Source organism: Paraburkholderia ultramafica, from assembly GCF_902859915.1.
GTDB classification, from domain to species: domain Bacteria; phylum Pseudomonadota; class Gammaproteobacteria; order Burkholderiales; family Burkholderiaceae; genus Paraburkholderia; species Paraburkholderia ultramafica.
Map to the genome: position 1 here is coordinate 1 of NZ_CADIKK010000006.1, position 226,765 is coordinate 226,765.

General features: G+C 63.5%; 213 protein-coding genes, 2 tRNA genes, 1 other RNA gene, 6 pseudogenes and 1 riboswitch. Of the genes and pseudogenes, 126 read left to right on the forward strand and 96 right to left on the reverse strand.

Annotated features, from left to right (window positions below; all coding sequences use genetic code 11):
* Positions 1–399 precede the first annotated feature (399 nt).
* A pseudogene (locus HV744_RS07865) lies at positions 400–1,726 on the forward strand (IS5 family transposase).
* A gap of 127 nt (positions 1,727–1,853) precedes the next feature.
* Here the strand turns inward: HV744_RS07865 and HV744_RS07870 are convergent.
* A complete protein-coding gene (locus tag HV744_RS07870; protein WP_175148973.1) occupies positions 1,854–3,050 on the reverse strand; it encodes a M20 aminoacylase family protein in 1,197 nt (398 codons plus the stop codon).
* A gap of 185 nt (positions 3,051–3,235) precedes the next feature.
* Between HV744_RS07870 and HV744_RS07875 the strand changes: the two genes are divergently transcribed.
* Entirely contained in the window at positions 3,236–5,314 is a 2,079-nt protein-coding gene (locus tag HV744_RS07875; RefSeq protein WP_175148974.1) for a molybdopterin-containing oxidoreductase family protein, read from the forward strand.
* 146 nt (positions 5,315–5,460) lie between these two features.
* On the forward strand, positions 5,461–7,134 hold the full coding sequence (locus tag HV744_RS07880; RefSeq protein WP_175148975.1) for a long-chain fatty acid--CoA ligase: 1,674 nt from the start codon (positions 5,461–5,463) through the stop codon (positions 7,132–7,134).
* A gap of 214 nt (positions 7,135–7,348) precedes the next feature.
* Here HV744_RS07880 and HV744_RS07885 read toward each other — a convergent pair whose 3' ends face one another.
* Complete coding sequence (locus tag HV744_RS07885; protein ID WP_175148976.1) at positions 7,349–8,539, reverse strand: porin; 1,191 nt, start codon at positions 8,537–8,539, stop codon at positions 7,349–7,351.
* Positions 8,540–8,842: 303 nt separating this feature from the next.
* Between HV744_RS07885 and coq7 the strand changes: the two genes are divergently transcribed.
* From coq7 to lpxC, 18 genes are all read left to right on the forward strand, one after another.
* Positions 8,843–9,481: a 2-polyprenyl-3-methyl-6-methoxy-1,4-benzoquinone monooxygenase gene (gene coq7, locus HV744_RS07890; RefSeq protein WP_175148977.1), complete on the forward strand. Its 639-nt coding sequence runs from the start codon at positions 8,843–8,845 to the stop codon at positions 9,479–9,481.
* 409 nt (positions 9,482–9,890) lie between these two features.
* Positions 9,891–10,319, forward strand: coding sequence for a division/cell wall cluster transcriptional repressor MraZ (mraZ, locus tag HV744_RS07895; protein ID WP_149673462.1), 429 nt, complete (start codon positions 9,891–9,893; stop codon positions 10,317–10,319).
* A 15-nt stretch (positions 10,320–10,334) separates the two neighbouring features.
* Positions 10,335–11,288 (forward strand): 16S rRNA (cytosine(1402)-N(4))-methyltransferase RsmH, encoded by a 954-nt coding sequence (gene rsmH, locus HV744_RS07900; protein ID WP_175148978.1) that lies wholly within the window; start codon positions 10,335–10,337, stop codon positions 11,286–11,288.
* Positions 11,285–11,641, forward strand: coding sequence for a cell division protein FtsL (ftsL, locus tag HV744_RS07905; protein WP_175148979.1), 357 nt, complete (start codon positions 11,285–11,287; stop codon positions 11,639–11,641). Before rsmH ends, ftsL begins: the two co-directional genes overlap by 4 nt.
* On the forward strand, positions 11,638–13,494 hold the full coding sequence (locus HV744_RS07910; protein ID WP_175148980.1) for a peptidoglycan D,D-transpeptidase FtsI family protein: 1,857 nt from the start codon (positions 11,638–11,640) through the stop codon (positions 13,492–13,494). Before ftsL ends, HV744_RS07910 begins: the two co-directional genes overlap by 4 nt.
* Entirely contained in the window at positions 13,491–15,038 is a 1,548-nt protein-coding gene (locus HV744_RS07915; RefSeq protein WP_175148981.1) for a UDP-N-acetylmuramoyl-L-alanyl-D-glutamate--2,6-diaminopimelate ligase, read from the forward strand. Before HV744_RS07910 ends, HV744_RS07915 begins: the two co-directional genes overlap by 4 nt.
* Positions 15,035–16,453, forward strand: a complete 1,419-nt coding sequence (locus HV744_RS07920; protein ID WP_175148982.1) for a UDP-N-acetylmuramoyl-tripeptide--D-alanyl-D-alanine ligase — start codon at positions 15,035–15,037, stop codon at positions 16,451–16,453. The genes HV744_RS07915 and HV744_RS07920 overlap by 4 nt, the downstream gene beginning before the upstream one ends.
* 12 nt (positions 16,454–16,465) lie before the next feature.
* Positions 16,466–17,635: a phospho-N-acetylmuramoyl-pentapeptide-transferase gene (mraY, locus tag HV744_RS07925; RefSeq protein ID WP_149673456.1), complete on the forward strand. Its 1,170-nt coding sequence runs from the start codon at positions 16,466–16,468 to the stop codon at positions 17,633–17,635.
* A gap of 23 nt (positions 17,636–17,658) precedes the next feature.
* Positions 17,659–19,173: a UDP-N-acetylmuramoyl-L-alanine--D-glutamate ligase gene (murD, locus tag HV744_RS07930; RefSeq protein WP_175148983.1), complete on the forward strand. Its 1,515-nt coding sequence runs from the start codon at positions 17,659–17,661 to the stop codon at positions 19,171–19,173.
* Positions 19,170–20,438, forward strand: a complete 1,269-nt coding sequence (gene ftsW, locus HV744_RS07935; RefSeq protein ID WP_175148984.1) for a putative lipid II flippase FtsW — start codon at positions 19,170–19,172, stop codon at positions 20,436–20,438. The genes murD and ftsW overlap by 4 nt, the downstream gene beginning before the upstream one ends.
* Positions 20,435–21,565, forward strand: coding sequence for an undecaprenyldiphospho-muramoylpentapeptide beta-N-acetylglucosaminyltransferase (murG, locus tag HV744_RS07940; RefSeq protein ID WP_175148985.1), 1,131 nt, complete (start codon positions 20,435–20,437; stop codon positions 21,563–21,565). The genes ftsW and murG overlap by 4 nt, the downstream gene beginning before the upstream one ends.
* Complete coding sequence (murC, locus tag HV744_RS07945) at positions 21,562–22,965, forward strand: UDP-N-acetylmuramate--L-alanine ligase (protein ID WP_175148986.1); 1,404 nt, start codon at positions 21,562–21,564, stop codon at positions 22,963–22,965. Before murG ends, murC begins: the two co-directional genes overlap by 4 nt.
* A gap of 1 nt (position 22,966) precedes the next feature.
* Complete coding sequence (locus HV744_RS07950) at positions 22,967–23,908, forward strand: D-alanine--D-alanine ligase (protein WP_175148987.1); 942 nt, start codon at positions 22,967–22,969, stop codon at positions 23,906–23,908.
* A gap of 24 nt (positions 23,909–23,932) precedes the next feature.
* Positions 23,933–24,685: a cell division protein FtsQ/DivIB gene (locus tag HV744_RS07955; RefSeq protein WP_175148988.1), complete on the forward strand. Its 753-nt coding sequence runs from the start codon at positions 23,933–23,935 to the stop codon at positions 24,683–24,685.
* A gap of 27 nt (positions 24,686–24,712) precedes the next feature.
* Positions 24,713–25,945 (forward strand): cell division protein FtsA, encoded by a 1,233-nt coding sequence (gene ftsA / locus HV744_RS07960; protein WP_007180311.1) that lies wholly within the window; start codon positions 24,713–24,715, stop codon positions 25,943–25,945.
* A 132-nt stretch (positions 25,946–26,077) separates the two neighbouring features.
* Entirely contained in the window at positions 26,078–27,280 is a 1,203-nt protein-coding gene (ftsZ, locus tag HV744_RS07965) for a cell division protein FtsZ (RefSeq protein WP_175148989.1), read from the forward strand.
* Positions 27,281–27,575: 295 nt separating this feature from the next.
* A complete protein-coding gene (locus tag HV744_RS07970; protein WP_175148990.1) occupies positions 27,576–28,079 on the forward strand; it encodes a peroxiredoxin in 504 nt (167 codons plus the stop codon).
* 287 nt (positions 28,080–28,366) lie between these two features.
* Positions 28,367–29,284, forward strand: coding sequence for a UDP-3-O-acyl-N-acetylglucosamine deacetylase (gene lpxC, locus HV744_RS07975; RefSeq protein ID WP_175148991.1), 918 nt, complete (start codon positions 28,367–28,369; stop codon positions 29,282–29,284).
* A gap of 66 nt (positions 29,285–29,350) precedes the next feature.
* Here the strand turns inward: lpxC and HV744_RS07980 are convergent, their stop codons facing one another.
* Positions 29,351–29,836 carry a DciA family protein gene (locus HV744_RS07980; protein WP_175148992.1) on the reverse strand — a complete coding sequence of 162 codons (486 nt, stop codon included), beginning with the start codon at positions 29,834–29,836 and terminating at the stop codon, positions 29,351–29,353.
* A gap of 290 nt (positions 29,837–30,126) precedes the next feature.
* Between HV744_RS07980 and secA the strand changes: the two genes are divergently transcribed.
* The 4 genes from secA to HV744_RS08000 all read left to right on the forward strand — a co-directional run bounded on the left by secA (position 30,127) and on the right by HV744_RS08000 (position 35,660).
* Positions 30,127–32,937, forward strand: coding sequence for a preprotein translocase subunit SecA (secA, locus tag HV744_RS07985; protein WP_175148993.1), 2,811 nt, complete (start codon positions 30,127–30,129; stop codon positions 32,935–32,937).
* 151 nt (positions 32,938–33,088) lie between these two features.
* Entirely contained in the window at positions 33,089–34,330 is a 1,242-nt protein-coding gene (argJ, locus tag HV744_RS07990) for a bifunctional glutamate N-acetyltransferase/amino-acid acetyltransferase ArgJ (RefSeq protein WP_175148994.1), read from the forward strand.
* 41 nt (positions 34,331–34,371) lie between these two features.
* Positions 34,372–35,241 carry an ATP-binding protein gene (locus tag HV744_RS07995; RefSeq protein ID WP_175148995.1) on the forward strand — a complete coding sequence of 290 codons (870 nt, stop codon included), beginning with the start codon at positions 34,372–34,374 and terminating at the stop codon, positions 35,239–35,241.
* Positions 35,238–35,660 (forward strand): NUDIX domain-containing protein, encoded by a 423-nt coding sequence (locus HV744_RS08000; RefSeq protein WP_175148996.1) that lies wholly within the window; start codon positions 35,238–35,240, stop codon positions 35,658–35,660. Before HV744_RS07995 ends, HV744_RS08000 begins: the two co-directional genes overlap by 4 nt.
* Positions 35,661–35,732: 72 nt before the next feature.
* On the opposite strand, the gene yacG is transcribed toward HV744_RS08000, so the two are convergent.
* The 9 genes from yacG to HV744_RS08045 form a co-directional block, all read right to left on the reverse strand.
* Entirely contained in the window at positions 35,733–35,930 is a 198-nt protein-coding gene (gene yacG / locus HV744_RS08005; protein WP_175148997.1) for a DNA gyrase inhibitor YacG, read from the reverse strand.
* Positions 35,931–36,043: 113 nt separating this feature from the next.
* Positions 36,044–36,799: a cell division protein ZapD gene (zapD, locus tag HV744_RS08010; RefSeq protein WP_175148998.1), complete on the reverse strand. Its 756-nt coding sequence runs from the start codon at positions 36,797–36,799 to the stop codon at positions 36,044–36,046.
* 237 nt (positions 36,800–37,036) lie between these two features.
* Complete coding sequence (coaE, locus tag HV744_RS08015; protein ID WP_175148999.1) at positions 37,037–37,639, reverse strand: dephospho-CoA kinase; 603 nt, start codon at positions 37,637–37,639, stop codon at positions 37,037–37,039.
* Positions 37,640–37,642: 3 nt separating this feature from the next.
* Positions 37,643–38,584, reverse strand: coding sequence for a prepilin peptidase (locus HV744_RS08020; RefSeq protein WP_175149000.1), 942 nt, complete (start codon positions 38,582–38,584; stop codon positions 37,643–37,645).
* 27 nt (positions 38,585–38,611) lie between these two features.
* Positions 38,612–39,841 (reverse strand): type II secretion system F family protein, encoded by a 1,230-nt coding sequence (locus HV744_RS08025; RefSeq protein WP_175149001.1) that lies wholly within the window; start codon positions 39,839–39,841, stop codon positions 38,612–38,614.
* Entirely contained in the window at positions 39,838–41,133 is a 1,296-nt protein-coding gene (locus tag HV744_RS08030) for a GspE/PulE family protein (RefSeq protein WP_175149002.1), read from the reverse strand. The genes HV744_RS08025 and HV744_RS08030 overlap by 4 nt, the downstream gene beginning before the upstream one ends.
* Positions 41,134–41,283: 150 nt before the next feature.
* Positions 41,284–42,582, reverse strand: a complete 1,299-nt coding sequence (locus HV744_RS08035; RefSeq protein WP_175149003.1) for an HlyC/CorC family transporter — start codon at positions 42,580–42,582, stop codon at positions 41,284–41,286.
* Positions 42,583–42,773: 191 nt separating this feature from the next.
* Positions 42,774–42,850, reverse strand: a tRNA-Pro gene (locus tag HV744_RS08040).
* A gap of 48 nt (positions 42,851–42,898) precedes the next feature.
* A complete protein-coding gene (locus tag HV744_RS08045) occupies positions 42,899–43,891 on the reverse strand; it encodes a polyprenyl synthetase family protein (RefSeq protein ID WP_175149004.1) in 993 nt (330 codons plus the stop codon).
* Between the two features lie 240 nt (positions 43,892–44,131).
* Here HV744_RS08045 and rplU point away from each other — a divergent pair, with 240 nt between their 5' ends.
* The 4 genes from rplU (at position 44,132) to proB (ending at position 47,283) form a co-directional block, all read left to right on the forward strand.
* The gene (gene rplU, locus HV744_RS08050) at positions 44,132–44,443 is read left to right on the forward strand and encodes a 50S ribosomal protein L21 (RefSeq protein WP_175149214.1); all 312 of its coding nucleotides are present in this window, start codon (positions 44,132–44,134) and stop codon (positions 44,441–44,443) included.
* 25 nt (positions 44,444–44,468) lie between these two features.
* The gene (gene rpmA / locus HV744_RS08055) at positions 44,469–44,732 is read left to right on the forward strand and encodes a 50S ribosomal protein L27 (protein WP_175149005.1); all 264 of its coding nucleotides are present in this window, start codon (positions 44,469–44,471) and stop codon (positions 44,730–44,732) included.
* A 239-nt stretch (positions 44,733–44,971) separates the two neighbouring features.
* Positions 44,972–46,093, forward strand: a complete 1,122-nt coding sequence (cgtA, locus tag HV744_RS08060; RefSeq protein WP_175149006.1) for an Obg family GTPase CgtA — start codon at positions 44,972–44,974, stop codon at positions 46,091–46,093.
* 71 nt (positions 46,094–46,164) lie between these two features.
* Positions 46,165–47,283: a glutamate 5-kinase gene (gene proB, locus HV744_RS08065; RefSeq protein WP_175149007.1), complete on the forward strand. Its 1,119-nt coding sequence runs from the start codon at positions 46,165–46,167 to the stop codon at positions 47,281–47,283.
* Between the two features lie 150 nt (positions 47,284–47,433).
* On the opposite strand, the gene HV744_RS08070 is transcribed toward proB, so the two are convergent.
* Both HV744_RS08070 and HV744_RS08075 read right to left on the reverse strand, forming a co-directional pair.
* Positions 47,434–47,991, reverse strand: a complete 558-nt coding sequence (locus tag HV744_RS08070) for a CNP1-like family protein (protein WP_246278980.1) — start codon at positions 47,989–47,991, stop codon at positions 47,434–47,436.
* 76 nt (positions 47,992–48,067) lie between these two features.
* Entirely contained in the window at positions 48,068–48,808 is a 741-nt protein-coding gene (locus tag HV744_RS08075) for an RNA pyrophosphohydrolase (RefSeq protein WP_175149009.1), read from the reverse strand.
* Positions 48,809–49,111: 303 nt separating this feature from the next.
* Here HV744_RS08075 and HV744_RS08080 point away from each other — a divergent pair, with 303 nt between their 5' ends.
* Positions 49,112–50,848 (forward strand): proline--tRNA ligase, encoded by a 1,737-nt coding sequence (locus HV744_RS08080; RefSeq protein ID WP_175149010.1) that lies wholly within the window; start codon positions 49,112–49,114, stop codon positions 50,846–50,848.
* 16 nt (positions 50,849–50,864) lie between these two features.
* The gene (locus tag HV744_RS08085; RefSeq protein ID WP_175149011.1) at positions 50,865–51,464 is read left to right on the forward strand and encodes a MarC family protein; all 600 of its coding nucleotides are present in this window, start codon (positions 50,865–50,867) and stop codon (positions 51,462–51,464) included.
* A gap of 163 nt (positions 51,465–51,627) precedes the next feature.
* On the opposite strand, the gene HV744_RS08090 is transcribed toward HV744_RS08085, so the two are convergent.
* Complete coding sequence (locus tag HV744_RS08090) at positions 51,628–52,179, reverse strand: hypoxanthine-guanine phosphoribosyltransferase (protein WP_175149012.1); 552 nt, start codon at positions 52,177–52,179, stop codon at positions 51,628–51,630.
* 195 nt (positions 52,180–52,374) lie between these two features.
* Positions 52,375–53,742, reverse strand: coding sequence for a signal recognition particle protein (ffh, locus tag HV744_RS08095; RefSeq protein WP_175149013.1), 1,368 nt, complete (start codon positions 53,740–53,742; stop codon positions 52,375–52,377).
* Between the two features lie 81 nt (positions 53,743–53,823).
* On the opposite strand from ffh, the gene HV744_RS08100 reads away from it, so the two are divergent.
* The 7 genes from HV744_RS08100 to HV744_RS08130 all read left to right on the forward strand — a co-directional run bounded on the left by HV744_RS08100 (position 53,824) and on the right by HV744_RS08130 (position 62,151).
* The gene (locus HV744_RS08100; RefSeq protein ID WP_175149014.1) at positions 53,824–54,750 is read left to right on the forward strand and encodes a cytochrome C assembly family protein; all 927 of its coding nucleotides are present in this window, start codon (positions 53,824–53,826) and stop codon (positions 54,748–54,750) included.
* Between the two features lie 9 nt (positions 54,751–54,759).
* Positions 54,760–55,065, forward strand: a complete 306-nt coding sequence (locus HV744_RS08105; protein WP_175149015.1) for a PP0621 family protein — start codon at positions 54,760–54,762, stop codon at positions 55,063–55,065.
* Positions 55,062–55,658 (forward strand): 1,6-anhydro-N-acetylmuramyl-L-alanine amidase AmpD, encoded by a 597-nt coding sequence (ampD, locus tag HV744_RS08110; RefSeq protein ID WP_175149016.1) that lies wholly within the window; start codon positions 55,062–55,064, stop codon positions 55,656–55,658. The genes HV744_RS08105 and ampD overlap by 4 nt, the downstream gene beginning before the upstream one ends.
* 529 nt (positions 55,659–56,187) lie before the next feature.
* Positions 56,188–59,184, forward strand: a complete 2,997-nt coding sequence (locus HV744_RS08115; protein WP_175149017.1) for a ribonucleoside-diphosphate reductase subunit alpha — start codon at positions 56,188–56,190, stop codon at positions 59,182–59,184.
* A gap of 685 nt (positions 59,185–59,869) precedes the next feature.
* On the forward strand, positions 59,870–61,105 hold the full coding sequence (locus HV744_RS08120; protein ID WP_175149018.1) for a ribonucleotide-diphosphate reductase subunit beta: 1,236 nt from the start codon (positions 59,870–59,872) through the stop codon (positions 61,103–61,105).
* 86 nt (positions 61,106–61,191) lie between these two features.
* The gene (locus HV744_RS08125; protein WP_175149019.1) at positions 61,192–61,509 is read left to right on the forward strand and encodes a hypothetical protein; all 318 of its coding nucleotides are present in this window, start codon (positions 61,192–61,194) and stop codon (positions 61,507–61,509) included.
* 30 nt (positions 61,510–61,539) lie between these two features.
* Entirely contained in the window at positions 61,540–62,151 is a 612-nt protein-coding gene (locus HV744_RS08130) for a histone H1-like DNA-binding protein (RefSeq protein WP_175149215.1), read from the forward strand.
* Between the two features lie 290 nt (positions 62,152–62,441).
* Here HV744_RS08130 and HV744_RS08135 read toward each other — a convergent pair whose 3' ends face one another.
* The 10 genes from HV744_RS08135 to HV744_RS08180 all read right to left on the reverse strand — a co-directional run bounded on the left by HV744_RS08135 (position 62,442) and on the right by HV744_RS08180 (position 70,678).
* Entirely contained in the window at positions 62,442–62,921 is a 480-nt protein-coding gene (locus HV744_RS08135) for an outer membrane lipoprotein (RefSeq protein ID WP_175149020.1), read from the reverse strand.
* A gap of 25 nt (positions 62,922–62,946) precedes the next feature.
* The gene (locus tag HV744_RS08140; RefSeq protein ID WP_175149021.1) at positions 62,947–63,885 is read right to left on the reverse strand and encodes a carbohydrate kinase family protein; all 939 of its coding nucleotides are present in this window, start codon (positions 63,883–63,885) and stop codon (positions 62,947–62,949) included.
* A 95-nt stretch (positions 63,886–63,980) separates the two neighbouring features.
* Positions 63,981–64,481 (reverse strand): thiol peroxidase, encoded by a 501-nt coding sequence (gene tpx / locus HV744_RS08145; RefSeq protein WP_175149022.1) that lies wholly within the window; start codon positions 64,479–64,481, stop codon positions 63,981–63,983.
* A 73-nt stretch (positions 64,482–64,554) separates the two neighbouring features.
* Complete coding sequence (locus tag HV744_RS08150; protein WP_175149023.1) at positions 64,555–65,841, reverse strand: zinc-ribbon and DUF3426 domain-containing protein; 1,287 nt, start codon at positions 65,839–65,841, stop codon at positions 64,555–64,557.
* 48 nt (positions 65,842–65,889) lie between these two features.
* On the reverse strand, positions 65,890–66,792 hold the full coding sequence (prmA, locus tag HV744_RS08155; RefSeq protein WP_175149024.1) for a 50S ribosomal protein L11 methyltransferase: 903 nt from the start codon (positions 66,790–66,792) through the stop codon (positions 65,890–65,892).
* Between the two features lie 3 nt (positions 66,793–66,795).
* On the reverse strand, positions 66,796–68,163 hold the full coding sequence (gene accC / locus HV744_RS08160) for an acetyl-CoA carboxylase biotin carboxylase subunit (RefSeq protein ID WP_175149025.1): 1,368 nt from the start codon (positions 68,161–68,163) through the stop codon (positions 66,796–66,798).
* A gap of 115 nt (positions 68,164–68,278) precedes the next feature.
* On the reverse strand, positions 68,279–68,746 hold the full coding sequence (accB, locus tag HV744_RS08165) for an acetyl-CoA carboxylase biotin carboxyl carrier protein (protein WP_175149026.1): 468 nt from the start codon (positions 68,744–68,746) through the stop codon (positions 68,279–68,281).
* A 69-nt stretch (positions 68,747–68,815) separates the two neighbouring features.
* The gene (gene aroQ / locus HV744_RS08170; RefSeq protein WP_175149027.1) at positions 68,816–69,271 is read right to left on the reverse strand and encodes a type II 3-dehydroquinate dehydratase; all 456 of its coding nucleotides are present in this window, start codon (positions 69,269–69,271) and stop codon (positions 68,816–68,818) included.
* Between the two features lie 194 nt (positions 69,272–69,465).
* Positions 69,466–70,014 carry a TlpA family protein disulfide reductase gene (locus tag HV744_RS08175; protein WP_175149028.1) on the reverse strand — a complete coding sequence of 183 codons (549 nt, stop codon included), beginning with the start codon at positions 70,012–70,014 and terminating at the stop codon, positions 69,466–69,468.
* Positions 70,015–70,024: 10 nt separating this feature from the next.
* Positions 70,025–70,678: a UDP-N-acetylmuramate--alanine ligase gene (locus HV744_RS08180; protein WP_175149029.1), complete on the reverse strand. Its 654-nt coding sequence runs from the start codon at positions 70,676–70,678 to the stop codon at positions 70,025–70,027.
* A gap of 198 nt (positions 70,679–70,876) precedes the next feature.
* Between HV744_RS08180 and mpl the strand changes: the two genes are divergently transcribed.
* From mpl to HV744_RS08210, 6 genes and pseudogenes are all read left to right on the forward strand, one after another.
* Positions 70,877–72,271: a UDP-N-acetylmuramate:L-alanyl-gamma-D-glutamyl-meso-diaminopimelate ligase gene (gene mpl / locus HV744_RS08185; protein WP_175149030.1), complete on the forward strand. Its 1,395-nt coding sequence runs from the start codon at positions 70,877–70,879 to the stop codon at positions 72,269–72,271.
* Complete coding sequence (locus HV744_RS08190; RefSeq protein WP_175149031.1) at positions 72,268–72,870, forward strand: YqiA/YcfP family alpha/beta fold hydrolase; 603 nt, start codon at positions 72,268–72,270, stop codon at positions 72,868–72,870. The genes mpl and HV744_RS08190 overlap by 4 nt, the downstream gene beginning before the upstream one ends.
* A gap of 193 nt (positions 72,871–73,063) precedes the next feature.
* Complete coding sequence (locus HV744_RS08195; protein ID WP_175149032.1) at positions 73,064–75,181, forward strand: ribonuclease catalytic domain-containing protein; 2,118 nt, start codon at positions 73,064–73,066, stop codon at positions 75,179–75,181.
* Positions 75,178–76,041, forward strand: a complete 864-nt coding sequence (gene aroE / locus HV744_RS08200) for a shikimate dehydrogenase (RefSeq protein WP_175149033.1) — start codon at positions 75,178–75,180, stop codon at positions 76,039–76,041. The genes HV744_RS08195 and aroE overlap by 4 nt, the downstream gene beginning before the upstream one ends.
* 49 nt (positions 76,042–76,090) lie before the next feature.
* Entirely contained in the window at positions 76,091–76,813 is a 723-nt protein-coding gene (mtgA, locus tag HV744_RS08205; protein ID WP_175149034.1) for a monofunctional biosynthetic peptidoglycan transglycosylase, read from the forward strand.
* Between the two features lie 59 nt (positions 76,814–76,872).
* Positions 76,873–77,052, forward strand: a pseudogene (locus tag HV744_RS08210) (helix-turn-helix domain-containing protein); the annotation flags it as partial.
* Positions 77,053–77,163: 111 nt separating this feature from the next.
* Here HV744_RS08210 and HV744_RS08215 read toward each other — a convergent pair.
* Positions 77,164–77,442, reverse strand: coding sequence for a hypothetical protein (locus tag HV744_RS08215; protein ID WP_175149035.1), 279 nt, complete (start codon positions 77,440–77,442; stop codon positions 77,164–77,166).
* Between HV744_RS08215 and HV744_RS08220 the strand changes: the two genes are divergently transcribed.
* The 11 genes from HV744_RS08220 (at position 77,441) to pyrF (ending at position 89,043) form a co-directional block, all read left to right on the forward strand.
* Entirely contained in the window at positions 77,441–78,397 is a 957-nt protein-coding gene (locus HV744_RS08220) for an IclR family transcriptional regulator (protein WP_175149036.1), read from the forward strand. The two genes, HV744_RS08215 and HV744_RS08220, sit on opposite strands and share 2 nt — an antisense overlap.
* Positions 78,394–79,467: a 2-dehydro-3-deoxygalactonokinase gene (locus tag HV744_RS08225; protein ID WP_175149037.1), complete on the forward strand. Its 1,074-nt coding sequence runs from the start codon at positions 78,394–78,396 to the stop codon at positions 79,465–79,467. Before HV744_RS08220 ends, HV744_RS08225 begins: the two co-directional genes overlap by 4 nt.
* 36 nt (positions 79,468–79,503) lie before the next feature.
* Positions 79,504–80,184 (forward strand): 2-dehydro-3-deoxy-6-phosphogalactonate aldolase, encoded by a 681-nt coding sequence (locus tag HV744_RS08230; protein WP_175149038.1) that lies wholly within the window; start codon positions 79,504–79,506, stop codon positions 80,182–80,184.
* Complete coding sequence (locus tag HV744_RS08235) at positions 80,181–80,957, forward strand: SDR family oxidoreductase (RefSeq protein WP_175149039.1); 777 nt, start codon at positions 80,181–80,183, stop codon at positions 80,955–80,957. Before HV744_RS08230 ends, HV744_RS08235 begins: the two co-directional genes overlap by 4 nt.
* A 131-nt stretch (positions 80,958–81,088) precedes the next feature.
* On the forward strand, positions 81,089–82,087 hold the full coding sequence (locus tag HV744_RS08240; RefSeq protein WP_175149040.1) for an arabinose ABC transporter substrate-binding protein: 999 nt from the start codon (positions 81,089–81,091) through the stop codon (positions 82,085–82,087).
* Between the two features lie 293 nt (positions 82,088–82,380).
* Positions 82,381–83,919, forward strand: coding sequence for an L-arabinose ABC transporter ATP-binding protein AraG (gene araG, locus HV744_RS08245; protein ID WP_175149041.1), 1,539 nt, complete (start codon positions 82,381–82,383; stop codon positions 83,917–83,919).
* A gap of 54 nt (positions 83,920–83,973) precedes the next feature.
* On the forward strand, positions 83,974–84,990 hold the full coding sequence (gene araH, locus HV744_RS08250; protein WP_175149042.1) for an L-arabinose ABC transporter permease AraH: 1,017 nt from the start codon (positions 83,974–83,976) through the stop codon (positions 84,988–84,990).
* Between the two features lie 51 nt (positions 84,991–85,041).
* On the forward strand, positions 85,042–85,842 hold the full coding sequence (locus HV744_RS08255) for an SDR family NAD(P)-dependent oxidoreductase (RefSeq protein WP_175149043.1): 801 nt from the start codon (positions 85,042–85,044) through the stop codon (positions 85,840–85,842).
* Positions 85,839–86,753 (forward strand): SMP-30/gluconolactonase/LRE family protein, encoded by a 915-nt coding sequence (locus HV744_RS08260; protein WP_175149044.1) that lies wholly within the window; start codon positions 85,839–85,841, stop codon positions 86,751–86,753. The genes HV744_RS08255 and HV744_RS08260 overlap by 4 nt, the downstream gene beginning before the upstream one ends.
* A gap of 210 nt (positions 86,754–86,963) precedes the next feature.
* Positions 86,964–88,013, forward strand: a complete 1,050-nt coding sequence (locus tag HV744_RS08265; RefSeq protein WP_175149045.1) for an aldose 1-epimerase — start codon at positions 86,964–86,966, stop codon at positions 88,011–88,013.
* Between the two features lie 214 nt (positions 88,014–88,227).
* Complete coding sequence (gene pyrF, locus HV744_RS08270) at positions 88,228–89,043, forward strand: orotidine-5'-phosphate decarboxylase (protein ID WP_175149046.1); 816 nt, start codon at positions 88,228–88,230, stop codon at positions 89,041–89,043.
* 152 nt (positions 89,044–89,195) lie between these two features.
* Here the strand turns inward: pyrF and HV744_RS08275 are convergent, their stop codons facing one another.
* The 4 genes from HV744_RS08275 to thiL form a co-directional block, all read right to left on the reverse strand.
* The gene (locus HV744_RS08275; protein WP_175149047.1) at positions 89,196–89,708 is read right to left on the reverse strand and encodes a cupin domain-containing protein; all 513 of its coding nucleotides are present in this window, start codon (positions 89,706–89,708) and stop codon (positions 89,196–89,198) included.
* A 23-nt stretch (positions 89,709–89,731) separates the two neighbouring features.
* The gene (locus HV744_RS08280) at positions 89,732–90,232 is read right to left on the reverse strand and encodes a CinA family protein (protein ID WP_175149048.1); all 501 of its coding nucleotides are present in this window, start codon (positions 90,230–90,232) and stop codon (positions 89,732–89,734) included.
* A gap of 71 nt (positions 90,233–90,303) precedes the next feature.
* Positions 90,304–90,876 carry a phosphatidylglycerophosphatase A family protein gene (locus HV744_RS08285; protein WP_175149049.1) on the reverse strand — a complete coding sequence of 191 codons (573 nt, stop codon included), beginning with the start codon at positions 90,874–90,876 and terminating at the stop codon, positions 90,304–90,306.
* On the reverse strand, positions 90,866–91,864 hold the full coding sequence (gene thiL, locus HV744_RS08290; protein WP_175149050.1) for a thiamine-phosphate kinase: 999 nt from the start codon (positions 91,862–91,864) through the stop codon (positions 90,866–90,868). Before thiL ends, HV744_RS08285 begins: the two co-directional genes overlap by 11 nt.
* A gap of 207 nt (positions 91,865–92,071) precedes the next feature.
* Between thiL and HV744_RS08295 the strand changes: the two genes are divergently transcribed.
* The 3 genes from HV744_RS08295 to HV744_RS08305 all read left to right on the forward strand — a co-directional run bounded on the left by HV744_RS08295 (position 92,072) and on the right by HV744_RS08305 (position 95,818).
* Positions 92,072–94,411: an NADP-dependent malic enzyme gene (locus HV744_RS08295; RefSeq protein ID WP_175149051.1), complete on the forward strand. Its 2,340-nt coding sequence runs from the start codon at positions 92,072–92,074 to the stop codon at positions 94,409–94,411.
* Positions 94,412–94,824: 413 nt separating this feature from the next.
* Complete coding sequence (locus HV744_RS08300) at positions 94,825–95,241, forward strand: ribonuclease (RefSeq protein WP_175149052.1); 417 nt, start codon at positions 94,825–94,827, stop codon at positions 95,239–95,241.
* Between the two features lie 16 nt (positions 95,242–95,257).
* Complete coding sequence (locus HV744_RS08305) at positions 95,258–95,818, forward strand: barstar family protein (protein WP_175149053.1); 561 nt, start codon at positions 95,258–95,260, stop codon at positions 95,816–95,818.
* A gap of 134 nt (positions 95,819–95,952) precedes the next feature.
* Here the strand turns inward: HV744_RS08305 and HV744_RS08310 are convergent, their stop codons facing one another.
* From HV744_RS08310 to speE, 3 genes are all read right to left on the reverse strand, one after another.
* Positions 95,953–96,693 carry a 16S rRNA (uracil(1498)-N(3))-methyltransferase gene (locus tag HV744_RS08310; RefSeq protein WP_175149054.1) on the reverse strand — a complete coding sequence of 247 codons (741 nt, stop codon included), beginning with the start codon at positions 96,691–96,693 and terminating at the stop codon, positions 95,953–95,955.
* Positions 96,694–96,712: 19 nt separating this feature from the next.
* Positions 96,713–97,126: a VOC family protein gene (locus HV744_RS08315; protein ID WP_175149055.1), complete on the reverse strand. Its 414-nt coding sequence runs from the start codon at positions 97,124–97,126 to the stop codon at positions 96,713–96,715.
* 120 nt (positions 97,127–97,246) lie between these two features.
* On the reverse strand, positions 97,247–98,113 hold the full coding sequence (speE, locus tag HV744_RS08320; RefSeq protein WP_175149056.1) for a polyamine aminopropyltransferase: 867 nt from the start codon (positions 98,111–98,113) through the stop codon (positions 97,247–97,249).
* A gap of 280 nt (positions 98,114–98,393) precedes the next feature.
* Between speE and tkt the strand changes: the two genes are divergently transcribed.
* Positions 98,394–100,415 carry a transketolase gene (gene tkt / locus HV744_RS08325; protein WP_175149057.1) on the forward strand — a complete coding sequence of 674 codons (2,022 nt, stop codon included), beginning with the start codon at positions 98,394–98,396 and terminating at the stop codon, positions 100,413–100,415.
* A 93-nt stretch (positions 100,416–100,508) separates the two neighbouring features.
* Entirely contained in the window at positions 100,509–101,519 is a 1,011-nt protein-coding gene (gap, locus tag HV744_RS08330; protein WP_175149058.1) for a type I glyceraldehyde-3-phosphate dehydrogenase, read from the forward strand.
* Between the two features lie 85 nt (positions 101,520–101,604).
* On the opposite strand, the gene HV744_RS08335 is transcribed toward gap, so the two are convergent.
* Positions 101,605–102,297 (reverse strand): FadR/GntR family transcriptional regulator, encoded by a 693-nt coding sequence (locus tag HV744_RS08335; RefSeq protein ID WP_175149059.1) that lies wholly within the window; start codon positions 102,295–102,297, stop codon positions 101,605–101,607.
* A gap of 227 nt (positions 102,298–102,524) precedes the next feature.
* Here HV744_RS08335 and HV744_RS08340 point away from each other — a divergent pair, with 227 nt between their 5' ends.
* The 3 genes from HV744_RS08340 (at position 102,525) to HV744_RS08350 (ending at position 105,534) form a co-directional block, all read left to right on the forward strand.
* Entirely contained in the window at positions 102,525–103,853 is a 1,329-nt protein-coding gene (locus tag HV744_RS08340; RefSeq protein WP_175149060.1) for a C4-dicarboxylate transporter DctA, read from the forward strand.
* Positions 103,854–103,997: 144 nt separating this feature from the next.
* On the forward strand, positions 103,998–105,008 hold the full coding sequence (gene alc, locus HV744_RS08345; protein ID WP_175149061.1) for an allantoicase: 1,011 nt from the start codon (positions 103,998–104,000) through the stop codon (positions 105,006–105,008).
* Between the two features lie 13 nt (positions 105,009–105,021).
* On the forward strand, positions 105,022–105,534 hold the full coding sequence (locus HV744_RS08350; RefSeq protein ID WP_175149062.1) for an ureidoglycolate lyase: 513 nt from the start codon (positions 105,022–105,024) through the stop codon (positions 105,532–105,534).
* A gap of 127 nt (positions 105,535–105,661) precedes the next feature.
* Here the strand turns inward: HV744_RS08350 and fur are convergent, their stop codons facing one another.
* The gene (fur, locus tag HV744_RS08355) at positions 105,662–106,090 is read right to left on the reverse strand and encodes a ferric iron uptake transcriptional regulator (protein WP_175149063.1); all 429 of its coding nucleotides are present in this window, start codon (positions 106,088–106,090) and stop codon (positions 105,662–105,664) included.
* 158 nt (positions 106,091–106,248) lie between these two features.
* Here fur and HV744_RS08360 point away from each other — a divergent pair, with 158 nt between their 5' ends.
* The 9 genes from HV744_RS08360 to HV744_RS08400 all read left to right on the forward strand — a co-directional run bounded on the left by HV744_RS08360 (position 106,249) and on the right by HV744_RS08400 (position 116,028).
* Entirely contained in the window at positions 106,249–107,109 is an 861-nt protein-coding gene (locus HV744_RS08360) for an outer membrane protein assembly factor BamE (RefSeq protein WP_175149064.1), read from the forward strand.
* 143 nt (positions 107,110–107,252) lie between these two features.
* Complete coding sequence (dapB, locus tag HV744_RS08365; protein ID WP_175149065.1) at positions 107,253–108,050, forward strand: 4-hydroxy-tetrahydrodipicolinate reductase; 798 nt, start codon at positions 107,253–107,255, stop codon at positions 108,048–108,050.
* 87 nt (positions 108,051–108,137) lie between these two features.
* A complete protein-coding gene (locus tag HV744_RS08370; protein WP_175149066.1) occupies positions 108,138–108,866 on the forward strand; it encodes a MotA/TolQ/ExbB proton channel family protein in 729 nt (242 codons plus the stop codon).
* 54 nt (positions 108,867–108,920) lie between these two features.
* Positions 108,921–109,352 (forward strand): ExbD/TolR family protein, encoded by a 432-nt coding sequence (locus HV744_RS08375; protein WP_175149067.1) that lies wholly within the window; start codon positions 108,921–108,923, stop codon positions 109,350–109,352.
* A 178-nt stretch (positions 109,353–109,530) separates the two neighbouring features.
* Complete coding sequence (gene leuS / locus HV744_RS08380; RefSeq protein WP_175149068.1) at positions 109,531–112,122, forward strand: leucine--tRNA ligase; 2,592 nt, start codon at positions 109,531–109,533, stop codon at positions 112,120–112,122.
* A gap of 91 nt (positions 112,123–112,213) precedes the next feature.
* The gene (locus tag HV744_RS08385; RefSeq protein ID WP_246278981.1) at positions 112,214–112,765 is read left to right on the forward strand and encodes an LPS-assembly lipoprotein LptE; all 552 of its coding nucleotides are present in this window, start codon (positions 112,214–112,216) and stop codon (positions 112,763–112,765) included.
* A gap of 54 nt (positions 112,766–112,819) precedes the next feature.
* A complete protein-coding gene (holA, locus tag HV744_RS08390) occupies positions 112,820–113,938 on the forward strand; it encodes a DNA polymerase III subunit delta (protein WP_175149069.1) in 1,119 nt (372 codons plus the stop codon).
* Positions 113,939–114,267: 329 nt separating this feature from the next.
* Positions 114,268–115,539 (forward strand): glutamate-5-semialdehyde dehydrogenase, encoded by a 1,272-nt coding sequence (locus HV744_RS08395; RefSeq protein ID WP_175149070.1) that lies wholly within the window; start codon positions 114,268–114,270, stop codon positions 115,537–115,539.
* Between the two features lie 72 nt (positions 115,540–115,611).
* Positions 115,612–116,028, forward strand: a complete 417-nt coding sequence (locus tag HV744_RS08400) for a CopD family protein (protein ID WP_175149071.1) — start codon at positions 115,612–115,614, stop codon at positions 116,026–116,028.
* A 45-nt stretch (positions 116,029–116,073) separates the two neighbouring features.
* On the opposite strand, the gene HV744_RS08405 is transcribed toward HV744_RS08400, so the two are convergent.
* Positions 116,074–116,919, reverse strand: a complete 846-nt coding sequence (locus HV744_RS08405) for a MurR/RpiR family transcriptional regulator (RefSeq protein WP_175149072.1) — start codon at positions 116,917–116,919, stop codon at positions 116,074–116,076.
* Between the two features lie 292 nt (positions 116,920–117,211).
* Between HV744_RS08405 and edd the strand changes: the two genes are divergently transcribed.
* The 4 genes from edd to HV744_RS08425 all read left to right on the forward strand — a co-directional run bounded on the left by edd (position 117,212) and on the right by HV744_RS08425 (position 121,961).
* On the forward strand, positions 117,212–119,158 hold the full coding sequence (gene edd / locus HV744_RS08410; protein WP_175149073.1) for a phosphogluconate dehydratase: 1,947 nt from the start codon (positions 117,212–117,214) through the stop codon (positions 119,156–119,158).
* A gap of 26 nt (positions 119,159–119,184) precedes the next feature.
* On the forward strand, positions 119,185–119,826 hold the full coding sequence (gene eda / locus HV744_RS08415; RefSeq protein WP_175149074.1) for a bifunctional 4-hydroxy-2-oxoglutarate aldolase/2-dehydro-3-deoxy-phosphogluconate aldolase: 642 nt from the start codon (positions 119,185–119,187) through the stop codon (positions 119,824–119,826).
* Positions 119,827–120,076: 250 nt separating this feature from the next.
* The gene (locus HV744_RS08420) at positions 120,077–121,456 is read left to right on the forward strand and encodes a GntP family permease (RefSeq protein WP_175149075.1); all 1,380 of its coding nucleotides are present in this window, start codon (positions 120,077–120,079) and stop codon (positions 121,454–121,456) included.
* Between the two features lie 10 nt (positions 121,457–121,466).
* Positions 121,467–121,961 (forward strand): gluconokinase, encoded by a 495-nt coding sequence (locus HV744_RS08425; protein WP_175149076.1) that lies wholly within the window; start codon positions 121,467–121,469, stop codon positions 121,959–121,961.
* Positions 121,962–122,072: 111 nt separating this feature from the next.
* On the opposite strand, the gene purB is transcribed toward HV744_RS08425, so the two are convergent.
* Positions 122,073–123,461, reverse strand: coding sequence for an adenylosuccinate lyase (gene purB, locus HV744_RS08430; protein ID WP_175149077.1), 1,389 nt, complete (start codon positions 123,459–123,461; stop codon positions 122,073–122,075).
* Between the two features lie 233 nt (positions 123,462–123,694).
* Here purB and HV744_RS08435 point away from each other — a divergent pair, with 233 nt between their 5' ends.
* From HV744_RS08435 to HV744_RS08460, 6 genes are all read left to right on the forward strand, one after another.
* Positions 123,695–124,651 carry a LysR family transcriptional regulator gene (locus HV744_RS08435; protein ID WP_175149078.1) on the forward strand — a complete coding sequence of 319 codons (957 nt, stop codon included), beginning with the start codon at positions 123,695–123,697 and terminating at the stop codon, positions 124,649–124,651.
* A gap of 139 nt (positions 124,652–124,790) precedes the next feature.
* The gene (locus HV744_RS08440; RefSeq protein ID WP_175149079.1) at positions 124,791–126,095 is read left to right on the forward strand and encodes a Glu/Leu/Phe/Val family dehydrogenase; all 1,305 of its coding nucleotides are present in this window, start codon (positions 124,791–124,793) and stop codon (positions 126,093–126,095) included.
* A gap of 265 nt (positions 126,096–126,360) precedes the next feature.
* The gene (locus HV744_RS08445) at positions 126,361–127,254 is read left to right on the forward strand and encodes a glutamate/aspartate ABC transporter substrate-binding protein (RefSeq protein ID WP_175149080.1); all 894 of its coding nucleotides are present in this window, start codon (positions 126,361–126,363) and stop codon (positions 127,252–127,254) included.
* A gap of 81 nt (positions 127,255–127,335) precedes the next feature.
* Positions 127,336–128,076 (forward strand): amino acid ABC transporter permease, encoded by a 741-nt coding sequence (locus HV744_RS08450; protein WP_175149081.1) that lies wholly within the window; start codon positions 127,336–127,338, stop codon positions 128,074–128,076.
* Positions 128,076–128,753: a glutamate/aspartate ABC transporter permease GltK gene (gene gltK, locus HV744_RS08455; RefSeq protein ID WP_175149082.1), complete on the forward strand. Its 678-nt coding sequence runs from the start codon at positions 128,076–128,078 to the stop codon at positions 128,751–128,753. The genes HV744_RS08450 and gltK overlap by 1 nt, the downstream gene beginning before the upstream one ends.
* On the forward strand, positions 128,750–129,475 hold the full coding sequence (locus tag HV744_RS08460) for an amino acid ABC transporter ATP-binding protein (protein ID WP_175149083.1): 726 nt from the start codon (positions 128,750–128,752) through the stop codon (positions 129,473–129,475). The genes gltK and HV744_RS08460 overlap by 4 nt, the downstream gene beginning before the upstream one ends.
* 147 nt (positions 129,476–129,622) lie before the next feature.
* Here the strand turns inward: HV744_RS08460 and HV744_RS08465 are convergent, their stop codons facing one another.
* Positions 129,623–130,564 carry a class II glutamine amidotransferase gene (locus tag HV744_RS08465; protein ID WP_175149084.1) on the reverse strand — a complete coding sequence of 314 codons (942 nt, stop codon included), beginning with the start codon at positions 130,562–130,564 and terminating at the stop codon, positions 129,623–129,625.
* A 167-nt stretch (positions 130,565–130,731) separates the two neighbouring features.
* Here HV744_RS08465 and pyrC point away from each other — a divergent pair, with 167 nt between their 5' ends.
* From pyrC to rnpB, 3 genes are all read left to right on the forward strand, one after another.
* Positions 130,732–131,793, forward strand: coding sequence for a dihydroorotase (gene pyrC / locus HV744_RS08470; RefSeq protein ID WP_175149085.1), 1,062 nt, complete (start codon positions 130,732–130,734; stop codon positions 131,791–131,793).
* A gap of 11 nt (positions 131,794–131,804) precedes the next feature.
* Positions 131,805–132,653, forward strand: coding sequence for a DUF3025 domain-containing protein (locus tag HV744_RS08475; protein ID WP_175149086.1), 849 nt, complete (start codon positions 131,805–131,807; stop codon positions 132,651–132,653).
* 157 nt (positions 132,654–132,810) lie between these two features.
* Positions 132,811–133,224, forward strand: an RNA gene (rnpB, locus tag HV744_RS08480) — RNase P RNA component class A.
* Between the two features lie 120 nt (positions 133,225–133,344).
* On the opposite strand, the gene HV744_RS08485 is transcribed toward rnpB, so the two are convergent.
* A complete protein-coding gene (locus tag HV744_RS08485) occupies positions 133,345–133,767 on the reverse strand; it encodes an OsmC family protein (protein ID WP_025602559.1) in 423 nt (140 codons plus the stop codon).
* A 694-nt stretch (positions 133,768–134,461) separates the two neighbouring features.
* On the opposite strand from HV744_RS08485, the gene rplM reads away from it, so the two are divergent.
* The 3 genes from rplM to erpA all read left to right on the forward strand — a co-directional run bounded on the left by rplM (position 134,462) and on the right by erpA (position 135,928).
* Positions 134,462–134,890, forward strand: coding sequence for a 50S ribosomal protein L13 (rplM, locus tag HV744_RS08490; RefSeq protein WP_042321008.1), 429 nt, complete (start codon positions 134,462–134,464; stop codon positions 134,888–134,890).
* Positions 134,891–134,901: 11 nt separating this feature from the next.
* Entirely contained in the window at positions 134,902–135,294 is a 393-nt protein-coding gene (gene rpsI, locus HV744_RS08495) for a 30S ribosomal protein S9 (protein WP_175149087.1), read from the forward strand.
* A 268-nt stretch (positions 135,295–135,562) separates the two neighbouring features.
* Positions 135,563–135,928, forward strand: a complete 366-nt coding sequence (gene erpA / locus HV744_RS08500) for an iron-sulfur cluster insertion protein ErpA (RefSeq protein WP_094781462.1) — start codon at positions 135,563–135,565, stop codon at positions 135,926–135,928.
* A gap of 81 nt (positions 135,929–136,009) precedes the next feature.
* Here the strand turns inward: erpA and HV744_RS08505 are convergent, their stop codons facing one another.
* Positions 136,010–137,140: an anhydro-N-acetylmuramic acid kinase gene (locus HV744_RS08505; protein ID WP_175149088.1), complete on the reverse strand. Its 1,131-nt coding sequence runs from the start codon at positions 137,138–137,140 to the stop codon at positions 136,010–136,012.
* 205 nt (positions 137,141–137,345) lie between these two features.
* Here HV744_RS08505 and tyrS point away from each other — a divergent pair, with 205 nt between their 5' ends.
* The 3 genes from tyrS (at position 137,346) to HV744_RS08520 (ending at position 139,919) form a co-directional block, all read left to right on the forward strand.
* Positions 137,346–138,596 carry a tyrosine--tRNA ligase gene (gene tyrS / locus HV744_RS08510; protein WP_175149089.1) on the forward strand — a complete coding sequence of 417 codons (1,251 nt, stop codon included), beginning with the start codon at positions 137,346–137,348 and terminating at the stop codon, positions 138,594–138,596.
* A gap of 67 nt (positions 138,597–138,663) precedes the next feature.
* Positions 138,664–139,122 carry a D-aminoacyl-tRNA deacylase gene (dtd, locus tag HV744_RS08515; protein ID WP_175149090.1) on the forward strand — a complete coding sequence of 153 codons (459 nt, stop codon included), beginning with the start codon at positions 138,664–138,666 and terminating at the stop codon, positions 139,120–139,122.
* A gap of 125 nt (positions 139,123–139,247) precedes the next feature.
* Positions 139,248–139,919 carry a histidine phosphatase family protein gene (locus HV744_RS08520; protein WP_175149091.1) on the forward strand — a complete coding sequence of 224 codons (672 nt, stop codon included), beginning with the start codon at positions 139,248–139,250 and terminating at the stop codon, positions 139,917–139,919.
* Positions 139,920–140,019: 100 nt separating this feature from the next.
* On the opposite strand, the gene HV744_RS08525 is transcribed toward HV744_RS08520, so the two are convergent.
* The 4 genes from HV744_RS08525 to ruvC all read right to left on the reverse strand — a co-directional run bounded on the left by HV744_RS08525 (position 140,020) and on the right by ruvC (position 143,332).
* Positions 140,020–140,958, reverse strand: a complete 939-nt coding sequence (locus HV744_RS08525; RefSeq protein ID WP_175149092.1) for an oxygenase MpaB family protein — start codon at positions 140,956–140,958, stop codon at positions 140,020–140,022.
* A gap of 25 nt (positions 140,959–140,983) precedes the next feature.
* Positions 140,984–142,048, reverse strand: coding sequence for a Holliday junction branch migration DNA helicase RuvB (gene ruvB, locus HV744_RS08530; RefSeq protein WP_175149093.1), 1,065 nt, complete (start codon positions 142,046–142,048; stop codon positions 140,984–140,986).
* A gap of 76 nt (positions 142,049–142,124) precedes the next feature.
* Entirely contained in the window at positions 142,125–142,709 is a 585-nt protein-coding gene (ruvA, locus tag HV744_RS08535) for a Holliday junction branch migration protein RuvA (protein ID WP_175149094.1), read from the reverse strand.
* An 80-nt stretch (positions 142,710–142,789) separates the two neighbouring features.
* Complete coding sequence (gene ruvC, locus HV744_RS08540) at positions 142,790–143,332, reverse strand: crossover junction endodeoxyribonuclease RuvC (RefSeq protein WP_175149095.1); 543 nt, start codon at positions 143,330–143,332, stop codon at positions 142,790–142,792.
* Positions 143,333–143,460: 128 nt separating this feature from the next.
* Between ruvC and HV744_RS08545 the strand changes: the two genes are divergently transcribed.
* Positions 143,461–143,700 (forward strand): hypothetical protein, encoded by a 240-nt coding sequence (locus tag HV744_RS08545; protein WP_175149096.1) that lies wholly within the window; start codon positions 143,461–143,463, stop codon positions 143,698–143,700.
* A 255-nt stretch (positions 143,701–143,955) separates the two neighbouring features.
* Here HV744_RS08545 and purH read toward each other — a convergent pair whose 3' ends face one another.
* The 5 genes from purH to HV744_RS08570 form a co-directional block, all read right to left on the reverse strand.
* The gene (gene purH, locus HV744_RS08550) at positions 143,956–145,521 is read right to left on the reverse strand and encodes a bifunctional phosphoribosylaminoimidazolecarboxamide formyltransferase/IMP cyclohydrolase (RefSeq protein ID WP_175149097.1); all 1,566 of its coding nucleotides are present in this window, start codon (positions 145,519–145,521) and stop codon (positions 143,956–143,958) included.
* Between the two features lie 56 nt (positions 145,522–145,577).
* A complete protein-coding gene (locus tag HV744_RS08555; RefSeq protein ID WP_007180440.1) occupies positions 145,578–145,811 on the reverse strand; it encodes a Fis family transcriptional regulator in 234 nt (77 codons plus the stop codon).
* Positions 145,808–146,872, reverse strand: coding sequence for a tRNA dihydrouridine synthase DusB (gene dusB, locus HV744_RS08560; protein ID WP_175149098.1), 1,065 nt, complete (start codon positions 146,870–146,872; stop codon positions 145,808–145,810). Before dusB ends, HV744_RS08555 begins: the two co-directional genes overlap by 4 nt.
* A 228-nt stretch (positions 146,873–147,100) precedes the next feature.
* Positions 147,101–148,399: a UbiH/UbiF/VisC/COQ6 family ubiquinone biosynthesis hydroxylase gene (locus HV744_RS08565; protein WP_175149099.1), complete on the reverse strand. Its 1,299-nt coding sequence runs from the start codon at positions 148,397–148,399 to the stop codon at positions 147,101–147,103.
* A 6-nt stretch (positions 148,400–148,405) separates the two neighbouring features.
* Positions 148,406–149,812 carry an aminopeptidase P N-terminal domain-containing protein gene (locus tag HV744_RS08570; RefSeq protein WP_175149100.1) on the reverse strand — a complete coding sequence of 469 codons (1,407 nt, stop codon included), beginning with the start codon at positions 149,810–149,812 and terminating at the stop codon, positions 148,406–148,408.
* Positions 149,813–149,995: 183 nt separating this feature from the next.
* On the opposite strand from HV744_RS08570, the gene HV744_RS08575 reads away from it, so the two are divergent.
* Positions 149,996–150,610 carry a glutathione S-transferase family protein gene (locus HV744_RS08575; RefSeq protein ID WP_175149101.1) on the forward strand — a complete coding sequence of 205 codons (615 nt, stop codon included), beginning with the start codon at positions 149,996–149,998 and terminating at the stop codon, positions 150,608–150,610.
* Between the two features lie 197 nt (positions 150,611–150,807).
* Here HV744_RS08575 and lnt read toward each other — a convergent pair whose 3' ends face one another.
* The 7 genes and pseudogenes from lnt to HV744_RS08610 all read right to left on the reverse strand — a co-directional run.
* Positions 150,808–152,529 carry an apolipoprotein N-acyltransferase gene (gene lnt / locus HV744_RS08580; protein ID WP_175149102.1) on the reverse strand — a complete coding sequence of 574 codons (1,722 nt, stop codon included), beginning with the start codon at positions 152,527–152,529 and terminating at the stop codon, positions 150,808–150,810.
* A gap of 49 nt (positions 152,530–152,578) precedes the next feature.
* The gene (locus tag HV744_RS08585) at positions 152,579–153,472 is read right to left on the reverse strand and encodes a CorC family transporter (RefSeq protein WP_175149103.1); all 894 of its coding nucleotides are present in this window, start codon (positions 153,470–153,472) and stop codon (positions 152,579–152,581) included.
* 395 nt (positions 153,473–153,867) lie between these two features.
* Positions 153,868–154,584 (reverse strand): gamma-glutamylcyclotransferase, encoded by a 717-nt coding sequence (locus HV744_RS08590; protein ID WP_175149104.1) that lies wholly within the window; start codon positions 154,582–154,584, stop codon positions 153,868–153,870.
* A gap of 42 nt (positions 154,585–154,626) precedes the next feature.
* Positions 154,627–155,088, reverse strand: a complete 462-nt coding sequence (gene ybeY, locus HV744_RS08595; protein ID WP_175149105.1) for an rRNA maturation RNase YbeY — start codon at positions 155,086–155,088, stop codon at positions 154,627–154,629.
* 88 nt (positions 155,089–155,176) lie between these two features.
* Positions 155,177–156,247, reverse strand: coding sequence for a PhoH family protein (locus HV744_RS08600; protein ID WP_175149106.1), 1,071 nt, complete (start codon positions 156,245–156,247; stop codon positions 155,177–155,179).
* 46 nt (positions 156,248–156,293) lie between these two features.
* On the reverse strand, positions 156,294–157,676 hold the full coding sequence (gene miaB / locus HV744_RS08605; RefSeq protein ID WP_175149107.1) for a tRNA (N6-isopentenyl adenosine(37)-C2)-methylthiotransferase MiaB: 1,383 nt from the start codon (positions 157,674–157,676) through the stop codon (positions 156,294–156,296).
* Positions 157,677–157,844: 168 nt separating this feature from the next.
* Positions 157,845–158,234, reverse strand: a pseudogene (locus HV744_RS08610) (LysR substrate-binding domain-containing protein); the annotation flags it as partial.
* A gap of 83 nt (positions 158,235–158,317) precedes the next feature.
* Positions 158,318–158,501, forward strand: a riboswitch (FMN riboswitch).
* 146 nt (positions 158,502–158,647) lie between these two features.
* On the opposite strand from HV744_RS08610, the gene ribB reads away from it, so the two are divergent.
* Positions 158,648–159,367: a 3,4-dihydroxy-2-butanone-4-phosphate synthase gene (gene ribB / locus HV744_RS08615; RefSeq protein WP_175149108.1), complete on the forward strand. Its 720-nt coding sequence runs from the start codon at positions 158,648–158,650 to the stop codon at positions 159,365–159,367.
* Between the two features lie 140 nt (positions 159,368–159,507).
* Here the strand turns inward: ribB and HV744_RS08620 are convergent, their stop codons facing one another.
* From HV744_RS08620 to glpD, 4 genes and pseudogenes are all read right to left on the reverse strand, one after another.
* The gene (locus HV744_RS08620) at positions 159,508–160,194 is read right to left on the reverse strand and encodes an HAD family hydrolase (RefSeq protein WP_175149109.1); all 687 of its coding nucleotides are present in this window, start codon (positions 160,192–160,194) and stop codon (positions 159,508–159,510) included.
* A 111-nt stretch (positions 160,195–160,305) separates the two neighbouring features.
* A pseudogene (locus tag HV744_RS08625) lies at positions 160,306–160,777 on the reverse strand (MIP/aquaporin family protein).
* Between the two features lie 112 nt (positions 160,778–160,889).
* Entirely contained in the window at positions 160,890–162,389 is a 1,500-nt protein-coding gene (gene glpK / locus HV744_RS08630; RefSeq protein WP_175149110.1) for a glycerol kinase GlpK, read from the reverse strand.
* Between the two features lie 215 nt (positions 162,390–162,604).
* A complete protein-coding gene (gene glpD, locus HV744_RS08635; RefSeq protein ID WP_175149111.1) occupies positions 162,605–164,137 on the reverse strand; it encodes a glycerol-3-phosphate dehydrogenase in 1,533 nt (510 codons plus the stop codon).
* 202 nt (positions 164,138–164,339) lie between these two features.
* On the opposite strand from glpD, the gene HV744_RS08640 reads away from it, so the two are divergent.
* Positions 164,340–164,714, forward strand: a complete 375-nt coding sequence (locus HV744_RS08640) for an RNA-binding protein (protein ID WP_175149112.1) — start codon at positions 164,340–164,342, stop codon at positions 164,712–164,714.
* An 83-nt stretch (positions 164,715–164,797) separates the two neighbouring features.
* On the opposite strand, the gene HV744_RS08645 is transcribed toward HV744_RS08640, so the two are convergent.
* From HV744_RS08645 to HV744_RS08655, 3 genes are all read right to left on the reverse strand, one after another.
* Complete coding sequence (locus tag HV744_RS08645) at positions 164,798–165,445, reverse strand: TetR/AcrR family transcriptional regulator (protein ID WP_175149113.1); 648 nt, start codon at positions 165,443–165,445, stop codon at positions 164,798–164,800.
* A 202-nt stretch (positions 165,446–165,647) separates the two neighbouring features.
* Entirely contained in the window at positions 165,648–165,845 is a 198-nt protein-coding gene (locus HV744_RS08650; RefSeq protein WP_175149114.1) for a hypothetical protein, read from the reverse strand.
* Positions 165,846–166,153: 308 nt separating this feature from the next.
* Positions 166,154–166,933, reverse strand: coding sequence for a DeoR/GlpR family DNA-binding transcription regulator (locus HV744_RS08655; protein WP_175149115.1), 780 nt, complete (start codon positions 166,931–166,933; stop codon positions 166,154–166,156).
* 328 nt (positions 166,934–167,261) lie between these two features.
* Here HV744_RS08655 and HV744_RS08660 point away from each other — a divergent pair, with 328 nt between their 5' ends.
* From HV744_RS08660 to HV744_RS08675, 4 genes are all read left to right on the forward strand, one after another.
* A complete protein-coding gene (locus tag HV744_RS08660) occupies positions 167,262–168,899 on the forward strand; it encodes a gamma-glutamyltransferase family protein (protein WP_175149116.1) in 1,638 nt (545 codons plus the stop codon).
* A gap of 300 nt (positions 168,900–169,199) precedes the next feature.
* Positions 169,200–170,564: an MFS transporter gene (locus tag HV744_RS08665; protein WP_175149117.1), complete on the forward strand. Its 1,365-nt coding sequence runs from the start codon at positions 169,200–169,202 to the stop codon at positions 170,562–170,564.
* Between the two features lie 347 nt (positions 170,565–170,911).
* Complete coding sequence (locus tag HV744_RS08670; protein WP_175149118.1) at positions 170,912–171,739, forward strand: ferritin-like domain-containing protein; 828 nt, start codon at positions 170,912–170,914, stop codon at positions 171,737–171,739.
* Between the two features lie 130 nt (positions 171,740–171,869).
* Complete coding sequence (locus HV744_RS08675; RefSeq protein WP_175149119.1) at positions 171,870–172,394, forward strand: hypothetical protein; 525 nt, start codon at positions 171,870–171,872, stop codon at positions 172,392–172,394.
* Between the two features lie 49 nt (positions 172,395–172,443).
* Here HV744_RS08675 and HV744_RS08680 read toward each other — a convergent pair whose 3' ends face one another.
* The 4 genes from HV744_RS08680 to HV744_RS08695 form a co-directional block, all read right to left on the reverse strand.
* The gene (locus HV744_RS08680) at positions 172,444–174,015 is read right to left on the reverse strand and encodes a DEAD/DEAH box helicase (protein ID WP_175149120.1); all 1,572 of its coding nucleotides are present in this window, start codon (positions 174,013–174,015) and stop codon (positions 172,444–172,446) included.
* A gap of 212 nt (positions 174,016–174,227) precedes the next feature.
* On the reverse strand, positions 174,228–174,848 hold the full coding sequence (trhA, locus tag HV744_RS08685; protein WP_175149121.1) for a PAQR family membrane homeostasis protein TrhA: 621 nt from the start codon (positions 174,846–174,848) through the stop codon (positions 174,228–174,230).
* Between the two features lie 120 nt (positions 174,849–174,968).
* Positions 174,969–176,267: a c-type cytochrome gene (locus tag HV744_RS08690; protein WP_175149122.1), complete on the reverse strand. Its 1,299-nt coding sequence runs from the start codon at positions 176,265–176,267 to the stop codon at positions 174,969–174,971.
* A 21-nt stretch (positions 176,268–176,288) separates the two neighbouring features.
* Positions 176,289–177,020: a c-type cytochrome gene (locus HV744_RS08695; protein WP_175149123.1), complete on the reverse strand. Its 732-nt coding sequence runs from the start codon at positions 177,018–177,020 to the stop codon at positions 176,289–176,291.
* A 368-nt stretch (positions 177,021–177,388) separates the two neighbouring features.
* Between HV744_RS08695 and copC the strand changes: the two genes are divergently transcribed.
* Positions 177,389–177,766 carry a copper homeostasis periplasmic binding protein CopC gene (gene copC, locus HV744_RS08700; RefSeq protein WP_175149217.1) on the forward strand — a complete coding sequence of 126 codons (378 nt, stop codon included), beginning with the start codon at positions 177,389–177,391 and terminating at the stop codon, positions 177,764–177,766.
* Complete coding sequence (locus HV744_RS08705; RefSeq protein ID WP_175149124.1) at positions 177,763–178,692, forward strand: CopD family protein; 930 nt, start codon at positions 177,763–177,765, stop codon at positions 178,690–178,692. The genes copC and HV744_RS08705 overlap by 4 nt, the downstream gene beginning before the upstream one ends.
* 37 nt (positions 178,693–178,729) lie before the next feature.
* Here the strand turns inward: HV744_RS08705 and HV744_RS08710 are convergent, their stop codons facing one another.
* The gene (locus HV744_RS08710; protein WP_175149125.1) at positions 178,730–179,032 is read right to left on the reverse strand and encodes a hypothetical protein; all 303 of its coding nucleotides are present in this window, start codon (positions 179,030–179,032) and stop codon (positions 178,730–178,732) included.
* A 321-nt stretch (positions 179,033–179,353) separates the two neighbouring features.
* A complete protein-coding gene (gene dgoD, locus HV744_RS08715; RefSeq protein ID WP_175149126.1) occupies positions 179,354–180,502 on the reverse strand; it encodes a galactonate dehydratase in 1,149 nt (382 codons plus the stop codon).
* Positions 180,503–180,705: 203 nt separating this feature from the next.
* Between dgoD and HV744_RS08720 the strand changes: the two genes are divergently transcribed.
* Positions 180,706–181,413 carry a FadR/GntR family transcriptional regulator gene (locus HV744_RS08720; RefSeq protein WP_175149127.1) on the forward strand — a complete coding sequence of 236 codons (708 nt, stop codon included), beginning with the start codon at positions 180,706–180,708 and terminating at the stop codon, positions 181,411–181,413.
* A gap of 51 nt (positions 181,414–181,464) precedes the next feature.
* Here the strand turns inward: HV744_RS08720 and HV744_RS08725 are convergent, their stop codons facing one another.
* Positions 181,465–182,565: an MDR family MFS transporter gene (locus HV744_RS08725; protein WP_175149128.1), complete on the reverse strand. Its 1,101-nt coding sequence runs from the start codon at positions 182,563–182,565 to the stop codon at positions 181,465–181,467.
* Positions 182,566–182,627: 62 nt separating this feature from the next.
* Between HV744_RS08725 and HV744_RS08730 the strand changes: the two are divergent.
* Positions 182,628–182,783 (forward strand): annotated as a pseudogene (locus HV744_RS08730) (MarR family transcriptional regulator); the annotation flags it as partial.
* Between the two features lie 57 nt (positions 182,784–182,840).
* Here the strand turns inward: HV744_RS08730 and HV744_RS08735 are convergent.
* From HV744_RS08735 to HV744_RS08750, 4 genes are all read right to left on the reverse strand, one after another.
* Positions 182,841–183,191 (reverse strand): hypothetical protein, encoded by a 351-nt coding sequence (locus HV744_RS08735; protein ID WP_175149129.1) that lies wholly within the window; start codon positions 183,189–183,191, stop codon positions 182,841–182,843.
* 324 nt (positions 183,192–183,515) lie between these two features.
* Positions 183,516–183,944: a VOC family protein gene (locus tag HV744_RS08740; RefSeq protein WP_175149130.1), complete on the reverse strand. Its 429-nt coding sequence runs from the start codon at positions 183,942–183,944 to the stop codon at positions 183,516–183,518.
* A 74-nt stretch (positions 183,945–184,018) separates the two neighbouring features.
* Positions 184,019–184,672 carry an NrsF family protein gene (locus HV744_RS08745; RefSeq protein ID WP_175149131.1) on the reverse strand — a complete coding sequence of 218 codons (654 nt, stop codon included), beginning with the start codon at positions 184,670–184,672 and terminating at the stop codon, positions 184,019–184,021.
* Positions 184,669–185,196, reverse strand: a complete 528-nt coding sequence (locus HV744_RS08750; protein ID WP_175149132.1) for a sigma-70 family RNA polymerase sigma factor — start codon at positions 185,194–185,196, stop codon at positions 184,669–184,671. Before HV744_RS08750 ends, HV744_RS08745 begins: the two co-directional genes overlap by 4 nt.
* 268 nt (positions 185,197–185,464) lie before the next feature.
* Here HV744_RS08750 and bufA1 point away from each other — a divergent pair, with 268 nt between their 5' ends.
* The 8 genes from bufA1 (at position 185,465) to HV744_RS08785 (ending at position 190,410) form a co-directional block, all read left to right on the forward strand.
* Positions 185,465–185,785 carry a BufA1 family periplasmic bufferin-type metallophore gene (gene bufA1, locus HV744_RS08755; RefSeq protein WP_175149133.1) on the forward strand — a complete coding sequence of 107 codons (321 nt, stop codon included), beginning with the start codon at positions 185,465–185,467 and terminating at the stop codon, positions 185,783–185,785.
* Positions 185,786–185,800: 15 nt separating this feature from the next.
* Positions 185,801–186,691: an MNIO family bufferin maturase gene (gene bufB, locus HV744_RS08760; RefSeq protein ID WP_175149134.1), complete on the forward strand. Its 891-nt coding sequence runs from the start codon at positions 185,801–185,803 to the stop codon at positions 186,689–186,691.
* Positions 186,663–187,478: an HvfC/BufC N-terminal domain-containing protein gene (locus tag HV744_RS08765; protein ID WP_175149135.1), complete on the forward strand. Its 816-nt coding sequence runs from the start codon at positions 186,663–186,665 to the stop codon at positions 187,476–187,478. Before bufB ends, HV744_RS08765 begins: the two co-directional genes overlap by 29 nt.
* Positions 187,475–187,972, forward strand: coding sequence for a DoxX family protein (locus tag HV744_RS08770; protein ID WP_175149136.1), 498 nt, complete (start codon positions 187,475–187,477; stop codon positions 187,970–187,972). Before HV744_RS08765 ends, HV744_RS08770 begins: the two co-directional genes overlap by 4 nt.
* A gap of 96 nt (positions 187,973–188,068) precedes the next feature.
* Positions 188,069–188,284, forward strand: a complete 216-nt coding sequence (locus HV744_RS37200; protein WP_246278985.1) for a GDCCVxC domain-containing (seleno)protein — start codon at positions 188,069–188,071, stop codon at positions 188,282–188,284.
* Between the two features lie 177 nt (positions 188,285–188,461).
* The gene (locus HV744_RS08775) at positions 188,462–188,848 is read left to right on the forward strand and encodes a thioredoxin family protein (protein ID WP_175149137.1); all 387 of its coding nucleotides are present in this window, start codon (positions 188,462–188,464) and stop codon (positions 188,846–188,848) included.
* Positions 188,848–189,576 carry a cytochrome c biogenesis CcdA family protein gene (locus HV744_RS08780; protein ID WP_175149138.1) on the forward strand — a complete coding sequence of 243 codons (729 nt, stop codon included), beginning with the start codon at positions 188,848–188,850 and terminating at the stop codon, positions 189,574–189,576. The genes HV744_RS08775 and HV744_RS08780 overlap by 1 nt, the downstream gene beginning before the upstream one ends.
* Positions 189,577–189,795: 219 nt before the next feature.
* Positions 189,796–190,410, forward strand: coding sequence for a class I SAM-dependent methyltransferase (locus HV744_RS08785; protein WP_175149139.1), 615 nt, complete (start codon positions 189,796–189,798; stop codon positions 190,408–190,410).
* A gap of 279 nt (positions 190,411–190,689) precedes the next feature.
* Here HV744_RS08785 and HV744_RS08790 read toward each other — a convergent pair whose 3' ends face one another.
* Positions 190,690–192,819 (reverse strand): TonB-dependent receptor, encoded by a 2,130-nt coding sequence (locus HV744_RS08790; RefSeq protein WP_175149140.1) that lies wholly within the window; start codon positions 192,817–192,819, stop codon positions 190,690–190,692.
* A gap of 491 nt (positions 192,820–193,310) precedes the next feature.
* Here HV744_RS08790 and bfr point away from each other — a divergent pair, with 491 nt between their 5' ends.
* The gene (gene bfr, locus HV744_RS08795; RefSeq protein ID WP_175149141.1) at positions 193,311–193,790 is read left to right on the forward strand and encodes a bacterioferritin; all 480 of its coding nucleotides are present in this window, start codon (positions 193,311–193,313) and stop codon (positions 193,788–193,790) included.
* Between the two features lie 238 nt (positions 193,791–194,028).
* On the opposite strand, the gene HV744_RS08800 is transcribed toward bfr, so the two are convergent.
* The 7 genes from HV744_RS08800 to HV744_RS08830 all read right to left on the reverse strand — a co-directional run bounded on the left by HV744_RS08800 (position 194,029) and on the right by HV744_RS08830 (position 197,857).
* A complete protein-coding gene (locus HV744_RS08800) occupies positions 194,029–194,343 on the reverse strand; it encodes a hypothetical protein (RefSeq protein WP_175149142.1) in 315 nt (104 codons plus the stop codon).
* A 61-nt stretch (positions 194,344–194,404) separates the two neighbouring features.
* The gene (locus HV744_RS08805; protein ID WP_175149143.1) at positions 194,405–195,241 is read right to left on the reverse strand and encodes an FTR1 family iron permease; all 837 of its coding nucleotides are present in this window, start codon (positions 195,239–195,241) and stop codon (positions 194,405–194,407) included.
* Positions 195,242–195,255: 14 nt separating this feature from the next.
* Positions 195,256–195,594, reverse strand: coding sequence for a cupredoxin domain-containing protein (locus tag HV744_RS08810; protein ID WP_175149144.1), 339 nt, complete (start codon positions 195,592–195,594; stop codon positions 195,256–195,258).
* A 310-nt stretch (positions 195,595–195,904) separates the two neighbouring features.
* Positions 195,905–196,387: a cytochrome b/b6 domain-containing protein gene (locus HV744_RS08815; protein ID WP_175148971.1), complete on the reverse strand. Its 483-nt coding sequence runs from the start codon at positions 196,385–196,387 to the stop codon at positions 195,905–195,907.
* Entirely contained in the window at positions 196,384–196,536 is a 153-nt protein-coding gene (locus HV744_RS08820) for a hypothetical protein (RefSeq protein ID WP_175148972.1), read from the reverse strand. The genes HV744_RS08815 and HV744_RS08820 overlap by 4 nt, the downstream gene beginning before the upstream one ends.
* 42 nt (positions 196,537–196,578) lie before the next feature.
* Positions 196,579–197,334, reverse strand: a complete 756-nt coding sequence (locus tag HV744_RS08825; RefSeq protein WP_175149145.1) for an FAD:protein FMN transferase — start codon at positions 197,332–197,334, stop codon at positions 196,579–196,581.
* Position 197,335: 1 nt separating this feature from the next.
* On the reverse strand, positions 197,336–197,857 hold the full coding sequence (locus HV744_RS08830; RefSeq protein WP_175149218.1) for an FMN-binding protein: 522 nt from the start codon (positions 197,855–197,857) through the stop codon (positions 197,336–197,338).
* Positions 197,858–198,415: 558 nt separating this feature from the next.
* Between HV744_RS08830 and HV744_RS08835 the strand changes: the two genes are divergently transcribed.
* Positions 198,416–199,795, forward strand: coding sequence for a cytochrome C (locus HV744_RS08835; RefSeq protein WP_246278982.1), 1,380 nt, complete (start codon positions 198,416–198,418; stop codon positions 199,793–199,795).
* An 81-nt stretch (positions 199,796–199,876) separates the two neighbouring features.
* Entirely contained in the window at positions 199,877–200,632 is a 756-nt protein-coding gene (locus HV744_RS08840; RefSeq protein ID WP_246278983.1) for a c-type cytochrome, read from the forward strand.
* Positions 200,633–200,807: 175 nt separating this feature from the next.
* On the opposite strand, the gene HV744_RS08845 is transcribed toward HV744_RS08840, so the two are convergent.
* Positions 200,808–201,458 carry a tyrosine-type recombinase/integrase gene (locus tag HV744_RS08845; RefSeq protein WP_175149147.1) on the reverse strand — a complete coding sequence of 217 codons (651 nt, stop codon included), beginning with the start codon at positions 201,456–201,458 and terminating at the stop codon, positions 200,808–200,810.
* Between the two features lie 459 nt (positions 201,459–201,917).
* Between HV744_RS08845 and HV744_RS08850 the strand changes: the two genes are divergently transcribed.
* The 3 genes from HV744_RS08850 to HV744_RS08860 all read left to right on the forward strand — a co-directional run bounded on the left by HV744_RS08850 (position 201,918) and on the right by HV744_RS08860 (position 205,459).
* Positions 201,918–202,991 carry a DUF3300 domain-containing protein gene (locus tag HV744_RS08850; RefSeq protein WP_175149148.1) on the forward strand — a complete coding sequence of 358 codons (1,074 nt, stop codon included), beginning with the start codon at positions 201,918–201,920 and terminating at the stop codon, positions 202,989–202,991.
* A gap of 206 nt (positions 202,992–203,197) precedes the next feature.
* Complete coding sequence (locus HV744_RS08855; protein ID WP_246278984.1) at positions 203,198–203,923, forward strand: glutathione S-transferase family protein; 726 nt, start codon at positions 203,198–203,200, stop codon at positions 203,921–203,923.
* Between the two features lie 288 nt (positions 203,924–204,211).
* Positions 204,212–205,459 carry a hypothetical protein gene (locus HV744_RS08860; protein WP_175149149.1) on the forward strand — a complete coding sequence of 416 codons (1,248 nt, stop codon included), beginning with the start codon at positions 204,212–204,214 and terminating at the stop codon, positions 205,457–205,459.
* Here HV744_RS08860 and HV744_RS08865 read toward each other — a convergent pair.
* From HV744_RS08865 to HV744_RS08885, 5 genes and pseudogenes are all read right to left on the reverse strand, one after another.
* Positions 205,416–206,066, reverse strand: a pseudogene (locus HV744_RS08865) (site-specific integrase); the annotation flags it as partial. The gene HV744_RS08860 and the pseudogene HV744_RS08865 overlap by 44 nt on opposite strands.
* 90 nt (positions 206,067–206,156) lie before the next feature.
* A tRNA-Met gene (locus tag HV744_RS08870) sits at positions 206,157–206,233 on the reverse strand.
* Positions 206,234–206,320: 87 nt separating this feature from the next.
* On the reverse strand, positions 206,321–207,979 hold the full coding sequence (locus tag HV744_RS08875; protein ID WP_175149150.1) for an MFS transporter: 1,659 nt from the start codon (positions 207,977–207,979) through the stop codon (positions 206,321–206,323).
* 217 nt (positions 207,980–208,196) lie between these two features.
* Positions 208,197–209,744 (reverse strand): sensor histidine kinase, encoded by a 1,548-nt coding sequence (locus HV744_RS08880; RefSeq protein WP_175149151.1) that lies wholly within the window; start codon positions 209,742–209,744, stop codon positions 208,197–208,199.
* Between the two features lie 9 nt (positions 209,745–209,753).
* A complete protein-coding gene (locus HV744_RS08885) occupies positions 209,754–210,524 on the reverse strand; it encodes a response regulator transcription factor (protein WP_175149152.1) in 771 nt (256 codons plus the stop codon).
* Positions 210,525–210,754: 230 nt separating this feature from the next.
* Here HV744_RS08885 and recA point away from each other — a divergent pair, with 230 nt between their 5' ends.
* The 8 genes from recA (at position 210,755) to HV744_RS08925 (ending at position 219,264) form a co-directional block, all read left to right on the forward strand.
* A complete protein-coding gene (recA, locus tag HV744_RS08890) occupies positions 210,755–211,831 on the forward strand; it encodes a recombinase RecA (RefSeq protein ID WP_175149153.1) in 1,077 nt (358 codons plus the stop codon).
* Positions 211,832–211,838: 7 nt separating this feature from the next.
* Complete coding sequence (recX, locus tag HV744_RS08895) at positions 211,839–212,534, forward strand: recombination regulator RecX (protein ID WP_175149154.1); 696 nt, start codon at positions 211,839–211,841, stop codon at positions 212,532–212,534.
* 201 nt (positions 212,535–212,735) lie between these two features.
* Positions 212,736–213,476 (forward strand): DUF2889 domain-containing protein, encoded by a 741-nt coding sequence (locus HV744_RS08900; RefSeq protein ID WP_175149155.1) that lies wholly within the window; start codon positions 212,736–212,738, stop codon positions 213,474–213,476.
* Positions 213,473–214,642, forward strand: coding sequence for an ADP-forming succinate--CoA ligase subunit beta (gene sucC, locus HV744_RS08905; RefSeq protein ID WP_175149156.1), 1,170 nt, complete (start codon positions 213,473–213,475; stop codon positions 214,640–214,642). The genes HV744_RS08900 and sucC overlap by 4 nt, the downstream gene beginning before the upstream one ends.
* A 137-nt stretch (positions 214,643–214,779) precedes the next feature.
* Entirely contained in the window at positions 214,780–215,661 is an 882-nt protein-coding gene (gene sucD, locus HV744_RS08910) for a succinate--CoA ligase subunit alpha (protein ID WP_008920420.1), read from the forward strand.
* Between the two features lie 146 nt (positions 215,662–215,807).
* A complete protein-coding gene (locus HV744_RS08915; RefSeq protein ID WP_175149157.1) occupies positions 215,808–216,512 on the forward strand; it encodes a TerC family protein in 705 nt (234 codons plus the stop codon).
* Between the two features lie 183 nt (positions 216,513–216,695).
* Positions 216,696–217,319 (forward strand): pilin, encoded by a 624-nt coding sequence (locus tag HV744_RS08920; protein ID WP_175149158.1) that lies wholly within the window; start codon positions 216,696–216,698, stop codon positions 217,317–217,319.
* Between the two features lie 160 nt (positions 217,320–217,479).
* Positions 217,480–219,264, forward strand: a complete 1,785-nt coding sequence (locus tag HV744_RS08925) for a PglL family O-oligosaccharyltransferase (protein WP_175149159.1) — start codon at positions 217,480–217,482, stop codon at positions 219,262–219,264.
* A gap of 66 nt (positions 219,265–219,330) precedes the next feature.
* On the opposite strand, the gene moaC is transcribed toward HV744_RS08925, so the two are convergent.
* Positions 219,331–219,807: a cyclic pyranopterin monophosphate synthase MoaC gene (gene moaC, locus HV744_RS08930; protein WP_175149160.1), complete on the reverse strand. Its 477-nt coding sequence runs from the start codon at positions 219,805–219,807 to the stop codon at positions 219,331–219,333.
* Between the two features lie 145 nt (positions 219,808–219,952).
* Here moaC and HV744_RS08935 point away from each other — a divergent pair, with 145 nt between their 5' ends.
* On the forward strand, positions 219,953–221,662 hold the full coding sequence (locus HV744_RS08935; protein ID WP_175149161.1) for a M48 family metalloprotease: 1,710 nt from the start codon (positions 219,953–219,955) through the stop codon (positions 221,660–221,662).
* Positions 221,663–221,716: 54 nt separating this feature from the next.
* On the opposite strand, the gene HV744_RS08940 is transcribed toward HV744_RS08935, so the two are convergent.
* From HV744_RS08940 to HV744_RS08965, 6 genes are all read right to left on the reverse strand, one after another.
* Positions 221,717–222,289, reverse strand: a complete 573-nt coding sequence (locus HV744_RS08940) for a DUF2946 family protein (RefSeq protein WP_175149162.1) — start codon at positions 222,287–222,289, stop codon at positions 221,717–221,719.
* Positions 222,282–223,373: a YheT family hydrolase gene (locus tag HV744_RS08945; protein WP_175149163.1), complete on the reverse strand. Its 1,092-nt coding sequence runs from the start codon at positions 223,371–223,373 to the stop codon at positions 222,282–222,284. Before HV744_RS08945 ends, HV744_RS08940 begins: the two co-directional genes overlap by 8 nt.
* A 57-nt stretch (positions 223,374–223,430) precedes the next feature.
* Complete coding sequence (locus HV744_RS08950) at positions 223,431–223,877, reverse strand: nuclear transport factor 2 family protein (RefSeq protein ID WP_175149164.1); 447 nt, start codon at positions 223,875–223,877, stop codon at positions 223,431–223,433.
* Between the two features lie 182 nt (positions 223,878–224,059).
* Positions 224,060–225,085 carry a lipopolysaccharide heptosyltransferase II gene (waaF, locus tag HV744_RS08955; RefSeq protein ID WP_175149165.1) on the reverse strand — a complete coding sequence of 342 codons (1,026 nt, stop codon included), beginning with the start codon at positions 225,083–225,085 and terminating at the stop codon, positions 224,060–224,062.
* Positions 225,086–225,461: 376 nt separating this feature from the next.
* A complete protein-coding gene (locus HV744_RS08960; RefSeq protein WP_175149166.1) occupies positions 225,462–225,656 on the reverse strand; it encodes a zinc-finger domain-containing protein in 195 nt (64 codons plus the stop codon).
* Positions 225,657–225,743: 87 nt separating this feature from the next.
* Complete coding sequence (locus HV744_RS08965) at positions 225,744–226,667, reverse strand: branched-chain amino acid transaminase (protein ID WP_175149167.1); 924 nt, start codon at positions 226,665–226,667, stop codon at positions 225,744–225,746.
* Positions 226,668–226,765: the final 98 nt, after the last annotated feature.

Genomic DNA, 226,765 nt, shown 5'->3' on the forward strand with positions numbered 1-226,765 from the left:
GGACCGTGAAACGACTCCACGCCGATGATAGTGCGGATTGCCCGTGTGAAAGTAGGTAATCGTCAGGCTCCCCAGCAGCAAGCACAAACCCCACCTGACCCGGTGGGGTTTTTGCGTTTACGCGCTTCAACTGCGATCTTCAGTTTTGTGTGTCAAAGGTCGAAAACGAGGCCGCAAAAAAGCACCGCCATATTCTCCACTGCCTCGCAACGTATAGCCAGCGCACCATTTCCATCTGCCGACACGTCAGCCCTCGCTAAACGCGTCGCCCTAATCAGTCGAGCCTGAACAACCCGGTGAGCCTTATATGGCAAGGCTTTGAGGCCGAAATGGTGTTGTGGGAATTGCAGAGACCTGGCATATTGATGCGTGAATCCTGCAAATCCTGACGAGGTGCAGATGGGTCCGAAGACGCCTGTGACGGAACAAGATTTCTTCCGGCAACCGCTGCGAGAACAGATCAACCTGAAGCATCCGCTGGTGCGTCTGACTGATCTGATCGACTGGGAGCGGCTGGACGCATCGATGAGCGAGAGCTTCGTGTCGCACAAGGGGCGGCCGGCAACGTCACCGCGCCTGATTGCCGGGCTGTGTTGTATCTGCAGCACGCGTTCGACCTGTCCGACGAAGAGGTGGTCTGGCAATGGGTGGAGAACCCGTATTGGCAGGTGTTCACCGGCGAAACCTATTTGCAAACCGAACCGCCGATCGACCCGTCGAGCCTGACGCGTTGGCGCAAGCAACTGGGCGAGGCAGGCATTGAGGAACTGCTGGCGGAAACGATTGAGGCCGCCAAACGTGCCGGCGTGATCAAGGCGTCGAGCGTGAAGCGCGTGATCGTTGACACCACGGTCATGGAGAAAGCGATTGCCCATCCGACCGACTCACGATTGCTTGAAGGGTGTCGCGAACACCTCGTGAAGGCCGCGGCGCGGCACGGACTGAAGCTCAGGCAGAACTACAACCGCGAAGCACCACCGCTTGCATTGCAGATTGGCCGCTACGCGCACGCGAAGCAGTTCAAACGAATGAGAAAGGCACTGCGCACGCTGCGCTCCCGGGTTGGTCGCGTCATGCGTGACGTGGAGCGACAGGCCGGCCAGGTGGGCGACAGCGGTCATGCGGCACTGCTGGAGCTGGTTGCCCGCACGAAGCGCATCCTGTCGCAAAAGCCGAAGGACAAGAACAAGCTCTATGCTCTCCACGCGCCGGAAGTTGAGTGTCTGGCCAAGGGACAGGCACGCATTCCTTACGAGTTCGGTGTGAAAGTGTCGATCACGACGACACACAAGGAAGGGCTGGTGGTCGGCATGCGCTCGATGCCGGGCAATCCGTACGACGGGCATACACTGGCTGAAGCGCTGGAACAGGCAGCGATCCTGAGTGACACGAAGCCCGAGGTGGTAATCGTGGATCGTGGTTACAAGGGTGTCGCCGTCGACGGCGTGAAGATCTACCACCCGGGTTTGCGGCGTGGCATCACACGCACACTACGCGCGCGATGATCAGGCGGCGCAGCGCAATCGAACCAGCCATCGGCCACATGAAAACAGACGGAAAACTCGATCGGAACTGGCTCAAAGGCGCGCTCGGCGATGCGATGCACGCGGTGCTGTGCGGCGCAGGTCACAACCTGCGGATGATCCTGAGGAAGCTGCGGCTTCTTTGCGTCTTCGTTCTCGCCGCTGTGATCAACCGCCGGATTGCCGTCGACGTGATCGTGTGACGCCGGCGGAGCGACAAACGAATTGTTCAGGGCCGACTAATCAGCTAATGCCAAGCTCTGGCGCCGTATGAGTACACAACTCAAGCGGCGACGCATCGCACTCTGCCTTAGGTCACACTGACTACCACTACTTTTCCTCTCCGAGGAACCGTTGCGCCAGACGGACCCAATACGTCGAGCCGATCGGCAATAACTCGTCGTTAAAGTCATAGCTCGCGTTATGCAGCATACAGGGGCCCGCGCCATGTCCCGAGTCCCGGTGGCCGCCATCGCCGTTACCCAGAAATGCGTAACACCCCGGCTTTGCCAGCAGCATGAAAGAAAAGTCCTCGGCGCCCATTGTCGGTTCAACTGCGTCGTCGACATTTTCCGCTCCGACAATCTCCTTCATGACCATCGCAGCAAAACGGGCCTCCTCGCCACTGTTGACAGTCGGGGGATAGTTTCGGTGAAAGTGGATCGTGACAGAGCAATCGTAGGCTTCGGCGGTACTCTCCGCGATTTTGCGCATGCGTGCTTCGATCAGATCGAGCGTTTCGGTGGTAAATGTTCGCACCGTCCCTGCAATCCAGGCATCGTTCGGGACGACATTGACCGCGTCGCCCGTGTGAATCTGGGTGATCGACAGCACCGCGGTATCAAGCGGTTTCTTGTTCCGCGTGATGATGCTCTGCAGTCCGTTCGCAATCTGCACCGCCGTGAAGACGGGATCGCGGCCATTGTGCGGTAGGGCCGCGTGCGAGCCCACACCTTTGATTTCAATGCGAAATTCGTTGCTCGAGGCCATGATCGGACCTTCGGTCACGCCGAAGTGGCCTGCCGGCATGCCCGGCCAGTTATGAATGCCGAACACCGCATCTACTGGAAACTTCACGAACAGGCCGTCGTCGATCATCGCCTGCGCACCGGCGCCGCCTTCTTCGGCCGGCTGGAAAATGAACACGATCGTGCCGTCGAACTCACCGTGCTTAACCAGATGCCGCGCCGCGCCGAGAAGCATCGCGGTATGTCCATCATGGCCGCATGCGTGCATTTTTCCGTCGTTTTTCGACCGGTGGTCGAAGCTGTTCAGCTCCTGAATCGGCAACGCGTCCATGTCGGCCCGCAGGCCAATGGAACGCAAGCTATTGCCGCGCTTCAGTATGCCGACTACGCCGGTTTTGCCTAAACCACGATGAGTTTCAATACCCCAGGACTCCAGGGTCCTGGCAACGAGATCTGCCGTCGCCGTCTCTTCATAACGCAGTTCCGGATTGGCGTGGATCGTTCGTCGAAGAGTCTGAATTTCGCCGTGAGCGGCCTGGATTTCGGGGATCAGTTTCATGATGGAGTGATGTTGCGCTTGTGCTTTGACTGGCGTGGGATTGCTCGGGGCCAAATCGGCCCGGGCACGGTGATAATCGATTCTACGCCGAAGGCAATTTTGGCGGCACCATCCAGGCTAACCGCCAATGGACGTAATAAAATCCCGCACTACCCACTGCTTACTGCTCCCCCGACGGACTGCCGATGAACGCCCCGACTGAATTCGCCCGCGCCGTGTGCCCGCACGATTGCCCTGATACCTGCGCGATGCGTGTGACCGTCGAGAATGGCCGCGCGATCAAGGTTGTCGGCGACCCCGAGCATCCGCCAACACAAGGTGCGCTGTGTACAAAGGTCAGCCGCTATGCGGAGCGTGTGTACCATCCGCGGCGGTTGACTACGCCGATGAAGCGCGTCGGCCGCAAAGGCGAGGGCCGCTTCGAACCGATTACCTGGGACGAAGCGTTCGAACTCGCTGCCACCCACCTGTCGGAGATTGCACGCCGCGCGCCTGAGGCGACCCTGCCATACAGCTACGCCGGCACAATGGGCCTGGTTCAAGGCGACAGCATCGCGCAACGCTTCTTTCACAAGCTCGGCGCATCGCAACTGGACCGCACGATCTGCGCGGCGGCCGGCGCGGCAGGCTTGAAATACACGTATGGCGCGGGCATCGGCATGCACACCGGGTTTTTCGCCGAGAGCGAGGTGATCCTGATCTGGGGGGCGAATCCCATCGCGTCGAGTTTGCATTTCTGGACGCGCGCCCAGGAAGCCAAGCGTCGCGGCGCGCGTCTGATCGCAATCGATCCGTACCGCTCGCTGACGGCCGAAAAATGCCACCAGCACATTGCACTGAAGCCCGGCACCGATGGCGCTTTAGCGCTCGGCATGATGAATGTGCTGGTCACGGAAAATCTGCTCGATCACGCCTACATTGCGGCTCATACGTTGGGTTTCGCTGAGCTGAAGGCGCGTGCGCTCAGCTATCCGCCGTCGCGGGTCAGCGAGATTTGCGGTATTGAAGAGCAGGTGATCGTCGATCTTGCGCGACTTTACGGCAGCACGAAGAAGGCCGCGATTCGCATGAACTATGGTTTGCAACGGGTGCGCGGCGGCGGTAATGCCGTGCGCGCGATCGCTTGCCTGCCGTCGCTGACAGGCGCATGGCGCGAGAGAGCGGGCGGTGCGCTGCTGTCATCGGGTGGATGGGCTCCGGTCGACTCGCATGCGCTGCAGCGTCCCGACCTGATGCCGGGTTGGCCGGCCAAGGCAAGCCGCGTCATCAATATGAACGCGATCGGCGATGCACTTCTGCATCCGGGCGACGCCGCGTTCGGCCCCAAGATCGAAGCAATCGTCGTCTACAACTCGAATCCCGTTGCCGTCGCGCCGGACTCCGAGCGAGTCGCGGCGGGGTTTGCGCGTGAAGACCTGTTCACCATCGTCCTCGAGCATTTTCAAACCGACACAGCGGACTACGCCGATCTGCTTTTGCCCGCTACGACGCAGCTCGAACATCTCGACGTGCACAAGTCGTACGGGCACACGCACGTGATGCTCAACTTGCCGGCAATCGACCCGGTCGGCGACGCACGTCCGAACACGGAGATATTCCGCGGGCTCGCACGCCAGATGGGATTCGACGAGCCGGCGCTGTTCGAAAGCGACGAAACCGTCGCTCAAGCCGCGTTCCACTGGCAAGACACGACGCTCGAAGGTGTGGACTGGGAGACACTGAAGAAAACCGGCTGGGCGAAACTGAATCTGCCCGACGCGCCTTTCGCCGACGGCGGCTTCCGGACACCGTCTGGCAAATGCGAGTTCTACAGCGAGCGCCTCGCGCAACAAGGCCGCGATCCGTTGCCGGACTATCTGCCGCCCCACGAATCGGCTGATGGCGCGCCCGAACTCGCCGCCCGCTACCCGCTCGCGATGATTTCGCCGCCCGCCCGCAACTTCCTGAACAGCACCTTCGTGAACATCGAAAGTTTGCGCGCGACGGAAGGTGAGCCGCACCTGGACATACACCCTGCGGACGCTCACGCACGAGACATCATCGACGGCGCTCAGGTGCGCATCTTCAACGATCGGGGCTCGATGCAGGCGCGCGCCCGCGTCACCGACAAAGCACGCGCAGGGCTCGTCGTCGGTCTGTCGATCTGGTGGAAGAAGCTCGCGCCGGACGGTCGCAATGCGAACCAGGTGACTAGCCAGGCGCTCACCGATCTGGGCGGATCGGCCACTTTCTACGACTGCCTCGTCGAAGTCGAGCGCGCCTGAAACACGCTAAAAACCCCCGCAGCGCTCGCTCCTCGCAGGTTCGAGGCTGCAGTCTAACCCAGCCGCTTTTCGCAAATAGCAACGATGCGCCCATGCTACGATGCGCGTTTAGCACGACCATTCGAAAATAAATCAGGAGACGCTGCATGGACAAAATCTGGCTGAAATCTTATCCGCCCGGCGTTCCCGCAGAGATAGACGCGACCCGTTATTCGTCGATTGCCGACCTGCTCGAAGAAGCCTTTCGCGAACATCGCGCCAAGCCGGCGTTTGTCTGCATGGGCAAGGAGATCAGCTACGACGAGCTCGACGCGCTTTCGCGCAAGCTGGCTGCGTGGTTTCAGTCGAAGGGCCTTGTCCGCGGCGCGCGCATCGCGATCATGATGCCGAACGTGCTGCAATATCCGGTGGCGATCGCCGCGATCCTGCGCGCGGGCTACGTGGTCGTGAACGTGAATCCGCTTTACACGCCGCGCGAACTCGAACATCAACTGAAGGACAGCGGCGCGGAAGCGATCATCCTGCTGGAAAACTTCGCGGTGACGCTGCAGGCCATCGTGCGCAACACCGCGATCGAGCATGTCGTCGTTGCGGCGATGGGTGATCTGATGGGAATCAAGGGCCCGCTGGTCAACTTCGTCGTGCGCAAGATGAAGAAGATGGTGCCGGCGTGGGATCTGCCGGGTCACGTCAAATTCAACGCCGCGATCTCGGAAGGCGGCCGCCAGAGTTTCAAGCCGGTTCAGCAAAGTCCGGACGACGTCGCTTTTCTCCAGTACACGGGCGGAACGACCGGCGTGGCCAAGGGCGCGACGCTGCTGCATCGGAACCTGATCGCCAACGTCTTGCAGTCGGAAGTCTGGCTCAATCCGGTTCGCGCGAACCGCGCGGACATCGATCAGTTCATCACGGTCGTTGCGCTGCCGCTTTATCACGTGTTTGCGCTGACCGTGTGCGGGCTGCTGACGATCCGCACCGGCGGCCTCGGCGTGCTGATTCCGAATCCGCGCGACATTCCCGGCATGATCAAGTCGCTGGAAGGTTATGCGATCACGACGATCCCCGCAGTCAACACGCTGTATAACGCGATGTTGAACAGCCCGGACTTCCACAAACTCAACTTCTCGAAGCTGCTTACCGCGAACGGCGGCGGGATGGCGGTGCAGGAGGCCGTTGCAAAACGCTGGTACGAGCTGACGCACACGCCGATCGTCGAAGGCTACGGGCTGTCGGAGACGTCGCCGTGCGTGACCTGCAATCCGGTCACTGTCACCGAATACAGTGGGACGATCGGTCTGCCGCTGCCGTCCACGGAAGTGTCGATTCGGGACGACGATGGCAACGAAGTGCCGCTCGGTCAGCCGGGAGAAATCTGCATTCGTGGTCCGCAGGTGATGGCGGGCTACTGGAACCGGCCGGACGAAACCGCCAAGGTGATGACGCCTGACGGCTACTTCAAATCGGGCGACGTCGGCTTGATGAACGAAGGCGGCTTCGTCAAGATTGTCGACCGCAAGAAGGACATGATTCTGGTGTCCGGCTTCAACGTCTATCCGAACGAAATCGAAGACGTGGTCGCCAGGTTGCCGGGCGTGTTCGAAGTCGCCGCGGTCGGCGTGCCGGACCAGCATTCGGGCGAGGCGGTGAAGCTGTTCGTCGTGAAGAAGGACCAGGCGCTAACCGACGCCGACATCTTCGCGTACTGCAAAACGCAATTGACCGGCTATAAGCGGCCCAAGATCGTCGAATTTCGCACGGAGCTGCCGAAGAGCAACGTCGGCAAGATCCTGCGCCGCGAGCTGCGCGATGGGCGGGTTTGAGCGCATTAAGCTCCTGATGCCGCACGAAGTCGGTACGAAGTAACGCATAGAAAAAAGAGAAAAGCCCGGCAGACGAAAGTCTGCCGGGCTTTTCTCTTTACGCTGATCGCCAGGGCTATGCAATAAATCACAACCAGCCAGACGAACCGCGCAGCCCGCCATAAAAAAAGGCGCCCGAAGGCGCCTTTGAGGCAAACTGCGTTTTTACGACTTATTAGAACTTGTGGCGGATGCCGACGCGAGCCGCGACCTGGTTGCTGGTCGTCGAACCCGTCAGGCCGTTGATGCCTGCCGTTGCGTTGACCGTAGCGCCCGCCTGGTTGAGCGTTTGGCCCAGAGCGTGCTGGTACACGCCGATCACGTAGACGTCGGTACGCTTGGACAGGAAGTAGTCCACACCGAGCGAGCCCTGGTGGTACTGAGCGCGCGATGCGCCGTTGATTTCCGCGCCGCGCGTGTAGTCATACGCTGCGCCGACCAGCAATGCCGGGGTCAACTGGTACTTGAAGTTGATTTCGCCGTTGTTGAACGTAGCCGATTGCCCGGTGAACGGCGACGCGAACGTTTTGCCCAGGTTGGCGAAGCGGATGTTCGAGTACGTCAAGCCGACCGTTGCCGCGCCGAACGTGTACGAACCGCCCGCACCGACCACCTGGTACGTGTTAGCCGACGTGAAGCCACCGTAGATCGGGTTCGTCACAGCAGCAGCAGGCGCTGCAATCGTACCGCCGTTGTTGAACAGGCCGCCCGAAGCTGCCGGCGTACGTGCGTTCAGGTAGCCAACGCCCAACGCCAGAGGACCGTTGTTGTAGCCAGCGCCCAACGACCAGATCTGGTTGCCCGTGAAGTTGCCTGCCTGGCCGCCGAGGCTGTACGTGCCGCCGAACGTGAGGCCGCTGTAGTTCGCGCTCGTGAACTTGACCGTGTTGTTGGTGCGGTACGCGTTGTTGAAGTTGTCGATGTCGCCCGGGTGAGCAGCGATGTAGCCGCCCCACTGGTCGCCGGCTTCAAACGGACCGACGTAGTCGACCACGGAATCGTACTGACGACCCAGCGTGACCGTGCCGAACTGGCTCGACAGGCCGACGTAAGCTTGACGGCCGAACATCAGGCCGCCTTGACCCAGCTTGCCGTTCGTCACGTCAAAGCCGTTTTCCAACACGAACAGGGCCTTCAGACCGCCACCCAGATCTTCCGTGCCGCGCAGGCCGAAACGCGAGCCTTGCATGACGCCACTGCTCATGGCGTACTGCTGGTAGCCGCCGGGGGTTTTGCTGCCGGCGCCGGCGTTGTTGTTAAAGGTGATACCTACGTCAATGATGCCGTACAGGGTCACGCTGCTCTGAGCATGTGCGACGCCTGCGAACGCGCCCAATGCTGCGAGAGCGAGAAGCGACTTTTTCATCGAATGATCTCCAAGGATTACGAATCTTTTGTACAAGGCGAATATTTATCTAGCGTTGAGGCCTTGCTTGTCCAACTTCGCGAGAAGTTGCCACGTAATGTAACAAAAGGCATACATGGCACAAAGAAAAAGGAGGTGGCCAGGAAGGCTCCTGTTTCGTTTACGCAACATGGTCTAGAATCAAAAATTGGCCGCCCAATTCATGCGGATTAAAGGTCGCGGTACAGCTGGTTTTTCCCCGCAAAACCTTGTCGGGCGTACCTGCCGGATCGATGAAGCGGTTACCGAATCAGGGAGTACTTAATGTTTCTGGACGAGTTGATTAGCGAGTTTGATAGGGGTTTACGCTCAATGACCGGGGTGTCGCGGATGAGTCGTCCGCTGCCCGTGCCGCAAGAATCGGCGGTCATGGCGCAGGCGCCCGAACTCTCACCGGCGGAGCGTGCGCACGCGGCCGGCTTGATGCGCGTAAACCACGTCGGCGAGGTATGCGCGCAGGCGCTTTACCAGGCTCAGAAACTCTCGACCCGATCGCCAACGTTACGCGCGCTGTTCAATCACGCCGCCGTCGAGGAAGAAGATCACCTCGCGTGGACCGCCAAACGGCTCGCAGCACTCGACTCGCGTCCCAGTCTGTTGAACCCGCTTTGGTACACCGGCGCGCTGGCGATCGGCCTCGCGGCGGGGCGCATGGGCGACCGCGTCAGCCTCGGCTTCATGGCCGAAACCGAGCGCCAGGTGGAGCAGCATCTCGACAGCCACCTGGACCAGTTGCCGGCCGCCGATCACGAGTCGCGCGCGATCGTCGAGCAGATGCGCGTGGATGAAGTGGAGCACGGCAAAGCCGCCACGGACGCTGGCGGCATCGAGTTGCCGTTCCCCGCGCGTGCGCTGATGCGCGCGGTGTCGAAAGTCATGACCCGGACCGCCTATTACATATAAAGTCGAGACCGCCGCCGACACGTTTCTGAAGTGGGACGGCGCCTCGCGCGCCGTCTGCCGGAAGTCCCCGAATCGCTCGCCAACATCTCTTAATTCTCCGCTGCGATCTCTTTCATTCCGCGCTGTTCCCTCGGACTTTTCACGTATCACCTTCACAAGTTGCACTAGCTCATTCATTTATAACGGTTTTCCGTTTTATGTCTGACGTGAAGTAGTCGCGCTAAGTCCTTGTTCTAACAAACAAAATTCGCCCGAAAAGCGGCCATCTCCCTTGACCCCTGTTTATCGTTCCTCTAAAGTGGGAGACAGTGTGAGGAAGTGTATTTTTGTGTGATCTCACGAGCAGTTTGGGGTAGATTTTCACGACTCGGGCAGCCGGCGCAAAAAGCGCCGCATGAGGGAGAGCGAAGTGTTCCAAGGGGCGTCGGCGCTGACGCTCGATGCGAAAGGGCGGATGTCGATTCCCTCTCGTTATCGGGATGCGCTGCAAACACAGGCAGAGGGCCGGGTGACGATCACCAAGCACCCGGACGGCTGCCTGTTGCTGTTTCCGCGCCCGGAGTGGGAAGTCTTCCGCGAGAAGGTCGGCAATCTGCCGATGAACGCCACGTGGTGGCGCCGCATTTTTCTCGGTAATGCAATGGATGTCGATATGGACGGCGCGGGCCGCGTGCTTGTGTCGCCGGAACTGCGCATGGCTGGCGCGCTGGAAAAAGAAGTGACCTTGCTCGGCATGGGCCGTCACTTCGAGTTATGGGATGCACAAACCTACGCCGCGAAGGAACAGGCGGCGATCGCCGAGGGCATGCCCGAAGCGTTGAAGAATTTCACGTTCTGATCGCGGCTTACATATATGGCACCTGCGATGGGAAACGAATTGCAGCATCGCACGGTGCTGCTGGAAGAAGCGGTCGACGCGCTGGTCACCCGCGCGGACGGCGTGTATGTGGACGGCACCTTTGGCCGCGGTGGTCATAGCCGTCTGGTGCTGGAGAGGCTCGGCGAGTCGGGGCGTCTGATCGCGTTCGACAAGGACCCGCTGGCCATTGCCACGGCGCAGCAGATCACGGATCCGCGCTTTGGCATCGTGCACGAGAGTTTTGCTTCACTGCGCACCGCGATTGCGGAGCGCGGGGTAGGGCGGGTGTCGGGCGTTTTACTGGATCTGGGCGTGTCGTCGCCGCAAGTCGACGATCCGGAACGGGGCTTCAGCTTCCGCGCCGACGGCCCGCTCGACATGCGGATGGACCCGACGCGCGGCGAGTCCGCTGCTGACTGGCTGGCTCGGGCCACGGTGCAGGAACTGACGGAGGTGATACGAGATTATGGGGAAGAACGGTTTGCTTTTCAGATTGCAAAGGCGCTTGTTGCTCGCCGGGCAGAGTCCGACCGTCTTGGGCCTCTCGTCAGCACGGGCGAGCTTGCCCAAATCGTGGCTAACGTCGTCAAAACCCGTGAGAAGGGCAAGGATCCGGCAACCCGCACCTTTCAAGCTATACGGATTCACATCAATCAAGAGCTTGCGGAGCTGCAAGTCGTTTTAGAAGCAGCGTTGTCGCTGCTGGAGCAAGGGGGGCGGCTGGTGGTCATCAGCTTTCATTCGCTCGAGGACCGGATCGTCAAGCGATTCATGCAGGCGCACGCCAGTACGCCTGCGGTCGATCGCCGCCTGCCGATTCGCGCAGTCGATCTGCCGAGCCCTCCGCTCAAAATCATCGGCCGCGTGTTCGCAAGCGACGCTGAAGTCGCCGCGAACCCGCGCGCCCGTTCTGCCGTGATGCGTGTGGCGGAGCGGATCGCACCATGAATCGCCTCAACATCTTCCTGCTGATTATCGTGATGGGTTGCGCCTTGTCGGTGGTCAACGCGACCAATCAGCAGCGTCAGATCTTCATCCAGTTGCAGCGCGCCCAATCGCAGGAGCGCCAGCTGCAGCAGGACTATTCGCAGCTTCAATATCAGCAGAGCGCGCTGTCGAAAACGTCGCGCATCGAGCAGCTCGCCACCGCCTCGCTGAAGATGCAGTCGGTCACGACCGGCCGCACGCAATACCTGACGCTCGATCCGGGCGCGGCGAAGGCTGAGGACGCGCCGATTCCGACGTCCGGTCCGGCGCTGGCGTCGGCACCGGCGGCGACCCGTCGTGGAGGCGTGCGATGAAAAAATCGTCGGCTCGCAAGAGCGTCGCTTTTTCGGCCAATCCGATCCTGTCGGTACGCTTGCCGATGTGGCGCTCGAAACTCGTCGTGTTCCTGCTGTTCATGGCGTTCGTCGCGCTGGCTGCGCGCGCGTTCTGGATTCAGGGTCCGGGCAACGCGTTCTATCTGAAGCAGGGTGAAATCCGCTATCAGCGCCGGCTCGAGTTGCCGGCCACGCGCGGCAAGATTCTCGACCGCAACGGTCTCGTGCTCGCCACGAGCCTGCCGGTGCGCGCGATCTGGGCGATTCCCGAATCGGTGCCGGACGACCTGGGCGCGGACAAGCTGAATTCGCTTGGGCAATTGCTCGGCATGACCAGCAAGGAACTGCGCGCCAAGCTGTCGGAAGACAAGACCTTCGTCTATGTGAAGCGCCAGGTGCCGGTCGACGTCGCCGCAAAAGTCACCGCGCTGGACATCCCCGGCATTTATGCGCGCGACGAGTACAAGCGTTTCTATCCGGAAGGCGAGATCACGGCTCACCTGATCGGCTTCACGAACGTGGAGGACGAAGGCCAGGAAGGCGTCGAACTCGGCGACCAGAAGCTGCTGGCCGGCATGTCGGGCAGCCGCCGCGTGATCAAGGACCGGCTGGGCCACATCATCGAGGACGTGGACGAGCAGGTCGTGCCGCACAACGGCCAGGACGTCGATCTGTCGATCGACAGCAAGATCCAGTACATCGCGTACACGAACCTGAAAGCGGCCGTCGAAAAATTCAGGGCGAAGGCCGGCGCGGCAATGGTGATCGACGTGCGGACCGGCGAAGTGCTGGCGCTCGTCAATTACCCGACGTACAACCCGAACGACCGCTCGCACCTGACCGGCGACCAGTTGCGCAATCGCATCCTGACCGACACCTTCGAGCCGGGCTCGATCATGAAGCCGTTCACGGTGTCGCTCGCGCTCGATCTGCACCGCGTCACGCCGACTACACTGGTAGATACGGGAGGGGGTCGCTTTGTGCTCGACGGCGCGCCGATTACCGACGACAGCGGCTTCGGCGTGCTGACGGTGGGCGGCGTGATCCAGAAGTCGAGCAACATCGGCGCGACGAAGATCGCGATGCAGCTCAGGCCCGAAGAGATGTGGAACATGTACACCAGCATCGGTCTCGGCCAGGCGCCGAAGGTCGGTTTCCCCGGCGCGGCGGCGGGCCGTCTGCGTCCGTGGAAGAGCTGGCGCCGCATCGAGCAGGCGACCATGTCATACGGTTACGGCCTGTCGGTGTCGCTGTTCCAGTTGGGCCGCGCGTACACCGCGATCGCGCATGACGGCGAGATCATGCCGGTGTCGATTTTCCGCTCGCCTGGCGATCAGCCGGCTACCGGCCCGCAGATTTTCTCGCCGACCACCGCGCGCGAAGTGCGCACGATGCTCGAAACCGTCACGGCGCCGGGCGGCACGTCGCCGGATGCGGCCGTGCCGGGCTATCGCGTCGGCGGCAAGAGCGGCACTGCGTACAAGCACGGCCCGCACGGTTACGACCATTCCAAATATCGCGCGTCGTTCGTCGGCATGGCGCCGATGCCGAATCCGCGCATCGTCGTGGCCGTGTCGGTCGACGAACCGACCGCGGGCAGCCACTTCGGCGGCCAGGTGTCGGGCCCGGTGTTTTCGGGCATCGTCGGCGATACGCTGCGCTCGCTGAATGTGCCGCCGGATATGCCGGTCAAGCAGATGGTCGTGTCGGACGACTCGGCGCCGCCCGCGCCCAGCACGCCGGCGGCGGCCAGGAAACTTTCCACCAGCGCCGGCGCGAAGAAGATGACGATTTCCGCCAGCGCGAAAAGCCACCCCGGAGTTGTGCGATGAGCGCGCTGCGTAACAGGCATCCAGCGCACCGGCAGATCGCCGACGCCCTCAGCTGGCTGCACGCCCGCGTGCAGCCAGGCGCGCATCTGCACGCCGACACGCGCTCGCTCGCGGCCGGCGACGCGTTCTTCGCGTACGCGGTGGACGGCGCGGACAACCGCCCGTTCATCGACGGCGCGATCGAACGTGGCGCGGCCGCGGTGCTGGTTCAGCCCGAAGGTTTCAGCGGCGCGCTCGATCCGTCCATCACGCTCGCCGTACCGGCGTTGAACGAACTCGCCGGTTCGATCGCGAGCGGCTGGTATCGCGATCCGAGCGACGCGATGCTGACAGTCGGCATCACCGGCACGAACGGCAAGACCTCGTGCAGCCAGTGGATCGCTGTGGCGCTGACCTCGCTCGGCACGCGTTGCGCGATCGTCGGCACGCTCGGCACCGGTCTGCCGGGTCAACTCGTGCATACCGGCTTCACGACGCCCGACGCTCCGCAACTGCAACGCAGCCTCGCGCAGTTGCACGACACGGGTGCGCAGGCGGTGGCGATGGAAGTGTCGTCGCATGCGCTGCATCAGGGGCGCGTGAACGGCACTGCGTTCGACATCGCCGTGTTCACGAACCTCACGCAAGACCACCTCGACTATCACGGCACGTTCGAAGCCTATGAGGTGGCCAAGGCGCGTCTGTTCGAGTGGCCGGACCTGCGCGCGGCCGTGATCAATCGCGACGATGCCGTCGGCCGGCGCATCCTCGCCAGCACGCGCGGCCATGCGCGCACTATCGCATACGGTCTCGACGCAACGTTGCTGGACGCGCCGCAAGCGGACGCCTGGCTGCTCGCGTCGAACGTGCGCGCGACGGCCACCGGCACCGCGTTCCATCTGAGCACCTCGGATTGGGGCGATGCCGAAGTCGAAGTGCAAACGCTCGGCGCGTTCAACGTCAGCAATCTGCTCGGCGTGCTCGGCGCATTGCTCGCAGCCAACGTGCCGTTCGACGCCGCGCTCGCCGAACTCGCGAAGCTCGAGCCGGTGAACGGCCGCATGCAGCGCCTGGGCGGCCGCCTGCAAAACGACGAGCCGCTCGTTGTAATCGATTACGCGCACACGCCGGATGCGCTCGAAAAGACGCTCGAAGCGCTGCGCCCGATGGCGGCTGCGCGCGGCGGCGAACTGATCTGCATGTTCGGCTGCGGCGGCGACCGCGACGCCACCAAGCGTCCGCTGATGGGCGCGATCGCCGAGAAGCTCGCCGACGGCGTCGTCGTGACCAGCGACAACCCGCGCAGCGAAGACCCGCAATCGATCATCGAGCAGATCGCCGCGGGCATGCAGGACGCGGCGAAGGCGCGCCGCATCGAGGACCGCGCGAGCGCGATCCTGCAAGCGATTCGCAGCGCCGCGCGCGAAGACGTCATCGTGCTGGCCGGTAAGGGGCACGAAGCAACCCAAGAAATCATGGGCAAGAAACGCGCTTTCTCCGACCAGGACCACGCCCGTCTCGCGCTCGCCGCCCGGGCGACGCACGCACGCGGAGGTGGCGAATGAGCATGTTCACGCTGCGTGACGCCGCCGCGCTGATCCCCGGCGCGACCGTGCTCGGCGACGACAGCGTCGCGTTCGAACGCGTGTCGACCGATAGCCGCAGCGCCGGGCCCGGCGATCTGTTCGTCGCGATCAAGGGCGAGCGTTTCGACGCGCACGACTTCCTGCCGGAAGTCGCCGCGCGCAATGTCACGGCCGCGCTCGTCACGCGCACGCCGGATCGCTGGAACGTGCCCGCGATCCGCGTGGCCGATACGCGAATTGCGCTGGGCGCGCTCGCACGCGGCTGGCGCCGCCGGTTCAGCATGCCGCTCGTCGCGGTGACGGGCAGCAACGGCAAGACCACGGTCAAGGAAATGATCGCGTCAATCTTCGCCGCCGCAGTCGGTGCGCACGCGCGTCTCGCGACCGCGGGCAACTTCAACAACGACATCGGCTTGCCGCTCACGCTGTTCCGTCTGCACGCCGCGCATCAACTGGCGGTGGTCGAGCTCGGCATGAACCATCCGGGCGAAACCTCGTTGCTGGCGAAAATCGCCGAGCCGACGGTGGCCGTGGTGAACAACGCGCAGCGTGAGCATCAGGAATTCATGGCGACTGTCGAAGCGGTCGCGCTCGAACACGCGAGCGTGATTCATGCGCTGTCTCCCGAAGGCGTCGCCGTGTTCCCCGCCGACGACGCGTACGCGAGCATCTGGCGCGTGGCGGCAACGGGCAACCGCATCGTCGATTTCGCCCTGAACAACGATGGCCGCACCAAGGAAGCCGCGGTAACCGGCACGTTCATCGGCAATCAGCTCGGCATCGACACGCCTGAAGGCCATCTCGACGTCACGCTGCAAGTGCTCGGCAATCACAACGCGCACAACGCGCTGGCCGCGACGTCGGCCGCTTTGGCAGCCGGCGTTTCGCTCGACGCGATCAAGCGCGGCCTCGAATCGTTCGGTGCGGTGAAAGGCCGCTTGCAGGTAAAGCATGCCGTACGCGGCACGCTCGCCGGTGCCACCGTGATCGACGACACCTACAACGCCAATCCCGACTCGATGCGCGCCGCGATCGACGTGCTCGCATCGTGCGCATCGCTGCGCGTGCTGGTGATGGGCGACATGGGCGAAGTCGGCGACAACGGTCCGGCGTTTCACCGCGAAATCGGTGCGTACGCGAAAGAGCGCGGCATCGACGCGCTGTACGCGATGGGCGACGCATCCCGCGACGCCTGCACCGCGTACGGGGCCGGCGCGCATCACGTGGCCGATCTCGGCACGTTGATCGCGCAATTGCAGCAGGCCGGTTTCGGCGCTGCCGCAACGCTTCTCGTGAAAGGCTCACGCTTCATGCAAATGGAGCGCGTGGTGGACGCCTTAACGAGTCCACAACCCAACGCAGCGGGCACGACGCCCGCCGCACATTTGAAATAGAAGGACCGAAGCATGCTACTGGCGCTGGCGCAATGGCTGCAGAATGACGCAAGCTTCTTGCGCGTGTTCAGTTATCTGACTTTCCGTGCGGTGATGGCGACCATCACCGCGCTGCTGATCGGGCTCGTCTGCGGCCCGGCGGTGATTCGCAAGCTGACCGCGATGAAGGTCGGCCAGGCCGTCCGCAAAGACGGTCCGCAAACTCACCTCGTCAAATCCGGCACGCCGACCATGGGCGGTGTGCTGATTCTGCTCGGCATCGCCGTGGCGACGCTATTGTGGGCCGACCTCACCAACCGCTTCATCTGGATCGTGATGCTCGTCACGTTCGGTTTCGGCGTGATCGGCTGGGTCGACGATTACCGCAAGGTGGTCTACAAGGATCCGCGCGGCATGTCGTCACGCGAAAAGTATTTCTGGCAATCGGTGATCGGCCTGTTCGCAGCGGTGTATCTGGCGTTCAGCGTGTCGGAAGCGAGCAACGTGCGCGTGTTCGACCTGTTCATGGCGTGGGTGCGCAGCGGCTTGTCGATGGGCTTGCCGGCGCGCGCCGACCTGATGCTGCCGTTCGTCAAGTCGATCAGCTATCCGCTCGGCGTGTGGGGCTTCATCGTGCTGACGTATCTGGTGATCGTCGGCGCGAGCAACGCGGTCAATCTCACCGACGGCCTCGACGGTCTCGTGATCATGCCGGTCGTGCTGGTCGGCGGGTCGCTCGGCGTGTTCGCATACGTGATGGGCAGCTCGGTCTACTCGAAGTACCTGCTGTTTCCGCATATCGCCGGCGCGGGCGAATTGCTGATCTTCTGTTCGGCGATGGGCGGCGCGGGGCTCGCGTTCCTCTGGTTCAACACGCACCCGGCGCAGATGTTCATGGGCGACGTCGGCGCGCTCGCGCTCGGCGGCGCGCTCGGCACGGTCGCGGTGATCGTGCGTCAGGAAATCGTGCTCTTCATCATGGGCGGCATTTTCGTCGCGGAGACCCTCTCCGTGATGTTGCAGGTCACGTGGTTCAAATTCACCAAGCGCCGTTTCGGCGAAGGGCGGCGTCTCTTCAAGATGGCGCCGCTGCATCACCATTTCGAATTGTCGGGTTGGAAGGAAACGCAGGTGGTCGTGCGCTTCTGGATCATCACGTTGATGTTGTGTCTGTTCGGTTTGTCCACGCTCAAATTGCGTTAAGCAGGTATTAGAGGAAGCAGGCGATGTTCGGCGAGAAGTTTCGGGATCGGCAAAAGCCGATGGTGCTCGTGCTGGGACTGGGTGAATCCGGTCTCGCGATGGCGCGCTGGTGCGCGCGGCACGGCTGTCGGCTGCGTGTGGCCGACACGCGCGAAGTGCCGCCGAATCTGTCCGCGCTGGAAGCGCACGGCGTCGGCGCCGATTTCGTCGGCGGCCCGTTCTCGCCGGTGTTGCTCGAAGGAGTCGAGCTGGTCGCGATCAGCCCGGGTTTGTCGCCGCTTGCCGCCGACCTGCTGCCGCTGATTTCGGCGGCGCGCGAGCGAGGCGTCCCCGTGTGGGGCGAACTCGAGTTCTTTTCGCAGGCGCTGAAGACGCTCGGCGAAAGCGGCTACGCGCCGAAGGTGATCGCCATCACCGGCACCAACGGCAAGACCACGACGACGAGCCTGACCGGCCTGCTGTGCGAACGCGCCGGCAAGAAGGTCGCGGTGGCGGGCAATATCAGCCCGGCTTTGCTCGACAAGCTCAGCGAAGCGATCGACCACACCGCGCTGCCCGACGTGTGGGTGCTCGAACTGTCGAGCTTCCAGCTCGAAACCGCGCACTCGTTTTCGCCGGACGCGGCGGTCGTGCTGAACATCACGCAGGATCACCTCGACTGGCACGGCGGTCTCGATGCGTACGCGGCTGCGAAGGGTCGCATCTTCGGTACACAGACCGTGCGCGTGCTGAACCGCGACGACTCACGGGTGATGTCGCTCGCGCCGTTGGGGGAGAGCGACGCGGACATGATCACGTTCGGCGTAACCGAGCCGAAGAACGACGGCGACTATGGTTTGCTGCGTGATAACGGCATGGTCTGGCTGGTCCAGGCGTACGATTGCGACGCTAGCGACGAACCGGTGCCGAAGCGCCGTCGCAAGAACGAAGTGGCGACACCGCCGAACATCGCGCTCAAGCGCCTGATGCCGGCGGACGCATTGCGCATTCGCGGTCTGCACAACGCTGCGAACGCCCTGGCCGCGTACGCGCTGGCGCGCGCGATCGGTCTGCCGGGTGCGCCGCTGCTGCACGGTCTGCGTGAATACCATGGCGAGCCGCATCGCGTGGAGCTGATCGCGTCGATCGACGGCATCGACTATGTGGACGACAGCAAGGGCACCAATGTCGGCGCGACGGTTGCCGCGCTCGACGGCCTCGCGCAGCGCGCGGTGCTGATCGCCGGCGGCGACGGCAAGGGCCAGGATTTCGAACCGCTGGCCGCGCCGGTGACGCGCTGGTGTCGCGCCGTGATGCTGATCGGCCGTGACGCGCCGCTGATTCGCGCGGCGCTGGAACACAGCGGCATCGCGCTGACGGATCACACCACGCTCGAAGAAGCGACGTGCGCGGCCACCGCGCTGGCTCAACCGGGCGACGCCGTGTTGTTGTCGCCGGCTTGCGCGAGCTTCGACATGTTCAAGGGTTACGCACACCGTGCCGCCGTGTTTCGCAGCACGGTGGAAGACATCGCTGCCGAACGGGGGACGATGATATGAGCTGGTCGGAACGTTTCGGTTCGCGCCAGGCGGCAGCCGGCGATGCGGGCGGCGCGGCGCGCGTCGCCGGCCGTACGGGCGGCAGCGGGCTCGCGAGCGCCGTCAACGGCGTGCGTCCGTTGCGCTCGCGGATGCTCGACTACGATCACTCGCTATTGTGGGTCGTCGTCGCGCTGCTGGGGCTCGGCGTCGTGATGGTGTACTCGGCGTCGATCGCGATGCCCGATTCGCCGAAGTACGCGTCGTATCGCGACTACGCGTTCCTCGTGCGCCAGATCATTTTCGTGACGATGGGCGCGGTGGTCGGCGTCGTGTCGTTTCGCATTCCGATCTCGACGTGGGACAAGTACGCGCCGAAACTCTTCCTGATTTCGCTCGTCGCGCTGGTGATCGTGCTGATCCCGCACGTCGGCAAGGGCGTGAACGGCGCGCGCCGCTGGATTCCGCTCGGCATCACGAACATGCAGCCGTCGGAAATCATGAAGCTCGCGGTGACGATCTACGCGGCGAACTACACCGTGCGCAAGCAGGAATACATGCACAGCTTCGCCAAAGGCTTTTTGCCGATGGCGGTCGCGGTCGGCCTCGTCGGCGCACTGCTGCTGCTCGAACCGGACATGGGCGCGTTCATGGTGATCGCGGCGATCGCGATGGGCTTGCTGTTTCTCGGCGGCGTGAACGGCAAGCTGTTCGGTGGCCTGGTCGCCACCGCGGTCGGCACGTTCAGCTTGCTGGTGTGGGCGTCGCCGTGGCGTCGCGAGCGGATTTTCGCGTACCTCGATCCGTGGGACGACCGCTATGCGCAGGGCAAGGCTTATCAATTGACGCATTCGCTGATCGCATTTGGCCGCGGCGAGTGGTTCGGCGTGGGCCTCGGCGGGAGCGTCGAGAAGCTCAACTATCTGCCGGAAGCGCATACCGACTTCATCCTCGCGGTGATCGGCGAGGAACTGGGTTTCGTCGGCGTGCTGGTCGTGATCCTGATGTTCTACTGGATCGTGCGCCGCTCGTTCGAAATCGGCCGTCAGGCGCTCGCACTCGACCGCACGTTCGCGGGTCTGGTCGCGAAGGGCGTCGGCATCTGGTTCGGCGCGCAGACCTTCATCAACATGGGCGTGAACCTCGGCCTGCTGCCGACTAAAGGTCTTACGCTGCCGCTCGTCAGCTACGGCGGCTCGGGCATCTTGCTGAACTGCGTTGCAGTCGCTGTGTTGATGCGGGTGGATTACGAGAATCGGGTGCTGATGCGCGGGGGCAAAGTATGACCGCTCTCCAGCAACGCACGCTGATGGTGATGGCCGGCGGCACCGGGGGACACGTGTTCCCGGGGCTCGCGGTCGCTCATCTGATGCAGGCGTGGGGCTGGAAAGTCGTCTGGCTCGGCAACCCCGCCGGCATGGAAGCCACGCTGGTGCCGAAGCACGGCATCCCGATGGAATACGTGCGCTTCGGCGGACTGCGCGGCAAAGGCCTGAAGACCAAGCTGATGCTGCCGCTGAATCTGCTGCGCGCGTGCACGCAGAGTCTGAGCGTGCTGCGTCGCGTGAAGCCGGACGTCGTGCTCGGCATGGGCGGCTACATCACCTTTCCGGCGGGCTTGATGACTGCGTTGAGCGGCCGTCCGCTGGTACTGCATGAACAGAATTCGATCGCGGGTCTTGCCAACAAGGTGCTCGCGAAAGTCGCCAAACGCGTGCTGGTTGCGTTCCCGAATGCGCTGCCGCACGGCGAATGGACCGGCAACCCGATTCGTGAGGAACTTGCGCGCGCGATTGCACCCAAAGCACGCTACACGCAACGCAGCGGTCCGCTGAACGTGCTGGTGGTGGGCGGCAGTCTCGGCGCGGCGGCCTTGAATGAAGTGGTGCCGCGCGCGGTTGCGCTGCTCGCGCCGAACGAGCGGCCGCGCATCGTCCATCAGGCAGGCGCGAAGCATATTGAGGCGCTGCGCGAGAACTACGCGGCAGCGGGTCTGCAAACGGGCGATGGTGAGCAACCCGAAGTAGAACTCGTGCCGTTCATCGACGACATGACCAGCGCATACGCAAAAGCCGATCTGGTGATTTGCCGCTCGGGCGCGATGACGGTGTCGGAGATTTCGGCGGTTGGCGTGGCGGCGTTGTTCGTACCGTTCCCGTATGCAGTAGACGATCACCAAACCACTAATGCAGCGTTCCTCGCCGACAACGGCGCGGCGCTGGTCGTGCAGCAACGTGACCTGTCGGCGGAAAAACTCGCCGACTGGTTGCGCAGCCAGACGCGGGAAAGTCTCGCGGAGATGGCGGAGCGTTCGCGCTCGCTCGCGAAACCCGACGCCACGGAACAGGTCGCACAGATTTGCGCGACCGTGGCGGGTTCGATTTCGGGCGCGAGCCCAGAAGGAAAGCAATGAAACATATCGTCAAACATATTCACTTTGTCGGCATCGGCGGTGTCGGCATGAGCGGCATCGCCGAGGTGCTGGTCAACCTGGGCTATCAGGTAAGCGGCTCGGATCTGTCGAGCAACGCGGTCACGGACCGCCTCGCCGCGCTGGGTGCGCGCATCGCGATCGGTCATGCGGCGGAGAACATCGAAGGCGCGAACGCGGTGGTCGTCTCGACCGCGGTGCGCAGCGACAACCCGGAAGTGCTGGCCGCGCGTCATCGCCGCATTCCGATCGTGCCGCGCGCGGTGATGCTCGCGGAACTGATGCGCCTGAAGCAGGGCATCGCGATTGCCGGCACGCACGGCAAGACCACGACCACCTCGCTGGTGGCGAGCGTGCTGGCCGCGGGCGGACTCGATCCGACCTTCGTGATCGGCGGCCGTCTGATCAGCGCGGGCGCGAATGCGCGGCTCGGCACGGGCGACTTCATCGTCGCCGAAGCGGATGAGTCGGACGCGTCGTTCCTCAATCTGTTCCCGGTGATCGAAGTCATCACGAACATCGACGCCGATCACATGGACACCTACGGCCACGACTTCGCGCGGCTCAAGCAGGCGTTCATCGAATTCACGCACCGTCTGCCGTTCTATGGCATTGCGGTGCTGTGCGTCGACGATCCGAACGTGAAGGAGATTCTGCCGTTCGTGTCGAAGCCGATCATCCGCTACGGCTTCGCGCCGGACGCGCAGGTGCGCGCGGTCAATGTCGAGGCGCGCAGCGGCAAGATGCATTTCACCGCGATGCGTGAAGACGCGGCGCCGCTCGACGTCGTGCTGAACCTGCCGGGCGAGCACAACGTACAAAATGCTTTGGCCGCAATCGCAATTGCGACTGAACTTGAAGTGAAAGATGCCGATATTCAGCGAGCACTCGCGGATTTCAACGGCGTGGGCCGGCGCTTCCAGCGCTACGGCGAAGTGCCTGTCTTCACTGAAGGCAAAGCCACGGGCACGTACACGCTGGTCGATGACTACGGCCATCACCCGGTCGAAATGGCGGCCACGGTGGCGGCGGCGCGTGGCGCATTCCCCGGCCGGCGTCTGGTGCTGGCGTTCCAGCCGCACCGCTTCACGCGCACGCGCGATTGCTTCGAAGATTTCGTGAAAGTGTTGTCGACGGTCGACGCGCTCGTGCTGACCGAAGTCTACTCGGCCGGCGAAGCGCCGATCGTCGCCGCGGACGGCCGCGCGTTGGCGCGTGCGCTGCGGGTGGCGGGCAAGGTCGAGCCGGTGTTTGTCGATACGGTGGATGAAGTGCCGGACGCGCTCTCAGCAGTGGTGCGCGACGGCGATGTGGTGATTACGATGGGCGCGGGTTCGATCGGCGGTGTGCCGGGTCGCCTCGCGCAGGAAACGAAGGTGTGAGATGAGCAGTATCGACCCTAAACAATTCGGCAAAGTGGCAGTGCTGCTCGGTGGTGATTCCGCCGAGCGCGAGGTATCGCTCAACTCCGGGCGTCTGGTGTTGCAAGGTCTGCGCGACGCCGGTGTCGACGCGCATCCGTTCGACCCGGCCGAGCGTCCGCTCGCCGCGTTGAAGGAGGAGGGCTTCGTGCGCGCGTTCAACGCGCTGCATGGCGGCTACGGCGAGAACGGCCAGATCCAGGGCGCGCTCGACTTCTACGGCATCCGCTACACGGGGAGCGGCGTGCTCGGCTCGGCACTCGGTCTCGACAAGTTTCGCACCAAGCTCGTGTGGCAGCAGCTCGGCATTCCGACGCCGCCGTTCGAAGCCGTGCTGCGCGGCGACGACTACGCAGCGCGCGCGAAAGACATTGTCGCGAAGCTCGGCTTGCCGCTCTTCGTGAAGCCGGCGAGCGAAGGTTCGAGCGTCGCGGTGATCAAGGTGAAAAGCGCGGACGCATTGCCGGCCGCGCTGATCGAAGCGGTCAAGTACGACAGGATCGTCGTGGTCGAAAAGAGCATCGAAGGCGGCGGCGAATACACCGCGTGCATCGCCGGCAATCTGGACCTGCCGGTGATCCGTATCGTGCCGGCCGGCGAGTTCTACGACTACCACGCGAAGTACATCGCCAACGACACGCAGTACCTGATCCCGTGTGGTCTCGCAGCGCAAGAGGAAGCGCGCCTGAAAGTGCTGGCGCGCCGCGCGTTCGACGTGCTCGGCTGCACCGACTGGGGCCGCGCCGATTTCATGCTCGACGCCGAAGGCAACCCGTACTTTCTGGAAGTGAACACGGCGCCTGGCATGACCGATCACTCGCTGCCGCCGAAAGCGGCGCGCGCGGTGGGCATCAGCTATCAGGAACTGGTTGTCGGCGTGTTGGCGCTGACGCTGCAGGACTAACCGGGACGACCCGAAAGCAACACCATGTGGAACAACGTTCGCCAGCTCAATCTCGCCGCCAACGCACTGCACGCGTTGCTGGTGCTCGTGCTGCTGGCGGCGGGCGGTTACTGGCTGATCCAGCGCCCGAATTTCGCGCTGCGCGAAATCCAGATCGACGGCGACACCGAGCACATCAATTCGCCGACGGTGCGCGCCGGTGTAGTGGGGCGGTTGAAGGGCAATTTTTTCACGGTGGATCTCGACGTCGCGCGGCAGGCGTTCGAGCAGATGCCGTGGGTGCGTCACGCGAGTGTGCGGCGAGTCTGGCCGAACGCGCTGGCTGTCACGCTCGAGGAGTACAAACCGTTGGGGACATGGGGCAGCGATCAGCTGGTCAGTGTCGACGGCGAGCTGTTCACCGCGAATCAGGGCGAGCTCGAAGAGGAGCTGCCCGCGTTCGATGGCCCGGACGGCACGGCGAAAGAGGTGGTCGCGCGGTATCGCGACTTTCAGAAGTGGTTTGCGCCGTTGGGCGCGACGCCCGAAGAAGTGACGCTGTCGCCGCGTTACGCGTGGACGGTGAAGCTGTCGAACGGCACGCAGGTTGAACTGGGACGCGAACGCAATCAGGACACGCTGCTCGATCGCAGCAAGCGCCTGACGGCGGCGTGGAGCGCGGTGACGCAACGTTGGGGAAAGGATATCGAGTATGCGGACTTGCGCTATCCGAACGGTTTCGCGATTCGTGCCGCTGGCATGCGCTTTATCAGCGAACCCGACAAGGGCAAGAAGTAAACGGACATCACACGCAATGAGCACGCTATGAGTAAAGACTATAAAGATCTGCTGGTCGCCCTCGACATCGGGACGTCGAAGGTCGTGGCCATCGTCGCCGAGTTGAAGGGCGAAGGTCACTACGAGGTGATCGGCCTCGGTCAGAGCGAATCGAAGGGGCTCAAGAAAGGCGTGGTGGTAAATATCGAAGCCACCGTGCAGTCCATTCAGCGCGCGCTCGAGGAAGCCGAGCTGATGGCCGACTGCAAGATCACGAATGTGTTCACCGGGATCGCCGGCAGCCATATCCGCAGCTTCAATTCGAGCGGCATGGTGGCGATCAAGGAGAAGGAAGTCACGCAGACGGACGTGGCGCGCGTGATCGAAACGGCGAAAGCGATCAACATCCCGACCGATCAGCAGGTGCTGCATATCCTGACGCAGGAATTCATCATCGACGGCCAGGAAGATGTACGCGAGCCGATCGGCATGAGCGGCATTCGCCTCGAAGTGAAGGTGCACATCGTCACCGGCGCGGTGAGCGCGGCGCAGAACATCGTCAAGTGCGTGCGCCGCTGCGGGCTCGAAGTGAACGATCTGATTCTGCAACCGCTGGCGTCGTCGCTCGCGGTGCTGACGGAAGATGAAAAGGAACTCGGCGTGGTGCTGGTCGATATCGGCGGCGGCACGACGGACATCGCGATTTTCAGCGAAGGCGCGATCCGCCATACAGCGGTGATTCCGATCGCCGGCGACCAGATCACGAGCGACATCGCGATGGCCTTGCGCACGCCGACGCCGGACGCCGAAGACATCAAGGTCGATTACGGCATCGCCAAGCAGGCACTGGCCGATCCGGACGAGATGATCGAAGTGCCGGGTCTCGGCGAGCGCGGTCCGCGCACGCTGTCGCGCCAGGCTCTGGCGGCAGTGGTCGAGCCGCGTGTCGAAGAACTGTTTTCGCTCGTGCAGCAGGTGGTGCGCGAGTCGGGTTACGAGGAACTGCTGAGCTCCGGCGTGGTGCTGACCGGCGGCGCGTCGATGATGCTCGGCATGGTTGAACTGGGTGAAGACATTTTCCTGAAGCCGGTGCGCATCGGCGTGCCGGAATACGCGGGCGGTCTCGCCGACGTCGTGCGCAATCCGCGCTATTCGACGGCAATGGGTCTGCTCGTCGAAGGACGCTCGCAACGCATGCGCGGCCGCAAGGTCGCGGTGCAGTCGGGGTCGATGGGACAGGTCTTCACGCGGATGAAGGACTGGTTCCTCGGCAACTTCTAACGCATTCGTTTTACAGAACGGGTTTCAGAAAATACGCGCCGGTGCCGGCGGCCGGCGCGCGACAGGGGGTTGCCCGATCTCCTGCCGAATAACGGCCGAGTGGCTGTAATTTTTTATCTTGACGGAGGCAACATGGAATTCCAGATGCTGGAAACCGAAACGAACGGCACCATCATCAAGGTGGTCGGAGTAGGTGGCGCTGGCGGCAATGCCGTTCAGCACATGATCAACAAAGGCGTGCAAGGCGTCGACTTCATCGTGATGAATACCGACGCGCAGGCCCTGTCGCGTTCGCGTGCCACCGCGGTGATCCAGCTCGGCAACACGGGTCTGGGCGCAGGCGCCAAGCCGGAGATGGGCCGCGCCGCAGCCGAAGAGGCACGTGAGCGCATCGCCGACGCACTGCTTGGCGCACACATGGTCTTCATCACGGCCGGCATGGGCGGCGGCACGGGCACGGGCGCAGCGCCCGTGGTCGCGCAGATCGCCAAGGAAATGGGCATCCTGACCGTTGGCGTGGTCAGCAAGCCGTTCGAGTTCGAAGGCGGCAAGCGCATGCGCGTCGCTGAAGCCGGTTCGCAGCAACTGGAGGATCACGTCGATTCGCTGATCGTCGTTCTGAACGACAAGCTGTTCGAGGTGATGGGCGACGACGCCGAGATGGACAAGTGCTTCCAGTGCGCGGACGACGTTCTGAACAATGCAGTGGCCGGCATCGCGGAAATCATCAACGTCGACGGTCTGGTGAACGTCGACTTCGAAGACGTGAAGACGGTGATGGGCGAGCAGGGCAAGGCGATGATGGGCACGGCGACGGTCGCCGGCGTCGATCGCGCGCGTCTGGCCGCCGAGCAGGCTGTCGCCAGCCCGCTGCTGGAAGGTGTGGATCTGTCGGGCGCGCGTGGCGTGCTGGTCAACATCACGTCGAGCCGTTCGCTGCGTCTGTCGGAAACGCGCGAAGTGATGAACACCATCAAGAGCTATGCTGCGGAAGACGCAACCGTGATTTTCGGCGCGGTGTACGACGATGCAATGGGCGATGCGTTGCGTGTGACGGTCGTGGCAACGGGCCTGGGCCGTGCGGCCAAGAAGCAGCAATCGGCACCGATGACGCTGTTGCGCACCGGCACCGACAACCAGCCGATCGGCGCGATGCAGCACGCAGCTTACGCACCGTCGGCGTCGCACGCGAGCACGGCCGATTACGGCGCGCTGGACACGCCGGCAGTGTGGCGCACGTCGCGCGATACGGCCGCTTCGCACGTTCAGGCGCTGCAGGAAAAAGGCGTCGACACGTACGACATTCCGGCATTCCTGCGCAAGCAGGCGGACTGAGCGCGCGAGCAGGCTTTCGTTGCCGCGCTGTGTTCAGCAGCGCTGGCGGACGAATGCAACAGCGTGGCGGGTGAACGGCGAACAGGCCGCGTATCGTCAGATTCGCGGCAAGGACAAGTGCCCTCTTCGGATTCGCGAAGCGGATTGGGTGACTGTCGCCGGACGGCGGAGCTTATAGTTGGCTTATGCCGAGTGCGGCCCGGCCGATCGCGGCCCGGCCTATCGCGGCCCGGCCGGATTTCACTGCGACACGACGGCGTGCGAGCACGCTTCGCATCGATGCAAAGGACTGAGCATGATTCAAGCAGGTGACAAGCTGCCCGACGCGACGCTCTTCGAGTTGGTTGAAGACGAGCGGGCGGGCTGCACGATCGGGCCTAACAGCTTCGACGTGCGCGAGCAGACGGCGGGCAAGCGTGTGGTGATCTTCGGATTGCCGGGCGCGTTCACGCCGACCTGTTCGGCCAAACATGTACCGGGTTATGTCGAGCTCGCCGAGCAGTTGCGCGCTGCGGGCATCGACGAAATCTGGTGTGTGTCCGTCAACGACGCGTTCGTAATGGGCGCGTGGGGACGCGATCAGCACGCCTCGGGCAAGGTGCGCATGATGGCGGACGGCAGTGCGGCTTTCACACGGGCGCTCGGTCTCGAGCAGGATTTGTCGGCGCGCGGCATGGGAATCCGTTCCCAGCGCTACGCGATGGTGGTCGACGACGGCGTGGTCAAGACGTTGAACGTCGAGGCTGCCGGCAAATTCGAAGTCAGCGATGCAGGGAGTATTCTCGCCACGTTGAGCTAGTTGCGTGGGCGTCGTCCTTCGCCGCAGCCCCGCGCATTCTTGCGCGTTGCGCCAGGGCAACGGTGAGTAAGACGCTTTTGTGACAGGCCGTTACGCGGGCCGATGACCGGAAACGCCTCCGTTCCGGACATCGGCCCGTCACGCTTTCCCTGACGGGCGCCATTGGGTAATGCAGCGAAACAGATTGATACGTTCCGTGCTACGACGCTCCTTAGGGTATTGGAGTATAATCCGCGCTATGGAAAAAAAAGTCCCGATTGGGATTTTCAATCGAACAGAAGATCACCATGTTGAAGCAGCGCACTATCAAATCAATCGTCAAGACAGTTGGCATCGGTCTGCACTCCGGCCGTAAAGTCAATCTGACGCTCCGCCCCGCAGCGGCGGACACTGGCATCGTGTTTTCGCGCGTGGATTTGCCCACGCCGGTGGACATTCCTGCGTCGGCGATGGCGATTGGCGATACGCGCCTGGCTTCCGTGTTGCAGAAAGACGGCGCGCGCGTCTCGACTATCGAGCATCTGATGTCCGCATGCGCCGGTCTCGGCATCGACAATCTTTATGTCGACGTCACCGCCGAAGAAATTCCGATCATGGACGGCAGTGCCGGTTCGTTCGTGTTTCTGATCCAGTCGGCGGGTATCGAAGAGCAGAACGCGGCGAAGAAATTCATCAAGGTCACCAAGCCGGTTGAAATTCGTGACGGCGACAAATTCGCGCGCCTCGATCCGTACTTCGGTTTCAAGCTCAAATTCACGATCGACTTCCGTCACCCGGCTGTGGACAAAACCGGCCAGGCGCTGGAAGTGGATTTCGCCAATACGTCGTACGTGCGGGAAATCGCTCGTGCTCGCACGTTCGGTTTTGCGCATGAAGTGGAAATGATGCGCGAACTCGGTCTGGCGCGCGGCGGCAGCATGGACAACGCGATCGTGCTCGACGAATACCGCATTCTGAACAACGACGGCCTGCGCTACGACGACGAGTTCGTGAAGCACAAGATGCTCGACGCGATCGGCGACCTGTATGTGGTCGGCCATCCGTTGCTGGCCTCGTACAACGCGTACAAGTCGGGTCACGGCCTGAACAACGCGCTGCTGCGCGAGTTGCTGGCGCACGAAGATTCGTACGAAATCGTCACCTTCGACGACCCGCAGAAGGCGCCGCGCGGCTTCGCGTACGAAACGCAGACGGCCTTCGCATAAGTCTTTGTTTGACACTGCAGACGCAAACGCATGACAAAAACGGCCCGCAAGGGCCGTTTTTTTCGTCTAGCGATTTCTCCGATGCCGGGCCGCCATTCTCGCCAGCGCTTCCTGCAGCGGCGACGGCGCGAGCGATTCGCTCAGCGCGTGCAGCGCGTCGGCGCCGACCGGCGTCATGCGCGCCTGTTTGACCCGCGGCGGCTCCTTGGCCGGCTGCGGCCGCACGCGAATCCTCAACGCGTTGACCGGCCAGCCGCGTTGCTGCAGATCCGCCAGCAGCCGCGGCTCGAGATGCCGCAAGCGCGCCGCGAGCGCGTTGTGTGCGGCAAATAGCGCCAGCACGCCGTCCTTGATGAAGCCGGGTTCGACGCTCGTCGCCAGATAGTCGGGCAGCAGCGCGCGCAGATCCTTCTCCAGCGCCGCAATCTGCTCGACGCCCGCGCGCAGGGCCGCGAAGGCGTCCGTGCGATTGAGCACCTCGGCGACAGGCTGCGGGCGGCGCGCTTTGAACTGCTGGGGCGGCGGCCTTGAAAAGGACGAAAAACGGCTCATGTTTGACGGTAACGGCGTGTTCGCACCCTATGCGCGTTCACGCTGCGATTGTATCGTGCGGGATGCACGCGGGCCCGTCTCAATGCGTACGGTCAGAAGTCGCCGCGGCGGGCCTGGGAGGCCCTGCCGCCGTCGCGCCTCTGACACGGGCGCAGCCGGGGGCGCGTGCTAAAATGCCCGATTCGAATTCACTCTTGGACTAAGCCGCCGAGGCCCTTCCGACCCCGGAGCGCACGTGCATGAACCGCACGCCGCGACCCAGCCGAAGCCGCGACGCAGACACCGATCCGATGACCACCGGTTTCCTACAGAAGATTTTTGGCAGCCGCAACCAACGGCTAGTCAAGCAATATCAAAAGACCGTCGCGGCGATCAATGCGCTCGAACCGCAGATCGAGCAATTGACGGACGATCAACTGCGCGCCAAAACGGGTGAATTCCGCCAGCGCATCGCGAGCGGCGAATCGCTCGACAAGCTGCTGCCGGAAGCCTTCGCGGTGTGCCGCGAGGCCAGCAAGCGGGTGCTGAAAATGCGCCACTTCGACGTGCAGCTGATCGGCGGCATGGTCCTGCACTACGGCAAGATCGGCGAAATGCGCACCGGTGAAGGCAAAACGCTCGTCGCCACGCTGCCGGTGTACCTGAATGCGCTGTCGGGCCGCGGCGTCCACGTGGTCACGGTCAACGACTACCTCGCGCAGCGCGACGCCGAATGGATGGCGCGTCTGTACAACTTCCTCGGTCTGTCGGTCGGCATCAATCTGTCGCAGATGGATCACGAAGCGAAGCAGGCAGCGTACGCCGCCGACATCACGTACGGCACGAACAACGAATTCGGCTTCGACTATCTGCGCGACAACATGGTCTACGAGACCGAAGCGCGCGTGCAGCGAGCGCTGAATTTCGCGGTGGTCGACGAGGTCGACTCGATCCTGATCGACGAAGCGCGCACGCCGCTGATCATCTCCGGCCAGGCCGAAGATCACACCGAACTCTACGTGCGCATGAATGCGCTGCCGCCGCTGCTCGAACGCCAGATCGGCGAAGAGAAAGCGGACGGCACCGGCGTCGAAAAGCCGGGCGACTACACGCTGGACGAGAAGGGCCGTCAGGTGTTCCTGACCGAGTCGGGCCACGAAAAGGCCGAGCGCCTGCTCGCCGAGTGGGGCCTGATCGGCGAGGGCGAGAGCCTGTACGCGCCGCAGAACATCACGCTGATGCACCACGTGTACGCGGCCCTGCGCGCGCACACGCTGTTCTTCAAGGATCAGCACTACGTCGTGCAGAACAACGAAGTGATAATCGTCGACGAGTTCACCGGCCGTCTGATGGCGGGCCGCCGCTGGTCGGATGGTCTGCACCAGGCTGTCGAGGCGAAGGAACACGTGAAGATCCAGAGCGAGAACCAGACGCTCGCCTCGATCACGTTCCAGAACTACTTCCGCATGTACGCGAAGCTGTCCGGCATGACCGGCACGGCCGACACTGAAGCGTACGAATTCAACGAGATCTACGGTCTCGAGACGGTCGTGATCCCGACCAACCGTCCGCCCAGGCGGCTCGACAAGCAGGATCAGATCTACAAGACCGCCAAGGAGCGTTATGACGCGGTGATCCGCGACATCCGCGATTGCCATGAGCGCGGTCAGCCGGTGCTGGTCGGCACCACGTCGATCGAAAACTCCGAGCTGCTGTCACATCTGCTGAAGCAGGCCGGGTTGCCGCACGAAGTGCTGAACGCGAAGCAGCACGCGCGTGAAGCCGAGATCGTCGCCGAAGCAGGCCGGCCGAAGCGCATCACGATCGCCACCAACATGGCCGGTCGCGGTACCGACATCGTGCTCGGCGGCAACGCGGAAAAGCAGGCGTCGTTCATCGAGCAGGACGAGACGCTGGCCGACGGCGACAAGCAGCGCCGCGTCCAGAAGCTGTACGACGAATGGCAGGCGCTGCACGATCAGGTGAAGACCGCGGGCGGTCTGCACATCATCGGCACCGAGCGTCACGAATCGCGCCGGATCGACAACCAGTTGCGCGGCCGTGCCGGCCGTCAGGGCGACCCGGGTTCGTCGCGCTTCTATCTGTCGCTGGAAGATCCGCTGCTGCGCATTTTCGCCGGCGACCGCGTGCGCGCGATCATGGACCGTCTGAAGATGCCGGAAGGCGAGGCGATCGAGGCGGGCATCGTGTCGCGTTCGATCGAATCGGCGCAGCGCAAGGTTGAAGCGCGCAACTTCGACGTTCGCAAGCAATTGCTCGAATACGACGATGTGTCGAACGATCAGCGCAAAGTGATCTACCAGCAGCGTAATGAGTTGCTCGAAGCGAACGACATCACCGAGACCATCGGCGCGATGCGTCATGGCGTGATCGCCGACATCGTTCACCAGTTCGTGCCGGCGGGCAGCATCGAAGAGCAGTGGGACGTGCCCGAGCTGGAAGAAGTGCTGCGCAACGAATGGCAGCTCGACCTCGCGATCCAGGAAATGATCAACGAGTCGAACTCGATCAGCGCGGACGAGATTCTCGAAGCGGTCGAAGCCGCCGCCGATGAAGCGTACGAGGCGAAGGTCGAACTGGTCGGCCGCGAATCGTTCAGCGCGTTCGAACGCTCGATCATGCTGCAGACGCTGGACCGCAGCTGGCGCGAACATCTGGCCGCGCTCGACCATCTGCGTCAGGGCATCCATCTGCGCGGCTATGCGCAGAAGAACCCGAAGCAGGAATACAAGCGCGAGGCGTTCGAACTGTTCGCCGCCATGCTCGACGCGGTGAAGCTCGAAGTCACCCGCGTGGTGATGAACGTGCAGATCCAGTCGCCGGAACAGTTGGAAGAGGCCGCTGAGCAGTTGGAAGAACAGGGCAGCCATCTCGAGAACGTCGAATTTCGCCACGCCGAGTTCGCCGAAGCCGCCGCCGCAGCGCCCGTCGCCGCCGAAGCGGCCACCGCCGCGATGATCGGCGACGCGATGAGCCACGGCCATAGCCACGGCGCTTCGCCGCATGCGGGCGCGGACAACGTGCCGAAGGTCGGCCGTAACGACCCGTGCCCGTGCGGCAGTGGCAAGAAGTACAAGCAGTGTCACGGCAAGATCGTGTAATGCCGAAGGCGGCGCGCTCCTGAGCGCGCCGCGTTGTTTTACGCAGTGCTTTGCAGTTGTTTTCGCGGTGGTCCGGCAACACGCCCGGGCCATCAGTTCCCGTTTCCTCGATGCCGGCGCCTGCCGGCATTTTCTTCGACAGGTCGCAACCATGGCTGTCAATTTCCCCTCGATCGATCCCGCTCAACTCCATCCGATCGCCGGCGTTACGCTCGGCTGGGCGGAGGCGAATATCCGCAAGCCGAACCGTAAGGACGTGCTGGTCATTAGCGTCGACGAAGGCGCTACGGTGGGTGGCGCGTTCACGCAGAACCGTTTCTGCGCGGCGCCCGTCACGCTGTGCCGTGAGAATCTGGAGCGCGTGCGCGCGGGCGGCAAGCAGATTCGCGCGCTGGTGATCAACACCGGCAACGCGAACGCGGGCACGGGCGAACCGGGTCTCGTCGCTGCGCGCGAAACTTGCGCCGAACTCGCGCGTCTGGCGGACCTCACAGCGGAACAGGTGCTGCCGTTTTCGACGGGCGTGATTCTCGAACCGCTGCCGGTCGATCGTCTGAAGGCCGGTCTGCCGGCTGCGCTGGCCAACCGCAAGGAAGCGAACTGGTACGACGCCGCGCAGGCGATCATGACCACCGACACGCTGCCGAAGGCCACCTCGCGCCAGGTCACGATCGACGGCCATACGATCACGCTGACCGGTATCAGCAAGGGCGCCGGCATGATCAAGCCGAACATGGCGACCATGCTCGGCTTCCTCGCGTTCGACGCGGCCGTCGCCCAGCCGGTGCTCGACACGCTGGTCAGGCACGTCGCGGACCGCTCGTTCAACTGCATCACGATCGATGGCGATACGTCGACCAACGATTCGTTCATCCTGATCGCATCGGGCAAATCGAGCCTGCCGGTGATCACGTCCACCGATTCGCCCGCTTATGCAGCGTTGCGCGACGCGGTGACCGAAGTCGCCCAGACCCTCGCACAGCTGATCGTGCGCGACGGCGAAGGCGCGACCAAATTCATGACTGTACATGTCGAAGGCGGCTCGAGCGTCGGCGAATGTCGCCAGATCGCGTATGCGATCGGCCACTCGCCGCTCGTGAAGACGGCCTTCTACGCGTCGGACCCGAACCTCGGCCGCATTCTGGCGGCCATCGGCTATGCCGGCGTGGACGATCTCGACGTCGGCAAGATCGATCTGTATCTGGACGACGTGCTGGTCGCGACTGCCGGCGGCCGCAATCCGGCCTACCGTGAAGAAGACGGTCAGCGCGTCATGAAAAAGAGCGAGATTGGCATTCGTGTCGTACTCGGCCGCGGCAATGCGCAAGCCACGATCTGGACTTGCGATCTGTCGCACGACTACGTGAGCATCAACGCCGACTATCGTTCGTAACCAGGTTCATTGCGCGGCCTCTGGCCGCTTACTTCACCGTCATGGACAAACTCGAACAGTTTTTGACCCGGGCCGAAGCCGTGCTCGTCCGCCTGGAAGCCATGCTTCCGCCTGCCGAACCTGCAATCGACTGGTCGGCCGCGGTCGCCTTTCGCTGGCGCAAGCGCCAGGGGCGCGGCTACCTGCAGCCGGTGTCCGCCATCTCGTCGATCACGCTCGAGGATCTGCAAAACATCGAACGCCAGAAAGGGCTGATCGAGCAGAACACGCGTCAATTCGTGCACAGGCAGCCGGCCAACAACGTGCTGTTGACGGGCGCGCGCGGCACCGGCAAATCGTCGCTGATCAAGGCGTGCCTGAACGCGTACGCAAAAGACGGCCTGCGTCTGATCGAAGTGGACAAGGACGATCTGCACGATCTCGGCGATATCGTCGACCTGATCGCGAAGCGGCCGGAGCGCTTCGTGGTGTTCTGCGACGACCTGTCGTTCGAAGACGGCGAGTCGGGCTACAAGGCGTTGAAGGTCGCGCTCGACGGCTCGATCGCCGCGCAGTCGGACAACGTGCTGATTTACGCGACGTCGAACCGCCGCCATCTGTTGCCCGAGTACATGAGCGACAACGAGACGTACAAGCACATGGCCGACGGCGAAATTCATCCTGGCGAGCTGGTCGAAGAAAAAATCTCGCTGTCCGAGCGATTCGGGCTGTGGGTCAGCTTCTATCCGTTCAAGCAGGACGACTACCTGTCGATCATCGCTCACTGGCTGCGCTATTTCGGCTGCGACGACGCTGAAGTCGAAGCGGCACGTGGCGATGCGCTGGTGTGGGCGCTCGAACGCGGGTCGCGCTCAGGGCGCGTCGCGTGGCAGTTCGCGCGCGACTGGTCCGGCCGGAAGACCCCGGCATGAGCGACGCGCAGAACAACGCCGCCGGCCGGCCGGTGACGGAAGTCGCCGTCGGCGTGCTGATTCAGCCGGACGGACGCTATCTGTTGGCGCAACGTCCCGCGGGCAAGCCGTATGAAGGCTACTGGGAGTTTCCGGGCGGCAAGCTGGAAGCGGGCGAATCGGTCGAAGCCGCGCTTGCGCGTGAACTGCATGAGGAGCTGGGTATCGACGTGAAGGCGAGCCATCTTTGGCATACGCTCGAACACGATTACCCGCACGCCTATGTGCGGCTTTTCTTCTGCAAGGTGACGCAGTGGTCCGGCGAGCCGCACGGCCGTGAAGGCCAGGCTTTTGTCTGGCAGGCGCTGCCTGCCGACGTCGCGCCGCTGTTGCCGGCGACCATTCCTGTGCTGGAATGGCTCGCGGCTGAAAAGAACTGATGGGCAAAGGCGCGCGGTAGCGGGCGCTGAGCTAGCAGCGCCCGTCCGCGCGGCCCTCACAATGGGCCACGCTCAATGCGGGTTGTAATCCCCGCCAGGCGTCCCGTCCGACGGCGCTTCCTGATCGGTGCCGCCAATCTTGTACTTCTCAGCGGCCCAGGCGCCGAGATCGATCTGCTTGCAGCGATCGGAGCAGAACGGGCGGAAGCGGTTTTCAGGGGTCCAGCGGACATCCTTGCCGCAGGTGGGGCATTTGACGACGGTAGGCATACGGTCAGGCAGTCAATCGCGAACGGAACAAGTAACGAATATAGGGCATTTCGCGCCGCTTTAAAGGCGCGTTCCCTCGATCCGGATTTAGCGGCCGAGCGTTGCGGGCCTGATTACAGGCTGCAAAGCGTGAGCTGGAACGGTACGTCGACATCCACCGCACGCGGACGCAGATCGCCGTCCTGCACCGTGAAACGTACCCAGAGCATGTACTTGTTAGCGCTTGCCTCGGGAATTACCCGCAATTCAGGCGCCACCCGAACCTGCATCAATTGATACGAACGGCCCGACAGCATCTGCTGATAGCTGCCCTGCATCGCCATCACCTTGGACGCCTGGCCGGATTCGCGCGCGAGCCGCAGAACGATGGTCGCCGCGTCGCGCAGCGGCAGCAGCGGCGTGACCCATTTGGCGATGTCCTGGCGGCGCTGATCGGGATGAAGCTGCTGCCACGCATAGTAGGACGGCAGATCGAACTTGCAGGTGCCGCCCGGGATGATCGCGCGGCTGCGAATGCTGGCAAGCCACTCGTTGTCGGCAAGATGCTGGCCGGTCTTGCCCTGCATCTGCGCAAGTCCCGCGAGGGTCTGTTCGATTTCGCCGAGCACCGCCTCCAGCGCGTTCTGCTCGATGCCCGGATTGCCGCGAAACGGCGCCAGCGTTTGCCGTTGGCGCTCGAGTTCCTTCATCAGATCGGACTTCAGATCTGCGCGACCCGCAACTTCTGAGATTTCGAACAACGTTGTCAGTGCGACGTGATGTTCCTTGGCGTCTTCCTGAGTCAGAAAGAACGTGAAGCGCTCGAACAGGTCTTCGAGGCGCAGCAGCGTCCGGATTCGCTCGTTGAAGGGATACTCGTAAAGGATCAAGCGGGCTCGCCTCGGGCGTGGTCGGTGACGGGAATGCAGAACATTCTAATGCCGCGAGACTACCCTAGCAATGACGCACTTTTTCAGCGTGCTTTCGCAACTTTTTTCACGTGTTCCGGGTGGTTTCTGCGTGCTTCGGCTCGCGCGCTGCCGCAAAGTTCAATGAATGGGCGAAGACTGGCGCGCTGTCTTCGTGTGCTGTGCGTGGATTCGTCTGGCGCACGGCGCGAGTTCGGCTCACGCGCTCGCGAGGGACAGATACGCGCGATGCTGCGCATCGACTTGTGCTTTCAGCGCGTCGAGCGGCGCGTTGTCGTTGTCGATCACGTCGTCGGCGGCGGCGAGGCGCGCTTCGCGCGTGGCCTGGCGGGCGATGATCGCCAGCACCTGGTCGCGGCTGAAGCCGTTGCGGCTCATGACGCGTGAGATCTGCGTGTCGACGCTGCAATCGACGCTCAGCACGCGGTTCACGCGGCCCTTCCAGCTACCGGACTCGACCAGCAGCGGCACCACGACGATCACGTAAGGGCCTTGCGCTTCGCGCTGCTCGCGTTCGGTCTCCGCACGAATCAACGGATGCGTGATGGCTTCGAGGCGTTTGCGGGCGCCGTCGTCGCTGAATACGAGCTGACGCATGCGGGCGCGGTCGAGCGAGCCGTCGGCGGCGACGAACGCAGCGCCGAATTCGGCGGCAATCTGCGGCATCGCGATGCCGTGCGGTGCGGTGATGCGATGCGCGATCAGGTCCGTGTCGACCAGCGGCACGCCGTGCGCGGCGAACAGATCGGCGACGGTCGATTTGCCGCTGCCGATGCCGCCGGTCAGTCCCACAACGAACATGCTTCAGCCTCCCAGAGCCAGATAAAGCGGTGTGCCGAGAAACAGCGTAATAGCGCCACCCGCTGCGAGAAACGGTCCGAACGGCAGCGGCTCTTCGAAGCGCATGCGGCCACGCCACATTGCCGCGAGGCCGATCACCGCGCCGGCAACCGCCGCGATCAACACGATCTGCGGCAGCGCGGCCCAGCCGAGCCACGCGCCGAGCGCTGCGAGCAGCTTGAAATCGCCATAGCCCATACCTTCGATGCCGCGCACCAGCCGGAACAGCCAATGCACGACCCACAGCACCAGATAACCGAAGATAGCGCCGAGCACCGCATCGTGCAGGCTCGCGAACATGCTGTTGAAGTTGACGATGATGCCTGCCCAGAGGAGTGGCAGCGTCATCGAGTCCGGTAGCAAATGCGTGTCGAAGTCGATCGCGCTCATCGCGAGCAGCGCCGCGCACAGTCCGAAGGCGGCAAGCGCCGTCATGGTCGGGCCGAACAGCGCGAGAGCGCCTGCTGCGAAAGCGGCGCTGGCAATTTCCAGCAGCGGATAGCGCAGGCTCACGTGCGCTTTGCAGGCGGAGCAACGTCCGCGCAACAGCACATAGCTGAGCACCGGCAGGTTCTCCCAGGCGCTCAGTACATGGCCGCAATGCGGACAGGCGCTGCGCGGCACCCACAGGTTGTAGCGTGCAGGCAGGCCGTCTTCTGCCGGCGGTTCGTCGGTGGCGTCGCTGATTTCCGCGCGCCATGCCCGCTCCAGCATGATCGGCAGTCGATGCACGACCACGTTCAGGAAGCTGCCGATCACGAGGCCGAACGCGATCGCAAATGCGATCTGCAGGCCGCCGGGCAAGCTGCCGAACGCGAGCGCGAGACCGGTCGTGAAGTGGCTGGGCAGCGAGCCCGAGAGCAGGCTGGAAGAAGTTTCTGGCACGAGTGAAAAATGAGCCTGCATAGATAAGGGATGGATTCGGCTGCGATCCTACACTACGTTGCCGAGTTGAATAATGGGAAGATACATCGCGATCACCAGGCCGCCGACCAGCGTCCCCAGCACGACGATCACGAGCGGCTCGCACAGGCTCGATAGTGTGCCGATCTTTTCGTCTACCTGACGATCCGCGAGCGACGCCACGTCGATCAGCATCGTGTCGAGTGCTCCGGACTCCTCGGCAACCGCAACGGGCTGTACGACCTCAGGCGGAAAGCAGCGCGCCGCGCGCATGGCTGCGGCGAGCCGTTCGCCGCGCCGCAGCCGCGCGGCGATCTCCACGGTGGCACGGTCGAAGAAGGCGTTGCCGGTGGCGTGAGTCAGTGAGTCGAACGCGTCGGCTAGCGGCGTGCCGGCCGACAGCAAGGTGCCGAGCGCGCGGCTCCAGCGTGCCGCGCACAGCGTGCCCAGCAGCGGACCGGCGACCGGCATTCTTAGCGATAAGCGCGCGAAGCGGATGCGCGCCGTTTCGGAACGCCGCAGTAGAAACGTCACCGCCGAGCTCGACGCGAAGAGCATCGCGAATACCGGAATGCTCCAGCGCGCCGCGCCGGACGATAACGCAAGCACGAATTGCGTCGGCGCGGGCAGCTTCGCGCCGAAGCCGTCGAAGATCTGTTTGAAGGTCGGCACGACCCACACCAGCAAGGCCGCGGTAATCGCCATCGCCAGCAACAGGATCGCGACCGGATACGTCAGTGCCGCGCGCACTTTGGCGCGTTGGGCGGCGGCGCGTTCGCGGTCGTCGGCGATCCGTGCGAGGACGGCGGCCAGCGCGCCGGCCGCCTCGCCGACTTCGACAAGCTGGCAGTACAGCGCATTGAATTGCGCAGGGTGTCGTTGCAATGCCGCCGAAAAACGCAGGCCGGCGGTGATGTCGCGCGCCAGTGCGCCGACGATCCGCGGCATGCCTTGCCGGTTCGAGGACTGTGCTTGCGCGAGCAGATCCAGCGCGGGCGCGAGTGGCAAACCGGCACGCAGCAGACTGGCGAGCTGGCGGGTGAACAGCGTGACGTCCGCGACGCGGGCTGTCGGGCGTGGCGCTGGCCCATGCGCGGTGAGTTCGACGATGAACAGGTTTTCGCGTTTGAGCATGGTGCGTGCCGTGCCCGCGTCCGGCGCGATCAGCGTGCCGTTTTTGTGTGCGCCGTCGGTGTCGACGCCGCGCCATCTGAAGCGCAGGTCTGCCGCAAGAGGCCGGTGGTTCGTGGCTGGGTTCATGCGATTTCGGTGGCTGCCAGTGCTTCAGCGAGACTGGTGGTGCCGTCGCGCACACGCGCCAACGCCGCATCGCGCAATGTGGCGACCTGTTCGGTTTGCGCGAGCCGCGCAAGCTCATGGGTGCCGGCGCTCGCCACGATCAGCTCGCGCATCGCATCGGAGACGGGCATCACCTGATGAACCCCGACGCGGCCCCGGTAGCCGATGCCATGACAAGCCGCGCATCCGGACGCCGCGTAGGGCTGCCAGCCATCGAGCTGATGATCGTCGAATCCCGCTGCACGAAGCGCAGCCGCCGATTGCGGCGCGGGCGCACGACACCTCGGGCAGAGGCGCCGCACCAGCCGCTGTGCCGTGACCATTCGCAGCGCGGCCGCCAGGTTGTATGGCTCGACGCCGATATCGATCAGGCGCGCGACGGCGGCGGGCGCGTCGTTCGTATGCAGGGTCGACAGGACGAGGTGGCCGGTTTGCGCGGCTTTCACGGCGACATCGGCGGTTTCGTTGTCGCGGATTTCGCCGACCATGATCACGTCGGGGTCCTGCCTGAGAAACGCACGCAGCGCCACCGCGAATGTCAGTCCTGCCTTTTCGCGCACGCTGACCTGATTGATGCCGGCCAACTGGATCTCCGCCGGATCTTCCACCGAACACAGATTGCGCGCTCCGCCATTCAGCAGATTCAGGAAGCAGTACAGCGATAGAGTCTTGCCGCTGCCGGTGGGGCCGGTGACGAGCACGAGTCCGTGCGGCGCGCGGATCGCCGCGTCGACTGTCTCGCGTTGCCGTGGATCGAGGCCGAGCGAGTCGAGCGATAGATCGGTGGGCAGTGCGTCGAGCCGGCGTAACACCAGCTTTTCGCCGAACAGCGTCGGCAGCGAGTTGACGCGATAGTCCTCGACCCGGCCGGGCGACGTCGCGATGCGCAGCCGGCCGTCTTGCGGCACCCGCCGCTCGGCGATATCCATGCGCGCCAGCACCTTCACTCGCGTAATGAATGCGTCGCGCAGATGAGCGGGCGGTTGCGGGATTTCATGCAGTACGCCGTCGATTCGCAGACGCACACGCCAGCCGTGCTCGGCCGGTTCGATGTGAAGGTCCGAAGCATTGCGGCGGGTTGCTTCCTGCAACGTGTCGGTCAATAGACGCACGGCAGGCGCGTTGTCGGGATCGGTGAGATTTTCCGCGCTCCCTTCGACGGCGAAGGGGTTCGGCTTCGCGCGTGTCGCGCTGTCGCCATCGAAAGAGGTGGGCCGCGGCGATGTTGCCGCCGATTGAAAAGAAGCCTGCATGAGAGACCGGTGGTGAGCCGCCTGTAGAACATGACGGCTTCATCTTCCGGTAACGCGGCGGGCGCCGCCACTCAGCCAATCGGCTAATGGCGCGCGCCATGCGGGTGTGCGATGCTGGCGGCAGCATAGCGGAGACTGACGACGCGGAACTCAGCCGAGCAGCGCTTTGCCGGACTTGGTGCGCGTCGGCGGTTTGAACAGCTTGACGGTGCGGATTGCCTGGTCGTCGCTACGCATGACTTCGAGTTTGACGTCGCGAATCTGTACGCACACGTCGCCGTCGGGAATGTCTTCGAGAATTTCGAGGATCAGGCCGTTGAGCGTTTTCGGCCCATCGGTGGGCAGCGTGAGTTGCAGCCAGCGGTTCAGCTCGCGCAGCGGCATGCTGCCCGCGACGATACATTCGCCGTTTTCGTTCCAGCCTCCGCGCGAGTTGGCGCTACGCGGAATCGACGTGGTGAATTCGCCGATCAGCTCTTCGATGATGTCTTCCGGCGTGACCAGACCTTGCAGCTCGCCGTATTCGTTGACGACCAGCGCGGTGCGGTGGCGGCTCTCCTGGAAGTACTGCAGTTGCTGGAAGACAGGCGTGCCGGTCGGCACGAAGTACGGCTCGGCCAGCAACTCGCGCAGCGTCTCGCGCTCCAGTTCCTGGTTGTGCAGGGCCGCGAGCGTCTTGCGAACATGCAGCACGCCCAATACACGGTCGATGTCGCCTTGATAGACGATCAGCTTGTTGTGATAGCAGGTCTCCAGTTGATGCAGGATCTGTTCGAACGGTGCGGCGAAGTCGAGCGCCTCGATCCGGCGGCGCGGGATCATCACGTCGTCGACGGAAATGTTTTCGAGGTCGAACAGGTTCAGCAGGATGCTGCGGTGCTTGGTCGGCATGAAGCTGCCCGACTCCAGCACGATGGTGCGCAGTTCTTCAGTGGACAGACGCTGATCGCGCGCGCCTTTCGTATTGATATGCAGCACACGCAAGATGCCGGTTGCAAACAGATTGACAAACCAGACCAGCGGTTTGGCGGCGCGCATCATCGGCGCGATCAGCAGGCTGGCCGGCAGCGCGATTTTCTCCGGGAACGTCGCGCCAACGATTTTCGGCGTGATCTCCGCGAACACGATGATCAGGAACGCGACGATGCCGGTCGCGATCGACAGCACCAGGTTGTTGCGGCCGAACGTGTGCAGCGCGATCGACGTGGTGAGCACCGGGATGATCGTGTTGAACAGATTGTTGCCGATCAGCACGACGCTCAACAGTTGATCGGTGTGAGCCAGCAGACCCTGAGTGGTCTTCGCGCCGAGCGCGTTCTGGTTGGCAAGGTGTTTCAGGCGATGGCGGTTGAGCGCCATCATCGCCGTTTCGGAAATCGAGAAAAAGCTGGAGCAGATAAGCAGCAGAAAGACGGCGCCAATCTGCGCCCATAAGGGAAGTTGTTCCACGCGTCGTGAAGAATAGGGGAGAGGATGGAGAGAATATAGCAGAGGGGGCTGGGCGAGCCGTCCGGGCGGCGGCGTCAGTCGAACCACACGCTTGCGGCGGGGCCGGCGGGCAGCAAAAAAATTGCGCCCAAAACAAAAAACCGCCGAGCAAGCTGGGCGGTTTTTCGAGCCTTGAACTAACAAGGCAAATCTGGTCGGGGTGAGAGGATTCGAACCTCCGGCCTCTACGTCCCGAACGTAGCGCTCTACCAGGCTAAGCTACACCCCGATTTGTACTGCGGACTCGATTCAGACTAATCCGGCGTTTCAGTCTCGTTCAAGACTGTCTTGCCGTCGAGTAAGAACACAATTCTAGCAGGCTATCTTTGAAAATGGAATCAGGAAATGAAGAAATTGCTGCGGCGGCTGCCTGAGCTTCCTGCTTCGCGCATTCGAGCGTGTGATCCAACGCGCCGGAACGCGTGATTGCCTCGAAAATCGTGTCGAAACGAGCCGTGCCGCCTTGCTCGATCGCTTCGCGCGCGAGCGCCGATTGCTCCGGCGTGCCGCGTTCGATCAGATAGATCAGCGGGAGCGTGGGTTTGCCTTCGCGGAGATCGTCGCCGGCGTTCTTGCCCATCGATTCGGCCGTGCCCGTATAGTCGAGCCAGTCGTCCATGATCTGGAATGCGGTGCCGATGCGGCGGCCAAATTCCGCTGCGGCCGCTTCGGTTTTCGCGTCCGAGCCGGCCAGCACCGCGCCGAGCTGGGCGGCCGCTTCGAACAGCTTGGCGGTCTTGTAGCGGATCACCTGCATATAGCGGGCTTCGTCGACGTCCGCGTCGTGCATGTTCAGCAATTGCAGCACTTCGCCTTCGGAGATGATGTTGGTCGCCTCCGCCAGAATCTCCATTACGCGCATCTTGCCCACGCCGACCATCATCTGGAACGAGCGCGAGTAGAGAAAGTCGCCGACCAGCACGCTCGCCGCGTTGCCGAACAGCGCATTGGCGGTCTGCCGGCCGCGCCGCAGATCGGATTCGTCGACCACGTCGTCGTGCAGCAGCGTGGCGGTGTGGATGAATTCGACCACCGCGGCCAGTTCATGCCGGTGCCCCGTGGTTTCACCCAGCGCGCCCGCCACCAGCAACAGCAGCGCGGGCCGCAGCCGCTTGCCGCCGGCGCTGATGATGTACTCGGAGATCTGGTTGATCAGCATCACGTCGGATGCAAGACGGTGCCGGATGACGCGATTGACCTGCTGCATGTCTTCGGCGATCGGAGCAAGCAGGCTGGCGGCGTTGGAGGAGGGGGTGGCAGTCGACGACATGATGGCTGAATTGGGTAGTGCCGCGAATTATAAGGCGAATCGGGGCAGTTCCGGGTCGCAGGCTGCGGCGCGGCGCACTCGGGGCCACATTCAGGGCCACGCGCCGGGGCTGCGCGGCGAGGCGCCAGGCTCCGCGCGCGGCGGCCCGCAATGAGTTTTGACCGAGCAGCTAACTCTATGTATAATCATGCGTTTCCGCGCGCGGTGCGTGGGAAAAATGAACACAGAGTGAGGTTCTCAATGTACGCGGTCATAAAAACCGGTGGCAAGCAGTATAAAGTTGCTGTCGGCGAAAAACTTAAAGTAGAACAGATACCGGCAGACATTGACGCTGAAATCACGCTCGACCAGGTTCTCGCAGTAGGCGAAGGCGAATCGATTAAGTTCGGTACGCCGCTGGTCGGTGGGGCTTCCGTCAAGGCTACCGTCGTGTCGCAAGGTCGTCACGCAAAAGTGACCATCTTCAAGATGCGTCGCCGGAAGCACTACCAGAAGCATGGCGGCCACCGCCAGAACTATACCGAACTGCGCATCGACGCGATCAACGCGTAAGCGCACCGGTTAAGGAGCAAATCAAATGGCACACAAAAAGGCAGGCGGATCATCCCGCAACGGCCGGGACTCTGAATCGAAGCGTCTTGGCGTGAAGGTTTACGGCGGTCAGGCTATCAACGCTGGCGGCATCATCGTCCGTCAACGCGGCACGCGTATGCACGCTGGTGAAAACGTCGGTATCGGCAAGGATCACACCTTGTTCGCGCTGACGGACGGCCACGTCCAGTTCTCGACGAAAGGCGCAGCGAAGAAGCACATGGTCAACGTCGTCCCGTCAGCAGTCTGAGTTTAGTCAGGCACGGGCTTCAGGACCGGAAAAAGGCCCCGCGAAGTTAGCGGGGCTTTTTTTATTGCGGCGCTTGCGCGGCGCTTTCGCCGGATCGGAGGGATCGATCGTTCATGCCGGCGCGGCTATGCCGTTCGGTCGATTGATCAACGCGCGGCGGGCGCGGCAAAATAGCAGCATCCGATAGCATCAAGATCTAGCAGCACCATCTGCCAGTACACCACGGGACGGAGTTACGCATGAAGTTCATTGACGAAGCGAGGATTGAAGTCATCGCCGGCGACGGAGGGGATGGCAGCGCGTCGATGCGCCGCGAGAAATTCGTTCCGTTCGGCGGCCCGGATGGCGGTGACGGCGGCCGGGGCGGCAGCGTGATCGCGGTCGCGGACCGCAACATCAACACGCTGATCGATTACCGCTACGCGAAAAAACATCTGGCGCGCAATGGCGAAAACGGCCGCGGCGCGGACTGCTACGGCAAGGGCGGCGACGACATCACGTTGCGCATGCCGGTCGGCACCACGATTACCGACATGGAAACTGGCGAGCTGATCGCCGATCTGACCGAGCACAACCAGAGCGTGCAAATCGCGCAGGGCGGTGCGGGCGGTCTCGGCAATCTGCATTTCAAATCCAGCACGAACCGCGCGCCGCGTCAGAAGACCGACGGCAAGCCGGGTGAGCGCCGTATGGTGCGCCTTGAACTGAAGGTGCTGGCCGACGTCGGTCTGCTCGGCATGCCGAACGCGGGCAAGTCGACCTTCATCTCGTCGGTGTCGAACGCGAAGCCGAAGATCGCCGATTACCCGTTCACCACGCTCGCGCCGAATCTCGGCGTGGTGCGTGTCGGGCCGAGCCGCAGCTTCGTGATCGCCGACATTCCTGGTTTGATCGAAGGCGCGGCGGAAGGCGCCGGCCTTGGTCACCAGTTCCTGCGCCACCTGCAACGCACCGGCTTGTTGCTGCACATCGTGGACCTCGCACCGTTCGATGACGCGGTCGACCCGGTCGCGGAAGCCAAGGCGATCGTCAACGAGCTGCGCAAGTACGACGAGTTGCTGTATGAAAAAACGCGCTGGCTGGTGCTGAACAAACTCGACATGGTGCCCGAAGACGACCGTGAAGCGCGTGTTTCGGCATTCCTCGAAGGCTTCGGTTGGGACGGCCCGGTGTTCGAAATCTCGGCGTTGACCGGTCAGGGTTGCGAGAATCTCTGTTACGCGGTGTTCGACCACATCGCCACGCATTCGGACGCGCAACGCGCAGCGGAGGCCGAAGAGCTCGCCGCCGACGTGCGTTTTCGCGCAAAGCCGGAAGCACCGGCCGCCGCTGACGAATCCAGCGCCGACCCGCAGGAATAAAAAAGCTCGAGCGCCGGCGCCTCAGCGGGCTGCCGGCATGCGTCACGCATCATCTTGGGAGACAGCGCACAATGCGTTCCGTCATCGCAGATTCACGGCGATTGGTAGTGAAAGTCGGTTCGAGCCTCGTCACGAATGACGGGCGCGGTCTCGATCATGCTGCGATCGGCCGCTGGGCCGCGCAGATTGCCGCGCTGCGCGCGCAAGGCAAGGAAGTGGTGCTGGTCAGTTCGGGCGCCATCGCCGAAGGAATGCAGCGGCTCGGCTGGACCAAACGGCCGCGCGAAATCGACGAATTGCAGGCGGCCGCGGCCGTCGGTCAAATGGGTCTCGCGCAGGTGTACGAAAGCCGCTTTGCCGAGCACTCCATTCAAACCGCGCAGATTCTGCTGACTCACGCCGACCTCGCCGACCGCGAGCGCTATCTGAACGCCCGCTCCACCTTGCTCACGCTGTTGCGTCTGGGCGTGGTGCCGATCATCAACGAGAACGACACGGTCGTCACCGACGAAATCAAATTCGGCGACAACGACACGCTGGGTGCGCTGGTCGCCAATCTGATCGAAGGCGATGCGCTCGTCATCCTCACCGATCAACAAGGCCTGTTCACCGCCGATCCGCGCAAGGACCCGAACGCCATGCTCGTTCAGCAGGCCGATGCGGGTGCGCCGGACCTCGAGGCGATGGCGGGCGGCGCGGGTTCGAGCCTTGGTCGCGGCGGCATGCTGACCAAGATTCTCGCCGCGAAGCGCGCGGCGCACAGCGGCGCCAATACGGTGATCGCGAGCGGGCGCGAAGCGGATGTGTTGTCGCGACTGGCTTCGGGTGAGGCGATCGGCACGCAGTTGATCGCGCGCACTGCGCGGATGGCGGCGCGCAAGCAATGGATGGCCGATCATCTGCAGGTGCGGGGCCATGTTGTGATCGACGATGGCGCGGTCGAAAAATTGACCGCAGGCGGCAAGAGCTTGCTGCCGATCGGCATTGTCGGCGTGCAGGGCGCGTTTGCGCGCGGTGAGGTGATCGCTTGCCTGAGCGCCGCGGGGCGCGAGGTGGCGCGCGGCCTGACGAACTACAGCAGCGCGGAAACCAAGCTGATTCAGCGACGTCCGAGCGGCGAAATCGAATCGGTGCTCGGCTACATGCTGGAGCCCGAGTTGATCCATCGCGACAACCTGGTGCTGGTCTGATTCGCTGACCTGACCTGACCTGACCTGACCTGACCTGACCGGCGGCAGGCGCGCACGGCCCATAAAAAAGCCGTTCCAGCGGACGCTGGAACGGCTTTATTTCATCTCCATGGCGCGCTCGGATCTCAAAACGCGCTCACGGGAAGAGCCTCAGTGAATCAACGAGGTCGCGGTGCGCTTGTAGCGGATGTTCTCGACAATCTGCTTGGCGTTGCCCGTGGGAATCTTGTTCGCGCACAGATAATCCTGATACAGCGCCGCGTGATACGCGTTCAGCGCGCCGTTCTCGATGCGCGAGAACCCGTTCTCGACGGTCCTGTCCCAGCCGTCGTGATCCGCATTCAAGCCCGCATACAGACGCCATTCATAGGTGTCGCAGCGGATCCCTTCATAATTCACGTTGCGCGCGCCGCTCGGGCTCGTCACGACCACGGTATAGCGAACCACGCCGTCGGTGCCCACGCTGAGCGAGTTCCGATCGATCGCGAACTGCAGCGGCGTGTTGCCCGACACTTCGAAAGGCAGCAGACTCGAGTCTTGCGGCAGCGGAGGCAAGGTATCCACCTTGTTTTCAACCCAGTTGCCCTTGCGGTCCAGCAGGTAGACAAACGCGCTGTCGTCTTGATTGGTGGGTTTGCCGGCGCTCGAACAGCCAGCCAGCAGGGCGCCGGTGGCGACGAACGCCACGACGAGTGCAAGTGCTTTCAATATGGTTTCCTCGAAACACTGGCGCGGCTCGAGGAGCCGCGCCAGCAGAGGCGGCATGGACAGCCGCACAGAGTTGTTAATTGCGCACGCCCGGGCGGAACAGCGAGCCGGCGGGTTCGCCAGCCGATTCGCCTTCGTGTTCCGAGCCTGCGCCCACCTCGGCCGCTGACCCGGAGTTCGGACCGCAATCGGACGCGATCGTGACGTGAACCGATGTTTCGATGCCGACGGCGGTGACCGAAGTCACCGTCATTACCGAGGAATCCGGCGGACTTTCCATTGACGACGCTATCCGGGGATAACGCTGCCCATGGTGCCCGCCAGGTTTTTCCGCACGCGGCGCAGCCCGGCGCATGAAACGGGATAGCTCCGTCAGCGCCAACTGATACACATCCCGCTTGAACTCGATCACACAGTCGAGCGGCACCCAGTACTCGTTCCAGCGCCACGCATCGAACTCTGGGTGGTCGGTGGCGCGCAAGCAGATGTCGCAGTCGCGTCCCACCATCCGGAGCAAGAACCAGATTTGTTTCTGGCCGCGGTAATGACCGCGTATTTCGCGCTTGATGAACTTGTCAGGCACCTCGTAACGCAACCAGTCGCGCGTGCGACCGATCACCTTGACGTGCTCAGGAAGCAGCCCGGTTTCTTCGTGTAACTCCCGATACATCGCTTGCACGGGGGTCTCTCCGTACTTGATGCCCCCTTGCGGAAACTGCCAGGAATGTTCACGGAGCCGTTTGCCCCAAAACACCTCGTTGTGCGCGTTCAAGAGGATGATGCCGACGTTCGGGCGAAAGCCTTCACGATCCAGCATACAACCACCTTCGAATCCTTTAAAATTGCTTTGATTATAAACAGATAACGGGTCCGACGCACCGAATCGCACCAGAATGGAACGAATCGCCGCAAGAGGCCCGCATTTGCGGTAGCCTGTCAGTCTTTCCGTGCCTTATCCCTTGTGCAAAAGGCTTTGCGCGGCGACTTCGGCGCCGCGTTGCGGGCAGCGCTGCCGGTGTCGGGCGAACCGTGCTGGCTCAGCGCCGGATCTGTGTTGATTTCCCCACCGTTTTCACCTTTCGGGCGGTCCCTCCGGAGCCGCCGCTTTTGGAAAATCTGAATGAAAGCTTCCCGTTTCTTTATCGGCACCCTGAAAGAAGCTCCCGCCGACGCCGAGATCGTCAGCCATAAACTCATGGTGCGCGCCGGCATGATCCGCCGCGTCGCCGGCGGCATCTATAACTACCTGCCGATCGGCCTGCGTTCGATCCGCAAGGTGGAAGCCATCGTGCGCGAAGAAATGAACCGGGCAGGCGGGATTGAGTTGCTGATGCCGTCGGTGCAGCCGGCCGAGTTGTGGCAGGAATCGGGCCGCTGGGAAAAGTACGGCCCCGAGCTGCTGCGCTTCAAGGACCGCAAGCAATCCGACTTCGTGCTCGGCCCGACGCACGAAGAAGTGATCACCGACATCGCGCGCAACCAGATCAAGAGCTATCGCCAGTTGCCGGTCAACTTCTATCAGGTCCAGACGAAGTTCCGCGACGAAATCCGTCCGCGCTTCGGCGTGATGCGCGGTCGCGAGTTCATCATGAAAGACGCGTACTCGTTCGACAAGGACGCAGAAGGTCTGCGCGAGTCGTATAGCAAGATGTACGACGCGTACGTGCGGATCTTCACGCGCCTCGGTCTGGACTTCCGTGCGGTGGCGGCGGACAACGGTTCGATCGGTGGCAGCGGCTCGCACGAGTTCCACGTGATCGCCGAAACCGGCGAAGACGCGATCGCCTATTGCCCGACCTCGGACTTCGCGGCGAACGTCGAAGCGGCTGAAGCGCTGCCGCTCTACGCGCAACGCGCCGCGCCGGCTGAAGACATGAAGAAGACCGCCACGCCCGGCAAGGCGAAGTGCGAGGCCGTGGCCGAGCTGCTGAACATTCCGCTCGAACGCACGATCAAGTCGATCGTCCTCGCAACGGAAAACGAAGGCGCCGAGCCGACCATCTGGTTGCTGATGCTGCGCGGCGATCACGATCTGAACGAGATCAAAGCGGGCAATCTGCCCGGTCTGGCCGACTTCCGCATGGCGACCGAAGCCGAAATCATCGAGACCTTCGGCACGCCGCCGGGCTATCTCGGTCCGATCAACACGAAGAAGCCGGTCAAGGTCGTCGCGGATCGCACGGTCGCGAACATGAGCGACTTCGTGGTCGGCTCGAACGAGGTGGATTACCACACCACCGGTGTGAACTGGGGCCGCGATCTGCCGGAACCGGTCGTCGCCGACATTCGCAACGTGAAGAAGGGCGATCCGTCGCCGGACGGCAACGGCGAGATCGACATCTGCCGCGGCATCGAAGTGGGCCACGTGTTCCAGCTCGGCAAGAAGTATTCGGAAGCGATGGGCGCGAACTGTCTCGACGAAACCGGCAAGCCGCAGCCGATGGAAATGGGCTGCTACGGTATCGGCATCACGCGCATTCTCGGCGCCGCGATCGAACAGAATTTCGACGACAAGGGCATCATCTGGCCGGAGTCGATCGCGCCGTTCGAAGTCGTGCTGTGCCCGATGGGCTATGACCGCAGCGACGCCGTGCGCGAGCAGGCCGACAAGCTGTATGCGGCACTGGTCGAAGCGGGCATCGACGTGATCCTCGACGACCGCGGCGAGCGCCCGGGCGTGATGTTCGCCGACTGGGAGCTGATCGGCGTGCCGCATCGTCTGGTGATCGGCGACCGTGGCCTCAAGGACGGCAAGCTCGAATACCAGGGCCGCCGCGACGCCGAGGCGACGCTGCTGCCGGTCGAGGACGCCGCCCAGACGGTCATCGGGAAAGTGCGCGCGGCGTTGGCGCATTGAGCGGAGCGGACAGACAGTGGAGTACACCTTCCTGTCCGCGACCGTCCTGCTGATTCTGATCACCGATCCGCTCGGCAATATTCCTATCTTCATCAACTGCCTGCGCAGCGTGTCGCCCGAGCGTCGCGCGATCGTCATTCTCCGTGAGGTAGCGATCGCCTTCGCGATCCTGCTGCTCTTCATGGTGCTGGGGCAGGGCTTTCTGCGCATGATGAGCCTGAGCGATCAGTCGTTGCGCATCGGCGGCGGGATAGTGCTGTTTCTGATCGCGCTCAGAATGGTGTTCCCGCACCCGGACGGTCCATTCGGCGGCGACGCGCGCGGCGGCGAGCCGCTGATCGTGCCGCTCGCCATTCCGGCGCTGGCGGGTCCGTCGGCGCTGGCAACGGTGATGCTGCTGACGTCGCAGGCGCCGGGCAAGATGTACGAGTGGATCGGCGCGCTGACCGTCACGATGGTCGTCTGCGCGATCGTGCTGATGCTGGCCGAGCGCATTCAGGCGTGGCTCGGCGAACGCACGATGACGGCCTTCGAGCGGCTGATGGGCCTGGTGCTGGTGGCGATCGCGGTCGAGATGATGCTCGGCGGTATCCGGTCTTTCGTGCAACACCTGTGATGCCGGGCCACGCGAGCCCTTCAGCGAAAGCGGTGCGTGCCCTCGCATTGCCCTTTTAACCGCACCAACAAAAAAGCGGCCCACGCGAGCCGCTTCTTCTTACACCAACCTCTTTACCGAGACCGAGGCATGCCGCCATGACAGCGGCTGCTCCGAAGGCAGCTCAAGCGCCTTCGGTCAGCGCGCGAATCGTCGGCAGGTTACGCCAGTAACCCTTCGCATCCATCCCGCAGCCGAACACATAGCGGTCCGGCACTTCGAAGCCGCAGTAATCCGGGCGCAACGGCTTGGCTTTCGGAATGATCTTCTCGCACAGCACCGCGCTCAGGAAGCGCTTGGCGCCCATCGCGAGGATGCGGTCGCGGATCGCGGCCATCGTCTCGCCTTCGTCGAGGATGTCGTCGAGCACCAGCACCACGCGATCCTTCACCGACTCGGCCGGCGCCACGCGCCATTGCATCTCGTTGCCGCCCTTGGTGGTGTTGCGGTAGCGGGTCAGATGGATGTAATCGAATTCGAGCGGAAAATCGAGGTGCGGCAGCAGCATGCCGGTGAACACCGCGGCGCCGCCCATCACCGACAGCACGAGCGGGAAGTCCTCGCTCATCTCGTCGCGAATGGCGGCCGCCATGCCGCTGATGGACGCGTTGACGTCATTGGCCGAAACGATTTCTTCGGAGTGGCTAAAAATGTGGAGGGCTTCTTCGCGGTTCATGACGTCTGACGGGCGGTAACTGTATACATAGAGTGAGTGAGAACGCCCCACAGGAAGTCCCCTTGAGGGACGCCCCGAAGGAAGTTCTCTTGGGGAACGGCGGCCTGTGGTACAGAATAAACCCGCACGAACCCTGAGTCAGCCACGCGTGCCGTGATTCGTGCACAGGACACGCGCGCGCCGTCTTGCTAAAGCTTAGCGCATGCCGGGCAACATCCCCTTCATGCCACGCATCATCTTCTGCAGATTGCCGCCCTTCAGCTTTTTCATCATCGTGCGCATCTGGTCGTACTGGTTCAGCATGCGGTTGACTTCCTGCACCTGCACGCCCGCGCCCGCGGCGATGCGGCGCTTGCGGGTGGCCTTGATCAGATCGGGCTTCGCGCGCTCCAGAGGCGTCATCGAATTGATGATGCCTTCCATGCGGCGCATCTGCTTTTCAGCCTGGCTCATATCGGCACCGGCAGCGGCCTGCTGGAACTGTGCGGGCAGCTTGTCCATCAGCGACGACAGGCCGCCCATGCCCTTCATTTGCGTGAGCTGCGCCCGGAAATCGTTGAGGTCGAAGTCGCCGCCTTTCTTGACCTTGTCGGCGAGCTTCTGCGCGGCCTGAACGTCCACGCCGCGTTGCGCTTCTTCGACGAGGGCAAGAATGTCGCCCATGCCGAGAATCCGGTTCGCCATGCGATCCGGGTAGAAGATTTCGAGGCCGTCGAGCTTTTCCGCGACGCCGACGAACTTGATCGGCTTGCCCGTCACGTGACGCACGGAGAGCGCCGCGCCACCGCGCGAGTCGCCGTCGAGCTTGGTGAGGATCACGCCGGTGAGCGGCAGCGCGTCGCTGAAGGCCTTCGCGGTGTTCACCGCATCCTGGCCGAGCATCGCGTCGACCACAAACAGCGTTTCCGCCGGCTTCAGCGTGCTGTGCAGCGCGGCGATTTCCTGCATCATCGCTTCGTCGATACCCAGACGGCCGGCCGTGTCGACCAGCAGCACATCGTGATAGTGGCGCTTGGCCCAGTCCACCGCGGCGCGCGCGATGTCGACCGGCTTCTGATCCGGCTCCGACGGAAAGAAGTCCGCGCCGACCTGCTCGGTCACCATCTTCAACTGCGCGATAGCAGCGGGGCGGTAGACGTCGCACGAAACGGTCAGGACTTTCTTCTTGTACTTTTCGCGCAGCAGCTTGGCGAGCTTGCCGACCGTGGTCGTCTTACCGGCGCCTTGCAGACCCGCCATCAGGATGACGGCCGGCGGCGTGACGGCGAGATTGAGTTCGACCGCCTTGCCTTCATAGTCGCCGCCGATGATCGCGGTCAGCTCGCGCTGCACCACGCCGACCAGCGCCTGACCCGGCGACAGGCTGCTGATGACTTCCTCGCCGAGCGCCTTTTCCTTCACCTTGGCGATGAACTCGCGCACGACGGGCAGCGCCACGTCGGCCTCGAGCAGCGCGAGGCGTACTTCGCGCAGCATTTCCTGGGTGTTCGCCTCGGTGAGCCGGGCTTCGCCGCGCAGCGTCTTGACGACGCGCGCCATCCGTTGAGTCAGATTGTCGAGCATGGGGAGCGATGAACAGTGCGGCCCGGGCAGCGCGCGAAGTGGAAGACGTCGCGGAGTAGGGGCCTAGTGTAAACTTCGAATATGGATATTGTACTGTATGCCCTCACTGCGCTCCTCTACGGCGGTCTTGCCGTGGCTGGCTGGCGCGCGCACCGGCTCGCCGCCGTGCGACCCATGCTCGAGAGCGTGCCGCCGGTGCCCGCCGCCGCGGGCGCGCCGGCCGCTTCCGCTGCTTCGGGCATGAGCACGTCGGGCCGTGCGCTGCTGTTCGTCGCGCTGCTCGCGCACGGCGTGCTGCTGCACACCACCATCTTTCCGCAGAACGCAATGGTGTTCGGGTTCGCGTTCGCGCTGTCGGCGATGTTCTGGCTCGGCGCCGGCATCTACTGGATAGAGAGCTTTTTCTTTCCGCTCGACGGCCTGCGTCTGCTGGTGTTGCCGCTTGCCTGCGTCGCGTCGCTGTTGCCGCTCGCGTTCAACGGCGTGCGCGTGCTGCCGTATTCGGCCGCGCCGATGTTCAAGCTGCACTTCCTGATCGCCAACATCGCATATGGTCTGTTTGCGATCGCGGCGCTGCACGCGATCCTGATGCTGCTGGTCGAGCGGCGTCTGCATGCGATGCGCGGCGGCATCGCGCAGCGACATGCGGCCGCGGCGGGCAACGGCTGGCTGTCGAGCTGGCTCGATACGCTGCCGCCGCTGCTGACGCTGGAGAAGCTGCTGTTCCGTTTGATCGGCGCGGGTTTCGTGCTGCTGACGCTGACCCTCCTGTCGGGCATCCTGTTCAGCGAACAACTGGTCGACCGCGCGTTGCGGCTCGATCACAAGACCGTCTTCGCGATTCTTTCCTGGGTGATGTTCGGCGCGCTGCTGACCGCGCGCAAGGTGTCCGGCTGGCGCGGCCGTGCGGCATTGCGCTGGGTGCTGGCGTCGTTCGTCGCGCTGTTGCTGGCGTACGTCGGCAGCCGTTTTGTTTTCGAGGTGCTGTTGCACCGTGCTGTAGTGTGAGCGTGTCCCATGCGACAAATATTTTTGCTGATCCTGTTGTTCATCGTCGGCCAATGGCTGGTGAAGGCGCTGCGTCGTCATGACGCGCAAATGGCGCAACGTACCGGCGCCGGTGCTGGCGCGAGTGGCGCCGCTGGCGGCGCCAAAGGCGCGAACGGCGACGCGCCGCAACTCGCCGAGCCGATGATCCGCTGCGTCGAGTGCGGCGTGCATGCGCCGAAGAGCGACTCGGTGATGGTGGCGGGGCAGCCGTTCTGCAGCGCCGCACACGCGCAGCGTCACGGCGCGCGTCCCACGGGCCGCGACGCTCGATGAGCGTCGAGGTCGCCGTCGATGCCGACGGTTGGGTCGCTGCCGCACGCAAACTGCCATCGCCGAATTTCGAAGCGCGCCCTGAAGGGGCCGTGCCGACGCTGATCGTCGTCCACAACATCAGCCTGCCGCCCAATGAGTTCGGCGGCACGGCGATCGCCGAACTGTTCCAGAACACGCTCGATTGCGACGCCCACCCGTACTACGACTCGCACCTGCGCGGCGTGCGGGTGTCGGCGCATTTCGTGATTCAGCGCGACGGCGCGCTCGAACAGTTCGTGTCGTGCAACGAGCGCGCGTGGCACGCCGGGCCGTCGAATTTTTTCGGCCGCGAGCGCTGCAATGATTTCTCGATCGGCATCGAGCTGGAGGGCAGCGACACCACTGCCTTCGAAGCGGCGCAATACCGCACGCTCGGTGCGCTGGTGAGCGCGCTGAAGGCGCGCTATCCGGTCGAAGCGCTGGCCGGTCACTCGGACATCGCCCCCGGCCGCAAGACCGATCCGGGGCCTCATTTCGAGTGGCAGCGTCTGCAAAGCGACACGTCCCTCGCCGATCGGTATTTCCCCTATCTCAAGTTTTCCGAAACGCCGTAACGACCCTTCGCGCGAGTTCGCGTGATGCGAGGAGAACGAGGCGCTGCCTTGTTCTCCGGGGAGGCGGCTGCGCGCCGCGCGATCCGGATGTCAAGACTTTGAAGGCAAATAAATCGATTTGATCTGTCTTGAATCTCCACTATACTTGGTGCCACAAATTCAGTTTTGCACTATATCTTGTGTTTGGTGTGTATAACTCTGTGCATAACTGAGTGCATAAGTCATGCGGCGCCCGCTCTCCGAGCATGGCGCCCCAAGCGTTCCAGGCAACGAAAAAAATTCCTGTGACGCAGCCGGTAGGACCACCGGCGGCATCCAGAAGCATTCAGGAAAAGGACCTGGCAAGTGATCGCGACAGACACGATGAAGACCGTTACGAATTCGAACCAGGCTTCTTCGCAGTCGCATCCCGCCAACCGGCCCGGCCGGCCTTTTTCCTGCACCCCATCGCTTGCGCACGCGCCAGCGCGGCGTTCGATTTAATCCGCGGCACTCGCCGCAACATTTCCAGAGACCAGGAGCTTTGCCCATGCAAACCACCGACAACGTGACGACCCGGTATGAGGGCTCACCGACTGGCCAGGCCTTCGGCCAGGCACAAGGCGCACAAGCGCTCGCGTCGCAGACGACCTACGCCGACTACAAGGTGATCCGTCGCAATGGCAGCGTGGTGTCGTTCGAACCGTCGAAGATCGCCATCGCCGTGACGAAGGCATTTCTGGCCGTCAACGGTGGTCAAGGCGCGGCATCGGCGCGGGTGCGCGAACTGGTCGAGCAGCTCACGCAGAACGTGGTGCGCGCACTCGTGCGCAGCCGCCCGAACGGCGGCACGTTCCATATCGAAGACATTCAGGATCAGGTCGAACTCGCGCTGATGCGCGGCGGCGAACACAACGTCGCTCGCGCGTACGTGCTGTATCGCGAGAAGCGCACGCAGGCGCGCGGTCATGACGAGCAGGTCGCCGGCAGCGCGCCGGGTCTGAACGTCACCGACAACGGCGTCACGCGTCCGCTCGATCTGGCTGCGCTGCGCGGCATCATCGAATCCGCCTGCGCGAACCTGGGCGACGCCGTGAGCGCCGAGCCGATCGTCGCGGAAACGGTGAAGAACCTGTACGACGGCGTGCCGATGAGCCAGGTCTACGACTCGGCGATTCTGGCTGCGCGCACGATGATCGAAAAGGACCCGGCGTACAGCCAGGTCACCGCGCGCATCCTGCTGCACACGATCCGCCGCGAGATCCTCGAAGAAGAAGTCACGCAAGCCGAAATGGGCGAGCGCTACGCCGAGTACTTCCCGCAGTTCATCAAGTGCGGCGTGCAAGCCGAGCTGCTCGACGACAAGCTGCTGCAGTTCGACCTGAAGCGCCTGGGCGCCGCGCTCGACAACAACCGCGACCTGCAATTCGGCTACCTCGGTCTGCAAACGCTGTACGACCGCTACTTCCTGCATCACGACAACGTGCGCATCGAAATGCCGCAGGCATTCTTTATGCGTGTCGCGATGGGCCTGTCGCTGAACGAGATCGACCGTGAAGCGCGCGCGATCGAGTTCTACAACGTGCTGTCGAGCTTCGACTTCATGTCGTCGACGCCGACGCTGTTCAACTCGGGCACCCGCCGTTCGCAACTGTCGTCGTGCTACCTGACGACGGTCGACGACGACCTCGACGGCATCTACGAAGCGCTGAAGGAAAACGCGCTGCTGTCGAAGTTCGCCGGCGGTCTGGGCAACGACTGGACGCGTGTGCGCGCGCTCGGCTCGCACATCAAGGGCACCAACGGCAAGTCGCAAGGCGTCGTGCCGTTCCTGAAGGTCGTCAACGACACGGCGGTCGCCGTGAACCAGGGCGGCAAGCGCAAGGGCGCGGTGTGCGCGTACCTGGAAACGTGGCACCTCGACATCGAAGAATTCCTCGAACTGCGCAAGAACACCGGCGACGACCGTCGTCGCACGCACGACATGAACACGGCGAACTGGATTCCCGATCTGTTCATGAAGCGCGTGATGGAAGGCGGCGACTGGACGCTGTTCTCGCCGTCCACCTGCCCGGACCTGCACGACAAGTTCGGCGCCGAGTTCGAAACGGCTTACACGGCTTACGAAGACAAGGTCGCGCGCGGCGAGATCAAGCTGTTCAAGAAGCTTCCGGCGGCGCAACTGTGGCGCAAGATGCTGGGCATGCTGTTCGAAACCGGCCACCCGTGGATCACGTTCAAGGATCCGTGCAATGTGCGCTCGCCGCAACAGCACGTCGGCGTCGTCCACTCGTCGAACTTGTGCACGGAAATCACGCTGAACACCAGCGACGCCGAAATCGCCGTCTGCAACCTGGGCTCGGTGAACCTCGTCGCGCACCTGAAGGAACAGGCCGACGGCACGCTGGCGCTCGACCACGACAAGCTCAAGCGCACCGTCAGCGTGGCGATGCGCATGCTCGACAACGTGATCGACATCAACTACTACGCGGTCGCCAAGGCACGTAACTCGAACCTGAAGCACCGTCCGGTCGGCCTCGGCATCATGGGCTTCCAGGACTGCCTGCATCTGCTGCGCACGCCGTACTCGTCGCAAGAGGCGGTCGCGTTCGCCGACACGTCGATGGAAGCGGTGTGCTACTACGCTTACTACGCGTCGACCGAGCTGGCGCAGGAGCGCGGCCGCTATTCGAGCTACCGCGGCTCGCTGTGGGATCGCGGCATCCTCCCGCAAGACTCGGTGAAGCTGCTCGAGCAGGCGCGCGGCGGCTATGTCGAAGTCGATTCGAGCGAGTCGATGGACTGGACCGAACTGCGTTCGCGCATCGCCACCTACGGCATGCGCAACTCGAACTGCGTCGCGATCGCGCCGACGGCGACGATCTCGAACATCATCGGCGTGTCGGCCTGCATCGAACCGACCTTCCAGAACCTGTATGTGAAGTCGAACCTGTCGGGCGAATTCACGGTGGTCAACGACTACCTGGTGCGCGACCTGAAGGCGCGCGGCCTGTGGGACGAAGTGATGGTCGCCGACCTGAAGTACTTCGACGGCACGCTGTCGCGCATCGACCGCATTCCGGCCGACCTGCGCGCGATCTACGCAACCGCGTTCGAACTCGATCCGGTGTGGCTGGTCGAGGCGGCCTCGCGTCGTCAGAAGTGGATCGACCAGGCGCAGTCGCTGAACATCTACATGGGCGGCGCCTCGGGTAAGAAGCTCGACGAGATCTACAAGCTCGCATGGGTGCGCGGTCTGAAGACGACCTACTACCTGCGCACGATGGCGGCGACGCACGTCGAGAAGTCGACGGTGGCGCACGGCGCGCTGAACGCGGTGAGCTCGGGTGGCGGCGAAGCGTCGGGCGGTGCAGCAGGCGGCGCGGCGGGTGGCTTCGGCGTGAGCGGCGGCGCAGCATCGGGCGGTATCCAGGCTGCTGCGGCAGCGCCGGCCGTCGCGGTGGAAGCAGCGCCGGAAGCGGATGGTCCGGTGTGCATGATGCGTCCGGGCGACCCTGGCTTTGAAGAGTGCGAGGCTTGCCAGTAAGTATCTGGCAGGCAGCAGGATCGCTGCTTGCTGACGGGTGGTAGGTGATGACCCGCATGCAGCGATCCAGGCACCGGGTAGAGACGAAACAGAAGTGAAGCCGACGAGCGGCGCGGCGAGCGAGACCGAACCAGGTGAAGGGATCGAAGTCGTGCCGCTCATCGACAGCAGTGCAGCAATGCAGGCAACTGAAGTCGTGAAGTGACAGGCTCGGCGGCAGAGCAGCAATCAGCAGTCGGCAACACCGGACGAAGCGCGCGACACAGCGCGCTCGGCAAACGCCTCGATCGATGGGTCGATCAACCTGACCGGCCGCGTGCATCGCTCGACATGGCATTGAACTTCACCTCGCTAGCGCAGATGTAACGGACTACGCGGTCCACGCGGACCACCGCGACGAGCCACGCGAGGCAGCAGTCAGCAACCGCAAGACGCTGCAGACAGGCTCCGCAATACAGATAGATAGAGCAGCGAAATGTCGCTTCGACACGCTGCTCTTCGAGCTCGCGAAGCACGTCGACGACACGCGTTCAACACGCTTCACTCGACGCGTCATACACAGTCCGTTGAACAAAGTGTTGTATGAACGTAGCAACGCGAATCGAAAACAGGATTTTTCATCAGCGAACTCTTTTATCGCTCGTGAAAAGATGGTACAAACCGTTCTAAATTGATGGTGACATTTATGCTCAACTGGGATGACGAGATCACTGCCGTAACTCCCTCGAGCGGCGCGCAACAGAATGCTTTGCGCAACGCAACGGGACCGGCTGTCGGTTCGCAAGTCGGAACGCGTTCCGCTCCTCATGCTCCCTCGGCTCAAGACGTGTTCGCGAACGACATCGCAGTCGCTCCCGTCACTCATGTTGCCCACGCTGCTGCCGGAACGGCTGCCGTTTCCGAAGCGCGGGTCAACGTCGCCGACAAGCGCATCATCAACGGCCAGACCGACGTCAATCAGTTGGTGCCGTTCAAGTACAAGTGGGCCTGGGAAAAGTATCTGGCGGGTTGCGCCAACCACTGGATGCCGCAAGAAGTGAACATGTCGCGCGACATCGCCTTGTGGAAAGACCCGAACGGGCTGACCGAAGACGAGCGCCGCATCGTCAAGCGCAACCTGGGCTTCTTCGTGACGGCCGACTCGCTGGCCGCCAACAACATCGTGCTGGGCACCTACCGCCACATCACGGCGCCCGAATGCCGCCAGTTCCTGCTGCGCCAGGCGTTCGAAGAGGCGATCCACACGCACGCTTACCAGTACATCGTCGAATCGCTGGGCCTCGACGAAGGCGAAATCTTCAACGCGTATCACGAGGTTTCCTCGATCCGCGCGAAAGACGAATTCCTGATTCCGTACATCCACGTGCTGACCGACCCGGCCTTCAAGACCGGTACGCTCGAGGCAGACCAGACCCTGCTGCGCTCGCTGATCGTGTTCGCCTGTGTGATGGAAGGCCTGTTCTTCTACGTCGGCTTTACACAAATCCTGGCGCTCGGCCGCCAGAACAAGATGACCGGCGCGGCGGAACAGTACCAGTACATCCTGCGCGACGAGTCGATGCACTGCAACTTCGGCATCGACCTGATCAACCAGATCAAACTCGAAAACCCGCAACTCTGGACGGCTGAGTTCCGCGCGGAAATCCGCGAGATCTTCCAGCAGGCGGTCGAACTTGAATATCGTTACGCAGAAGACACGATGCCGCGCGGGGTGCTCGGCCTCAATGCGTCGATGTTCAAGAGCTATCTGCGCTTCATCTGCAACCGCCGTTGCCAGCAGATCGGTCTCGATCCGCTGTACCCGAACGAGGAAAACCCGTTCCCGTGGATGAGCGAGATGATCGACCTGAAGAAGGAGCGCAACTTCTTCGAGACGCGAGTGATCGAATATCAAACTGGCGGCGCGCTGACCTGGGAGTGATCCGGGTTCGTGTTGCAGATGCATTCATCGATGGGGATGCCGTGGGCTTCGGCCGCGGCAAATTTGGTTAGGAGCAGAATCGCCTGATGCAAAGCGTGCCCGGTGCCTTAGCGGCCCACAAACATGACAGGCACTTTGCGAACCCTTCAGTGGGATGGGCAAACTTCCCCCCGGAAAAAGCCGCTGGCGTCACCGCCGGCGGCTCGATCAAGCAATTGCCGGCGTTGAGATTCAACGCCGATCAGATCTGGCGCGCGGTGCCTGTTGGCACGGCGCGCCTTACCGCATTCATTAGCGTAAGCGCGCAGCACCTGCGTACGCCGATGAATAGCCCGCTTCGTAGCGCGCGCCCTGAGAAGCGTCCGCGGGAAGCGGGTTTTGACGAAGGGTGTAGTTTGAACTGACTCTCATCTGAAAACCTGAAGGAGAAAATGATGGCAACTGCAAAGAAAGCCGCCGCCAAGAAACCCGCAGCGAAGAAGGTCGCGGCAAAGAAGGCTGCTCCGGCTAAGAAAGTCGCTGCCAAGAAAGTCGCAGTGAAGAAGGTTGCAGCGAAGAAGGTTGCAGCGAAGAAGGTTGCAGCGAAGAAGGCAGCACCGGCGAAGAAGGTTGCAGCGAAGAAAGCTGCACCGGCCAAGAAGGTTGCAGCCAAGAAAGTCGCAGCGAAGAAAGTTGCTGTGAAGAAGGTTGCAGCGAAGAAGGCAGCGCCGGCCAAGAAAGCCGCAGTGAAGAAGGTTGCAGCGAAGAAGGCAGCACCGGCGAAGAAGGCTGCTGCGAAGAAGGCGGCACCGGCCAAGAAGGCTGCTGCTAAAAAGGCTGCGCCCGCCAAGAAGGCTGCCGCTAAAAAGGCTGCACCTGCCAAGAAGGCTGCTGCGAAGAAGGCTGCCGCTCCTGCCAAGAAGGCTGCACCTGCGAAGAAGGCTGTCGCCAAGAAGGCTGCGCCTGCACCCGCTGCGACTTCTGTCTCGAGCGCACCGGCGGCGACGGTGAAGACCGCGCTGAACCCGGCAGCGGCATGGCCGTTCCCGACGGGCAGCCGCCCGTAAGTGGCAGATAGGCGGTAGATAAGCGGTAGAAGTACTTCGACACGTCGCACGACGTGTTCGATGATCGAGTGGCGCTCAAGCTGTGACGAGCGCTACTCGGTCAGGGTCCCGTTGCCGGTTTCCGGCGACGGGACTTTTTTTGCCCAACGTTTTTGCGCCAGCGCTCACGAGCGATTGGAAACGGTCCGGCTGCAAAACATACAGGCGAAAAAAAACGCATGCACAGGGGAGGGCATGCGTTTGAGGTCGTCGCGGCGGCGTGTAAGCCAGCCGCGCGAGAGGGGAAATTGTCAGTGCGTGACGCGCGTGACGCCGCCGCTGGAGAGAAGCCGCACGCGATCGCCGGCGCGGAACGATTCGCCGGCGGTGGTTTGCTGCGTGATCGCGCGCATGTCGCCGTTGTCGAGTCGCACGGTGATCTCGACACCCGGGCGCATCGCGACTCTGTTCTCGACCGCGTTGCCGGCGACCGCACCGCCTATACCGCCGATGATGCCCGTGGCGACCGAGCCGCGGCCGCCGCCGATCGCGCTGCCAGCGAGAGCGCCCAGCGCGGCGCCGCCGGCCACGCCCAAGCCGCTCGGCTGGCCGTTGTTCGAGCTGATCTGCACGGCGCGCACGCTGTCGACCGTGCCCATGCGGACCGTTTGTTCGCGCTGTGCCTGCGACGCCGTGAAGACGTCGGGAGAAGTGCTGTTGACCGCGCACCCCGACATGGCCAGCGAACCGGCGATCACGGTGGCGACTATCAGGCGACTCGTTGCTCTCATTCCCTGGCTCCCATAGCTCTCGGTATCAGGGCAGGCTGTATCCGAATGCCTGCTTGAACCGTTCGTTGATCTCCGCCCGGCTGGGCGCGTAGTTTTGCGGGCCCTGTTGCTCGATCTTCAACGCACCCATCAGACTCGCGAGGCGGCCTGTGGTGGCCCAGCCAAGCTTGTTCTCGATCCCGTACAGCAAGCCGCCGCGGAAGGCATCGCCACAGCCTGTGGGATCGAGCACCTGCTTGGCCTTGACCGCCGGAATGTCTTCGATACCGCCGGCATGATGAATCTGCGCACCCTGTTCGCCGAGCGTGACGATCAACGCTTCGACCTTGCCGGCGATCTGTTCGATCGACCAGCCGGTCTTGTTGCTCACCAGCTTGGCTTCGTAATCGTTGACAGCTACATACGTGGCAAGTTCAATCATGCGCCGCAGCGTGTCGCCGTCGAACAGCGGCAAGCCCTGGCCCGGATCGAAGATGAACGGCACGCCGGCGGCCGCCAGATGCTCGGAATGCTGAATCATGCCGTCGTAGCCGTCCGGCGCGACGATGCCGAGCGTGATGCCTTGCGCTTCGTCAGCGCGGTTCAGATGCGACTGCATCATCGCGCCCGGATGGAACGCGGTGATCTGATTGTTTTCCAGGTCGGTGGTGATCATCGCCTGCGCCGAGTAGGTGTCCGGCACGACGAGCACGCTTTGCGTCGACAGGCCGAGTTTCTCGAAGCGGTCGATGTAGAGCTGCGCGTCCACCGAGCCGAGCGTGCCCATGATGCGCGCGTCGCCGCCCAGCAGATGCAGCGCGTAGCCGATGTTGCCCGCGCAGCCGCCGAACTCGCGGCGCATGGTCGGCACGAGAAAGCTCACGTTCAGGATGTGGACCTGCTCCGGCAGGATGTGCTCCCGGAAGCGCCCTTCGAAAGTCATGATGTTGTCGTAGGCGAGCGAGCCGCAAATGAGCGTAGCCAAGGCGAGCGTTCCTGTAAAAAACAATTGAAAGATGGCGCGCGACGCTGCGCCAGCGCCGCGCATCACGCGCAGCGCCGGGCTCGTGCGCGAAGGTGTTACTTCAGCGCGGCGAGTGCTGCGTCGTAGTTCGGCTCGTTCTTGATTTCGCCGACCAGCTCAGCGTGCACGACCTTGTCGTTCTCGTCGATCACCACCACGGCGCGCGCCGTCAGGCCGGTCAGCGGGCCGCTCGTGACGTCGACGCCGTACGCTTGCGCGAACTCATGGCCGCGGAACGTGGAGGCCGTGACGACGTTCTCGATGCCTTCGGTCGTGCAGAAGCGCGATGCGGCGAACGGCAGGTCGCCCGACACGACGATCACGGCCGTGTTGGTCAGCCTGGCGGCCGCTTCGTTGAACTTGCGGGTCGAGGTGGCGCAGGTCGGCGTGTCGAGGCTCGGCACGATGTTCAGCACTTTGCGCTTGCCGGCGAAATCGGCGAGCGACACCGGCTTCAGATCTTTGCCGACCAGCGAGAAAGCGGCCGCGCTCTGGCCCACCGACGGGAACGTGCCGGCTACTTCAATCGGGTTGCCACCCAGCGTGACTTGACTCATGTTGTTAAGCTCCGAAAATTCGTCAGTGATGACGGTGAGCACGCCCGGTTATGGCCGGGCGCGCGAGGACGCGTTACGGATAGAAAATCTGTACGCGGAAATTGGAAGCGACCGCCATGCCCGTGTCGAGATGCACGATCATGGTCTGCGTCGTGTGCGCCGGCAGGCCGGCCGCGATCGGCGTGCCCGGCGGCACGTAGTCTTGCGGCCACAGCACGCGCCGCACGGCGACGTTGTTCTGGTCGTCGAGCAACGTGAGTTCGATCGCCGGGTAGGCCAGCGCAATGCCGAAGCGGTTGTGCAGCGGCATCTTCAGTTCGAGCTTGTGCGGGCCGTCGATCTGCCGCAGATCGGACGGTTCGACCAGCAAACCGTCGATGTCGTGCGGTGGCGTGACCTGGCAGCCGAGATGCGCGCAGGCCTTCGCGTACAGCGTCTGCGAGCGCGGCAGATACACCTGCACGGTTTCGCGTTGCCACCACGCGAGTTGCGCGAGCAGCGCGATGATCAACAGCAATCCCAATACCGATGCGCCAATCAGCCAGCCCATGCGCTGCGCGTCGGCCGGGCGGGTTTCGCGCATCACCGGGAAAGGGTCGGTACCGTCGTTCACCGGGTTGACGGAGAAGGGCTCGCCACTGGCTGCGGCTGAGGCCGGGCCGAAGCCGCCTGGGCCGCCGGTGCCTGAGCCGCCCGCGCCTGCGGCCGCGGCCGCGGCCGCGCCGAAACCAGCCGCGCCGAGGCCCGCAGCAGCACCTAAACCAGCAGCGCCGAAATGCGGTTCGTTGTCGGGGATGCCATGCAATCTCGCCGCTTCGTCCAGCGCAGGTTCAGACGCGCGCTCGGTCTTGTGCCAGACCCGCGGCGCTTCTTCCACGGGCGGCTCGGTATCGGCCTGGTACGCGAAGGGTTCGCGCGGCGCGTCTGCCAGCACCGGTTCGTTGTCGGGAGGAAGTGACGTGCGCAAAGCGTCGGCCGGCAACTCGGGCTCGGCGGCGTGGCGCGGCGTGACCGCGACGCCCGCGCCGGTGGAGACCGGCGCGAGCGGCACATTGCCGGCGTTGTGCCGCAGACGGTTGTCGATGGCGGCGTCGGGTGTGGGCGCCCGCGGATCCCATGCTTCGGCGCTGAAGTCGGGGCCTTTCTGACGCACGCCCGACAGCGCCTCGATCGCCGCCGCAGCGGCGACCGGTTTGGCGGTGGAGAAGTCACCGCCCTCGGAGACGTCGAACAGGCTGCTCGACGCGTCGAATACTTCGTGGCAAGTCCCGCAGCGCACGAGGCCGCGGCGCTGCGCGAGCTGCGCCGGTTGCAGACGGAAGACGGTTTCGCAGAAGGGGCAACGCGTCGCCAGGAGCATATTGAGCCGGTAAGCCAGAAGGCCGTTGGTTTGACAATACGCCTTATTCTAATGGCTTTCGCGACGCGTTCCCGTCAGACACACCCAACCCTCGTGTTCGCGCCACACGCCGATATCGATCCAGCGCGCGTAGACCTGCGCGACTTCGTCCGCCTGCCGCGCCAGAATGCCGGACAGCGCGATCCGGCCACCCGGCTTGACCTTCGACGCGAGCATCGACGCCATCAGCTTGAGCGGATTGGACAGAATATTGGCGACCACGATATCAAACTCGCCGGTAGGGCATTCGTCGGGCAAACCGTAGGTGACTTCGGCCCGGTTGCGCTCGCTGTTGTGACGCGCCGACTCGACCGCTTGCGGATCGATGTCGATGCCGTACACCGGATTCGCGCCGCACTTCTTCGCGAGGATCGCGAGGATGCCGGAGCCGCAACCGTAATCGAGCACGGACTGTTCGGGTTGGACCGATTGCTCCAGCCATTCCATGCACAGCCGCGTGGTGGGATGGCTGCCGGTGCCGAACGCGAGGCCCGGGTCCAGTTCCAGCACCAGCGCTTCGGGGTCCGGCGCATCGTGCCACGACGGCACGACCCAGATGCGTTCGCCGATCGGAATCGGATCGAACTGCGACTGCGTGAGCCGCACCCAATCCTGCTCTTCGACTTCACGCACGGTGAACGACGGCGCGGCTGGCAGGCCGATCTCGTTGGCCGCGGCGGTCAGCAGCACCGCCGGCTCGTGTTCCGGCGCGAGCAGCGCGATCACGCGCGAACGCTGCCACGCCGTGCGATCCGGCGTGAGACCGGGTTCGCCGAACAGCGGCTGCTCGTCGGGCGTGTCGGCGTCCGCGTCTTCGACCGATACGGACAACGCGCCCAACTCGAGCAGCGCGTCGGAAAACTCCTCCGCGTGCTCGCGTGCCAGCTCGGCGATCAGTTCCCGGTAGCTCATGACTTACGCTTCTTCCGGCGCGACCTGCAGCTTCGCGGCCAACCGGTTTTCGAGGTAGTGAATGCTGGTGCCGCCTTCGACGAATTTCGCGTCCAGCATCAGCTCGCGGTGCAACGGGATGTTGGTCTGAATGCCTTCGACCACCATTTCCGACAACGCGATGCGCATCCGCTTGATCGCCTGTTCGCGCGTGGTGCCGTAAGCGATCAGCTTGCCGATCATCGAATCATAGTTCGGCGGCACGAAATAGCCGTTGTAGGCGTGCGAATCGACGCGGATGCCGGGGCCGCCCGGCATATGCCACGAGGTCAAACGACCCGGCGACGGAATGAACTTGAACGGATCTTCAGCGTTGATCCGGCATTCGATCGCATGACCCTTGAACACGATGTCGCGCTGACGGAATGCGAGCTTCTCGCCGGCCGCGATGCGGATCTGTTCCTGCACGATGTCGACGCCCGTGATCAGCTCGGTCACCGGATGCTCGACCTGCACGCGCGTGTTCATTTCGATGAAGTAGAACTCGCCGTTTTCGTACAGGAACTCGAACGTGCCCGCGCCCAGATAGCCCATCTTCTTGCACGCGTCCGCGCAACGATCGCCGATCCGGTCGATCAGGCGGCGCGCGATACCCGGCGCCGGCGCTTCTTCGATCACTTTCTGGTGGCGGCGCTGCATCGAGCAATCGCGCTCGCCGAGCCAGATGGCGTTCTTGAACGAGTCGGACAGCACCTGGATTTCGATGTGCCGCGGGTTCTCCAGGAATTTCTCCATGTAGACCTGCGGGTTGCCGAACGCACGGCCGGCTTCTTCACGGGTCATGTTGACCGCGTTGACCAGCGCCGCTTCCGTATGGACCACGCGCATGCCGCGGCCACCGCCACCGCCGGCGGCCTTGATGATGACCGGATAGCCGACCTGGCGGGCAATCTTCACGATCTCTTTCGGATCTTCCGGCAACGCGCCTTCCGAACCCGGCACGCAGGGCACGCCGGTCTTGATCATGGTCTGCTTGGCCGTGACCTTGTCGCCCATCATCCGGATCGTTTCCGGGCGCGGGCCGATGAAGGTGAAGCCGGACTGCTCGACGCGCTCGGCGAAGTCGGCGTTCTCCGACAGGAAGCCATAGCCGGGGTGGATCGCTTCGGCGTCGGTGACTTCGGCCGCGCTGATCAGCGCGGGCATGTTCAGATAGCTCAGATTCGAAGGCGCCGGGCCGATGCAGACCGCCTCGTCGGCGAGCTTCACGTACTTGGCTTCCTTGTCGGCTTCCGAATAGACGACGACCGTCTTGACGCCGAGTTCGCGGCAGGCGCGCTGGATACGCAGCGCGATCTCGCCACGATTGGCAATGAGGATTTTTTCAAACATAGCGGATTTTCGACTCATCGATGGGCACCGGGTTGCTCACAACACCGGCCGCCTCGGAGGATCGGTCGCGCGCTCGGGACAGCGGGCGCGCGGGCGGCGAACACTGCGTGCCGCGTTAGCCGACCACGAACAGCGGTTGGCCGTACTCGACCGCCTGGCCGTTTTCGACGAGGATCTCCTTCACCACGCCGGACTTGTCCGACTCGATTTCGTTGAGCAGCTTCATCGCTTCGATGATGCAGATCGTCTGGCCTTCCTTGACCGTGTCGCCCACCTGGACGAACGGGTCGGCGCCCGGCGACGGCGCGCGGTAGAAGGTGCCGACCATCGGCGAGGTCACCACATGGCCTTGCGGCGCGGCAACCGCCGGCGCAGCCGGGGCGGCGGCGACAGCGGGCGCTTCAGCGCCTGGGAGCGGGGCCGGCTGCGCGTATTGCGGCGCGTACGAGGCGGACGGTTGCACGTAAACCGGCGGCGCATTCTTGACGATGCGCACCTTGCCTTCGCCCTCGGTCACTTCGAGTTCGGAAATACCGGACTCCGAGACGAGGTCGATCAGAGTTTTCAGTTTACGTAGATCCATCAGGAAGCCCCTTTCAATGCGTAAAGTGCCGGCGCGTGCGCGGCCGGCTCAAATTAGTCGTGTTTGGATTCAGCCGCGCGACGAGCCGGCGGCGAGCCGGTCGAGCGCGAATTCGAGCGCGTACAGGTAGCCCTTCCAGCCGAGGCCGCAAATCACGCCCTCAGCCTGGTCGGAGAAATACGAGTGATGCCGGAACGGTTCGCGACGATGCACGTTCGACAGATGAATCTCGACGAACGGGATGCCGACCCCTGCCAGTGCGTCCCGAATGGCCACGCTGGTGTGCGTGTACGCGGCGGGATTGATCAGTATGAAATCGGTTTTTTCAGTCCGGGCGGCCTGGATGCGATCGACCAGAGCGCCTTCGTGATTGCTCTGGAACGACGCAAGCTCGACACCTGCGTCCGCGGCGCGGTCCGCCAGCGCCTGATCGATCTGCGGCAAGGTCACGCGACCGTAGACCTCGGGTTCCCGGGTGCCGAGAAGGTTGAGGTTGGGTCCGTGCAGTACCAGCAGTCGCGTCATGGTCGCTTCTTTTTCCGTGGAATTGGGCGCACTTTAGCGCTGATTAGAGAAACTTGTCTAGTTTCCCGCACGTTCGGAACGATGGCTGCGTCGATCCGCCGCCGCGCCAGGCGCCCATCTTCTCTCAATTTCGCGCGATTTGCGCGCATTTTTGCGCGTTCCGCACCGAATTGAACGTCAAAAGAATGTGAAATTTAAAGCGCGTCGAGCGTCTGTCTAAGCGCGGCCGGGTCGATCTGGCCTAATTTTGTCGAGCGGATATTGCCTTTTGCGTCGATCACGACGGTGAACGGCAGCCCGCCCGCGTTGTTACCGAACGCGCGCGCGAGGTCGGCGCCGCCGAAGCCTGTCACGTAGACCGGGTAGGCCACTTTCACTTTCTGCAGGAATGCCTGCACGTTTTTGTCCGAATCGACGCCAAGTCCGATGAACTGGATGCCTTTCTTCGCGTACTCGCGTTGAAGCTGCGACAGCGCCGGCATTTCCTCGACACAGGGACCGCACCACGAAGCCCAGAAGTTGACGACGATTGCGTGGCCTTTAAGCAAACTTAGCGATTGTGGCTTGCCGTCGACGTTGGTGACCGGCGCGCTCCAGAGTTGCTCGACCGCGCTCTGCTGGGAACCGGCCTGCGCCGCGTGGGCGACTTCGGACCCGTCGTTGAGCCAATGATTGGCCAGCACGCCGCCGCCCGCGGCGATGATGGCGACCAGTGCGCCCGCCAGAATCCGTCTCATGTTCATTGTGGTCTGTCTAATTAGTGGAAGGGGTGGCTTCGCTACTGTCGAGCAGCGCCTGGACCGCCTGCAGATTGGCCCGCGCCGTGCGGCCGCGCGCGTCGGCCCTGACCGCGCCGCGCAGGTCGTCCGTTTCGTACAGTGCGACGTGGATGCCGACCGGCTCCGCGTCGCGCCCTTCGTTCGTGGGGCGCCACAGGAAGCTCAGCGTCTCGACATAGCCACGGCCGGCGAAGTGCCGCGTTTCCGACACGTCGTACTGAATGTTGGCGTTCAGAAAGTAGATCGCGACTTCCTTCGGGTTGTCGCAGAACACCTGAAGATGCACATCCGAGTGTTCGCCCGCTGTGCCGCCGAGCACCGCGCCGGTCAGATAAGGATTGAACGGCGCGAGCCGCTCCATCCAGTCGAGCGCGATAATACGCAGCCGCCGCAGCAGCGCTGGCTGGCTGTCGCCCTGGAAAAGCGACTGATATTCGCGGATTTCCTCTTCGATCTGGTCGTTATCCGGCAGCCATTCGCCGGCAACACGGGTCTCGCCGACGACTTGCCGCGCCGCTTTGCGCTTGGCCGTGGCGTAGTCCAGACCGTCTTCGGCGATCAGGCGCGCAGCCGCGATGGCGATTTCCTCGCGCACGCGCTGCGGATCGAAATGTGATTTGCGAACCATCCGTCAATCATACTAGAGATTGCCGACCGGCCTTTGTGGGCGGGGCGCGCGGAGCGCCGGGCGAGGGCGGCGCGGGTGCGCGTCGATAGGGCGAGCGGAAGCTGTCGGTTACAATAGCGTCCTTTGCGGACGGTCGTTCCGGCCGCTTTGCTGCACTCCCATCCCTCGCAAAAAACGCCCGCGCGGCACGACAGGCTTATGCACATCCACATCCTCGGCATCTGCGGCACGTTCATGGGCGGTCTCGCGGTGCTCGCGCGCGGCGCGGGCCACACCGTGACGGGCTGCGACGCCGGCGTCTATCCGCCGATGAGCACGCAACTCGAGGCGCAAGGCATCCGTCTGATCGAGGGTTACGACGCGGACCAGTTGAACGGCCTGAATGCGGATCTGTTCGTGATCGGCAACGTGGTCTCGCGCGGCAACCCGCTGATGGAGGCGATTCTCGACCGCGGCCTGCCTTACGTCTCCGGCCCGCAGTGGCTCGGCGAGCACGTGCTGAACGGCAAATGGGTGCTGGCGGTGGCCGGCACGCACGGCAAGACCACCACCAGCTCGATGCTGACCTGGCTGCTCGAAGACGCCGGCCTCAACCCGGGTTTCCTGATCGGCGGCGTGCCGCTGAATTTCGGCGTGTCCGCGCGGCTCACCGCTTCGAGCTTCTTCGTGATCGAAGCCGACGAGTACGACACCGCGTTCTTCGACAAGCGCTCGAAGTTCGTCCATTACCGGCCCAAGACGGCGGTGCTGAACAACCTCGAATTCGATCACGCCGATATCTTCCCGGATCTTGCGGCGATCGAAACGCAGTTCCATCATCTGATCCGCACGGTGCCGGGCATCGGCCGGGTGGTGACGAACGGCCGTGAAGACGCGCTCGAGCGCGTGCTGACGCGCGGCTGCTGGAGCGGCGTCGAGCGCTTCGGCGTGCAGGGCGGCTGGGAGACCCTGCCCGCGGAAGACGGCGTGCCGGTCGACGAGCGCTTCGCCGTGTATCACAACAGCGAGCGCGTCGGCGTGGTCGAGTGGCAGGTGCAGGGCGAGCACAACCGGATGAACGCGCTGGCCGCGATCGCCGCCGCGCGTCACGTTGGCGTGCCGCCGGCGCAGGCCGCGAAGTCGCTGGCGAGCTTTCGCAATGTGAAGCGCCGCATGGAAGTGCGCGGCAGCGTCGACGGCGTGACCGTGTACGACGACTTCGCGCATCACCCAACCGCGATCGACACCACGGTGGCCGGGCTGCGCGCGCGCGTCGGCCGCGACAACACGCGGATTCTTGCCGTGCTGGAGCCGCGTTCGAACACGATGAAGCTGGGCGTGATGAAAGCGCAATTGCCCGTCAGTCTGGCCGACGCCGACCTCGTGTTTGGCTACGGCGCGCCGAGCGGCCGCGACGCGCTCGGCTGGAATCTCGGCGCGGCGCTCGCGCCGCTCGGCGGCAAAGCGCAAGCCTTCGACAACCTCGACGCGCTGGTCAAAGCGGTGGTTCACGCAGCGCGCCCCGGTGACCAGATTCTGGTGATGAGCAACGGCGGCTTTGGCGGCGTGCATCAGAAACTGCTCGACGCACTTTCCGCGCGAGGCGCAGCGTGATTCTCTATCTGCACGGTTTCCGCTCGTCGCCCAATTCGTTCAAGGCGCGCGTGCTGGCGGCGCGGCTCGCCGAACTGGGTCGCGCCGACGAATGGTGCTGCCCGATGCTGCCGGTCTCGCCGTTCGACACGGTGGCGCTCGCCGAATCGCTCGCGGCGGCCGCCGGCACGGATCGCGTGACGGTGATCGGCAGCTCGCTCGGCGGCTATTTCGCTACCCATCTGGCGGAAAAGCACGGCTGGCCGGCCGTGCTGCTGAATCCGGCGGTCGTGCCGCAGCGCGACCTGAGCGCCTATCTCGGCGAGCAGCCGCTGTGGCATGGCGGCGGCAGCATCGTCGTCGAGCCGCATCATCTGGACGAACTGCGCGCGCTCGGCGTCGCGTCGATCACGCGGCCCGAACGCTATTATTTGATGGCCGCCACCGGCGACGAAGTGCTCGACTACCGCGAAATGCTCGCGCACTATCCCGGCGCACGCACTACGCTGATCGAAGGAAGCGATCACGCGATCAGCGAGTTCGCGCAATACGTCGACGAGGTGCTGGCCTTTTGCGACGCCGAAGACGTCGAGCCGCCGGCGCCGCGCGAGGCAGCCTGAGGTGGCTTGAGCCGGCCTGATGCAGACGACCCGCAGCGAGACCGCTGCCTGTCAGCAGATTCAACCCGCCGGCGCGCATGTGTCGCGCCGCGGATCCACTACCACGAACACGTTGCCGTGCCGCGCACGCAGTGACCGATCGCCGAACCGGATCGGGCGCGCCGGCAGATGCAAGTCAGAACGAGAGTATTGAGTGAACGTTTTCTTCGAGGAATCGGGCAGTTTCAAGGCCGGCAGCGTGCTGTCGCGCCAGGGCGACGCGTTTCAGGTCGAGTTGCCGGGCGGCCGGCGCGCCAAGGTGCGCGCCAAAGACGTGCTGATCGAATTCGACAAGCCGAGCGCGGCCGAACTGATGCAGCAGGCCGACACCGCCGCGCAGGACATCGACCTGGACTTCCTGTGGGAATGCGCGCCTGATGACGAATTCCCGTTCGCCACGCTGGGCGCCGAGTACTTCGGCGAAAGCTTCGGCTCGATCGAGCGCGCCGCGCTGGTGCTGCGCATGCACGGCGCGCCGGTGTATTTCCGCCGCAAGGGCCGCGGCATGTATCAGCGCGCGCCGCAAGAGCAACTGAAGATGGCGCTGGCCGGCCTCGAGCGCAAGCGTCAGCAGGCGCTGGTGCAACAGGGCTACGAGGACGAACTGAAGGCCGGCCGCCTGCCCGAAGCCTTCACCGGCAAGACGGCGCTCGCGTTGCTCACGAAGCCGGACAAGAACACCATCGAATACAAGGCGCTCGAAGTCGCGGCGGCCGCGCGCGGTATTTCGCAGGCGCGCCTGATGCTCGAATGCGGCGCGATTCCGTCGGCGCGCGCGCTGCACGAGGCGAAATTCCTGTCCGAGTTTTTCCCGCACGGCACCGGCTTTCCGCCCGTCACCGCCGGCAGCATGCCGGAAGATCTGCCGGAAGCCGACGTGCAGGCGTTCTCGATCGACGACATCACCACCACTGAAATCGACGACGCGTTCTCCGTCGAGCATCTGGCCGACGGCCGCGTGCGGATCGGCGTGCACATCGCCGCGCCGGCGCTCGGCATCCAGCGTGGCGACGAGGTCGACGCGATCGCGCGCACGCGGCTGTCGACCGTCTATATGCCGGGCGACAAGATCACGATGCTGCCCGATAGCGTCGTCGAAGCGTTCACGCTGGCCGAAGGCGGCTTGCGGCCGGCGCTGTCGCTGTATGTGATCGTCAATCGCGAGACCCAGGAGATCGTTGCGAGCGAAACGCGCGCCGAGCGCGTGTTCGTGAAGAACAATCTGCGCCACAACACGCTCGACGAAGTCGTTACCGAAGAGGCGCTCGCCGCCGGCACCGGCGACTATCCGCACAAGGAAGACATCGCCGTGCTGTGGCCGTTCGCGCAGGCGCTGTTCGAAAAGCGCCAGGCCGCGCGCGCCGGCTACGGTCTGCGCCGCGAAGTGCAGCGCAACACCGACTTCAACTTCTACGTGGAAGGCGAGCACATCACGATCACGCCGCGCCGGCGCGGCTCGCCGCTCGACACGATCGTCGCCGAGCTGGCGATTCTCGCGAACTCGTCGTGGGGCGCGTTCCTGCACGACCACGGCGTGCCGGGCATCTATCGCACGCAGCGCGCGTTCGGCGCGCCGAGCGGTCCGAAGCGCACACGCATGCAGACCAACGCCGCGCCGCACGAAGGTCTCGGCGTCACGCAATACGCGTGGAGCACGTCGCCGCTGCGCCGTTACGTCGACCTGGTGAATCAGTGGCAACTGATCGCCTGCGTGCAGCATGGCGTGACCGCGAAGCTGGCCGCGCCGTTCAAGCCCAAGGACGCCGATCTGTTCGCAGTCGTGCAAGGCTTCGACGACACCTACACCGCGTACGCCGATCACCAGCGCCGCATGGAGTACTTCTGGTGTCTGCGCTGGCTGAAGCAGGAGAACCGCAAGCAGGTGGTGGCGTCGGTGGTGAAGGGCGATCTGGTGCGCCTCGAAGAGATTCCGTTGCTGCTGCATGTGCCGGGCCTCGGCGTGCACGCGCGCGGCACGCGTTTGCAGATGGAAGTGATGTCGCTCGACGAGTTGACCGTCGAAGCGTCCGTGCGTCTGCTGCATGTGCTCGACGCGCCGACCGTGACGAGCGGCGGCGAAGCTGAGGAGGTCGACGAGGGCGACGAGGAAATCATCGACGCGTCCGACGACAGCGCCGAAGGCGAAGCCGAGGCTCAGGCCGAAGCGGAGCTGGACGACACCGCCGCGGCGGACGACGCCGACGCCGACAACAGCGACAACAGCGCGAGCGACGCAGCCGCCGACCAGCACATCGCGGAGCCGGGACGATGAGCACCAACCAGACACGCGACCGCTATGCGGTCATCGGCAACCCGGTCGGCCACAGCAAGTCGCCGTTCATTCATGGCCGCTTCGCCGCGCAAACCGGCGAGCCGGTCGAATACGGCCACCTGCTCGCGCCGGTCGATGCGTTCGTGCCGCACGTGCGCGCCTTCATCGAAGCGGGCGGGCGCGGCCTGAACGTGACCGTGCCGTTCAAGCTCGACGCGCATGCGTTCGCCGACACGTTGTCGCCGCGCGCCGCGGCGGCCGGCGCGGTGAACACGTTGCGCATCGATTCGAGCGGCGTTTACGGCGACAACACCGATGGCTTCGGTCTCGTGCGCGACATCGAGGTGAATCTCGGCGTGTCGCTGAAGGGCGCACGCATTCTGTTGCTGGGCGCGGGCGGCGCCGCGCGCGGTGTGGTGCTGCCGATGCTGGAGCGCATGCCGCATACGCTGACGATCGTCAACCGCACGGCCGCGAAGGCCGAAGCGTTGGTCGACCAGTTCGGGCAAGCCGCGCGCGACGCCGCGTGCCGTCTGACGGGCGGCAGTGCGCGCGCGGTCGAAGCGGGCACCTACGACGTGATCGTCAACGCGACGGCGGGCAGCCTGGACGCGTCGCTGCCCGAGTGCGACGACCAGGCGTTCGGCAACGGCACGCTCGCCTACGACATGATGTACGGCGCGCATCCGACGGTCTTCATGGAGCACGCGCGCAAGCTCGGCGCGCGCGGCGCCGACGGTCTCGGCATGCTGGTCGAACAGGCCGCCGAATCGTTTTACGTGTGGCGCGGCGTGCGCCCCGACGGCGCGCCGGTGCTGGCCGAGTTGCGTGCACTGCTGACGGCGCCGTCGCACACGTAGACCGGCGTAGCGCCTTGCGGAACTCACCGACTCGAGGACTGGACGCACGATGACAGCAACGCGGCGCGCAAGCCGGCCAGGTCCGGTGCGATGGACGGTTTATCTGGGCGCCGTGCTGGTGATCGCGTGGCTCGCGACGCAGGCGTTTTACTTCACGCAGATCGCGATCTGGAATTACGTGAATCCGCGTTCGACGGCTTTCATGCGCTCGGACGCGTGGCGTTTGTCGCAGGATCGGCCGGATCTGTCGGTGCAACATACGTGGGTGCCGTACGACCAGATCTCGCGCAATCTGAAGCGCGCGATCATCGCGTCCGAAGACGCGAATTTCGTCAACAACAAAGGCTACGAGACCGACGCGATCCTGCAGGCCTGGGAGCGTAACAAGGCGAAGGGCAGGATCGTGCGCGGCGGTTCGACGATCACCCAGCAGCTCGCGCGCAATCTGTTTTTATCCCGTGAGAAGAGCTATATCCGCAAAGGCCAGGAGCTGATCATTACCTGGATGCTCGAAACCTTGATGGACAAGGAGCGGATCTTCGAGATCTATCTCAACTCCGTCGAGTGGGGCAATGGGGTCTATGGCGCCGAGGCGGCCGGTCAGTATTACTACAAGACGTCGGCAAGCAAGCTGAGCGCCGCGCAGTCGGCACGGTTGGCGGTGATGCTGCCGAGGCCCAAATATTTCGATGAACACCGAGTGTCCGCCTATCTGGCTCAGCGCGCGCGCGTGATTGCGCGGCGCATGGGCGCGGCTGAACTGCCGGACTGAACGTTTTTCTTCTGCATGCACGGCGCACTCGCGCGTGCATGGCCTCGCGGGAAACTCCAATGGAACCGGGGCCGCTGCGTTACTTCATCAGCGTGATCGAGCACGGCAGAATGGGCAAGGCGGTGCTCGAACCGGGCGTCGTCACCTCTGCGTTGAGCCAGCGGATCGGCCGGCTCGAAAGCGAGCTGTCGACCCGACTATTGCAGCGCACCTCCAGCGGCGTCGTGCCGACCGATGCCATCTGATTACCGTCGACACGCCGACCTTCGGCAAGACCGTGCTGAAGCTCACGACCGCGGACAGTCTGATCGTGACCCTGAGCGTCGGCATTGGCAATTTCACATGGCAATTCAGCCCAAAAACACGTCAAATCCCATTATATGAATCCAGTATTCACATATTGGTGATTTCTCAAAAATCGCCCTACAATCCAAACCAATACGCAACGCGAGCCAGAAAGCCCAGCAATCTGACCGCGCAAATAGCGACAGCAAAAAAACCGGAGACAACGCCAAACCATGCCTAACAGCCCAAGGCAGCACCTCTGCGCCCGCAGCATCGCGAGTACTCAAGGCTTTTCCTCCGGCCCCGCGCAGTAAGCGCAAAACCATCCCAAAGCCAATCGCCATGAACAAAGCGATGCCCACTCACGCCGCGAGCGCGTCCGAAGCCGATCACGCGAGCAGCGCCGCAGCGCGTCCGGCCTCCGCCGCCAAAGCGTCGCGCGCCACCGCTCAACCGCCCGCCCTCGACGGCATCGCGCTGCCCAGCACGCTGCTGGACATCACGCCGCAGCAAGCCGGCACGCAAACGCTGTTGCGCGGCCTGGCGATTCTCGAAGCCGCCGCCGCCGGCGTGCGCGATCTGCGCACCTTCGGCGCCGCGCTCGGCACGACCCGCAGCACCACCCACCGGCTGGTCAGCAGCCTCGTGCAGGCGCGCTATCTGCGCCAGGTGCAGGGCGGCTATCTGCTCGGCCCGAAGCTGATCGAACTCGGCACCATCGCGCTCGAACAGATGCCGCTCACCGCAGTCGCGCGCCCGCATCTCGAATCGCTCGCCGAGCAAACGCTCGACACGATCCACCTCGGCGTGCGCGACGGCGACGACGTGCTGTACATCGACAAGATTCCTGGCACCCGCGGCCTCGAAATGCGCTCGCGCGTCGGGCACCGGATGCCGCTGGCGTCGACGGGGATCGGCAAGGCGATGATGCTCGACCTCACGCCGGACGTCTGGCAGTCGCTGTTCGACGCGTCGCGCCGCGCGCTCGCCGGCGTCACGTTCAAGCCGGACAATCGCCCCGACGCGCAGACCTTCATGCAGCGCATGACCAGCTACGCGGCCGGCGGGTACACGTTCGACCTCGAAGAGAACGAAGCGGCGATCCGTTGCGTCGCGGCCCCGGTGCGCGATGCGTCGGGCGCGGTGGTGGCGGCGCTGTCGGTGGCGAGCACGATTCCGTACATGCCGCTCGAACGCATGGACGAACTGATTCCGGTCGTGCAGCGCGAAGCGCGCGCGATCTCGGAAGAACTTGGCTGGCGCGCGCCGCAACCGACCACCCGCAGGATCAAACGATGACACAAGCGGGTTCTTCCACGCCGGCCAGCAGTCACCCGGTTGCAGGCGCCGTCGCCGATGCCGACGCCGACTTCGCGCACGCCGCGCTGATTGCGCTCGACTGGGGCACGACGTCGTTGCGCGCTTATCTGTACGACGCGGATGGCCAGGTGCTGGCCAGGCGCGCATCGGCGGCCGGCATCATGAATCTGCCGTGCAGCGCGGAACATGGCGGCTTCGACGCGGCCTTCGACGAGGTATGCGGCGCCTGGCTCGAACACGCGAGCGCCGTGCCGGTGATCGCGGCGGGCATGGTCGGCAGCGCGCAGGGCTGGCTCGAGGCGCCGTATGTCGACGCGCCGGCGAACGCCGATGCGCTGGTGGCCGGCATCGTCCGCGTGAAGGCGGCATGCGGCGCGACGCTGCATATCGTGCCGGGCGTGCTGCAACGCGGCGAACTGCCCAACGTGATGCGCGGCGAAGAAACGCAGATTTTCGGCGCGCTCAGCCAGGACATGAACGCCGCGAGTGTCGCGGAAAGCGGCAAGCGCGCGCTGATCGGGCTGCCTGGCACGCACGCGAAATGGGTGGTCGTGCAGGCGGGCCGTATCGAACGTTTTCATACTTTCATGACCGGCGAAGTGTTCTCGGCATTGCGCGAGCACACGATTCTCGGCCGCACGATGACCACGCCGGATCGTCCGGATACCGAAGCATTCCTGCGCGGCGTGAGCATCGCCCGTGAAAAGGGCCATGCGGGCCTGCTCGCAACCGTTTTCAGCTCGCGCACACTCGGCCTCACCGGACAACTGGCCGGCGACAGGCAGCCCGACTATCTGTCGGGCTTGCTGATCGGACATGAACTGGCCGGCCTGGAAGCCGTGCTGACGCAACAGCAGAGTTCGATCGCCGCACAAAGCCTGCGCCTGATCGGCAACGAAGCGCTGTGCGAGCGTTATCGCCTCGCGCTCGCGCAATTCGGCTGCACCCAGGCGGAGCTGGTGAAGCAGGCCACCGAGCGCGGTCTGTGGCGTATCGCCTCGCAAGCGGGGCTCGTCAATCCGGCCGCCCAGGCGGCGCGCGCCGGCTAACCGGCCGCACTATCGCTCACGAAACAAGGAACCGACATGCAGCCTCACATCAATCTGCCCGCACCGTACATGCCGCACGCGGGTTTGATCGCGGCGTTCGAAGTCTGTCCGCTGATCGCGATCATGCGCGGCGTGACTCCGGCCGATGCGGCCGATCACGGTCAGGCGCTGTACGAAGCGGGCTTTCGGATCGTCGAAGTGCCGTTGAATTCGCCGCAGCCTTTCGACAGCATCGCCGCGATCCGCAAGGTGTTGCCGGCCGATGCGATCGTCGGCGCGGGCACCGTGCTGCATCCGGGTTTCGTCAACGACGTGAAGTCGGCGGGCGGCGAACTGGTCGTGATGCCGCATAGCGACCCTGAAGTCGTGATCGCCGCGAAAGCGCAAGGACTGGCCTGCGCGCCGGGCGTCGCCACGCCGACGGAAGCGTTCATCGCGCTGAAGAACGGCGCGGACGTGCTGAAGATGTTCCCTGCCGAACAGCTCGGCTGCCAGGTCGTGAAGGCATGGCGCGCGGTGATTGCGGTGCAGGTGCCGCTGGTGCCGGTCGGCGGCATCACGCCGGACAATATGGGGCCGTTTCTGAGCGCCGGTGCGAATGGCTTCGGCCTCGGCTCGGGGCTGTACAAGCCGGGTCAGAGCGCGGCGGTGACCGCCTCGCATGCGAAGGCGTTCATCAACGGTTTGCGCGTTGCCCGCGCGGGCGCGAAGAAATGAAACGGCTCGCCGGCAAAGCCGCGTTGGTCACCGGCGCCGGGCGCGGCATCGGTGCGGCGATCGCGCTCGCGTTCGCCCGCGAGGGCGCGGCGGTCGTGCTGGCGGAACTGAATATCGACGCCGCGCAGCAGACGGCCGAGCACATCAAGTCGCAAACCGGCGCTCGCGTGCTCGCGGTGCACACGGACGTGACGCAATCAGCGTCGGTTCAGCAAGCGGTGCGCGAGGCCGAGCACGCGTTCGGCGTGCTCGACGTATTGGTGAACAACGCCGGCATCAACGTGTTCTGCGATCCGCTGACCATGACCGACGACGACTGGCGGCGCTGCTTCGCGGTCGATCTCGACGGCGTGTGGAACGGTTGCCGCGCGGTGTTGCCGGGCATGGTCGAACGTGGCGCGGGCAGCATCGTGAACATCGCGTCGACGCATGCGTTCAAGATCATCCCGGGCTGTTTTCCGTACCCGGTGGCCAAGCACGGTGTGATCGGTCTGACGCGCGCGCTCGGCATCGAATACGCGCCGCGCAACGTGCGCGTCAACGCGATCGCGCCGGGCTACATCGAAACGCAGTTGACGCACGACTGGTGGAACGAACAGGCCGATCCGGCCGCCGCGCAGCAGGCGACGCTCGACTTGCAGCCGATGAAACGCATCGGCCGCCCGGAAGAAGTGGCGATGACCGCGGTGTTTCTCGCGTCGGATGAGGCGCCGTTCATCAACGCTAGCTGCATCACGGTGGATGGCGGCCGCTCGGCGCTATATCACGACTGATTTTGCAGCACGCAGGTTGCGCAGGGGCGCAAGAGTACACCGGACGACGCGCTGGCCGCGTGTGTCATCACCGGTACAAGAAGACGCGGCCGCTTACCTTCTCGTTATCAATTAGTCAGGAGACACGCATCATGAAACGTAGAATTTTCCTCACGCTGGCAGCAGCGGCGACGGGTGTGCTCTTCAACGCGCCGGTCGCGCAAGCCGCCGACCCGGTCAAGATCGGCTTCCTCGTGAAACAGCCGGAAGAACCCTGGTTCCAGGACGAATGGAAGTTCGCCGAGATCGCCGCGAAGGAAAAGGGCTTCACGCTGGTGAAGATCGGCGCGCCGTCTGGCGAGAAGGTGATGAGCGCAATCGACAACCTGTCGGCACAGAAGGCGCAGGGCTTCGTGATCTGCACGCCTGACGTCAAGCTCGGACCGGGCATCGTCGCGAAGGCGAAGGCCGACGGCCTGAAGATGATGACGGTGGACGACCGTCTGGTGGACGGCGCGGGCAAGCCGATCGCGTCGGTGCCGCATATGGGCATCTCGGCGTACAACATCGGCAAGCAGGTCGGCGACGGTCTGGCCGCGGAAATCAAGAAGCGCGGCTGGGACATGAAGGACGTGGGCGCGATCGACGTGACCTACGAACAGCTGCCGACCGCGCATGACCGCACCACCGGCGCGACCGACGCGCTGGTGGCCGCCGGCTTCCCGAAGGCGAACATCGTCGCCGCGCCGCAAGCGAAGACCGACACGGAAAACGCGTTCAACGCCGCCAACATCGCGCTGACGAAGAACCCGCAATACAAACACTGGGTTGCTTACGCGCTGAACGACGAAGGCGTGCTCGGCGCGGTGCGCGCAGCGGAAGGCCGCGGCTTCAAGGCGGACAACATGATCGGTATCGGCATCGGCGGTTCGGACTCGGCGTTGAACGAGTTCAAGAAGCCGACGCCGACGGGCTTCTACGGCACGGTCATCATCAGCCCGAAGCGCCACGGCGAGGAAACCTCGGCGCTGATGTACGACTGGATCACGCAAGGCAAGGAACCGCCGATGCTCACGCTGACGACCGGCATGCTGGCCACGCGTGACAACGTCGGTGAAGTGCGCGAGAAGATGGGCCTCGCGTCGAAGTAAGGCGTTGCGGCGTAGTGCAATGAAGTGAAATGCCGGCGCGCTGTTTTCCAGGCGACTCCTGGAAAACAGCGCGCCGGCAGCAGCAATAAAAGATCAGCAGTAGAGACAAGCCATGCTTTGAGTCTGCCCGTGAGGTACGAGGTACGAGGTACGCCCAGGCGCGGTTCACATGAAACAGCAACTATCTTGCATGGGACCGGAGTAAGTGCTTTGCATGGGACCAGAGTAACGCGCTGAAGCGCGAACTCTGGCCGACAGCCAAATCGCCAACTCCAGTCGACATAGGAGGCGAAGTGTCAGCGACGCTACGTTTTGACAATATCGGCAAAGTCTTTCCAGGCGTGCGTGCGCTCGACGGTGTGTCCTTCGAGGTCAACGTCGGCCAGGTTCACGGCCTGATGGGCGAAAACGGCGCAGGGAAGTCGACCCTGCTGAAGATACTCGGCGGTGAGTATCAGCCCGACTCGGGCCACGTGATGATCGACGGCAACGAAGTGCGCTTCTCGAGCGCGGCGGCGTCCATCGCGGCGGGGATCGCGGTGATTCACCAGGAGCTGCAATACGTTCCCGATATGACGGTCGCGGAGAACCTGCTGCTCGGTCAGTTGCCGAACTCGCTCGGCTGGGTCAACAAGCGCGAAGCCAGGCGTTTCGTCCGCGAACGTCTCGAAGCGATGGGCGTGGCGCTCGATCCGAGTGCGAAGCTTCGCAAGCTGTCGATCGCGCAACGGCAGATGGTCGAAATCTGCAAGGCGCTGTTGCGCAACGCGCGTGTGATCGCGCTCGACGAGCCGACCAGCTCGCTGTCGCATCGCGAGACCGAAGTGCTGTTCAAGCTGGTGCGCGATCTGCGCGCCGACAACCGCGCGCTGATCTACATCTCGCACCGGATGGACGAGATCTACGAGTTGTGCGACGCCTGCACGATCTTTCGTGACGGCCGCAAGATCGCCTCGCATCCGACGCTCGAAGGCGTGTCGCGCGACACCATCGTCAGCGAGATGGTCGGGCGTGAAATTTCGGACATCTACAACTATTCGTCGCGGCCGCTCGGCGAGGTCCGTTTCGCGGCGAAGGCGATCGAAGGCCATGCGCTCGTGCAGCCGGCCAGCTTCGAAGTGCGGCGCGGCGAGATTGTCGGCTTCTTCGGTCTGGTGGGCGCGGGCCGCAGCGAGCTGATGCACCTGGTGTATGGCGCCGAGCACAAGAAGGGCGGCGAACTGCTGCTCGACGGCAAGCCGATCAAGGTGCGCAGCGCGGGCGAAGCGATCAGGCACGGCATCGTATTGTGCCCGGAAGATCGCAAGGAAGAGGGCATTGTCGCGATGGCGACCGTATCGGAGAACATCAACATCAGTTGCCGCCGTCACTATCTGCGCGCAGGGATGTTCCTCGATCGCAAGAAGGAAGCGGAAACCGCGGACCGTTTCATCAAGCTGCTGAAGATCAAGACGCCGAGCCGCCGCCAGAAGATCCGCTTTCTGTCGGGCGGCAATCAGCAGAAGGCGATTCTGTCGCGCTGGCTTGCCGAGCCGGATCTGAAGGTCGTGATTCTCGACGAGCCGACGCGCGGTATCGACGTCGGCGCGAAGCATGAAATCTATAACGTGATCTATCAGCTGGCCGAGCGCGGCTGCGCGATCGTGATGATCTCGTCGGAATTGCCGGAAGTGCTCGGCGTGTCCGACCGGATCGTCGTGATGCGCCAGGGGCGGATTTCCGGCGAGCTGGCGCGCCAGGACGCAACGGAACAATCGGTGTTGAGCCTCGCGTTGCCGCAAAGCTCGACCGCGCTGCCCGGAACCGAAACCGCTGCCCAGCAAGCGGCCTGAACATTATTCGGACGCAAGTCCGGCAACCCGTGGGGAACGGGAGGAGTCTTCATCATGCAAGCTAGAGAAAACCTCGCGCAGCAGGCCGCCAAAGGCGCGGCGGAAGCGCTGATTCCGCAGTCGAACGACAAGGCGAAATGGTGGCAGCAGATCACCGAGTACAGCCTGATCGTGATCTTCATCGTGATGTTCGTCACGATGTCGCTGACCGTCGACCACTTCTTCTCGATCGAGAACATGCTCGGCCTCGCGCTGTCGATCTCGCAGATCGGCATGGTCGCGTGCACGATGATGTTCTGTCTGGCCTCGCGTGATTTCGACCTGTCGGTGGGCTCGACCGTCGCGTTCGCCGGCGTGCTGTGCGCGATGGTGCTGAACGCGACCGGCAATACGTTCATCTCGATCGTCGCGGCGGTCGCGGCGGGCGCGGTGATCGGTTTCGTCAACGGCGCAGTGATCGCGTATCTGCGCATCAACGCGCTGATCACGACCCTCGCCACGATGGAAATCGTCCGCGGTCTCGGCTTCATCGTCTCGCACGGGCAGGCGGTGGGCGTGTCGTCGGATACGTTTATCGCATTGGGCGGCCTGAGCTTCTTCGGCGTGTCGCTGCCGATCTGGGTCACGCTGCTGTGCTTCATCGTGTTCGGCGTGATGCTCAACCAGACCGTGTACGGCCGCAATACGCTCGCGATCGGCGGCAATCCGGAAGCGTCGCGTCTGGCCGGTATCAATGTCGAACGCACGCGCGTCTATATCTTCCTGATTCAAGGCGCGGTGACCGCGCTGGCCGGTGTGATTCTGGCGTCGCGGATCACGTCGGGTCAGCCGAATGCGGCGCAAGGTTTCGAGCTGAACGTGATTTCGGCGTGCGTGCTGGGCGGCGTGTCGCTGCTCGGCGGCCGCGCGACGATTTCCGGCGTCGTGATCGGCGTGCTGATCATGGGCACGGTCGAGAACGTGATGAACCTGCTGAACATCGACGCGTTCTATCAGTACCTCGTGCGTGGCGCGATCCTGCTCGCCGCCGTGCTGCTCGACCAGTTGAAGAACCGCGGCTCGCGGGACTAAACGCGCAACTGAACCCGCCACTCATCACTTAGCTCTCAAAGGAATCGAACGATGTCGTCTCCGGCCAATGCAAACGCCCGTCTCGCGGACACCGCGTTCGCGCGCTATCCGAGTCTCGTCGACCGTACGGTGTTGATCACGGGCGGCGCGACCGGCATCGGCGCATCGTTCGTCGAGCATTTCGCGGCGCAGGGTGCGCGCGTCGCTTTCTTCGATATCGATGCGAGCGCGGGTGAAGCGCTCGCCGACGAGCTCGGCGATTCGAAACACAAACCGCTGTTCCTGCCGTGCGATCTGACCGATGTCGACGCGTTGCAAAAGGCCATCGCCGACGTGAAGGCCGCACTTGGGTCCATTCAGGTGCTGGTCAACAACGCGGCGAACGACAAACGTCACACGATCGGCGAAGTGACGCGCGAGTTTTTCGACGAGGGCATCGCAGTGAATATCCGCCACCAGTTCTTCGCGGCGCAGGCGGTGATGGAGGACATGAAGGCCGCCAACAGCGGCTCGATCATCAACCTCGGCTCGATCAGCTGGATGCTGAAGAACGGCGGCTATCCGGTGTACGTGATGTCGAAATCGGCGGTGCAGGGGTTGACGCGCGGCCTCGCGCGCGACCTCGGACACTTCAACATCCGCGTCAATACGCTGGTGCCGGGCTGGGTGATGACGGAGAAGCAGAAGCGTCTGTGGCTCGACGACAACGGCCGCCGTCAGATCAAGGAAGGGCAGTGCATCGACGCCGAGCTGGAGCCGGCCGACCTCGCCCGCATGGCGCTCTTTCTCGCCGCCGACGACAGCAGGATGATCACCGCGCAGGACATCGTCGTCGACGGAGGCTGGGCGTGAGCGCTGGCGCGCCGTCGCGCGCCGCTTCGCAGCGGGCGGCGTTGCTGCTCGACACGAAATGCACGCTCGGAGAAGCCGCGACATGGTGCGCGAAAACCGGCCGCTTCTACTGGACGGATATCGAAGGCGCGCGGCTGTGGCGCTACGATCCGGGCGATGGCCGCAGCACCTTCTGGCGCATGCCCGAGCGCCTTGCTTCGTTCGCGCTGTGTGCGAATCCGCATTACCTGTTGCTCGGCCTCGCCACGCACCTGGCGTTTTTCGATCTGGCGACCGGCGAGACGCAGCGCATCGTCGATGTCGAGCCCGGTCTGAACACGCGCGTGAACGACGGCCGCTGTGATCGTCAGGGGCGCTTCGTGTTCGGCACGAAAGACGAAAGCGCGCCGGCGCAACCGGTCGGCGGCTTTTACCGGCTGAATCATGATTTGTCGCTGGAGCGTTTGCCGTTGCCGGCGCCGGCGATTTCGAACAGCATCGCGTTCAGTCCCGATGGCGCGACGATGTACTACTGCGATTCGAAAATCCCGGAGATTCGCGTCTGCGACTATCGCGCGGACGGCAGCATCGCCAACGACCGGCTGTTCACCCGCGTGACCGACGCGGGCGTGGAGCCGGACGGCTCGACCGTCGATCGCGACGGTGGCTTGTGGAACGCGCAATGGGCCGGCGCGCGGGTGGTGCGCTACGGTCCCGACGGCGTTGAAACCGACCGCATCGACGTGCCGACCGCGCAGCCCAGTTGCGTCGCGCTGGGCGGCCCCCGACTCGGCACGCTGTACATCACGAGCGCGCGCGCCGATCTCGACGCCGCCGCTTTGGCGAAGGATACTCGGGCGGGCGGCGTGTTCGTCGCGACGACCGGACGGCGCGGTTTGCCCGAGCCGGAGTTCCAGCGCGCGCCCGCATAGCGCAGAATGACGCAGCCCCGGCAGCGAGGCCGCAGCGGCGGTCAGCCCGGCAATGATTTTGAAAGTGAATCAGAAGTTGATGTCGCAATTCCAGTGGCAGCAAATCGGCAGCATGCAGTTCGGACCCGGAGGCGACCCGTTCCAGAAAGTCGCCCTACAGCATCCGTCAGCAATGACGGCAACGTCCCCCGCCTCTCGATGGAGCCAGATATGACTGTTGCGAATCTTGTTTCCGCTTCTCCCCAAACCCGACGCTCGCGACTCGCCGCGGCGGCCAATCCGGTGCTGGCCGGGCCGAGCACGTCGGCGGTGGCGGTCGGCGAAGGCAGCGCCGGCGACGTCGCGTGCATTACGCTCGCCAACGTGCATTTGCGCCTCGACGTCGCGCCGACGCTCGGCGGCGGCGTTACCCGTTTTGACTGGCGCAACGACGGCGCGCTCACGCCGATCTTCCGGCGCTGCCGCCACGTCGGCGCCGACACGCAGCCGAACCAGCTGGCCTGCTATCCGCTGCTGCCGTATTCGAACCGGATCGGCGGCGGCCATTTCAACGTCGCGGGGCGGCGGGTCGAGGTGCCGCGCAATCGCGCCGACGAACCGTTGCCGATTCACGGCGACGGCTGGCTGTCGGCATGGCAGGTGGCCGAGTCGGATCGCGAAAATGTGCGTCTGACGCTCGATCGCTGTGACGGCAAGCCGTACGCGTTTCGCGCGACGCAAACCTACACGCTGGACGGTCCGACGCTCGTCGTCACGCTGGAGATCGAGAACGCGGGACGCGAGGCGCTGCCGTTCGGGCTGGGCGTGCATCCGTTCTTCGTGCGCGACGCGGATACCGAACTGTCGGCGGCGGCCGGCGGCCTGTGGCTGTCCGGCGACGACTGGCTGCCGAAGCGTCACGTGCCGGCGCCGCCCGCGTGGCAATTCGGCGTCGCGTATCCGTTGCCGGAGACCATCGTCAATCATGCGTTCACCGGCTGGAGCGGGCAGGCGGCGGTGGTGTGGCCCAAGCGCCGCCTGTCGCTTAACATCGCAGCGGACACCGACTACTACGTGCTGTACACGCCACCCGGCGAAGACTTCTTCTGCTTCGAGCCGGTCGATCATCCAATCAACGCGATGAATCTGGCCGGCGGCGCGTGCGAAAACGGCATGACCCTGCTGGGACGCGGCGAGCGGTTGACGCGCACGTTCCGCTTTACCGTCGAACGTACCGGCTTGCGGTCGATGCCGGGCGCGCGCGGGTCGCGTCGGCAGTAGCGGGGCGCAGCGAACGGGACGGCTCGGAGCCGTGCACGCCTTGGCGGGCGCCGCGGCATCGAACGGAACGACTCGCTGGCTACGGCGTGTGCAGCCCCGGCAGGCTGCCGGCCACCACGCGAGCACGCCTTGGACACGCCCCGGGGGCGGCCTGCCGCGCAGGACAGGTAAAATACGCGCCTCTTCCGTTTACCGGCTCGCCGCGAGACTCACCATGTCCAATTTCGTCCAGACACTCAACGACGCCTGGCAGCGCACCAACTCGCTGCTGTGCGTCGGCCTCGATCCCGAGCCCAGCAAATTCCCGGGCGCACTCGCCGGCCGCTCCGACGCGATCTTCGACTTCTGCCGCACCATCGTCGATGCGACGGCGCCGTACGCGTCGTCGTTCAAACCGCAGATCGCCTACTTCGCGGCGCATCGCGCGGAAGACCAGCTCGAGCAGCTGATCGCCCACATTCATGCGAATCATCCGGGCCTGCCGGTGATTCTCGATGCGAAGCGCGGCGACATCGGCAGCACCGCCGGGCAATACGCACGCGAGGCGTTCGAGCGCTATCAGGCGGACGCGGTGACGGTGAATCCGTACATGGGTTTCGATTCGATCCAGCCGTATCTGGAGCACCAAGGCAAGGGCGTGATCGTGTTGTGCCGCACGTCGAACCCGGGCGGCTCCGACCTGCAATTCCTGGAGACGGGCGGGCGTCCGCTGTATCAGGTCGTCGCGCAACTGGCGGCGGACAAGTGGAATGCGAGTGGCCAGCTGGCGCTGGTGGTCGGCGCGACCTTCCCGAAGGAGATCGAAGTCGTGCGCGGGATCGTCGGCGATATGCCGCTTCTGATTCCGGGCATCGGCGCGCAAGGCGGCGACGTGGAGGCGACTGTGAGCGCGGGCCGCACCGCGAACGGCACGGGCATGCTGATCAACTCGTCGCGGGCGATCATCTATGCGGGCAGGGGCGACGATTTCGCGCAAGCCGCAGCGAAGGCCGCGATGGAAACGCGCGACCGGATTAACGCGTTCCGGTAATCGAGGGGTGTGGCTGGTGGAGCTGGCAATGCCGGTAACGCCAGCTTTTGAGCGGCTTGGGTTCAGGCTGGTCTGAGGCGATGGTTCGGGACGGTTCTTCAGATCGTTCCGCCTGACCTGGCCCACCAGGCCTGATGCCAACGCAAGGCTATTTAAGCCGCCGGTCCGAGCCGCGCAATCAACCCCGCATGCTCCGGATGCTCCGCCTTCAACGCATCAATATCCGCCAGTTCGAACTCGCTGAACTCAAATCCCGGCGCAACGGTGCAGCCCACCAGCGCGAACGTCGCCGGATCGGCGCACTCCGCCGCAAACCACAAGCCCGCCGGCACCACCGCCTGAAACACCGCATCGGGATGCGTCAGTGGATTGCCCAGCTTATGCGTAACCAGCGTGCCGGTTTCGTCGAGCACGTGGACGTTCAACGGCTCGCCCGCATAGAAATGCCAGACTTCGTCGGACCCGATCCGATGCCACGCCGAATGCGCGCCGTCGCACAGCAGGTAGTAAATCGCGGTCGATGCCGAACGCGTCTGCGCTGAACCGTCCTCGCGGATCACGCGTCCCGCCGACCGATACGTTTCGTTGAAAAATCCGCCTTCAGGATGCGGCTTCAGATCGAAGCGGCGGATCAGTTCGTCCCTGGCTGCGAGTGAATCCGGCATCGTTCCCGCCATTCAAACAAGGGTCAATGTTCGCGTTCGTCGAGCAGCGCGAGCACCCCGCGCAACGCATGCGCGGCGGCCTGCACGCGGATCTGCTCGCGGTCGCCCTTGAAGATCTTCGTTTCCACCGACGTATGCAGCCGGTTGCTCCAGCCGAACGACACCATCCCGACCGGCTTGGTTTCGGTGCCGCCACCCGGGCCGGCGACGCCGGTAATCGACACCGACACCTGCGCGCGGCTATTGCGCAGCGCGCCTTCGGCCATCGCGCGCGCCACCGGTTCGCTGACCGCGCCGTGCTTGTCGATCAGATCGGCGGGCACGCCGATCATTTCGCTCTTCGCCTGATTCGAATACGTGACGAAGCCGCGCTCGAACCAGCCGCTGCTGCCGGAAATGTCGGTGATCGCGGTCGCCACCATGCCGCCCGTGCAGGACTCGGCGGTGACGAGCATCAGGCGCTCGTCGCGCAGGCGGTTGCTCACGCGAATCGCGAGCTGATGAACGACGGAATCGGTAGGCATGGCGTCAGTCAATCCGGAAAACGGGGGCCGGCGATGATGCGCGGCGCAAGGCGGCGATGGCCGGGCAGCGGTTAAACCGACATGCGCCAGAGCGCAATCACGAGCAACGTGAAAAAGGCGGCGACCAGGTCATCGAACATGATGCCAAAGCCACCTTTCAGACGGCGGTCGAAATAACTGATCGGCGGCGGCTTCACCATGTCGAAGAAGCGGAACACGATGAAGGCCCATAGCTGGCCGGTTAGCGTAACCGGCGTGACCATCAGCAGCACCAGCCAGAACGCGATGATTTCATCCCACACGACCGGCGACGGATCGTCGATGCCGAGCCGCTTCGCGGTAAAGCCGCAGATCGCAATGCCGCCGACAAAGCCGGCGCAGATCAGCAGGCCCCATTCGATCACGGTCAGATAGCGGCTCAGGACGGCGAACGAGGCCCATGCGAACAGCGTGCCGATCGTGCCCGGCGCCACCGGCGACAAGCCGCTGCCGAAACCCAGCGACAGAATGTGCAGCGGATGCGACAGCATGAAACGCGCGGTGGCGCGGCGCGGCTGAGGCCGCGGCGCGCGCGGTCCGGGCGTCTCGGGCGGCTGGCCGCCGATGAGATCGTCGGCGGGGCCGAGCGGGGGATCAGTCTGCATGAAAGTGATCGAAGCCTTGCAACGTCAGAGTGAGCGGCGCACCGGCGGCATCGCGCCAGTCGATCGCCGGGCGGTCGTGCGCCGCCTGGAGAGCGCTTATTGTACCGATGCGGCTGACCGGCACGCCCACCTCGCGTCCGGCTGCTTCGACCGCGGCGCGCGCGGTGGCCGGCGCGGTAAAGCACAGTTCGTAGTCGTCGCCGCCGGCCAGCGTGCAGCGTCGCTGGATCTCGGGCGTGAGCCGGCGCAGCGCGGCGGAACGCGGCACGGCGTCGACTTCGACCGTGGCGCGCATGCGCGAGCGTTCGAGGATATGCAGCAGATCGCCGGCAAGGCCGTCCGACAGGTCGAGCGCCGCATGCGCGATGCCGCGCAGCGCAAGGCCGAGCGCGACACGCGGCTCCGGGCGTTCGAGGGCGCGGCGAAACGTCGCAGCGTCGCTGGCATCGGCGCACCACTCGCCGCGCTGCACGCCGAGTCCGGCGCGCGCGTCGCCGAGCATGCCGGAAATCCAGATGTCGTCGCCAGGCTGCGCGGCGTCGCGGCGCAGCGCCGCTTGCGGCGGCACGCTGCCGAACACCGTCACGCACAGGTTCAACGGGCCGCCCGTCGTGTCACCGCCGATCAGCTCGCAGCCGTAGCGCTCCGCCAGCGCGAACAGTCCTTCGCTGAACGCGGCAAGCCACGCTTCGTCCGCGTTCGGCAACGAAAACGCCAGCGTGAACGCCTGCGGTCGCGCGCCCATCGCGGCGAGGTCCGACAGATTCACCGCGAGCGTCTTGTGACCCAGCGCTTCGGGATCGATATCGGCGAAGAAATGGCGGCCCTCCACCAGCATGTCCGTCGATATCGCCAGCATTTCGCCGGCGCGCGGCGCGAGCAGCGCGCAGTCGTCGCCGATGCCGAGCGTGCCGTCGGCGGCGTCGGACGGTCGGGCGGCGGCCCGGCGGGCAAAGAAACGGTCGATCAGCGAGAACTCGGAGAGCATTGTGGCGAATGGTGAACGGATAAGTGCCGCGAACTGCGGCTAACGGCGCGCATTGTACGAAGTTGCCACCCGAGCGGCGCCCGGCCCGCATGCAGCTCCGGTTCGGCTCGCGCCGCCGGCGAAGCATGCCACGCCGGCCTTTCGCTATGTTTAAGTCGCGGCAGTTGTACCCGTATTGAAGCAATCGCGTAGCCAATTGGGGCTACAATGCCGTCGAACGTCTATTCTAATCCGCACTTCCAAGCCCGCCTTATGTCGACTCCCGTCAATAGCAAACTCCGTGAAGCCGCCCTCGATTACCACGAGTTCCCGACCCCCGGGAAGATCGCGATCGCCCCGACCAAGCAGATGATCAACCAGCGCGACCTCGCGCTGGCGTATTCGCCGGGCGTCGCGTTCGCGTGTGAAGAAATCGTCGAAAACCCGCTGAATGCCGCGCGTTTCACCGCGCGCAGCAACCTGGTCGGCGTCGTCACCAACGGCACCGCGGTGCTGGGTCTCGGTAACATCGGGCCGCTCGCGTCGAAGCCGGTCATGGAAGGCAAGGCCGTCCTGTTCAAGAAGTTCGCCGGCATCGACGTGTTCGATATCGAGCTGAACGAGTCCGATCCGCACAAGCTGGTCGAGGTGATCGCCGCGCTCGAACCGACTTTCGGCGGCATCAACCTGGAAGACATCAAGGCGCCGGACTGCTTCATCGTCGAGCGCGAATGCCGCAAGCGCATGAAGATTCCGGTCTTCCACGACGACCAGCACGGCACGGCGATCGTCGTCGCGGCGGCGATCACCAACGGTTTGAAGGTGGTCGGCAAGGACATCAAGGAAGTCAAGCTGGTCTCGTCCGGCGCGGGCGCGGCAGCGCTGGCCTGTCTGGATCTGCTGGTCGATATCGGCCTGCCGCTCGAAAACATCACGGTCACCGATCTGGCCGGCGTGGTCTACAAGGGCCGCGTCGAACTGATGGACCCGGACAAGGAGCGCTTCGCGCGTGAAACCGACGCCCGCACGCTCGCCGAAGCGATCGGCGGCGCCGACGTTTTCCTCGGCCTGTCGGCTGGCGGTGTGCTCAAGCAGGACATGGTCAAGCAGATGGCCGACAAGCCGCTGATTCTCGCGCTGGCCAACCCGACGCCGGAAATCCTGCCGGAACTGGCGCTGGAAGTGCGTCCGGACGCCGTGCTGTGCACTGGCCGCACCGACTACCCGAACCAGGTGAACAACGTGCTGGTGTTCCCGTTCCTGTTCCGCGGCGCGCTGGATGCGGGCGCGACCACGGTGACGCGGGAAATGGAAATCGCGGCGGTCAATGCGATCGCCGAACTGGCGCGCCAGGAGCAGAGCGACATCGTCGCGACGGCATATGGCATTCAGGATCTGTCGTTCGGGCCGGAATATCTGATTCCGAAGCCGTTCGATCCGCGTCTGATCGTCAAGGTCGCGCCGGCAGTGGCGAAGGCCGCGATGGACGGCGGCGTCGCCGAGCGTCCGATCGAGGACATGGAAGCCTACGAACAGCATCTGCAGCAGTTCGTGTATCACAGCGGCACGACCATGAAGCCGATTTTCCAGCTGGCGCGCGGCGTCGAGCCGGAGAAGAAGCGCATCGTGCTGGCGGAAGGCGAAGAAGAGCGCGTGCTGCGCGCGATGCAGATCATCGTCGACGAGAAGCTCGCGAAGCCGATTCTGATCGGCCGTCCGGCGGTGATCGAGCAGCGCATCGCGCGCTACGGTCTGCGCCTGGTCGCGGGTCAGGACTACACGGTCGTCAACACCGATCATGACGAGCGTTACCGCGATTTCTGGCAGGAATACTACAAGATGATGTCCCGCAAGGGCATTACGCCGCAAATGGCGAAGCTCGAAATGCGCCGCCGCACCACGCTGATCGGCGCGATGCTGGTGAAGAAGGGCGAAGCGGACGGCATGATCTGCGGCACGGTCAGCACGACGCACCGGCATCTGCACTTCATCGATCAGGTGATCGGCAAGAAGGAAGGCGCGAAAGTCTACGCGGCGATGAACGCGCTGGTGCTGCCGAATCGGCAGATTTTCCTGGTCGATACGCACGTGAACGTCGATCCGACGCCGCAGCAGTTGGCCGAGATCACGATCATGGCCGCCGAGGAAGTGCGCCGTTTCGGTATCGAGCCGAAGGTCGCGCTGGTGTCGCATTCGAACTTCGGTTCGAGCAACGCGCCGAGCGCGCAGAAAATGCGCGACACGCTGGAGATCCTGCGCGAACGCGTGCCGGAACTGCAGGTGGACGGCGAAATGCACGGCGACGTCGCGCTCGACGCGAATCTGCGCCGCGACGTGCTGCCCGACTCGACGCTCGAAGGCGACGCGAACCTGCTGGTGCTGCCGAACATCGACGCGGCCAACATCTCGTACAACCTGCTGAAGACGGCGGCGGGCAACAACATCGCGATTGGCCCGATGCTGCTGGGCGCGGCACAGCCGGTGCATGTGCTGACGCCTTCGGCAACGGTGCGCCGGATCGTCAACATGACGGCGCTGCTGGTGGCGGACGTGGTCGCAACCCGCTGATTCCCGATCCGGGTGAGCATGGCGCCGGCTGATTGCGCGCCATGCAAAAAAACGGCGTGCCCGCAACGGGCACGCCTTAGGGTGAGCAGGGGATTGCCACCCAAATACGGCTAATGGCACAAAACAACCTTCAAGGACTGCAAGCCATGGCTCCCGCCATGAGGAATGAACGCGCATCCAGACAGCGTGCTGGTTAGTCTGTATTTCCCCTCCATTCTCACAGTCAAGCTAAGTTTAGTCTAATCAAGCTAAACATTCTGTCAAAAGTCGTCAAAATGCCGGCTGGCGTCTTTTCCGCACGATTTGGCGGGCTTCGTCTGCCCGGCGAACGTTGATTCCAAAGGCCATTAGCGATACCCTTACGACTTTCATGGTCGTCAAACTCGTGATCTAACAGCGGGGAACCCTGATACATGGCACGCAAGTGGCTGCGCATCAAAGGCGTGCTGATCGGTGCTGTTACGCTGTACGCGTTATCCGGCTCTGTGCCTGGCGCGTTTGCACGCGACTACACGGCCCCCGCCGATGCGAACGCGCAAGTGCAGGGCACGGTTGCGCTGGCGCAGTTGCCGCGCGAAGCGGTCAATACTTTGAACTTGATTGCTGCGGGCGGGCCTTACCCGTATGAGAAGGACGGCATCGTATTCGGCAACCGCGAACGGTTGCTGCCGGCCCATCGGCGCGGCTATTACCACGAATACACCGTTCCCACGCCTCACGCACGTAATCGCGGGGCGCGTCGCATCGTCTGCGGAGGTCCGCTACAGCGAACCGATAATTGTTACTACTCGGACGACCACTACACCAGTTTTAATCGTATTGTTGAATGACATCGGGATGAACGGCATGAGCGACAACGTCTACGCGCACGACACCGGAGTCGCGACGGATCTTTTCGCGGCCGGCGACGGCAATTTGTTCCAGCGCGTCATGAAGATGCGCGCCGGCGATCAGGGCCGCGACAACCAGGGCGAAGCTGGCACTGTGGTTTCATCGAACGAGGAGCCCATGAGTCTTTTCAAGACCGTACGACCGAACATCGTACAGTCGATCCGCGCGTTCCGCGTGCAGGATCTCGCTGACGAGGCCAGCCAGCTCGGCCAGCATTTTCTCTATGCGTATTGCGCCAACGCACTGTCCAAGCAGGAAGTGCTCGAGACCATCGCGACCTCGTTTCTGTTTCCCAAGCATTTCGGCAAGAATTACGACGCGCTCTACGATTGCCTGACCGACCTCGTCCATAAGGCCGGCACGCAGCCCGGCTTTGTGATCGTGCTCGAGCAATTGCCGGTTGCGCAGAAGTTCGATAAGGAAGGACGCGAGACGCTGCTTGATGTGTTCCGCGAAGCGGCCGAGTTCTGGGCTGAGCGCAAGGTGGCGTTCCGGGTGTTTTACTCGTTTGCCTGAACTTCGCGTGTCTGGGCACAGCTTGTCGCAGTAATGGAAAAGAAAAAGGCCCGCCAATCGGCGGGCCTTTTTCTTTTGGTGCTTGCGCCAGCAGCGTGAGCAGATGCGGCGCGCGACGACGTGCGGAAGCCGGCTTACCAGCCGCCCCAGCGAGCCGCCAGCGCCGACAGAACTGCAATGCCCGCGGTCTCGGTGCGCAGCACCCTTGGTCCAAGGCCGACGGCGGTAAAGCCGTGATCGGTGGCCGCCGCTTCTTCGGCTGCGGAAAAACCGCCTTCCGGGCCGACCAGCACGGTCACGCGGCCGTGCGGCGGGGTGGCGGGCAACGCCGAAAAACTGATGCTGGCGCGCGGCGACAGCAGAATGCGCAGCTCATCTTCGCCGGGCTCGCGAGGCAGCGCGCCGAGCCAGGTGGCGATCTCGCGCACCGGCATGACTTCCGGCAGACGATTGCGCCCGCATTGTTCGCACGACGCGCGCACGATCCCTTGCCAGTGCACATGCCGCCGCTGCGCGCGTTCGCCGGCAAGACGCACGACGCTGCGCGTGGTGGTCAGCGGCACGAAGCACGACACACCGAGCTCGACCGCCTTTTCAATCAGCCAGTCCATCTTGTCGCCGCCGGCAATGCCTTGCGCCAGCGTGAGGTGATACGGCGCCTCGACTTCGATAGGGCGGAATTCGCGAATTCTCACCGTGGCCGAGCGGCGCTCGACCTCGACGAGTTCAGCGCTGTATTCACCGCCCTCGCCGTTAAAAAGCACGATCGAATCACCGGGCTGCAAACGCAGCACGAGAATGTGGCGCACGACGTCATCGGGAAGCTGCATGATGTCGTCGGGGTTGAGCGGCGTACCGACGAAGAAGCGAGGCATCAAAAAAATACTCATTGGCTCAGGAAATGTGGCGAGCGAGCGCCCAACGGTAGCCGTCCGGATCTTCTACCTGAGCGAACCGGTCGCCCCAGAATTGATCTTGCGGCTCGCTCAGCGATTTTGCGCCGGCAGCCAGTGCCCGCGCATAAACCGCGTCGACATCGTCGACATAGACATAGAACGATTGCGGGGCGATCGCGTCCGCGCTTTTGGGTGTTTTCGCAGCCGAGCCGAACGCGCCCTCCGGCGCGAACATCACGATCAACTGGCCTTGATAGGTCATCTCGACGTGCATGACGACGCCGTCGTCCTGGACACTGTCGCGAACTTCGAAGCCGAAAGCCGCAGCGAAGAACGCTGTCGCGGCACGCGCGTCGCGTACCGTCAGATAGGGGGTCAACCAGGGCACACCGGCTGGGCGGGGGGCGGTCATGGGATTCTCCGGATCTTGAGGGTTTGCGGGACGCATGCTGCGAGTCCAAGCCGACGCTCGCGTATCGATGTACCGATCGCGCGGTCCGACTCAACCGTACATTGTGTCCACTCGTTAGCTTTAAGGCTTTAAGAATTGGCTTAGTTTATCGCGCACGGACCGGGATGCCGAGAATAGTCCGGCGTGCATCGCCGGATCGTAGTGCTTCAGCGCGTCGATGCGGCGCGCGGCGAGGCGCTCGGCAAGCGTGTCGACGGTGAGCGCGGCAGGGTCGAGCGTGTCGCTGGCGGTTGCCATCATCCACAACGAGCCGTAGAGCGGCACGAAAGTGCTCATCGTACGCACGACGGCGAACGCGGCGCGCAGATCGCCGAGCAGGCCGGCAATGCGTTGGGCGTGGCAATAGGGCGAGCCGAGGTGCAGCGAGAGTGCGGCCGGTGGGCGCATCAGCCGCTTGAGCTCCTCATAGAAAGCGGGCGTGTACAGGCCGGCCGCCGGTGAATCCGGCGGCGTCAGATCGAACACGACCAGGTCGAACTGCGCGGGCGCCGTTGCCGCGACGTAATGCGCGGCGTCGCCGATCAGCAGTTCGACGCGCGGATCGTCGAACGCACCGCCGTGCACGTCGGGTAAATGTTCGCGCGTCAGGCGAACCACTTGCGCGTCCAGCTCCGCCACCACGATCCGTTCGATGCCCGGATGCCTCAGCAGTTGCCGCGCGGCGCCACCATCGCCGCCGCCCAGCACCAGCGCCGCACGCGGCGACGGATGCGCGAGCGCGGTCGGATGCACCATGCACTCGTGGTAGATGAACTCGTCGCCGGTGGATGTCATCGGACGGCCGTCGAGCGTGAAAAGCCGGCCGAGCTGAGGCGTGTCCCACACCTCGATACGCTGATAACGCGAATCGACGCGCGCGACGAGCCGCGCGTGCGGAAATCCGTAGACGGCATCGGGACTCGGTCGGAACAGCAGTGGAGCGCTCACGGATCGCGGGCTCCGTCCGGAGCGCGGTGGGTTCAGTTGTCCAATTGTAAAGGCGCGAAGCGCGTTGCGGCCCCGTTGCTTGAGCGGGACCGCACGCCCGGGCGGCCTCGCGCGCCGGACCCGGGGCAACGTTCTGTTAGAATGTCACGCTTTCAGCCTAGTCCGTTTGCTCTGCCCGTTTCGCGTCTCCTGGCGCCGCACCGTGCGCCGAAGCGAACTGGCCGCCGAGCTCCCGGTCCTCAAGCGCGCACCGCTTTCTGACTCTGTCTCCGGACTCGACATGACGACCTCGTCTCCCGCACCCACTTCCTTGATGGCCAACGCAATCCGCGCGTTGGCCATGGACGCCGTTCAAAAAGCGAATTCCGGCCACCCCGGCATGCCGATGGGCATGGCCGAAATCGGCGTGGCTTTGTGGTCGCGTCATCTGCGCCACAACCCGAAGAACCCGCAATGGGCCGATCGCGACCGTTTCGTTCTGTCGAACGGCCACGGCTCGATGCTGCTGTACTCGCTGCTGCACCTGACCGGCTACGATCTGCCGATGGAAGAGCTGAAGAACTTCCGCCAGATGCACTCGAAGACGCCGGGCCACCCGGAATACGGCATCACGCCGGGCGTCGAAACCACTACCGGCCCGCTCGGCCAGGGTCTGGCGAACGCGGTCGGCATGGCGCTCGCCGAGTCGCTGCTCGCCACCGAATTCAACAAGCCCGACGCGAAGATCGTCGACCACCACACGTACGTGTTCGTCGGCGACGGCTGCCTGATGGAAGGCATCTCGCACGAAGCGTGTTCGCTGGCGGGCGTGCTGAAGCTGAACAAGCTGATCGCGTTCTACGACGACAACGGCATCTCGATCGACGGCGAAGTGGTGCACTGGTTCCACGACGACACGCCGAAGCGTTTCGCAGCGTACGGCTGGAACGTGATTCCGAACGTGGTCGGCCACGACGTCAACGCAGTGGACGCGGCGATCAAACAAGCCAAGCTGTCCGACAAGCCGACGCTGATCTGCTGCAAGACCGTGATTGGCGAAGGTTCGCCGAACAAGGCCGGCAGCCACGATTCGCACGGCTCGGCGCTCGGCGACAAGGAGGTCGCGGCCACCCGCGAAGCGATCGGCTGGAAGTGGGAGCCGTTCGTGATTCCGCAGGAAGTCTACGCAGCGTGGGACGCGAAGGAAGCCGGCGCACGCTTCGAATCCGATTGGGACAAGGCATTCGCGGCCTACGCGTCGAAGTACCCGCAGGAAGCGGCCGAGTTCAAGCGCCGTGACGCGAAGCAGCTGCCGGCGGACTGGAAGGAAAAGGCCAAGGCGATCATCGCCGGCGCGAACGAGCGCGCGGAAACCATCGCGACGCGCAAGGCTTCGCAGCAGGCCATCGAAGGCCTGTCGGTCGTGCTGCCTGAACTGCTCGGCGGTTCCGCCGACCTGACCGGCTCGAACCTGACCAACTGGAAGGCCGCGAAGCCGGTGCGCGTGAACGCGGAAGGCAAGGCAGCCGGCAACTACGTGAACTACGGCGTGCGCGAATTCGGCATGAGCGCCGCGATCAACGGCGTCGCGCTGCATGGCGGCTTCAAGGCGTTCGGCGGCACGTTCCTGACATTCTCGGACTACAGCCGCAACGCGCTGCGCGTCGCGGCGCTGATGAAGGCGCCGTCGATCTTCGTGTTCACGCACGACTCGATCGGTCTGGGTGAAGACGGTCCGACCCACCAGTCGATCGAACACGTCGCGAGCCTGCGTCTGATTCCGCATCTGCAAGTGTGGCGCCCGGCCGATACCGTCGAAACGGCGGTGGCCTGGACCCACGCGGTCGAACATCACGGCCCGTCGTGCCTGATCTTCAGCCGTCAGAACCTGGCGTTCTCGGCGCGCACGGATGCGCAGATCGCCAATATCGAGAAGGGCGGTTACGTGCTGCGCGACTGGAATGACGAGATCGTCGCGCGCAAGATCATCCTGATCGCGACCGGTTCGGAAGTCGAACTGGCGTTGAACGCGGTCGAGCCGCTGGCGCGCGAAGGCATCGCGGCGCGCGTCGTGTCGATGCCGTCGACCACGGTGTTCGACAAGCAGGACGCCGAGTACCGCGAACGCGTGCTGCCGCACGGCGTGCGCCGTGTCGCGATCGAAGCGGGCGTGACGGATTTCTGGCGCAAGTATGTGGGTCTGGAAGGCGGCGTGGTCGGGATCGATACGTTCGGCGAATCGGCCCCGGCTGGCGTGTTGTTCAAGCATTTTGGCTTCACCGTCGAGCGTGTGGTAGAGACGGCTAAAGCGGCTCTCGGCTGATCCAGGGCGCGCTGCCGCTTGCGTGTGAACGCGCGGCAACGCGGCCGGTCAGACGAACCTGGACGTATTTTTTCAGCCATCAGGAGATAAATCATGACGATTCGCGTCGCAATCAACGGCTACGGCCGGATCGGCCGCAACACACTGCGCGCCTTCTACGAAAACGGCAAGAAGCACGATATCGAAATCGTCGCCATCAACGATCTCGGCGATGCCAGGACCAACGCTCACCTGACGCAATACGACACCGCGCACGGCAAGTTCCCGGGCGAAGTGAAGGTGGACGGTGACTACCTGGTCGTCAACGGCGACAAGATCCGCGTGCTGGCTAACCGCAACCCGGCTGAGCTGCCGTGGGGCGAGTTGAACGTCGATGTCGTGATGGAATGCACGGGCTTTTTCACGACCAAGGAAAAGGCTAGCGCGCACATCAAGGGCGGCGCAAAGAAGGTCATCATCTCGGCGCCGGGCGGCAAGGACGTCGACGCAACGGTCGTCTACGGCGTGAACCACAACGTGCTGAAGGCATCGGACACGGTGATCTCGAACGCATCGTGCACGACCAACTGTCTGGCACCGCTCGTCAAGCCGCTGAACGACAAGATCGGCCTGGTGAACGGCCTGATGACGACGATTCACGCGTACACCAACGACCAGGTGCTGACCGACGTGTACCACGAAGACCTGCGCCGCGCGCGCTCGGCGACGCACAGCCAGATCCCGACCAAGACCGGCGCTGCTTCGGCGGTCGGTCTGGTGCTGCCGGAACTGAACGGCAAGCTGGACGGCTACGCAATTCGCGTCCCGACGATCAACGTGTCGGTCGTCGACCTGTCGTTCATCGCCGCGCGCGACACGACGGTCGAAGAAGTCAACGCGATCATGAAGGAAGCATCGGAAGGCGCGCTGAAGGGCATCCTCGGCTATAACGACGCACCGCTGGTGTCGATCGACTTCAACCACAACCCGGCTTCGTCGACGTTCGACGCGACGCTGACCAAGGTGTCGGGCCGTCTGGTGAAGGTGTCGAGCTGGTACGACAACGAGTGGGGCTTCTCGAACCGCATGCTGGACACGGCTGTGGCGCTCGCCAACGCGAAGTAAGTTATTGCGCTTGGTGTTATGCCCTGCAAAGACGGCCTCGGGTCGGCGGCAGGGCGAAAAATAGCCGCTCTTCGGAGCGGCTTTTTTACATCTGCGGAGTCGGGAAATGCACGCCGGCGCGCTGCGCCGCGTTCGAGATGTGGGTTTCGATAGCCTTGCCCGCGGCCGCGGAATCGCGTGCGCTGAGTGCATCCAGAATCGCGCGATGCTCGGTGTACGTGGACAGCACCAGTTCGCGCCGGTAGAACGGCATCCGCTGGCTTTCCTTCATGATCTCCGCGCTGCTCCGCAGAATCGATTCGATCGCCGCGTTGCCGGCAATGCTGACGATCCGCATGTGGAACTCGTAGTCGAGGCGCGCGGCTTCGTCGAGTTCGTCGCAGGCGAGCGCGGTCCGCATCGCCGTGATGTTCTCTTCGAGCCACGCGAGGTCGGCGTCGCTCACGGCAAGCGCCGCCATCCGCGCGACAAAGCCTTCCAGCGCGAAGCGCATCTGATAGGTGTCCGGCAGCGACGACTGCTCGGCGAAACGCCACGATTGCGCGGCCGTGGCCTGCGCACTTTCCACATACACACCCTTGCCGGGCCGTATCACCAGCAGACCGAGCGCTTCGAGCGTGGAGAGCGCCTCGCGCAACGACGCACGGCTGATCGACAGTTCTTCGGAGAGTTGACGCTGAGCCGGCAGCAGACTGCCCACCGGATAGTCGCCCGCTTCAATCCGATCGCGGATGGTCGCGATGGCGGCATCGGTGACGGTATGCGGAACGTTTTTCATCGTGGCTCACTGGGTGGCGCGGTCTGACCAGCATTGTAATACGCGATCTGAGCGCGTGTGCCGTCACGCGGCCGGCGTCTGCAACCGGACCCGAAAAGGCTGGAAAAACAACGGGTAAACACTGTTCGATGAATCCTTGACGCCAGTATATCGGTTTCCTACTATTGGCCATAACAGTACTGGTCGGACCAGTCTGAACAGATGTTGATCGTAACCAGGAGGAAGCCGTGTTGAAATTTTTCAATTCACTGTTTGGCCGGGTCGTCATTGCGCTAGTGGTGGGCATCGTGATCGGCGCGGTTTATCCGCATTTCGCCCAATCGCTGCGCCCGCTTGGCGACGGCTTTCTCAAGCTGATCAAGATGGTGATCGGCCCGATCGTGTTTTGCGTCGTGGTCAGCGGCATGGCGCACGCCGGCGATCTGCGCAAGGTAGGGCGCGTCGGCTTGAAGGCGGTGGTCTACTTCGAGGTCATGACGACGATCGCGCTGGTGATCGGCGCGGTGCTGGCCTATGTGACGCGGCCCGGCGTCGGCATGAACATCAATCTGCATTCGCTCGATTCGGCTTCGCTCGCCACCTACACCGAGCACGCGAAGAGCCTCAAGGACACTGCCGGCTTTCTGCTGAAGATAATCCCCGACACGGCAATCAACGCGTTCGCGACCGGCGACATCCTGCAGATTCTGGTGTTCTCGGTGTTGTTTGGCTCGGCGCTGTCGCTGCTCGGGAAGAAGGCGCAGCGCGTGAGCAGCCTGATCGACGAGCTGTCGCAGGTGTTTTTTCGCGTGATGGGTTTCATCATCAAGCTCGCGCCGCTCGGCGTGCTCGGCGCCATTGCGTTCACCACCGGCACGTACGGCGTCGAGTCGCTCAAGCAACTCGGCATGCTGGTGCTGGTGTTCTACGCGAGCTGCTTCGTGTTCGTCGCGCTCGTGCTCGGCATCGTCATGCGGCTGGCGGGCTTCAGCATCTTCAAGCTGATTCGCTACCTGCGCGAGGAACTGTCGATCGTGCTCGGCACGGCTTCGTCAGACGCCGTGCTGCCGCAAATCATGCGCAAGCTCGAATGGCTGGGCGTGAAGGATTCGACCGTCGGCCTGGTGATCCCGACCGGCTACTCGTTCAATCTCGACGGCTTTTCCATCTATCTCACGCTGGCGGTGATCTTCATCGCGCAGGCCACCAACACGCCGCTGTCGATGCACGACCTGATCGTGGTGGTGCTGGTGTCGCTGGTGACGTCGAAGGGCGCGCACGGCATTCCCGGCTCGGCCATCGTGATCCTGGCCGCGACCTTGTCCGCGATTCCGGCGATTCCGGTGCTCGGCCTCGTGCTGATCCTGCCGGTCGACTGGTTCGTCGGCATTGCCCGCGCGTTGACCAACCTGATCGGCAACTGCGTCGCGACGGTGGTGGTCGCCGTATGGGAAAACGATATCGACCGGGCGCGCGCTCATCGCGTGCTGAACCGCGACGCGGCCTTGCGCTATGTGCCGGCCGGCGAAGACACGGGCGCCGAGTCCGTCGGCGGCGAACACGCGCCGGCCGTCTGACGCGAGCCAGCCGAGATAGCCGATATAACCGATAGATCCATATTCCGATTCCTGACTCCGCGCCCACACGGCGCGCTCACACGCAGCGGCGGATGCCGTGACTCCGCCGCCTGTCCTTCATCTTTTAGCAGCCTGACCGAGACTATGGCCAATCCAATCCTCGACCCCAACGCTCCCGCCTTCACCCGCCGCTACATGAACCTCGCCGACCCGCGCCTGGGCGCGAAGGCGCTGTTCGCCAGCGACGAATTCTTCGCGCCGAAAGAACGCATGCTCGAACCGCAAGCGGCGGTGTTCATCCCCGGCAAATACGACGACCACGGCAAGTGGATGGACGGCTGGGAAACTCGCCGCAAACGCACCACCGGCCACGACCACTGCGTGATCCGCCTCGCGCGGCCGGGCGTCGTGCACGGCGTCGATCTGGATACGAGCCACTTCACCGGCAACTTCCCGCCGGCCGCGTCGATCGACGCCTGTTACGCGGACGGCGACGTGCCGCCCGATCACGCCGACTGGCAAACGCTGGTGCCGGCGACCACGCTGCAGGGCAACCAGCACCATTACGTCGAAGTAAACGACACGCGCGCGTTCACTCATCTGCGTGTGAATCTGTATCCGGACGGCGGTCTCGCGCGCCTGCGCGTGTATGGCCAACCGAAGCGCGACTGGGAGCGGGTCGAGCGCGGCACGCTGCTGGACCTCGCCGCGATTGAAAACGGCGCGTACCTGGTCGCGGCGAACAACCAGCATTTCGGGCCGGCCTCGCAAATGCTGATGCCGGGCCGCGGCGTCGACATGGGCGACGGCTGGGAAACCCGGCGCCGTCGCGAGCCGGGCAACGATTGGGCGATCGTCGCGCTGGCGCGGCCGGGCGTGATCCGCAAGATCGAAGTGGACACCGCGCACTTCAAGGGCAATTTCCCCGACCGCTGTTCGGTGCAGGCGGCGTCGGTGACGGGCGGCACGGATGATTCGCTGGTCACGCAGGCGATGTTCTGGCCGGTACTGCTGGGCGAGCAGAAACTGCAGATGGACTATGTCCACACGTTCGCGGACGGCCTCGCGGCGCTCGGGCCGGTCACCCATGTGCGTTTCAATATCTTTCCGGATGGCGGCGTGTCGCGCCTGCGCCTGTGGGGCGAAATCGCGTAACGGAGTGGCTTCGATGAAGACATTGCAGATGGAACGTTTGACGCGGGCGGCCTTCGCGCCGTTCGGCGACGTCATCGAACTGGACGGCGCGCGTCATTTCGCGATCAACGGCGGCACGACCGAACGCTATCACGACCTCGCCAGCATCGACGTGACGGAGCAGGGCGGCCGTCCGTTGATCAACCTGTTTCGCGCGCAGCCGCGCGCGCTACCGGTCGACATCGCGATGATGGAGCGGCATCCGCTTGGCAGCCAGGCTTTCATTCCCTTACGGCAGGGCCGCTACCTGGTGGTGGTCGCGCCGCCGGGCGAATTCGATCCGGCGCGGATGCGGGCCTTCTGGACCGACGCCTGGCAAGGCGTGAACTACGCGAAAGGGGTCTGGCATCACCCGCTGCTGGCGCTCGATCATGTCAGCGATTTCGTGGTGGTCGATCGTGGCGGCGAGCAACCCAATTGCGACGAATTGCCGTTGACCGAGCCGTGGCGGCTCGTGTTCGAAGTGAGCGCCGAACTGGTGGAATAGCGACGCACACAACCCACGTGGCGCACAAGGCGGCGCCGCCGTAAACGTGAAAAGACCCGGCCGATTCGCATCGGCCGGGTTTTTTTTTGATCGCCGGACCGCGCACCCCGACGCGGCCGGCCCCGCATCAATGCTTGCGATGCGGGCAATTCTCCTTGGTGCACGCACCGTACAGCGCTAGCGCGTGTTCCTGCAGCTTGAAGCCGCGTTCCTTCGCAATAGACTGCTGACGGCGCTCGATTTCGGAGTCGAAAAACTCCTCGACGAGCCCGCAATCGAGACACACGAGGTGGTCGTGATGCGACCCCTCGTTCAATTCGAACACCGCCTTGCCCGATTCGAAATTGCTGCGCGAGAGCAGGCCGGCCTGCTCGAACTGCGTGAGCACGCGATACACGGTTGCCAGGCCGATATCGAGTTCTTCGTGCAGTAGGTTGCGATACACGTCTTCAGCCGTCAGATGACGCACCGGGCTGTGCTGAAAAATCTCAAGGATTTTGAGGCGCGGAAGGGTCGCCTTGAGCCCGATATTCTTGAGATCGGTTGGATTGGTCATGACAAGGGATCCCTAGAGTACAATGCTGGGCTCTCATAGTAATGTGTTTTTGCCGTTCTGGTCATCTTCGATGGAATGAAACTCGCGCGGCTCGTCAGCGGGCCCGCACGGTGAGTGAAATGATTTCAAAATCTCAATTGATCTACCGGGGGAGCCGCATGCGGGGTACCTTGATCGCTGCTGCGACTGTCGCGGTTCTTGCCGGATGTTCCACTTACGACAGCCTGACACAGCGGGTTGCCCAAAGCATCACGCCGTACCGGATTACAGTGGTGCAAGGTAATTTCGTGTCGTCAGAAGCGGCTGCACAGATGCAGGTCGGCATGACCCGCGCGCAGGTGCGCCAGGTGCTCGGCACGCCGCTCCTGACCGACATGTTCCACGCGGACCGCTGGGACTACGTGTTCTATTTCAAGCGCGGCTCGACTTCCATCGTGCAGCAGCGCGACTTCGTGGTGTTCTTCTCGGGTGACCTCGTCACCAGCTGGCAAGGTGGCGAAGATCTGCCGTCCAACCTCGAGTTGCTGGCGGAGATCGACGGCGACAGGCGCGGCGGCAAAAAGGCGAGCGCGCCGAACGCGGCCAGCGCTTCCGCCGCGAGTGCCGCAAGCGCGCCGGCGGCCACGGCGCAAGCGCCGGCCACGGCGCAAGCGCCGGCCACACCGGACACCACGCGCTCGCCGTCCGTCGAAGGCGCAGCCGCGGTGGGCGATCTGCCCAGCGACGCCAACGCGGAAGCCGCGCAAGCCGCCAATCGTGCGACCAATGCGGTGCAATCGCCGTCGAACGGGCCGTCGTCGGTGCGTTCCAGGGCGCCGACCGCGAATGGCGGCGGCGTCCCGTCGCAAGGTCCGACGTCCGGCGGTCAGCCGCAGTTCCAGTTCCATCGTCCGCCGCCGCCGGCTCCGGCCACGCAGAGCAATCCGGTGGGACCGACGGGGTCGCAAAGCGGCAGCAGCGGCCAGACGCTCAACGCACCGCAGACATCTTCTCCGTCGACTTCGGGAACGAGCAACTAGTCCGGTTGTCCTTGTCTTAAGGCGGGCGCGCCGCCCGCCGGCTTCTCCGCTTTTCCAATGAGGTGCGGCGCCCGGGTGTGCTGCCCGCCGCCGCCGCTTTCACCCGCATTTGCCGGGTTGTGTCTTTTCGAACCCTCGTAGCCATGAAAATTGCCATTGCTGGCGCATCGGGCCGTATGGGCCGCATGCTCATCGAAACCGTTCTTAACGATTCCGACGCCACGTTGTCCGGCGCGCTCGACCGCGCGGGCTCCGCGCAACTCGGTCAGGACGCCGGTGCGTTTCTCGGCAAACAGACGGGCGTCCTGCTCACCGACGACATCGAGCGCGTGTTCGCCGAATCCGACTATCTGATCGACTTCACGCGCCCCGAGGGCACGCTGATGCATCTGGAAGCGGCGCAGCGCCACAACGTCAAAATGGTGATCGGCACGACCGGCTTCGACAGCGAGCAGAAAGCGCAACTGCGCGCCGCGGCGGACCAGATCGCCATCATGTTCGCTTCGAACATGAGTGTCGGCGTGAACGTCACACTGAAGCTGCTGGAATACGCGGCCAGGCACTTCGCGACCGGCTACGACATCGAGATCATCGAGGCGCATCACCGTCACAAGGTCGACGCGCCTTCGGGCACCGCGCTGACCATGGGCGAAGTGATCGCCAGCGCGCTCGGCCGCAATCTCGACGATTGCGCGGTCTACAGCCGCGAAGGCGTGACCGGCGAGCGCGATCCGTCGACGATCGGCTTCTCGGCGATTCGCGGCGGCGACATTGTCGGCGACCATACGGTGTTGTTCGCGGGCATTGGCGAGCGCATCGAAATCACGCACAAATCGGCGAGCCGTCTGTCGTATGCGCAAGGCGCGCTGCGTGCTGTGCGTTTCCTCGAAGGCCACCAAACCGGCTTCTTCGACATGCAGGACGTGCTCGGCCTGCGTTGAGACGGGTCTTGCGTATAGCATTGGGGCAAGCGCCAGCGCGGCCCCGGTGCGGGCTCCCCTGAAATCACTTTTCCCCGGCGAGGTCAGATGGCAGGCAGCAGCGGCATCATCCATTACCTGCAAACCAGCGATGCGATCACACATGGCGTTGCCTATGTGCTGCTGGCCATGTCGATTGCGAGCTGGTGCTTTCTGATCGTCAAGAGCTGGATTCTCACCCGCGCCAAACGTCAGGCCACGCGGGCGATCGCGCAGTTCTGGCAGGCGCCGACGCTGTCCGAGGGCGTCGCGGGATTGCGGCGCGCGGACCGCGAGCGCGTCTTCACGCCGCTCGCCGAAGCGGCGCTGCGCGCGGCCGAAGTGGACATTCCGGGCGCGCTGCTCGCGCGCGTCGAGCGCAGCGAGCGGGTGCTGCGGGCGTTGCGCCAGGCGCTCAACGCGTCGCAGCGGCGGCTCGAATTCGGCCAGGTGCTGCTGGCCTCGGTGGGCAGCACGGCGCCGTTCGTCGGCTTGCTCGGCACCGTGTGGGGCATTTATCACGCGCTCAGCAGTATTGCCGCGAGCGGTCAGGCGCAGATCGAGAATGTCGCCGGCCCGGTCGGCGAAGCGCTGATCATGACCGCCTTCGGTCTGGTGGTCGCGATCCCGGCGGTGCTCGCGTACAACGTGCTCGGGCGTCTCGTGCGGCAGTTGTGCGAGGAACTCGACGGTTTCGCGCATGATCTGCATGCGTACCTATGCGCGCCGTCGGAGCAGGCTCAGGCTCAGGCTCAGGCTCAGGCACCGATGCGCGCGCAGCAGGCTTCGACCCACTAGGCGCGCTGTTCCGACGGAAAGCTCAGACGGAAGGCTCAGGCAGAAGGAGGCGACATGGCATTCGGCGGACTCGAGAAAAAGCAGACGGCCGCGCCAATGGCCGAGATCAACATGACGCCGCTGATCGACGTGATGCTGGTGCTGCTGGTGATTTTCATCATTACCGCGCCTTTGTTCACGCACGCGATCCGGCTCGATCTGCCGAAAGTCGCGGCAGCGCCCGCGCGCCAGACCCCGCAAACCATTGCTCTTTCGATCGACGCCGCCGGCAAGCTTTACTGGAACGGCAACGTCATCACACTCGCGCAGATGCGCGCGCAGTTCGCGCAAGCGGGCAAACAGGCGGAGCAGCCGGAGATTCATCTGCACGCGGAGCGCTCCACGCGCTACGAGGTGATTGCGCAGGTGATGGGCGCGGCGCAGCAGGCCGGGCTCGAGCGGATCGGTTTCGTGACGGACCCGCCGCCGCCGGACGCGGCACATTAGTCACGCCCACCTCAAGCCACACCCCGCGCCACGCCCACGCACCGTACCACGCGGCGTACCCGTCGGCGAACGGTATAATCAGCCCTTTCCCCGCGGAAGGGGAAACGACGCCATTTCATCCAGCAGAGCACCAAAGCGGCCGGTGCGAAAGCACCGAACCCAGCGATCTCATCACACCATGCACGAAAAATACGTTCCCTCCGACGTCGAAGCCGCCGCGCAAGGGCAATGGCGCGCCATCGACGCGTACAAGACGACGGAAACCACCGACAAGCCCAAGTTCTATTGCGTCTCGATGCTGCCGTACCCGTCGGGCAAGCTGCACATGGGGCACGTGCGCAACTACACGATCAACGACGTGATGTACCGCTATCTGCGGATGAACGGCTACAACGTGCTGATGCCGATGGGCTGGGACGCGTTCGGCATGCCGGCGGAAAACGCCGCGATGGCCAACAACGTGCCGCCCGCGAAGTGGACCTACGACAACATCGCTTACATGAAGAAGCAGATGCAGTCGATGGGCCTCGCGATCGACTGGACGCGCGAAGTCGCGACCTGCAGCCCCGACTACTACAAGTGGAACCAGTGGCTGTTCCTGAAGATGCTCGAAAAGGGCATCGCGTACAAGAAGACCGGCACCGTCAACTGGGACCCGGTCGATCAGACCGTGCTCGCCAACGAGCAGGTGATCGACGGCCGCGGCTGGCGCTCGGGCGCGCTCGTCGAGAAGCGCGAAATCCCGATGTACTACATGCGCATCACGCAGTACGCGGACGAACTGCTGAACGACCTCGACGGCCTCGGCTGGCCCGAGCGCGTCAAGATCATGCAGCAGAACTGGATCGGCAAGAGCTTCGGCGTGAACTTCGGCTTCCCGTATGAAATCGACGGCGAACAGAAGCTGCTGCGCGTGTTCACCACGCGCGCCGACACGATCATGGGCGTGACCTTCTGCGCGATCGCCGCCGAGCATCCGCTCGCCACGCGTCTCGCGCAAGGCAAACCGGAGCTGCAGGCCTTTATCGACGAATGCAAGCGCGGCGGCGTCGCTGAGGCCGATATCGCGACGATGGAAAAGAAGGGCATGGCCACCGGCTTCTACGTCACGCATCCGCTGACGCAGAAACAGGTCGAAGTGTGGATCGGCAACTACGTGCTGATGAGCTACGGCGAAGGCGCGGTGATGGGCGTGCCGGCGCACGACGAGCGCGACTTCGCGTTCGTGAAGAAATACGATCTGCCGATCAGGCAGGTGGTCGCTGTTGAAGGCAAGGAATTCTCGACTGAAGCTTGGGCAGAATGGTACGGCGAGAAGGCCGGCACGCTGGTCAACAGCGGCAAGTACGACGGTCTCGCCTACGACGAGGCGGTCGACCAGATCGCCGCGGACCTGAAGGAACTGAGCCTCGGCGACAAGCAGATCACGTGGCGTCTGCGTGACTGGGGCGTGTCGCGCCAGCGCTACTGGGGCACGCCGATTCCGATCATCCACTGCCCGGCGTGCGGCGACGTGCCGGTGCCGGAAAAAGATCTGCCGGTGGTGCTGCCGGAAGACCTCGTGCCGGACGGCACGGGCAACCCGCTCGCGAAGTCCGAAGCGTTCGTGAACTGTACCTGCCCGACCTGCGGCGGCGCGGCCAAACGCGAAACCGACACGATGGACACCTTCGTCGATTCGTCCTGGTACTTCTACCGCTACGCGGCACCGGACGCCAGGACCATGGTCGACGAGCGCACCGACTACTGGGCGCCGATGGACCAGTACATCGGCGGGATCGAACACGCGATTCTTCACCTGCTGTACTCGCGCTTCTGGGCGAAGGTGATGCGCGACCTCGGCCTGATCAAGTTCGGCGAGCCGGCCAGGAACCTGCTCACGCAGGGCATGGTGCTCAACGAAACCTACTACCGCGAAAACGAAGCGGGCAAGAAGACCTGGTACAACCCGGCCGACGTCACCGTGTCGTTCGACGACAAGGGCCGCCCGGTCGGCGCGCTCCTGAATGCGGACGGCCAGCCGGTGGTGCTCGGCGGCGTGGAGAAGATGTCGAAGTCGAAGAACAACGGCGTCGATCCGCAGTTGCTGATCGATCAGCATGGCGCGGACACCGCGCGTCTGTTCGTGATGTTCGCCGCGCCGCCCGAGCAGCAGCTCGAGTGGTCCGGTTCGGGCGTGGAAGGTGCGAGCCGCTTCCTGCGCCGCGTGTGGAATTTTGGTCAGGCGAACGAAGCAGCGTTGCGCGCGGGCGGCCCGCTCGACGCCGCGCAATTCGGCGAAGCCGACAAGCTGCTGCGCCGCGAGATCTACAGCGTGCTGAAGCAGGCCGACTTCGACTACCAGCGTCTGCAGTACAACACGGTGGTGTCGGCCGCGATGAAGATGCTCAACGCGCTCGACAGCGCGAAGGGCGCCCAGCCGGCCGTGCTGCGCGAATCCTACGGCGTGATGCTGCGCGTGCTGTACCCGGTGGTGCCGCACCTGACGTTCCAGCTGTGGCAGGAACTCGGTTACGCCGACGTATTCGGCTCGTTGCTCGACGCCGCATGGCCGAAGGTCGACGAGAAGGCGCTCGAACAGGCCGAGATCGAACTCGTGCTGCAGGTGAACGGCAAGGTGCGCGGTGCGATCACGGTGGCGAAAGAGGCGTCGCGCGAAGCGATCGAACAGCTCGCCGCCGCGCACGAGATGGTCGCGAAGTTCAGCGAAGGCAAGGCGCCGAAGAAGATCGTCGTGGTGCCGGGCCGTCTCGTGAACGTGGTCGTTTGACGAGCCACGCCAACATGTCGGCAGACAGGACGCCGCCGCGCGCGGCGGTGTTTGTCTGCGCTGCGCAATCTACTGCGAACCGGGAGCCAATGTGACTCGCAGATCGTTTTTGACGCTGGCTTGCAGCGTGATGATGTTGTCGGCCTGCGGCTTCCAGTTGCGCGGCCAGCAGGACTACGCATTCAAGCGCCTCTATGTTGCCGGCGGTTCGCCGGCAGCGGCCGCACGGCTGACGCGCATGGTGCAAGGCGGCAGCGACACGGTCGTGGTCAGTTCGCCTGCGAATGCCGACGCGTTGTTGCAAATTGCACAGAATCGCAGCCAGAGCACGCTGACGCTGAACACGCTCGGGGTAGTCCAGGAGTATCAGCTGAATCTGTCAATGATTTACACGCTCACCGGCAAGGACGGTACCGTGTTGATTCCGCAGAGCGTGATCGCGCTGAACCGCGCGATGACCTATAGCGACCAGTTCTCGCAAGCAAAGGCCGCGGAGGCCGATATTCTCTTTGCCGACATGGAGAGCGACGCGATCGACCAGCTGATTCGCCGCCTGGGGGTCGTGCGCTCGCTGAATCCGGGGCCGGGCGAAGGCGTGCCGGCCATCGCGCCGCGCGCGCCGTTGCCGCCGCCGCCGCTGTGAGCGTCACGCCGTGTTCGACTTGCCGCACCTGTTCAACCTTGCGGATCGGTAGCCATGCAGCTGCGAATTGACGCGCTCGAAGCGCATCTCGCGAAGGGACTCGCCGGACTGTACGTCGTGTACGGCGACGAGCACCTGCTCGCGCAGGAAGCGTGCGACCGGATTCGCGCGACGGCGCGCGCGGCCGGCTTCACCGACCGTTCGGTGTTCACGGTCGAGCGCGGTTTCGACTGGAGCTCGCTGCTGGGCGCGAGCCAGTCGATGTCGCTGTTCGGCGACCGTCAACTGGTCGAGCTGCGCATTCCGTCGGGCAAGCCCGGCAAGGAAGGCGCGGATGCGCTGAAGGCGCTCGCCGCCGCCGTCAACGACGACGTGCTGACCATGGTCACGTTGCCGCGGCTCGATGCGGCCACGCAAAAGTCCGCTTGGTTCACGGCGCTCGCCGATGCGGGCGTCGCGTTGAAGATCGATCCGGTCGAGCGCGCGCAGTTGCCGAACTGGGTCGGTCAGCGGCTCGCGGCGCAGGGCCAGCGAGTCGTCGCCGGCGAAGAAGGGCGGCGCGCGCTGGCGTTCATCGCCGAACGGGTGGAAGGCAATCTGCTTGCCGCGCATCAGGAAATCCAGAAGCTCGGGCTGTTGTATCCGGCCGGTTCGTTGAGCTTCGAACAGATTCAGGACGCCGTGCTCAACGTCGCGCGTTATGACGTCTTCAAGTTGAACGAGGCCATGCTGGCGGGTGACGTCGGCCGTTTGGCGCGCATGCTCGACGGGCTGCGCGGCGAGGGCGAGGCCGCGGTGCTGGTGTTGTGGGCGGTCGTCGAAGAAGTGCGCACGTTGTTGCGGATCAAGCGCGGCGTCGCGGCCGGCAAGCCGCTCGCGATGCTGGTGCGCGACAACCGCGTGTGGGGTCCGCGGGAACGGCTGATCGGGCCGGCGCTGTCGCGCGTGACCGAAGGCGCGCTGGAAAAAGCGCTCGCTTTGGCGGCGCGGCTGGATCGGCAGGTGAAGGGTTTGTCCGGCGGCACGCCGGGCAATCATCGCAACGACCCGCCGCCCGATCCGTGGGACGGCCTGTTCGAACTGGCGATGACGGTGGCCGCGCCGAAAACGGCGTCAGTGCCGCCGCCGCGACCTCGGGCCGGAGCCAGTGCGCCGGCGCGAAGGCCAGGCTGATGCGCAACGCGAAGCAGCGTTGGTTAGCTTCGCGGGCGGCTCGGCAAGTGCGGAGCCGTCAGCCCGTGGTGTCTCGATGAGTGCTCGCGCCAGCCACCGCGTTTGGCCCGCAGTTGCCACCACGTTTGACACCGCATTGGACATCCCAGTCGCCATCGCATTGGCCACTGCAGTGGCCACATCAGGCAGACGCGGCTTCGACCCAGCCAGGCAACGCACGCCGCCGCCGCCGCGAGCAAAGCATCCGCACCCGACTTACAATCGTTGCTTCTTTCGCTAATCCTGCCAGTCCGCCGCACGTCGACGTGCGCGGAACCACGAGAATGACCATGGATATCGAGCAGTACATGACCGACCTCGGCCGTCGCGCCCGCCAAGCTTCGCGCGCGATGGCGCGGGCCTCGACGGCGGCGAAGAACGCCGCGCTCGCCGCCGTCGCGCAGGCCATCGAGCGCGATGCCGCGCTGCTCAAGGAAGCCAACGCCCGCGACGTCGCGCGCGCTCGCGACAAAGGGCACGACGCCGCGTTCATCGACCGTCTGACGCTGTCGGACAAAGCGCTGAAGACGATGGTCGAAGGCTTGCGGCAGGTCGCGGCACTGGCCGACCCGATCGGCGAGATCAGCAATCTGAAGTACCGGCCGAGCGGCATTCAGGTCGGCCAGATGCGTGTGCCGCTCGGGGTGATCGGCATCATCTACGAATCGCGTCCGAACGTGACGATCGACGCCGCAGCGCTGTGTCTGAAGTCCGGCAACGCGACGATTCTGCGCGGCGGTTCGGAAGCGCTCGAATGCAACACCGCGCTGGCGAAGCTGATCGGCGAAGGTCTGGAAGCCGCCGGTTTGCCGCAGGACGCGGTGCAGGTGGTCGCCACTTCGGATCGGGCGGCGGTCGGCAAGCTGATCACGATGACCGAATACGTCGACGTAATCGTGCCGCGCGGCGGCAAGAGCCTGATCGAGCGGCTGATGAACGAAGCGCGCGTGCCGATGATCAAGCACCTCGACGGCATCTGCCACGTGTATGTCGACGACCGTGCGGATCTGGCCAAAGCGCTGACCGTCTGCGACAACGCGAAGACGCACCGCTACGGCACCTGCAACACGATGGAAACGCTGCTGGTCGCGCGCGGCATTGCTGCTGAAGTGCTGCCGCCGCTCGGCAAGCTCTATCGCGGCAAGGACGTCGAGCTGCGCGTGGACGCGGCAGCGCGTGCAGTGCTGACGGATGCGGGCGTGGGTCCGCTCGTCGATGCCACCGAGGAAGACTGGCGCACCGAATACCTCGCGCCGGTGCTCGCGATCAAGGTGGTCGACGATCTCGACGCGGCGATCGACCACATCAACACCTACGGCTCGCAACACACTGACGCGATCGTCACGGAAGACCACGATCGTGCGATGCGCTTCTTGCGCGAAGTGGATTCGGCCAGCGTGATGGTCAACGCGTCGACGCGTTTCGCCGACGGCTTCGAATTCGGCCTGGGCGCGGAGATCGGCATCTCGAACGACAAGTTGCACGCGCGCGGTCCGGTCGGTCTCGAAGGGTTGACGTCGCTCAAATACGTCGTGCTGGGTCACGGCGAAGGCCGTCAATAAAGCCGCGATAATTCGCGGGAGCGGGCAGGCGAGCGCGCCTGCCTATGCCACCACGCTGCATGAGGACCGCTGATGCTTTGGGTAAAGACGTTTCACATCGTATTGATTGCCTCCTGGTTCGCCGGCCTGTTCTATTTGCCGCGCATCTTCGTCAATCTGGCGATGGAAACGGAACCCGCTGCGACCGCGCGACTCCTGATCATGGCCCGCAAGCTGTTCCGCTTCATGACCTTCATCGCGGTGCCGGCCCTCGCATGTGGACTGTGGCTGTGGCTGGTGATCGGCATCGGCAGCGGACAGGGCTGGATTCACGCGAAGGTCGGTGTGGTGGTGCTGTTGATCGTCTATCACGCGTATTGCGGCGTGCTGCTGCGGACTTTCGAGCGCGGCGAGAATCGTCGCTCGGACAAGTGGTATCGGATGTTCAATGAACTGCCGGTATTGGGGATGCTCGCGGCGGTCGCGCTGGCCGTGATCAAGCCGTTCTGATTGCGATGCCTGGCCGCAAGGCCTGAGCTTCATTTTCCCCATGCGTCACCCGCGCGAGTCCACCCGGCGCCGGTGAATCACCTCCTTGGTCTGCGCGAGCTTTTCCAGCAGCTCCGGTCCACGGCTGAGCGCCACACCCACCGCCAGAATATCGCCGATCGCCAGATGCGAGACGCGCGAGGTCATCGGCGAAAAGATATCCGTGTCCTCATCGACGTTCGCGAACAGGCCCACCGTCGCGAGCCGCGCGAGCGGCGAATTGCCGTGCGTGATCGCGATCACTTTCGCGCCCGCGTTGAGCGCGGCTTTCGCGGCGTCGATGATGTCACGCGTGCGGCCGGTGTTCGAGATCGCGACCACGACGTCGCCTTCGCCCAGCAGCGCCGCCGACATCAGAAACGTATGCGGGTCCGAATACGCGACGCTCGGCATGCCGAGCCGAAAGAACTTGTGCTGCACGTCGAGCGCGGCGATCCCCGAGCCGCCCGCGCCGTAGAACTCGATGCGCCGCGCCCGCGCGAGCATGTCGATCGCCGCCGCCACGCTGTCCGTCGACAGGTTGTTGCGCACCTGAATCAGCGCGCCGATGGTCCGGTCGAGCACCTTCGCGGCGACGCCCGGCGTCGGCTCGTCGGGCCGCACGTCGCGGTAGACGGCGGGCACCTCGGCGGCAATCCCCTGCGCGAGCCGGATCTTGAACTCGCGAAACCCCGAAAAACCGAGCGCATGACAGAACCGCGCGATGGTCGGCTGGCTGACGCCCGCGCGGGCGGCGACTTCGGTCATCGACAGGTCGAGCACCTCGCGCGGGGACTCGATCACGTAATCGGCCAGCTTGCGCTCGGACGGGCGCAGCTGGTCGCGCATCTCTTCCACCTGGGACAGCATCATCGGAAATCTCGCACTATGCTGAAGAATGCGTGGACTATATCTGATTGCAGAAAAAGGTACAAAAACTACATATTCGGTTCTAGGTGTATTCCCCAGGTTTTTGTCATTCACCGCTAGTGGGCGGCCAGTAAGGCGATGCGGAGTGCCGTGAGATGCGGCGGTGCAACAGGAATTGGCGTTGCGATCGTGTAGTTTTTCTACTAAGATGACGTCGTCAGTTGAACCGACGCCCCCCGCGATACCTACCTGGCATTGTGCCCGTGCACCTCCAGCCAGCGACGAAGGAGCTCCGATGGTTTCCCCGCATTCGCAATTGTTGAAGGTCACGAAGCGCGTGATCGAGCGCAGCAAGCCGACGCGTGACGCGTATCTGGCCCGCATCCATCACGCGCAAGGCAAATTCCCGGCGCGCGGCGCGCTCTCGTGCGCCAATCTGGCCCACGGTTTCGCCGGTCTCGAGGGCAACGACAAGCTCGTCATCAAGCAGATTCGCGAGCCGAACATCGGCATCGTGTCCGCGTACAACGAAATGCTGTCGGCCCACGCGCCGTACAAAAACTACCCGGACATCATCAAGCAGGCCGCGCGTGAAAACGGCGGCGTCGCGCAATTCGCGGGCGGCGTGCCGGCCATGTGCGACGGCATCACGCAGGGCAATGCGGGCATGGAGCTGTCGCTGTTCTCGCGCGAAGTGATCGCGATGAGCACGGCGGTCGCACTCACGCACAACATGTTCGACGCCGCGCTGTGCCTCGGCATCTGCGACAAGATCGTGCCGGGTCTCTTGATCGGCGCGCTGCAGTTCGGCCATCTGCCGATTATCTTCGTGCCGGCCGGCCCGATGGCGAGCGGCCTGTCCAACGACGACAAAGCCAAGACACGGCAACAGTTCGCGACCGGCCAGTGCGGCCGCGACGCGCTGCTCGAAGCCGAAGCCGCCGCGTATCACAGCCACGGCACCTGCACGTTCTACGGCACCGCGAACAGCAATCAGATGCTGATGGAAGTGATGGGCCTGCATCTGCCGGGTTCGGCCTTCGTGCATCCGCATACGCCGCTGCGCGACGCGCTCACCGCGCAGGCCGCGCGCCGCGTGCTCGATCTGACGGTGGAGCGCGGCCACTACATGCCGATCGGCCACGTGGTCGACGAGCGGGCGGTGGTCAACGGCATCGTTGCGTTGCTGGCGACGGGCGGCTCGACCAACCACACGCTGCATCTGGTTGCGATCGCTCGCGCGGCGGGCATCGTGATCGACTGGGACGACTTCGATACGCTGTCGCAAGTGGTGCCGCTGCTCGCGAAGATCTATCCGAATGGCAAGGCCGACGTCAATCACTTCCACGCGGCCGGCGGCGTCGCATTCCTCGTGCGCAATCTGCTGGAAGGCGGCTTGCTGCATGAAGACGTGAACACCGTCGCGGGCAAGGGATTGAAGCATTACACCGAAGAGCCGAAGCTGCTCGACGGCAAGCTGCAATGGGTACCAGGCGCGCAAGCCAGCGAAGACACGGCGGTGCTGCGCGGCATCAAGGAGCCGTTCCAGCCGGACGGCGGTTTGCGTCTGATGCAGGGCAAGCTCGGCCGCGGCGTGATCAAGATTTCGGCGGTGGCGGCGCAGCATCGCAAGGTGAAGGCACCGGCGATCGTGTTCGATTCGCAGGAAGCCGTGCAGGAGGCTTTCGACAACGGCGAGCTGAAGCGCGATTTCATCGCCGTGGTGCGCTTCCAGGGCGCGCGGGCAAACGGCATGCCTGAGCTGCATCGTTTGACGCCGCTGCTGGGTGTGTTGCAGGATCAAGGCTTCCATGTCGCGCTGGTGACCGACGGCCGCATGTCGGGTGCGTCGGGCAAGGTGCCGGCGGTGATTCACCTGTCGCCGGAAGCGTTGCTGCAAGGCCCGATCGGCAAGGTGCGCAGCGGCGACATGCTGGTGATCGACGCCGAAGCGGGTGTGCTCGACATCGAGATCGACGCGGCCGAATGGGCGGCACGGCCAGGTGCCGAGCCGAAGCATCAGGCGGAAAACGAAGTCGGCTTCGGCCGCGAACTGTTCGGCGTATTCCGCGCGGCGGCGGCGCCCGCGGAGCAGGGCGCGTCGGTGTTCGGCAGGATGGTGGGCGAACACGCCGAGCCGCATGCGGGTCAGCACGCAAGCTCGCACGCGGCGCACCATGGCGAAGCGGCCAAAGCGCATACCGACAAACACAAACACACAAGCACCACTCAAGCCAGCTAAGTGCTGCGGAAACAAGGAGTCTGACTATGACGTCGAAAACAGTAAGCGAGATCGTGCGCCTCGGCCCGGTGATTCCGGTGCTCGCGTTCGACTCGGTCGAACAGGGCGAACACGTGTCGCGCGCGCTGCATGCAGGCGGCGTGAAGGTGCTGGAGATCACCTTGCGTACCGCTGCCGGCCTCGAAGCGATCGAGCGCGCGAGCCAGTTGGCCGACGACATCGTGGTCGGCGTCGGCACGATCACGAAGCCCGAGCACTGCGCTCAGGCGAAGAAAGCCGGCGCGCAGTTCGGCGTCTCGCCGGGTCTGACGAAGGACATGCACAAGGCCGCGCAGGATGCGGGCTTGCCGCTGCTGCCGGGCGTGATGACGCCGACCGACATCATCAGCGCGCTGGAACTCGGCTACGAGATCGTGAAGTTTTTCCCGGCGCAGCAAGCCGGCGGCGTGCCGATGCTGCAGGCCTTCCAGGGTCCGTTCCCGACGCTGAAGTTCTGCCCGACCGGCGGCATCACGGCCGAGACGGCGACGCATTTCCTGTCGCTGCCGAACGTGGTTTGCGTGGGCGGTTCGTGGCTCACGCCGAAGGCCGCACTGGCCGCCCATAACTGGGACGAAGTCACGCGTCTTGCGCGAGCTGCCAGCCAGCTGGCCGCGCCGGCCCACTAAGCGCCGCGCGCACGTCGCGCCGCACTATCAAGGCCGATGCAAAGGAGCCTCGTCGATACAGCCGTTCAGGCTGTCGCGCCGAGGCTCTTTTGTGATTAGCGCAATGGATTCTCGCGCGCTTTCAGAAAACAAACAGTAAAATTCAGCGTCCGCGCGGTCAGCCGGGTTTTCCGGCGTCGCGCAGGTCGCCGTGAGACGAAGTGCCGGCCGTGCTCCGCACTCATAATCAATAACGCACAGGAGGAGCTTCATGGAAGCTGTCCACGGCAGCATGCTGCTGGTTTACGCGGTGATCGCCATCGCCATGCTGATCTTGCTGATCACGCGCTACAAGGTTTATCCGTTCCTCGTTCTGATCATCGTGTCGCTGCTGCTGGGTCTGGCAGTCGGCATGCCGATGGCGACCATCGTCAAATCGTTCGAGACCGGTAACGGCAACACGCTCGGACACATTGCCATCGTGGTCGGTCTCGGCACGATGCTCGGCAAGATGATGGCCGAGTCGGGCGGCGCCGAGCGCATCGCCACCACACTGATCAATCTGTTTGGCGAGAAACACATCCACTGGGCCATGATGGTCGTCGCGATCATCGTCGGTTTGCCGGTGTTCTTCGAGGTCGGTTTCGTGCTGCTGATTCCGATCGCGTTCAACGTCGCGCGGCGCACCAATAAATCGCTGCTGCTGGTGGGCTTGCCGATGGTCGCGGGTCTGTCCGTCGTGCACGGCCTGTTGCCGCCGCACCCGGCCGCGATGCTCGCGGTGCAGGCGTATCACGCGGACATCGGCAGGACGATCGCCTATGGGCTGATCGTCGGCGTGCCGACCGCGATGGTCGCCGGCCCGCTGTTTGCGCTGATGATCAGCCGCTATGTCCAGCTGCCGAAGGAAAACCCGCTGGCCGCGCAATTTCTCGGCGACGGCGACGCCCCGGCAAAAGCCGGCGCGGCAGTGAAGCGCGAATTGCCAGGCTTTGGCGTCACGCTGTTCACGGTGCTGCTGCCGGTGATCCTGATGCTGGTCGGCAGCTGGGCCGATCTGATCTCCACGCCGAAGACCTTGCCGAACGATCTGCTGCGCTTCTTCGGCAACACCGACGTCGCGCTGTTGACGGCCGTGCTCGTCAGCTTCTGGACTTTCGGTGCGAGCCGTGGCTTCACGCGCGATCAGATCCAGAAGTTCTGCGGCGAATGTCTCGCGCCGATCGCGGGCATTACGCTGATCGTGGGCGCGGGCGGCGGTTTCGGCCGCGTGCTGTTGGATAGCGGCATTTCGAAGGAAATCGTCAATGCGGCGACCTCGGTGCATATGTCGCCGCTGCTGTTCGGCTGGCTCGTCGCGGCGCTGATCCGTCTCGCGACCGGTTCGGCCACGGTGGCGATGACCACCGCCGTCGGTATCGTCGCACCGATCGCGGCGGCCAGCGCGGTGCAGGTCAAGCCGGAACTGCTGGTGCTGGCCACCGGCTCGGGCTCGCTGATCTTCTCGCACGTGAACGACGGCGGCTTCTGGCTGATCAAGGAGTACTTCGGCATGACGGTGGGGCAGACCTTCAAGACATGGTCGCTCCTCGAGACCATCATCTCGCTGATGGGTTTGGCCTTGACCTTCGCGCTCGCGGCGGTCCTGTAAGGAGCTTTCGATGATACTGATCGCAATGGGCGTGTCGGGCGCCGGCAAGTCGAGAATCGGTGAAATGCTGGCAGAGCGCCTGCACTGCGCGTTCACCGACGGCGACGCGTTTCACAGCGCCGCCAACAAGGAGAAGATGCACCACGGCATTCCGCTCACCGACGAAGACCGTTGGCCGTGGCTGAAAACCATCCGCGCCGCGATCGAAGAGAAGCGGAAGGCGGGCGAGACGGCGGTGTTCACATGTTCGTCGCTCAAGCGCTCGTATCGCGACATCCTGCGCGCGGGCGACAAGGACGTGTGCTTCGTCTATCTGAAGGGTTCGCGCGCAGTGCTCGAGCAGCGTCTGACCACTCGCACCGGCCATTTCTTCGATCCGTCGCTGCTGCAAAGTCAGCTCGATACGCTCGAAGAGCCGGGCGCGGATGAGGCGATCACGGTGAGCATCGAGCTGTCGCCGGAAGCGATCGTCGACGAGGTGCTCAAGCAGGTCGAAGCACGTTGAGCTTCTAACTCGCGCGTCGGGATGAAAAAAAGCCGCTCCTCGGAGCGGCTTTTTTACGCCTGCCTCGCGCAGCGAGGCGAGGCGTGCGTGCATGAAGCATGAAGCGGCGAATCAACCGATCCGCTTCGCCAGTTCGACAGCCTTGCCGATGTACGAAGCCGGCGTCATCGCAAGCAAGCGGTCTTTCGCGTCCTGCGGAATCGCGAGGCCGGTGACAAAAGTTTGCAGCGCTTCGCGCGTGATGCCCTTGCCGCGCGTCAGTTCCTTCAGCTGCTCGTACGGGTTCTCGATGCCGTAACGGCGCATCACCGTTTGCACCGGCTCGGCCAGCACTTCCCAGCAGTTGTCGAGGTCTTCGTTCAGACGTTGCGCGTTCACTTCGAGCTTGTCGAGGCCGCGGATCAGCGAGTCGTACGCGAGCAGCGAGTAACCGAACGCGACACCCATGTTGCGCAGCACCGTCGAGTCGGTCAGGTCGCGCTGCCAGCGCGACACCGGCAGCTTGTCGGCCAGATGGCGCAGCGTGGCGTTCGCGAGACCCAGGTTGCCTTCCGAGTTTTCGAAGTCGATCGGGTTGACCTTGTGCGGCATCGTCGACGAACCGATTTCGCCGGCCTTGGTGCGCTGCTTGAAGTAGCCGACCGAGATGTAGCCCCACACGTCGCGGTCCAGATCCAGCAGGATCGTGTTGGCGCGCGACACGGCGTCGAACAGTTCGGCCATGTAGTCGTGCGGTTCGATCTGGATCGTGTACGGATTGAACGTCAGCTTCAGGCGCTGTTCGACCACTCCGCGCGAGAACGCTTCCCAGTCGAACTCCGGATACGCGGACAGGTGCGCATTGAAGTTGCCGACCGCGCCGTTCATCTTGCCGAGCAGTTCGACCTTCGCGATGCGGTCGATCGCGCGCTCGAGGCGTGCGGCAACGTTGGCGATTTCCTTGCCGAGCGTGGTCGGGCTGGCCGGCTGGCCGTGCGTGCGCGACAGCATCGGCTGCTCGGCGTGCGCGTGAGCCAGCGCGACGAGACGTTGCTGCACCGAGCGCAGCGCCGGCAGGATCACGTGTTCGCGTGCGCCGGCCAGCATCAGGCCGTGCGACGTGTTGTTGATGTCTTCCGACGTGCACGCGAAGTGGATGAACTCGCTCGCGCGTTCCAGTTCTTGCTGGCCCTTCACCGATTCCTTCAGCCAGTACTCGACCGCTTTCACGTCGTGATTCGTCACGCGTTCGATGTCCTTGATGCGCGCGGCGTCGTGCGCGGTGAAGCGCTCGGCCAGTTGCAGCAGGAATTGTTCGGACGCTTCGGAAAAGCGCGGCACTTCGGCGAAGCCTGCGCGCGACAGCGCGATCAGCCAATGGATTTCAACCGTCACGCGATTGCGCATGAAAGCGGCTTCCGACAGCCAGTCGCGCAGGGCTTCGGTTTTCGACGCATAGCGGCCATCGAGCGGGGAGAGCGCGTTCAGCGCGAACAGGGTGTCGGGGCGGGTGTCGGACATGATGGGGACGTGGGCGCTCAGGGAGCGGATCGGGAACGGAGGGAACCGCGGATTTTACCACTGTGCGGGTGCCGGTCCGATCCTGGTCGTGATTTCGTCGCGATCTTTGCGGTGAAGCTCGTGCGCGTGTGCTGCGTTTCCAGTCCACGATCTGCGGATGCCGACAGCTCACGCCGTGCCCGCGCCGCTAGAATGCTGACTTCTTCCCTCACGCCCGGCAGCGCACCCCCCGCATGGAACTGAAATGGCTCGAAGACTTCGTTTCGCTCGCGGAAACGCGTAGTTTCAGCCGCTCGGCCGAATTGCGTCACGTCACGCAGCCGGCGTTTTCACGGCGCATTCAGGCGCTCGAAGCGTGGCTCGGCACGGAACTGATCGACCGTTCGGTTTATCCGACGCGGCTCACGGCGGCCGGCCAGGTGTTCAACGAGCAGGCGCTCGCGATGCTGTCGCAGTTCCACGAGGCGCGCGCGCTGCTGCGCGGCCATACGGCGACGCCGCAGGCGACCATCGAGTTCGCGGTGCCGCACACACTGTCGCTGACGTACTTCCCGCGCTGGCTGCAGCGCATCGAAGCGCAGATGGGCGCGATCCATACGCGGCTGCGGGCGCTGAACGTGCACGATGCGGCTTTGTCGCTGGTGGAAGGCGGCTGCGATCTGATGATGGGCTATCACCATCCCAGTCATCCGGTTGCGCTCGATCCAGGCCGCTACGACATGCTGACGCTCGGCAACGAGCCGATCAGTCCGTTCTCGGTGCCGGGCCGCGCCGGCCGGCCGCGTTACACGTTGCCGGGCACGGCCGAGGCGCCCACGCCCTATCTGTCCTACACGCCGAATGCGTATCTGGGACGCATGACCGAAGTGATCCTCGCCAATGCGCCGGAGCGTCTGTATCTGGACCGCCTGTACGAGACCGACATGGCCGAAGGACTCAAGGCGATGGCGCTGGCCGGCCACGGCATCGCGTTCCTGCCGCACAGCGCGGTGGAAGACGCGGTCGCCGACGGCAAGCTGATCCGCCTCGATCGCGCGACGCGTGGCACGCCGGAAGGGCAGCTCACGCTGAGCATGGAGATTCGCCTGTATCGCGACAAGCTCGCGGCGAACAGCGACGATGCGCGGCAGATACTCGTGCGGCAATTGTGGGATGTGGTGACGGAGGAACTGGAGCAGGGCGCCGCGTAAAAAGCCTGCGTCCCCACGACGTAAATTTGCGGCTTCCGGAAGGTTATGCAAAAAAAACATAATCGGATAAGGAAACGGCATTGGATTTCAAATCGGCGTTTTTCGACAATGCACGTATTCGATCAACGCCGGAGCGTTCATGTCTTCCCAGCAGCAATCCGCATCATCGTTGCAGTCGGTTCCTTCCTACCTCAATCGCGACGACCTCGGCCCGTGGGGCAACTACCTGCGCCAGGTCGACCGCGTCGCGCCGTACCTCGGCTCGCTGTCCCGCTGGCTCGAAACCCTGAAGCGCCCGAAGCGCATTCTGATCGTCGACGTGCCCATCGAACTCGATAACGGCACTGTCGCGCACTTCGAAGGCTATCGCGTGCAGCACAACGTGTCGCGCGGTCCGGGCAAGGGCGGCGTGCGTTATCACCAGGACGTGACGCTGTCGGAAGTGATGGCGCTGTCCGCGTGGATGTCGGTGAAGAACGCGGCGGTGAACGTGCCGTACGGCGGCGCGAAGGGCGGTATCCGCGTCGATCCGCGCACGCTGTCGCGTGGCGAACTGGAGCGCGTGACGCGCCGCTACACCAGCGAAATCGGCATCATCATCGGACCGAATACCGACATCCCCGCGCCGGACGTGAACACGAACGAGCAGATCATGGCGTGGATGATGGACACGTACTCGATGAACCAGGGCCAAACGGCCACCGGCGTCGTGACCGGCAAGCCGATCACGCTCGGTGGTTCGCTGGGCCGCCGCGAGGCGACGGGCCGCGGCGTGTTCGTGGTCGGCTGCGAAGCGGCGCGCCGCATCGGCTTCGATATCGAAGGGGCGCGCATTGCCGTGCAGGGCTTCGGCAATGTCGGCGGGATTGCCGCGCGGCTGTTCCAGGAAGCGGGCGCCAAGGTGGTCGCGGTGCAGGATCACACCGGTTCGCTGTACAAGTCGACCGGCATCGATGCGGGCGCGTTGCTCGAACACGTCGCGAAGACCGGCGGCGTCGGCGGTTTCCCGGAAGCGGATGCCGTGACCAATGAGGAGTTCTGGAGCGTCGAATCGGACATCCTGATTCCGGCCGCGCTGGAAAACCAGATCACCGAAAAGAACGCCGGCAAGATCAAGACGAAGATCGTCGTGGAAGGCGCCAACGGCCCGACCACCACGGCGGCCGACGACATCCTGCACGATCGCGGCATCCTCGTGATTCCGGACGTGGTGGCCAATGCGGGCGGCGTGACGGTGTCATATTTCGAGTGGGTGCAGGACTTCTCGAGCTTCTTCTGGACCGAGGACGAGATCAACCAGCGTCTGGAGCGCGTGATGCGTGAGGCATTCGCCGCGGTGTGGCAGGTGTCTAGCGAGCAGAACGTGTCCGTGCGGACCGCGGCGTTTATCGTCGCTTGTAAGCGGATTCTGCAAGCGCGTGAAATGCGCGGTCTGTATCCCTGATCTTTCTGTTTGAAAGGCGGTGCCGCTACGTTGCGGGTTCGCCGCCAATTTTTGCCTGAACGCGGTCCACAAGACGGCGTGTTGTACCGGCGGGAGGCATCGTATTGATGCCTCCCGCCTTTGCATATTTGGAAAAGTCTTACCAGACTGGTCTCGAGCGCTGCTAAACCATCGCGGCGTGCGCGCAACAACATGGTATATAGCCATACTTTCAGAATAACTACTTTGCTAAACTGGCGCCGGTTCTTGCCAAGGAGATCACAACATGAAGATCAAAAAAGCTGCGCTGCTGCTCGCGACTCTCGGACTATTTACGGTTGGCGCGCATGCGCAAGACGCCGGTACGCTGAAGAAGATCAAGGACACGGGCGTCATTTCGCTGGGCCATCGCGAATCGTCGATCCCGTTTTCGTACTACGACGACAAGCAGAACGTCATCGGCTACTCGCAGGAATTCGCCATGAAGGTGGTGGAGGCCGTCAAGCAGAAGCTGAACATGCCTAACCTGAAGGTGAAGCTGACGCCGGTCACGTCGCAAAACCGGATTCCGCTGGTGCAGAACGGCACCGTCGACATCGAATGCGGTTCGACCACGAACAACCTCGAGCGCCAGCAACAGGCCGCGTTCTCGAACACTATCTTCGTGATCGGCACGCGTCTGATGACCAAGAAAGACTCCGGCGTCAAGGACTGGTCCGACCTGAAGGGCAAGACGGTCGTCACGACCGCCGGCACCACCTCCGAGCGCCTGCTTCGCAAGATGAACCAGGACAAGAGCATGGGCATGAACATCATCAGCGCGAAGGACCACGGCGAGTCGTTCCTGACGCTGTCCACGGGCCGTGCCGCGGCGTTCATGATGGACGACGCATTGCTCGCCGGCGAACGCGCGAAGTCGAACAACCCGAACGATTTCGTGATCGTCGGCGCGCCGCAATCGCGTGAAGCGTACGGCTGCATGATGCGCAAGAACGATCCGGAGTTCAAGAAGGTCGCCGACGACGCGATCGCGAAGGTCCAACTCTCGGGCGAAGCCGATCAGATCTACACGAAGTGGTTCGAGTCGCCGATTCCGCCGAAAGGCCTGAACCTGAACTTCCCGAAGGGCGACGACATGCGGGCTCTCTTCAAGAACCCGAATGACAAGGCATTGGATTAAACCTTAGCTTTTTTTTAAAACGCTGAACGAAACGGAAGGGGCCACGCGCTTCTTCCGTTTCTTTTTGCTGGAGTCTTGGTTATGTCATATCACTGGAACTGGGGCATTCTGCTGAGTCCGGTCTCCACCGGCGAGCCGACCACCTATCTGGGCTGGTTGTTCTCGGGCCTCTGGGTGACGATTACCGTGTCGTTGTCGGCATGGGTGATCGCGCTGATCGTCGGTTCGCTCTTTGGCGTGCTGCGTACGGTGCCGAACAAATGGGCATCGGGGATCGGCACGGTCTACGTTGCGATTTTCCGTAACATCCCGCTGATCGTGCAGTTCTTCATCTGGTATCTGGTGATACCGGAGCTGCTGCCGGTGTCGATGGGCAACTGGTTCAAGCAACTGCCGCCGAGCGCGCAGTTCTTTTCGTCGTCGATCATCTGTCTCGGGCTGTTCACTTCCGCGCGCGTGTGCGAGCAGGTGCGCTCGGGTATCAACGCGTTGCCGCGCGGCCAGCGCGCCGCGGGTCTGGCGATGGGCTTCACGCAATGGCAGACGTATCGCTATGTGCTGCTGCCGGTCGCGTACCGGATCATCGTGCCGCCGCTTACGTCCGAGTTTCTGAACATTTTCAAGAATTCGGCGGTGGCTTCGACGATCGGTCTGCTGGATCTTTCCGCGCAGGCGCGCCAACTGGTCGACTACACGTCGCAGACCTATGAGTCGTTCATCGCGGTCACGGTCGCGTACATGCTGATCAATCTGGTCGTGATGCAGTTGATGCGCTGGGTCGAAGCCAGAACCCGGCTGCCCGGCTATATCGGAGGCAAGTGATGCACCATTTCGACTGGAGCGGTATTCCGGGCACACTGCCTACGCTGTGGACCGGCGCTATCGTCACCTTCAAAATCACGTTGATCGCGATCGTGTTCGGCATCGTGTGGGGCACCATTCTCGCGATGTTGCGGCTGTCGTCGTTCAAACCCTTCGAGTGGTTCGCCAAGGGTTACGTGACGATCTTCCGTTCAATCCCGCTGGTGATGGTGCTGCTGTGGTTCTTCCTGATCGTGCCGCAAGTGCTGCAAAACGTGCTTGGCCTGTCGCCGGATATCGACATTCGCCTCGCGTCGGCGATGGTCGCTTTCTCGCTGTTCGAGGCGGCGTACTATTCGGAGATCATCCGCGCCGGCATTCAGGCGGTGCCGCGCGGGCAGGTCAACGCGGCGTTCGCGCTCGGCATGGGCTACGCGCAGGCGATGCGTCTGATCGTGCTGCCGCAGGCGTTCCGTGCGATGGTGCCGCTGCTGCTCACGCAGGGTATCGTGCTGTTTCAGGATACGTCGCTCGTCTACGTGATCAGTCTCGCCGACTTCTTCCGCACCGCCACGAATATTGGCGATCGTGACGGCACGAATGTCGAGATGGTACTGTTCGCGGGCGCGGTTTACTTCGTGATCTGTGTGGTCGCGTCGAGCCTTGTCAAAGCTCTTCAGAAAAAGGTCGCAAGATGATCTCTATCAAGAATGTTTCGAAGTGGTACGGTCAGTTTCAAGTGCTGGCCGACTGCACGACGGAAGTCAAAAAAGGTGAAGTGGTGGTGGTGTGCGGGCCGTCGGGCTCGGGCAAGTCCACGCTGATCAAAACCGTCAACGGCCTCGAGCCGTTCCAGAAGGGTGAGATCGTCATCAACGGCCAGTCGCTGACCGACAAGAAAACCAATCTGTCGAAGCTGCGTGCGAAGGTCGGCATGGTGTTCCAGCACTTCGAACTGTTCCCGCATCTGTCGATCGTGCAGAACCTGACGCTCGCGCAGGTGAAGGTGCTCGGCCGCTCGAACGACGAAGCCACCGCGAAAGGGCTGAAGCTGCTCGATCGCGTGGGCTTGCGCGCGCACGCGGACAAGTTTCCGGGCCAGTTGTCGGGCGGTCAGCAGCAGCGCGTGGCGATTGCGCGCGCGTTGTCGATGGACCCGATCGCGATGCTGTTCGACGAGCCGACCTCGGCGCTCGATCCGGAAATGATCAACGAAGTGCTCGACGTGATGGTCGAACTCGCGCAGGAAGGCATGACCATGATGTGCGTCACGCACGAAATGGGCTTTGCCAAGAAGGTTGCGCACCGCGTGATCTTCATGGACAAGGGCTTGATCGTCGAAGACGACCGCAAGGAAGACTTCTTCGCCAATCCGAAGTCGGATCGCGCGAAGGATTTTCTGGCGAAGATCCTGCACTGAGTGAGTGCACTGAGCTTGTCGCACGCTGGCCGCTGTCTGGCTGGCGCGTGGATCGAAAAAGCCGCTCCTGGAGCGGCTTTTTTGTTGCTGAGGCTTTGACCCGGCGACGAGTTGCAGTTGCGTGAAGGTCCGCGAAGACGCGCGCGCTCAGGACTCGAATGCCGCGGCGTCGTCGGCCGCTTCGAGGTCGGCTTCGCTGTCGGCGATAACCTCGGCCTCGGCCCCGGTCGAAGCTGCGATCGTGGTGGCCGATGCCGACGCATCCAAAGCCGGATTGCGCAGCTTCTCGAGCACCGACGCCGGCACCGGCACGTTGATGCGGCCGATCACGGCGCCATGCTGGAACATCATCAGATCGCCCGGCTCGAACGCGGTCCAGACTTCGTTGTCGGTCAGCGGCTTGGTCGCGATCACGGCGACACGGTCTTCCGGCGTCGTGTATTTGGCGAAATCGATCGAGACGTCCGCGTCGACCAGATGCGCAGTGGAAAACGGCCAGCGCCGCACGATGTAGTGCAGATGCGTCGAGCAATGCGCGAACAGCGCCTGGCCGTTCGACATCAGGAAATTGAACACGCCGAACCGGGTGATTTCGCGCGTGAGCGTTTCGAGCGCGGCAAACAGTTCTTCGAGCGGCGGCTGCTGCGCGCCTGGAAAGGCCTTGCGCAGACCTTCCAGCAACGCGCAGAAAGCGAGTTCGCTGTCGGTCGTGCCGACCGGCTGATAGACACCCGTCAGTGCCGGCGAATAATCTTTCAGATCGCCGTTGTGCGCGAAGATCCAGTGACGCCCCCACAGTTCGCGCATGAACGGGTGGCAGTTTTCAAGCAGGATGTGCCCTTGCGTCGCCTTGCGGATATGCGCGATCGTGTTCTTCGATTTGATCGGGTAGCGCTTGACCATCTCGGCGATCGGCGAGGTGGCCGACGATTGATGGTCGATGAACAGGCGGCAGGCTTTATCTTCGAAGAAGGCGATACCCCAGCCGTCGGCATGGTGATCGGTGACGCCGCCGCGCGCCGCAAAGCCGGTGAACGAGAACGTGACGTCCGTTGGCGCGGCGCAGTTCATTCCGAGAAGTTGGCACATGTTGCGGGTAAGCCTGTGAACGGGGCAAGCCGTTACAATGATGATTTTCCAAGCATATCACCGAGCCAGAAACGCCAAATAGCGAAATTGACGTGTGTTTGGGCCGCAACAAGGCGGTTTGACCGGGTCGATTGGCTTTTGGCGCCGAGTCTCGCTCCCCTCTCGCCATGATCGCTTCCAACGTTTCTCCCGACTCCATCACGCTCGCCCGTCCGGACGACTGGCATCTGCACGTTCGCGACGGCGCGATGCTGGCCGCCGTGCTGCCGGACACCGCGCGCCAGTTCGGCCGCGCGATCATCATGCCGAACCTGAAGCCGCCGGTCACGACCACCACGATGGCGCACGCGTATCGCGAGCGGATCGTCGCCGCGATCCCCGAAGGGGCGAAGTTCGAACCGCTGATGACGCTGTATCTGACCGACAACACGCCGCCCGACGAAATCCGCCGCGCGCGCGAGAGCGGCTTCGTGCATGGCGTGAAGCTGTATCCGGCGGGTGCGACGACCAACTCGGACGCGGGCGTCACCGACATCATGAAGTGCGCCAAAACGCTCGAAACGATGCAGGAAGTGGGCATGCCGCTGCTGGTGCACGGTGAGGTGACGGATTCGTCGATCGATCTGTTCGACCGCGAGAAGGTGTTCATCGACCGTGTGATGACGCCGCTGCGCCGCGCGTTCCCGGCGCTGAAGGTGGTGTTCGAGCACATCACGACGAAAGACGCGGTCGATTACATCCGCGAAGCAGGCGTGGCGCCGGCGCTGCTGGGCGCGACGATTACCGCGCACCATCTGCTGTACAACCGCAACGCGATCTTCCAGGGCGGCATTCGCCCGCATTACTACTGCCTGCCGGTGTTGAAGCGCGAGACGCATCGCGTGGCGCTGGTCGAGGCGGCGACGTCGGGCAATCCGCGCTTCTTCCTCGGCACCGACAGCGCGCCGCATCCGAAGGGTTTGAAGGAACATGCGTGCGGCTGCGCGGGCTGCTATACGGCGCTGCACGCGCTCGAGCTTTATACCGAAGCGTTCGACAACGCGGGGGCGCTCGACAAGCTCGAAGGCTTCGCGAGCTTCTACGGTGCGGATTTCTACGGTCTGCCGCGCAATGCGGAGAAGGTCACGCTGCGTCGCGAGGAATGGACGCTGCCCGCCGAGTTGCCGGTCGGCGATACGCCGGTGGTGCCGCTGCGCGGCGGCGAGTCGATTGGTTGGCGCCTGGTTTGAGGCTGCGCCAGATGCAGCTGGGCGAGGCGCGTGAGGCGGGGCACGAGGTGGCGCAGCCGGGCTTCGCCGGCATCGATTGGTCGAGGCCCTGGTTCGCGCAGTTCGCCACGCGCGGCCAGCGCTGGCAGCAGGCCGCGCTGACCAGCTACGCGGCCTTGCTCGCGGCAATGAACGCCGATGCCGCCGAGATGCGGCAGACCACGGGGCGCGGCCAACGGCTCGCATTCATCGCGCAGGACGAGCTACCGCCCGGAGCCGCCTACGAAGCGCACATCGCGTCGACCGGCTGCGTGCCGACGCGCCACAATCTGCATGACTTCTTCAACGGCTCGATGTGGTTTGCGTTTCCGCGCATCAAGGCGGCGCTGAACGCGCGGCAGTCGGCAGCAATCGATGTGCTGGGCGTCGGTCCGACTCGCGGCGGCGTGCGCGATACGTTGACCCTGTTCGACGAGAACGCGTTGCTGTTCGCCTGTGCCGATCCCGCACTCAGCGCCGCGCTACGCGAATTCGACTGGCAGACGTTGCTGGTGGCCGGGCGCGATGCGTGGGGTGCGAGTTGCGAAGTGCGCTGCTTCGGCCATGCGTTGCTGGAAAAGCTGATCGCGCCGTTCAAGGCCTGCACGGGGCATGCGTGGATCGTCGACGTACCGTCCGCGTATTTCGGATGGGACACCGCGGCGCGGGACGCATGGCTCGATGAATCGGTTAGCACGGCGCTGCTCGACACCGACGCGTTGGCGAGCCGCATGTTCGCGCCGCTTCCGGTGCTGGGCATTCCAGGCTGGTGGCCCGAAAACGAATCGGCCGCGTTTTACGACGACGTGTCCGTGTTTCGCGCGGGACGGCGCAGCCGGTAAACAGGCTGCGAGGCTGCGACGGTTTCTGCAGAACTTGCCGCGCAAGTCCGCCGGGCCGATTGATTGCCCGAGTGTCGCTGCGCTCGCATTGGCCATTAGGCAATTTCCACCGTTGAATCGGCTGGCCGGCTGCGCAGGTGTTAAAATCCGCCGCAGCAAAGCAGGTCAGGCAGTCGCGGCCTCTGCGGCTTCGGCCAAGGAGGGCGAGGAAAGTCCGGACTCCACAGGGCAGGGTGATGGCTAACGGCCATCCGTGGCAACACGCGGAACAGGGCAACAGAAAGCAAACCGCCGATGGCCTGGCGCAAGTCGGGATCAGGTAAGGGTGAAACGGTGCGGTAAGAGCGCACCGCGGCTGCTGCAAGGCAGACCGGCACGGTAACCTCCACCCGGAGCAATTCCAAGTAGGCAGGCGCGCATCTTCGAGATGCAGGACGGGGCCCCCGTCTCGTCTGCGGGTAGGAAGCTTGAGCGCGTCAGTAATGGCGCGCCTAGAGGAATGGCTGCCACGCGCGTCGCGTTTTCGGACGTTGCGCGTGCACAGAATCCGGCTTATCGGCCTGCTTTGCCACCCAACACGAGATGCCGGCGTCCCGAAGGGGCGCCGGTATTTTCATTAGTGCGCGTATTTTGCGCGTTGAGACGGCAGTTGCCGCGACGGCGAGCGGCGTGGCCATGCCACCGGCCACGCTCAGTTCGCGACGATGTCGAACGAATGCGTGAGCTCCGCGGTCTTCGCGATCATGATCGACGCCGAGCAGTATTTGTCGTGCGACAGATTGATCGCGCGTTCCACGGTGGCCGGGTTCAGATTCTTGCCGGTCACGGTGAAGTGGAAGTGGATCTTGGTAAAGACCTTCGGATCCTCGCTGGCGCGTTCGGCCTTCAGCGTCACCGAGCAGCCGGCGATTTCCTGACGGCTCTTCTTCAGAATCATCACGACGTCGTAGGCGGTGCAGCCGCCTGTGCCGAGCAGAACCATTTCCATCGGACGCGGCGCGAGATTGCGGCCGCCGCCTTCAGGCGCACCGTCCATCGCGACCAGATGACCGCTGCCCGTCTCGGCCGCAAACGCCATCCCGTCTTGCCCCATCCAGCTCACTTTGCATTCCATGCTGTGCTCCACCGCGCTTCGCTATATCGAGACGGCATTGTAGCCCGGCGTCTGCGGATCCGCCCGAGGCGACTTTCGCCGAAAATTATGCCGGATAGCGGCTTGTGTGTTGCGATGCGGCATGTTGAGCCGATTCGGGAATGCCCTGACAGATTTAGGGGTTTTACTCTAGATGATGTCTGCAGGGCAAGCTGGCTCGCAAGGACTTAGTGATTGATATAAAAGGAAATTCACCGTTTCTGAGTGCCGGCTTGTATCTGCCACATTATGAAAACGCATTTCGCAATGCAAATATTCTTGCATCGCACAAGGGTGCCTCATATAATCGATCCCATCGGTTGCAACAGTTCTGCAACCTCCGCTGTCTCCTCCACCTCCTCCTTTGGTGGATTAAACCCGAACCACTCGTTCGGGTTTTTTTTCGCCCGTGCTGTTGCCACGTGCTTATCTCGCGCCGAGACCGATTTGGGACACATGAGGGCGCTAAATGGTACCCGCTGCTGGCCGAATCGCCCGGCCGGTTTCGCAAAACTCCGGTACGTTTTGACTTGCTGTAGCAAATTCCTTTATAATTCAGGGCTTTTCCGCATCCGCGCCCGCGGAGGAAGAACCAGGGAGAGCCTGCACGCGCCTCGATGCGCACACTACAAGCAGGAAAAAACACATTGGGCGCAGCAATTTTTTTGGATCGATCATGAAGACGTTTTCCGCAAAAGCCCATGAGGTGACGCGCGAATGGTACGTGATTGACGCGACGGATAAGGTTCTCGGGCGTGTCGCCAGCGAAGTGGCACACCGTCTTCGCGGCAAGCACAAGCCTGAATTCACTCCCCACGTCGACACCGGTGATTTCATCATCGTTATCAACGCCGGCAAGCTGAAGGTCACGGGCAACAAGGCTACTGACAAGAAGTACTATCGCCACTCGGGCTACCCGGGCGGTATCTATGAAACGACGTTCGGCAAGATGCAGGAACGCTTCCCGGGCCGTGCGCTCGAGAAAGCGGTCAAGGGCATGCTGCCGAAGGGCCCGCTCGGCTACGCGATGATCAAGAAGCTGAAGGTCTACGCTGACGCAACGCATCCGCATTCGGCGCAACAGCCGAAAGCGCTCGAGATCTAAGGGGAGCCCACATGATCGGTAACTGGAATTACGGCACGGGCCGCCGCAAGAGCGCCGTCGCACGCGTCTTCATCAAGGCAGGCAAGGGCGACATCGTCGTGAACGGCAAGCCTATCGCCGATTACTTCTCGCGCGAAACGTCGCTGATGATCGTGCGTCAGCCGCTGGAGCTCACGAACCACGGCGCCACGTTCGACATCAAGGTCAACGTGACGGGTGGCGGTGAAACGGGTCAAGCCGGTGCGGTTCGCCACGGCATCACCCGCGCGCTGATGGACTATGACGCAACGCTGAAGCCGCAACTGTCGAACGCAGGCTTCGTGACGCGTGACGCTCGTGAAGTCGAACGTAAGAAGGTCGGCTTCCACAAGGCACGTCGCAGGAAGCAATTCTCGAAGCGTTAATCGCTTCGGGCGCGAGCCGGCTGCAGGGCCGGTCCGCTGCAAAAGCCGCCAACGCTTTCGCGAAGGCGGCTTTTTTTATGGTTGCGCGGCTCGGCCTCGCGGCGCCGGATTCGGCGCCGGAGCGGCGATCGTTCCCATTCAGGCAAGCCGGTGGCGGCAATCGCGCCATCCGTCGGTTTCCCGGGAAGAACCCATTGATTTTGTGGGCTTCAGCACGATATCGAGATCAGCCCTACAATAGCGGCTAGAAGCTTTTTGGAGAGTTCGAATGAACGCAGTCACCGATACACCCGTGACCGAGATGCCCGCCCCCTTCGTTTTCACCGACGCAGCGGCTGACAAGGTCAAGCAACTGATCGAAGAAGAAGGCAATGCGGACCTCAAACTGCGCGTTTTCGTGCAGGGCGGCGGCTGCTCGGGCTTTCAGTACGGTTTTACGTTCGACGAAGCCGTCAACGAAGACGACACCGTCATGAACAAGGGCGGCGTCCAGCTGCTGATCGATTCGATGAGCTACCAGTACCTGGTCGGCGCTGAGATCGACTACAAGGACGACATCAACGGCGCGCAGTTCGTCATCAAGAACCCGAACGCTACGACCACGTGTGGTTGCGGTTCGTCGTTCTCGGTCTGATGGCCGGTTAGGCGACAGGTTGTACAAGAAACGGGGCTTCGGCCCCGTTTCTTATTGTCCGTGCCGAATGCCGCGCGTCGTTCAGCGCGGGTAGATTGCCCCGAGCACGCGTTCAGCGGTAGCGCCGGTGACCGCTGGCAAATTGCCCGGCAGCCGCGCGACGCAGCGCATCGCCAGCCAGGCGAACGCCAGCGGCTCGACCTGGCTCGGCGGCACGCCGAGCGCATCGGTCGTCATCACGGGTACGCCGCTCACGCCGCTGTCCTCCAGCGCCTGCTGCAACGCCTTCAGAATCTCCGGATTGCGCGCGCCGCCGCCGCAGACATACACCGCCCTCGCGTCCGACGCGTGCCGCTCGATTTCGCGTGCGACCGTCACGGCCGTCAGCGCGACGAGCGTCGCCTGCACGTCGGCTGGATCGAGCCCGGCGAACGGCTGGAGCTTCAAGCCGAGCCATTCGGCATTGAACAGGTCGCGGCCGGTGCTTTTCGGCGGCTGCTGCGAGAAAAACGGCTCGTCGAGCAACGCGTTCAGCAGCTTGCGATCTACCTGGCCGCCGGCCGCGAAATGGCCGTTCTCGTCGAACGGCTTGCCGAGATGGCGCTGCGCCCATTCGTCGAGCAACGCGTTCGCCGGTCCGCAGTCGAAGCCGCGCACGCTGCCAGTCGCGTTCAGGATCGTGATGTTGCTGATGCCGCCGAGATTGCAGACCACCCGCGTCTCGTTCTTGGCGCCGAACACCGTCGCGTGAAAAGCCGGCACGAGCGGCGCGCCCTGGCCGCCGGCCGCGACGTCGCGGCTGCGGAAATCGGCGATCACGTCGATGTGCATCATTTCCGCGAGCAGCGCGGGGTTGTTGATCTGCCGTGTATAGCCTTTTTCCGGCCGATGCCGCACTGTCTGCCCATGCACCCCGATCGCACGGACCTCGTCGGCGGAAACGCGGCTGCCGCGCAGCAGTTCGTGGCAGCACACCGTATAACGCGTGGCGAGCGCGTTGGCGGCCAACGCCTCGCGTTCGATCTCGTTGTCGCCCGGCTGTTGCAGCGCGAACAGCGCCTCGCGAATGCCCGCCGAGAAGCCGACAAACGCCTCGGCCAGCACCTCCGGCGGCTTTCCTTCGGCAAACCGGACGGCCACACCGTCCACACCATCCATGCTCGTTCCGGACATCAATCCAAAGTAGACGCCGTCTGCGGGGTCTCGCGCCACGTTGCTGCTCCTGTCGATGGTTCGTTGCGATCCGTTGTAGCAGATTATCGGCGCAAGCGCGGTCGAAAATATGCGCCGCAACGCGATCGGCACCGTGCGTTGCGCACCAATCGCGCACGGTCGGCCGGCTTCTGGCTGCGTCATTGGGCGCCGCGGCGCGCATCTATGGGACAATCTCCTTTTTTTGCGACTTCACGTTTCCAGCATGAGTACCGAGTCCACCAAGCCTAACCCCGCTTCCGCCTTTCCGATCACCGATGAAGTCCGTCACGCCCTCGCCGTCACCAGGCGCGGTGTCGACGAACTGCTGATCGAAGACGAATTCGCGCAAAAACTCGCGAAGAGCGCGGCGACCGCCAAGCCGCTGCGCATCAAGCTCGGGCTCGATCCGACCGCGCCTGACATCCACATCGGCCACACGGTCGTGTTGAACAAGATGCGTCAGTTGCAGGATCTCGGTCACACGGTGATTTTCCTGATCGGCGATTTCACGTCGCTGATCGGCGATCCGTCGGGCCGCAACGCAACGCGCCCGCCGCTCACGCGCGAGCAGATCGAGTCGAATGCGAAGACGTATTTCGAGCAGGCCGCGCTCGTGCTCGACCGCGACAAGACCGAGATCCGCTACAACAGCGAATGGTCGATGCCGCTCGGCGCCGACGGCATGATCAAGCTCGCGTCGCGCTACACGGTGGCGCGCATTCTCGAGCGCGAAGATTTCACCAAGCGTTTCCAGGGCGGCGTGCCGATCTCGATCCACGAGTTCCTGTACCCGCTGATGCAGGGCTACGATTCGGTCGCACTGAACGCGGACCTCGAACTCGGCGGCACGGACCAGAAGTTCAACCTCCTGGTGGGGCGTGAGTTGCAGAAGCAGTACGGCCAGGAACAGCAGTGCATCCTGACGATGCCGCTGCTCGAAGGGCTCGACGGCGTCGAGAAGATGTCGAAGTCGAAGAACAACTACATCGGCATCAGCGAAAAGCCGACCGACATGTTCGGCAAGCTGATGAGCATTTCCGACGTGCTGATGTGGCGTTACTTCGAACTGCTGTCGTTCCGTCCGATGGAGGAAATCGCAGGCTTCAAGAGGGAGATCGACGCGGGCCGCAATCCGCGCGATTTCAAGGTGATGCTCGGCCAGGAAATCGTCGCGCGTTTCCACTCGCAAGCCGACGCCGAGCGTGCGCTCGAAGACTTCAATCATCGCGCGAAGGGCGGCGTGCCGGACGATATCCCCGCGGTGACGCTCGCCGGCGCGCCGCTCGCGATCGGCCAGTTGCTGAAGCAGGCCAACCTGGTGCCGTCGACCAGCGAAGCGCTGCGCAATATCGAGCAGGGCGGCGTGAAGATCGATGGCGCGACGGTGTCCGACAAGGGGCTGAAGGTCGAAGCCGGCGAGTACGTCGTGCAGGTCGGCAAGCGCCGCTTTGCTCGCGTCACGCTGACGGCCTGATCGCCCGGTGATCACGCGGTGACAGCTCAGTGATGCGTCAAACCTTGCCATCAGAATCAAACAGCCGATGATCGCGCTGATCCAACGCGTGCGGCGCGCCGAAGTGCGCGTGGCCGACCGGGTGACCGGCGCGATCGACGCGGGTCTGCTCGCGCTCGTGTGCGCCGAACGCGGCGACACCGAGGCGGCCGCCGACCGCCTGCTCGCCAAAGTGCTCGGCTACCGCGTATTCAGCGACGCGGCGGGCAAGATGAATCTCTCCGTGCAGAATCTCGACGGCGCCGGGCGCGCGGGCGGCCTGCTGCTCGTGTCGCAGTTCACACTGGCCGCGGACACCAACAGCGGCCTGCGTCCCAGCTTCACGCCGGCCGCGCCGCCGGATGAAGGCAAGCGGCTGTTCGACTACTTCGTGTCGGCTGCGCGCGCGAAGCATCCGATCGTCGAGACGGGCGAGTTCGGCGCGGATATGCAGGTGTCGCTCGTCAACGACGGGCCGGTCACGTTCTGGTTGCAGACGAACGCCTGAGCTTTATCGGCGTGTCATGCGCTTTCTACCGATTCCCGATGCGCGCGACCGCGCGTCTACCCTCCAGCCGTTTTTGCGACAATAGCGGCTCGGCATAACCGGCGAACGGCGCCCACTTTCCTCTCATGACTACGCAGATTCTGTTCATCCGGCACGGCGAGACCGACTGGAACCGCATCAAGCGCATTCAAGGTCACATCGACATTCCGCTCGCGACGACTGGACTGGCCCAGGCGCAACGCCTTGCGCGCCGCATCGCCGACGAGGTGAAGCAGGGCGCCCGGCTCGATGCGATCTATTCGAGCGACCTGCAACGTGCGCAGCAAACCGCACAGCCTATTGCTGACGCGCTCGGCCTGCCGCTGCAATTGCGCGAGGGTTTGCGCGAGCGCTCCTACGGCGCTTTCCAGGGCCACGACAGCGATGAGATCGCGCTGCGTTTCCCCGATGAATATGCACACTGGCAAACCCGCGATCCCGGTTTCGCGCCGCCTGAAGGCGAGTCGCAGCGCACGCTCTACCATCGCGTGGTGCACGCGATCGAGCCGCTGGTTGCCGCGCATCCGGGCGGGCGGATCGCCTGTGTCGCGCATGGCGGCGTGCTCGACTGCGTGCGCCGCTTGGCGTGCGGCTTGCCGCTCGACGCGCCGCGCAATTACCCGTTGCTGAACACCAGCGTGAACGTCGTGGACTTCGATAATGGCAGCGCGACGATCGTGTCGTGGGCAGACGTCGCGCATCTCGGCGCGCCTGGCGCGGACGATGGTTTCGGGAAGGGCCCGGAACCGGGGCGTTGATCGAAGCAGCGCTGCGGTCCGGGCGGAGTCGCCTCGCGTGAGCGCGCCGGCTTGCCATGTGCGCTTAGGCCGTGCAGTTAGCGCGTGCAAGTAGCCCGCGTCAATCCGGTTCGCGCGCGGCGGCTACGCGACGGCGCGCCCGTTTCGATATGCCATTCACCAGCGCCCAGCGGATCACCGGCGCAACGACGCGCACGCCGGGCCGCGCGAGCGTACGGCGCAGCACCGCATGGCGTTCGAATCCCAACATGGTCTGCGCCCAGTCCGGCAGGAGATCGATGCCGGCGTTGAGCATCAACATGCCGGCGGGCCGCATCGAAACGCTCGGCGCGGGCGCGTTCATCAGAATCCTCACCACTTCGCGAGTGCGCTCGCTTGCCACCAACGCGGGCTGCATCGCCAGCAGGTAAGCATCGATCTCGACGCGCGAGCGCGGAATGTTCGAAGCGCCGAGCATCTCGGCGATGCGCGCGGTTTCCGCGAAGTACTGATCCTGCGCGGCAACGGGCAACAGCGGATTCACATAGCGTAGGTGCGCGGTCATGAAACTCGACACCTCGGCGACATGCACCCACGTCAGCAGCGCGGGTTCGCTCGCACGATACGGCTGCCCGTCCGGTGCAACGCCGCTTACATCCAGATGGATGCGCTTGACGCGTTCGATCAGCGCCAGCGCATCCTGCCGGTTGCCGTACGTCGTGCCGGCGATGAAGGTCGCGGTGCGGCGCAAGCGCCCGAGAATATCGGTGCGGAAGGTCGAATGGTCCCACACGCCGGCCAGTGCTAACGGGTGCAATGCCTGAAGCAGCAGCGCGCTGATGCCGCCTGTCATCATCGACGTGAAGTCGGCGTGGACTTTCCAGCACACGGAGTCCGGGCCGAAGAGCCCCGGATCTCCCGGCGGCGATGAGTAGTCGAGCATGGGGCCGCTGCCGCTCGTCAGATGCGTGATGCCGGCGGCCAGCCTGGAACGGAGCCTGTGTGTGAGCCGCCGCGAGAGACCGCTGGATGAGCCGGGTTGCCTCGTCTGGTCGGACATTCTGTTCGGCCTCGCTACGTGTGGCTCACTTCGCGGCCGAGTCCCACAGGCCGGGCAGCGCGCTCGACGAGTCAGGCGCGGCGAGACCGAAATGCCGGTAGGTCAGCAGCGTGGCGACACGGCCGCGCGGGGTGCGCTGCAGGAAGCCTTGCTGGATCAGATACGGTTCGAGCACGTCTTCGATCGTGTCGCGTTCTTCGCCGATTGCCGCCGCCAGATTGTCGACACCGACCGGGCCGCCGTCGAACTTGTGCAGGATGGCTTCGAGCAGCTTGCGGTCCATCAGGTCGAAGCCGACGGCGTCGACGTCGAGCATTCTGAGCGCCGCATCGGCCACTTGTGCGGTGATGTTGCCGTCCGCTTTCACCTCGGCGAAATCACGCACGCGGCGCAGCAGGCGGTTTGCGATACGCGGCGTGCCGCGCGCGCGTTTGGCGATTTCGAGCGCGCCGTCCGGATGAATCTGCGCGTGCAACAGCGACGCCGAACGCGTGACGATGCGCGCCAGTTCCTCGGCGTTGTAAAACTCGAGCCGCGCCACGATGCCGAAGCGGTCGCGCAGCGGATTGGTCAGCATGCCCGCGCGGGTGGTTGCGCCGACCAGCGTGAACGGCTGCAGATCCAGCTTCACGCTGCGCGCGGCCGGCCCTTCGCCGATCATGATGTCGATCTGATAATCCTCCAACGCCGGGTACAGAATTTCTTCGACGACCGGCGAGAGCCGGTGGATTTCGTCGATGAAGAGGACGTCGTTGGCTTCGAGATTGGTCAGCAGCGCGGCGAGGTCGCCGGCGCGTTCGAGCACCGGTCCGGAGGTTTGCCGCAGATTGACGCCCATCTCCCGCGCGATGATGTGCGCGAGCGTGGTCTTGCCGAGGCCCGGCGGTCCGAACAGCAACACGTGGTCGAGCGATTCGGAACGGCGCCTGGCGGCTTCGATGAAGATTTCCAGCTGGCCGCGGATCTTTTCCTGCCCGACATATTCTTCGAGCTGGCGCGGGCGCAACGCGCGCTCGAACGCTTCTTCGTTCGGCGAGACGGGCGTGGCCGCGATGATGCGCTCGGCGGCGAGTTTGTCGGTTTCGATCATCTGGGCATTGTACCGCGCGCTGTCCGTTGCGAAACGCTACCCATCGCAGGTACGGCGAACCCTGGAGGCTTGTATGTCAACCCTTCGACAACGCCTTCAACGCGAGCTTGATGCCCTCGGAAACGCCGGTGCCGGCCGGTACGTTCTTGACGGACGCCAACGCTTCTTTTTCGGAGTAGCCCAAGGCGAGCAGTGCGTTGAGGATATCGGACGCATGGTCGTCGGATGCAGACGCCGCCCCCGCCATCGCGCCCAGGTCGGCGCCGAGCTTGCCCTTCAGTTCGAGGAGCAGCCGCTCCGCCGTCTTCTTGCCGATGCCCGGCACGCGGGTCAGACGCGCCGCATCCTGCATCGTGACCGTCTGCGCCAGCTCGTGGACGCTCATGCCCGACAGCACCGCGAGCGCCATGCGCGCGCCGATGCCGGAAATTTTCAGCAGTTCGCGGAAGGTCGAACGTTCCTCGGCGGTGCCGAAGCCGTACAGCAGATGCGCGTCCTCGCGCACGATCATCTGCGTGAGCAGCACGACGCGTTCGCCGTTCGACGGCAGGTTGTAGAACGTGCTCATCGGCACATCGACTTCGTAACCGACACCGTTGCAGTCGACGATTAGATGCGGCGGGTTTTTTTCCAGCAGAACGCCGGCAATGCGACCGATCATGGCGAATTCAATCTTGAGGGAAAGGGCGAGTGTAGCGCAGCGAGCGGGCGGCGCGTGATGCGTAATCCACCTATCCCGCGCTACCCAACCAAACGCCCACGCCTCACCCGCAGCCCCTTCTTCGCCAGCGAAGGTGCGATGCCGCCCAGCGTGCTCAGCGTCGTGCCGCCATGCGCGTGACAGATCGCCATACCGAGTGCGTCGGCGGCGTCGGTGCCGGGTACGCCGGACAGGTTGAGCAGCCGCACCACCATCTGCTGCATCTGCTCCTTGGTCGCGCGTCCATAGCCGACTACGGCCTGCTTCAATTGCAGCGCCGTGTATTCGGCGACCGGCACGCCGCTTGCGACGAGCCCGCAGATCGCCGCGCCGCGTGCCTGGCCGAGCAGCAATGTGGATTGCGGATTGACGTTGACGAACACTTTTTCGATCGCCGACTGATCCGGCGAATGCTGACGGATCAGCGTCGAGATGCCTTCGAAGATGGTGCCCAGGCGCGACGGCAGATCGGCGTTGGCGGTTTTGATGACGCCGCTCGCGACATAGCTGAGCGTGTGGCCGCTTTGGTCGATCACGCCGAAGCCGGTTACGCGCAGGCCGGGGTCGATGCCGAGAATTCTCATGAGGTGCCGCGGATGCGGTAAAAACCAGGTGTTTGCGATACTACAACAGGCGCGCCGCAAGGCGGCCGGCGGACGGCGGTGCCGGCGGAATAAAAGCTGCTGCACGCGTGGCGAGGAGGCAAACGCAGATGGAGCGCTATCGGAATCTCAGCGGCGACTCGGGCATCGATGCGTACGAAATCGGCGACGATTTCATCAAGGTTCGCTTCAGGCCGGGCGTCGTGTATTGGTACACGGAGGGGAGTGTCGGTGCTCGTCACGTCGCCGTGCTGAAGCGTCTCGCGCGGCGCGGGCAGGGGCTTGGCACGTACATCAGCCAGCATCCGGATGTGAGAGAGGGCTACGCGAGAAAAGAGCCGGACGACTGAACGGCGCGGAGCGGAGCAAGCGTGCAGAGCGCGTGACGAGAGTGCAAAAAGCGCGCAAAAAACGGCCAGACAAAACAGCGACGAGGCACGGACAAAGCAAACGAACGCGCCTGAAAAGCGGCCAAAAAAGCGGTCCAAAAAAGAAAACGGCCCAGCGGAAAACTCCACCAGGCCGTTTCTCTCAAACCAGTTCTCTCAAGCTGATCCAGCGACCGCCGCCTTACCACCAGCCAGCCGTCGCCCGCCAAGCCCGAATCAATGACGGAAGTGACGCACGCCGGTCACCACCATCGCGATGTTGTGCTCGTCGGCCGCGCCGATCACTTCGTCGTCGCGCATCGAGCCGCCCGGCTGAATCACGCAGCTCGCACCTGCCGCCACCACCACGTCGAGGCCGTCGCGGAACGGGAAGAACGCATCCGACGCCACAGCCGAACCGGCCAGCGTCAAACCTGCGTTCTGCGCCTTGATGCTGGCGATGCGCGCCGAGTCCACGCGGCTCATCTGGCCGGCGCCGACGCCGAGCGTCATGCCGTTCGCGCAGAACACGATCGCGTTCGACTTCACGTACTTCGCGACGCGCCATGCGAACAGCAGATCGTCCATTTCCTTCGGCGTCGGATGACGCTTCGTCACCACGCGCAGTTCGCGCGGCTGCACGTTCTTCGAATCGAGCGATTGCACCAGCAGGCCGCCACCGACGCGCTTCAGATCGAACGCGTTATGGCCTTCGCCCAGCGCGATTTCCAGCAGGCGCACGTTCTGCTTCGCCGCGAACACCAGGCGTGCCTGCGCGCTGAACGACGGCGCGATCAGCACTTCGACGAACTGCTTGGCCACGGCTTGCGCCGCCGCTTCATCCACTTCGCGGTTGAACGCGATGATGCCGCCGAACGCCGAGGTCGGATCGGTCTGGAACGCCTTCGCGTACGCTTCGTTCGCGTCCGCGCCGACTGCCACGCCGCACGGATTCGCGTGCTTGACGATCACGCAGGCCGGCACGTCGAAGGTCTTCACGCATTCCCACGCCGCGTCGGAATCCGCGATGTTGTTGTACGACAGTTCCTTGCCCTGCAACTGGTTGTAGTTCGCCAGTGCGCCAACCGGTGCGCTCAAATCGCGATAGAACGCCGCGCTCTGATGCGGGTTTTCGCCATAGCGCAAGTCCTGCACCTTGTTGAACGCGAGGTTGAACGTCGCCGGATAAGCATTGCGCGACGAATGTTGCAGTTCGTCGGTCAGGCTCGTCAGATAGTTCGTGATCGCGCCGTCGTATTGCGCGGTGTGCGCGAACACCTTGGTGGCCAAACGGAAGTTCGTCTTGTACGACACCGCGTTGCGGTTCGCGCGCATTTCTTCGAGCACGAGCGCGTAGTCGGCCGGATCGACCACCACCGTCACGTCGCGATGATTCTTCGCGGCCGAACGCAGCATGGTCGGGCCGCCGATGTCGATGTTCTCGATCGCGTCTTCCAGCGAGCACTCTTCTTTCGACACGGTCTGCACGAACGGGTACAGGTTCACGACCAGCAGGTCGATGGTCGGAATATCGTGCTTTTCAAGCGCTGCCATGTGTTCCGGCAGGTCGCGGCGTGCGAGGATGCCGCCGTGCACCTTCGGATGCAGCGTTTTCACGCGCCCGTCGAGCATTTCCGGGAAGCCCGTGTAGTCGGCGACTTCGGTGACGGAGAGGCCGGCGTCCGCGAGCAGTTTCGCGGTGCCGCCGGTCGACAGGATCTTGATGCCGAGGTCCGACAATGACTTCGCGAAGTCGACGATGCCCGACTTGTCGGAAACGGAGATGAGCGCTTGCTTGATCATGATGAAGACGAAAAGCCGAAGAAAATCGTGGCGGGGCGCGAAGAAACTACAACGCGCTACAACAAACCGTGTTGTTGCAGCTTCTTGCGCAGCGTATTGCGGTTGATGCCGAGATACTCGGCGGCCAGCGACTGATTGCCGCCGGCCTGCTCGAGCACCACCTCGAGCAGAGGTTTTTCCACGCATGAAATAACCATGTCGTAGACGTCGTGCGGATTGGAGCCGTCGAGATCCTGGAAATACATGCCCAGGCTGTCGCGGACAGATTGTTCGATATTGTTCTTGCTCATGCTGCCAGTCGGTCGGTAGGGTCCGGCTCGCCGTTGTTGTCAGGCGTTTCGTCGACGTAGACGAGGCGGTCGGAGATCGCCTTTTGTGCGTCAAAGAACTCGTTGACGGCGAGGAGTTGTTCACGCGTGGTGTCCAGCGTATTCATGCGATGCCGGAACACGTTGGCGCCAGAAAGGCCGCGAGTGTACCAGCCGATGTGCTTGCGCGCAGTGCGGACACCCGTAAATTCGCCGTAGAACGCGTAGTGATCTTCGAGATGCTCGTTCATCACCTGCTGGATTTCGTCGATGCGCGGCGGCGGCAGCAACTCGCCCGTTTGCAGGAAATACTCGATCTCGCGAAACAGCCACGGGCGCCCCTGCGCGGCGCGGCCGATCATGATCGCGTCGGCGCCGGTGGCGGCCAGCACCTCGCGCGCTTTGTGCGGCGACGTGATGTCGCCGTTGGCGACCACCGGAATGCGCACCGACGCTTTCACCGCGGCGATGGTCTCGTATTCGGCGTCGCCGTGATACAGGTCGGCGCGCGTGCGGCCGTGCACGGTCAGCATCGAAATGCCGGCGTCCTCGGCCAGATGCGCGACGGAGAGCGCATTCTTGTTGTCGCGGTTCCAGCCGGTGCGGATCTTGAGCGTGACGGGCACCGCGTCGGGCCCGACGCCTACCGCGCCCACCACCGCCTCGACGATGCGCTGCACCAGCGGCTCGTTCTGCAACAGAGCCGAACCCGCCGCGACATTGCAGACCTTCTTGGCCGGACAGCCCATGTTGATGTCGATGATCTGCGCGCCGTTCGCCACGTTGTAGCGGGCCGCTTCGGCCATCATGGCCGGATCGGCGCCGGCGATCTGCACGGCGATCGGCTCGACCTCGCCCGCGTGATTGGCGCGGCGCATGGTCTTCTCGCTTTTCCACAACTGCGCGTTCGACGCGACCATTTCCGACACCGCATAGCCCGCGCCCAGCCGCTTGCACAGCTGGCGGAACGGCCGGTCGGTCACGCCGGCCATCGGGGCGACGAACAGGTTGTTACGCAGATTGTGGGAGCCGAGAGTGGGCATGACGTGAACGCGCGCGCTACCGATTGTTCAATTTTGGCCAATCGAGGTGTCGCGAAATGCGAGGGAAAACGCCTATTTTAGCGTTAACGGATAGCCGATACCCGACATGTGCGTGTCGTAACCCATTAAATCTTCTATGAAAGTGCGCCGGTTCATAGAACCGGCGACGCTCGCGCGGCTTTCGTCAGGCTGCCCAAAAAAGCCGCAGCGCGCGAGCGGGCGGCGCGCCTAGCGGCGCTGGCCGAACATCATTTGCCGCGCCAATGCGGTTTTCACCGGCGGCGCGAACTCAAGTGCGGTGAGCGCGAGTCCGCGGATGATCGCGAGCGGCGCGAAGTCGATGGTGAACAGGCGCGCGAGCGTGTCGGTGGCGCCGATCGTCATGCGCCGGTCGAGCGCGCGGCGTTGCGCGAAGGTCGCGAGGGCGAGCGGGGTCGGGCCTTCCGCCGACAACGCATCGGCGAGCGCGTGCGCGTCGCGCAAGCCCAGATTGAGACCCTGGCCGGCCACCGGATGCAGTGTCTGCGCCGCGTTGCCGATCGCGACGACGTGGCCGTTCACCAGCGTATCGACCGCGTTCAGTCCTAACGGGAACGACGCGCGCCCCAAGATCCGCGTGAAGCGGCCCATGCGGTCGCCGAAGGCGGCACCGAGTTCGCGCAGGAACGCGTCGTCGGGAAGTTGCGCGCGGCGCGCGGCTTCGTCGGGCGCGCAGCACCAGACCAGCGCGTAGTCGGCGCCGCGCACGCCGCCCATCGGCAGCAACGCGATCGGCCCTTGCGACGTGAAGCGCTCCCACGCCACGTGCGGCTGGGGCGCGGACACGCTGACCGTGCCGACCAGCGCGGTCTGTCCATAGTCGCGCGAGCCATTCCCGACGGTACCCTCGGCAGCGCTCTTGCCGGCGGCCCTGGTGTTTTTGTCGGTGCTCTTGCTCGCGTCCTTGCCGGATTCGCCCTTGCGTGTTTTCTGGTCGCCGAACAATCCGCCTTCGGCATTCACCAGAATCCGCGTGCGCAGGCGGCGCGTGACGCCCGCGGTTTCGATCGGCAGCGTGACGCCGTCGGCCTCCTGAACCGGCGCGGCGGCGGAAGTGGACCGGAACCAGTGCACGGGCGTGGCGTGCACCGCCTCGGCGAGACCGTGCACGATCGAGCCGTAGCGCAGCACATAACCGAGCGCCGGCAAGCCGTGCTCGCTGTGATCGATCAACGTGCGGCCGAAGTGGCCGCGCTGCGACACGTGGATGCGCTGGATCGCGGTGGCGTCGGCGGGCCAGCGCAGCGGTTCGAGGATCATCCGGCTGCCGTGCGACACGGCGATTGCGCGCGGATCGGCGATCGAATCTTCCGGCTCGCGCGCGTCGATCAGCGCGATCTTCAGCGCGCGCGTCACGCTGCGGCGCGCCAGCCAGCCGGCGAGCGCCAGCCCGACTGGACCGGCGCCGACGATCGTCACGTCGAAATCGAAGGCATGGTCGGCCGCGGCGGGCTTCAGAATTACCGTCGACGGGGAAACGTCGTTCATCGCGAATTACTTCCTTGTTCCATGGGTCGCGCGGGCTTCCTGCATCAGCGCCTCGATCTCGTCGGCGGCCACCGGCACGTCGCGCGTGATCAGCTCGCAGCCGCTCGGCGTGACGATCGCATCGTCCTCGATACGGATGCCGATGTTCCAGTAGCGCTCGGGCACACCGTCGGCCGGCCGGATATACAGGCCGGGCTCGATGGTCAGCGTCATCGACGGCCGCAGCGTGCGCCACGGCAACACGCCCGCTTCGTCGCGCGGCGCGCCGCGCTCGCGGTAGTCGCCGCAATCGTGCACGTCCATGCCGAGCCAGTGGCCGGTGCGGTGCATGTAGAACGGCGCGTACGCGCGCTCGGCGATCACGTCGTCGACCGACGCGAACTTCGCCCGCTCGATGATGCCGGTATCGAGCAAGCCTTGCGACAGCACCCGCACGGCGGCCCGGTGCGGATCGTCGAAGGTGGCGCCGGCGTGGGTGGCTTCGACGGCGGCCTGCTGCGCGGCCAGCACGATGTCGTACAGCTCGCGCTGCGCCGGCGTGAAGCGGCCGTTCGCGGGAAAAGTGCGGGTGATGTCCGACGCATAGCCGTCGAGTTCGCAGGCCGCGTCGATCAGGATCAGGTCGCCGTCCTGGGCAATCGCGTGGCCGGCCGGGTAGTGCAGCACGCAGGCGTTCGCGCCCGCGGCGACGATCGACGTATAAGCCGGCGCCTGTGCGCCGAATTTGCGGAACGTGTAGAGCAGCTCGGCTTCGAGTTCATACTCACGGACACCGGGATGACACGCGGCCATCGCGCGGCGATGTCCGGCGGCGGAAATCTGCCCGGCCCGGCGCATGATCGCGAGTTCGTGGTCGTCCTTGATGAGCCGCATCTCGTCGAGCAACGGCAGCAGGTCGCGCGCGGCGGCCGGCGCTGCGACGCCGCCGCGGCCCTGCGCGCGCACCGCGTCGAGCCAGCCGCGCACCTGTTCGTCGAGTTGCGCCGACGTGCCGAGCGCATAGTGCAGCGACGGTTTGTCGGCGAGGATGCGCGGCAGTTGCGTGCCGACCGCGCCGACCGCGAACGCGGCGTCGAAGCCGAACGCCGTACGGGCGCCGTCCGGGCCGAAACGGAAGCCTTCCCACGTCTCGCGCTCGACGTTCTTCTCGCGGCAGAACAGCACCGACGCCGGCTCGCCGGGCGCGGCGCTCGCGTCGAGCACCAGCAGCGCCTCGGGTTCGGTGAAGCCGGTCAGATAGTAGAAGTAGCTGTCGTGCCGGTACGGGTAGTCGGCGTCCCGGTTGCGCAACGCTTCCGGCGCGGTGGGGACGATGGCGACGCCGCCGCCCGCGGCGCGCAGCGCGGCGAGTACGCGCTCGCGGCGCGTGCGGTAGACGTCGATGGCGATGGTGGGTTCGGTCGGTTGGTTCATCGTGCGATTGTAGCGCCCAATGCGCGGAGTTATTTTGCGCAACACCAGGTGGCGGGACGGCCGCCGGCATGTTGCAATCCGTCCACAGCGTCGCTGCATGCCGCTTGCGAACAGGCGGCGCCATGCTCGTGAAAACCTCCTAGCACTTATACTTTCGCCGGATTCAGAAAAAGGCAGATGGTCATGATGAAACTCATCGGTTCGCTCGGCAGCCCCTTCGTGCGTAAAGCGCGGATCGTGCTGGCCGACAAGAAGATCGACTACGAACTGGTGCCCGAGAACGTCTGGGCGCCGGACACCCGGATTCACACCTTCAATCCGCTCGGCAAGGTGCCGTGCCTCGTGATGGAAGATGGCGAAGCCGTGTTCGACTCGCGGGTGATCTGCGAATACGTGGATACGCTGTCGCCGGTCGGCAAGCTGATTCCGCAGTCGGGACGCGAACGCGTCGAGGTGCGTTGCTGGGAAGCGCTCGCCGACGGCGTGCTGGACGCGGCGGTGCTGATCCGTCTCGAAGGCACCCAGCGCACGCCCGAGCAGCGCGTGGACGCGTGGGTCGCGCGGCAGCAGCGCAAGATCGACGAAGCTCTGATCGCGATGTCGCAGGGCCTTGGCAGCAAGCCGTGGTGCGCGGGCAATCACTACTCGCTCGCGGACATCGCGGTGGGTTGCGCGCTGGGCTATCTCGACTTCCGCATGCCCGAGCTGAATTGGCGCGAACCGCATCCGAATCTGGACAAGCATTTCCAGAAGCTTTCGCTGCGTCAGTCGTTCATCGACACGGTGCCGGCGAACTGAGCGATGCGCTCAGTCGCGGCAAGCGGGCTCAATGAGCTTGTTGAAGCTCTTTAAAGCCTGAATGGAAGATCGCGTTTGAGTTGAAAATGCGCCTGCTCGTCAGGCGCATTTTTTTATGCGGCGGTGATTCGCACCGGCCGTTCGCCGCGCCGCTTGAAGCATCAGCGGCGGCGCGGGCGAATGCGGTTTAGCGCACCTTATGGCTTGCCGTTGCGGCGCCGCGTAATCCCCGGCCCGAACGCAAAACCGAACGCCAGCAGCAGCACCGAAACCGCCAGCACCGTGTTGTTGCCGCTCGTCACGTACGGCGTGTTGCCTGAGGTGCCTTGCACCTTCACGTCGAGCGAGCCGACCGTGTACGGCGTCAGGCGCCCGATCACCCGGCCGTTCGCATCGATCGCGGCCGTCATGCCGGTGTTGGTCGCGCGCAGCATCGGCCGGCCGGTTTCCAGCGAACGCATGCGCGCGATCTGCAGATGCTGGTCCAGCGCGATCGTGTCGCCGAACCAGGCGAGATTGGTCGTGTTGACCAGCACGCCGGCGGGCGTATCGCTTTCGCGGATGGTCCGCGCAATCTCTTCGCCGAAGATGTCCTCGTAGCAGATGTTCACCGCGACCGGCTGGTTGTGCACCATGAACGGCTTCTGCACCGGCGCGCCGCGGAAGAAATCGCCGAGCGGAATGCTCATCAGATTGACGAACCAGCGGAAGCCCCACGGCACGAATTCGCCGAACGGCACGAGGTGATGCTTGTCGTAGCGGTACACGTCGTGCGAGCCGGGTGTGACGCCGAACAGGCTGTTCGTATAGTCGATCACCTGGCCTTCCGGCGTGACCGTGCCGCCAATCGCGCCGAACAGGATCGCGCTGCCGGTCGCGTCGGAGAACTCGCGTATCGCCGCCGCGAACGGCGGCGGCAATTGCTGCGCGAGCACGGGAATCGCGGTTTCCGGCGTGACGATCAGGTCGGCCGGCTTCGATGTGATCATCTGCTGATACTCGTCGATCGCCGCGCGCATGCCGGCTTCCTGGAACTTCATCTCCTGTTTGACGTTGCCTTGCAGCAGGCGCACCGTCAGTGGCGCGTTGGCCGGGAGGGTCCATTGGACGAGCGGCAGCAGCAGGCCGGCCGCGATCAGCGCAAGCGCGACGCCGCCCGGCACTATGCTGCGCGCCACGCTCCGTTGCGCGCCTTTGCCGTCGGTACGGCCGCCATCGGCGGTCGCGCTGCGCGGCCCGCGCGAAGCGCGCGTGGGCAGCAGCGGCAGCAGCGCCTGCACGATCAGCGCGGCCGCCAGCGCCAGCATCCAGCCGACGCCATACACGCCCACCACCGGCGCGAATCCCGCGAACGGACCGTCCACTTGCGCATAACCGCTCGCGAGCCACGGAAAGCCGGTGAACACCGTGCCGCGCAGCCATTCGCCGATCGCCCAGGCACTCGCAAAAGCCAGCGCGCCGTGCCAGGTCGGCGAGAACGGCTGGTCGTCCGCCGCGCCGTTGCGTGCGTGGCCCGCGCAGAACGACCAGATTGCCGCGGACAGCGCCGGATAGACCGCCAGATACAGCGAGAACAGCGCGACCGCCGCGCCGGCGAGCGGCGCGGCCATGCCGCCGTAGTCGTGCATGCTGACGTACAGCCACCACACGCCGGTCACGAAATTGCCGAAGCCGAACGCGCCGCCCGTCAGCGCGGCGCTTTTCCAGCTGGTGGTGCGCGCGAGCCACGCGAAGAAGAACACGAAGATCGCGAGTTGCAGCCAGCCGCCGTGCGGCGTCGGCGCGAACGACAGCGTATTGGCCGCGCCCGCGGCCAGCGCGACGAGGTAATGCCAACGAGGCAGCGTGCGGGCGCGCGATTCGTCGGCAGCGGAAACGCTCGCGCCGGGGCGCGAGCGGGAAGTTATCGGGTCGGCCATTGTTGCGCGGTCGGCGTGAGGAGTTGAAGAAGCGAGGAAACGACGCGGCTCAGGTCTGCACATGCTGCGCATCGCGCTCGCGCTGGCCGGCAAGCGGATCGCGGCGCACCAGCAGCATGTGAATCTGGCGGGCGTCACCGCGCAGAATCTCGAAGATCAGATCGTCGAGGCGGACCTTTTCGCCGCGATGCGGCACCCGCCCGAAGTGATGCGTGACGAGCCCGCCGATCGTATCGACTTCCTCGTCCGAGTAGTGCGTGCCGAACGCCTCGTTGAACTGTTCGATCTCGGTGAGCGCGCGCACGCGGAAGCGTCCGTCCGGCGACGCGATGATGTTGCCGCTTTCCTCGTCGAAGTCGTATTCGTCCTCGATGTCGCCGACGATCTGTTCCAGCACGTCTTCGATCGTGATCAGGCCGGCCACGCCGCCGTATTCGTCGACCACCACGGCGAGGTGATTGCGATTCACGCGGAAGTCGTGCAGCAGCACGTTCAGTCGTTTCGACTCGGGGATGAACACGGCGGGGCGCAGCATGCCGCGCACGTCGAATTCGTCTTCGGCGTAGTAGCGCAGCAGGTCTTTGGCCAGCAGCACGCCGATGATGTTGTCGCGATTGCCTTCGTAGACCGGATAGCGCGAGTGCGCTTTTTCCTGCACGTAGGGGATGAATTCGGCGGGATTGTCCGCGATGTTGATCGCGTCCATTTGGGCGCGCGGCACCATGATGTCGCGCGCGCTGAGCTCGGACACCTGGAACACGCCTTCGATCATCGACAGCGAGTCGGCGTCGATCAGGTTGCGCTCGTGCGCGTCCTGCAGGATTTCCAGAAGTTCGGCGCGCGAGTCGGGCTCGGGCGAGATGAAGTCGGTCAGACGCTCGAGCAGCGAGCGCTTTTCCTGCGGTTTGTCGGTTTGGCGTCGACTGGGATACGTGTCGTTCATGGTAGTGCGCCCGGCAAGACTAGGCGCGCTGTTGCAGAGCATTAAGGATACACCAGGCACGTGGCAGGACCGTGTCCCGCCGGGCCGGGCGATGGGTGAAGCAGGGTGAAGCGGCTCCGTCGCGAGCAACGGGGCGTGGGTCAATCCTAACTGATTACGCGCGGAAAAGCGGCTTTGCACAAAAAAGTGCTGCGCGTGGGGGATGAGCGGCGCTGTGCGCGGTGTGCGTGGCCTCTTTGCTGCTGCCGGCTACCGACCGCCGACTGCGGGTTGCCGCGTGCGGGCTGCGGGCTGTGGCGGTTTTCCGCTGTGGGCGCGAGCGAAAGCGGTTAGCACAGCCGCTGGCCAGCGCTAGCTGCGCATTGGGCGCATGAAGTTCATTGGCTGCAACGGGTTCATTGCCCCGACCCTTGCCGGGCAACCTTGCCGGTTTGTCGAGCGGTCTCGCGCTCGCGGCTTTCCTCGCGGCAGCGTGCGAGCAGCGCTTCGAGCGCGCGGTCGGGCATGCCGCTTTCGCGCAGCGCATGCACGGTGCGGCTGACGTAATCGAGCGTGCTGCCATAGCGGCCTGACGCGCAGCGGAGCACGGTTTTGACGACGTCGTCGCGCAGCTTGCCGGTGTAGCTCGGCACGTCGCGGCGCATCACGAAGGCCAGCGCGTCGACGCGCCGGCCGTCGGCGAGCACGCACGGCAGCCATGCCGGACGATACGAGCCCATCGGCATTTCGCGGCGCCAGAGCGCTTCGAGATGCGGCATCGAGCCAACGGCTGCGAGCCGGAACGCGATGCCGGTGCACGAGCCGCCACGATCGAGCGCGAGCACGAGGCCCGGCTGTTCAGGCGTGCCTCGATTCACGCGCGACCACAGATACAGCCCGCGATGATAGCCGTGCACCTTCGAGCGGCTCGCTTCGACGGTAGGCAGGCCGGGGTTCCAGATCAGCGAGCCATAGCCGAACAGCCACAGATCGCTCTTGCGGTCCCAGTCGCGCAGCGTGCATTCGAGCGACGCGCGCAATTCCTCGTCGGTCAAAAGCCGCGATTCGCCGAGCACTGGCGGGTAGTCCGGGCAGGGCATACGGGTGTCGGCTTCTGGGGACGAGGTGCTCACGGTGTGGGTTCGAACGTGGATGACGTTGGCGGCGGCCGACGCCTATCGATACGGATCGGGAAATCCGAGCTTGCCGAGGATTTCGGTTTCGATCGCTTCCATTTCCTCGGCTTCTTCTTCGACTTCGTGGTCGTAACCTTGCGCGTGCAGCGTGCCATGCACCAGCAGATGCGCGTAGTGCGCGACGAGCGGCTTGCCCTGCTCGGCGGCCTCCTTCTCGACCACCGGGCAGCACAGGATCAGATCGCCCGTCACCGGATCGTCTTCCGATTCGGCGTACGCGAACGTCAGCACATTGGTCGAGTAGTCCTTGCCGCGATAGGTGCGGTTCAGCGTGCGGCCTTCTTCGGCATCGACGAAACGCACCGTCAGTTCGCCGTCCGCGAACAGCGCCGCCTTGATCCAGCTGGCCACGGTGGCGCGTGGCAGCAGCGCCTTGTGTTCCGGCCAGGCTTTGGCGGCGGGGAATTGCAGGTTCAATGTCAGTTTCGGGGCGCGGCTCATGCGGTGTCGGTGCGGTGCGTTTTTTGCGTTCGTAGCTTTCGTAGCGTTCGTTGCAGCGGCGGGTTCAGTGGACGCGAATCAACGCCGCTCAGCGTGAATCCGCCGGAGCGGCGGTTTTCTGCGAATGCGCATCGTACGCCTCCACAATGCGCGCGACCAGCGGATGGCGCACCACGTCCGCGCTCGTAAAGCGCGTCAGCGCAATGCCGCGCACGTCCGCGAGCACCTGCTGCGCTTCGATCAGCCCGCTCTTGTGGCCGCGCGGCAAGTCGACCTGGGTCGTGTCGCCGGTGACGACCGCCTTCGAGCCGAAGCCGATCCGCGTGAGGAACATCTTCATCTGCTCGGGCGTGGTGTTCTGCGCCTCGTCGAGGATGATGAACGCGTGGTTCAGCGTGCGGCCGCGCATGTACGCGAGCGGCGCGATTTCGATCATCTGCCGCTCGAACATCTTCGCGGTCTTGTCGAAGCCGAGCAGGTCGTACAGCGCGTCGTAAAGCGGACGCAGATACGGGTCGACCTTCTGCGCCAGATCGCCCGGCAGGAAACCGAGACGCTCGCCGGCTTCGACCGCGGGCCGCGTCAGCACGATGCGTTTGACCTGGTCGCGCTCCAGCGCATCCACCGCGCAGGCCACCGCGAGATAGGTCTTGCCGGTGCCGGCCGGACCGACGCCGAAGGTCACGTCGTGCGAGACGATCTGCTTCAGATACTCGCGCTGCGCCGGCGTACGGCCGCGCAGATCCGCGCGCCGCGTGTACAGCTTCGGGCCGAGTTCTTCGAGGTCGTCGTCGTCGCCGGCGTCGGCGGGTTGGTCGAACGGATGGTCCGGATTGCCCGGAAAACGCGGCTCGCCGGCTTCATTGCCGTTGCCGTTCGGCCGATGGCGCGCCGGATGGCGCACTTCGACGAGCGCGAGCTGGATGTCGTCGACCGACAGCGGCTCGCGCGCATTGTTGTAGAAGTTCTCGAGCGCGGTGAGCGCGAGTTTCGCGCCGCGTCCGCGAATCGCGATGCGGTGGCCACGTCGCAGCAGTGTCACGTCGAGCGCCTGCTCGATCTGCCGCAGATTTTCGTCGAGCGGTCCGCAGAGGTTGGCGAGCCGCGTGTTGTCGTCGCGCGGTGCGGTGAATTCCAGATGCTGCTGAGTGGTCTTCAAGGCGGTGGGTCGATCCTGTCGGTTGCGGTACGCGGATTGGCGTGGCTTAGTGGGTGGTGGCTGCGTCGTCGTGTACCAGCACGAGTTCGCCACGCAGCGAATGGGGGTACGCGTGGACGATTTTCACGTCGACCATCTGGCCGATCAGCCGCGTGTGCGACGCGACCGGCGCCGGGAAATTCACCACGCGGTTGTTTTCGGTGCGGCCCGCGAGTTCGTTCGGATCCTTGCGCGCCGGGCGCTCGACCAGAATGCGCTCGATCTTGCCGACCATCGAATCGCTGATGCGCTGCACGTTTTCCTCGATGGTGGCCTGCAAGTGTTGCAGACGCTTGAGCTTCACTTCGCGCGGCGTGTCGTCGTGCAGATTCGCGGCCGGCGTGCCGGGACGCGGGCTGTAGATGAACGAGAAGCTGGTGTCGTACTTCATCTCGTGCACCAGCGCCATCATCTTGTCGAAGTCTTGTTCCGTCTCGCCGGGGAAGCCGACGATCATGTCGGTGGACAGCGACAGGTCCGGACGGATCGCGCGCAGCTTGCGGATCACGGACTTGTATTCGAGCACCGTGTAGCCGCGCTTCATCGCCATCAGAATGCGGTCGGAGCCGTGCTGCACCGGCAGATGCAGGTGGCTGACGAGCTTCGGCACCTTCGCGTAGGTGTCGATCAGGCGCTGCGTGAACTCCTTCGGGTGCGACGTGGTGTAGCGAATCCGTTCGATGCCGGGAATATCGGCGACGTATTCGATCAACGTCGCGAAGTCGGCGATCTCAGAAGAACCGGGCGTCAGGCCGCCAGCGAATGTTCCACGATAAGCGTTGACGTTCTGGCCGAGCAGCGTGACTTCACGCACGCCCTGGTCGGCGAGGCCGGCGATTTCGGTGAGCACGTCGTCCAGCGGACGCGACACTTCCTCGCCGCGCGTGTACGGCACCACGCAGTAGCTGCAGTACTTGCTGCAGCCTTCCATGATCGACACGAACGCGCTCGGGCCGTCGACACGCGCCGGCGGCAGGTGGTCGAATTTTTCGATTTCCGGGAACGAGATGTCCACTTGCGCGCGGCCGCTTTCGCGGCGCTTGTCGATCATTTGCGGCAGACGGTGCAGCGTTTGCGGACCGAACACCAGATCGACATACGGTGCGCGCGCCACGATCGACGCGCCTTCCTGGCTCGCCACGCAACCGCCCACGCCGATGATCAGATCGGGATTCGCTTCCTTCAGCTCGCGCACGCGGCCGAGGTCGGAGAAGACCTTTTCTTGCGCTTTTTCGCGCACCGAGCAGGTGTTGAACAGAATCACGTCGGCGTCTTCCGGCGTGTCGGTCTTGACGAGCCCTTCAGCCGCGCCGAGTACGTCGACCATCTTGTCGGAGTCGTACTCGTTCATCTGGCAGCCAAAGGTCTTTACATAAACTTTCTTGGTCATCGAATTTCGCCGGTCGCAGTGGTTAACCTGGGGGCGTCGTTTAAAAGGTGAGGGGGCCGAACCTGCGGGCAGCGTGCGGACGGGCCGCGGGGCGGCGCCTGGGGCCGCCTTGATCCGCTTCGGACCGGCTGATCCGTCCACGCTGCACGTATGCGGCGTAACGCAACATTATAGCCCTTCGCGGAGTGCGGCTTGCCCGCCCGCGTCCGTGCGCGGCAGCTCCGGCGGCAAGCCCAGCAGGCTTTCCAGTTCGTCCGACAACTGCGCGAAACGCTCGCTCAGGAAATCCAGCAGCACGCGCACGCGCGGCGCCATGAAGCGGTTGCGGTGATAGAGCGCGTGCAGCGGCGCGTCAGGGTAGCGCCACTGCGGCAGCAGGATTTTCAGACCGTCGGCGCGCAGATCCGCTTCTACATCCCACATCGACTTGATCACGATGCCGTAGCCGCGCAGCGCCCATTCGCGGGCGACCGCGCCGTCGTTGGTCTCGCGGGCGGATTCGAGCGGCACGGTGTAGTTCTGCACTTCGTCGCCGCGCGTGAAGCGCCACTCGTTAAGAGTCGCCATCGGGCCAGTAGGGGTTGCGCTGCAGGCCTTGCGCGACTGTTGTATGCTTCGCCAGCCGGTCGATCCGGCAATCAGTGCGTCTTCAGGGCGGGGTGAAATTCCCCACCGGCGGTAGGCCGGCAGCGCGAAAGCGTGAGCCGGTGAGCCCGCGAGCGCCCGCATCATGTGATCTTCCGGGTATCGGGGAGCGCAGCGGGGTCAGCAGATCTGGTGAGAAGCCAGAGCCGACGGTCAGAGTCCGGATGGAAGAAGATGTGCAGATAGTCATGTGCGTTTCCGTCACGCCGCCCGTGCTCCAGGCGGTGCGCGAGCGTCGCTTTGCGCGGCGTTCGACGGCGCGTGTTTGTCTGTTTGCAATGCCCTGAAACGTTTTTCGCCCAACTTTTGCGATGAGCGTTTCAACTATGTCCTTTGCTACTTTTCCTGCTCCGTCGACGCTTGCGGACGATGCTTTCGCCGATCTCCCGCTGCTCGCCACCGAAGCCGTTCCGCCGCGTATCGCCGCCGCGTTGCAAGCAATGCGCGATGGCCGTGCCGTCGTCCTGCAAGACGACCATGACCGTGAGAACGAAGCCGATCTGATCGTCTCGGCCGAGCGTCTTTCCGTCGAAACCATGGCGTTGCTGATCCGCGAATGCAGCGGCATCGTTTGCCTGTGCCTGCCCGACGACAAGATCCGCACGCTCGAACTGCCGCCGATGGCCGTCAACAACGAAAGCCGTCATGGCACCGCGTTCATGGTCTCGATCGAGGCACGCGACGGCGTGACCACCGGCGTGTCCGCACTCGATCGCGTGACCACGATTCGTGCGGCGATTGCCGATACCGCGAAGCCCGCCGACATCGTGCGCCCGGGCCACGTGTTCCCGTTGCGGGCGATGCCCGGCGGCGTGCTGGCGCGCCGCGGCCACACCGAAGGCACGGTGGATCTGGCGATTCTCGCGGGTCTGAAGCCGGCCGGCGTACTGTGCGAACTGATGAACGCCGACGGCACGATGACGCGTGGTGCGGACGTCGAGCGCTTCGCCGCGCAACACAATCTGCCGATGCTGACGATCGCCGAGCTGGTGGAGTTTCGCGCGGCGCTGGCGCAGGCGCGCGAATGCGTCGCTGACGAAGCTTGATGCGCGACGCGCGTGGTGGATGACGCGACGCGCGCTGCAAAAACGAAAGGCCGGTTCGAAAGAGAACCGGCCTTTATTGTTGGCACCGCCGAAGGCGGCGACACCTGTACGACTCTGCGCCTCTACATCTTTACGCCGCCCTACGACTGCACGTCGCCAAACTCGCCGCGCACGCCGGCTTCGACCAGCGCGGGCAATTCGTCCATGTGCATCATGATGCGCGTCATGCCCATCTTGCGCAGCGCGTCCGCGTAGCCATCCGGAATATGGCTCGCACCGACGAAAGCGATCGTCTTCATCCCCGCCGCGCGCGCCGCATTCAAACCGGCGACGCTGTCTTCGACCACGATGCATCGTGACGGCTCCACGCCCAGCGTCTGTGCGGCGAACAGATACACATCGGGATAAGGCTTCGGCCGCGCCACCTGTTCGGCGCTGAAAATCCGTTCGCCGAAAATCTGCTGCAAACCCGCGCGCCGCACCGACGCGGTCACACGCGTCATCCGGCTGTTCGATACGACCGCGGCCGGCAGCGTCACGCGTTGCAAAGCCTCGCGCACGCCGTTGATCGGGCTGAGCGACGCCGCAAGCGCGAGCTCCACATGGTGTTCGATGGTATTGAGAAAATCGGCGGGCAACGTGATGTCGAAGGACTTCTCGATGCCTTCGAGAAAGCGCGACGTCTGCTGGCCGAATGCGGTTTTAACGACGGGTTCGAAGTCGAGGCCGGGAAAGGTCGTGGTGAGCGTTTCGAACATCACGCGATCAGCGATGATTTCGCTGTCGACGAGGACGCCGTCGCAGTCACAGATGAGGTGGTCGATCATGCCTGAAAACGGAAAGCAGGGAGCGCATGAGCGGGACGGTTGCAGGCCCAGGCGCGGAGAATGAAAGCGTCATGATACGTGCTTTCAATCTCCGCGCCGCCGGACGCAGGATCAGCGCACGTGCAGGTACAGATACAGGCACGCCGCCACCGCGCCGCCCAGCAGCGGACCGCAGACCGGAATCCACGCATAACCCCAGTCGCTGTCGCGCTGCCCGGGATCGGCAGTAGCGCGTGCATCAGAGCGGCGACAGATCGCGCGCGGGACTCATCGCATAGCCGGTCGGGCCGCCGAGCGAGATGCCGATGCCGAGCATCTGCGCCGCCACATAGCCGGGGACTTTGGCCCACGCGAACTTGCCGGCCAGCGCGAGGCTGACCGTCACGACAGGATTCAGGTGAGCGCCGCTGAACGATGCGGTGACGTAGACCGCGATGAACACGGCCATCGCCCAGCCCATCACGATCACGATCAGGTCCGCGCCTTTGCCTTTGGTGCGCGCGAGCAGTACGTTGGCGACGGCACCGTCGCCGAGCAGCACGACGAGCGCCGTGCCGATGAATTCCGCAATGTAAGGGGACATGCCTGGTTCTTCGAAATAGAGTGGCCAGCGAAGCCGCTGGAGGCGCGGCTTCGCGATGCCGAAAGCGGTCTGTCGACCGACGCGAACAGGGTGACTGAAGCGCTCGGGACGCTCAGGGCGTATCGGCCCAGGCCTTCGCGGCGCGGATCGCGCGCTGCCAGCCGTCGAGGCATGCCTTGACATCGGCGTGCGGCAGCGCCGGCGTGAAGCGGCGGTCGAGCTTCCACTGGCTTTGCAGCTCGTCGACGTCCTTCCAGTAGCCGACCGCGAGACCAGCCAGGTAAGCCGCACCCAAGGCGGTGGTTTCCGACACCTTCGGACGCACCGCGTCGACGCCGAGAATGTCCGCCTGGAACTGCATCAGCAGATTGTTCGCACAGGCGCCGCCGTCCACGCGCAATTCGCCGATGCGAATGCCGGAATCGGCTTCCATCGCCTTCAACACGTCGAGCGATTGATAGGCGATCGAGTCGAGCGCGGCGCGCGCGATATGCGCCGAGCTCGTACCGCGCGTCACGCCGAACAGCGTGCCGCGAGCGCGCGCGTTCCAATGCGGCGCGCCGAGGCCGGCGAAGGCGGGCACCAGATACACGCCGTCGCAATGCGGCACGCCGCGCGCGAGCGTTTCGATTTCGGCGGCATTCTTGATGATGCCGAGGCCGTCGCGCAGCCATTGCACGACCGCACCGCCGATGAAGATGCTGCCTTCGAGCGCGTAGTTGATCTTGTCGCCGATCTGCCACGCAATCGTGGTGACGAGATTATTCTTTGATTCGATCGGCTTGTCGCCGGTGTTCATCACGAGGAAGCAGCCGGTGCCGTAGGTGTTCTTCACCATACCGGACTCGGTGCACATCTGGCCGAACAGCGCGGCCTGCTGATCGCCGGCGATGGCCGCGAGCGGAATCTTCGACGCGAACACGGTGGTCTTGGTCGGCCCATACACTTCCGACGACGCCCGCACTTGCGGCAACATGCTGCGCGGAATGTCGAGCGCGTCGAGCAGTTCGTCGTCCCACTTCAGCGTGTGGATGTTGAACAACATCGTGCGCGACGCGTTGGTCACGTCGGTGACGTGCCGGCCGCCCTTGGTGAAGTTCCACACCAGCCAGCTGTCGACCGTGCCGAACGCGAGGCGGCCCTGCCGCGCTTTTTCGCGCGCGCCTTCGACGTTGTCGAGAATCCAGCGGATCTTGGTCGCCGAGAAGTACGAGTCGATCGGCAGGCCGGTTTTCGCGCGGACCTTTTCTTCGAGCCCTTGCGCCTTGAGCTGGTCGCAGAAACCGGCGGTGCGGCGGTCCTGCCAGACGATCGCGTTATAGATCGGGTGGCCGGTTTCGCGATCCCACACGATGGTGGTCTCGCGTTGATTGGTGATGCCGATCGCGGCAATCGAGGTGCCGTTCATGCCGGCGCGCGTCACGGCCTCCGCGGCGACGCCGGCCTGGGTCGACCAGATTTCCTGCGGATCGTGCTCGACCCAACCCGGGTGCGGATAAATTTGCTGGAATTCTTTCTGAGCGGTCGACGCGACATTGCCGAGCCGGTCGAACAGCATCGCACGCGAACTGGTGGTGCCTTGGTCAAGCGCGAGGATGTACTGATCCTGCATTGTCTCTTCTCCATGTGTTTTCCGAATCGCCGGACTGGTGACCGGCGATGGGAGTGGTTTGTTGTTTTAGCCAGGCTGCAACGGGGTGTGATGATGCAGGCCGGCCTGGCCCAACCGAACGGGTGAGTTAATCGGGTTCATGCAGGCGGCGCATGCGCCCCGTTGCCTTGTGCTGCGATTGCCGGCTATGCGCGTCGTCCATCCAGTCTATGCGTCTATGCTCTCTGCCGGGCGGGTTCGCGGGCGAACCATGCGTCGATGTCGTGCGTGATCGAATCGAGCGTGCCCGGCTCGACATGCAGGCCGAGTTTCGAGCGGCGCCACAGCACGTCCTGAGCACTGCGTGCCCATTCGGTATCGCGCAGGTACGTCAGTTCGGCTTCGTATAGACCCGGCGCGAACGCGCGGCCGAGTTCGGCCACCGAGCGCGCATCGCCGATCACATGCTTGACGCGCGTGCCGTAAGCGCGCGCAAGCCGATGAGCCAGCTCGGCCGGCAGCCACGCATGCTGCTGCTTGAATTCGTTCAGAAAGCGCTCGAAGTCGGCGCGCGGAATATCGCCGCCGGGCAACGGCGCGCCGACGGTCCACGCGGGCGCGCCCTTTTGCAACGCCTGCGCGAGCGTGTCGACCGCTTGTTCCGCCAGCTTGCGGAACGTCGTGATCTTGCCGCCGAACACCGACAGAAGCGGCGCTTCGCCCGCGGGCGCGTCGAGTTCGAGCGAGTAGTCGCGCGTGACTGCCGACGGATTGTCCGCGCCTTCTTCCTCGAGCAGCGGACGCACGCCCGAATAGGTCCAGCGCACGTCGGCCGGCGAAATCTTCTGCTTGAAGTAGCGGTTGATCGAGTCGCACAGGTACTGCGTTTCGTTGGCGTCGATCGCCACGTGCGACGGGTCGCCGCGATATTCGAGGTCGGTCGTGCCGATCAGCGTGTAATCGTGTTCGTACGGGATCGCGAAGATGATCCGCTTGTCCGGGTTCTGAAAGATGTACGCGTGGTCGTGTTCGAACAGGCGCCGCGTGACGATATGGCTGCCTTTCACGAGGCGCACGCTGTGCGACGTTTGACGGCGTCCGAGTGCGCCGGTCAACAGCTCGCCAACCCACGGACCCGCGGCGTTCGCGATCGACGCGGCACGCACGTCGAGGGTCGTGCCGTCCGCGCGCCTGAGTTGCGCGCGCCATTCGCCGCCGGCGCGCACCGCGCTGACGAGCTTCGTGCGCGTGAGAATCTTCGCGCCGTGCTCCTGCGCATCGAGTGCGTTCAGCACGACCAGACGCGCGTCGTTGACCCAGCCGTCCGAGTACACGAAACCGCGCTTGATCGAGTCGATCAGCGGCGCGCCGGCCGGATGGTTGCGCATCACGATGCCGCGCGACCCCGGCAGCAGTTCGCGCCTCGCGAGGTGGTCGTACAGGAACAGGCCCGCGCGGATCAGCCAGGCCGGGCGCAGATCGGGCATGTGCGGCATCACGAAGCGCAGCGGCCACATGATGTGCGGTGCGGCGCGCAGCAGCGTTTCGCGCTCCTGCAGCGCTTTGCGCACCAGTCCGAACTCGCCGTATTCGAGGTAGCGCAGGCCGCCGTGAATCAGCTTGGTGCTTGCCGACGACGTATGCGATGCCAGATCGTCCTGTTCGCAGAGCAGCACCGACAGGCCGCGGCCGGCCGCATCGCGTGCGATCCCTGCGCCGTTGATTCCGCCGCCTACGACGAGCAAATCGTATCTCGAGCCTTGCGTCACCTGCCGTGTCCTCTGCGTTGTGCCTGAAAAGCCGTTTGGAAAATCTATCGAACGAGGTGTGTTCGTTTTCGAACTTTAATGAACATATTCGAAAAAGTAAAGTTCGCTTTGTCGGAGCGCACCTGTGCCGATCGGACTAGGGAGTGGCGCAACGCGCGGCCACGGACGATACTCTCGACAGCAGCCATTTCGAGGTGAATCAATGCGTGGACTTTTGATGATCGGCGCCGCTGTGCTTCTCACGGGATGCGTCAGCTCGCCGAGCCTGAGCGGAACGAGGGGCGCACCGTCGTTCGAGTCATTGCAGCAGATGTGCACGGCGCAGACGGTCGACTACGGCAAGGACGCGCAAGGCGTGTACGAGGTGTTGTTCGACGCTTACGTGGCGAACCGGCGTGGCCGGTTGTCGAACGAGGATTTCTGCGCGTTCCAGGCGTCGATCGCCCAGCGCCATGCGAGCGAGGGCGTGAGCACCGATCCGCATATGCGCAATCAGTGGGTTGAGTTCTTCACCACTCAACGGACCAAGGCGTTGAGCTGGCGCGCGGCCGTCGATCCGACCTTGCGCAGCGGCTGAACGGGGCGTTCGCTGCTTCTTTCTCTTTCTGACAGTCTGCCCGCGTTGGCTGCCGTGCCAGCCGGGCTGAATGGCTCGCTCGGTCAGCCGCGCTGCGGCAGCGCTCCACGCCACAACATGCGGCGGATTTGCGCGAACACGGCTTCGCGGGTCGGCGCGTGATTGGCGTTTGCGGCGTCGTCGACGGTGGCGGACTGCTGCGCCTCGGGCAGCGGCAACTGGTTGGCGAGCGCCAGCATCGTGAAGCCGTGCAGACTCGCCCAGTACGCATAGCCGATCAACTGCGGATCGCCCTCCAGAATGCCGGCCGCGACGAGCCGTTCGAAGTGCGCGCCGAGCAGGCGCCACGCGCGTTGCGAGGCGGCCGCGAGCTCCGGATAACCGGCTTGCTGCGGCGTCTGATCGAACATCAAACGATAGGCGTGCGGTTCGTCGAGCGCGAACGCCACGTAGGCCTCGCTGACCACCGAGTGATCGGTCGCAGGGGCGTTTTGCGCGGCTGCTTCGAGGCGCGCCGCGAAGCGGTTGAACGCGGCGGCACGGACCATCGCGAGGATTTCTTCCTTGTCGCGGAAGTAGCGGTACGGCGTCATCGCGCTGCAACCCAGCTCTTTCGCCAGTTCGCGCATCGTCACGCCTTGGGCGCCGCGCGTCGCGAACGCGTTCTCGGCCACGCGGCGCATGGCTTCGCGGAATTGCTGGATGTCGTCGGAGGAGAGCGTCTTGGGCATGCGCGAGGGCTGAAGATCCATCGCGTCAATTTACTGTGTAAATGAGTTGGGCACAACAAAACGGCCGCCTGGGTGGCAGCGTGCTTTTCATGCGAAGAAAAATCAACAGAGCGAGGGTGCGCACGCACTGAGCGCGACGCACCCCGCCGTCATCGCAAGGCCGGACGTCGACTGCAAAAAACAGCGACAAACCCTGATGACACTAGGAAAAACGCTTGATAGCCCGCAGCGCGTTGTCGCCGGTTTCCGTCACACGCCATTGTTCGTTGCCCGACGCGAGACGTTCGAGTTCTACCAACTGCCGTTCCAACAGCGCGTCGAGTTCTTGTCGGCCCATATCGACTTGATTGGGGGCGTCCTTGACGAGTAACAACGTGGCGAATTCATGCGGACTCAGCATCGTTCTCTCCATGTCAAGCAAACGCGGACGGCCTTGCCGGCGACTGGCCAGATGCCAGTGAAGTCCGCTAGAAGGATCAGGCGGGAAGTACGGCTCACACGACATATTCACACGACCGGCGCTACGCAGAATGCGCAATGAACGCCGGGGAACTGGAGTGTAGTCAACCGCACGTTAAACACCAAATGCGCCCCTCTAAATATTCCGTTTGACAATCGGACACCGAAGCGGCGGTTTGGAGCCGCCGCCTGATCCTTGATTTCACTTGAAGTTTCGCGTGCGCTGCAGCATGGCGGAGAATGCCTGGTCTAGCCGGCGATATACACCTGGCAGTTGGCGGCGGCGAGCGTTTCGACCATGTCGGCGGGCGGGGCGGCGTCGGTGAAAAGCGCGTCGATCTGATTGAGATGACCTTGGCGAACCAGCGCCGGGCGGCCGAATTTCGAATTGTCGGCGGCGAGGAACACGGTGCGCGCGTGCTCGATGATCGCCTCGGCCACGCGCACTTCGCGGGTGTCGAAATCGCGCAGCGTGCCGTCCGTTTCAATGCTCGACGTGCCGATGATCGCGAAGTCCACCTTGAACTGGCGGATGAAATCGATCGCCAGTTCGCCGACGATCCCCTTGTCCCACGGCCGCACGATGCCGCCCGTCACCAGCACTTCGCAATCCGGATAGCCGCTCATCATGCTGGCGACGTTCAGATTGTTGGTGATCACGCGCAGCCCGCGGTGCCGGTTGAGCGCGCGCGCGACTTCTTCGGTGGTCGTGCCGAGGTTGATGAACAGCGAGGCCTGATCGGGAATGTGAGTGGCCACTAGCGCCGCGATGCGCCGCTTCTCGTCATGGAACATGCGCTGACGCGCGGTGTACGAGACGTTCTCGGAACTGGTCGGCAGGCTGGCGCCGCCGTGATAGCGGCGCAGCAGGTTCATGTCGGCGAGCCAGTTGACGTCGCGGCGGATCGTCTGCGGCGTCACGTCGAAGTGGGCCGCGAGGTCGTCCACGGTCACGAAGCCGTCGCGTTGCACCCATTCCAGCAATTCCTGTTGCCGGGCGTTGAGAGTGAGGCGGGGGTCTCGGGTCATGTGTCTCGGGTCATGGGATTTGTCTCGGCGCTGGCCGCGCCCGGCGCGATGCGCGGGACTGGAAACCGGGTCAGGCGTGAGCGGGTTGAGGGTATTGTAAGACCATCGGACCCCTTGTCTGCCAACTCATCCGACATGCGTAACCCGTGGGACGGCAATCAGAAGATCCATTCAGGTGATTTGCGCATTTATTCATTTGATAAATGAATTTGTTTTTTGGGCCGGTTCGCGCTGCAATCCAGGGTTCCGCGGTTGACCCGCGCTTACATGTTTCCCATGGTGTCCGGCGTCTTGCTCGAGCCGGACCGCGCTATCGAGAGTGTTCGACATGACTGGCTTCAACTGGCAAAACCCCTACCCGACGCCGCGTCTGCCTGTATTCGCGCGCAACATCGTTTCGACTTCACATCCGCTCGCCGCGCAAGCCGGGCTGCGCATGCTGTGGAAGGGCGGCAATGCCGTCGATGCAGCGATCGCAGCGGCGGCCGCCATCACGGTGGTCGAACCGGTGTCGTGCGGCCTTGGCGGCGACGCGTTCGCGCTGGTGTGGGACGGCAAGAAGCTGCATGGCCTGAACGCGTCGGGCGTATCGCCGGCGGCGTGGAACGTCGACTACTTCAAGCGCAAATACGGCGAGGAAAACGGCCTCGCGAAGCAGCCCAAGCGTGGCTGGGATGCGGTGACGGTGCCTGGCGTGATCGCCGGCTGGGAAGCGCTGCATCAGAAATTCGGCTCGCTGCCGTTTGCCGACCTGATGGAGCCGGCGATCGAGATCGCCGAGCGCGGTCATGCGGTGGCGAGCATCGTTGCCTACAAGTGGGCGGCGGCCGTGCCGGAGTTGAAGGACCTGCCGGGCTTCGCGCAAACCTTCATGCCGCGCGGCCGCGCGCCGCAAGTGAGTGAACTGGTGCGCTTTCCCGGCCACGCGAAGACGCTGCGCAAGCTCGCCGAGCAAGGTCCGCGTGCGTACTACGAAGGCGAGATTGCCGAGCGGATTGCCGCGTTTGCACGTGAAGGCGGCGCCGCGCTGACGCTCGACGATCTGCGCAATTACCGCGCTGACTGGGTCGAGCCGATCGGCAAGGATTATCGCGGCTACACCGTGCATGAGATTCCGCCAAACGGCCAGGGCATTGCGGCGCTGATCGCGCTGGGCATCCTCGAAAAATTCGATGTGAAGGGGCTGGCGGTCGACAGCGTCGAGTCGCAGCATCTGCAGATCGAAGCGATGAAGCTGGCGTTCGCCGATGCCTACCGCTACGTCGCCGATCCGCGCTCGATGGAAGTCACGCCCGAGCAGATGCTCGACGACGCGTACCTCACGTCGCGCGCGAAGCTGATCGATCACAAGCGCGCGACGCAGTTCGACTTCGGCATGCCGAAGGCCGGCGGCACCATCTACATGTCGGTGGCGGACGAGCGCGGCATGATGGTGAGCTTCATCCAGTCGAACTACATGGGCTTCGGCTCGGGCATCGTGGTGCCGGACAGCGGCATCGCGATGCAGAACCGCGGCTGCGGCTTCTCGATGGACCCGAAGTCGCCGAACGTGGTGGAAGGCGGCAAGCGGCCGTTCCACACGATCATCCCGTCGTTCCTCACGCAGCAGGTGAACGGCCAGCAGGAAGCGGTGATGAGCTTCGGCGTGATGGGCGGCGACATGCAGCCGCAAGGTCATCTGCAATCGGTCGTGCGGATGCTCGACTACGGCCAGCAGCCGCAGGCCGCGTGCGATGCGCCGCGCTGGAAGGTCAACCGCGACTTCACGATCGACATCGAAGCGACGCTCAATCCGAACACCGCCGAGGCGTTGCAGAAGCTGGGCCACACGATCAAGTCGGTCGACGATCCGTACATGGACTTCGGCTCTGGCCAGTACATCTGGAAGCTCGATCGCAACGAACCGGAGCGCGGCTATGTGGCGGCAAGCGACAGCCGCCGCGATGGCCTGGCCGCCGGGTTCTAACTCATTCAGCCACGTGATGCGAAGCGCCGCCGGGGCTGTCGCTGCCGCTTCTGGCAACGCCCCGGCGGCGCTTCGCTGAGCTGGGCTCGCCGGGGCAGCGGGCACTGCGTGTCGCGTGGTTCGCACTTCATTGCGCGGTGGTCATAGCGGGGGAAGTGCGTGCAAGCCGATGGGCCTGCGCGTGAGCGCCGGCATTGCGCGAAATCAGCCACATGGGGCGCCAGTGGCGCTTCACAAACAGCGGGTACACCCAGGCATCGGGCGTCAAACCAGGCATCCAATAAGGCAGCAGGAGAGATCATGCACACCCCCGCGTCGCCATCCGCGACAGCATCCCCTCATGCGTCGTCCGCACCGCTTTCCAAAGCGATGGTGCGGCGGATCGTGTTTTCGTCATCGGTCGGCAATGCGCTCGAGTGGTTCGACTTTCTGGTCTACGGCTACTTCGCGACCATCATCGCCAAACAGTTTTTCCCGATGCAGGACGAGTGGCTCTCGACGCTGCTCACCATCGCCACCTTCGGCATCTCGTTCCTGATGCGCCCGCTGGGCGCCATCGTGCTCGGCATCTACGGCGACCGCAAGGGCCGCAAGGCGGCGCTCACGCTCGCGATCGCACTGATGATGGTCGGCACCTTCACGATGGCCGTGATGCCGCCGTATGCGTCGATCGGCATTGCGGCGCCGTTGCTGATCCTGCTCGCGCGACTCGTGCAAGGCTTCGCGGTGGGCGGCGAGTTCGGCAGCGCGACCGCCTTCATGGTCGAGCACAGCGCGTCGCGCCGCGGCTATTACGCGAGCTGGCAGTTCGCGAGCCAGGGGCTGGCGGCGATCATCGCCGCAGCCTTCGGCTCGCTGCTGACCGCATGGATGCCGCCCGAGCAGCTCAATAGCTGGGGCTGGCGCCTGCCGTTCGTGTTCGGATTGCTGGTCGGGCCGGTGGGCTTCTACATCCGCTCGCATCTCGACGAGACGCCGGAGTTCCTCGAAATGCGCAAAGCGCGCGAGGCGGCCGGCGAGCGCAACAGCGCGAGCGAAGAGAAGGGCGCGTCGTTCGCCAACCAGTGGGTCAACCTGCTGCTCGCGATCGGCATCGTTGCGCAGTCGACGGTCGGCGTGTACGTGCTGCAACTCTACATGCCGATGTACGCGGTCAAGCAGTTGCACATGCCGGCGGCCGCGTCGTTCGGCGTGGTGGTGCTCAACGGCGGACTGCAGTTTCTGCTGTCGCCGGTGATGGGCGCATTGTCCGACCGCATCGGCCGGATTCGCATCATGCTGACTACGTCGATCCTGATGGGCTCGCTGATCTATCCTATGTTCGCGTGGCTGCAGTCGCATCCGACGGTCGGCTGGCTGTTGGTGCTGCAAGGCACGGCGGGTATCTTCAAGGCCGCTTACTCCGGACCGATGCCCTCGCTGATGTCGGAGATCTTTCCGACCCAGGTGCGCTCGACCGGTCTTTCAATTGGTTACAGCATCGGCGTGACGATCTTCGGCGGCTTCGCGCCGACGATCGTCGAGACCTTCATTCATTTGACCGGCGACAAGCTTGCGCCAAGTTACTACGTGCTGATCGCCGCGGTGCTGTCGGGCGTATCGCTGATCATCGTGGCCCGGCGCATGCGCCGCGTGACTCGGGTGCCCAGCGTTCAGCCCGCCTGAGCGCAGGCTGTCGCGGCGCTTGCGGGCGCCGCCGCCGGCCTTGTCAGACCTGACGCGCAGGGCTTGATGCCCAGCTTAAAGCCAGCTCTTCGAGCTGGCTTTTTTTACGCCTCGCGCACGATATTTTTCTGCGGCCGAAGGTTTCGACTACCCTTGAACTGGAACTGCGGGCGACCGGCATGGTCTGTGCCGGGTTGCCTGCAGAGTTGGGAAACACCGGCTAAGATGCAGATACAAGGGGTTAACTCTAATTCAAGGCGCTGTATCCGACACGGCGAATCGCCACGGCGAGTGCGGGCGGTTGCGAGCATGTTGACGAGTCGATATAGCATTCGGAGCAAGACACGATGCACACCGAGCTGAACCATGTCATGCCCTGGCGGATCGAGGACATCGACCTCACCCGCATTGATCGGCAGAAGGCCGTCGCTAACGAAGATCTGCTGTTGCTATTGTGCGCGGCTTCGTTTATTGAAAGCGGCACTGATGTTTACACCAGCAATCTGAGCACGTTTTTCAACGGCGATCCTGAAGTCTCGGCCTGGCTCAACAACGAGTGGGAGCCGGAAGAAATGCAGCATGGCCGCGCGCTCAAAACGTATGTCGCCTACGTGTGGCCCGAATTCGACTGGGACACCGCGTTCCGTCATTTCATGGACGAGTATTCGCTGACCTGCTCGGTCGAAGATTTCGAAAAGACCCGCGCGCTTGAAATGGTCGCGCGCTGCGTGGTGGAAACCGGCACGGCAACGTTGTATCGCGCGATCGGCGAATGTTCGGACGAACCGGTGCTCAAGCAGATCACCGACAACATCCGCACCGACGAAGTCCGTCACTACAAGCACTTCTTCAAGTTCTTCAAGAAGTACAACAAGATCGAAGGCAACGGCCGTCTCGCCGTACTCGGCGCGTTGATGCGTCGCGTGATGGAGATCAAGAACGAAGATTCGGAGATTGCGTTGCGCCACGTGTTCGCAATTCGCTATCCGGAGCGCGTGCACGATTCGGCTTATAACCGGGACCGCGCGGCGCGTATCAATACGCTGGTGCGGCGCAACCTGTCCGCCGACATGTGCGTGAAGATGCTGCTCAAGCCGCTCGATCTGCCGGCGAAGATTCAGCCGGGCGTGCACTATCCGCTCGCGAAGATCACGCAGCATGTGTTCTTTCGCTGAACCTGCGGCGTAACGCGTGCGTAACCCCTGCGTAACCACGCAACGACACGACGAAGAATGGCCTGCAATGCGGGTCATTCTTTTTTCGAGGCATGATTGAGGCTTGTCCACTTTCAACCGGGGCTACAGCATGAGCGATTCTTCCGCGCCCGCACGTCCGCTCGAACAGAACGTGTTCGACGAATGGCCCGATGCCGTGCGCGCGTTGTTCGACGGTTCGTCGCTGGCGAGCAAGACGGGGTTCACCGCGTCTTTGCTGAGCGTCGATGCGAATGGCCATGTGCGTACGTCGCTGCTCAGTGTCGGCGAGTTGTACGCGCCTGACTCGCGCACGTTGTGCATCGCGTTGTGGCCGCAAGCGAGGGCGACGCGCGCGATTGCGCAAAGCGGACGCGCCGCGCTCAGCTTCGTTTGCGATGCAGCGTTCTATCAGGTGCAGTTGCTTGTCACGCCGCTAGCCGGTGTTGCCGGCGACGACAGCGGGCTGGTCTATCTGATCGGCTCGATCGATACAGCCGAGGCGCAGAGCGTGCGTTATGCGCGCCTGACAAGCGGCATTACGTTCGAACTGGAAGGGGAGGGAAGTGTGGTGCTCGACCGGTGGGAACGGCAGATCGAGCACCTGAAGCAAGCCGCCGCCGCGGCCAGCCGTTAGTGAGTCCAACGACAAGGGACGACGGCCGGCGGGTCGGCAGCCTCGAAGCTTAACGGCCGCGCTGGCCGCTGCGCGACGGCTGGTTGCCACGCGGCGCGTGTGTGTCGTTGCGCGGCTTCGCGCCGCCCAGCAACGCACCCGGATTGCTGCTTTGCGGCTTGTTGCCTTGAGGCTTGCGCGGCGCATGTTGCGCGGCGCTGCCTTCATGCGCGACGGCGCGCGGCCGGTCGTCGTGACGCTGACCGTCGCGGCGTGGTTGACCGCCGTTGCCATTGCCGCTGCCGTTGCCACCGGCCGGCTTCGCGCCTTGCGGCTTCGGTTGCTGCTGACCGTTTGCCGGACGTTGACCCGAGCGTTGCGCCGGCTTCGCCGCCGCCGCACCGTCACGCTTCGGCGCGCCTTGACCTTGGCGCGGCGAACGTCCGCCACCGCCGCCGCCTTGGCCGCGGCGCAGGATCGGCTCCGGCTTCGCGGTCGGGTCCGGTTCGAAACCGGCGATCACTTCCTGCGGCACCGCACGCTTGATCAGCTTCTCGATGTCCTTCAGCAATTGCAGTTCGTCGACGCACACCAGCGACACCGCTTCGCCCGTCGCGCCCGCGCGGCCCGTGCGGCCGATGCGGTGCACGTAGTCTTCCGGCACGTTCGGCAGGTCGAAGTTGACCACGTGCGGCAGTTGATCGATATCGATGCCGCGTGCGGCGATGTCCGTCGCCACCAGCACCTGCAGCGTGCCGTCCTTGAACTCGGCGAGCGCGCGCGTGCGGGCCGACTGGCTCTTGTTGCCGTGAATCGCGAGCGCGCTGATGCCGTCCCTGGTCAGCTGCTCGGCGAGCCGGTTGGCGCCGTGTTTGGTGCGCGTGAACACCAGCACCTGGAACCAGTTGTGCTGCTTGATCAGATGCGTGAGCAACTCGCGTTTCTTGTCGCGATCCACCGGGTGAATCTTTTGCGCGACCGTTTCGGCCGTGGTATTGCGGCGCGCGACTTCGATCAGTGCCGGCGAGTCGAGCAGGTTGTCGGCGAGGGTCTTGATCTCGTCGGAGAAGGTGGCCGAGAACAGCAGGTTCTGACGCTTCGGCGGCAGCTTCGCGAGCACGCGCTTGATGTCGTGAATGAAGCCCATGTCGAGCATGCGGTCGGCTTCGTCGAGCACGAGAATCTCGAGATGCGACAGGTCGATGGTCTTCTGCTGCATGTGGTCGAGCAATCGGCCCGGCGTCGCGACGACGATATCCACGCCGCTCTTCAGCGCGCCGATCTGCGGATTGATGCCGACGCCGCCGAACATCACGGTCGACTTCAGCTTCAGGTACTTGCCATAGGCGCGCACGCTTTCTTCGACCTGGGCGGCCAGCTCACGCGTCGGCGTGAGGATCAGTGCGCGCACCGCGCGCTTGCCCGAAGCCGTGGCGACGGCGGGCATCGAATTGAGACGCTGCAGGATCGGCAGCGTGAAGCCGGCGGTCTTGCCGGTGCCGGTCTGTGCGCCGGCCAGCAGGTCGCCGCCGTTGAGCACGGCGGGGATGGCTTGCGTCTGGATCGGAGTCGGCGTGGTGTAGCCGAGTTCGTTGACAGCGCGGACCAGCGGTTCGGACAAGCCGAGGGAATCAAAAGACATAAAAGCTCTTTGCAATGCAGTTTCGCGAACGGCACAAATGGGCCCAGGCGGGCATAAATACGGCATGAACATGCCCGCATGGCGCGCTCGAGGCCCAAGCCCAGTTCCGGTCGCTGAGAAATCGGCGGCACGCTCAAACACGTGCCGAATGCTTCAACGCGCTAAGCAGACACGTTGACTGGCCTTAAGTTGCATTTCGTCGCCGTGGGGTGTCACGCGACATAGCGCGCAACACTGACGAATTGACACAGACTGCCCGCCAGTACGAACAGGTGCCAGATACCATGTCCGTGCCGGATGCGCTCGTCGTTGATGAAGAAGTAGATGCCGGCGCTGTAGATGACTCCGCCGGCCACGAGCCAGGCGGTACCCGCTGCTGGTAATGCTTGCACCAGCGGGCGGACGGCAACGAGCGCGAGCCATCCCATCAAGACATACAGCACCATCGAAACGCTGCGGGTGCGTCGCCCGAGCGTCAGTTCCTGCACGATGCCGAGAGCGGCAAGCCCCCAGCTTACGCCGAATAGCGACCAGCCCCATGGTCCGCGCAACGTGACAAGCGTGAACGGAGTATAGCTGCCGGCGATCAGCAGGTAGATCGCCGAATGGTCGCATTTCTGCAGAACCGCTTTCACGCGCGGGTTACGCACGCTGTGGTAGAGCGTCGAGATAGCATACAGCACGAACAGCATCGCACCGTACACGCTGAAGCTGACCACCTTGTACGCGTCGCCGTCGAGCGCGCCCATCGTGACGAGCGCAGCAAGCCCCACCACCGACAGCACGGCGCCGACGAGGTGGGTAATGCTGTTGAAACGCTCACCGACATGCACGGCTCTTTCCTCCTGCGCGGTTTCATAAGGACAAAAGTGCCCACATGATACCGGTCCTGAAAAAACGAAGGGCGCGGCCGCGAATTTCGCAGGCCGCGCCCTGGGTGCATCGAACGCTGCCTAGTCGAGCGGCGCCGAACGCAGATCGGCCACTTGCTGCGGCGACACGGCCGTGCCGTGGTTGCCCCAGGACATACGAATGTACGTCACAACCGCCGCCACTTCCTGATTCGACAGCGCTTGCGCGAACGGCGGCATGCCGTACGGATGCGGGTTGGCGTCCGTGCTCGGCGGGTAACCGCCGTTCAGCACCATGCGGATCGGGTTGACCGCCGACGGCATCTGGATCGACTGGTTATTCGCGAGCGGCGGGAATGCCGGCGGCTGGCCGAGGCCATTTTCCGCGTGGCACTTCGCGCAGTTGTCAGCGTAGATCTTCTGACCTTGCTTCAACAGTTCGCCGCCGAACTTTTCCGACGTTTCGAGCTGCAGTTGCTCAGGCGCCTCGCTCTTTTGCGGAATCGTCTTCAGGTACGTGGCCATCGCGTTGATATCTTCGTCCGACATGTACTGCAGGCTGTTGTGAACCACTTCAGCCATCGGACCGAACACCGCGCCGCGGTTCGACACGCCGGTCTTTAGCAGATCGGCGATGTCCTTGAGGTCCCAGTCGCCGAGACCGGCTTCGCGGTTCGACGTCAACGACGGTGCGTACCAGTTCTGCAGCGGAATCAGGCCGCCGGCAAACGCCGCCGAATTGACCGGGCCGCCCATCGCGTTGATCGACGTGTGGCACATGCTGCAGTGGCCGAGGCCTTCGATCAGGTACGCGCCGCGGTTCCATTCGACCGACTTGGTCGGATCCGGCTTGAACTCGCCTTCCCGGAAGAACAGCGTGCGCCAGCCGATCAGCATGTTGCGCTGGTTGAACGGGAATTTCAGTTCGTGCGGACGGCTCGGCACGTTGACCGGCGTGACCGAGCGCAGGAACGCGTAGATCGCATCCGAGTCGGCGCGCGTGACCTTCGTGTAGCTCGTGAACGGGAAGCCCGGATACAGCAGGCTGCCGTCTTTCGAGCGGCCGGTGTGCATCGCGCGGTAGAAGTCGTCCTGGGTCCACTTGCCGATGCCGTACTGGTCGTCGGGCGTGATGTTCGGCGTGAACATCGTGCCGAACGGCGTGGCCATCGGCAGGCCGCCGGCGAACTGCTTGCCGCCGCGCACCGTGTGGCAGGCGATACAGTCGCCGGCGCGGGCGAGGTACTCGCCCTTCTTGATCAGTTCGGCCTGGTCGGCGGGCGTGGCGGCCATCGCCGAGCCGTTATGCAGGTTGTCGCCGCCCGACCAGAGGACGGGAACGAGTGCGGCAGCCGCAACCACGACGACTGCCGAGAGGGCGAACAAAGACTTGCGTTTCATTTGAGTGTCTCTCCCGGTGCCTTATTGCGGTTCGCTGCCGCAGGCAAGCGGAGTCTTCAACGAGCGGGCCGGAGCCGGCACGGGGTTTTGTGGAGCCTGCTGCGTGGAAAGCCATGCCGCAACGGCGTTCACGTCTTCGTCGGTCAGACGCGTGGCGATGGTGTGCATGCAGTCAGGCGCGATCGCGTGACGCGTGCCCGAGCGCCATGCGCCAAGCTGTGCGCTGATGTAATCGGAGTGCAGACCGACGAGACCCGGAATAGCCGGTTCCATACCCGTCAGAGCGTTGCCGTGGCATGCGGCGCAAGCCGGAATCTGCTTCGACGCGTCGCCGTTCAGCACGATCTGCTGGCCGCGCGCGAGCGTGGCCGCCGACACCGTCGGCCTGGCCGGCGGCGGATACGGCGGACGCTGCTGCGAGAAGTACGTCGCGATCTTGTGAAGATAGTCGTCCGAAAGGTACGTGACGAGATAGTTCATCGGCGGGTACTTGCGGCGCCCTTCACGGAAGTTCTGCAACTGATTGAACAGATAGTCGGCCGGCTTGCCCGCCAGGCGCGGGAAGTAGTCGTTGTCGGTTCCTTGCCCATGCGAGCCGTGGCATGCCGTGCAGCCTTGCACGCGCGCTTCCATTGTGTCGGGGGCCTTCGGTTGAGTCTGCGCTTTCGCTGCGCTATAGACGCCCGCGGAGCCGATCAGCAGAAGGGCAAGCAACGGGCGGAAAAGGCGTCTTGAAGACACGCGTAACTCCATCAAAATCGGGAACCTGACCGAACTTCGAGCGGCTCGGTGTGAAGGGCAGCCGGCGCTGCGGCGACGCGGCATTCTATCATCGAAGGGTGATAGTGACTATTTGCCACAGAAGAGAGGGTTCCGGGTGTGATCGCTGTGCGACAGTTTGACGCGCAGCGCTGCTTCAAGCGATGTTTTTGCCATCTCATATTTGCTGTGCGATCAGTGCCGCTAGCGCGACGCGCCGCATGTCGTTCATCAAAGCAGGTTGAACCGATGCCCGCGTGAGCCATCGAAGCGTACACTTCCGGGCTCGCCGGCCGCTGTCCGAACCAGACGTGCCCGGTTCGACGCCCACCGTTTTCCTGTTCATCAGCTATCGGCCTTACATGAAGCTATTCCATTTTTCCCGACCGGCGCTGTGCGCGCTGATGTTCGGCGCCGCGGCGCTGGTTGCGACGTCCACGGCATTTGCGCATGCGCATCTGGCGTCGAGCGAGCCGGCGGCCAACACCGAAGTCGTTGCGCCCGCCGCAGTGACGATCCATTTCACCGAGCCGCTCGAGCCGGCCTTCAGCAAGATCACGCTTGCCGACGCGGGCGGCAAGCCGGCCACGGCGGCTGCATCGGAAGTCGATCAGCAGGATGCCAGGCTCATGCGGCTGCCGCTGCCGCAGTTGAGCGCGGGCCGCTATGCGGTGCACTGGATCGCGGTTGCCACGGATGGCCACCGTATCCAAGGCAACTTCGCGTTCAACGTCAAATGAGCATTGACGGACTGTGGATCGGGCAGGTCGCCATGGCCGCGCTCATGAATGTCGCGTTTGCATTTGCCGTCGGTTCGGCGCTGCTTGGCGCATGGCTCGCGAAAGACGCTCAGCAGAAGATCTCGCCCGCGCGTCCGGCCTGGCTGCGCGCGCAACGTTCGATGCTGACGGCCAGCGTCGTGCTGGTGCTCGCCGACCTCGGCTGGCTGCTGTATCAGGCGGCATCGATGAGCGGCGTCGCGCTGCCGGCGGCGCTCGGCGTGGTGCCGACCGTGCTGACGCAAACGCATGTCGGCTACGGCTGGAGCGTCGCGTTTGCCGGCGCGCTGGTGTTGCTCGGCACGGCCATGGCCGGCCACACGGGCATGCTGCGCAATGCGCTGCTGTGGCTCGCGGTGATCGCGGTCGCCGCGGGCAAGGCGTCGCTCGGGCATGCGGCCGATGCTGGCGTGGCCTCGGCGGCGATCGGCATGCAAACGCTGCACGTGCTCGTGACGGGCGTGTGGGGCGGGCTGGCGATGGCGGCGGGACTGGCGGTGCTGCCGGCGCTCGGCGCGTCGACCGCGCGCGGCATGCTGATCCGTACCGCGACCCAGGTGTCGAGTGTGTCGGTGGTGGCGGTGGGGCTGGTGCTGCTGTCCGGCGTTTTCAATGCCGTGCGTGGGTCGGGTGGCTCGTTCGCAGCGATTCAACTCAGCACGTGGGGCCATGTGTTGACACTGAAGCTCGTGCTCGTCGCGCTGGCGCTCGTGCTCGGCGGACTCAACCGTTTCCTGGCGTTGCCGCGCCTGCGCCGCACGGCGTCGACGATGGATGCGCATACCTTCGTCAACGTGCTGTACCTGGAAGCACTCGCGATAATCGGCGCGTTTGTCGCCGCGGCGGTGCTGTCGCATAGCGTGCCGGCGTTCGCGGCGCTGGGTTGAGGCGGCGCTGCCTGCACCGCAAGCGCGTTGAATCCGCTTATTCGAGGCCGAGCCGATGACCGACGATCGGCGCGAAGAAGAGCGCGATCGCGCAGCCCGCGGCTTTGCCTTCGAGTTCGGCGCCGGCGGCGCGCGAGCCGTTCATGTGCGTCAATAGATCGAACAGCTGCGGCAGGCAATAGACGAGCGCGGCGGCCACGAAGCATTTCTCGACCGCCGAGATGCGCCACCCGCGTTCGAACGCGAGCATCGCGCCGATGACGCGCAGCACGCCGAACGCGACCAGTGCGCCGACGGCGGCCTGTTCGCGGATCAGATAATCAGGAAGGAATTCGCCCATGATGTGCCCGATGCGTGTGCCATTGGCACGCATTTGAGCAAGGGGTGGGCCATGCGTATGTCTGATGCCGAACCAACGGCGTGAAAGCCTTCGTGGATCAGGCTTTGCGCAAAATGGGGTGGAGCGGGAATGGGTTCGGAAAACGCCTGTTTCAGCGTGCGCGGTCCGGGATGTTACGTTACTGCGACGGCTAGCGCGTCACGTCATCGTGACGCGCTAGCGGGTCGTCGGGCGGCAGGTTGCAATGCGGCGTCAGCGGGTCCGCCTGATCTTGCCCATCAGCTTGAACACGCCGCCCGCGCGCCGTGTTCATTCACGCCGTTACCATTCGGCGACGCTGCCGTCCTCATGGCGCCACACCGGGTTGCGCCAGCGATGCCCGACCTTGGCCATCTTGCGCACCTTCTCTTCGTTGACTTCGATGCCGAGGCCCGGACCTTGCGGAATCGACACGAAGCCGTCTTCGTATTTGAAGACTTCCGGGTTCCTGATGTAGTCGAGCAGGTCGTTGCCCTGGTTGTAGTGAATGCCGAGGCTCTGTTCCTGGATGAACGCGTTGTAGCTCACCGCGTCGATCTGCAGGCAGGTGGCCAGCGCGATCGGACCGAGCGGGCAATGCAGCGCGAGCGCGACGTCGTACGCTTCGGCCATCGACGCGATCTTGCGGCATTCGGTGATGCCACCCGCGTGCGATGCGTCCGGCTGGATGATGTCGACGTAGCCGCCCGCCAGAATGTGCTTGAAGTCCCAGCGCGAATACAGACGCTCGCCCAATGCGATCGGCGTGTTGGTCTGGTTGACGATGTCACGCAGCGCTTCGGCGTTCTCCGACAGCACCGGCTCTTCGATGAAGAGCAGCTTGTACGGGTCGAGTTCTTTCGCCAGCACCTTTGCCATCGGCTTGTGCACGCGGCCGTGGAAGTCCACGCCGATGCCGATGTTCGGCCCGACCGCCTCGCGCACCGCCGCGACGTTGTTGATCACGCCTTGCACCTTGTCGAAGGTGTCGATGATCTGCAGCTCTTCCGAGCCGTTCATCTTCACGGCCTTGAAGCCGCGTTCGACCACGGCGCGCGCGTTATTCGCGACGTCGCTCGGACGGTCGCCGCCGATCCACGAATACACCTTGATCTTGTCGCGCACCTGGCCGCCGAGCAGCGCATGCACCGGCACGCCATGATGCTTGCCCTTGATGTCCCACAGCGCCTGGTCGACGCCGGCGATCGCGCTCATCGTGATCGGGCCGCCGCGGTAGAAGCCCGCGCGATACATCACCTGCCAGTGGTCTTCGATCAGCAGCGGGTCTTTGCCGATCAGATAGTCGGCCAGCTCTTCCACCGCGGCCGCGACGGTATGCGCGCGGCCTTCGACCACCGGCTCGCCCCAGCCGACGATGCCCTCGTCGGTCTCGATCTTCAGGAAGCACCAACGCGGCGGAACGATGAAGGTTTCGAGCCTGGTGATTTTCATGGTGTGCGTCTCCTTGCGGCGTGGGCGCCTGCGAAGTATTTCGAGGATTCATATGCTACAACAAAAGTGCGTTTAAGTACTATTAATAGTATTATTGGTCAAATGTTGACCCGGTGATGGTCATCGACGGACGGCGTCGAAGTGGCGGGCATCAAAAGATGCGATGCCGAAGCGCGCTCGTTCAGGGCTCAGTTCCGCTATCAATGGCGCCGCAAGGCCGCTGGGAGAAAGCCATTCAGCACGATCTGCATGGGCGTGTCGCCCATCTGCTGGCGACAGCGATTCTGCGCGGCGATTACGCGCCCGACTCGATCCTGCCGCGCGAGGCGGAGTTGATGGAGACGTTCGGCGTGAGCCGCACGGTGTTGCGCGAGGCGTTGCGCACGCTGACCTCGAAAGGGCTGATCGAATCGCGTCCGCGCGTGGGCACGCGCGTGCGGCCGAAACCCGCGTGGAATCTGCTCGATGCCGATCTGCTCGACTGGTACTCGCGCGTCGCCGAGCCGATGACGTTCGCGCTCAAGCTGCAGGAAATGCGCGAGATGATCGAGCCGTACGCCGCGGGTCTGGCAGCGGCTTCGCACGCGGACGACACGTTCCGCGCGCTGGCGGCCGCGCATGCGGCGATGGTCGCCGCGCGCAATGTCGATGAATGGGTGCGGGCCGATCTGCAGTTTCATTTGAGTGTGCTGACCGCATGCAGCAACGAATTGCTGATTCCGCTCGGCACGCTGATCGAGCGCACGCTCGAAGCGCAATTGCGGCTGAATGCGAAGCGCGCGGACGTGTTCAACGCGTCGCTGGCCGAGCATACGGCGGTGTTCGACGCGATTCGCGAGCGCGATGCGGTTGCGGCGCGCGCGGCGATGGCGTCGTTGCTCGGGGTGACGCGGGGGCGGATCGAGGGGTGAGGTGGGGCAGGTTGCAGATGCGCGGCCCGCTTTCGTCGTTGTGTTGCGCGCTCAATCCATCGCGGCATGCGCCACCGACGCATCCGGCGCCTTACTTGAAGGCCGGATCAACAGCAGCAGCGGAATCACCAGCAGCGTCGCCACGAACATCAGCTTGAAGTCGTTCAGATAGGCGATCATCGACGCCTGCTGCGTGATCGACGCGTTCAGTGCTGCGATGTCGTAGTTCGAGCCGCTGTTCAGCATCGGCTGGATCGCCGGATTGAACGGCGTGATATTCGCCGCAAGGTCCGCGTGCGAGACCTGCGTGTTGCGCGTCATCAGCGTCTGCACGATCGAAATGCCGATACTGCTGCCGATATTGCGCATCAGGCTGTACGTCGCGGTGCCGTCCGCGCGCAGTTCCGGCGCGAGCGTCGAGAAGGTCAGCGCGCTCAGCGGCACGAACACCAGACCGAGCCCGAAGCCTTGAATCACACCGGGCCAGACGACCTGCAATGCGCCGATCGCGAGACCGAGCGTGATGAAGCCGAACGCGTCGAACTTGACGTCGTGATTGGGCTCGCGCGTGGGCAGGAAGGTCGCCACGCCGAACAGCGCGAACGCGCCGATCGGCACGTTGATGAAAAACACCCAGCGCCAGTTGTAGCTATCGGTGAGCCAGCCGCCGAGCGTCGGCCCGAGAATCGGTCCGACCATCACGCCCATGCCCCACACCGCCATCGCCTGGCCCTGCTTTTCGCGCGGGTTGATGTCGAGCAGGATGGACTGCGACAGCGGCACCAGCGATGCGCCGAAAATCCCTTGCAGCAAACGCGACGCGACGATCTGCGTCAGCGTTTCCGACAACCCGCACAGCGCCGACGACACCGTGAAGCCGCCAATCGCGACGATCAGCAGACGCTTCACGCTCAGCCGGTCGGACAGCCAGCCGGTGAGCGGCGTCGCGATCGCGGCGGCGACGATGTACGAGGTCAGCACCCAGGTGATCTCATCCTGCGACGCCGACAGCGTGCCCTGCATATGCGGCAGCGCCACGTTGGCGATCGTGCTGTCGAGCGTCTGGATCAGCGTCGCGAGCATGATCGAGATGGTGATCATCGGCCGGTTGAGCGGCGCGGCTGCGCTCGTCGGCGAGGAGACGGAAGACATGAATGAGCGGGGTCGTCGATATAGTAAGCATGCTTATTATGTCGGTTGCGCGAATGCGCGCTATCGGGAAGGCCGAGCGCACGCTCGGCAAGGCGCGCAAGGTGGGCGATGAAGTCGCGCTCGAAGCGCTCAACGGTTTTACCGATGAAGAGACGCAGCAACTGATCGCGCTATTGCAGCGGGTGCGCGGCAATTTGAGCCGGCTGGTGGATCGGTGATGCGTTCATGCGGTGGTGTGGTAGCCCGCGCTGAACAACGCGCGGGCTAATTCGCTGCTACTTCGATTCGGTGGACGGCGGCGTGCCTGACAGCGGGACCAGTTCGAAGCACGCCGCCGGCGCGATGGGCGTCTTCGTTCGCGCGTCCGGCTGCTCCGGGTCGATACATTTGAACGCGCTCTGATCGCGCTGGACAAAGATCGTGTCGGCCGGGCCGGCATTGCCGTGCGCGCCGTTCACGACAGCGACGATTTTGTAGCCGTTCTGCAGCAGCGTGGAAAGGGTGGTCGAGCTGGTGCGCCACTGGCTGTCGGGCGGTGTCTGGGCCTGAGCGGTGAACGCGCAAGCGGCGCCGAGCAGCGCGATGGATGCGGTGGCCGCGGCGAGCGCGGCGGTGCGAAACGTCATCAAGAAACCTCCTTGAAGCTGCGATCGGGAAAGCCAAAATAAAAAAGCCGCTGAACCTTGAGGGTCAGCGGCTTCTTTTGCAACTGGCGAAGAATCAGGGAGGATCACCCACTCCGTGAACAAGCCAGAACAATCAATCGCTTGGCAGTACTGGGCCAGAAGTTTATGTGAAACTACGGCTTGGGGATAGTAACACGATCGTGACGGGAGGCTGGGCGGGGCGGCTGTCGAGAGACGCAGGCCTTGCGAACCGTGCGTGTGGTCGGCTTACGGCCACGCTGCTGCGCGACGCGAAGGTGCTCCTGGTCGCCGGCGCTGTCGACTCTATACTTCCTCTCGCATCCCGGGAGTGAAAGTGATACCGACCAGCAATCCTTCCGGTGAGACGAAACGACTGACCGTCTGACCCCACGGTTCTTTCCTGCTCTTTACGAGCATTCGATAGCCTCGCGACTCAAGCTCCTCAGTTGCCTCTTCGACACTGTCAACATCAAACTCGAGCCAGGCCTGTGGAACAGGAATGTCGTCCGGCCAGGACTCACTGCCAAAACACGACTGAGCCGCCTGGGACAGCGGCCACAGGGCAAAACTCTTTGCGCCGTTGAGAGCCTCCGTATGAAGGTAACCGCCGCTCTCCTGTTTGAAGGAAATGCCGAGGCTATCGCAGTAGAGCTTGCGGCTCGCCTCCGCATCACGGACGATTGGACCAAAGCCCGCGATGAACAGAATTCCTATGTTTCCGATTCGTTCCATGACTTCACCTCGTCCAGCAGTTAGCTTGTGCATACTCTACCGCGTCATTGGCCGAGATCTTGCGCGTCAGATTGCTAGCGCTGCGCCACCCACACAAGGAGCCGCTGCCCATACCGGCCGTTTAACCATAGAAACAGTGCGGTCACACCAAAGTTCCACACGACTATCATGACGGTGGCGTCGAGCGGGTGCAGGATTGCCAGCGCCAGTGCGGTCATTGCCGCGACCGCAAGGCATCCCGTCATCGTGACAGGGCCCGGCGACAGGCGGGCTACGTGGCGCAGCATGATAAGCATCACCAGGGACAACGGCACGCTGACTAACGCGAGCGTCGCGAAGCATCGGGCTGTTTCTCCCAAAGACACACCGTCGGGCCCCGTGGAGACCCAATTGGTCAGGCAGCCATAGCTGATCGTAGCGCCCCATACGAGAGCAGCCGGTATTGGCAATACGAGCCAACGACGTGACCTGCCCGGCACGCTGGCGATAAATGCGCCCACTGTGGCAAGAACGCCTGTCGTCATGGCTGCGGCTACGCCGATCACAAAGACGGGTTGATGGAGTTTGAGCGCCAGGTCGGCACGCGCCCCATGCGCAATACCGACGAGAACAATCACTATTCCCGCAAACAATAGCCAGCATGCCGCCCGCGCTGCGGGGGGGCGCAGCCGCCGCACCGGAGTCGCATCGGCGACCAGCACTTCAATCAGGTCGGAAGTCCGGGTCATGATTTGCTACCTCGTGTCAGGAACAGTTCCCGCAGCCGTTTTATCGCCCGGTGAGTGGCCACCTTCAACGCTGCAACCGACGTTCCACTCGCAGCCGCAGCCTCTTGCAAGGACATTTCCTCCAGCTTCAGCATTCGCAAGGCGTCTCGCTGCCCGGCCGGCAATTGCTCGATAGCGTCCCTGACAAGTCGGGCATCCACCGTCTCTTCCTGTAAGTTCGCTTCAGGGGCAAAAAAGGTTTCCAGGTCGGTCTCTGCCGGTGATTCGTGTGCCCCGATCCGTCCGCGCCGACGCAGGCCATCAACGATGCGTCTGTTAGCGATAGCGACCAGCCACGGCCCGAACGGACGAGACGGGTCGTACGTGTTGCGCGCGGCGTGCAAGGTTAGCAACACATCCTGAACCGTATCTTCTATGTCCTCGCGATTCCTGATGTGGCGTGCCGCGAGCGCACGAAGATAGGGCGTGATGTCCTGAAGCAGCCGACGATAAGCCGCCTGGTCACCAGCCTGCACTCTGGTCATGGCAATGGACCAATCCGGCGTGCCGTCAGCACGGCTGTCTGTCGCCTCAGCCTGGCGACGGGACGTAGCTGACCCCCGGTCCTCGCTGTCGGGACCTGGAACGGGGCTGGGCGGATGCGGGTGTCGGAGCATCCGGAAATTCTGCGGTGCGGGAGACCGTTTGTCATCCAGAAAAAGTTTTTTGCGCGCGGCGTAACCTTTTGCGCGGGCGCGCCGAACTTCTCTACACGGCCGCAATGTCGGGCCGCAACCCTCAGGAGGACACGTGATGAACAAACAGCTTTTGGCCGCCTCGACCTTATCGTCGGCAATCGGCCTGGCGCTCGCCATGCAGGCCTTACCAGCCCAGGCCCAGGAGATGAAGGACATGAGCGCGATGCCGCAAGTCGTCAAGGACAACATGGCCAGGATGGAAAAGAACAAGCTGGAGAAGTGCTACGGCATCAACGCCGTGTCGAAGAACGACTGTGCGGAGGGGGCTCATTCCTGCGCCGGCCAGGCCACCCAGGCTCGTGACGCCAAGTCATTCATTCTCCTCCCCGCCGGGGATTGCAGCAAAATCCAGGGCGGCAAGCTGAAACCAGCATAAGCAATGGAGTAGCCCATGCCTGCCGCTTCTGCTGCATCGCAATACGCGTCCGGCCTGATCCCGGCGCGTGCCGGGATTGGGTTGCGCTTCCGGCATCATCAGGAAGTTGTCGAAGCGCATCCGCCAGTCGCGTGGTTCGAGGTGCATACCGAGAACTACATGGGGGGAGGCAGCGCGCCGGGCTATCTGGATGCCATACGCCGCGATTACCCGGTCTCTCTCCACGGGGTCGGGCTATCTCTGGGTAGTGCAGAGGAGTTGGACGCTGCGCATCTGGAGCGCTTGCGCGCCGTCGTCGAACGCTTCGAGCCGGGTCTGGTCTCCGACCACCTCTCCTGGAGCATCAGCGGCGGCACCTACCTTGCGGACCTGCTTCCCTTGCCGATGACCGAAGAGGCACTCGCTGTGGTGTGCCGTCATGTCGACCAGGTCCAAACCTGCCTGCAGGCGCGCATTTCGATTGAAAACCCATCGACCTATCTGCAGTTCTCTCACTCGACCATTCCTGAGTGGGAGTTCCTCGCAGAGGTTGCGCGCCGCACAGGGTGCGGAATTCTGTGCGACGTCAACAATATCTACGTCAGTTCAAGCAATCATGGCTGGAATGGACTGACCTATCTTGATGCTCTGCCACCAGCAGCGGTTACTGAGGTTCACCTGGCCGGCCACAGCGTGCGGCAGCTTGACGAGGGCAAGGTTCTGCGGATTGACGACCACGGTTCGCGCGTCGTACCTCAGGTGTGGGACTTGTTCAAACAGGCTCTCAAGCGCTTTGGCCCCGTTCCCACCTTGGTTGAGTGGGACACCGACGTGCCGGCGCTCGAGGTTCTGATGGAGGAGGCGGCGATTGCGCAAGCCTATTTGGAGGGGCAACAGGATGACAACGTGTGCGCCAACGCTGCTTGAATTGCAACGCGCGGTCCGCGCAGACCTGCTCGGTTTTACCGACGGCAGTGCAACTGTTTACGTGGTACCCGAAGGGCTGACCCCACAAGCGCGGCTCGCTATTTATCGAAATACGGTGAACAGTACGCTGCTGAAAGCGCTGCGGCTTTCATATCCGGCCGTACAAGCTCTGGTTGGAGAAGAATTCTTTGAAGGTGCCGCTCGACTGTTCATTGAGCAATGCCCACCGTCGAACGCGCAGCTCGACAGCTACGGTGCGACGTTCCCGGATTTTCTGGCGCAGATGCCGCAAACGGCGTCGCTCGACTATCTGCCGGACACCGCGCGCCTCGAATGGACGGTCAGCGAGGTGCTGCATGCAGCAGACGCGAGGCCGCTCGATCTGCAGCGCCTTGCGCAATTGAATGACGGCGGGCTGAAGTCCGTATGGCTTCTGCCAAGCCCTGCTGTACGGCTATTTCAGTCGGACTTTCCGGTGGATGCCATCTGGCGCGCCGTGTTGGCTCACGACGAGGGCGCATTGGCGGATATCAATCCGGCCGCTGGCCCGGTTTGGCTCCATGTTTACCGGAGCGCAACTGGCCTGGAGGTTCGGCGGATAGATGAATGGCAATGGCGATTGACGGCGGCTTTGTTTGCAGGACATTCATTGCATGATGCGCTTGCCGAGGCGCCATACGAGGAAGCGCACCGTTGGCTCGCATCACTGCTGGTATCGGGTTGCTTTTCTGACGCTTGCGCGTCAAATCAGGCGTGTGGTCCCACAAGCAGGAGCCAGCTCACATGAAACACGAGTCTCAATTCGCCGGTCGCGGGTCGACGTTGAACAACCGCATACGGAATGTCATCGGATGGCTGGAGCGAGTGCCGTATGCGGTTCTTGCGCTCCCGCTACGATTTGCGGTGGCAACTATCTTCTGGAACTCGGCGATGACCAAACTGGCCGACTGGAATGCCGCGCTCGAGTTGTTCAGGGAAGACTATCGATTGCCGTTGCTTGCGCCCGAGTTCGCTGCCTACCTCGCGGTGTCAATCGAACTGACTACGCCCGTTCTGCTTGTGCTGGGTTTGGCGACGCGCCCCGTTGCGCTGGTTTTACTCGGCATGACAACGGTCATCGAGGTATTCGTGTATCCGCTTGCGTGGCCGACGCACATCCAGTGGGCTGCCATGCTGCTGGTGCTGTTGTGCCGGGGCGCAGGCAACTGGTCGCTGGACTACCTCTTGTATCGGCGCTTTGGTTCCGCCTTCAGCAACAGGTCCCATCGTTCGGCAGATTGAGACCAGCCATTTTTCGTCATTGCGTGTAACGTTTCTGTGTGGATCGTCCCAACGAGAAGAATCAGCTAACTCGTCCAGCGTCAAAGAGAGGAAATGATGAAGACTGTCGTACTGGAATCGACTATCACGTGTCCGGCGTGCGGGCATAGGAAACGCGAAACGATGCCCATCGATGCCTGCGTGTGGTTTTACGAGTGCGAGCGCTGCAAGATGGTCCTCAGGCCCAAGCCCGGAGACTGCTGCGTGTACTGCTCGTACGGCACGATGGCGTGTCCTCCTGTACAGCAGGCGGGTTCATGCTGCGCCCGCTGATTTGCTGACCGGGACTACGTGACCCTGGTTCTTCCGCCACGGGAACCGGGAGATACCGGGATTGTTGGGGACACAGCGCAGGCGGCATTTGCGCGTCATGTTCGCCTGCGAAACGTGCAATAGCATTTCTTGTCAAATGAATGAGACGTCTGCACCCGTGGTAAACGGAGATTGAGCATGTGGAAAGCGATAGCGCGGATTTTTCTGGTTGCGATGCTCGCCTTTGCCGCAGGCGGGGCGGTCGGCGGCGAACAGGCGTTTAACCAGGCGCAGTTTGATCAGCTGAACGCTGCCGGAAAACCGGTCATTGTCTATTTCCACGCAACGTGGTGCCCCACCTGCAAGATTCAGCAGCCGATTGTGGACCGACTCTCGGCACAACCCGATATGAAGCCGGTGACTATTTTCGTGGCCGACTACGACAAGGAAATCGCCTTGAAGCGCGCCATGAAGGTGACGCAGCAATCGACTTTCGTCGTGTTCAAAGGTGGCCACGAAGTCGCCCGTTCGACAGGACAAACGCGCGAGCGCGATATCAGCGATACCTTCGCGAAGGCCTTGTGATGAACTTCGGGGTGGGTACTTACGGACTGGGTTTCGCCGCGGGCGCACTGTCAACCTTGTCCCCCTGCGTGCTGCCGCTGGTTCCGGTTCTCGTCGCGTCCGCTTTGTCGGCGCATCGGATGGCCGTTGTTGCGCTCGCACTCGGATTGGGTGTTGCTTTTTCTGGCGTCGGCATTTTTCTGGCGACGCTGGGCGCATCTCTCGGTTTCGATGAGGGTGTCTTTCGCAACGTAGCCGCTCTGTTGATGATTCTGTTTGGGCTGGTGATGTTTTCTGCCCGCTTGCAGGCGATGTTCAACCGTGCGACCGCGCGCTTCAGCAGTTCGGGCCAGAGGTGGTTGAGCAAGGTAAGTGGCGACACCCTGTCCGGTCAGTTCGCTATCGGACTGCTCATAGGGGTTGTCTGGACACCTTGCGTCGGTCCGACATTGGGAGCGGCCACGACGCTTGCGTCTCAGGGACGCAACCTCAGCGATGTCGCCCTCCTGATGATAATGTTTGGGCTTGGTGCCGGGCTTCCGCTGGTCATGCTGGGTGCGCTTTCGCGAGCGTCGATGACAAAGTGGCGCGCTGGGCTTGGTTCTGCGGCAAGGGTCGGAAAGGCCGTCTTTGGAGCGGTTTTCGTTGCGTTCGGCCTGCTTGCGCTCACCGGGCTGGACAAGGTGCTCGAGACGGCGATTCTCTCCGCAAGTCCATCATGGCTGATTGCATTCACTACGGCCTTGTGACCGGCAACGACAGAAAACGCGATGGCCGGCGTCCTCGGAAATGGCGTGTGCCAGCCGGACAGTGTTGGGGTGCAGCGCACCTCACAAACCGGGACGCTTGCTGATTCCCATGTACAACGCATCGCGCCAGCTCGTTGCCATGCAATCCGAAGCTGTCCGAAGTGCATGGCGCTTTCGTCTATCATCTGGCTCATGGAACGATGGCGATTGAGGAACAAGATGGACAGTAAAGAGCATTGGGAAGAGGTGTACCGCTCGAAGGCACCGGACGCGGTAAGCTGGTATCGACCGCACCTTGATACCTCGCTGAGAATGATCAGCGAAGTCACGTTGGACCTCAGCGCAAATATCATCGATGTCGGTGGCGGTGAGTCGACACTGGTGGACGATTTAGTCGAGCGCGGGTATCGAAATTTGACGGTTCTCGACATGTCCGCGCTGGCGCTCGACACGACGAAACGTCGCTTGGGTGTGACCGCCAGCCATATAGTCTGGATTGAGTCCGATATCACGACGGCGCAACTGCCGGCGCACCGGTACGACGTTTGGCACGACCGCGCCGTTTTTCACTTCCTGACCGAGTCGTCGCAACGTGACGCGTATGTCCACCTGCTGTCGAAAGCGCTCAGGCCTCATGGCCACGTCGTGATTGGCACTTTCGGTCCGGCAGGGCCTGCCAGGTGCAGCGGACTAAGCGTGATGAGATACAACGCGGACAGCTTGTCCGCCGAAATGGGCGCCGGGTTCGAGCTTTCAACGGCGACACTCGAAGACCACCGCACGCCAGCAGGTGCCACGCAACAGTTTCTTTACTGCTGCTTCCGCAAGCTATGACGGTGCGACAGCATTTCATTGATGCGCTGTGAACTGAGCAACGTACGTTTCGGGCAATGTCCGGCAGCAATCAGCCGCCGGACAAGGTGTGTCGTGTCACAGTCGGCCGTGCGTGCCGCCACGACCCGCCGCAAAAACTGGAGCGGTGGCGCTCGGCCTCGTCAGGCTGTTTATGGACGCGCTGATCCACGCGCTTCCTGTCAGCGCGTCTGCGGTTGCAATGTGCTCCGCGCCGTCGCCGGGCAAACCAATCGGTATCCCGGCCAAGGCCTGCGTCGCTTACATCTGATATCGCAGTGTCGCCATCACGCTGCGCGGTGCGCCCGGCATGTTGAGATTGGGGCTGGAGCCGTGCGCCGAGACGATATAGCTATTGTTGAACAGGTTGTAGAGGTTCAACTGAAGCTCGAACGGGCCGCGGGCGTACCAGGCCATCATGTCGGCCGTGACGTAGCCGGGCAGCGTCACGGTGTTTTGCGGATCGGCCACGCGTGCGCCGACGAGGTTCAGCCCGCCGCCGACACCGAAGCCGTGGCCCAGGTTCTTGGTCAGCCACACGTTGCCGGAGTGGCGTGGGGTAAGCGTGGCGCGCTTGTCCTGCAACGCGGGGCTCGACTTCGTCACTGTCGCGTCCAGGTATGCGTAGCCTGCCAGCACGCGCCAGCCCTGACCGAGTTCGGCAGCACCGCTGATTTCCACGCCATCGGTACGTTGTTCGCCGATCGGTATCAGCGCCGTGTTGCTTGCGTTCGCAACCTTGATGTTGGTGCGCTCCAGGCGGAAAACCGAGACCGTCGTACTGGCCTTGCCATCCAGCCAGTCGTATTTCGCGCCGATTTCCGCGTTTTTGGTGACCTCGGGCGCCAGTTGGGCGTTGTTGGCGGCGAGCGAGAATGCCTCACCCGAAGGCTGGAATGAGCGGCTCCACGATACATAGTAGGACTGCGCAATGGACGGCTGCCAGACGAGGCCCACGCGAGGGCTCCAGGCATTGTCGGTGCGCGACAGGTTCGGCTGGTTCGGACGGCGCTCGAAGGTGTCCTGCTCGAAGTGGTCATAGCGGACGCCGAGCAGCGCCTTCCAGTGCTCGCTGAGGCTGATCATGTCCTGGGTATAGAGCCCGAGCGTCTTGAAGACGCCGAGGTTGCTGGCCGCGGGTGTCCCGCCCAGATGCAGCGGCAGCGTCGGCAGCACGGGGTGGAACAGATCGACCGTCGCGATGTTGTTCTTCGAGAAATTGACCAGGTCCTTGTCCTGCTGGCCAAGCTCCATGCCGTAGAGCAGTTCGTGCTTCATGCCGAAGAGCGTGGCTTTCTGCGTAAGGTCGGTCTGGTTGAACCAGCCGTGTTCCTCCCGGTACACATTGGAGCGGTTCAGGGAAACCCTCAGCGTCGCCTCGTTCACGGTCCCGGGAAGGGTGTTGTTGCGATCGAGCGAGTAATGATAGTAGCGCGTGGCGTTGCGGATCGACCACTGATCGTTGAACTCATGTCTGATGGTGGCGGTTCCCGAATACACGCGCGCCTGCGTGTAGTCCGCGTCGCGCGCATTGGCCGCGCCGTAGTAGGTGGAAGCCGGCACGTCGACGGGCCGCCCCTTGTAGGCAGGAATGCCAAAGTCGGTCACGCGGCGATCTTCCAGGTAGTCCGCCTGGAACAGCACGGTGGTCTTCGGCGCCACACGTAGTTCCAGCGACGGCGCGATGGCCGAGCGATTCAGGAACTGCTGCGAGCGATAGCTGTTCGACTCTTCGTGCGCGCCCGTCACGCGGAAGGCAGCCGCGCCCTCGGCAAACACGCGCCCCACATCGGCCCCGACACGGCGATCAGCCCACGATCCATAGCTGATGCCGACATCGGTAACGTCAATGCCCGGTTTCTTTGTGACGCGGTTGATCAGACCACCGGCCGAACCGCGGCCGTAGAGCACAGCGGCCGGCCCCTTGATGACTTCCACGCGGTCGACGTTGGACAGGTCGCGGAAGTACAGCGCATCGTCACGGATACCGTCAACGTACTGGTCGGCGATCGCCGAGAAGCCGCGGATCGTGACCTGGTCGCGCTGGCCATCGCCCGTGGAAAAGCCGACGCCCGGCACGTTCTTCAATACATCTTGCATTGAATTGGCGTGCTGGTCGCGCATCACTTCCGCGGTGACCACGTTCACGGTCTGCGGAATGTCGCGCAACGGCGTATCGGTCTTTGTGGCACTCACCGCATCCGGCGGGTTGTACCCCTCTCCTGGGTCACGAATCGCGCTCGCTTTGACGATAACCGTCGGCAACGGGTCTCCTGCCTGGGCGGCTGGCGAACTGGCGTTGTCTTCTGCGAAGGCAATTCCGGAAATCATGGGCTGGCACGCGAAAGCTGCCAGGACGGTTCGCCGTAGCGGGTGGACGTTGAATCTCATTTTCCCCTAGTAACTTTTGGTAATGGTCGAATGAGACGCATTATCGTTTGAAATGGTTTGAAAGGTCAATAAAAGGTTTGCGCTTTGTAGGGAGAATCGGTGGGAGCGATGGCGCAACGACGCAGTCAGTACCGGGTTGCCAGCATCCAGACACCCGGCTCGCACAGCTACCGGCTGAGTTCTGTCTGACGAGCTTCGGCGAACAATGCGAACACTGTCGATATGTCGCTTGTACGGGTGGATGCCAGCCAAAGGACTGGGCCTCGACAGCAAAATGTGTGTCCCATCTTTCCCGGGCAAGTCGTCATTAGGCGAAGCCGCTTGCGACGCTACGGAGTGTCACTACTTCGCCATGAGATTGCCTCGCAGAGTAGTGGACTGCTCTCAAATGTCGATTGCGACGAAGGCCGTTGCTGCCTATTGTTGTAACTCTCGTTGTTGTAACTCTCGGGCCTGGACCGGAACGAGGACTGGAAACAAGGAGAACGGTCATGCAAGGCGACAAGAAAGTCATCGATCACCTCAACGCACAGTTGAAGAATGAGCTGACTGCGATCAACCAGTACTTCCTGCATGCGCGCATGTACCGTCATTGGCGACTCGACGAGCTTGGCAAGCACGAATATCAGGAATCGATCGAAGAAATGAAGCATGCCGACGCCCTGATTGAGCGCATCTTTGTGCTCGACGGGCTGCCGAATCTGCAGGACCTGCATAAACTGCTCGTGGGTGAGAATACGCAGGAAATCCTGGAGTGCGACCTGAAGCTTGAACAGACATCCCAGGCCACCTGCAAGGATGCGATCGCCTACTGCGAATCAGTGAAGGATTACGTCTCACGTGAAATACTGCAGCAGATTCTCGACGATACGGAGGACCAGATCGACTGGCTCGAAACGCAGCTTGAGCTGATCAAGAAGGTGGGGATTGAGAACTATCTGCAGTCGGGCATGACCTCTCCGGAGGAATAGCCCTCATTGCCATGTGCTACAGATTCACGCATTGGCGTGCTGACGGGGAAATGGGTCCGCTCATCCGGACAACTTGCCGATGATGGAGGCTATTATGTCAAAGCATGCCGCCGACCGGCCGCATGCCATACACTCGACCAATGCAAGCGGGACTTGTCCGGTTTCATTTTTGTCGTCTGTGGGCGCGCGACCGGTCATCGCCGAGGGGCCCCCGTTGGAAGAGAACCAACGGATGTTGTTACTCTTTGGCCGGCAATTCGCGCACAAACGATAGTGATTCTTCGAAGAGGTCTTCGAGTGAAGCAAAGGCCGGACTGTCCGCTTCAAATGCCAGCCAGCGCTGCATCGGATGACGACCAAATGGTTGAACGAATGTGCAGCCGTGCGTCTCGAGCAGCGCGGTAACAGCAAGTTGCGGAAGCTTCAAGGCGATCTGCTGCCCGTAGACGCAGGCCATCATCCGTTGCACGACGAAGAAGGGCGGGCAGCCGAAGACCTTGCGCTCCGTGATCGCGTAGTGACGACAGGCCACAGCTCTAAGCGCGACAAGCACCGCGGCGCTGTGCTCCAGTCTGGGGGTGTTCACGTGATGTTCTGGTTATCGTCTGCGGCGGCTACGCAGATTGTCGTGACTGTCCCGCTGCGCCCTGTGGACGGCCCACTGTGCGAGCGAGAGGCACGATGACAACCAGGGTCGCGATATAGGCCGCAATCTGGACGCCGGCCGGACGCGCCGTATAGCCAATGAGCGTATGGAGCATCTTGCCGACGACGCTGGATTCCGTGAGCAGCCAGGACGTGTCCCACACCGTATCACCCCACGACGGCAGGATTCCCGCCGACACCAGGTAGCCCACGCCCTGGCTCGCCATGCCCGCAGCAAGCAGGATGATGAGCGCGTTGGTCACCGCAAAAAGGCGCTTTAGCGGAATCTGCAGGAGGCCCGCATACATCGCGGCGCCAAGACCGACACCGCCGAAGATCCCCAGCAGTCCGCCGATAATCATCTGGGGCGTCTGTCCCGGGTCTCCCGCTGCGATGCCATACAGGAACAGGACAGCCTCCGAGCCCTCGCGCAGCACCGCCACGCCAACGACAATCGCAAGGCCTGTCAGCGGCCTGCTGCCCGCCGCCACCGCCTTGCCCACTGCGGAAATCTGCTGCGCCATTTCGCGACTGTGCTTGCCCATCCAGATGCTGTGCCACGCGAGCATGACGACTGCAATGAACATCACGCACGCATTGAACACTTCCTGGCCCATCCCCGACGCCCATGACGAGATGACGTCCGCGAACAGGGCGATGAGGCCTGCGCCGATCACACCGCCCACCAATCCGCCGCTAACCCACCATCCCCGGTTGTAGACTCCTTTCGTGGCCGCCAGCACGATGGACACGACGAGCGCGGCTTCAAGGACTTCCCGGAAAACGATGAGAGCGGTAGATAGCATGATGTCTCCAGGGGCTACTTGACGGTCAGATGGGTCTTCGATTCGGCTTCGTGGTACTCGTCGTGAAACTCGTACGTCCCTGCCTTCAGCGGTCCGATAAAGACGTCAACCTGCTTGCCGCCAGGAATCACCTTCTCTGCCTTGAAGTCATCGCTTTCAAACTCAGCGGGAGTTGCATCAAGGTTCTTTACCGTGACCTTCACCTTCTTACCTGCAGGGATAGTCAGGTCAGCGGGCGAGAACTTGTGGTCCTTAAGGGTGAGGGTGTATGACTCCTCTGCGGCGAGGACACTGGATACGGACGTAGCCACCAGGGCCGAGGCAGCGACGATGAAGGTAAGTGTTGATTTCATGAACTGTTCGGTGGTTTGTAATTGATGGTAACAAAAGGGATAATAGGAGCCATTCGCATTCTTGAAGCAGTAACCCTGCGTGCGAAGTGGATAAGATGGTTGTTCCCCATCGCTCGTGATTCCAGCGCGCCGACCGGTGCGTCCGATTTTGACGGAACATCGCATTTAGCATCAGCTTGCCTGTTATCGCCTGGAAACCTGATGAAACGGTCTCACCGCAAAGTAACTCGTGTCTCGTTGCCGGGGGGGGGGGTGCGTTGCGGTTCGACGATCTGTGGGTGTTCTCCGGAATGTTCCTCGAATCCCTCGCTCAGGATGTGCGCCGACGGGAGAATGGTTGATCGCCACGGCGTGAAGCACGGGCCGCAACAACATGCGTGGCGAGCGCAATCGGTAATACGCAGCCAGCGCCCCAGTGCAGCCACTCGGCGATCCACCGCAGCGTATCGCCATCGAAATAGTAGAGACCGTAACCCGTCACCGCCAGCAGGCTCAGCGCGATGCACATGGCAACGCCCGCAGCACGGTTTCGCCCCGTTCTCCAGCCTGGCAAGAAATGTCGCTGCATCATGGTGCCGACGGCGAAGATCACCCCCATTGCGCTCGCACCATGGATCTTCATCGACCAGGGTTCGATCGGGCTGGGCAACGCCTCGTCCGATCGCCCGTAATACGCGAGTAACCAGGCGAAACCTGTCGCAGCGAGCAGGGTTATCAGCACATACAGCGTCCAGCGCGACGGTCTGGTGAGCTTTGGCCCGGGGGCGCGAGCGTGTTGTTGTGGTAGTTTCATTGATGTTCCGGAGGATTCGGCCGTTGCGCAACAAACCGGACCATGGACGCGCCGTAACGTGCGAATAGCGGATGGGCCGCATTTCCAGTGGTCAATGCGACCTTGGTCAGCGCATCGGCAATCACGCAGACCGGTGCCGCGATGGTCACGCCCGCCCCCCATTGGCAACGGGACGCTGCGGAACGGATCGATCAGTGGGGAAGCCTCATGCGCGCACTCGTCCAGCCCGCTCGTCGATGAACTGGCCAGCGCGCCATCCGAAAACCCGACCGAGCCGACGAGTCGTGCGCGATCGCGTGGATCCCGCAAACGAATCCGAACCGCGCTTCTCCCGTGATAGCGGAGATCCCCGCCAGCATTGACCAGTACGCTGTCAATCGGTGTCCGCCTGCCTTGGCCAGCGCCCTTACCGCTTCGACGGCGCGATCGACTGCATAACCCTTGGCGATGCCGCCAAGATCGATCAGGCAATCGCGTTGCTTGACTACAGAACAGGCGTCGATGGCGAATGCCGGAACACGGTCCGGTGAACAACCGGCCAGTTCACCATGCAATTCGCGACGACGCGGGCGAGCTTCGTTGCCATCCCAACCGTCCACCCATGGCAACAGACGATGGCGCACGAGCACCGGCGCGACCGTACAATCGAACCCGCCGGCTGAGGCGTCCTGCAATTCGGTTGCGAGCCGAAGCACATCGGCCGTGCGCGGGTCGACCTCGACGGGTACGCCGGGCGCCGCGCGGTTGATGCGGCTTACGTCACTCGATGGCTCGTGAAAACTCATCAGCCGGTGCACGTCCCGGATCTCCGCAAACGCCGCACCAATGGCCGTTTGCGCGAAGTCGCGGTCCGGCGCGCCGACGGCAACATCGACGAGCGTCCCCAGCAAAGGTTTGGCACGACGCACGATGCATCCGTCACGCAGCGCGATGGCTGTATTCTTCATGTCACTTTCCGGCAAGCATCGTATCGACATACACGGCCAGCCGTCTGATTCCCTCGGTCACGTGGGCGCACGACATCGTTGCGCCGCTGATGCCCCGGATGTCCTCGCCGATGTGCAAGGGCGCCGACGCGGTTTTCCCTTCGAATTGACTGCGCCATGCGCGCGTGCGGATTTCGCGCCCATGTTCTTCGCGATACGACAGGATCTCGACGTCGTGAATGGCGCCGTCCGTGCCGAACGCAACCGCGTAGTTGATCAGCTGGAACTTGCCGATCACCGCATCGGTGATGAAATAGCCGAGCAAGACGTCGCCTGACCTCGCAGCAAATACATTCCACTGCGCGGGGTTGATGCGCGTACCGGCCTGCGCCGGCAACGCCTTCCGGTGCTCTTCGGTAAGCGTGACGGGTTGGGCAACGAACGCCGTCGCGTTCGGAAACATGGCCTTCTGTGCTTGCGCTACCGAAAGGTAATCGGCGCCGAACACGACTGCCGGCGTGACGCCGGCGGCCGCTGCAAGCATCACCAGGGGTGTCCAGCGAGCTGTATGGCGAGTGATCAGAATTGCTCTCCGAGGCCCAGATCCAGTCGTGAGAAATCACTGAGGCGTGGCATCGTTGCGCTCGTCAAGCCCTGCCGCAGGGCGCTTCGAGCGTGAGCGGCTGTCCTACGCCGCCCTGTCGGCCCGCCACGTGGACCGTCGCAGATGACAATTCAATTCGCGCGCCCAAACGCGTATCCATTGAGGCCAGTGGATGTCAGTATGCGGCGAGGCCCGCGAGTTGATTCCCGGAGACCGACATTGTCTGATGTCGCCACCGAATTTGTTCGCCGGTGACGTTCGGTCGCCGGAATAAAGAGGTGATCTCCTTCGTTTTGGACCTGAGGAAGCCAGGCGCACGCGTACTGATGGTCTATCCCTCTGCGTGATCCTGTGTAGTGCCACCGTTTTGCCAGGCGACGCCGGTCATGCCGTGCGCGACGCGTCGTCTTTGTCGTCCCGCTTGCCGCAGTGGGTGGGTACTGCTGTGCCCTGCAAACACCCATCTGCGAAACGGGCCAGGGGAGATGAGGCATGAGAATGGCCTCTACCGTCCATCGCCTGCTTCAAAGCATCTGGATCCTTGCGGTCGCGGCGGTTTGCCTCCTTAATGCACTCCTTAACGCCCCTTCCACTCGGGCGCTCCCGATCTTCGCCCGTCAAACGGGACAAAGCTGCGTTGCCTGCCATGCGGGCGGACAGTTTCCCGAACTGACTCCTTATGGACGTATGTTCAAGCTGAACGGCTATACGTTCGGCGAACGCACCGTCCCGGTTGCGGTCATGGCGACGCTCGACCTGACGAAGACAAGGGTCAATCACGACGCCAGCGGCAACATCATCTCCCCCAAGGACGGGCTGCCGATATTCGACGCCGCCAGCATCTTCCTCGCTGGCAAGATCACCGACAGGATCGGCGCGTTCACGCAGTTCACCTACTCGAACTACGATCATCAGGGCGCCGACGGCAGGTGGATCGGTCACTGGGCGTCAGACAACATGGACTTCCGTTACGTGGACAGGATCATAGGGGACGCAAACGACCTGATACTCGGCACCACGCTGCACAACAATCCGACCATGCAGGATGTCTGGAACAGCACGCCCGCATGGAGTTACCCGTACGTGTCCTCGTCGACGAGCACAGTGGGCGCGCCGCAGTTCCTGCCGATCATCGAGGGCTCGCTGGCACAGCAGGTCGTCGGCGCGGGAGGCTACGTCTACTGGAACCGGACCATTTATGCCGAACTATCGTTCTACAGTACGGCCGACGGCATCTGGTCGTTCATGAGCAAGGGTAACAAGGCCGGCGACCCGAACCACCCGCAGATATATTTACGCGGCCAGAACCCGTACTGGCGACTGGCCCTGACTCATGACTGGGGACCACACAGCGTGATGGTGGGGACGTTCGGGCTCAACGTCAACGTCTACCCCAACGACGTCAACTCGTTCCCGAACTTCAATCAAGGCGTCACCCGCTATCGCGATATCGGCTTCGATGCCCAGTATCAGTACCTGCTTGAGCCAAACACCTTCACTGCGCAGGCCCGATTTATCCGCGAGAACATCAGCGATCCGAATAACCTCGTTTTTGGAGACAGCGCTGCGGCAAGCCTGAAATCCCTGAGGCTGAAGCTGTCGTATATCTATCAGGCCAGGTATGGCGTGAGCCTTTCGTTTTTTAACATCACCGGCAGCCCTGATAGCGCCGCGTATGCGGCGAGCGCAAATTTTTCTCCTGCAACGCAGGGCTGGACGCCGGAGATATTCTGGATTCCTGTTCAGAATATCCGTATAGGGCTGCAATATACCCATTTCACCAAATACCTTGGCGCACGTTCAAATTACGATGGGCACGGACGCAATGCGAGCGACAACGACACGCTGTTTCTGTACCTTTGGGCGGCGTACTGGTGATGTCTCCTGCTGCACCTGTTTCAAACGTGAGGCTGTGAGGATCAAGGCTTCGTTCAATCGTTGCCATCTGGGAGAAATCAATTGAAAGCCTCGCTATCGCGCTGTCCCAGTGAACACCGTGCGAACCTTCTGGAGACCCCGAAATTTCAGGCAACGTCGCGATGGATCCTGCTCGCCGCCCTGCTGGGCAGCGGCGCGGGTTGCCACGACATGGAGCATTCCAGACAGATTGACAATCCCGCTGTCGCGGGCAGGACGATCGCGCTGCAGATTTGTTCGAACTGCCATAGCGTGGACGGCGTGTCCGTGTCCCCCATGTTTCCCACGCTCGCAGGTCAGCGAAAGGAATATCTGGTCAATCAACTGAGCGACTTCAGGGCACACCTCCGGTCCGACCCGAATGCCAAAAGATTCATGTGGGGCTTTACGCATCTGAGCGACGAGCAGATCGAGCAGCTTGCCATGTACTTTGCGAGCCGGCCGCCACCCGCGGGCCTGCCAGGTGACCGTCTGCTCGTTGACGACGGCAGGACAATTTTCATCTCCGGCATACCGGATAAGGGCGTCCCGGCATGCAGTTCTTGTCATGGAACAGGTGGCGAAGGCATGGGTGAGTTTCCCCGGCTTGCAGGCCAGCATGCGGACTACATCGTGAAGCAGTTGCTGGTCTTCCGGCAAGCTGGTCAGAGGCCTCGCGGCGAGTCGATGAAGGCGATCTCCGACAACATGTCGGAACAGGAGATGCGCTCGGTGGCGGCGTTTCTCGAAGCGTCCTCGTCTCAGGCTGGGGTACCGGTTGATCTCGGGACCGCCGATCCGGGATCGGTCCGCAGGTAACCCATCAGATCGTCATTGACGATCTGATGGGTTAGAGAGGGGAGCAAACCTCGCCGATATCGCAGATGAACCAACGTTCGTCGTCGCGAATCGAATGGCCGCTTGCTGTGCAGAGGGGACTTCCGAACGTTCGCAGGCCATCACTCGCGAATGACGGCTACTGGCCGTTCTGCGATCACTCGCTAACCGGCCAGACAACCTGAACCTCTGTCTGTTCCGCCATTTCAAGTGCGTCATCTACCTCGATGCCGAGGTAGCGGACTGTACTTTCGAGCTTCGTGTGACCGAGCAACAACTGAACGGCCCTGAGGTTCTTCGTGCGACGGTAGATCAAAGACGTCTTGGTCCGGCGCATCGCGTGGGTACCGTAGGCACTGTCGTCAGGGCCGATTGACGCGATCCACCGATGAACCAGCCGGGCATACTGTCGTGTCGACAAGTGAGGCGAGTCGTGAATTCTGCTCGGGAACAGGAAGTCCGTTGCCTGCAGCCCCGCATCCCTTATCCATGCCGCCACGCTCTCACGAGTCTGTTCGGTAATCTCGAACTGTACCGGTCGTTGTGTCTTCTGCTGCATGATCGTCGCGCGACTAGCGACGTGCTCCCCGTGACAAACGTCGCGCACGCGCAGTTTCGTCAGATCACACGCGCGACGCTTGCTGTCGATGGCGAGATTGAACATTGCCAGGTCCCGCACGTGGGACGAAAGCTGCAGGCACACGCGTATCGCCCAAATTTCCCTCAGTTTCAGCGGCGGCTTCTGGCCAGTTAATCTCCCTTTATTCCACGGTACCCGCGACGGGACCGTATCGGTTGCTGCTCCCATGACAATCTCCTTTTAATTGAAGGGAGATCCAGTCTGAGTCCGGGTCAACGAGTCAACGGGCGCTCCCCGACCCACAGCGGGCTTTCAGAAACACCGAAGCGGTCGTTCCAGACGGGAAAAATTCTGACGGCCTTAGGAAGCTATGTAAGTTCGCAAGCAAGCCCAAAACGAAAGCACTCAGAAGGTGCGTGCATGAAAGCTCCTGCGGATCGATATTGAATAAAACCTCAATACCTTTTGGCGAAAAAATCATGACCAGCACGAACTACGACCCGTTCCGCTTTTCCACGATCGCACATGGTAACCACAAAAGTCTCAATAGTACTTGCCCCCTGCAGGTTCAGCGTACCGACAACGAATACTGAAAGAAGATAACAAAAACGTCACCTACGGGTCAGTTCCAAGACACTTGATTTGCCTACAGTAGAAGTCTCAGATCGCAAAACCGGAACAGATTCCATGAAGTTGGTGAAACGGGTCTTCTCAATCGTTGTGCCGACATGCATCGCGCTCGGGATCGCGGGCCATGCGGTTGCCGATCAGGATAATCAGGCACTGGTCCCGCCGTCCGCGGCAATTCAGCGCACGCCTGAGGAACTGCAGCAACTTGTTGCTCCCATCGCGCTGTATCCGGATCCACTGGTCGCACAAATTCTCGCGGCAGCCACACATATTGCGGAAGTCGTCGCAGCGGACCGCTGGATGCAATCGAATTCCCAATTGACGGGGGACGCACTGGCCGCTCAAGTCGATCAGCAGGTCTGGGATGCGAGCGTCAAGGCGCTTACAGGATTTCCCGCCGTGCTCGCGAATATGGACCAGAATGTGGTCTGGACTTCATCGCTTGGCGACGCGTACCTGAGCCAGTCACAGCAATTGATGGCGGCCATCCAGACGATGCGGCAACGGGCCAGCACAGCGGGCAACCTGGAAATCAACCAACAGGAAACGGTAACGAACGATGGTGGATCGATCAACATCCAGCCAGCCGATCCTGCAGTCGTGTACGTGCCCGAATACGATCCGGCGCTCGTGTATGGCGCGCCGATGGCGCTCTGGCCAGGCTGGTATCCCGATCCGGACCTCTACCTTGATGGGCCGGGAATCGTGTTCGGCGTTGGATTCGATTTGGGATATTTCGGTGGCTACGGATGGGGCTGGCGACACTGGAGGCCCGATTGGGATCATCGGGCGGTATGGTTTGATGGCGGCCGGTATGTGTGGCACAACCGCAGTCTCGTCGACGCCAATCACTTATTTCACGGCAACGAAGGTTTCAATCCTCCCCATGGCGCTTACGGCATGCGCGGGATGTACGGCGCGGCGCACACGTATCAGCCTGCGATGTCGCCGCGGCAATTCGTCGGATCGCATACGGTTCCGGGCGTCGGATTGAGCCGGTTCGGCGGAATCGGCCCTGAAGGCTTCGGTCGCGCAGAGTTCGGTGGCGGGCGTCGGGGCTTTGGAGCAATGGGACACGCCGAGATAGGGCACATGAGCGCAGGTGCCCATGGCGGAAGCGGACGCGGTTAGACGCAGTGCGAGCGTCGCCCGCAGTCACTGTCTCCGCGCCGGTCGCTGGCGGCTATTCGGCGACACCAAAAGTCTCGCCGCATTGCGAAAATGTCATTTGTGCGTGCAGGCATTCTGTCATCGCTTGGCCCATGACAGAATCGATTCGCCGCTGTTGAACACGCCTAGGGCGTGGCGCCTACGTGGTCACGAATCGCCGTAGGTCGATGTGGAAATTTGAGGAAAAAATGCAGATCAAGCGATTGAAACTTTACCACTGTCCAGTCGTGCGTAGTGCGCGCGTCAAGTGGTTATTGCATGAACTTCTCGACGAAGATTTTGACGTGGAAGTCGTTTCGCTCTATGACGCGACTCAGTATCGCGATGAGTATCTGAATATCAACCCTAACCATGCCGTGCCCGTGCTTGAAATTTACACAGACACCGGCAAGCAGATGCGTATGATCGAGAGCGGTGCAATAGTGACGTTTCTCGCCGACCTGTATCCGGATAAGAACCTCGCTCCTTCAGCGCACGAGTTCTCACCCGAGCGCTCCGATTATCTACAGATGCTGCAATTTGGCACGTCGTCAGTCGACATGATGCTATGGCAGATTCGTATTCACGAGCATGTCCTTCCGGCATCCGAGAAGGATGAGAGAACGATACGCCGGTATCGAGACAAATTCACGCGTGAAGTCGAGCCTCAATTGGAGCGCCGCCTGGTCAAGACGCCGTTCATATGCGGCAATGAATTTTCCGCTGTCGACTGCATAATCGGTCATTGCGTGATGTGGGCTCAGGCTTACCAGTTGTGCACGAGTCCAGTGTTTGCCGCATACGTGACCAGACTAGCCGGACGCCCGGCGTTCGCTCGCGCTTTTTCGGATGCACATCAATTTGTGCTTGCTGTACCCGAAGAGTACGAGGTCAAGAAATTGTTCACGGGTTGAGCCGGCGGCAGCTCTGCATACTTAAGCCGCGCTCCCCATCTGGTTACCACGAACGCGACAATCAGGCGACCAGAAGTACGTAAATAGGCAATGGAATGATGCCGACGCGCAACTCGACGATGGCCCACCATCCGCTCGGCCAGAACGGGACACGCTCGGCTTCCCGTAGTTAGCCATGTACCGCCTCATGCAATTGGCGCTGTAGCCCGCCCTTGCTCGGCCGCGATCGACTGCACGCGTTAAGGGTTATTCGACGCCTGCCCTCATACGCTCAACGAGATGATTTCGATGTCCGGACTGGGGTGGCCCGACTATGAAATGCTTTTCGACGTATCGTTTCAGAAGCCTGATCACAAGTACACGCTCGAATTGAAGGCCACCAAGAGCATCACCGAGAAGGCTGTTGCGAAAATCGCACCGATCGTCACGATTACGTACAGCAACGCCTTCGGCTGGGCATGGCACCGCGATTACACGCTGGCAGGACTCGAAATGAGCGCGGGTATTTCCGCAAGCAGAAAGGCCAAAAAGGTCAAACCCAAGGGCGGTCTTTCGGGCGGCACGCTCTCGCTTGACATCGAGGGCAAGGCTTCGGCGGATCCCACACCTATTCGCTATTGCGGTGGCAACGACTTTACTGGCATGGTGACGGTTCTGAAGACTTCGGCTAAAGGACACATCGGACCGGCAGGGGGAGCGTTACCGAAGCTAACGGCAGTGGTGTTCCATGGCACGAACGCCGGAGACGTGGGGTTTCCGTTCTTTGCGCCACTCACTGGAAGCATCTCTGGCGGCGCGACCGATGCAGGTGTGGACGTGAGCCTCGGCGGGGGACTGGGTAAGGCGGTCGCGTGGGGCGAGACAGCCGTCACGCCGCCTCCCGAGTTGAAGGAGGTCACCAAACTGTCCGCGGCGTTGCGCCAGTGGACCGTGACCATCGGCCCATTCAGCACAGGCACGGCGATCGTGCCGCAACAGGCGGCTGGATACCTCGATGATCTCCACAAGACGGTATATGACTTCAAGGTGCAAAAGCTCGATCCGATGGCGCAGGATCTGCGCGATCAGTCTGTCGATCCGGACAAGAACTTCCAGCTCGATTTCGATGTGATCGGCATGGCAAGCCGGAGTTGGCGCTCCGCTGGCACAGACGCTGCACGACTAAAGCGGAACAAACAACTGTCGTTGTTGAGAGCGAGCGCTGTCGAATTGGAAATTCACAACCGATTCCCAGCGGTGCGCGAAGTGACGAAAACGGGCGCGGGTTCGCACGCGGTCGGTCCATCGAAGGAGGGCGGTGGCGGCCGGCCATTGCTCGACGATAGTGAAGCGCAGGCGCTTTATGAGGCCAAGCGCAAGGAGGCACTAGCTGATCCGGACCCCGTGACCCGTCGCATGGCGCTCAAGGCGGTTGAGGCAAACTATGGCCCGCACGGCGATCAGCAGGAGGCGCGTCGTGTGGTCGTGTTCTGCCGCTGGGATGGCTACATGATCATGAAGGCGCTGGTTCCAGTGATGGCGTCTTCTTCGCCCTGACGTGGAGCGGTGTGTCCTCGTGCTGCCGCCAATTCTGAAATTCATTCGGCGCGGACACCGCCTCGACTAGGCGGCTGACGGCCTCGTGTCGTAGATCATGGAAGCGGAAATCGACCAATCCGGTGCGCTTCTTGAGTCCGTTCCAGACTTTGGTGAACTGATATGCGCGCCGCTTTCCGTCACGCCCCGGCTCTCCAAAGAACACGAGATCAATGTCGATCGGTCTGACGGGATTGCCGAGAGCGTTTCGCAGGACCAATGTGGCGAGCTTGGTCAGCGGCACCGTGCGGGCTGCATTGTTCTTGGTGTCCGTCAGTCGCACGACGCGCCGTTCCAGATCGACCTGGCCGCCGCGCAGCCCAAGTATCTCGGACTGACGCATGCCGGTTTCAATCGCGAGGCGCACGATCCAGCCCAGCATCGGATTTGAGTGCTGGTCTACGGTTGCGAGTAGCTTTGCTTGCTCGCTTCCGGACAGACGTCGATTTCGCCCCTCGCCGGGACTGGGCTTACGGATGTTGGCGACAGGGTTGAAGATTAGCCCGATGTGCCATTCCTTGATGGCCACGTTAAACAGGTGGCCGAGTAGGGCGAGCTCAAGGCGGACGGGATCGTAAAAGAAATCGGCTCGCAGCGAACCAGCAGGGCCGGAAGCGAAAAAGCCCGGTAGATCAAAGATCTACCGGGCTTTCGCATTTGGTGGCGAATCAGGGACTCGAACCCCGGACCTGCGGATTATGATTCCGTCGCTCTAACCAACTGAGCTAATTCGCCGAAAGAAGCGAGATTATGCTGATCGAGCCGAAGGCTGTCAACCCCCCGGCGCGCAACTTTTTCAAGTTGCTCCAGCCATCGCGTATTTCAGTCCTTCGCGTAGATGTCCGAGTCCTTGGTTTCCTTGACGAACAGCATGCCGATCACGAAGGTGACCAGCGCGATCACGATCGGATACCACAGCCCCGAGTAGATGTTGCCCTTCGCCGCGACAATCGCGAATGCCGTGGCCGGCAGGAAGCCGCCGAACCAGCCATTGCCGATGTGATATGGCAGCGACATCGACGTATAGCGAATGCGCGTCGGGAACATCTCCACCAGCATCGCCGCAATCGGACCGTAGACCATCGTCACGTAGATCACGAGGATCGTCAGGATCACCACGGTCATCGGCCAGTTGATCTGCGACGGATCGGCCTTGAGCGGGTAGCCCGCGGCCTTCAGCGTCGCGGCGAGGGTCTTGTCGAACAGCTTGCCTTGCTCCTTCGCGTCGGCGGCGCGGCCGTCAAACGTGTTGACCACCGTATCGCCGACCCTGATCTGCGCCAGCGTGCCCGCCGGCGCCGCGACGTTATCGTAGTTCAGGCCCGCTCGCGAAAGCGCGCTCTTCGCGATGTCGCAGGAGCTCGTGAACTTCGCCGTGCCGACCGGGTTGAACTGGAACGAGCACTGTGCCGGATCCGCGATCACGACGATCGGAGCCCGCGCGGTCGCGGCTTCCAGCGCCGGGTTGGTGTAGTGCGTCAGCGCCTTGAACAGCGGGAAGTACGTGAGCGCGGCGATCAGCAGGCCGGCCATGATGATCGGCTTGCGGCCGATACGGTCCGACAGCGAGCCGAAGAACAGGAAGAACGGCGTGCCGATCAGCAGTGCGATCGCGATCATGATGTTGGAGCTGGCGCCGTCGACCTTCAGCGTCTGCGTCAGGAAGAACAGCGTGTAGAACTGGCCCGTGTACCAGACCACGGCCTGGCCGGCGGTCAGGCCGATCAGCGCGAGAATCACGACCTTCAGGTTCTTCCATTGACCGAACGCTTCGGACAGCGGCGCCTTGGAAGTCTTGCCCTCGGCCTTGATGCGCTCGAATACCGGCGATTCATGCAGTTGCAGGCGAATCCATACCGACACCGCCAGCAGGATGATTGACAGCACGAACGGAATGCGCCAGCCCCACGCGCCGAACGCGTCTTCGCCCATTGCCGTGCGCACGCCGAGAATCACCAGCAGCGACAGGAACAGGCCGAGCGTGGCGGTGGTCTGGATCCACGCGGTGTAGAAGCCGCGGCGTCCCGGCGGCGCGTGTTCGGCCACGTAGGTCGCGGCGCCGCCGTATTCGCCACCGAGCGCGAGGCCTTGCAGCATCCGCATCGCGATGAAGATCACCGGCGACGCAATGCCGATCGCCGCATAGCCGGGCAGGAAGCCGACGAGGAACGTCGACAGGCCCATGATCACGATCGTGATGAGGAACGTGTACTTGCGCCCGACCATGTCGCCGAGCCGCCCGAATACGATCGCGCCGAACGGCCGGACCGCGAATCCCGCAGCGAAGCTGAGCAGCGTGAAGATGAAGGCGGCGGTTGGATTGACGCCGGAGAAAAAGCTTTTGCTGATGAAGGCCGCGAGCGAGCCGGCCAGATAGAAGTCGTACCACTCGAAAACCGTGCCTAGCGATGATGCGAAGATCACCCGCTTCTCATCGCGCGTCATCGGCGCGTGCGAGAGTTGCCCGCCAACGGTAGCCATATGTCGTCTCCAATATTGATATGCACGCGGAGCGCCGGTCAAGGCGTTCCCGTGAAGCCGATTATTGGAGTGGAAACTTACGGCGTACTGACGTGGCCTGGTGAAATGGAGTAGTGCGGCGTGCGGGCGAAATTTTCTTAATGTCTGTTAAAATATCTCTAACGTCTTATAACGTCGGCAAAACTAGTTTCAAAATTGAATCACCGTGTCTTGTCGCTCAAGCCGCGTTAGGGTAAGTCCCGCCCCGCTCATGCACGTGCAAACTGACACGCACCAGCGTCCCGGCAAGCCGCGGTGAGTTTTGATAGACGTTATCGTCGATAGTCAGCTTGCCACCGTGCATGGTCGCAATCTCGCGGACGATCGCCAGCCCCAGGCCGCTGCCGTCGCCTTCGCGGCCGAGAATCCGGTAGAAGCGCTCGAGCACCCGTGAACGCTCGGCGACCGGAATGCCCAGGCCGGTGTCCTCGACTTCCAGGTGCACGAGCCGCGCCGCCGCGTCATGCCTCACCCTGACGGTGATGCGCCCGCCCGGCGGCGTGTAGCGGATCGCGTTGTCGATCAGGTTCGACAGCATTTCGCGCAACATCACCGGATTGCCGTCGACTTCGACGGGCCCGTCGGGCGCTTCGTAGCCCAGGTCCATCTGCTTGGCGAGCGCGGCTTGCACCCAGTCGCGCACCGCGTTGCGCGCGACCTCGCTCACTTCGACCGGCGTGAATATCTGCCCCGACATGCGGTTTTCCGCGCGAGCCAGCGCCAGCAACTGCGTGACGAGCCGCGCGGCGTGCTCCGAACTGGTGGCGATCTGTTCGAGCGAGCGGTGCACTTCCGCGGACACGTCCTGGCGCAGCGCCAGTTCGGCCTGGGTGCGCAAGCCGGCGAGCGGCGTCTTCATCTGATGCGCGGCGTCGGCGATAAAGCGCTTTTGCAGCTCCATGTTCTGTTCGAGGCGCGTCAGCAGATCGTTGAACGAGGTCACCAGTGGCTCTATTTCCGGCGGCGCGCGACGCGCTTCGAGCGGTGACAGATCGTCCGGGCGCCGCGCGCGGATGTGCGCTTGCAGCGCGTGCAGCGGCGCGAGACCGCGCGACAGGCCGAACCACACCAGCAGGATCGCGAGCGGCAGGATCACGAACTGCGGCAGGATCACGCCTTTGATGATGTCGTTGGCAAGCTGGCTGCGCTTGTCGAGCGTTTCGGCGACCTGCACCAGCACGGGCTGTGCGCCGGGCGTCTGCGGAAACTCGACGGTCGTGTACGCGACGCGGATATCGTTGCCGCGCAGCACGTCGTCGCGGAATTCGACGATGCCCGGCTGCGGCCGGTCCACTTCATGCGGCAGCGGCATGTCGCGCTCGCCGCCCACCAGCTCGCCGCGCGTGCCGAGCACCTGGTAGAACACGCTATCGACATTGTCGGCGCGCAGAAAGTCGCGGGTGGAGTCGGGCAGCGACAGCTCCGCCACACCGTTGGCCGGATGGATCTGGCGGGCGAGCACGTAGGCGTCGGTTTCGAGCGCGCGGTCGAACGGGCCGTTCGCGATCGACTTGGCAACCAGATAGGTGACCGCGAGGCTCATCGGCCAAAGCAGCAGCAGCGGCGCCAGCATCCAGTCGAGAATCTCGCCGAACAGCGAGCGTGGCCGTGCTAAGGCGGCGGCTTCGGTCTCGTCGGGCGGGGCGAACGGATTGGCGTAGCGCTCGTCGCGCACCTCGTCGAGGTCCGCCGCGTGCGCCGTGGCGCGATCTGCGCGTGCGGACATGGGCGTCCTCTATTTGTAGTGGTGACTCGCCGGCATCGCGCCGGACGGCGGCGAGGCGGGCGGCTCGGGTTCGCCGGGGGCGGGCGCGGCGGCCGCATTCGCGCTCGCCGGCGACGCCGCCTTTTCGAGGCAGTAGCCAAGGCCGCGCACGGTGATGATACGCACGCCGCTCGGCTCGATCTTCTTGCGCAGGCGGTGCACGTAGACCTCGATCGCGTTGTTGCTGACTTCCTCGCCCCACTCGCACAGGTGGTCGACCAGTTGCTCCTTCGAGACCAGCCGGCCGATCCGTTGCAGCAGCACTTCGAGCAAGCCGAGTTCGCGCGCCGACAGGTCGATCACCTGCTCGTTCACATAGGCGATCCGGCCGACCTGGTCGAACGACAGCGAGCCATGTCGCACGACCGTCGGGCCGCCGCCGGCGCCGCGCCGGGTCAACGCGCGCACGCGCGCTTCGAGTTCGTTCAGTGCGAAGGGCTTCGCCATGTAATCGTCGGCGCCGAGGTCGAGACCTTTGACGCGTTCGTCGACGCTGTCCGCGGCGGTCAGGATCAGCACCGGCAGGTTCGAATTGCGCGCGCGCAGGCGCCGCAGCACCTCGAGTCCGGACATGCGCGGCAGGCCCAGATCGAGAATCAGCAGGTCGAAAGTCTGTATTGACAACGCGGTATCGGCTTCCACACCGCTCTTCACATGATCGACCGCATAGGCTGATTGGCGGAGTGATCGAACCAGACCGTCCGCGAGTATGCTGTCGTCTTCGGCAATCAGAATTCGCATGATGCGCCAGCCTGGCTTTGCCGGCACCGTGGGTGTCCCCGGCGCACAGCGGTCTCCGAAAATATTGTGGGTGGTTTGGGCAGCGCGACGGTAAAAATGCGCGTTCGCATGAGAATCGCGCTTGCCAAAACCACTGTTTTTTTATACAGTGTCTGAGTTTCGTGTGCTGTCCTTCAAAAGTGGGCTGCACACCTGCCTCAGACGCCGTTCATCATAGCAAAGGACGATTCATGGAAGAAAGCAAGAAAGGCTCGGCTGGACTGACTGCTGAAAAGAGCAAGGCGCTTGCTGCCGCGCTCGCGCAGATCGAAAAGCAGTTCGGCAAAGGGTCGGTCATGCGGCTCGGCGCAGGTGAGGTAGTCGAAGACATCCAGGTGGTCTCAACCGGATCGCTCGGCCTCGACATCGCGCTGGGCGTCGGCGGTTTGCCGCGTGGCCGTGTGGTCGAAATTTATGGCCCGGAATCGTCCGGTAAAACCACGCTGACGCTGCAGGTCATCGCCGAAATGCAGAAGATCGGCGGCACGGCGGCGTTTATCGACGCGGAACACGCGCTGGACATCCAGTACGCGGGCAAGCTCGGCGTGAACGTGAACGACCTGCTGGTTTCGCAGCCGGACACCGGCGAACAGGCGCTCGAAATCGCCGATGCCCTGGTGCGTTCGGGCTCGATCGACATGATCGTGATCGACTCGGTCGCGGCACTCGTGCCGAAGGCTGAAATCGAAGGCGAAATGGGCGACTCGCTGCCGGGTCTGCAAGCGCGTCTGATGTCGCAGGCGCTGCGCAAGCTCACCGGCACGATCAAGCGCACGAACTGCCTCGTGATCTTCATCAACCAGATCCGCATGAAGATCGGCGTGATGTTCGGCAACCCGGAAACCACCACGGGCGGTAACGCGCTGAAGTTCTATGCGTCGGTGCGTCTGGACATTCGCCGGATCGGTTCGATCAAGAAGAACGACGAAGTGATCGGCAACGAAACGCGCGTGAAGGTCGTCAAGAACAAGGTGTCGCCACCGTTCCGGGAAGCGATTTTCGACATTCTGTACGGCGAGGGTATTTCGCGTCAGGGCGAAATCATCGACTTGGGCGTGCAGGCAAAGATCGTCGACAAGGCCGGTGCATGGTACAGCTACAACGGCGAACGGATCGGTCAGGGCAAGGACAACGCGCGTGAATTCCTGCGCGAAAATCCGGACATCGCTCGCGAGATCGAAAACCGTATCCGCGAATCGCTGGGCGTCAATGCAATGGCAGAAGCAGTGACCGGCGCAGGCGCTGAAGTCGCGGACGAAGAAGAGTAACCATCAAGTGATACGCAAGGGCCGACCGTTGTCCGATGCCGGACGCCATTCGGACGGCCCGCGCGATGAAAACGACGATTCGTTCGATCCGTTCGAATCGTTCGACGCACACGATCGCGCCGCGGGCCGCAGCCCGCAGCGCGCTCAGTCTGAATCCTCCCCGCCCACCGCCTCGGATCCCTCCGAGACCACCTATACCCGCTCGCGTCGCACGCCTGGCGAAGCGAAACCGGGGCAAGACGAAGCCAAAAAATCTCAACGTCCGGCACGTTCGCTAAAAGGACGCGCGCTCGGCTATCTGTCACGCCGTGAATACAGTCGCGCCGAACTCGCGCGCAAACTGAAGCCATTCGTCGAGGAAACCGATTCGCTCGACACGGTGCTCGATGCGCTGGAGGCCGAAAACTGGCTATCCGACTCGCGTTTCGCGGAAAGCTTGATCCACCGGCGCTCGTCGCGGCTCGGCACGAGTCGGATCCTGGGCGAACTGAAGCAGCACGCGGTCGACCAGACGCTCGTCGAAGAGGCCAGTGCGCAATTGCGTGAAACCGAACTCGCGCGCGCTCAAGCCGTATGGCGCAAGAAATTCGGCCAGCTTCCCGAAACGCCGGCCGAGCGGGCGAAGCAAACGCGCTTTCTGGCGTCGCGCGGTTTCTCGGGCGCGACGATCGGCAAAATCCTCAAAGGCATCGACGAGGAATAGAGCGGCGCTTAGCCGCGTTGACTTTCGGCATCGTCTTTTGGGCTTGCCTTTCGGATTTGCCTTTCGGCCTCGCACCCCGTCCCTTCAAGACAGTTCCCCGGCGCTCAGCCGCCCGCCAGGCGGCTGAGCGCATTCCAACCTGTCCCAAATACCCAGTATGCTAAAATTCGCGGGTTTTCCAATCCGGCCTTTCCTTCCCGCATGCCGCTCTCCCCGCCAGTGTCCCGTCAGTTGCGCCACCGTCGCGCAATCAGAGCGGAAGCCTATGAGCGAGCCGATGGCCTGTGGGATGTGGAAGCGTGCTTGACCGACGAAAAGCCACGCGATGTGGCGCTTGCGTCGGGCGTCCGGCCCAATGGTCAGCCGATCCATGAACTCTGGCTTCGCATCACCATCGATCGCAAGCTCAATGTCGTCGACGCCGAGGCGTCGTCCGACTGGGTGCCCTATCCTGGTTTGTGCCAAGTCAGCAATCCCGCCTACCGTGCCCTCATCGGGCTCAATCTGCTCCACAACTTCCGTCGCGATGCTGCCCGTTTGCTGGGCGGCACGGCCGGTTGCACGCATCTCACCGAGCTGTGCGCAATCCTGCCGACCGCCGCGATTCAGGCATTCGCCGGCGACGTGTGGAACACCGGCGACAGCACACCAGGCGCGAAGGCCAGTTCTGGAGACGAATCGTCTAACAGCACAGGCGAGCATTCCAACGACAAACCGCCATTCCAGCTGGGACGCTGCCACGCACTGCGTTTCGACGGCGAGGCGGTGCAACAGTTTTATCCGCGCTGGTATGGCCACGCACCGCATTCAGCGGAGCGCGCGGCAGCGTCAGGCGGCGGGGCGGTTCGCCAGCCAGGCAAGGGCGGCATCGCGTCCGGCATGAACGACGGCAGCGGAAACGAAGTTCAATCCAACTCTCAGACTGAAGGGAATCACGCATGAAGATTCACGAGTACCAGGGTAAGGAAATCCTGCGGAAATTCGGCGTCGCGGTACCGCGCGGCAAGCCGGTCTTCTCGGTGGATGATGCGGTCAAGGCCGCGCAAGAGCTCGGCGGCCCGGTTTGGGTCGTGAAGGCTCAGATCCACGCGGGTGGCCGTGGCAAGGGCGGCGGCGTGAAAGTCGCCAAGTCGCTGGAACAGGTTCGCGAATACTCGAACCAGATCCTCGGCATGCAGCTCGTCACGCACCAGACCGGTCCGGAAGGCCAGAAGGTGAACCGTCTGCTGATCGAAGAAGGCGCTGACATCAAGAAGGAACTGTATGTCGGCCTCGTGATCGATCGCGTTTCGCAGAAGATCGTCGTGATGGCATCGAGCGAAGGCGGCATGGACGTCGAAGAAGTTGCGGAAAAGACGCCTGAGCTGATCCACAAGGTTGCTGTCGACCCGTCGACCGGCCTGAAGGACGCTGAAGCTGACGACCTCGCGAAGAAAATCGGCGTGCCCGACGCATCGATCCCGCAAGCGCGCGCGATCCTGCAAGGCCTGTACAAGGCATTCTGGGAAACCGACGCATCGCTGGCCGAAATCAACCCGCTGATCCTGACCGGCGACGGCAAGGTCATCGCGCTGGACGCCAAGTTCAACTTCGATTCGAACGCGCTGTTCCGTCACCCGGAAATCGTCGCGTACCGCGATCTGGACGAAGAAGATCCGGCTGAAGTCGAAGCGTCGAAGTTCGACCTCGCGTACATCTCGCTCGACGGCAACATCGGCTGCCTCGTGAACGGCGCTGGCCTCGCAATGGCGACGATGGACACCATCAAGCTGTTCGGCGGCGAACCGGCGAACTTCCTGGACGTGGGCGGTGGCGCCACGACCGAGAAGGTCACGGAAGCGTTCAAGATCATGCTGAAGAACCCGAACCTGACCGCGATTCTGGTCAACATTTTCGGCGGCATCATGCGCTGCGACGTGATCGCGGAAGGCGTGATCGCGGCGTCGAAGGCTGTGTCGCTGAAGGTGCCGCTCGTGGTCCGCATGAAGGGCACGAACGAAGACCTGGGCAAGAAGATGCTCGCTGAATCCGGTCTGCCGATCATCGCGGCGGACAGCATGGAAGAAGCGGCTCAGAAGGTCGTCGCGGCCGCTTCGGGCAAGGCGTAAGCCTCGTCCCGCCGCGTTTACCAGGCGCTTTTCCAGGATTAACCAGGATTACGAATGGCGGCGCGTGAGCGGCGCGGGCGGAGAACATCCCGCCGCGCCACTCAACCGCGCGACGCCAAACGAACAGAGGTCAATACATGTCGATTCTGATTAACAAAGACACCAAGGTCATCACGCAGGGCATCACCGGCAAGACCGGTCAGTTCCATACGCGTGCTTGCCGTGAATATGCAAACGGCCGCGAAGCGTACGTTGCAGGCGTGAACCCGAAGCGGGCCGGCGAAGATTTCGAAGGCATTCCTATCTACGCTAGCGTCGCCGAAGCCAAGGCCGAAACGGGCGCGACCGTGTCGGTGATTTACGTGCCGCCGGCAGGCGCTGCTGCCGCAATCTGGGAAGCCGTCGAAGCCGACCTGGATCTGGCGATCTGTATCACGGAAGGCATTCCTGTCCGTGACATGATCGAGATCAAGGACCGTATGCGTCGCGAAAACCGCAAGACGCTGCTGCTCGGACCGAACTGCCCGGGCACGATCACGCCGGACGAACTGAAGATCGGCATCATGCCGGGTCACATCCACCGCAAGGGCCGCATCGGCGTCGTGTCGCGTTCGGGCACGCTGACGTATGAAGCAGTCGGCCAGTTGACGGCGATCGGCCTCGGCCAATCGTCGGCAGTCGGCATCGGCGGCGACCCGATCAACGGTCTGAAGCACATCGACGTGATGAAGATGTTCAACGACGATCCGGATACGGACGCCGTCATCATGATCGGCGAGATCGGCGGTCCGGACGAAGCGAACGCTGCTGAGTGGATCAAGGGCAACATGAAGAAGCCGGTGGTTGGCTTCATCGCGGGCGTGACGGCGCCTCCGGGCAAGCGCATGGGCCATGCTGGCGCGCTGATCTCGGGCGGTGCGGACACGGCTGAAGCGAAGCTGGAAATCATGGACGCGTGCGGTATCAAGGTCACGAAGAACCCGTCGGAAATGGCGCGTCTTCTGAAGGCGATGCTGTAAATCGAAATTCGCGTGCTGCAGCGGCGCGATTTTTGTTAAGCTTACGAAGTCCTTTCGTGAGCGAGCGGTCCTAAAAGGCGGGGGAGTTTTAGACTCCTCCGCTTTTTTATTGTCCGCGCGTCAGATTTTTTCTTATTCTTCCACTCATGCTCGAGTTCTTCACGACCCTCCATTGGGGCGCGGTCTTCCAGATCATCGTCATCGACATCCTGCTGGGTGGCGATAACGCTGTCGTGATCGCGCTGGCCTGCCGCAATCTGCCGCCCCCGCAGCGCATCCGGGGCGTGCTGTGGGGCACGGCGGGCGCGATCGCGCTGCGCGTGGCGCTGATCGCGTTCGCGGTGGTGCTGCTCGATGTGCCGCTGCTGAAATTCACGGGCGGTCTGTTGCTGCTGTGGATCGGCGTGCGCCTGATGGCGCCGGCGCACGACGTGCATGAGAACATCAAGCCGGCCGACAAGCTGATGGCGGCGGTCAAGACCATCATCGTCGCGGATGCGGTGATGAGCCTCGACAACGTCATCGCGATTGCGGGCGCGGCCGAAGCCGCCGATCAGGAGCATCGTCTCGCGCTGGTGATTTTCGGGCTGGTGGTGAGTATTCCGCTGATCATCTGGGGCAGCCAGCTGGTCCTCAAGCTGCTCGACCGCTTTCCGATCGTCATCGTGCTCGGCGCCGCGCTGCTGGGCTGGATCGCGGGCGGCCTGATCGTCAACGACCCGGCTGGCGACCGTTGGCCGATCCTCGATACGCCTGCCGCCGAATACGGGATGAGCGTCGGGGGGGCGTTGTTCGTCGTGATCCTCGGGTATCTGTTGAAGCGTCGCAATGCCAATCGCGCGGCGGCGTGAGGCTCATGGTTGTACGGCGGCCGACGCGATGCGAGCGTGCGAACCTGAAGCGGAATTCGCCGCCGCCGCATTAGCGCAACGTTAGCCATTCGGCTGACTGTGAGCCGCGAGCGTCGCTGGCTACGATAGAAACGCCTGTTCCCGATCCGGGGCCCAGGCGTTTTTCGTTTCAGGAGCCTGCCAATGATCTTTACCTTGCCGTATTCCCCTTATTCCCAGTCCACGCTGGCCGCGCGCTCCCTGTTCGGGCGAGCGGGCTGGTCCGCGCGGCTGGCGCGCGCCTGCCGCCGCTTCGGCGTCGGCTTCACGCTAATCGAACTGATGATCGTGCTGGCGATTGTCGGCGTGATCGCTGCCTATGCGATTCCCGCGTACCAGGACTATCTGGCTCGCAGCCGGGTAGGCGAGGGGCTGTCGCTCGCATCCTCCGCGCGGCTCGCGGTGGCCGAAAACGCCGCGAGCGGCAATGCGTTCAGCGGCGGTTATGCGTCGCCGCCCGCGACCCGCAACGTCGAGTCCATCCGGGTCGACGACGATACCGGCCAGATCACGATCGCGTTCACGACACGCGTCGCGCCGAGCGGTTCGAACACGCTGACGCTGGTGCCGTCGGTCCCCGACAATGCGGATGCGCCGACCGCGCGTGTCGCGTTGAGCAAGGGCTCGGTGCAGGCCGGCGCGCTGACGTGGGAATGTTTCGCCGGCGGCAAAACGGCGTCTTCGTTGCCGGCGCCGGGCGCGGGGCCCGCACCCACCGATGCGCCCACCCTCGCGTCGAATCTGGCGCCGCCGGAATGCCGCTCGTGAATCAGCGCGTGAATCGGTACGTGACCGGGTGCCAGAGTCGCCGTGTGAACACAATCTGCACGTAAAAGCCTGATTTTCGGCATATTTCAGCCGGGCCGGCGCACAGCGCAAGGAATTTTTTGTATAGTGCGCCGGTTGCTGACGCCCTCCCGGTTACTCGATGCCCTCCCCATTTGCGCGCTACCTGTCTCTCATTCTGTTGGCTCTCGCGTTGGTGCTGCCTTACGCAGTCCCCAATCATACGTACCCGATTCCGACCTTTTACGCTGAATTCACCTCGCTCGGGCTGTATCTGTTCACCGGCGTGGCTGTCGTGCTGCTGGTGGCGACTGCCAGGCCGCGCATTGCGTTCGCGTCGCCGACGGTCGCACTGGTGCCGTTGCTGTTCGGACTGGTGCTGGTCGCGCAAGCGGTGGTGTTGCCGGTCTTGCAGCCGTCGATGAACTGGCTCGGCGGCAGCTTCCTGCTTGCTGCATTGATGGCCGTGCATGTCGGCTACGGCTTCACGCGTGCCAGGCTCGACGAGACCGCGTTGCGGTGGGCGGCTGGCGCGTTGATCGTCGGCGGCCTGTTCGCGGTGTTCTGTCAGGTGATCCAGCTATTTCACCTCGAGACGCGCGTGTCGCCGTTCGTGGTCGCATATAACGTGACCGTCGAGCGCCGGCCGTTCGGCAATATGGCGCAGGCGAACCACCTCGCCACCTACATCGCGTTCGCGATGGCGGGCGCGCTGTTGCTCGTGCAGACACGGCGGCTGGCCGTCGGCATCTGGCTGCTCGTATCGACGATCTTCGCGGTGGGACTGGCGCTGACCGTGTCGCGCGGTCCGTGGCTGCAGATGGGGGTGATCGTCGTCGCGGGTTTCTGGATGGCGTTCGCGCAGATTCGCAGTGAACCGCTGCTACGCCGCAGCAATCGTGAGTGGATCATTCCGATTGCGCTGGCGGTGCTGTTCTTCGTGGTCAATGCGCTGATCCGCTGGGCCAACGTGCACTATCACCTGGAGCTGGCGCAGTCGGCGGCCGATCGTTTCAAGGACGCCGGCCAGATCGCGCCGCGCCTCGCGCTGTGGAAGTACGGCTGGACGATGTTCAGGACGCATCCGCTGCTGGGCGTCGGTTGGGGCGAATTTCCGAGCTACCAGTACGAGCTTGTGAAGACGCTAGGCGGTGTCGAGATCGCCAATAATTCGCACGATATCTTCATCGACCTGCTCGCGAAGACAGGTTTGATCGGCCTTGCGATCGTGCTGTTCGGGCTGGTCACCTGGCTCGTGCGGGTGGTGCGCGCACCGCAAAGCGCGGCGCGCATATTCGGCATCGCGCTGATCGGCGTGCTGACGATGCACGCGCTGGTCGAATATCCGCAGCAGTACATGTTCTTCCTGCTGCCGGCGATGTTCGTGTTCGGCCTGCTGGAGACACGGCCGTTGCGTCTCGTGCCTGGACGTCTGTCGTTCGGCGCGTTTGCGGTGGTGGTGTTCGGCGGGCTGGCGGCGCTGTATCCGGCGTATCGCGACTACGCGCGCGCCGAGGTGCTGTACTACGGCGAGCGGCCTGCGGAGCAATACACCGCGGCCCCGTCGTTCCTGTTCCAGGCCTGGGGCGAGTACGGTCTCGCGACGCTGCAGCCGATGAATGCGATGAACCTGCAACACAAACTCGCGATGCACAAGCAGGCAATCGCGCTGCTGCCGGGCGAAACCGTGTTGCGCCGCTATGCGGTGCTGCAGGCGCTGAGCGGGGATACGGCGGCAGCGCTCGACACGGTCGCACGCCTGAAGATTTTTTCTGAGGAACTGAAGGACTGGCCGGCGCAGTTGAGCTATGTGTACCAATTGACCGACGAGCAGAAGTCGCTGGCTGGCTTCAAGGCGGAACTGGTCAAGCGCTACGGCACGCCGTCGTCCGACGTCAATCAGGACGACGACAGCGACGAGGATTGACGTCGTCGCGCTCGTTTCAAAGCTTCAAAGCGTTAAAGGGGAGTGAGGCGATGACGCAGGCCGTCATCAACCCGCTACCCAATCCCCCGATTTCCCGCCATGCTTCTCCAGCACCTTCACTTCAGTGATCGTCATGCCCCGATCCACGGCCTTGCACATGTCGTACACCGTCAGTAGTCCCACCTGCACGGCGGTCAGCGCTTCCATCTCCACACCCGTGCGTCCTAGCGTTTCGACCTGAACCGTGCAGTGCACGCCAGGCAGCGTCTCATCGAGTTCGAAGTCCACCTTGACACGCGTCAGCGCGAGCGGATGACAGAGCGGAATCAGATCGGCCGTGCGTTTCGAGCCTTGAATCGCCGCAATGCGCGCGATGCCGATCACGTCGCCCTTCTTGGCGTTGCCGTCGCGGATCAGCGCGAACGTCTCCGGCAGCATGCGGATCGAGCCGCGCGCAACGGCGATGCGCTTGGTCTCCTGCTTGCCGCCGACATCCACCATATGCGCCTGGCCGGCGGCGTCGAAATGAGTGAGTTCAGGCATGTTTGGGCTCCTTCAGAGGGCGCCTATCATAGCAGTGCGGCGCGAGCACCCGAATCGCCGCGGCGACTGATTACAATTGCCCTGTGCCCGCTATCTTAGTCCGAGCGGCGGGCGTCGCTTTCGACTTCGTCATAACGACCTCGCGATGCGTCCGAAACGGCTTCTTGCTGCGTTGTTGTCTGTCGCGCTCGCGGCGCCGCCGGGCGCGTTCGCGCAATCGCACGCCGGCTCGAACCTCGCGCTCAACGCGCAGGCGGCTGAGTCGCCGCTGGTCAGCGGCCCGGCCGAAACCTACGCCGACCCGCTCGTGCCGCCCGACATCGCGCAAGGCGTGTTCGGCGTGTACGGTGGCGCGCAGAGCCGCCTCTCCGGCAACACCGGTGTGAACAGCAGTTGGCGCGCACCGATCGTCACGCAGCAATTACCTGACCTCGGCAACGGCGGCTCCGGTTCGCTGACGCCGCAGGCCGAACGCAAGCTCGGCGAGCGCGTGATGCGCGAAGTGCGCCGCGACCCCGACTATCTCGACGACTGGCTGGTGCGCGATTACCTGAACTCGGTGGCCGCCAAACTCGCCGCGGCGGCGAGCGCGCTGTACATCGGCGGCTATCGTCCGGACTTCGATCTGTTCGCGGTGCGCGACGCGCAGATCAACGCGTTCTCGCTACCTGGCGGTTTCATCGGCGTGAATACCGGTTTGATCACGGCGACGCAGACTGAGTCCGAACTGGCGTCGGTGCTCGGTCATGAAATGGGCCACGTATTGCAGCGTCACATCTCGCGCATGATGACGGCCGGCGAGCACAGCACCTATGCCGCGCTTGCCGGCATGTTGTTCGGCGTGCTGGCAGGCGTGCTCGCGCATAGCGGCGACCTGGGCAGCGCAATTGCGATCGGCGGCCAGGCTTATGCGGTCGACAACCAGTTGCGCTTCTCGCGTTCCGCCGAGCACGAGGCGGATCGCGTCGGCTTTCTTCTGCTGGCCGGCGCGGGGTATGACCCGTACGCGATGGCCACCTTCTTTGGCCGGCTCGATCGTGCGGCGATGAACGACATGGGCATCCCGGCGTACGCGCGCACGCACCCGCTGACCGGCGAACGGATCGCCGACATGGAGGACCGTGCGCGCCGCGCGCCGTACCGACAGCCGCATCAGGCGTCCGAATACGGCTTTGTGCGCGCGCGGGCGCGGTTGCTGCAGGACCGCTCTCGCAGCGAGTACGCGGATGAGATTTCGCGCTTGCGCTCCGAAATCGACGATCGTACCGCGCTCAACGTCGCGGCGAACTGGTATGGGATCGCGTATGGGCAGATGCTGCTCGAGCGTTATGACGACGCGGCAGCGTCGCTCGCGACTTCCCGCGCGGCGTTTGCGGCGGGCGAGCGCACGGAGGGCGGACCCGCGCGCAGCTCGCCGAGTCTCGACGTGCTGGCCGCCGATATCGCGCGGCGCGCCGGGCGCAACGACGAAGCCGCGCGTCTCGCTGAGTTTGCGCAGAAGCGCTGGCCGCAGTCGAACGCCGCGATCGACATCCATATCCGCACCTTGCTGACCTTGCGGCGATTCACCGATGCGCAGGCGCTCGCGCAGAAAGAGACCCGTGCCCAGCCGGATCAGCCGGCGTGGTGGCTGTATCTGGCGCAGGCAAGCGCGGGCAGCGGCGATGCGTTGACGCAGCATCGGGCGATGGCGGAAAAGTTCGCGCTGGAGGGGGCGTGGCCGTCGGCGATCCGGCAATTGAAGGACGCGCGCGATCTGAAGACGATTGGCTACTACGACCTCGCAACCATCGATGCGCGGTTGCACGAAATGGAGAGCCGCTATAAGGAGGAGCGGCTCGACGAGAAGGGTTAGGGCTGGACCTGGTTATCTGGGTGCAACGAGGCTGGATGCCATGCACCCAAAACCCTACGCATTCGCCGCCGGACTCGACACGAACCCGAAGCGCGCGGCAACATCGCCGCGCCGCAGTGCTTCCAGAGGCAACACAACCTGGTTGTTCCAGTGGAACTCGCCGTTCATCGAATCGTCGGCGAGCGTTGCATGAGTGGAGAAGACCTCCAGATCGTGATCGTGCAAAACCGCGGCTCTTGCAGGCGCCGAGCTATCGGCGAACAGAATCCCGCCTTCTTCATCGATAAAGACAGCAGTGGGCTCGAACGTGCCACCGGCCTGGTCCTGCAACACGAGCACCCCATTCGCATCCGCCGACAGCCGTACCACCCAAGGCGTATAGCCCAGTTCGACATACACCCGCTGCGGACCGTTCTGGAAATACCACTGCCCGCTTTCATCGGCGTCGTAGTTCCGGTTGATGAACCCGAGCAGCGCCTCATGCCGGATCGGCTCGCCCGGCGATCCGCTCGCCTGAGCGGCGTCATCGCGCATGCGCCAGGTGCCGCGCCGGTCCAGCATCAGCCACCCGGTGCAACTCGGAACGTTCGGCCACTTGACCAAAGCCTGCCTGACGATGTCATCCATGATCGACGTGTCGCTCCATGTAGCCGAGCACGCGCCGCGACAGCCAGTCGATGCGGCCCGGAAACGGCCCGGTCATAAAGCCGGCGTGGCCGCCGTGCCTCGGCTGGTCGAGCTCCACCGCCGCCGAGACCTCGTGCCGCGACGGCAACGCCTTGGCCGGCAGGAACGGGTCGTTGCGCGCATTCAGCACCAGCGTCGGCACCTGAATGTGCGGCAGCAGCGGACGCGTGGTTGCCGTGCTCCAGTAATCGTCGGTATCGCGAAACCCGTGCAGCGGCGCGGTCACCGCATTGTCGAACTCGTACATCGTGCGGCTCGCCAGCATTGCATCGCGGTCGAACAGGCCCGGAAACTGGACCAGCTTCTGCTCGGCCTTCTGCTTGAGCGTCTTCAGGAAACTGCGCGTGTAGACGAGGCCGAAGCCCTGCGATAACGCGCGGCCGCCGGCATGCACGTCGATCGGCGTCGAAATCGCGGCGGCCGCCGAGATCACCGACGCGGCTTCCTCGCGCCGCTCGCCCAGCCAGCGCAGCAGCACATTGCCGCCGAGCGACACGCCCGCCGCGACGACCGGCCCGCGATGCGCGGCGCGCAAGCGGCGCAGCACCCAATCGACTTCGTTGCTGTCGGCGAGGTGATAGAAACGCGGCATCCGGTTCAACGAGCCACTGCAACTGCGAAAGTGCGGCACGACACCATGCCAGCCGTAGTCGCGCGCGGCCGCCATCAATGAAGCCGCGTAGTGCGATGCCGAACTGCCTTCGAGGCCATGAAACAGCACGAACAGCGGGGCATCGGCGGCGGGAGTCCGGGACACGAGGCCTGGCGTGAGCGGCGCGGCGGACTCGCCGTCATGCAGCACCCAGTCGAGATCGATGAAGTCGCCATCAGGCGTATCCCAGCGCTCGCGGCGAAACGAAACCGCCGGGCGGCGCGCGAACAGCGACGGGACGATGGTCTGCACATGCCGATTCGGCAGCCAGAGCGGCGCGCGGTAAAGCAGCTCGACCGTGTCCTCGACAGCCGCCGCGACCGTGGTGTGGGCCATGCCGGAGGAAACGGATTTATCGTGCGTCGAACTCATGCCGGCGTTGGAGCAAATAAGTAAAGCGCGAATCTGAATCTGAAACTGAGCCGCGCGTCAGTGCAGCGAGCCCTGGCCATGCCGCATCTTGGTTGCGAACTGGCTGGCGGCCTCGTTCGGCATCGGGCTTGCGTGAATGTGCGCGATGCGCCACTCGCCGCGTTCATGGACCATCACGTAAGTGGTGAAAACCATCGTGGGCGTAGCGTTCGGATCGGCGGGACGGTGCGCTTCGGCAATCGCGTAGACGACGGTGCCGAGGCTGTCGTAGACGCGGATGTCGAGCGGCTCGATCGAAACGGGCGCGGCTTCGAGCTGGATCTGCAAGCCGGCGCGAATGCTGTCGAGGCCGTGCAGGTGGGAGCCGTCGGCGCAGATGCAACTGACGAACTCTTCATCGATCCACAGGCCCATCAAGCTGTCGATATTGACCTCGGCGACGGCCTGATAGTAGGCGTTCAGGGTATCGGCGGCGGCTTCGAAGATATGGGCAAAACGTGGCATGGCTCGTCAGTCTCTTGTGCGCGGCGCGCGGTTGCGGGACAGCGGTCAGCGGGACAGTCCGGAGCACCGGACCGGTCGCCCCCGGAGCGCCAGATTGCCCGCGCTGCAAGGCGCGAACATGACGCGACGCACTCGGAGGCGTGCGGTGTTGCGTGCAAGTATCAAGTCGACGATCAGCCAGCTCAGCGTTGCGTCAGCAACATGCCACGCAAATCGCTGAATACCTGCTCGGCGCTCAACTGCTTCAGGCAGTTCAGATGCCCGAGCGGACACTCGCGCTCAAAACAGGGGCTGCATTCGAGATGGAGCCATTGTACCTTCGCAAGCTCCGACAAGGGCGGCGTGTGGCGCGGATCGGTCGAACCGTACACCGCCACCAGTGGCCGGCGCAGCGCGGCGGCCACGTGCATCAGGCCGGAGTCGTTGGTGACGACCGCGCTGGCCCGCGAGATCAGCGCGCAAGCCTCGCCCAGCGCGGTCTGGCCGCACAGGTTGCGCACGTTCGGCGCCTTCTCGGCGATCGCCTGGGCGAGCGGCGCGTCTTTCGGCGAACCGAGCGCGACGATCTGCGTGTACGGGAACGACTGGCCGACCATCTGCGCGAGCGACGCGAAGTGTTCGGGCGGCCAGCGCTTGGCGGGGCCGTACTCGGCGCCCGGGCAGAACACCAGCAGCGGCACGCGCGTGTCCAGATTGAAGCGCGCCGACACGCGCGACGCTTCGTTCAGGTCCGCGTCGAGGCGCGGCATCGGCAAGTCGTCGGGGACTTTGGCGCCGGGCGCGTAGGCGAGGGCGGCGTACTGGCCGACCATCGGCGGGCGCTCGTCCTTGCGCGGATTCGCGTGACGCACGTTCAGCAGGCCGTAGCGGCTTTCGCCGGTATAGCCGATGCGCAGCGCAATACCCGCCATCCACGGAATCAGCGCGGACTTGAGCGAGTTCGGCAGCACGTAGGCCGCGTCGTAGCCGACGTCGCGCAAATCGCTCGCCAGTTGCCAGCGGCGCAGCATTTGCAGCTTGCCGTGCGCGAGGTCGGTAGCGTAGACGTCGCGGATTTCCGGCATGCGCTCGAGCACGGGTGCGACCCACGAGGGCGCGACCGCGTCGATGACGATGCGCGGATGCAGTTTCACGAGGCGCGCAAATAGCGGCTGCGCCATCAATGCGTCACCGATCCAGTTCGGTGCGATAACCAACGCGCGACGCATCAGAGTGAGTGTCCGGTGTCGAAACGAAGCGCCGCGCGCGCAATGCGCGTGGCGTTCGGATTGGTAAAAGGGGAAAAGCCGCCAACCGTGTGGCGCGCTTCCGGTTTCGCCGGATGCGCCGCAGTGGCGGCCCTGCTGCGGCGTGCCTGCCTTTGAGCTTGCGTGTGCGTTGGCGTGGTCTGCGCCTGCTGTGCAACCGGACCCGGCCCGCCTGACGACGAAGCGGGCGGCGGAATCTCAAGCCAATCAGTCAGCGGACCACGCAACGAAACCGACGACGAGACGCACGTCGAAGCAGACGACGCGACACCCGTCAACCCGCGCACAACGCCCCGCAAGGCAGCGCCGCAAGCAACCAACGCTCAGTGCGCCGTGATCAATGACCCTTGACCACTTCGCCTTCGCGCAGCTTGTAACGCGTGCTGCAGTACGGGCAACGCGCTTCGCCGTGCGTGACATCGATAAAGACGCGCGGATGCGCGCTCCAGCGCGGCATGGCCGGGTTCGGGCAGTAGGCCGGCAGGTCTTTAGCCGACAGTTCGACCAGCGGCATTTCCTTGATTTCGCTCATGGGACTTTCTCGTTGTATGCAGGGTGCGGGCGTTGCGCCGGTAAAGGCCTGGCAGGGCAAACGCCCGGCCGGCCGGTGCAGCGCGCATTAGATCCTGGTCAGCCAGTGCGCGTACTTCTCGCTCTTGCCGTTCACGATGTCGAAGAAGCCCGCTTGCAGCTTCTCGGTGATCGGACCGCGTGCGCCCGAACCGATCGTGCGGTTGTCGAGTTCGCGGATCGGCGTGACTTCGGCGGCGGTGCCGGTGAAGAACGCTTCGTCGCAGGTGTAGACCTCGTCACGCGTGATGCGCTTTTCGATCACCTGGATGCCCGCGTCGCGCGCCAGCGTGATGACCGTGTCGCGCGTGATGCCGTCGAGACACGACGACAGGTCCGGCGTGTACAGCTTGCCGTTGTTCACGAGGAAGAAGTTCTCGCCCGAGCCTTCCGACACATAGCCGTCGACGTCGAGCAGCAGCGCTTCGTCGTAGCCGTCGGTGGTCGCTTCCTGGTTGGCGAGGATCGAGTTCACGTACCAGCCCGACGCCTTCGCGCGGACCATCGACACGTTCACGTGATGGCGCGTGAACGACGACGTCTTCACGCGGATGCCCTTGGCGATGCCGTCTTCACCGAGGTAAGCGCCCCACGGCCACGCGGCGATCGCCACGTGAATGGTGTTGCCCTTGGCCGACACGCCGAGCTTTTCCGAGCCGACCCAGATGATCGGGCGCAGGTAGCAGGACTCGAGCTTGTTCTCACGAACCACTTCGCGTTGCGCGGCGGCAAGCGTTTCGTGATCGAACGGCACGTCCATCTGGAAAATCTTGGCCGAATTCAGCAGACGCCTGGTGTGCTCCTGCAGACGGAAAATCGCGGTGCCGCCGTCAGCCGTCTTGTAGGCGCGTACGCCTTCGAAAACGCCCATGCCGTAATGCAGCGTGTGGGTGAGCACGTGGATTTTGGCATCGCGCCAGTCGATGAGCTTGCCATCCATCCAGATCTTGCCGTCGCGGTCGGCCATTGACATACGATTCTCCAGCAGGTGCGTTGTGAGGTGGGGCTACGAGCATCGGACATAGCCAAGAGCGGTATTTTAGCGTCTTTTGCACACGGAACGGGCATTGG

Excerpts from the sequence above, each read along its gene's own strand:
- HV744_RS08440 (WP_175149079.1), top strand. The coding sequence starts at position 124,791 with ATGTCTTCCCAGCAGCAATCCGCATCATCGTTGCAGTCGGTTCCTTCC.
- HV744_RS08215 (WP_175149035.1), bottom strand. The coding sequence starts at position 77,442 with ATGGCGATTGGCTTTGGGATGGTTTTGCGCTTACTGCGCGGGGCCGGA.
- HV744_RS08585 (WP_175149103.1), bottom strand. The coding sequence starts at position 153,472 with ATGAACGACACGTATCCCAGTCGACGCCAAACCGACAAACCGCAGGAA.
- lpxC (WP_175148991.1), top strand. The coding sequence starts at position 28,367 with ATGTTGAAGCAGCGCACTATCAAATCAATCGTCAAGACAGTTGGCATC.
- HV744_RS08485 (WP_025602559.1), bottom strand. The coding sequence starts at position 133,767 with ATGGAATGCAAAGTGAGCTGGATGGGGCAAGACGGGATGGCGTTTGCG.
- HV744_RS08780 (WP_175149138.1), top strand. The coding sequence starts at position 188,848 with ATGAACTTCGGGGTGGGTACTTACGGACTGGGTTTCGCCGCGGGCGCA.
- HV744_RS08925 (WP_175149159.1), top strand. The coding sequence starts at position 217,480 with ATGCCCTCCCCATTTGCGCGCTACCTGTCTCTCATTCTGTTGGCTCTC.
- eda (WP_175149074.1), top strand. The coding sequence starts at position 119,185 with ATGACGTCGAAAACAGTAAGCGAGATCGTGCGCCTCGGCCCGGTGATT.
- HV744_RS08945 (WP_175149163.1), bottom strand. The coding sequence starts at position 223,373 with ATGAGTTCGACGCACGATAAATCCGTTTCCTCCGGCATGGCCCACACC.
- miaB (WP_175149107.1), bottom strand. The coding sequence starts at position 157,676 with ATGACCAAGAAAGTTTATGTAAAGACCTTTGGCTGCCAGATGAACGAG.
- HV744_RS08940 (WP_175149162.1), bottom strand. The coding sequence starts at position 222,289 with ATGGATGACATCGTCAGGCAGGCTTTGGTCAAGTGGCCGAACGTTCCG.
- HV744_RS08045 (WP_175149004.1), bottom strand. The coding sequence starts at position 43,891 with ATGTCGTCGACTGCCACCCCCTCCTCCAACGCCGCCAGCCTGCTTGCT.
- HV744_RS08315 (WP_175149055.1), bottom strand. The coding sequence starts at position 97,126 with ATGACCGCCCCCCGCCCAGCCGGTGTGCCCTGGTTGACCCCCTATCTG.
- ftsZ (WP_175148989.1), top strand. The coding sequence starts at position 26,078 with ATGGAATTCCAGATGCTGGAAACCGAAACGAACGGCACCATCATCAAG.
- murC (WP_175148986.1), top strand. The coding sequence starts at position 21,562 with ATGAAACATATCGTCAAACATATTCACTTTGTCGGCATCGGCGGTGTC.
- HV744_RS08710 (WP_175149125.1), bottom strand. The coding sequence starts at position 179,032 with ATGGGCGAATTCCTTCCTGATTATCTGATCCGCGAACAGGCCGCCGTC.
- HV744_RS08130 (WP_175149215.1), top strand. The coding sequence starts at position 61,540 with ATGGCAACTGCAAAGAAAGCCGCCGCCAAGAAACCCGCAGCGAAGAAG.
- HV744_RS08705 (WP_175149124.1), top strand. The coding sequence starts at position 177,763 with ATGAGCATTGACGGACTGTGGATCGGGCAGGTCGCCATGGCCGCGCTC.
- rsmH (WP_175148978.1), top strand. The coding sequence starts at position 10,335 with ATGGCACCTGCGATGGGAAACGAATTGCAGCATCGCACGGTGCTGCTG.
- HV744_RS08825 (WP_175149145.1), bottom strand. The coding sequence starts at position 197,334 with ATGAAGAATACAGCCATCGCGCTGCGTGACGGATGCATCGTGCGTCGT.
- HV744_RS08690 (WP_175149122.1), bottom strand. The coding sequence starts at position 176,267 with ATGAAACGCAAGTCTTTGTTCGCCCTCTCGGCAGTCGTCGTGGTTGCG.
- lnt (WP_175149102.1), bottom strand. The coding sequence starts at position 152,529 with ATGGCCGACCCGATAACTTCCCGCTCGCGCCCCGGCGCGAGCGTTTCC.
- ampD (WP_175149016.1), top strand. The coding sequence starts at position 55,062 with ATGAGCGTCGAGGTCGCCGTCGATGCCGACGGTTGGGTCGCTGCCGCA.
- HV744_RS08555 (WP_007180440.1), bottom strand. The coding sequence starts at position 145,811 with ATGAGCAAGAACAATATCGAACAATCTGTCCGCGACAGCCTGGGCATG.
- rplM (WP_042321008.1), top strand. The coding sequence starts at position 134,462 with ATGAAGACGTTTTCCGCAAAAGCCCATGAGGTGACGCGCGAATGGTAC.
- HV744_RS08375 (WP_175149067.1), top strand. The coding sequence starts at position 108,921 with ATGGCATTCGGCGGACTCGAGAAAAAGCAGACGGCCGCGCCAATGGCC.
- aroQ (WP_175149027.1), bottom strand. The coding sequence starts at position 69,271 with ATGACGCGACTGCTGGTACTGCACGGACCCAACCTCAACCTTCTCGGC.
- coq7 (WP_175148977.1), top strand. The coding sequence starts at position 8,843 with ATGTTTCTGGACGAGTTGATTAGCGAGTTTGATAGGGGTTTACGCTCA.
- prmA (WP_175149024.1), bottom strand. The coding sequence starts at position 66,792 with ATGAGCTACCGGGAACTGATCGCCGAGCTGGCACGCGAGCACGCGGAG.
- HV744_RS08310 (WP_175149054.1), bottom strand. The coding sequence starts at position 96,693 with ATGCCTCGCTTCTTCGTCGGTACGCCGCTCAACCCCGACGACATCATG.
- HV744_RS08845 (WP_175149147.1), bottom strand. The coding sequence starts at position 201,458 with ATGGGAGCAGCAACCGATACGGTCCCGTCGCGGGTACCGTGGAATAAA.
- HV744_RS08180 (WP_175149029.1), bottom strand. The coding sequence starts at position 70,678 with ATGGTTCGCAAATCACATTTCGATCCGCAGCGCGTGCGCGAGGAAATC.
- gap (WP_175149058.1), top strand. The coding sequence starts at position 100,509 with ATGACGATTCGCGTCGCAATCAACGGCTACGGCCGGATCGGCCGCAAC.
- HV744_RS08875 (WP_175149150.1), bottom strand. The coding sequence starts at position 207,979 with ATGGCTACCGTTGGCGGGCAACTCTCGCACGCGCCGATGACGCGCGAT.
- HV744_RS08935 (WP_175149161.1), top strand. The coding sequence starts at position 219,953 with ATGCGTCCGAAACGGCTTCTTGCTGCGTTGTTGTCTGTCGCGCTCGCG.
- mraY (WP_149673456.1), top strand. The coding sequence starts at position 16,466 with ATGCTACTGGCGCTGGCGCAATGGCTGCAGAATGACGCAAGCTTCTTG.
- HV744_RS08335 (WP_175149059.1), bottom strand. The coding sequence starts at position 102,297 with ATGAAAAACGTTCCGCATACCGTCACCGATGCCGCCATCGCGACCATC.
- HV744_RS08240 (WP_175149040.1), top strand. The coding sequence starts at position 81,089 with ATGAAACGTAGAATTTTCCTCACGCTGGCAGCAGCGGCGACGGGTGTG.
- pyrC (WP_175149085.1), top strand. The coding sequence starts at position 130,732 with ATGATCGCTTCCAACGTTTCTCCCGACTCCATCACGCTCGCCCGTCCG.
- HV744_RS08425 (WP_175149076.1), top strand. The coding sequence starts at position 121,467 with ATGATACTGATCGCAATGGGCGTGTCGGGCGCCGGCAAGTCGAGAATC.
- bfr (WP_175149141.1), top strand. The coding sequence starts at position 193,311 with ATGCAAGGCGACAAGAAAGTCATCGATCACCTCAACGCACAGTTGAAG.
- HV744_RS08150 (WP_175149023.1), bottom strand. The coding sequence starts at position 65,841 with ATGCTCCTGGCGACGCGTTGCCCCTTCTGCGAAACCGTCTTCCGTCTG.
- HV744_RS08950 (WP_175149164.1), bottom strand. The coding sequence starts at position 223,877 with ATGCCACGTTTTGCCCATATCTTCGAAGCCGCCGCCGATACCCTGAAC.
- HV744_RS08025 (WP_175149001.1), bottom strand. The coding sequence starts at position 39,841 with ATGAACCCAGCCACGAACCACCGGCCTCTTGCGGCAGACCTGCGCTTC.
- HV744_RS08660 (WP_175149116.1), top strand. The coding sequence starts at position 167,262 with ATGACTGGCTTCAACTGGCAAAACCCCTACCCGACGCCGCGTCTGCCT.
- HV744_RS08295 (WP_175149051.1), top strand. The coding sequence starts at position 92,072 with ATGCCGTCGAACGTCTATTCTAATCCGCACTTCCAAGCCCGCCTTATG.
- HV744_RS07910 (WP_175148980.1), top strand. The coding sequence starts at position 11,638 with ATGAAAAAATCGTCGGCTCGCAAGAGCGTCGCTTTTTCGGCCAATCCG.
- HV744_RS08645 (WP_175149113.1), bottom strand. The coding sequence starts at position 165,445 with ATGCCCAAGACGCTCTCCTCCGACGACATCCAGCAATTCCGCGAAGCC.
- HV744_RS08880 (WP_175149151.1), bottom strand. The coding sequence starts at position 209,744 with ATGTCCGCACGCGCAGATCGCGCCACGGCGCACGCGGCGGACCTCGAC.
- HV744_RS07995 (WP_175148995.1), top strand. The coding sequence starts at position 34,372 with ATGGACAAACTCGAACAGTTTTTGACCCGGGCCGAAGCCGTGCTCGTC.
- dusB (WP_175149098.1), bottom strand. The coding sequence starts at position 146,872 with ATGCCCACTCTCGGCTCCCACAATCTGCGTAACAACCTGTTCGTCGCC.
- pyrF (WP_175149046.1), top strand. The coding sequence starts at position 88,228 with ATGTCCAATTTCGTCCAGACACTCAACGACGCCTGGCAGCGCACCAAC.
- HV744_RS08225 (WP_175149037.1), top strand. The coding sequence starts at position 78,394 with ATGACACAAGCGGGTTCTTCCACGCCGGCCAGCAGTCACCCGGTTGCA.
- HV744_RS08135 (WP_175149020.1), bottom strand. The coding sequence starts at position 62,921 with ATGAGAGCAACGAGTCGCCTGATAGTCGCCACCGTGATCGCCGGTTCG.
- proB (WP_175149007.1), top strand. The coding sequence starts at position 46,165 with ATGCGTTCCGTCATCGCAGATTCACGGCGATTGGTAGTGAAAGTCGGT.
- bufA1 (WP_175149133.1), top strand. The coding sequence starts at position 185,465 with ATGAACAAACAGCTTTTGGCCGCCTCGACCTTATCGTCGGCAATCGGC.
- moaC (WP_175149160.1), bottom strand. The coding sequence starts at position 219,807 with ATGCCTGAACTCACTCATTTCGACGCCGCCGGCCAGGCGCATATGGTG.
- leuS (WP_175149068.1), top strand. The coding sequence starts at position 109,531 with ATGCACGAAAAATACGTTCCCTCCGACGTCGAAGCCGCCGCGCAAGGG.
- ribB (WP_175149108.1), top strand. The coding sequence starts at position 158,648 with ATGTCCTTTGCTACTTTTCCTGCTCCGTCGACGCTTGCGGACGATGCT.
- HV744_RS08125 (WP_175149019.1), top strand. The coding sequence starts at position 61,192 with ATGCAAAGCGTGCCCGGTGCCTTAGCGGCCCACAAACATGACAGGCAC.
- accC (WP_175149025.1), bottom strand. The coding sequence starts at position 68,163 with ATGTTTGAAAAAATCCTCATTGCCAATCGTGGCGAGATCGCGCTGCGT.
- dtd (WP_175149090.1), top strand. The coding sequence starts at position 138,664 with ATGATCGCGCTGATCCAACGCGTGCGGCGCGCCGAAGTGCGCGTGGCC.
- HV744_RS08770 (WP_175149136.1), top strand. The coding sequence starts at position 187,475 with ATGAAACACGAGTCTCAATTCGCCGGTCGCGGGTCGACGTTGAACAAC.
- HV744_RS08075 (WP_175149009.1), bottom strand. The coding sequence starts at position 48,808 with ATGCTGGATCGTGAAGGCTTTCGCCCGAACGTCGGCATCATCCTCTTG.
- HV744_RS08460 (WP_175149083.1), top strand. The coding sequence starts at position 128,750 with ATGATCTCTATCAAGAATGTTTCGAAGTGGTACGGTCAGTTTCAAGTG.
- HV744_RS08740 (WP_175149130.1), bottom strand. The coding sequence starts at position 183,944 with ATGGAACGAATCGGAAACATAGGAATTCTGTTCATCGCGGGCTTTGGT.
- HV744_RS08090 (WP_175149012.1), bottom strand. The coding sequence starts at position 52,179 with ATGAACCGCGAAGAAGCCCTCCACATTTTTAGCCACTCCGAAGAAATC.
- HV744_RS08830 (WP_175149218.1), bottom strand. The coding sequence starts at position 197,857 with ATGCTTGCAGCGGCCGCCGGCGTCACGCCGGCAGTCGTGTTCGGCGCC.
- ybeY (WP_175149105.1), bottom strand. The coding sequence starts at position 155,088 with ATGAGCCGCGCCCCGAAACTGACATTGAACCTGCAATTCCCCGCCGCC.
- tyrS (WP_175149089.1), top strand. The coding sequence starts at position 137,346 with ATGAGTACCGAGTCCACCAAGCCTAACCCCGCTTCCGCCTTTCCGATC.
- HV744_RS08220 (WP_175149036.1), top strand. The coding sequence starts at position 77,441 with ATGAACAAAGCGATGCCCACTCACGCCGCGAGCGCGTCCGAAGCCGAT.
- ruvC (WP_175149095.1), bottom strand. The coding sequence starts at position 143,332 with ATGAGAATTCTCGGCATCGACCCCGGCCTGCGCGTAACCGGCTTCGGC.
- mpl (WP_175149030.1), top strand. The coding sequence starts at position 70,877 with ATGCACATCCACATCCTCGGCATCTGCGGCACGTTCATGGGCGGTCTC.
- accB (WP_175149026.1), bottom strand. The coding sequence starts at position 68,746 with ATGGATCTACGTAAACTGAAAACTCTGATCGACCTCGTCTCGGAGTCC.
- HV744_RS08265 (WP_175149045.1), top strand. The coding sequence starts at position 86,964 with ATGACTGTTGCGAATCTTGTTTCCGCTTCTCCCCAAACCCGACGCTCG.
- HV744_RS08735 (WP_175149129.1), bottom strand. The coding sequence starts at position 183,191 with ATGACGTTTCGCACCGCCGCGCTCGCCGCGGCCACCGCATCCATCGCG.
- HV744_RS08965 (WP_175149167.1), bottom strand. The coding sequence starts at position 226,667 with ATGTCAATGGCCGACCGCGACGGCAAGATCTGGATGGATGGCAAGCTC.
- HV744_RS08285 (WP_175149049.1), bottom strand. The coding sequence starts at position 90,876 with ATGCAGACTGATCCCCCGCTCGGCCCCGCCGACGATCTCATCGGCGGC.
- HV744_RS08360 (WP_175149064.1), top strand. The coding sequence starts at position 106,249 with ATGCGGGGTACCTTGATCGCTGCTGCGACTGTCGCGGTTCTTGCCGGA.
- HV744_RS07875 (WP_175148974.1), top strand. The coding sequence starts at position 3,236 with ATGAACGCCCCGACTGAATTCGCCCGCGCCGTGTGCCCGCACGATTGC.
- HV744_RS08900 (WP_175149155.1), top strand. The coding sequence starts at position 212,736 with ATGCCGCTCTCCCCGCCAGTGTCCCGTCAGTTGCGCCACCGTCGCGCA.
- erpA (WP_094781462.1), top strand. The coding sequence starts at position 135,563 with ATGAACGCAGTCACCGATACACCCGTGACCGAGATGCCCGCCCCCTTC.
- HV744_RS08525 (WP_175149092.1), bottom strand. The coding sequence starts at position 140,958 with ATGTCCGACCAGACGAGGCAACCCGGCTCATCCAGCGGTCTCTCGCGG.
- HV744_RS08850 (WP_175149148.1), top strand. The coding sequence starts at position 201,918 with ATGAAGTTGGTGAAACGGGTCTTCTCAATCGTTGTGCCGACATGCATC.
- HV744_RS08815 (WP_175148971.1), bottom strand. The coding sequence starts at position 196,387 with ATGAAACTACCACAACAACACGCTCGCGCCCCCGGGCCAAAGCTCACC.
- HV744_RS08860 (WP_175149149.1), top strand. The coding sequence starts at position 204,212 with ATGTCCGGACTGGGGTGGCCCGACTATGAAATGCTTTTCGACGTATCG.
- rplU (WP_175149214.1), top strand. The coding sequence starts at position 44,132 with ATGTACGCGGTCATAAAAACCGGTGGCAAGCAGTATAAAGTTGCTGTC.
- yacG (WP_175148997.1), bottom strand. The coding sequence starts at position 35,930 with ATGCCTACCGTCGTCAAATGCCCCACCTGCGGCAAGGATGTCCGCTGG.
- HV744_RS08650 (WP_175149114.1), bottom strand. The coding sequence starts at position 165,845 with ATGCTGAGTCCGCATGAATTCGCCACGTTGTTACTCGTCAAGGACGCC.
- HV744_RS08115 (WP_175149017.1), top strand. The coding sequence starts at position 56,188 with ATGCAAACCACCGACAACGTGACGACCCGGTATGAGGGCTCACCGACT.
- glpK (WP_175149110.1), bottom strand. The coding sequence starts at position 162,389 with ATGCAGGATCAGTACATCCTCGCGCTTGACCAAGGCACCACCAGTTCG.
- aroE (WP_175149033.1), top strand. The coding sequence starts at position 75,178 with ATGAGCACCAACCAGACACGCGACCGCTATGCGGTCATCGGCAACCCG.
- HV744_RS08680 (WP_175149120.1), bottom strand. The coding sequence starts at position 174,015 with ATGTCTTTTGATTCCCTCGGCTTGTCCGAACCGCTGGTCCGCGCTGTC.
- HV744_RS08275 (WP_175149047.1), bottom strand. The coding sequence starts at position 89,708 with ATGCCGGATTCACTCGCAGCCAGGGACGAACTGATCCGCCGCTTCGAT.
- recA (WP_175149153.1), top strand. The coding sequence starts at position 210,755 with ATGGAAGAAAGCAAGAAAGGCTCGGCTGGACTGACTGCTGAAAAGAGC.
- ftsL (WP_175148979.1), top strand. The coding sequence starts at position 11,285 with ATGAATCGCCTCAACATCTTCCTGCTGATTATCGTGATGGGTTGCGCC.
- HV744_RS08465 (WP_175149084.1), bottom strand. The coding sequence starts at position 130,564 with ATGTGCCAACTTCTCGGAATGAACTGCGCCGCGCCAACGGACGTCACG.
- HV744_RS08695 (WP_175149123.1), bottom strand. The coding sequence starts at position 177,020 with ATGGAGTTACGCGTGTCTTCAAGACGCCTTTTCCGCCCGTTGCTTGCC.
- HV744_RS08640 (WP_175149112.1), top strand. The coding sequence starts at position 164,340 with ATGCGTGGACTTTTGATGATCGGCGCCGCTGTGCTTCTCACGGGATGC.
- waaF (WP_175149165.1), bottom strand. The coding sequence starts at position 225,085 with ATGCGTCGCGCGTTGGTTATCGCACCGAACTGGATCGGTGACGCATTG.
- ffh (WP_175149013.1), bottom strand. The coding sequence starts at position 53,742 with ATGCTCGACAATCTGACTCAACGGATGGCGCGCGTCGTCAAGACGCTG.
- HV744_RS08280 (WP_175149048.1), bottom strand. The coding sequence starts at position 90,232 with ATGCCTACCGATTCCGTCGTTCATCAGCTCGCGATTCGCGTGAGCAAC.
- HV744_RS08300 (WP_175149052.1), top strand. The coding sequence starts at position 94,825 with ATGGCACGCAAGTGGCTGCGCATCAAAGGCGTGCTGATCGGTGCTGTT.
- HV744_RS08405 (WP_175149072.1), bottom strand. The coding sequence starts at position 116,919 with ATGATGCTGTCCCAGGTGGAAGAGATGCGCGACCAGCTGCGCCCGTCC.
- purB (WP_175149077.1), bottom strand. The coding sequence starts at position 123,461 with ATGTCCGACACCCGCCCCGACACCCTGTTCGCGCTGAACGCGCTCTCC.
- alc (WP_175149061.1), top strand. The coding sequence starts at position 103,998 with ATGGCCAATCCAATCCTCGACCCCAACGCTCCCGCCTTCACCCGCCGC.
- ruvB (WP_175149093.1), bottom strand. The coding sequence starts at position 142,048 with ATGATCGAAACCGACAAACTCGCCGCCGAGCGCATCATCGCGGCCACG.
- ruvA (WP_175149094.1), bottom strand. The coding sequence starts at position 142,709 with ATGATCGGTCGCATTGCCGGCGTTCTGCTGGAAAAAAACCCGCCGCAT.
- HV744_RS08420 (WP_175149075.1), top strand. The coding sequence starts at position 120,077 with ATGGAAGCTGTCCACGGCAGCATGCTGCTGGTTTACGCGGTGATCGCC.
- HV744_RS08255 (WP_175149043.1), top strand. The coding sequence starts at position 85,042 with ATGTCGTCTCCGGCCAATGCAAACGCCCGTCTCGCGGACACCGCGTTC.
- HV744_RS08570 (WP_175149100.1), bottom strand. The coding sequence starts at position 149,812 with ATGAACCAACCGACCGAACCCACCATCGCCATCGACGTCTACCGCACG.
- HV744_RS07950 (WP_175148987.1), top strand. The coding sequence starts at position 22,967 with ATGAGCAGTATCGACCCTAAACAATTCGGCAAAGTGGCAGTGCTGCTC.
- tpx (WP_175149022.1), bottom strand. The coding sequence starts at position 64,481 with ATGAGTCAAGTCACGCTGGGTGGCAACCCGATTGAAGTAGCCGGCACG.
- HV744_RS08545 (WP_175149096.1), top strand. The coding sequence starts at position 143,461 with ATGGAGCGCTATCGGAATCTCAGCGGCGACTCGGGCATCGATGCGTAC.
- HV744_RS08810 (WP_175149144.1), bottom strand. The coding sequence starts at position 195,594 with ATGAAATCAACACTTACCTTCATCGTCGCTGCCTCGGCCCTGGTGGCT.
- HV744_RS08565 (WP_175149099.1), bottom strand. The coding sequence starts at position 148,399 with ATGAACGACGTTTCCCCGTCGACGGTAATTCTGAAGCCCGCCGCGGCC.
- HV744_RS08655 (WP_175149115.1), bottom strand. The coding sequence starts at position 166,933 with ATGACCCGAGACCCCCGCCTCACTCTCAACGCCCGGCAACAGGAATTG.
- ftsA (WP_007180311.1), top strand. The coding sequence starts at position 24,713 with ATGAGTAAAGACTATAAAGATCTGCTGGTCGCCCTCGACATCGGGACG.
- murG (WP_175148985.1), top strand. The coding sequence starts at position 20,435 with ATGACCGCTCTCCAGCAACGCACGCTGATGGTGATGGCCGGCGGCACC.
- HV744_RS08575 (WP_175149101.1), top strand. The coding sequence starts at position 149,996 with ATGATGAAACTCATCGGTTCGCTCGGCAGCCCCTTCGTGCGTAAAGCG.
- HV744_RS08670 (WP_175149118.1), top strand. The coding sequence starts at position 170,912 with ATGCACACCGAGCTGAACCATGTCATGCCCTGGCGGATCGAGGACATC.
- HV744_RS08450 (WP_175149081.1), top strand. The coding sequence starts at position 127,336 with ATGTCATATCACTGGAACTGGGGCATTCTGCTGAGTCCGGTCTCCACC.
- HV744_RS08785 (WP_175149139.1), top strand. The coding sequence starts at position 189,796 with ATGGACAGTAAAGAGCATTGGGAAGAGGTGTACCGCTCGAAGGCACCG.
- HV744_RS08475 (WP_175149086.1), top strand. The coding sequence starts at position 131,805 with ATGCAGCTGGGCGAGGCGCGTGAGGCGGGGCACGAGGTGGCGCAGCCG.
- HV744_RS08620 (WP_175149109.1), bottom strand. The coding sequence starts at position 160,194 with ATGATCGACCACCTCATCTGTGACTGCGACGGCGTCCTCGTCGACAGC.
- HV744_RS08120 (WP_175149018.1), top strand. The coding sequence starts at position 59,870 with ATGCTCAACTGGGATGACGAGATCACTGCCGTAACTCCCTCGAGCGGC.
- secA (WP_175148993.1), top strand. The coding sequence starts at position 30,127 with ATGACCACCGGTTTCCTACAGAAGATTTTTGGCAGCCGCAACCAACGG.
- HV744_RS08445 (WP_175149080.1), top strand. The coding sequence starts at position 126,361 with ATGAAGATCAAAAAAGCTGCGCTGCTGCTCGCGACTCTCGGACTATTT.
- argJ (WP_175148994.1), top strand. The coding sequence starts at position 33,089 with ATGGCTGTCAATTTCCCCTCGATCGATCCCGCTCAACTCCATCCGATC.
- dapB (WP_175149065.1), top strand. The coding sequence starts at position 107,253 with ATGAAAATTGCCATTGCTGGCGCATCGGGCCGTATGGGCCGCATGCTC.
- HV744_RS08855 (WP_246278984.1), top strand. The coding sequence starts at position 203,198 with ATGTGGAAATTTGAGGAAAAAATGCAGATCAAGCGATTGAAACTTTAC.
- HV744_RS08720 (WP_175149127.1), top strand. The coding sequence starts at position 180,706 with ATGGCGCCGCAAGGCCGCTGGGAGAAAGCCATTCAGCACGATCTGCAT.
- HV744_RS08230 (WP_175149038.1), top strand. The coding sequence starts at position 79,504 with ATGCAGCCTCACATCAATCTGCCCGCACCGTACATGCCGCACGCGGGT.
- HV744_RS08790 (WP_175149140.1), bottom strand. The coding sequence starts at position 192,819 with ATGAGATTCAACGTCCACCCGCTACGGCGAACCGTCCTGGCAGCTTTC.
- murD (WP_175148983.1), top strand. The coding sequence starts at position 17,659 with ATGTTCGGCGAGAAGTTTCGGGATCGGCAAAAGCCGATGGTGCTCGTG.
- HV744_RS07970 (WP_175148990.1), top strand. The coding sequence starts at position 27,576 with ATGATTCAAGCAGGTGACAAGCTGCCCGACGCGACGCTCTTCGAGTTG.
- HV744_RS08400 (WP_175149071.1), top strand. The coding sequence starts at position 115,612 with ATGCTTTGGGTAAAGACGTTTCACATCGTATTGATTGCCTCCTGGTTC.
- HV744_RS07915 (WP_175148981.1), top strand. The coding sequence starts at position 13,491 with ATGAGCGCGCTGCGTAACAGGCATCCAGCGCACCGGCAGATCGCCGAC.
- dgoD (WP_175149126.1), bottom strand. The coding sequence starts at position 180,502 with ATGAAAATCACCAGGCTCGAAACCTTCATCGTTCCGCCGCGTTGGTGC.
- HV744_RS08350 (WP_175149062.1), top strand. The coding sequence starts at position 105,022 with ATGAAGACATTGCAGATGGAACGTTTGACGCGGGCGGCCTTCGCGCCG.
- HV744_RS07885 (WP_175148976.1), bottom strand. The coding sequence starts at position 8,539 with ATGAAAAAGTCGCTTCTCGCTCTCGCAGCATTGGGCGCGTTCGCAGGC.
- HV744_RS08000 (WP_175148996.1), top strand. The coding sequence starts at position 35,238 with ATGAGCGACGCGCAGAACAACGCCGCCGGCCGGCCGGTGACGGAAGTC.
- HV744_RS08775 (WP_175149137.1), top strand. The coding sequence starts at position 188,462 with ATGTGGAAAGCGATAGCGCGGATTTTTCTGGTTGCGATGCTCGCCTTT.
- HV744_RS08100 (WP_175149014.1), top strand. The coding sequence starts at position 53,824 with ATGGATATTGTACTGTATGCCCTCACTGCGCTCCTCTACGGCGGTCTT.
- HV744_RS08175 (WP_175149028.1), bottom strand. The coding sequence starts at position 70,014 with ATGAACATGAGACGGATTCTGGCGGGCGCACTGGTCGCCATCATCGCC.
- HV744_RS08370 (WP_175149066.1), top strand. The coding sequence starts at position 108,138 with ATGGCAGGCAGCAGCGGCATCATCCATTACCTGCAAACCAGCGATGCG.
- bufB (WP_175149134.1), top strand. The coding sequence starts at position 185,801 with ATGCCTGCCGCTTCTGCTGCATCGCAATACGCGTCCGGCCTGATCCCG.
- HV744_RS07920 (WP_175148982.1), top strand. The coding sequence starts at position 15,035 with ATGAGCATGTTCACGCTGCGTGACGCCGCCGCGCTGATCCCCGGCGCG.
- sucC (WP_175149156.1), top strand. The coding sequence starts at position 213,473 with ATGAAGATTCACGAGTACCAGGGTAAGGAAATCCTGCGGAAATTCGGC.
- HV744_RS08235 (WP_175149039.1), top strand. The coding sequence starts at position 80,181 with ATGAAACGGCTCGCCGGCAAAGCCGCGTTGGTCACCGGCGCCGGGCGC.
- HV744_RS08520 (WP_175149091.1), top strand. The coding sequence starts at position 139,248 with ATGACTACGCAGATTCTGTTCATCCGGCACGGCGAGACCGACTGGAAC.
- HV744_RS07880 (WP_175148975.1), top strand. The coding sequence starts at position 5,461 with ATGGACAAAATCTGGCTGAAATCTTATCCGCCCGGCGTTCCCGCAGAG.
- holA (WP_175149069.1), top strand. The coding sequence starts at position 112,820 with ATGCAGCTGCGAATTGACGCGCTCGAAGCGCATCTCGCGAAGGGACTC.
- HV744_RS07980 (WP_175148992.1), bottom strand. The coding sequence starts at position 29,836 with ATGAGCCGTTTTTCGTCCTTTTCAAGGCCGCCGCCCCAGCAGTTCAAA.
- HV744_RS07955 (WP_175148988.1), top strand. The coding sequence starts at position 23,933 with ATGTGGAACAACGTTCGCCAGCTCAATCTCGCCGCCAACGCACTGCAC.
- HV744_RS08435 (WP_175149078.1), top strand. The coding sequence starts at position 123,695 with ATGGAACTGAAATGGCTCGAAGACTTCGTTTCGCTCGCGGAAACGCGT.
- HV744_RS08665 (WP_175149117.1), top strand. The coding sequence starts at position 169,200 with ATGCACACCCCCGCGTCGCCATCCGCGACAGCATCCCCTCATGCGTCG.
- rpmA (WP_175149005.1), top strand. The coding sequence starts at position 44,469 with ATGGCACACAAAAAGGCAGGCGGATCATCCCGCAACGGCCGGGACTCT.
- HV744_RS08030 (WP_175149002.1), bottom strand. The coding sequence starts at position 41,133 with ATGCAGGCTTCTTTTCAATCGGCGGCAACATCGCCGCGGCCCACCTCT.
- HV744_RS08080 (WP_175149010.1), top strand. The coding sequence starts at position 49,112 with ATGAAAGCTTCCCGTTTCTTTATCGGCACCCTGAAAGAAGCTCCCGCC.
- HV744_RS08395 (WP_175149070.1), top strand. The coding sequence starts at position 114,268 with ATGGATATCGAGCAGTACATGACCGACCTCGGCCGTCGCGCCCGCCAA.
- HV744_RS08725 (WP_175149128.1), bottom strand. The coding sequence starts at position 182,565 with ATGTCTTCCGTCTCCTCGCCGACGAGCGCAGCCGCGCCGCTCAACCGG.
- coaE (WP_175148999.1), bottom strand. The coding sequence starts at position 37,639 with ATGTTCGTTGTGGGACTGACCGGCGGCATCGGCAGCGGCAAATCGACC.
- edd (WP_175149073.1), top strand. The coding sequence starts at position 117,212 with ATGGTTTCCCCGCATTCGCAATTGTTGAAGGTCACGAAGCGCGTGATC.
- HV744_RS08915 (WP_175149157.1), top strand. The coding sequence starts at position 215,808 with ATGCTCGAGTTCTTCACGACCCTCCATTGGGGCGCGGTCTTCCAGATC.
- HV744_RS08885 (WP_175149152.1), bottom strand. The coding sequence starts at position 210,524 with ATGCGAATTCTGATTGCCGAAGACGACAGCATACTCGCGGACGGTCTG.
- HV744_RS07870 (WP_175148973.1), bottom strand. The coding sequence starts at position 3,050 with ATGAAACTGATCCCCGAAATCCAGGCCGCTCACGGCGAAATTCAGACT.
- HV744_RS08805 (WP_175149143.1), bottom strand. The coding sequence starts at position 195,241 with ATGCTATCTACCGCTCTCATCGTTTTCCGGGAAGTCCTTGAAGCCGCG.
- ftsW (WP_175148984.1), top strand. The coding sequence starts at position 19,170 with ATGAGCTGGTCGGAACGTTTCGGTTCGCGCCAGGCGGCAGCCGGCGAT.
- HV744_RS08835 (WP_246278982.1), top strand. The coding sequence starts at position 198,416 with ATGGCCTCTACCGTCCATCGCCTGCTTCAAAGCATCTGGATCCTTGCG.
- cgtA (WP_175149006.1), top strand. The coding sequence starts at position 44,972 with ATGAAGTTCATTGACGAAGCGAGGATTGAAGTCATCGCCGGCGACGGA.
- HV744_RS08305 (WP_175149053.1), top strand. The coding sequence starts at position 95,258 with ATGAGCGACAACGTCTACGCGCACGACACCGGAGTCGCGACGGATCTT.
- fur (WP_175149063.1), bottom strand. The coding sequence starts at position 106,090 with ATGACCAATCCAACCGATCTCAAGAATATCGGGCTCAAGGCGACCCTT.
- HV744_RS08745 (WP_175149131.1), bottom strand. The coding sequence starts at position 184,672 with ATGACCCGGACTTCCGACCTGATTGAAGTGCTGGTCGCCGATGCGACT.
- HV744_RS08675 (WP_175149119.1), top strand. The coding sequence starts at position 171,870 with ATGAGCGATTCTTCCGCGCCCGCACGTCCGCTCGAACAGAACGTGTTC.
- HV744_RS08020 (WP_175149000.1), bottom strand. The coding sequence starts at position 38,584 with ATGCAGGCTCATTTTTCACTCGTGCCAGAAACTTCTTCCAGCCTGCTC.
- HV744_RS08765 (WP_175149135.1), top strand. The coding sequence starts at position 186,663 with ATGACAACGTGTGCGCCAACGCTGCTTGAATTGCAACGCGCGGTCCGC.
- thiL (WP_175149050.1), bottom strand. The coding sequence starts at position 91,864 with ATGCTCTCCGAGTTCTCGCTGATCGACCGTTTCTTTGCCCGCCGGGCC.
- sucD (WP_008920420.1), top strand. The coding sequence starts at position 214,780 with ATGTCGATTCTGATTAACAAAGACACCAAGGTCATCACGCAGGGCATC.
- rpsI (WP_175149087.1), top strand. The coding sequence starts at position 134,902 with ATGATCGGTAACTGGAATTACGGCACGGGCCGCCGCAAGAGCGCCGTC.
- gltK (WP_175149082.1), top strand. The coding sequence starts at position 128,076 with ATGCACCATTTCGACTGGAGCGGTATTCCGGGCACACTGCCTACGCTG.
- HV744_RS37200 (WP_246278985.1), top strand. The coding sequence starts at position 188,069 with ATGAAGACTGTCGTACTGGAATCGACTATCACGTGTCCGGCGTGCGGG.
- HV744_RS08105 (WP_175149015.1), top strand. The coding sequence starts at position 54,760 with ATGCGACAAATATTTTTGCTGATCCTGTTGTTCATCGTCGGCCAATGG.
- copC (WP_175149217.1), top strand. The coding sequence starts at position 177,389 with ATGAAGCTATTCCATTTTTCCCGACCGGCGCTGTGCGCGCTGATGTTC.
- araH (WP_175149042.1), top strand. The coding sequence starts at position 83,974 with ATGCAAGCTAGAGAAAACCTCGCGCAGCAGGCCGCCAAAGGCGCGGCG.
- HV744_RS08750 (WP_175149132.1), bottom strand. The coding sequence starts at position 185,196 with ATGACCAGAGTGCAGGCTGGTGACCAGGCGGCTTATCGTCGGCTGCTT.
- tkt (WP_175149057.1), top strand. The coding sequence starts at position 98,394 with ATGACGACCTCGTCTCCCGCACCCACTTCCTTGATGGCCAACGCAATC.
- HV744_RS08920 (WP_175149158.1), top strand. The coding sequence starts at position 216,696 with ATGATCTTTACCTTGCCGTATTCCCCTTATTCCCAGTCCACGCTGGCC.
- HV744_RS08960 (WP_175149166.1), bottom strand. The coding sequence starts at position 225,656 with ATGAGCGAAATCAAGGAAATGCCGCTGGTCGAACTGTCGGCTAAAGAC.
- purH (WP_175149097.1), bottom strand. The coding sequence starts at position 145,521 with ATGATCAAGCAAGCGCTCATCTCCGTTTCCGACAAGTCGGGCATCGTC.
- mtgA (WP_175149034.1), top strand. The coding sequence starts at position 76,091 with ATGACAGCAACGCGGCGCGCAAGCCGGCCAGGTCCGGTGCGATGGACG.